193 protein-coding genes, 6 tRNA genes, 1 other RNA gene and 1 pseudogene (2 of these 201 cut by a window edge) are annotated in these 230,686 nt (G+C 42.4%); 80 read left to right on the plus strand and 121 right to left on the minus strand.

Annotated features, from left to right (window positions below; translation table 11 throughout):
• Positions 1 to 495, plus strand: partial view of a VOC family protein gene (locus FQ082_RS01585; protein ID WP_149491788.1) — the 3' portion only. 81 nt of this gene lie to the left of the window's left edge; only the last 495 of its 576 coding nucleotides appear in the window; the start codon falls outside the window, past its left edge; it ends in the stop codon at positions 493 to 495.
• A 64-nt stretch (positions 496 to 559) separates the two neighbouring features.
• Here FQ082_RS01585 and FQ082_RS01590 read toward each other — a convergent pair whose 3' ends face one another.
• On the minus strand, positions 560 to 1,420 hold the full coding sequence (locus FQ082_RS01590; RefSeq protein WP_149491789.1) for an IclR family transcriptional regulator: 861 nt from the start codon (positions 1,418 to 1,420) through the stop codon (positions 560 to 562).
• A gap of 172 nt (positions 1,421 to 1,592) precedes the next feature.
• Between FQ082_RS01590 and maiA the strand changes: the two genes are divergently transcribed.
• Positions 1,593 to 2,237: a maleylacetoacetate isomerase gene (maiA, locus tag FQ082_RS01595; RefSeq protein ID WP_223145336.1), complete on the plus strand. Its 645-nt coding sequence runs from the start codon at positions 1,593 to 1,595 to the stop codon at positions 2,235 to 2,237.
• Between the two features lie 104 nt (positions 2,238 to 2,341).
• On the opposite strand, the gene FQ082_RS01600 is transcribed toward maiA, so the two are convergent.
• Positions 2,342 to 2,587 carry a hypothetical protein gene (locus FQ082_RS01600; RefSeq protein WP_262498122.1) on the minus strand — a complete coding sequence of 82 codons (246 nt, stop codon included), beginning with the start codon at positions 2,585 to 2,587 and terminating at the stop codon, positions 2,342 to 2,344.
• Between the two features lie 566 nt (positions 2,588 to 3,153).
• Here FQ082_RS01600 and dinB point away from each other — a divergent pair.
• The 7 genes from dinB (at position 3,154) to infA (ending at position 11,772) form a co-directional block, all read left to right on the plus strand.
• Complete coding sequence (gene dinB / locus FQ082_RS01605; protein WP_149491792.1) at positions 3,154 to 4,269, plus strand: DNA polymerase IV; 1,116 nt, start codon at positions 3,154 to 3,156, stop codon at positions 4,267 to 4,269.
• Between the two features lie 176 nt (positions 4,270 to 4,445).
• The gene (gene queA, locus FQ082_RS01610; protein WP_149491793.1) at positions 4,446 to 5,663 is read left to right on the plus strand and encodes a tRNA preQ1(34) S-adenosylmethionine ribosyltransferase-isomerase QueA; all 1,218 of its coding nucleotides are present in this window, start codon (positions 4,446 to 4,448) and stop codon (positions 5,661 to 5,663) included.
• Positions 5,664 to 5,783: 120 nt separating this feature from the next.
• Positions 5,784 to 7,589 (plus strand): FimV family protein, encoded by a 1,806-nt coding sequence (locus tag FQ082_RS01615; RefSeq protein WP_149491794.1) that lies wholly within the window; start codon positions 5,784 to 5,786, stop codon positions 7,587 to 7,589.
• Positions 7,590 to 7,640: 51 nt separating this feature from the next.
• Entirely contained in the window at positions 7,641 to 9,308 is a 1,668-nt protein-coding gene (locus FQ082_RS01620; protein WP_149491795.1) for a FimV/HubP family polar landmark protein, read from the plus strand.
• A 156-nt stretch (positions 9,309 to 9,464) separates the two neighbouring features.
• Positions 9,465 to 10,550, plus strand: coding sequence for an asparaginase (locus FQ082_RS01625; RefSeq protein WP_149491796.1), 1,086 nt, complete (start codon positions 9,465 to 9,467; stop codon positions 10,548 to 10,550).
• 33 nt (positions 10,551 to 10,583) lie between these two features.
• Positions 10,584 to 11,426 carry a tRNA pseudouridine(38-40) synthase TruA gene (truA, locus tag FQ082_RS01630; RefSeq protein ID WP_188018881.1) on the plus strand — a complete coding sequence of 281 codons (843 nt, stop codon included), beginning with the start codon at positions 10,584 to 10,586 and terminating at the stop codon, positions 11,424 to 11,426.
• Positions 11,427 to 11,550: 124 nt separating this feature from the next.
• A complete protein-coding gene (gene infA, locus FQ082_RS01635; RefSeq protein ID WP_010199824.1) occupies positions 11,551 to 11,772 on the plus strand; it encodes a translation initiation factor IF-1 in 222 nt (73 codons plus the stop codon).
• 183 nt (positions 11,773 to 11,955) lie between these two features.
• Here the strand turns inward: infA and FQ082_RS01640 are convergent, their stop codons facing one another.
• The 5 genes from FQ082_RS01640 to leuC form a co-directional block, all read right to left on the minus strand.
• A complete protein-coding gene (locus FQ082_RS01640) occupies positions 11,956 to 13,131 on the minus strand; it encodes a L,D-transpeptidase family protein (protein WP_149491797.1) in 1,176 nt (391 codons plus the stop codon).
• Between the two features lie 447 nt (positions 13,132 to 13,578).
• Complete coding sequence (leuB, locus tag FQ082_RS01645) at positions 13,579 to 14,682, minus strand: 3-isopropylmalate dehydrogenase (protein ID WP_149491798.1); 1,104 nt, start codon at positions 14,680 to 14,682, stop codon at positions 13,579 to 13,581.
• Positions 14,683 to 14,772: 90 nt separating this feature from the next.
• Positions 14,773 to 15,519 carry a hypothetical protein gene (locus FQ082_RS01650; RefSeq protein WP_149491799.1) on the minus strand — a complete coding sequence of 249 codons (747 nt, stop codon included), beginning with the start codon at positions 15,517 to 15,519 and terminating at the stop codon, positions 14,773 to 14,775.
• 174 nt (positions 15,520 to 15,693) lie between these two features.
• Positions 15,694 to 16,344 (minus strand): 3-isopropylmalate dehydratase small subunit, encoded by a 651-nt coding sequence (gene leuD, locus FQ082_RS01655; RefSeq protein ID WP_149409543.1) that lies wholly within the window; start codon positions 16,342 to 16,344, stop codon positions 15,694 to 15,696.
• Between the two features lie 47 nt (positions 16,345 to 16,391).
• A complete protein-coding gene (gene leuC, locus FQ082_RS01660) occupies positions 16,392 to 17,810 on the minus strand; it encodes a 3-isopropylmalate dehydratase large subunit (RefSeq protein ID WP_020443717.1) in 1,419 nt (472 codons plus the stop codon).
• Positions 17,811 to 18,118: 308 nt separating this feature from the next.
• Between leuC and FQ082_RS01665 the strand changes: the two genes are divergently transcribed.
• Together FQ082_RS01665 and putP are read left to right on the plus strand one after the other, a co-directional pair.
• Positions 18,119 to 18,991: a LysR family transcriptional regulator gene (locus FQ082_RS01665; protein ID WP_149409544.1), complete on the plus strand. Its 873-nt coding sequence runs from the start codon at positions 18,119 to 18,121 to the stop codon at positions 18,989 to 18,991.
• Positions 18,992 to 19,526: 535 nt separating this feature from the next.
• On the plus strand, positions 19,527 to 21,026 hold the full coding sequence (gene putP / locus FQ082_RS01670; RefSeq protein WP_011513904.1) for a sodium/proline symporter PutP: 1,500 nt from the start codon (positions 19,527 to 19,529) through the stop codon (positions 21,024 to 21,026).
• Between the two features lie 413 nt (positions 21,027 to 21,439).
• Here putP and FQ082_RS01675 read toward each other — a convergent pair whose 3' ends face one another.
• The 3 genes from FQ082_RS01675 to FQ082_RS01685 all read right to left on the minus strand — a co-directional run bounded on the left by FQ082_RS01675 (position 21,440) and on the right by FQ082_RS01685 (position 24,959).
• Complete coding sequence (locus FQ082_RS01675) at positions 21,440 to 22,867, minus strand: outer membrane protein transport protein (RefSeq protein WP_149491800.1); 1,428 nt, start codon at positions 22,865 to 22,867, stop codon at positions 21,440 to 21,442.
• A 367-nt stretch (positions 22,868 to 23,234) separates the two neighbouring features.
• Positions 23,235 to 24,458 carry an OmpP1/FadL family transporter gene (locus FQ082_RS01680; RefSeq protein ID WP_011513906.1) on the minus strand — a complete coding sequence of 408 codons (1,224 nt, stop codon included), beginning with the start codon at positions 24,456 to 24,458 and terminating at the stop codon, positions 23,235 to 23,237.
• Between the two features lie 219 nt (positions 24,459 to 24,677).
• The gene (locus FQ082_RS01685) at positions 24,678 to 24,959 is read right to left on the minus strand and encodes a SlyX family protein (RefSeq protein WP_149491801.1); all 282 of its coding nucleotides are present in this window, start codon (positions 24,957 to 24,959) and stop codon (positions 24,678 to 24,680) included.
• 199 nt (positions 24,960 to 25,158) lie between these two features.
• Between FQ082_RS01685 and FQ082_RS01690 the strand changes: the two genes are divergently transcribed.
• From FQ082_RS01690 to FQ082_RS01715, 6 genes are all read left to right on the plus strand, one after another.
• Positions 25,159 to 27,105, plus strand: coding sequence for an ATP-binding cassette domain-containing protein (locus FQ082_RS01690; protein ID WP_149491802.1), 1,947 nt, complete (start codon positions 25,159 to 25,161; stop codon positions 27,103 to 27,105).
• Positions 27,106 to 27,536: 431 nt separating this feature from the next.
• Positions 27,537 to 28,121: a ubiquinol-cytochrome c reductase iron-sulfur subunit gene (petA, locus tag FQ082_RS01695; protein ID WP_011513909.1), complete on the plus strand. Its 585-nt coding sequence runs from the start codon at positions 27,537 to 27,539 to the stop codon at positions 28,119 to 28,121.
• 7 nt (positions 28,122 to 28,128) lie between these two features.
• On the plus strand, positions 28,129 to 29,349 hold the full coding sequence (locus FQ082_RS01700) for a cytochrome bc complex cytochrome b subunit (RefSeq protein ID WP_406626821.1): 1,221 nt from the start codon (positions 28,129 to 28,131) through the stop codon (positions 29,347 to 29,349).
• Positions 29,349 to 30,062: a cytochrome c1 gene (locus tag FQ082_RS01705; protein WP_011513911.1), complete on the plus strand. Its 714-nt coding sequence runs from the start codon at positions 29,349 to 29,351 to the stop codon at positions 30,060 to 30,062. The genes FQ082_RS01700 and FQ082_RS01705 overlap by 1 nt, the downstream gene beginning before the upstream one ends.
• A gap of 202 nt (positions 30,063 to 30,264) precedes the next feature.
• The gene (locus tag FQ082_RS01710; protein ID WP_020443723.1) at positions 30,265 to 30,879 is read left to right on the plus strand and encodes a glutathione S-transferase N-terminal domain-containing protein; all 615 of its coding nucleotides are present in this window, start codon (positions 30,265 to 30,267) and stop codon (positions 30,877 to 30,879) included.
• Positions 30,880 to 31,005: 126 nt separating this feature from the next.
• Complete coding sequence (locus FQ082_RS01715; protein ID WP_149491803.1) at positions 31,006 to 31,449, plus strand: ClpXP protease specificity-enhancing factor; 444 nt, start codon at positions 31,006 to 31,008, stop codon at positions 31,447 to 31,449.
• A gap of 88 nt (positions 31,450 to 31,537) precedes the next feature.
• Here FQ082_RS01715 and dcd read toward each other — a convergent pair whose 3' ends face one another.
• From dcd to FQ082_RS01750, 7 genes are all read right to left on the minus strand, one after another.
• Complete coding sequence (dcd, locus tag FQ082_RS01720) at positions 31,538 to 32,113, minus strand: dCTP deaminase (protein ID WP_020443725.1); 576 nt, start codon at positions 32,111 to 32,113, stop codon at positions 31,538 to 31,540.
• A gap of 136 nt (positions 32,114 to 32,249) precedes the next feature.
• The gene (locus FQ082_RS01725) at positions 32,250 to 33,389 is read right to left on the minus strand and encodes a DUF2804 domain-containing protein (RefSeq protein WP_149491804.1); all 1,140 of its coding nucleotides are present in this window, start codon (positions 33,387 to 33,389) and stop codon (positions 32,250 to 32,252) included.
• Between the two features lie 145 nt (positions 33,390 to 33,534).
• Positions 33,535 to 34,761 (minus strand): iron-sulfur cluster carrier protein ApbC, encoded by a 1,227-nt coding sequence (apbC, locus tag FQ082_RS01730; protein ID WP_011513916.1) that lies wholly within the window; start codon positions 34,759 to 34,761, stop codon positions 33,535 to 33,537.
• A 228-nt stretch (positions 34,762 to 34,989) separates the two neighbouring features.
• Positions 34,990 to 35,241, minus strand: coding sequence for a hypothetical protein (locus tag FQ082_RS01735; protein WP_149491805.1), 252 nt, complete (start codon positions 35,239 to 35,241; stop codon positions 34,990 to 34,992).
• Between the two features lie 296 nt (positions 35,242 to 35,537).
• Positions 35,538 to 36,338 carry a 3-hydroxybutyrate dehydrogenase gene (locus tag FQ082_RS01740; RefSeq protein ID WP_149491806.1) on the minus strand — a complete coding sequence of 267 codons (801 nt, stop codon included), beginning with the start codon at positions 36,336 to 36,338 and terminating at the stop codon, positions 35,538 to 35,540.
• A gap of 136 nt (positions 36,339 to 36,474) precedes the next feature.
• Positions 36,475 to 37,104: a CoA transferase subunit B gene (locus tag FQ082_RS01745; protein ID WP_011513919.1), complete on the minus strand. Its 630-nt coding sequence runs from the start codon at positions 37,102 to 37,104 to the stop codon at positions 36,475 to 36,477.
• Between the two features lie 76 nt (positions 37,105 to 37,180).
• Entirely contained in the window at positions 37,181 to 37,894 is a 714-nt protein-coding gene (locus FQ082_RS01750; protein WP_133104498.1) for a CoA transferase subunit A, read from the minus strand.
• A gap of 358 nt (positions 37,895 to 38,252) precedes the next feature.
• Here FQ082_RS01750 and FQ082_RS01755 point away from each other — a divergent pair, with 358 nt between their 5' ends.
• Both FQ082_RS01755 and metG read left to right on the plus strand, forming a co-directional pair.
• The gene (locus tag FQ082_RS01755) at positions 38,253 to 39,668 is read left to right on the plus strand and encodes a GntP family permease (RefSeq protein ID WP_149491807.1); all 1,416 of its coding nucleotides are present in this window, start codon (positions 38,253 to 38,255) and stop codon (positions 39,666 to 39,668) included.
• 408 nt (positions 39,669 to 40,076) lie between these two features.
• Entirely contained in the window at positions 40,077 to 42,179 is a 2,103-nt protein-coding gene (gene metG / locus FQ082_RS01760) for a methionine--tRNA ligase (protein ID WP_149491952.1), read from the plus strand.
• 99 nt (positions 42,180 to 42,278) lie between these two features.
• Here metG and FQ082_RS01765 read toward each other — a convergent pair whose 3' ends face one another.
• Positions 42,279 to 42,716, minus strand: a complete 438-nt coding sequence (locus FQ082_RS01765; protein ID WP_133104496.1) for a hypothetical protein — start codon at positions 42,714 to 42,716, stop codon at positions 42,279 to 42,281.
• A 422-nt stretch (positions 42,717 to 43,138) separates the two neighbouring features.
• Here FQ082_RS01765 and FQ082_RS01770 point away from each other — a divergent pair, with 422 nt between their 5' ends.
• The 14 genes from FQ082_RS01770 (at position 43,139) to FQ082_RS01830 (ending at position 57,730) form a co-directional block, all read left to right on the plus strand.
• Positions 43,139 to 44,188, plus strand: coding sequence for an ABC transporter substrate-binding protein (locus FQ082_RS01770; protein WP_149491808.1), 1,050 nt, complete (start codon positions 43,139 to 43,141; stop codon positions 44,186 to 44,188).
• Between the two features lie 139 nt (positions 44,189 to 44,327).
• Positions 44,328 to 45,353, plus strand: a complete 1,026-nt coding sequence (locus tag FQ082_RS01775) for an ABC transporter substrate-binding protein (RefSeq protein ID WP_020443734.1) — start codon at positions 44,328 to 44,330, stop codon at positions 45,351 to 45,353.
• Positions 45,354 to 45,701: 348 nt separating this feature from the next.
• Positions 45,702 to 46,601 carry an ABC transporter permease gene (locus FQ082_RS01780; protein ID WP_011513926.1) on the plus strand — a complete coding sequence of 300 codons (900 nt, stop codon included), beginning with the start codon at positions 45,702 to 45,704 and terminating at the stop codon, positions 46,599 to 46,601.
• 31 nt (positions 46,602 to 46,632) lie between these two features.
• Complete coding sequence (locus FQ082_RS01785; RefSeq protein WP_011513927.1) at positions 46,633 to 47,427, plus strand: ABC transporter ATP-binding protein; 795 nt, start codon at positions 46,633 to 46,635, stop codon at positions 47,425 to 47,427.
• A 455-nt stretch (positions 47,428 to 47,882) separates the two neighbouring features.
• Positions 47,883 to 50,225, plus strand: a complete 2,343-nt coding sequence (locus FQ082_RS01790; protein WP_149491809.1) for an FdhF/YdeP family oxidoreductase — start codon at positions 47,883 to 47,885, stop codon at positions 50,223 to 50,225.
• 60 nt (positions 50,226 to 50,285) lie between these two features.
• Positions 50,286 to 51,299 carry a formate dehydrogenase accessory sulfurtransferase FdhD gene (locus FQ082_RS01795; RefSeq protein WP_149491810.1) on the plus strand — a complete coding sequence of 338 codons (1,014 nt, stop codon included), beginning with the start codon at positions 50,286 to 50,288 and terminating at the stop codon, positions 51,297 to 51,299.
• Between the two features lie 748 nt (positions 51,300 to 52,047).
• Positions 52,048 to 53,703: a sodium:solute symporter family protein gene (locus tag FQ082_RS01800; protein ID WP_223145337.1), complete on the plus strand. Its 1,656-nt coding sequence runs from the start codon at positions 52,048 to 52,050 to the stop codon at positions 53,701 to 53,703.
• An 88-nt stretch (positions 53,704 to 53,791) separates the two neighbouring features.
• Positions 53,792 to 53,926 carry a putative transporter small subunit gene (locus FQ082_RS13060; RefSeq protein WP_223145329.1) on the plus strand — a complete coding sequence of 45 codons (135 nt, stop codon included), beginning with the start codon at positions 53,792 to 53,794 and terminating at the stop codon, positions 53,924 to 53,926.
• 128 nt (positions 53,927 to 54,054) lie between these two features.
• Positions 54,055 to 54,128 (plus strand) — tRNA-Cys (locus FQ082_RS01805).
• Positions 54,129 to 54,253: 125 nt separating this feature from the next.
• A tRNA-Leu gene (locus tag FQ082_RS01810) sits at positions 54,254 to 54,340 on the plus strand.
• A gap of 344 nt (positions 54,341 to 54,684) precedes the next feature.
• Positions 54,685 to 55,239: a BLUF domain-containing protein gene (locus FQ082_RS01815; RefSeq protein ID WP_262498123.1), complete on the plus strand. Its 555-nt coding sequence runs from the start codon at positions 54,685 to 54,687 to the stop codon at positions 55,237 to 55,239.
• Positions 55,240 to 55,719: 480 nt separating this feature from the next.
• Positions 55,720 to 56,016 carry an excalibur calcium-binding domain-containing protein gene (locus FQ082_RS01820; RefSeq protein ID WP_223145330.1) on the plus strand — a complete coding sequence of 99 codons (297 nt, stop codon included), beginning with the start codon at positions 55,720 to 55,722 and terminating at the stop codon, positions 56,014 to 56,016.
• Positions 56,001 to 56,387 (plus strand): hypothetical protein, encoded by a 387-nt coding sequence (locus tag FQ082_RS01825; protein ID WP_149491813.1) that lies wholly within the window; start codon positions 56,001 to 56,003, stop codon positions 56,385 to 56,387. The genes FQ082_RS01820 and FQ082_RS01825 overlap by 16 nt, the downstream gene beginning before the upstream one ends.
• A gap of 101 nt (positions 56,388 to 56,488) precedes the next feature.
• Positions 56,489 to 57,730 (plus strand): hypothetical protein, encoded by a 1,242-nt coding sequence (locus tag FQ082_RS01830; RefSeq protein WP_149491814.1) that lies wholly within the window; start codon positions 56,489 to 56,491, stop codon positions 57,728 to 57,730.
• Between the two features lie 76 nt (positions 57,731 to 57,806).
• Here FQ082_RS01830 and FQ082_RS12940 read toward each other — a convergent pair whose 3' ends face one another.
• From FQ082_RS12940 to FQ082_RS12955, 25 genes are all read right to left on the minus strand, one after another.
• Complete coding sequence (locus FQ082_RS12940; protein ID WP_188018882.1) at positions 57,807 to 57,983, minus strand: hypothetical protein; 177 nt, start codon at positions 57,981 to 57,983, stop codon at positions 57,807 to 57,809.
• Between the two features lie 1,202 nt (positions 57,984 to 59,185).
• On the minus strand, positions 59,186 to 59,662 hold the full coding sequence (locus FQ082_RS01835; protein WP_149491815.1) for a hypothetical protein: 477 nt from the start codon (positions 59,660 to 59,662) through the stop codon (positions 59,186 to 59,188).
• A 45-nt stretch (positions 59,663 to 59,707) separates the two neighbouring features.
• Positions 59,708 to 59,998, minus strand: coding sequence for a hypothetical protein (locus FQ082_RS01840; RefSeq protein ID WP_149491816.1), 291 nt, complete (start codon positions 59,996 to 59,998; stop codon positions 59,708 to 59,710).
• A gap of 99 nt (positions 59,999 to 60,097) precedes the next feature.
• Positions 60,098 to 63,427 carry a hypothetical protein gene (locus FQ082_RS01845; protein ID WP_149491817.1) on the minus strand — a complete coding sequence of 1,110 codons (3,330 nt, stop codon included), beginning with the start codon at positions 63,425 to 63,427 and terminating at the stop codon, positions 60,098 to 60,100.
• Positions 63,428 to 63,562: 135 nt separating this feature from the next.
• Positions 63,563 to 63,928, minus strand: a complete 366-nt coding sequence (locus FQ082_RS01850; protein ID WP_149491818.1) for a hypothetical protein — start codon at positions 63,926 to 63,928, stop codon at positions 63,563 to 63,565.
• Positions 63,929 to 63,989: 61 nt separating this feature from the next.
• Positions 63,990 to 64,187, minus strand: coding sequence for a hypothetical protein (locus FQ082_RS01855; RefSeq protein WP_149491819.1), 198 nt, complete (start codon positions 64,185 to 64,187; stop codon positions 63,990 to 63,992).
• 83 nt (positions 64,188 to 64,270) lie between these two features.
• A complete protein-coding gene (locus tag FQ082_RS01860; RefSeq protein ID WP_149491820.1) occupies positions 64,271 to 64,624 on the minus strand; it encodes a phage tail assembly chaperone family protein, TAC in 354 nt (117 codons plus the stop codon).
• 74 nt (positions 64,625 to 64,698) lie between these two features.
• Positions 64,699 to 65,196, minus strand: coding sequence for a phage tail tube protein (locus FQ082_RS01865; protein ID WP_149491821.1), 498 nt, complete (start codon positions 65,194 to 65,196; stop codon positions 64,699 to 64,701).
• Between the two features lie 29 nt (positions 65,197 to 65,225).
• Positions 65,226 to 65,588, minus strand: a complete 363-nt coding sequence (locus tag FQ082_RS01870) for a DUF3168 domain-containing protein (protein ID WP_149491822.1) — start codon at positions 65,586 to 65,588, stop codon at positions 65,226 to 65,228.
• On the minus strand, positions 65,585 to 66,088 hold the full coding sequence (locus tag FQ082_RS01875; RefSeq protein ID WP_149491823.1) for an HK97-gp10 family putative phage morphogenesis protein: 504 nt from the start codon (positions 66,086 to 66,088) through the stop codon (positions 65,585 to 65,587). The genes FQ082_RS01870 and FQ082_RS01875 overlap by 4 nt, the downstream gene beginning before the upstream one ends.
• A gap of 3 nt (positions 66,089 to 66,091) precedes the next feature.
• Entirely contained in the window at positions 66,092 to 66,442 is a 351-nt protein-coding gene (locus FQ082_RS01880; RefSeq protein WP_149491824.1) for a phage head closure protein, read from the minus strand.
• A 1-nt stretch (position 66,443) separates the two neighbouring features.
• Complete coding sequence (locus tag FQ082_RS01885) at positions 66,444 to 66,686, minus strand: hypothetical protein (RefSeq protein WP_149491825.1); 243 nt, start codon at positions 66,684 to 66,686, stop codon at positions 66,444 to 66,446.
• Between the two features lie 33 nt (positions 66,687 to 66,719).
• Positions 66,720 to 66,935, minus strand: coding sequence for a hypothetical protein (locus FQ082_RS01890; protein ID WP_149491826.1), 216 nt, complete (start codon positions 66,933 to 66,935; stop codon positions 66,720 to 66,722).
• Positions 66,936 to 66,958: 23 nt separating this feature from the next.
• Complete coding sequence (locus FQ082_RS01895) at positions 66,959 to 67,252, minus strand: head-tail connector protein (protein ID WP_410477371.1); 294 nt, start codon at positions 67,250 to 67,252, stop codon at positions 66,959 to 66,961.
• Positions 67,230 to 68,531 (minus strand): phage portal protein, encoded by a 1,302-nt coding sequence (locus tag FQ082_RS01900; protein ID WP_149491827.1) that lies wholly within the window; start codon positions 68,529 to 68,531, stop codon positions 67,230 to 67,232. The genes FQ082_RS01895 and FQ082_RS01900 overlap by 23 nt, the downstream gene beginning before the upstream one ends.
• Before the next feature lie 5 nt (positions 68,532 to 68,536).
• Entirely contained in the window at positions 68,537 to 68,707 is a 171-nt protein-coding gene (locus FQ082_RS12945; protein ID WP_188018883.1) for a hypothetical protein, read from the minus strand.
• A 131-nt stretch (positions 68,708 to 68,838) separates the two neighbouring features.
• Positions 68,839 to 70,188 carry a phage major capsid protein gene (locus FQ082_RS01905; RefSeq protein ID WP_149491828.1) on the minus strand — a complete coding sequence of 450 codons (1,350 nt, stop codon included), beginning with the start codon at positions 70,186 to 70,188 and terminating at the stop codon, positions 68,839 to 68,841.
• 3 nt (positions 70,189 to 70,191) lie between these two features.
• Entirely contained in the window at positions 70,192 to 70,842 is a 651-nt protein-coding gene (locus tag FQ082_RS01910; RefSeq protein WP_149491829.1) for an HK97 family phage prohead protease, read from the minus strand.
• A gap of 282 nt (positions 70,843 to 71,124) precedes the next feature.
• Positions 71,125 to 72,843: a terminase large subunit gene (locus FQ082_RS01915; protein ID WP_149491830.1), complete on the minus strand. Its 1,719-nt coding sequence runs from the start codon at positions 72,841 to 72,843 to the stop codon at positions 71,125 to 71,127.
• A gap of 80 nt (positions 72,844 to 72,923) precedes the next feature.
• Positions 72,924 to 73,151: a hypothetical protein gene (locus FQ082_RS01920; RefSeq protein ID WP_149491831.1), complete on the minus strand. Its 228-nt coding sequence runs from the start codon at positions 73,149 to 73,151 to the stop codon at positions 72,924 to 72,926.
• Entirely contained in the window at positions 73,151 to 73,327 is a 177-nt protein-coding gene (locus FQ082_RS12950) for a hypothetical protein (protein ID WP_188018884.1), read from the minus strand. The genes FQ082_RS01920 and FQ082_RS12950 overlap by 1 nt, the downstream gene beginning before the upstream one ends.
• 136 nt (positions 73,328 to 73,463) lie before the next feature.
• Positions 73,464 to 73,883, minus strand: coding sequence for a terminase small subunit (locus tag FQ082_RS01925; RefSeq protein WP_149491832.1), 420 nt, complete (start codon positions 73,881 to 73,883; stop codon positions 73,464 to 73,466).
• Positions 73,884 to 74,026: 143 nt separating this feature from the next.
• Positions 74,027 to 74,356: an HNH endonuclease gene (locus FQ082_RS01930; RefSeq protein ID WP_149491833.1), complete on the minus strand. Its 330-nt coding sequence runs from the start codon at positions 74,354 to 74,356 to the stop codon at positions 74,027 to 74,029.
• 63 nt (positions 74,357 to 74,419) lie between these two features.
• Positions 74,420 to 74,494, minus strand: a tRNA-Ile gene (locus tag FQ082_RS01935).
• Between the two features lie 4 nt (positions 74,495 to 74,498).
• A complete protein-coding gene (locus FQ082_RS12955; protein ID WP_188018885.1) occupies positions 74,499 to 74,663 on the minus strand; it encodes a hypothetical protein in 165 nt (54 codons plus the stop codon).
• A 74-nt stretch (positions 74,664 to 74,737) separates the two neighbouring features.
• Here FQ082_RS12955 and FQ082_RS12960 point away from each other — a divergent pair, with 74 nt between their 5' ends.
• Positions 74,738 to 74,905 carry a hypothetical protein gene (locus tag FQ082_RS12960; RefSeq protein WP_188018886.1) on the plus strand — a complete coding sequence of 56 codons (168 nt, stop codon included), beginning with the start codon at positions 74,738 to 74,740 and terminating at the stop codon, positions 74,903 to 74,905.
• Between the two features lie 338 nt (positions 74,906 to 75,243).
• Here FQ082_RS12960 and FQ082_RS01940 read toward each other — a convergent pair whose 3' ends face one another.
• The 14 genes from FQ082_RS01940 to FQ082_RS02000 all read right to left on the minus strand — a co-directional run bounded on the left by FQ082_RS01940 (position 75,244) and on the right by FQ082_RS02000 (position 87,167).
• Positions 75,244 to 75,819, minus strand: a complete 576-nt coding sequence (locus tag FQ082_RS01940; RefSeq protein ID WP_149491834.1) for a hypothetical protein — start codon at positions 75,817 to 75,819, stop codon at positions 75,244 to 75,246.
• Positions 75,812 to 76,240 carry a hypothetical protein gene (locus FQ082_RS01945; protein ID WP_149491835.1) on the minus strand — a complete coding sequence of 143 codons (429 nt, stop codon included), beginning with the start codon at positions 76,238 to 76,240 and terminating at the stop codon, positions 75,812 to 75,814. The genes FQ082_RS01940 and FQ082_RS01945 overlap by 8 nt, the downstream gene beginning before the upstream one ends.
• A gap of 443 nt (positions 76,241 to 76,683) precedes the next feature.
• Positions 76,684 to 77,205, minus strand: coding sequence for a hypothetical protein (locus FQ082_RS01950; protein WP_149491836.1), 522 nt, complete (start codon positions 77,203 to 77,205; stop codon positions 76,684 to 76,686).
• Positions 77,206 to 77,355: 150 nt separating this feature from the next.
• Positions 77,356 to 77,976: a hypothetical protein gene (locus tag FQ082_RS12965; RefSeq protein WP_188018887.1), complete on the minus strand. Its 621-nt coding sequence runs from the start codon at positions 77,974 to 77,976 to the stop codon at positions 77,356 to 77,358.
• Positions 77,903 to 78,964: a hypothetical protein gene (locus FQ082_RS01955; RefSeq protein WP_149491837.1), complete on the minus strand. Its 1,062-nt coding sequence runs from the start codon at positions 78,962 to 78,964 to the stop codon at positions 77,903 to 77,905. The genes FQ082_RS12965 and FQ082_RS01955 overlap by 74 nt, the downstream gene beginning before the upstream one ends.
• A 368-nt stretch (positions 78,965 to 79,332) precedes the next feature.
• Entirely contained in the window at positions 79,333 to 79,917 is a 585-nt protein-coding gene (locus FQ082_RS01960) for a hypothetical protein (RefSeq protein ID WP_149491838.1), read from the minus strand.
• Positions 79,910 to 80,365, minus strand: coding sequence for a hypothetical protein (locus FQ082_RS01965; RefSeq protein WP_223145331.1), 456 nt, complete (start codon positions 80,363 to 80,365; stop codon positions 79,910 to 79,912). Before FQ082_RS01965 ends, FQ082_RS01960 begins: the two co-directional genes overlap by 8 nt.
• Before the next feature lie 169 nt (positions 80,366 to 80,534).
• Positions 80,535 to 81,239: a helix-turn-helix domain-containing protein gene (locus FQ082_RS01970; RefSeq protein WP_149491840.1), complete on the minus strand. Its 705-nt coding sequence runs from the start codon at positions 81,237 to 81,239 to the stop codon at positions 80,535 to 80,537.
• 2 nt (positions 81,240 to 81,241) lie between these two features.
• Positions 81,242 to 81,526 (minus strand): helix-turn-helix transcriptional regulator, encoded by a 285-nt coding sequence (locus FQ082_RS01975; RefSeq protein ID WP_149491841.1) that lies wholly within the window; start codon positions 81,524 to 81,526, stop codon positions 81,242 to 81,244.
• Between the two features lie 464 nt (positions 81,527 to 81,990).
• Complete coding sequence (locus tag FQ082_RS01980; RefSeq protein ID WP_149491842.1) at positions 81,991 to 83,421, minus strand: hypothetical protein; 1,431 nt, start codon at positions 83,419 to 83,421, stop codon at positions 81,991 to 81,993.
• 116 nt (positions 83,422 to 83,537) lie between these two features.
• A complete protein-coding gene (locus FQ082_RS01985; protein ID WP_149491843.1) occupies positions 83,538 to 84,593 on the minus strand; it encodes a GTP pyrophosphokinase family protein in 1,056 nt (351 codons plus the stop codon).
• 53 nt (positions 84,594 to 84,646) lie between these two features.
• On the minus strand, positions 84,647 to 85,888 hold the full coding sequence (locus tag FQ082_RS01990) for a tyrosine-type recombinase/integrase (protein WP_149491844.1): 1,242 nt from the start codon (positions 85,886 to 85,888) through the stop codon (positions 84,647 to 84,649).
• 163 nt (positions 85,889 to 86,051) lie between these two features.
• Positions 86,052 to 86,410: a transfer-messenger RNA gene (gene ssrA, locus FQ082_RS01995) on the minus strand.
• 85 nt (positions 86,411 to 86,495) lie between these two features.
• Entirely contained in the window at positions 86,496 to 87,167 is a 672-nt protein-coding gene (locus FQ082_RS02000; RefSeq protein WP_149491845.1) for an alpha/beta hydrolase, read from the minus strand.
• A gap of 159 nt (positions 87,168 to 87,326) precedes the next feature.
• Here FQ082_RS02000 and FQ082_RS02005 point away from each other — a divergent pair, with 159 nt between their 5' ends.
• Positions 87,327 to 88,691, plus strand: coding sequence for a glycerophosphodiester phosphodiesterase family protein (locus FQ082_RS02005; protein WP_149491846.1), 1,365 nt, complete (start codon positions 87,327 to 87,329; stop codon positions 88,689 to 88,691).
• Between the two features lie 43 nt (positions 88,692 to 88,734).
• Here the strand turns inward: FQ082_RS02005 and aroC are convergent, their stop codons facing one another.
• Positions 88,735 to 89,838, minus strand: coding sequence for a chorismate synthase (aroC, locus tag FQ082_RS02010; RefSeq protein ID WP_149491847.1), 1,104 nt, complete (start codon positions 89,836 to 89,838; stop codon positions 88,735 to 88,737).
• Between the two features lie 61 nt (positions 89,839 to 89,899).
• A complete protein-coding gene (prmB, locus tag FQ082_RS02015) occupies positions 89,900 to 91,075 on the minus strand; it encodes a 50S ribosomal protein L3 N(5)-glutamine methyltransferase (RefSeq protein ID WP_149409562.1) in 1,176 nt (391 codons plus the stop codon).
• Between the two features lie 378 nt (positions 91,076 to 91,453).
• Between prmB and FQ082_RS02020 the strand changes: the two genes are divergently transcribed.
• The gene (locus FQ082_RS02020; protein ID WP_149491848.1) at positions 91,454 to 92,878 is read left to right on the plus strand and encodes a L,D-transpeptidase family protein; all 1,425 of its coding nucleotides are present in this window, start codon (positions 91,454 to 91,456) and stop codon (positions 92,876 to 92,878) included.
• 164 nt (positions 92,879 to 93,042) lie between these two features.
• Here the strand turns inward: FQ082_RS02020 and FQ082_RS02025 are convergent, their stop codons facing one another.
• Positions 93,043 to 93,255 (minus strand): hypothetical protein, encoded by a 213-nt coding sequence (locus FQ082_RS02025; RefSeq protein ID WP_133104485.1) that lies wholly within the window; start codon positions 93,253 to 93,255, stop codon positions 93,043 to 93,045.
• A 429-nt stretch (positions 93,256 to 93,684) separates the two neighbouring features.
• On the opposite strand from FQ082_RS02025, the gene alaS reads away from it, so the two are divergent.
• The 4 genes and pseudogenes from alaS to FQ082_RS02045 all read left to right on the plus strand — a co-directional run bounded on the left by alaS (position 93,685) and on the right by FQ082_RS02045 (position 99,108).
• Positions 93,685 to 96,357, plus strand: coding sequence for an alanine--tRNA ligase (gene alaS / locus FQ082_RS02030; RefSeq protein ID WP_149491849.1), 2,673 nt, complete (start codon positions 93,685 to 93,687; stop codon positions 96,355 to 96,357).
• Between the two features lie 333 nt (positions 96,358 to 96,690).
• Complete coding sequence (locus tag FQ082_RS02035) at positions 96,691 to 97,977, plus strand: aspartate kinase (protein ID WP_011513965.1); 1,287 nt, start codon at positions 96,691 to 96,693, stop codon at positions 97,975 to 97,977.
• A gap of 418 nt (positions 97,978 to 98,395) precedes the next feature.
• A pseudogene (gene csrA, locus FQ082_RS02040) lies at positions 98,396 to 98,563 on the plus strand (carbon storage regulator CsrA); the annotation flags it as partial.
• A gap of 170 nt (positions 98,564 to 98,733) precedes the next feature.
• Entirely contained in the window at positions 98,734 to 99,108 is a 375-nt protein-coding gene (locus tag FQ082_RS02045; RefSeq protein ID WP_011513967.1) for a HopJ type III effector protein, read from the plus strand.
• A gap of 95 nt (positions 99,109 to 99,203) precedes the next feature.
• On the opposite strand, the gene FQ082_RS02050 is transcribed toward FQ082_RS02045, so the two are convergent.
• A complete protein-coding gene (locus FQ082_RS02050) occupies positions 99,204 to 99,515 on the minus strand; it encodes a YeaC family protein (protein WP_011513968.1) in 312 nt (103 codons plus the stop codon).
• 55 nt (positions 99,516 to 99,570) lie between these two features.
• Complete coding sequence (locus FQ082_RS02055) at positions 99,571 to 100,575, minus strand: NAD(+) kinase (protein WP_020443747.1); 1,005 nt, start codon at positions 100,573 to 100,575, stop codon at positions 99,571 to 99,573.
• Between the two features lie 298 nt (positions 100,576 to 100,873).
• Between FQ082_RS02055 and FQ082_RS02060 the strand changes: the two genes are divergently transcribed.
• Positions 100,874 to 101,596: a Bax inhibitor-1/YccA family protein gene (locus FQ082_RS02060; protein WP_011513970.1), complete on the plus strand. Its 723-nt coding sequence runs from the start codon at positions 100,874 to 100,876 to the stop codon at positions 101,594 to 101,596.
• Between the two features lie 110 nt (positions 101,597 to 101,706).
• Here FQ082_RS02060 and FQ082_RS02065 read toward each other — a convergent pair whose 3' ends face one another.
• Complete coding sequence (locus tag FQ082_RS02065; protein ID WP_149491850.1) at positions 101,707 to 104,571, minus strand: heavy metal translocating P-type ATPase; 2,865 nt, start codon at positions 104,569 to 104,571, stop codon at positions 101,707 to 101,709.
• Positions 104,572 to 104,994: 423 nt separating this feature from the next.
• Between FQ082_RS02065 and mrcB the strand changes: the two genes are divergently transcribed.
• The 6 genes from mrcB to purH all read left to right on the plus strand — a co-directional run bounded on the left by mrcB (position 104,995) and on the right by purH (position 113,202).
• Positions 104,995 to 107,478 (plus strand): penicillin-binding protein 1B, encoded by a 2,484-nt coding sequence (gene mrcB, locus FQ082_RS02070; RefSeq protein WP_149491851.1) that lies wholly within the window; start codon positions 104,995 to 104,997, stop codon positions 107,476 to 107,478.
• Between the two features lie 99 nt (positions 107,479 to 107,577).
• Positions 107,578 to 108,450, plus strand: coding sequence for a tetratricopeptide repeat protein (locus FQ082_RS02075; protein ID WP_149491852.1), 873 nt, complete (start codon positions 107,578 to 107,580; stop codon positions 108,448 to 108,450).
• Positions 108,451 to 108,566: 116 nt separating this feature from the next.
• Positions 108,567 to 109,493 carry a 50S ribosomal protein L11 methyltransferase gene (gene prmA, locus FQ082_RS02080; protein ID WP_149409569.1) on the plus strand — a complete coding sequence of 309 codons (927 nt, stop codon included), beginning with the start codon at positions 108,567 to 108,569 and terminating at the stop codon, positions 109,491 to 109,493.
• Positions 109,494 to 109,672: 179 nt separating this feature from the next.
• Positions 109,673 to 110,929 carry a DUF3426 domain-containing protein gene (locus tag FQ082_RS02085; RefSeq protein ID WP_149491853.1) on the plus strand — a complete coding sequence of 419 codons (1,257 nt, stop codon included), beginning with the start codon at positions 109,673 to 109,675 and terminating at the stop codon, positions 110,927 to 110,929.
• Positions 110,930 to 111,159: 230 nt separating this feature from the next.
• The gene (locus FQ082_RS02090) at positions 111,160 to 111,420 is read left to right on the plus strand and encodes a helix-turn-helix domain-containing protein (RefSeq protein WP_149491955.1); all 261 of its coding nucleotides are present in this window, start codon (positions 111,160 to 111,162) and stop codon (positions 111,418 to 111,420) included.
• Between the two features lie 201 nt (positions 111,421 to 111,621).
• A complete protein-coding gene (gene purH, locus FQ082_RS02095) occupies positions 111,622 to 113,202 on the plus strand; it encodes a bifunctional phosphoribosylaminoimidazolecarboxamide formyltransferase/IMP cyclohydrolase (RefSeq protein WP_149491854.1) in 1,581 nt (526 codons plus the stop codon).
• 126 nt (positions 113,203 to 113,328) lie between these two features.
• On the opposite strand, the gene FQ082_RS02100 is transcribed toward purH, so the two are convergent.
• On the minus strand, positions 113,329 to 115,203 hold the full coding sequence (locus FQ082_RS02100) for a SurA N-terminal domain-containing protein (RefSeq protein WP_020443756.1): 1,875 nt from the start codon (positions 115,201 to 115,203) through the stop codon (positions 113,329 to 113,331).
• 394 nt (positions 115,204 to 115,597) lie between these two features.
• On the minus strand, positions 115,598 to 115,870 hold the full coding sequence (locus FQ082_RS02105) for an HU family DNA-binding protein (protein ID WP_011513979.1): 273 nt from the start codon (positions 115,868 to 115,870) through the stop codon (positions 115,598 to 115,600).
• A 490-nt stretch (positions 115,871 to 116,360) separates the two neighbouring features.
• On the opposite strand from FQ082_RS02105, the gene FQ082_RS02110 reads away from it, so the two are divergent.
• From FQ082_RS02110 to fdx, 8 genes are all read left to right on the plus strand, one after another.
• Positions 116,361 to 117,008 carry a hypothetical protein gene (locus tag FQ082_RS02110; RefSeq protein WP_149491855.1) on the plus strand — a complete coding sequence of 216 codons (648 nt, stop codon included), beginning with the start codon at positions 116,361 to 116,363 and terminating at the stop codon, positions 117,006 to 117,008.
• A 382-nt stretch (positions 117,009 to 117,390) separates the two neighbouring features.
• A complete protein-coding gene (locus tag FQ082_RS02115) occupies positions 117,391 to 117,903 on the plus strand; it encodes an Rrf2 family transcriptional regulator (RefSeq protein ID WP_149491856.1) in 513 nt (170 codons plus the stop codon).
• Positions 117,900 to 119,126 carry an IscS subfamily cysteine desulfurase gene (locus FQ082_RS02120; RefSeq protein ID WP_149491857.1) on the plus strand — a complete coding sequence of 409 codons (1,227 nt, stop codon included), beginning with the start codon at positions 117,900 to 117,902 and terminating at the stop codon, positions 119,124 to 119,126. Before FQ082_RS02115 ends, FQ082_RS02120 begins: the two co-directional genes overlap by 4 nt.
• Before the next feature lie 207 nt (positions 119,127 to 119,333).
• Positions 119,334 to 119,720, plus strand: a complete 387-nt coding sequence (gene iscU / locus FQ082_RS02125) for a Fe-S cluster assembly scaffold IscU (protein WP_011513983.1) — start codon at positions 119,334 to 119,336, stop codon at positions 119,718 to 119,720.
• 218 nt (positions 119,721 to 119,938) lie between these two features.
• The gene (gene iscA, locus FQ082_RS02130; protein WP_011280745.1) at positions 119,939 to 120,259 is read left to right on the plus strand and encodes an iron-sulfur cluster assembly protein IscA; all 321 of its coding nucleotides are present in this window, start codon (positions 119,939 to 119,941) and stop codon (positions 120,257 to 120,259) included.
• A gap of 60 nt (positions 120,260 to 120,319) precedes the next feature.
• Positions 120,320 to 120,901 carry a Fe-S protein assembly co-chaperone HscB gene (gene hscB / locus FQ082_RS02135; RefSeq protein WP_149491858.1) on the plus strand — a complete coding sequence of 194 codons (582 nt, stop codon included), beginning with the start codon at positions 120,320 to 120,322 and terminating at the stop codon, positions 120,899 to 120,901.
• Between the two features lie 252 nt (positions 120,902 to 121,153).
• Complete coding sequence (gene hscA / locus FQ082_RS02140) at positions 121,154 to 123,031, plus strand: Fe-S protein assembly chaperone HscA (protein ID WP_149491859.1); 1,878 nt, start codon at positions 121,154 to 121,156, stop codon at positions 123,029 to 123,031.
• A gap of 97 nt (positions 123,032 to 123,128) precedes the next feature.
• Positions 123,129 to 123,467 carry an ISC system 2Fe-2S type ferredoxin gene (gene fdx / locus FQ082_RS02145; protein WP_149491860.1) on the plus strand — a complete coding sequence of 113 codons (339 nt, stop codon included), beginning with the start codon at positions 123,129 to 123,131 and terminating at the stop codon, positions 123,465 to 123,467.
• Positions 123,468 to 123,610: 143 nt separating this feature from the next.
• On the opposite strand, the gene FQ082_RS02150 is transcribed toward fdx, so the two are convergent.
• The 5 genes from FQ082_RS02150 to FQ082_RS02170 all read right to left on the minus strand — a co-directional run bounded on the left by FQ082_RS02150 (position 123,611) and on the right by FQ082_RS02170 (position 131,356).
• Complete coding sequence (locus FQ082_RS02150; RefSeq protein ID WP_149491861.1) at positions 123,611 to 125,029, minus strand: adenylate/guanylate cyclase domain-containing protein; 1,419 nt, start codon at positions 125,027 to 125,029, stop codon at positions 123,611 to 123,613.
• A gap of 353 nt (positions 125,030 to 125,382) precedes the next feature.
• Positions 125,383 to 125,814, minus strand: a complete 432-nt coding sequence (locus tag FQ082_RS02155; protein WP_011513989.1) for an HIT domain-containing protein — start codon at positions 125,812 to 125,814, stop codon at positions 125,383 to 125,385.
• Between the two features lie 234 nt (positions 125,815 to 126,048).
• Positions 126,049 to 129,780 (minus strand): transcription-repair coupling factor, encoded by a 3,732-nt coding sequence (mfd, locus tag FQ082_RS02160; RefSeq protein ID WP_149491862.1) that lies wholly within the window; start codon positions 129,778 to 129,780, stop codon positions 126,049 to 126,051.
• 229 nt (positions 129,781 to 130,009) lie between these two features.
• Positions 130,010 to 130,525: a ribonuclease E activity regulator RraA gene (gene rraA, locus FQ082_RS02165; protein ID WP_188018897.1), complete on the minus strand. Its 516-nt coding sequence runs from the start codon at positions 130,523 to 130,525 to the stop codon at positions 130,010 to 130,012.
• Between the two features lie 129 nt (positions 130,526 to 130,654).
• On the minus strand, positions 130,655 to 131,356 hold the full coding sequence (locus tag FQ082_RS02170; RefSeq protein ID WP_149491864.1) for an NAD-dependent epimerase/dehydratase family protein: 702 nt from the start codon (positions 131,354 to 131,356) through the stop codon (positions 130,655 to 130,657).
• A gap of 528 nt (positions 131,357 to 131,884) precedes the next feature.
• On the opposite strand from FQ082_RS02170, the gene rpsT reads away from it, so the two are divergent.
• The gene (gene rpsT / locus FQ082_RS02175; protein WP_011513993.1) at positions 131,885 to 132,151 is read left to right on the plus strand and encodes a 30S ribosomal protein S20; all 267 of its coding nucleotides are present in this window, start codon (positions 131,885 to 131,887) and stop codon (positions 132,149 to 132,151) included.
• A 128-nt stretch (positions 132,152 to 132,279) separates the two neighbouring features.
• Here the strand turns inward: rpsT and FQ082_RS02180 are convergent, their stop codons facing one another.
• The 19 genes from FQ082_RS02180 to FQ082_RS02270 all read right to left on the minus strand — a co-directional run bounded on the left by FQ082_RS02180 (position 132,280) and on the right by FQ082_RS02270 (position 154,831).
• Positions 132,280 to 133,116: a histidine phosphatase family protein gene (locus tag FQ082_RS02180; protein ID WP_149491865.1), complete on the minus strand. Its 837-nt coding sequence runs from the start codon at positions 133,114 to 133,116 to the stop codon at positions 132,280 to 132,282.
• A gap of 165 nt (positions 133,117 to 133,281) precedes the next feature.
• A complete protein-coding gene (locus tag FQ082_RS02185; RefSeq protein ID WP_149491866.1) occupies positions 133,282 to 134,079 on the minus strand; it encodes a metallophosphoesterase in 798 nt (265 codons plus the stop codon).
• Between the two features lie 122 nt (positions 134,080 to 134,201).
• Positions 134,202 to 134,900 carry an orotidine-5'-phosphate decarboxylase gene (pyrF, locus tag FQ082_RS02190; RefSeq protein ID WP_149491867.1) on the minus strand — a complete coding sequence of 233 codons (699 nt, stop codon included), beginning with the start codon at positions 134,898 to 134,900 and terminating at the stop codon, positions 134,202 to 134,204.
• Between the two features lie 75 nt (positions 134,901 to 134,975).
• The gene (locus FQ082_RS02195; RefSeq protein ID WP_149491868.1) at positions 134,976 to 135,404 is read right to left on the minus strand and encodes a LapA family protein; all 429 of its coding nucleotides are present in this window, start codon (positions 135,402 to 135,404) and stop codon (positions 134,976 to 134,978) included.
• Between the two features lie 159 nt (positions 135,405 to 135,563).
• Entirely contained in the window at positions 135,564 to 135,872 is a 309-nt protein-coding gene (locus FQ082_RS02200) for an integration host factor subunit beta (RefSeq protein ID WP_041753160.1), read from the minus strand.
• A gap of 317 nt (positions 135,873 to 136,189) precedes the next feature.
• Positions 136,190 to 137,881: a 30S ribosomal protein S1 gene (gene rpsA, locus FQ082_RS02205; RefSeq protein ID WP_149491869.1), complete on the minus strand. Its 1,692-nt coding sequence runs from the start codon at positions 137,879 to 137,881 to the stop codon at positions 136,190 to 136,192.
• Positions 137,882 to 138,190: 309 nt separating this feature from the next.
• Positions 138,191 to 138,946, minus strand: coding sequence for a (d)CMP kinase (gene cmk / locus FQ082_RS02210; RefSeq protein WP_149491870.1), 756 nt, complete (start codon positions 138,944 to 138,946; stop codon positions 138,191 to 138,193).
• A 177-nt stretch (positions 138,947 to 139,123) separates the two neighbouring features.
• Positions 139,124 to 139,717: a tRNA adenosine(34) deaminase TadA gene (gene tadA / locus FQ082_RS02215; protein ID WP_149491871.1), complete on the minus strand. Its 594-nt coding sequence runs from the start codon at positions 139,715 to 139,717 to the stop codon at positions 139,124 to 139,126.
• Positions 139,718 to 140,455, minus strand: a complete 738-nt coding sequence (locus FQ082_RS02220; protein ID WP_149491872.1) for a uracil-DNA glycosylase — start codon at positions 140,453 to 140,455, stop codon at positions 139,718 to 139,720.
• A 138-nt stretch (positions 140,456 to 140,593) separates the two neighbouring features.
• The gene (gene clpA / locus FQ082_RS02225) at positions 140,594 to 143,131 is read right to left on the minus strand and encodes an ATP-dependent Clp protease ATP-binding subunit ClpA (RefSeq protein ID WP_149491873.1); all 2,538 of its coding nucleotides are present in this window, start codon (positions 143,129 to 143,131) and stop codon (positions 140,594 to 140,596) included.
• A 532-nt stretch (positions 143,132 to 143,663) separates the two neighbouring features.
• Positions 143,664 to 144,071: an ATP-dependent Clp protease adaptor ClpS gene (locus FQ082_RS02230; protein ID WP_011514003.1), complete on the minus strand. Its 408-nt coding sequence runs from the start codon at positions 144,069 to 144,071 to the stop codon at positions 143,664 to 143,666.
• A 127-nt stretch (positions 144,072 to 144,198) separates the two neighbouring features.
• Positions 144,199 to 144,954, minus strand: a complete 756-nt coding sequence (locus FQ082_RS02235) for a hypothetical protein (protein ID WP_262498124.1) — start codon at positions 144,952 to 144,954, stop codon at positions 144,199 to 144,201.
• A 232-nt stretch (positions 144,955 to 145,186) separates the two neighbouring features.
• Positions 145,187 to 146,254: an N-acetyl-gamma-glutamyl-phosphate reductase gene (gene argC, locus FQ082_RS02240; RefSeq protein ID WP_149491875.1), complete on the minus strand. Its 1,068-nt coding sequence runs from the start codon at positions 146,252 to 146,254 to the stop codon at positions 145,187 to 145,189.
• Between the two features lie 92 nt (positions 146,255 to 146,346).
• Positions 146,347 to 147,483 carry a uroporphyrinogen decarboxylase gene (gene hemE, locus FQ082_RS02245; protein WP_149491876.1) on the minus strand — a complete coding sequence of 379 codons (1,137 nt, stop codon included), beginning with the start codon at positions 147,481 to 147,483 and terminating at the stop codon, positions 146,347 to 146,349.
• Between the two features lie 127 nt (positions 147,484 to 147,610).
• Positions 147,611 to 148,783, minus strand: coding sequence for a glutamate 5-kinase (gene proB, locus FQ082_RS02250; protein ID WP_133104456.1), 1,173 nt, complete (start codon positions 148,781 to 148,783; stop codon positions 147,611 to 147,613).
• Positions 148,784 to 148,854: 71 nt separating this feature from the next.
• The gene (gene cgtA, locus FQ082_RS02255) at positions 148,855 to 150,072 is read right to left on the minus strand and encodes an Obg family GTPase CgtA (protein ID WP_011514008.1); all 1,218 of its coding nucleotides are present in this window, start codon (positions 150,070 to 150,072) and stop codon (positions 148,855 to 148,857) included.
• 280 nt (positions 150,073 to 150,352) lie between these two features.
• On the minus strand, positions 150,353 to 151,798 hold the full coding sequence (locus FQ082_RS02260) for a glyceraldehyde-3-phosphate dehydrogenase (RefSeq protein WP_149491877.1): 1,446 nt from the start codon (positions 151,796 to 151,798) through the stop codon (positions 150,353 to 150,355).
• 345 nt (positions 151,799 to 152,143) lie between these two features.
• Positions 152,144 to 153,250, minus strand: coding sequence for a lipocalin family protein (locus FQ082_RS02265; protein WP_149491878.1), 1,107 nt, complete (start codon positions 153,248 to 153,250; stop codon positions 152,144 to 152,146).
• 498 nt (positions 153,251 to 153,748) lie between these two features.
• Complete coding sequence (locus FQ082_RS02270) at positions 153,749 to 154,831, minus strand: NUDIX domain-containing protein (protein WP_149491879.1); 1,083 nt, start codon at positions 154,829 to 154,831, stop codon at positions 153,749 to 153,751.
• 213 nt (positions 154,832 to 155,044) lie between these two features.
• Here FQ082_RS02270 and hemP point away from each other — a divergent pair, with 213 nt between their 5' ends.
• A complete protein-coding gene (gene hemP, locus FQ082_RS02275) occupies positions 155,045 to 155,209 on the plus strand; it encodes a hemin uptake protein HemP (protein ID WP_149491880.1) in 165 nt (54 codons plus the stop codon).
• Positions 155,210 to 155,378: 169 nt separating this feature from the next.
• Here the strand turns inward: hemP and FQ082_RS02280 are convergent, their stop codons facing one another.
• Together FQ082_RS02280 and FQ082_RS02285 are read right to left on the minus strand one after the other, a co-directional pair.
• On the minus strand, positions 155,379 to 160,373 hold the full coding sequence (locus FQ082_RS02280) for a translocation/assembly module TamB domain-containing protein (protein WP_149491881.1): 4,995 nt from the start codon (positions 160,371 to 160,373) through the stop codon (positions 155,379 to 155,381).
• Between the two features lie 80 nt (positions 160,374 to 160,453).
• On the minus strand, positions 160,454 to 163,813 hold the full coding sequence (locus FQ082_RS02285) for an autotransporter assembly complex protein TamA (RefSeq protein ID WP_262498125.1): 3,360 nt from the start codon (positions 163,811 to 163,813) through the stop codon (positions 160,454 to 160,456).
• Between the two features lie 471 nt (positions 163,814 to 164,284).
• Between FQ082_RS02285 and FQ082_RS02290 the strand changes: the two genes are divergently transcribed.
• The 7 genes from FQ082_RS02290 to FQ082_RS13205 all read left to right on the plus strand — a co-directional run bounded on the left by FQ082_RS02290 (position 164,285) and on the right by FQ082_RS13205 (position 174,043).
• Entirely contained in the window at positions 164,285 to 165,625 is a 1,341-nt protein-coding gene (locus FQ082_RS02290; protein ID WP_149491883.1) for an MFS transporter, read from the plus strand.
• Positions 165,626 to 165,830: 205 nt separating this feature from the next.
• Entirely contained in the window at positions 165,831 to 166,469 is a 639-nt protein-coding gene (gene coq7 / locus FQ082_RS02295; protein WP_262498134.1) for a 2-polyprenyl-3-methyl-6-methoxy-1,4-benzoquinone monooxygenase, read from the plus strand.
• A gap of 235 nt (positions 166,470 to 166,704) precedes the next feature.
• A complete protein-coding gene (locus tag FQ082_RS02300; protein WP_149491885.1) occupies positions 166,705 to 167,859 on the plus strand; it encodes a tetratricopeptide repeat protein in 1,155 nt (384 codons plus the stop codon).
• Between the two features lie 447 nt (positions 167,860 to 168,306).
• Positions 168,307 to 170,853: an esterase/lipase family protein gene (locus FQ082_RS02305; RefSeq protein WP_149491956.1), complete on the plus strand. Its 2,547-nt coding sequence runs from the start codon at positions 168,307 to 168,309 to the stop codon at positions 170,851 to 170,853.
• Positions 170,854 to 171,355: 502 nt separating this feature from the next.
• Positions 171,356 to 172,849, plus strand: a complete 1,494-nt coding sequence (locus tag FQ082_RS02310) for a cytochrome ubiquinol oxidase subunit I (protein ID WP_020443790.1) — start codon at positions 171,356 to 171,358, stop codon at positions 172,847 to 172,849.
• On the plus strand, positions 172,849 to 173,865 hold the full coding sequence (cydB, locus tag FQ082_RS02315) for a cytochrome d ubiquinol oxidase subunit II (RefSeq protein WP_149491886.1): 1,017 nt from the start codon (positions 172,849 to 172,851) through the stop codon (positions 173,863 to 173,865). Before FQ082_RS02310 ends, cydB begins: the two co-directional genes overlap by 1 nt.
• A gap of 61 nt (positions 173,866 to 173,926) precedes the next feature.
• Positions 173,927 to 174,043 carry a hypothetical protein gene (locus FQ082_RS13205; RefSeq protein ID WP_020443792.1) on the plus strand — a complete coding sequence of 39 codons (117 nt, stop codon included), beginning with the start codon at positions 173,927 to 173,929 and terminating at the stop codon, positions 174,041 to 174,043.
• 102 nt (positions 174,044 to 174,145) lie between these two features.
• On the opposite strand, the gene murU is transcribed toward FQ082_RS13205, so the two are convergent.
• The gene (gene murU / locus FQ082_RS02320) at positions 174,146 to 174,874 is read right to left on the minus strand and encodes an N-acetylmuramate alpha-1-phosphate uridylyltransferase MurU (protein ID WP_149491887.1); all 729 of its coding nucleotides are present in this window, start codon (positions 174,872 to 174,874) and stop codon (positions 174,146 to 174,148) included.
• 84 nt (positions 174,875 to 174,958) lie between these two features.
• On the minus strand, positions 174,959 to 176,089 hold the full coding sequence (locus FQ082_RS02325) for an aminoglycoside phosphotransferase family protein (protein WP_262498127.1): 1,131 nt from the start codon (positions 176,087 to 176,089) through the stop codon (positions 174,959 to 174,961).
• A 326-nt stretch (positions 176,090 to 176,415) separates the two neighbouring features.
• Between FQ082_RS02325 and FQ082_RS02330 the strand changes: the two genes are divergently transcribed.
• Both FQ082_RS02330 and FQ082_RS02335 read left to right on the plus strand, forming a co-directional pair.
• A complete protein-coding gene (locus tag FQ082_RS02330; RefSeq protein WP_149491889.1) occupies positions 176,416 to 179,409 on the plus strand; it encodes an LPS-assembly protein LptD in 2,994 nt (997 codons plus the stop codon).
• A gap of 177 nt (positions 179,410 to 179,586) precedes the next feature.
• Complete coding sequence (locus FQ082_RS02335; protein ID WP_020443797.1) at positions 179,587 to 180,984, plus strand: peptidylprolyl isomerase; 1,398 nt, start codon at positions 179,587 to 179,589, stop codon at positions 180,982 to 180,984.
• Between the two features lie 489 nt (positions 180,985 to 181,473).
• On the opposite strand, the gene FQ082_RS02340 is transcribed toward FQ082_RS02335, so the two are convergent.
• A complete protein-coding gene (locus FQ082_RS02340; RefSeq protein ID WP_149491890.1) occupies positions 181,474 to 182,595 on the minus strand; it encodes an endonuclease/exonuclease/phosphatase family protein in 1,122 nt (373 codons plus the stop codon).
• 492 nt (positions 182,596 to 183,087) lie between these two features.
• Here FQ082_RS02340 and asd point away from each other — a divergent pair, with 492 nt between their 5' ends.
• Complete coding sequence (gene asd, locus FQ082_RS02345; RefSeq protein ID WP_149491891.1) at positions 183,088 to 184,221, plus strand: aspartate-semialdehyde dehydrogenase; 1,134 nt, start codon at positions 183,088 to 183,090, stop codon at positions 184,219 to 184,221.
• A 58-nt stretch (positions 184,222 to 184,279) separates the two neighbouring features.
• On the opposite strand, the gene FQ082_RS02350 is transcribed toward asd, so the two are convergent.
• The gene (locus FQ082_RS02350) at positions 184,280 to 184,942 is read right to left on the minus strand and encodes an SOUL family heme-binding protein (protein ID WP_149491892.1); all 663 of its coding nucleotides are present in this window, start codon (positions 184,940 to 184,942) and stop codon (positions 184,280 to 184,282) included.
• A gap of 218 nt (positions 184,943 to 185,160) precedes the next feature.
• On the opposite strand from FQ082_RS02350, the gene tgt reads away from it, so the two are divergent.
• Positions 185,161 to 186,312 carry a tRNA guanosine(34) transglycosylase Tgt gene (gene tgt / locus FQ082_RS02355; protein WP_020443802.1) on the plus strand — a complete coding sequence of 384 codons (1,152 nt, stop codon included), beginning with the start codon at positions 185,161 to 185,163 and terminating at the stop codon, positions 186,310 to 186,312.
• Positions 186,313 to 186,444: 132 nt separating this feature from the next.
• Here the strand turns inward: tgt and FQ082_RS02360 are convergent, their stop codons facing one another.
• From FQ082_RS02360 to rimO, 12 genes are all read right to left on the minus strand, one after another.
• A complete protein-coding gene (locus FQ082_RS02360) occupies positions 186,445 to 187,797 on the minus strand; it encodes a sodium-dependent transporter (RefSeq protein WP_011514029.1) in 1,353 nt (450 codons plus the stop codon).
• 307 nt (positions 187,798 to 188,104) lie between these two features.
• A complete protein-coding gene (lpxA, locus tag FQ082_RS02365) occupies positions 188,105 to 188,884 on the minus strand; it encodes an acyl-ACP--UDP-N-acetylglucosamine O-acyltransferase (protein ID WP_149491893.1) in 780 nt (259 codons plus the stop codon).
• Between the two features lie 174 nt (positions 188,885 to 189,058).
• Positions 189,059 to 189,568 (minus strand): 3-hydroxyacyl-ACP dehydratase FabZ, encoded by a 510-nt coding sequence (gene fabZ / locus FQ082_RS02370; protein WP_149491894.1) that lies wholly within the window; start codon positions 189,566 to 189,568, stop codon positions 189,059 to 189,061.
• A 112-nt stretch (positions 189,569 to 189,680) separates the two neighbouring features.
• A complete protein-coding gene (lpxD, locus tag FQ082_RS02375; protein ID WP_149491957.1) occupies positions 189,681 to 190,697 on the minus strand; it encodes a UDP-3-O-(3-hydroxymyristoyl)glucosamine N-acyltransferase in 1,017 nt (338 codons plus the stop codon).
• Positions 190,698 to 190,847: 150 nt separating this feature from the next.
• On the minus strand, positions 190,848 to 193,271 hold the full coding sequence (gene bamA, locus FQ082_RS02380; protein ID WP_149491895.1) for an outer membrane protein assembly factor BamA: 2,424 nt from the start codon (positions 193,269 to 193,271) through the stop codon (positions 190,848 to 190,850).
• A 263-nt stretch (positions 193,272 to 193,534) separates the two neighbouring features.
• Complete coding sequence (gene rseP, locus FQ082_RS02385) at positions 193,535 to 194,908, minus strand: RIP metalloprotease RseP (protein WP_149491896.1); 1,374 nt, start codon at positions 194,906 to 194,908, stop codon at positions 193,535 to 193,537.
• Between the two features lie 58 nt (positions 194,909 to 194,966).
• On the minus strand, positions 194,967 to 196,175 hold the full coding sequence (ispC, locus tag FQ082_RS02390; RefSeq protein ID WP_149491897.1) for a 1-deoxy-D-xylulose-5-phosphate reductoisomerase: 1,209 nt from the start codon (positions 196,173 to 196,175) through the stop codon (positions 194,967 to 194,969).
• 106 nt (positions 196,176 to 196,281) lie between these two features.
• Entirely contained in the window at positions 196,282 to 197,091 is an 810-nt protein-coding gene (locus tag FQ082_RS02395) for a phosphatidate cytidylyltransferase (RefSeq protein ID WP_149491898.1), read from the minus strand.
• 175 nt (positions 197,092 to 197,266) lie between these two features.
• A complete protein-coding gene (uppS, locus tag FQ082_RS02400) occupies positions 197,267 to 198,025 on the minus strand; it encodes a polyprenyl diphosphate synthase (protein ID WP_149491899.1) in 759 nt (252 codons plus the stop codon).
• Positions 198,026 to 198,282: 257 nt separating this feature from the next.
• Entirely contained in the window at positions 198,283 to 198,837 is a 555-nt protein-coding gene (gene frr, locus FQ082_RS02405; RefSeq protein ID WP_011514038.1) for a ribosome recycling factor, read from the minus strand.
• A gap of 126 nt (positions 198,838 to 198,963) precedes the next feature.
• Entirely contained in the window at positions 198,964 to 199,689 is a 726-nt protein-coding gene (gene pyrH / locus FQ082_RS02410; protein ID WP_011514039.1) for a UMP kinase, read from the minus strand.
• 183 nt (positions 199,690 to 199,872) lie between these two features.
• The gene (gene rimO, locus FQ082_RS02415) at positions 199,873 to 201,468 is read right to left on the minus strand and encodes a 30S ribosomal protein S12 methylthiotransferase RimO (RefSeq protein WP_149491900.1); all 1,596 of its coding nucleotides are present in this window, start codon (positions 201,466 to 201,468) and stop codon (positions 199,873 to 199,875) included.
• Positions 201,469 to 201,602: 134 nt separating this feature from the next.
• Here rimO and FQ082_RS02420 point away from each other — a divergent pair, with 134 nt between their 5' ends.
• The 3 genes from FQ082_RS02420 (at position 201,603) to FQ082_RS02430 (ending at position 205,083) form a co-directional block, all read left to right on the plus strand.
• A complete protein-coding gene (locus FQ082_RS02420) occupies positions 201,603 to 202,991 on the plus strand; it encodes a two-component system sensor histidine kinase NtrB (protein ID WP_149491901.1) in 1,389 nt (462 codons plus the stop codon).
• A gap of 43 nt (positions 202,992 to 203,034) precedes the next feature.
• Positions 203,035 to 204,768, plus strand: coding sequence for a sigma 54-interacting transcriptional regulator (locus tag FQ082_RS02425; protein WP_149491902.1), 1,734 nt, complete (start codon positions 203,035 to 203,037; stop codon positions 204,766 to 204,768).
• A 230-nt stretch (positions 204,769 to 204,998) separates the two neighbouring features.
• Positions 204,999 to 205,083 (plus strand) — tRNA-Leu (locus tag FQ082_RS02430).
• A gap of 104 nt (positions 205,084 to 205,187) precedes the next feature.
• Here FQ082_RS02430 and FQ082_RS02435 read toward each other — a convergent pair.
• Entirely contained in the window at positions 205,188 to 206,210 is a 1,023-nt protein-coding gene (locus FQ082_RS02435) for a serine/threonine-protein kinase (protein WP_149491903.1), read from the minus strand.
• Positions 206,211 to 206,279: 69 nt separating this feature from the next.
• Here FQ082_RS02435 and FQ082_RS02440 point away from each other — a divergent pair, with 69 nt between their 5' ends.
• Positions 206,280 to 207,254 carry an ATP-binding protein gene (locus tag FQ082_RS02440; protein ID WP_149491904.1) on the plus strand — a complete coding sequence of 325 codons (975 nt, stop codon included), beginning with the start codon at positions 206,280 to 206,282 and terminating at the stop codon, positions 207,252 to 207,254.
• A gap of 9 nt (positions 207,255 to 207,263) precedes the next feature.
• On the opposite strand, the gene FQ082_RS02445 is transcribed toward FQ082_RS02440, so the two are convergent.
• From FQ082_RS02445 to gyrA, 5 genes are all read right to left on the minus strand, one after another.
• Positions 207,264 to 208,385, minus strand: a complete 1,122-nt coding sequence (locus FQ082_RS02445; protein ID WP_149491905.1) for a ribonuclease Z — start codon at positions 208,383 to 208,385, stop codon at positions 207,264 to 207,266.
• Positions 208,386 to 208,417: 32 nt separating this feature from the next.
• The gene (locus tag FQ082_RS02450; RefSeq protein WP_020443815.1) at positions 208,418 to 208,678 is read right to left on the minus strand and encodes a hypothetical protein; all 261 of its coding nucleotides are present in this window, start codon (positions 208,676 to 208,678) and stop codon (positions 208,418 to 208,420) included.
• 87 nt (positions 208,679 to 208,765) lie between these two features.
• Positions 208,766 to 209,434, minus strand: a complete 669-nt coding sequence (locus FQ082_RS02455; protein ID WP_149491906.1) for a glutathione S-transferase — start codon at positions 209,432 to 209,434, stop codon at positions 208,766 to 208,768.
• Positions 209,435 to 209,658: 224 nt separating this feature from the next.
• A complete protein-coding gene (gene rarD / locus FQ082_RS02460) occupies positions 209,659 to 210,729 on the minus strand; it encodes an EamA family transporter RarD (RefSeq protein WP_149491907.1) in 1,071 nt (356 codons plus the stop codon).
• A gap of 112 nt (positions 210,730 to 210,841) precedes the next feature.
• Complete coding sequence (gene gyrA / locus FQ082_RS02465; protein WP_149491908.1) at positions 210,842 to 213,631, minus strand: DNA gyrase subunit A; 2,790 nt, start codon at positions 213,629 to 213,631, stop codon at positions 210,842 to 210,844.
• Positions 213,632 to 214,138: 507 nt separating this feature from the next.
• Here gyrA and FQ082_RS02470 point away from each other — a divergent pair.
• Positions 214,139 to 215,026, plus strand: a complete 888-nt coding sequence (locus FQ082_RS02470; protein WP_149491909.1) for a methyltransferase domain-containing protein — start codon at positions 214,139 to 214,141, stop codon at positions 215,024 to 215,026.
• A 58-nt stretch (positions 215,027 to 215,084) separates the two neighbouring features.
• Here the strand turns inward: FQ082_RS02470 and FQ082_RS02475 are convergent, their stop codons facing one another.
• From FQ082_RS02475 to FQ082_RS02505, 7 genes are all read right to left on the minus strand, one after another.
• Positions 215,085 to 216,350, minus strand: a complete 1,266-nt coding sequence (locus FQ082_RS02475) for an ABC transporter ATP-binding protein (RefSeq protein WP_410477372.1) — start codon at positions 216,348 to 216,350, stop codon at positions 215,085 to 215,087.
• Positions 216,351 to 216,607: 257 nt separating this feature from the next.
• Complete coding sequence (locus FQ082_RS02480) at positions 216,608 to 218,293, minus strand: ABC transporter permease (RefSeq protein WP_149491911.1); 1,686 nt, start codon at positions 218,291 to 218,293, stop codon at positions 216,608 to 216,610.
• Between the two features lie 53 nt (positions 218,294 to 218,346).
• A complete protein-coding gene (locus tag FQ082_RS02485; RefSeq protein ID WP_149491912.1) occupies positions 218,347 to 219,471 on the minus strand; it encodes an extracellular solute-binding protein in 1,125 nt (374 codons plus the stop codon).
• Positions 219,472 to 219,732: 261 nt separating this feature from the next.
• On the minus strand, positions 219,733 to 220,476 hold the full coding sequence (locus FQ082_RS02490; protein WP_149491913.1) for a 16S rRNA (uracil(1498)-N(3))-methyltransferase: 744 nt from the start codon (positions 220,474 to 220,476) through the stop codon (positions 219,733 to 219,735).
• Between the two features lie 8 nt (positions 220,477 to 220,484).
• A complete protein-coding gene (locus FQ082_RS02495; protein ID WP_149491914.1) occupies positions 220,485 to 222,080 on the minus strand; it encodes a 3-deoxy-D-manno-octulosonic acid transferase in 1,596 nt (531 codons plus the stop codon).
• A 123-nt stretch (positions 222,081 to 222,203) separates the two neighbouring features.
• Complete coding sequence (locus FQ082_RS02500) at positions 222,204 to 223,703, minus strand: tetratricopeptide repeat protein (RefSeq protein ID WP_149491915.1); 1,500 nt, start codon at positions 223,701 to 223,703, stop codon at positions 222,204 to 222,206.
• Between the two features lie 102 nt (positions 223,704 to 223,805).
• Complete coding sequence (locus FQ082_RS02505) at positions 223,806 to 225,449, minus strand: cardiolipin synthase (protein WP_133104683.1); 1,644 nt, start codon at positions 225,447 to 225,449, stop codon at positions 223,806 to 223,808.
• A gap of 281 nt (positions 225,450 to 225,730) precedes the next feature.
• On the opposite strand from FQ082_RS02505, the gene FQ082_RS02510 reads away from it, so the two are divergent.
• The 3 genes from FQ082_RS02510 (at position 225,731) to FQ082_RS02520 (ending at position 226,939) form a co-directional block, all read left to right on the plus strand.
• Positions 225,731 to 225,806 (plus strand) — tRNA-Val (locus FQ082_RS02510).
• Between the two features lie 65 nt (positions 225,807 to 225,871).
• Positions 225,872 to 225,948: transfer RNA gene (locus tag FQ082_RS02515), tRNA-Asp, on the plus strand.
• Positions 225,949 to 226,459: 511 nt separating this feature from the next.
• Positions 226,460 to 226,939, plus strand: coding sequence for a hemerythrin domain-containing protein (locus FQ082_RS02520; RefSeq protein ID WP_149491916.1), 480 nt, complete (start codon positions 226,460 to 226,462; stop codon positions 226,937 to 226,939).
• Positions 226,940 to 227,095: 156 nt separating this feature from the next.
• Here FQ082_RS02520 and orn read toward each other — a convergent pair whose 3' ends face one another.
• Positions 227,096 to 227,683, minus strand: coding sequence for an oligoribonuclease (gene orn, locus FQ082_RS02525; protein ID WP_011514059.1), 588 nt, complete (start codon positions 227,681 to 227,683; stop codon positions 227,096 to 227,098).
• A gap of 251 nt (positions 227,684 to 227,934) precedes the next feature.
• Between orn and rsgA the strand changes: the two genes are divergently transcribed.
• The 4 genes from rsgA to secB form a co-directional block, all read left to right on the plus strand.
• Positions 227,935 to 229,038 carry a ribosome small subunit-dependent GTPase A gene (gene rsgA, locus FQ082_RS02530; protein ID WP_149491917.1) on the plus strand — a complete coding sequence of 368 codons (1,104 nt, stop codon included), beginning with the start codon at positions 227,935 to 227,937 and terminating at the stop codon, positions 229,036 to 229,038.
• Positions 229,039 to 229,185: 147 nt separating this feature from the next.
• Positions 229,186 to 229,641, plus strand: a complete 456-nt coding sequence (locus tag FQ082_RS02535) for a rhodanese-like domain-containing protein (protein WP_149409625.1) — start codon at positions 229,186 to 229,188, stop codon at positions 229,639 to 229,641.
• 291 nt (positions 229,642 to 229,932) lie between these two features.
• On the plus strand, positions 229,933 to 230,196 hold the full coding sequence (gene grxC / locus FQ082_RS02540) for a glutaredoxin 3 (RefSeq protein WP_011280820.1): 264 nt from the start codon (positions 229,933 to 229,935) through the stop codon (positions 230,194 to 230,196).
• A gap of 195 nt (positions 230,197 to 230,391) precedes the next feature.
• Positions 230,392 to 230,686, plus strand: partial view of a protein-export chaperone SecB gene (secB, locus tag FQ082_RS02545; protein WP_011514062.1) — the 5' portion only. The gene runs 158 nt beyond the window's last position; only the first 295 of its 453 coding nucleotides appear in the window; its start codon is at positions 230,392 to 230,394; its stop codon lies beyond the right edge, outside the window.

Raw genomic sequence — 230,686 nt, forward strand, 5'->3', positions numbered from 1 at the left:
TATCTGAATATGGATTTCATCCTAGCATTCGCTGAGGATCATGTACCTTCGACCAAAGCCTTTGACCCTTATATGCATGTGTTTCTAGATGCGGGCAATGGCAATGTATTGGCATTTTTTGAAGTGCCTAATCAGCCTGAAATGGGCTTTGACCCTAATACGCCAAGCTGGGTACAACATCTAGCGATGAAGGTAAAAGACCGTGATGCCTTAATGGCAGCTAAAAAGCATTTGGAAGAAAACGGCATTGACGTGATCGGTGTGACGAATCATGGTATCTTCCATTCTATCTATTTCTTCGATCCAAATGGACATCGTATGGAGCTTACTTACGATGATATTACCTCAGAAGAAAAAGTTTCGATGATTACTGAAGATATGAAATATGAGATGCTGGATGAATGGTCACGTACCAAACGTGCGCCCGCTCATACTCAGTTTCTACATGCAGAGGAGCTGGCTGAAGCACGAGAAGTCGCGCCTGCCGGTGAGTAATATTTTTTAGCGTTTAGATTATTCTTTATAAAATAGCTAAGATAATTTTTAGCTATTTTACGAGCTACACTATTTGATAGCGCTGTGCAATTGCTAATATTTGCTCGACCACATTATGCTGCTCACTCATGGGCAACTGCTCTGTGGTACCAATGATAGTAATGGCATACTCCAAAGACAAACTTTCAACAGATAGTTTGTCTTTATCATATAGATTCGCAGTGGTTGATAGCTGCGGTATGATAACGGGAATAGTAATCGCATTAATCCCCATTAACATATCACCAGTAACAGTCGCATAGCCTTGGGTACGAACTTTCGCTCGCAACTGGTTAAAGTACTGCCATTTCTCCGTTATTGCTTGCTCTTGCTTCGCCTGCCATTCTGCGATGACCAAGGGTTTGATAATGGTATCTGGCTGATAGCTTGCGAACAAATGGCCTGTAGCCGACGTGGTCAAGGGCATACGCGATCCGATACGAGTAATAATACTAATAGCGCTATCTGGTTCAACAGATTGAATGATAATAGGACCTTCGCTAAACCATTTAGCGATTTGTACACCGCAATTAAGCGTGTCTTTGATCTCATTAGCAATATGCGTCAGACGATCCAAGATATTATTTTGATTAAACCCACTATGACCTACTGCTCCTAGCGCGCCCATTGCATGAACTCTATCACCAAGTCCATAGCGTCCATCACTCAGCTGGCGAGCATAGTTTTTACGGATAAGACTGACCAAATAACGGTGGCACTTTGCTGGATGCATTTGCATGGCTTGTGCAATATCCTTTAGCATCATCGACTCGTTACAATCGATGAGCACGTCTAATATCGACAGCCCAATCTCAAGCGATTGTACGCCGCCTTGGTTTTTATTCATCGTAGGAAGATTTTCTATCAGGTTTTCAGCTGCTGGCATGGTTTACTCTGTGAATGATTAACTGAATGCGTTATCAATACAATATTAGAAAATTGAAATAAAGACTTAATGTCATAATAGGTATCTTTTACTCTTTAAGACATTAGTAAGCTCAGTAATTATAACCCTTTATCTTACTCACAACACAGCATAATAAAAGGAATGCCCTATGATGACACTTTATGGCTACTTTCGCAGTAGTACCTCTTACCGTACACGTATCGCAATGAATTTAAAGCAGTTAGATTACGATTACATTGCGGTTAATTTAGCAAAAGATGAGCAATTAGAAGCCGTCTTTCAATCTATTAACCCTCAAGGCTTGGTACCCGTCGTACAAGTAAATGATTTATGGTTGTATCAAAGTCCTGCTATTTTGGAGTGGTTAGAAGAGGTCTATCCTGAGCATCCTCTGTTGCCCAAAGACGCAGCAGGTCGCATGCAAGTAAGAGCTTTGAGCGCTATGATTGGCTGTGATATCCATCCGCTAAATAACCGACGTGTTTTGCAGTATCTGCGTAATGAGCTGTCAGTAGATGAAGATCAAGTCATGGCTTGGTGCCATCGCTGGATGAGTGAAGGTTTCGACGCTCTCGAAAAACGCTTGGCACAAGACAAAACACGCGGTAAATTCTGCTATGGCAACAGCCCTACTTTTGCAGATTGTTATCTGATTCCGCAGGTCTCTTCTGCCGAACGCTTCAAGGTAGATCTCAGTGCTTATCCAAATATCGTTGCGATCGATGCCCACTGTCGAACATTAAAGGCTTTTGCCGACGCTGACCCTATGGTGCAGCTTGATGCACCAAATGCTTGATATAAGCTGCAAAAAAGCCTCCTAAATCGGAGGCTTTTTTCTGAAAATATAGTGGTGCTATTGCCATTTATACTCTCTAACTTAAAGTATGGAAAGTAGGCTATTCAAATATTCATATCAGATTGTGTTGCAGCCACTGTTTTTACGGGTACTGCGAACAGCCAAGCCGTACCACAATTACAGTAAAAACAGCCATCTTTAAATTCGACAATATAAGCGGTAAAATCGTTACCACAATGATCCATCATCGCTTGTTCATCACTGTCATCATCGACTGCGCACCATATTTGTTTGTCACCTCGTGCAAGCAATGCGCGTGTTAAATCGCTTCCTCTCAACTCATTATTCATACCCAGCTCCTTAACTTCTCTCACCATAGTTTGAGCTATTCGTCATGAAATATAGGGTTTTCTATACTGATATTTATTAATGATCTTTATCGTTGCTAAAGCGATGAGCTTGATATAAGCGATGCAAGTCCATTTGCTACTCATCTGTACCCATCAAACATTATGCCTATATTTAACGATGATTTACCTTTCCTGCTCTATTCTATAAACGCTTTGTATCCTAGCTATCTTATTGTAACGCTATGCAAGCAAAAGTGTAACAACCAGATATAGTATTTCCGATGAATGGTCAAGATATGAATATGAACGGTCAGTACAATTAAAAACACTACTAAGTGGCATGCATATTTATCAGATTTGGCACCTTACAATCTAATAGTTCTTTGAGTATTATCGATTACATGAACGATGATGATGCACTATCGATATTAAATTTTTAGAATAGTTTTCAGTAGTTAAAAACCTTAATGAAAATCTTGTTTTTTATCAATCTATGTAACACTTCTCACTTTTTGAGTGAGTATTAGAGACCAAAATCAGTGCGAAAAATCAGGTAAAATAGTTTTATGACAATACATGTTACAACAACAAACACTAAACCTGACGTTAGCCAATCTAACCTTCGCAAAATCATTCATATCGATATGGATGCTTTTTATGCCAGTGTAGAACAGCGCGATTTCCCTGAGCTGCGTGGCAAGCCATTGGTGGTTGGCGGCGATCCCAATGGTCGCGGCGTGGTTGCGGCAGCAAGCTATGAAGTTCGTAAGTATGGCGTACGCTCCGCGATGTCATGTTATGAAGCCAGAAAGCGCTGTCCTGACGTAATATTTGTACCGCCGCGCTTTGATGTTTACCGTGCGGTTAGTGTTGAGATACGTCGTATCATGCACAGTCTGACCCCACATGTTGAGCCGTTATCATTAGATGAAGCCTATTTGGATGTTACTGGGTTGTCTGTTCATCAAGGCTCAGCCACATTAATGGCAAATTGGTTACGAGCGCAGATTTTAGAACAAACGGGTCTAAACGCCTCTGCCGGTGTCTCATTTAATAAAATGCTGGCGAAAATTGCCTCTGATATTAATAAACCTAATGGCACAGCGGTCATCACGCCAGCGGATGCTGATGCCTTTATCAGCGCTTTGCCTATTGAACGCTTCCACGGTATTGGTAAGGCAACGGCCAAACGCCTGCATGCAATGGGTGTTAGTAACGGCGCTGACCTTCGGCGTACGCCAGCTGCCATACTAGTCAATGAGTTCGGTAAGCGTGGACAGTTTTATCATGATATCGCTCATGGACGTGATGAGCGTGCGGTCAAGTCTGAGCGTACACACAAATCGGTGGGCTCTGAGACTACGTTTAGAGACAATTTAACGGATGATAATGAACTAAAAATACAAATCTATGAACAAAATGCCGATGCCTTTAGTCAGCTGCACAAAAAACAGCTTATTGCCTATACTATTACTCTAAAGGTCAAATACTCAGATTTTACTCAAGTCACGCGCTCGCATACCTTATCGACGGCATTTGATAGCGCAGAATCCGCTCACTTTTGGTTAGATAAGCTATTTTTGGACATTCCGCGTACTCTTCCTATTCGATTGGTTGGTGTGACATTTTCCTCACTGACATCTGCAACGCAAGTCACGCCACAATTAAATTTATTTGAATGATTTTTCGCCTGAATTCTTTAGAGAGTTTTCCTAAATAAATATCTCGATTTTTTACTTAGGCTATTTTATTTATATTCAGAGGTAAATAAAAAAGTACTGCTTAGTAAAACATTCTTTCATATCCTCATTTCTGCTACAATTGCTCTCAAAACTCCCACCTATCGAAAGACTTTCTTATGACTGATTCTGAACCTCAAACCTTAAATAATAACTCTGAAATTACTGCCAGTCATAATGACGATATTTTAGAGTATCTAAGTGTTGATGATTATAATTATGAACTGCCAGACCAGCTGATTGCCCGTTATCCATTGGCACAGCGCTCCGCGTCAAAGCTACTTTATTTGCCTGCTAACAATGTTAGTCGTCAGGTTGAAGTTGAAGATAAGCTATTTTCTGAGTTGCCAGAATTGCTTAATGCAGGCGACTTGATTGTTTTTAACGATACCAAGGTAATGAAAGCGCGCTTATTTGGTCAAAAAGATACCGGTGGAAAGATTGAAGTATTAATAGAGCGTTTAGTCTCTCTATCGGATTTAAATAGCGCGGATCTAGACGCAATAACGTCAAATTCTGACATCATAGACATGAAGGTTATTGCAAAAAAGCATATCGCTCTTTGTCATGTTAAAGCCAGTAAAGCGTTGAAGCTTGGACAAGGTCTTGTACTTGCTGATGGTCATATGACTGGTGTCATGATTGGACGCCAAGAGAACTTATTTATCTTGGCTTTTGATACGCCCATTCTGCCTGATTTAGAGCGTTATGGTGAGCTGCCTATTCCACCCTATTTCGAACGCCTTGCCGATGCGACCGACAATACTCGCTATCAGACTGTTTTTCATGACCCTGCTAAGCTTGCCAGCGTCGCTGCCCCGACAGCAAGCTTACATTTTGACGATATTGTATTAGAAAAGCTGGCGGCAAAAGGTATTCAAACCGCTTTTGTTACACTGCATGTCGGCGCAGGTACTTTTGCTCCGGTAAAAACAGAGAACCTGCTGAATCATACGATGCATAGCGAATATGCACACCTGCCTCAAGCCACTGCCGACCTTATCAATCAAACCCATGCCAATGGCAAGCAAGTGATTGCTATCGGGACTACTGTCACACGTGTCCTTGAAACGGCCTACCAACAAACTGCAGTCGATGGACAGCCACTCTCTGGCTGGGCAGGTGATACAGAGATTTTTATATATCCCGGTTTTAAGTTCGGCGTCGTAGATAAGCTACTGACCAATTTTCACTTACCAAAGTCTACATTGCTGATGCTAGTGTCCGCGTTTGCCACAAAAAAATCTATCGAAGAAGCTTATCAACATGCCATCGAATCCGAGTATCGGTTTTTTAGTTATGGTGATGCCATGCTGCTTGATAAAAAAGTTGACTGATGTGTGTAAATATTAAACATACAATTGAACTATTGGTCACAACAGCAGTGGAATAAACTGGTAAACTAAACAGTATTTTGTTATAACAACACAGACAACTTTTACTCCAAAGGGCTGCATATGTCTTGTCATTTATCTTACCGCTTGACTAGCATACATCGCGCAGTATCGATGGCATTGTTTTATTCAATAAGTTATGCAGCCTTAGTATCTAGCGCCCAAGCAGCGACTATCGGCAAAACAGTTGTTATTTCAGCTCAGCACGAACCTTTAGTTGCCAGTATTATGGTCACTGATATTGAAAACACTGACTTTTCAGCCAGTTTGGCAAATTCTGCCATTTATCAGCAAATGGGTCTAACCCCAACTGATTCCATGATCGTACGCTTTCATCCGACTTCAGCTACAAGTGGTCAAGTTTTTATTACCACCACCAAGCCTATGTCCAAACCCTTTGCCGATGTGGTTCTAGCAATTAATGACGGCAATCAGCGTAATGTTATCCCAAAAACATTACTGATGCCGCTTAATGATAGCTTGCCGATTGCGACTTCTAAAAATATCGTAACAGGCGCAAAAAAGCCTAATTTACCCGTGGTTTCTACAACTAACGCGCAGCCATTGACGGTTAGAAATGGTGCACCGCCACCTTTATTATCATCTGGTTCATCGAAACCCACACTGAACGCTGCAACATTACCCGAGCGCAATGTTCAATCGCCGAATATACGAGTACCTGTTATTCAAACGCCAAGTATCCAAGCGTCAAGCTCACAAATACCAAGCCTTCAAGCAACAGCTATACCCTCTGGCTTACCAACAGCAGTTGCAACAACGACACAAAGCAATATCACAACCTATGCGCCTAGCCGTTTAGAAAACGGTCGATTAAATAATCCTATTGATATAAAAAACGATAGTGTCATGGCGGGCGCAAATAATGACAATAATACAGCTTTAACCGTTTCATCAAATAGTACGCTTTCTGCTACTAGCGAGATTGATAAACAGTTCGATATTTTAAATATACAAATTACTCGTCAGATACAGCCGAAGAGTCAAAACAATACAGATATGATGGTTGCTAGTCCTATGGCGCTCAAAACCCTGACGCCGAATGAAGCAGCTTTCACCAATAAAAATAAAGCTATTATCCCAAATGATAGTAATAATATGGTCGCTACAGCCCCACTCAACAATATTCCCCCTAACTCGAATGTTTGGCAGAAAGCAGTGACGCCTAAAACGTCGGCCGCAGCAAAAAACACTTCAAGCCAAGTATCAGATAAGTCAGCTAGTAGCGAGATCAATTATACCGTGCAGCGTAACGACAACTTGTGGGTGATTGCACAGCAAATCGCAGAGAAGAACAATATCGACGTTCAAACCGTTATGAAAGAAATTCAGACGCAAAATCCTGACGCTTTTATCAATAGAAACGCCAATCAATTAAAAGCAGATGCACAGTTGAGTTTACCTAATTATGATGCGCTACCTTCCCAGCAAAAACTTGAAGCTGCTATCAGTGCTCAAAGGCAATATAGAGGCGCCAATACACCTGTCGCAAAAAAACCAACTGCATCAAATCCTATGTCCAAAGGTGACAATACGCAAGCAACAAAACATACTGAAAAGCCGGCGACCACTAAGACTCAAATTTTACCAAAGGCGCAGTTTTCTGTCCTTGCTCCCGGTCATGAAGGCAGCGCAGATGGCACTAAAACCAAAGCAGGCATGGCAACAGGTAACGGACTTAGCATGGAAGTGTTAAGCCTGCTTAAATCATCAAGACAAAGTACCGCTTCACAAGCGCAGCAGTTATCAAAAACTAGTGGTACGCTTGAGAGCTATACTCGCAAATTACAATTACAAAATCAAAAACTGGCTGAGCTGCAAGCTCGTCTCAAAAAATTACGCAATCAATAACTGCCTAACAGATCAATGCAAGCAGCTCTGATCGTAGGCGTGGGAGTAACTATGGACAATATGCTATATATCATCGCCGGATTGGTGGTTATTTTACTCGTTGCGGTCTTGGTCATGCGCAAAAACAAAGCGCAAAAGCCATCAGAGCATTTGAGTACAAATACTGGCAAAATTGAGCCCTTATCGAAGCATGCTACTTCTAGAAGTACGCCTACTCAAACAGCTATCAATCATGAGAAAAAGTTTGATCATATTGAGATTGCTCAACGTTTTATGGACCAACAGCGCTATGATAAAGCGATTGAAACGCTCAATCGCGGCTTAAGCGAAAAGCCAAATGATAGCCAATTATCTCTCAAGCTCCTTGCGGTATATGCAACGATAGATGAGTCTGAGAATTTTAATAAAGTCTATGATGCTATCAAAGTAAATAATGATGACAAAAGTATCGCACAAGCTGATGAGTTAAAAGCTTTGCTGACTGAAGAAAAAAACCAAGTCGATAAGCGAGCATTGTCAGCAGATAATAGTCAAAGCGCTGAATTTGAAAAAAGTATATTAGCAAATAATAATCAAAACGCTGGATTTGAAAGTTTAGATTTTGATCTACCGACCAATAAAGCGAGCAGCAACAGTCCCATCCTTGATACTAATACGGTTCAAAATGTTGAATACAAAAATGACTTGTCAGAGGCTACTAATGAAACCTCAGTAGCTTCGAATGCTTTTGATGATAATAATTTCGATGATATTGAGCAAGCGTTTGATCTTAGTCTGAGTGATTTAGAAGATGGCACTAATAAACCTGTCCATACTAGTAATAACTCGGCATCTGTCACCACGCTTGATGTAGCAGATGAAGATATTTTTGCGCCTGCAACTGTGGTTATGGACACTGATAATAGTCCTAGTACTGACAACGATTTTGATTTTGATTTTGAATTATCTGAGCACAGTCTTGCATCTACAGAGGCTCCCACCGATGACGCTACCGATGACGCTACCGATGATAGTTTTAACAGCAGCTTAAATGAGCTATCATTAGAAGATGACTTTGTCTTAGAGTTAGACAGTGACGCCGATACCAATAACGTTATCAATAATGCGCCTGTCACAACAGAGACAACTTATTTAGATGATGACCATCTGACCTTATCTTTACACAGTGATGATGTGTCGAATGAGACGCCAGATCAAATAGAAATTCAGCATTCTATTGTCGAAGATAATTTTGAAGATTTTAGTTTCGAAGATATCAGTATTGAAGATGCAAATATTGAAGATGCAAGCGCTGAAGAAATAGATATCATAAAAAATGAGTCCGACGCTTCTAGCAGTGCCCCTACTACTCTGATGTTCGATGACGATACGGTAATAGACGATGATTTTGACTTTAATTCTTTATCTTTATCAGAGTCTACAACAGCAAGCACGCCAGTTGAAGTTGATAGCGAATATGCCAATACTCATCTCGACAATGCTATTGATATAGCTCCTGCAGCTGACACTAGCAGTACTGAAGATTTTTCGTCACGGTTCGCAGCAGATTTTGATTTTGTTAAATCCTTAGACAGCAATCAAGTCACACTAGATTTAGCAGGTCAATACGTGCAACTTGGCGAATACGATAGTGCCAAACGCTTACTCAATGAAGTCATTGCTAAAGGCAATAGTGAACAGCAGCAGCAAGCACAACGATTGCTTGATCGCACTGCTTGAAATGACTGGTGTGATAGCGAGTATTCTAGCCACTTAGAATACTCGCTGAATTTAGAATAATGGTGCTTTTTCTATCTCTTCTCTGGCAATGATTTCTCTTTCAATAATTCTGCTCTATCGTCTATGCAATTTAAAACCAATACAGTGCACCCATCTATGACAAATACAATCTCTGCACCTATCCAACTTATTTATGCTGGCGGCACTTTTGGGAGTTATGGTCGTCCATTAGCACCACTATCAGCAGAGGTTTTTTTGCCAACTTTGCAGCAACTACTGGCAGAATCGGATAATGCGCTTAATCTATCGCCCATTGCTTGGCTTCACAATACTCTGATTAAAGACAGCAGTCAGTTTACACCCAGTGATTTTGTGCATTTTTACCAGCTTTTACTGTCGGCATATCAACAAGGCAGTAGACGTTTTGCGTTAATTACGGGCACAGATACACTCAGTTATTTGGGAGCGTTCTTAGCAGAAGCCTTTGCAGGTAGCGATATTTGTATTGTCGTTACCGGTAGTATGCGTCCGCTGCTAGATAGTGAGGAACTGCACTCTTATAAAGTAGATGCACAGAGTGATGCTTGGAACAACCTTACTGACTCGTTAAAGCTAGCAAGTGCAGGTGAATCTGGGGTGAAGATTGCCTTCGGCGGCGAATCATGGCCAGCGCAAACGGTGCAAAAAATACATAGCCATGACTTTATGGCATTTACTGGTCACTCTAGAGCGGCTTATCCTGCCAATAGTTATGTCAAAAGCTTACCAGATACTCGTCGGCAGCACTGGCTTGATGACCAACAAGATATTAGTGCTGATATTGCAGTTCGTGCCGAGCACGCTTACGTTCATGCGTTGTACTGCTTGCCCAATGCAACCGACGCATTAAACCAACAGCTGCGCGCCTTATTATCACAGCCGCCTTGTGGCATTATTTTATTAGGCTATGGCGCTGGCAACGTCCCTTACTCAGTAGAGTTGGCAGAAGCCTTGCAACTGGCTTATGAAAAAGGTCATATGGTCGTATGCGCTAGCCAATCGCCGTTTGGTGGTGTGAGCGACACTTATGCTGCGGGCAGTTGGCAATACGATCATCAAGTGATTGCAGGTGGTCGTTTAACCATTCCAGCCATTTATTCACGCTTGCTATGGTTGTTACTGCGCCACGACAGCCCAGCACGGCGTCGACAACGCTGGTTAAATAACGTCCAGCAAACGGCCACCAGTATCAAAAAACGTTAAACTATCACTCACAAACTCTGTATAAGTTCCAAAATGACCATGTCCATAACTGAAAACAACGAAGCAAAGCGCCCAATTTATACCTTAGCCATTGCTATTGAATTTTTGGGCACTCACTATCATGGTTGGCAACGCCAAAGAGAGGTACTTGGCGTACAAGAAGCGTTAGAGACCGCCATTAGTACTGTTGCCAATGAACCAGTAGAAGTGATTGCTGCAGGGCGCACAGACTCAAGTGTTCATGCTGGCAATATGATTGCCCATTTTGTTACTCATGCTTATCGACCCTCGCACAATTGGCTGCGTGGTGTAAATAGTCTTTTGCCTGATGATATCGCTTTACGCTGGGTTCAGCCGATGCCTGCTGACTTTCATGCGCGTTTTGCCGCAATTGCTCGTCGTTATCGTTACATTACTCTCAATCAAACTCAGCGACCTGCCATCCTCAACCATCAAGTGACACATATTCACGAGCCGCTTGACCTAAAAGCCATGCAGCTTGCAGCATCTGATATCGTTGGTACACATGATTTTAGTAGCTACCGTGCTGCCGCTTGTCAATCTAATCAGCCCGTGCGCCATATTAGCCATGCCAATCTTTTTACTCATGGTCAGTTTATCGTCTTCGATATTCAAGCTGATGGATTTTTGCACCATATGGTGCGAAACCTGATGGGGACGTTATATGCAATCGGCAGACACGAGTTAGAACCGGCTGACTTCTTAAATATTTTGGCGAAAAAAGATCGGACAATAGCACCACCAACTGCTTCAGGTGATGGCTTGTATTTCATTAATGCCTATTATCCTGAGCATTTTCAAAACTTACTGCCCGATGCGCCGCTCACGCCTATTTGGCTCAACCTTCCCGATTAAATTCATATAATCTGGCATACATATCACTTACAGGCTGTCAAGTAAAAATCAGGTTCCGTATTGCTTTAATCTGCTAACTTACGTATAATATGGGCTTATTTTAAATTGATTGATGATACAAATTATGGCAAAAGACGAGATTATTGAATTTGAAGGCGAAGTCATTGACACCCTTCCAAATACTTTGTTTAAAGTTCGTTTAGAAAACGGACACGAAATTATTGCGCACATCTCAGGTAAGATGCGTAAGCATTACATCCGAATTTTGACTGGTGATAAAGTTAAGGTTGAGATGACACCTTATGATTTGTCTAAAGGTCGCATTACTTACCGTGGTAAAAACTAAATTCTTATCTACTAAGATAGTTATAAGAGCATATGTATAATGCTTGAGTGGTTTAACTGATAATAATAATGATACTGCTAACCTACTCATTATTGCCTATCATATTTTAGTAAGTTAATATGGTTTTTACCATAAAAAATACCGCTAGATATCAGCGGTATTTTTTTGTCTAAAATTTAGCCGTTATTTAAATTCAACAGTTGCACCACTTTGTATCACCCCAAGTAATGCAAGCGCATCCCAATTGGTTAGACGTATACACCCCGCTGATGCCTGACGACTGATACGAGCAGGATCAGGCGAACCATGAATCCCATAAGACGGCTTACTAAGTCCAATCCATACTGAACCTACAGGGTTGTTAGGACCGGGTGGCAAAATAGACTTGCTGCCGTTCTCTGCTGTATAAGTATAATTAGGCTCGTGTACCTTAACTGCAACTGTATGCGTACCTGTTGGTGATGGTGTCGCTGTACTTCCTACTGTGGTTGGATAGCTGGCAACCAAGATACCTTTATCATCATATGCATACAATGTTTCGGTAGTCTTATCAGCAACCACTCGACTAACAGGTTTGATATTAGGATTGCCTGGATTGTAGACAGTAATGGTTTCGCCTATTGCAAATTTAGCATTAGGATTGAGCGCCTTAAGATAACTTTCACTGATATGAAACTTTTCCGCCAAACCTTCAATGACAGTTTCATAGTACATCCCTTCAAGCTTGGCTTTGGCTTCTGCTCCTGCTGGAATAACCGTGGTTTTTATATTGATATCTGCATCAGTGAGCTGATAGTTAACCAATACCGGTTGTGCCATAAGCTTATCATTCTTGGTCAACGCCTGCCACGTCTCAATATTTAATGTATCGGTCACTGCCAACCCATTTGCCAGCTGAAAAGCCTGCATTGCCTTACGAGAGTTCTTTCCCCAATAGCCATCAACTGCACCAACACCGTTTTGATGCCAGTTTAATAGAGCTTGCAGCTTAGTGGTAGTATCACGATTTCTCTTCATACCTTGTTTCCAAGTAGCACTATTTACCTTTTGCGCCTCCATTGGTAGATTTTCAGTGGTATATTTTATAGTCGGTAAATACTTATTCAACGATACTGCTGTCTTACTTTTACCAGCAACTTTTTGACTTACGCCATTGGTTACTGGGCTGACATCGTTGTTATTACTAGTTACTTGATTTGTACTATTGGACTCTGTGCTCTTAGTGGCAGTACCTTTTGCACTTCCTTCGACCGTGTCATTTTTGACATCGCTCGTTACTGCAATACTTTGCCCCATAAATAAAATGGTCGATAGACCAAGCGCTGCGATTGCCGTGCTGATTTTGGTCAATTGATACATGTATTACTCCAATTTGTTAAGTTATATTTTTTATTACAAACAACTTATAAGTAATTATAAAATTATTACCATTAATGCCCAATTAGGATTATATAATTAGTTCAACATACCATATGTACATGTCAAAAATCCTGTGACTAATATAGGACTGATTTTACAATGTGGATTGAGCCAGTAGATATTGATTTATCTAAACCAGTTATAGATAAGCTATGGTGACATATTCCCATGTGAGCATATAACAGCATTGTGTTAATAAGCGCATTAGACTGCAGTATCTGTGTTAAAACAAATGCTTTTATGCAGCTTTCTGTTTAAAGACGTTAACATTAGCGAATGCTTATCTTCTCTAAAAGCGAACAGTAAAAAACCCACAACTTGCTTAGCAAATTATGGGTTTTCATTATAAATTTTCAAAAAGTTTAGATTAGGATAAAGTAATCTCTATTAAATCAATTTTGCTAATACGGCTTGTCCCATTTGCTGACAACCGACTTGTATAAGTCCAGCTTCATTACGATCCAAGATATCGACCGTACGTAAACCATCATCAAGCACATCACTGACCGCTTGTTCAATCGCTTGTGCTGCTGCTTCTTGTTTAAAAGTATAACGTAACATCATAGCGACCGATAAAATGGTCGCTAGTGGATTGGCTATATCTTGTCCTGCGATATCAGGCGCTGAACCATGACAAGGCTCATACATGCCTTTGCCCGCTTCATCAAGGCTGGCTGATGGCAGCATGCCAATAGAACCCGTCAGCATCGCTGCTTCATCAGATAAGATATCACCAAACAGATTGCCAGTGACCATAACATCGAATTGTTTGGGGTCTTTAATCAGCTGCATACAAGCATTGTCAGCATACATATGAGATAACGCCACATCGCTATACTCTGACTGCTGTAATTCAATCATCGTCTGTTTCCAAAGCTCAGTAACTTCCAATACATTGGCTTTGTCGATAGAGCAGACTTTGGCAGCGGTTCCTGCTGCTTGCGCGCGTGTTTGCGCCAATTCAAAAGCAACTTTGCCGATACGATTGATTTCGCTGGTGCTATACACCATAGTGTTATAGCCTTGCTGCTCACCATTTTCTAGTGTACGAATACCGCGCGGCTCACCAAAATAAATACCACCAGTCAGTTCACGCACGATCAGCAAATCTAGACCCGAGATAATCTCAGGTTTAATGCTTGAAGCATTCACAAGCTGAGGATAAAGTTTGGCTACACGCAGATTGGCAAACAAACCAAGCTCACTACGGATTTTTAGCAAACCGCGCTCAGGACGTTTACTACGTTCGATACCATCCCACTTAGGACCGCCAACTGCACCTAATAACACTGCATCTGCTGCGCGTGCACGTTGTAGCGTCTCTTCTGGCAAGGGTTCACCTGTTGCATCAACTGCTACACCGCCGATCAATCCAGACTCAAGGGTCAAACCTAACGCAAACTTATCATTGACAGCGTTCAGCACATCAATGGCCTGAGTCATGATTTCAGGGCCAATACCATCACCCGCTAATGTTAAAATCGTTGCCATACTGGTCCTTGAGGTTGAGTAAATTTATATTTCTATAACTTATTTTATACTTGCTTTTGTTTGTAGCTAATAACGACAGGCTTTTAATAATTATACTTTGGCTTTTACCTTTACTTTTAATGGCACTGATGCCGCCTTAACGATACTGGCTTCTACAAACTCTCCTTGATGCTCAGTGCCAATCTGCTTGCAAAAGCGGCGCTGCACGGTATTGCCTTGATAAAGCTCAACACATAAAGGCTCTGGCGATGCTGTATCTAACAAGCTACCGGAGCTCTGGCCAGACTTTTTTTGATAAGCACGCAGCTGATAAGTGCCCGGGCCAGCAAAGTCATGAATCATAGCAAAACGCTCGACATAGCCTAGATTATTTTCTGGATAAAAATTAACGTGCACTTCACGTTTAGCGGGTTTGACCCGAGCATAATAGTTAATAAGATTTGGCATAGCAGACGCTGATAATGGCACAATCTTAATGGCATTATTATGAATAAGCGGCGTCATATCCATCGTCATAGCAGCTTGAGAATGCTTACTTCCTGTACGAGTTTTATTATTTTGGCTCGCAGCATTCATCGCAACCACCATGGTGGCATTCACAGGTTTATGATTTTCAGGCGATATCACCATCGTGCGATCTATCTTTACAATCTCACAGTGGTAGGTGCCGACACAGGCAATATTTACCTCGCCAGCGATGGGCTTAATAGTACCCGTCCATACCTTTGCGCTTTCTGCTTTATCTATCTGTTGATAGCCTGTCAACGCCTGACAACCAGATAATAAGGTTATGGCAATAGCCGTACTTGTCCATACCGCAAAACGTATTTTATTCATAATGGTGGCTACTATTTATCAGATGGAAATATATAATATAAGAATAGATTACCGTTCATTTTAGCCACTTAGTCGCCATAACTCAACGCTGTATTAGCGCTAAGCTCGTTTTTATGGCGATTCATATCCATTATTAATCGTTTGCCATTAGCGGTTTTATTTCATGATTAAACACTAGGCTCTGACTTCATTAAATATCCAAGGAGTTTTTTGCATCATTTTTTGCTCGTATTCTTTAATAGCATCGCTTTGCTGCAAAGTCAGTCCGATATCATCAAGACCATTTAATAGGCAATGCTTACGGAAGTCATCGACTTCAAACGCATACTCTTCGCCAGTTGGGGTGATGACCACCTGACGCTCAAGATCTGCAGTCAGCTCATAGCCTTCGTTGGCAAACGTGGCTTTCATTAAGGTATCAACGATTTCTTCATCCAATACAATCGGTAGCATGCCATTTTTAAAACAGTTGTTATAAAAAATATCGGCAAAGCTTGGGGCGATGACTGTACGAAAGCCATACTCTGAAAGCGCCCAAGGAGCATGTTCACGGCTTGATCCGCAGCCAAAGTTTCGGCGGGCTAGCAAAATAGTAGCACCTTGATAGCGTGGTTTATTTAAAATAAAGTCAGGATTGATAACACGTGTGCTATTGTCTTGTCCCGGATACCCTTCATCTAGATAACGCCAGTCATCAAATAAATTGACGCCGAAACCGGTACGCTTAATAGACTTTAAAAACTGTTTGGCGATAATCTGGTCGGTATCAACGTTTGCGCGATCGAGCGGACAAACGATACCGGTTTGAGTGTTATAAGCTTGCATAGTATTTCCTATCAATATTGTGCTTATTATTAAATGACGCGTAATAACTAAAAAGTTCGCACATCCACAAAGTGACCTGCCAATGCTGCTGCCGCTGCCATTGCTGGACTGACCAGATGAGTACGACCACCATTGCCTTGTCGACCTTCAAAGTTGCGATTGGATGTCGAGGCGCAATGCTCTTGTGGTTCAAGCTTATCAGCATTCATCGCAAGGCACATCGAGCAGCCAGGCTCACGCCATTCAAAGCCTGCATCCGTAAACAAAGCATCTAGGCCTTCTGCTTCTGCTTGTAATTTAACTTGCCCAGAGCCCGCAACGACGATGGCTTCTTTAATAGTATCAGCCACTTTACGACCTTTGATCACGGCGGCGGCATCACGTAAATCTTCGATACGTGAGTTGGTACAAGAGCCAATAAAGATACGGTCCAGCTGAATATCGGTAATTTTTTGACCCGCCTCCAAACCCATATAGGTATAAGCACGTAACCATCCTTCCTCTTGTGCTTCATCAATCGCTTGATCAGGCGTTGGCACTGACTGGGTGATATCGACCACCATCTCAGGCGAGGTTCCCCAAGATACTTGCGGTGCAATTTGGCTACCATCAATCTCAATCACGCTATCAAACACAGCGTCATCATCTGAGTAAAAAGTACGCCAGTAAGCTTCTGCTTGCTGCCATTGTGACTCGTTCGGCGCATATGGACGACCTTTAACATAGTCAATCGTCGTATCATCGACTGCAACCATACCCACGCGTGCGCCCGCTTCAATCGCCATATTACAGACGGTCATACGACCTTCCATGCTCATGTCTTCAAATACTTGACCAGCAAATTCAATCGCATGCCCTGTTCCGCCAGCAGTACCGATTTTTGCAATGATAGCAAGCACCACATCTTTTGAGGTTACGCCAGCGCCAAGCTCACCCGTGACGCGGATTTGCATATTCTTTGATTTTTTTTGAATCAAACACTGGGTTGCCAATACGTGCTCAACCTCAGAGGTGCCTATACCATGCGCCAAACAGCCAAGTGCTCCGTGCGTGGCAGTATGCGAGTCGCCGCAAACAACTGTCATACCAGGCAATACCAAGCCTTGCTCAGGACCGACGACATGCAAGATCCCTTGACGAGCATCATTAATCGTAAACTCAGCGATATCAAATTTGCTGCAGTTTTCATCTAAGGTCAGTACTTGTAAGCGCGAGACCTTATCCTTGATACCTGCTACACCTTCTGAGCGCTCTTTAGTGACTGTCGGTACATTATGGTCAGGGCTTGCAATATTAGCCGACAGACGCCACGGTGCTCTATTAGCCAATTCCAAACCCTCAAATGCTTGCGGACTTGTCACTTCATGCAGCAAATGGCGGTCGATATAAATCAGGCTCGAACCATCATCACGCTTGGTGACTTCGTGAGCATTCCAAAGTTTGTCATATAACGTTTGACCGGCCATATTGCTATCCTTTTTAGTGGCTAATGACTATATTTTTCATTTATTAAACCCGTAGTTTGCCAGGTTTTTATCTGTTACTTACTAATGGTTGCGATAATTGATGCCTAAAATAAGATTTATGGCGCAGATTATCAAGTAAATACAATAAATATGTCTAAAATACGTTTCGATGTCTTGTGATTATAGCAGGCTAATCCTATAATAATAATTGATGATTCTTTCATAGTTGCAAACTTTTATTTCTAATACATTGTGATTGGGTCAGCCAACTTTTATTTATAGCTCGTTATGTAGCTAAGGACATCGGTGTGAATACCACAAATTTGACGACATTCGTGACTGTGATGAATACAGGTAGTATTTCGGGTGCAGCAGAAAAGCTTTTTATTACTCAGCCTGCGGTCAGTAAACGCATCAAAAACTTAGAAGATGAGTTTAATATCACGTTATTTGATACGGTGGGTCGTGGTATTGTTCCAACTCAAGCCGCCAGTGAGATGTTACCTCATGCCAAACGATGGCTTGAAGACTACGAAAACTTTAAAATCAATCTGCAGCACTCTAAGCATATTGTATCCGGCAAACTTGTCATTGGTACTAGCCATCATATAGGCTTACACCATCTCGCCCCTGTTCTTAAGCATTTTATCCAAGCCTATCCTGCCGTACAGCTAGAGGTACATTTCGTCGATTCAGAAACCGCACATAAAGCGGTACTTGATGGTGACTTATCTCTAGCCTTTTTGACCCTGCCACCAGTCTATGACAAGCGTTTAACCTATCATACCTTATGGTCAGATCCACTTTACTTTATGACTGGTACCTTATCACCTTTGGCCAGTAAGTCTAATGTGACACTAGAGCAATTGGCACGTTACCCTGCTATCTTGCCATCTGCCAATACCTTTACCAGTCAAATTACCTTGGCTGAATTTGCCAAACACAATCTAAAGCCTTATGCCACCATGAGCACCAACCCACTTGAATCTATTCGGATGCTAGTGTCTGTAGGACTTGGTTGGTCAGTATTGCCGCAAACGATGATTAGCCAAGACTTAGAGCGTATTGATATGGCAAATAATATCGAATTACAGCGTCATTTAGGCGTGGTAATCAACCCAAAACTGACTCAATCAAACAGTGTAACGGCACTATTAGATTTGCTAGCACCCATTGAATAACGTTGCTATTAAATAACAGGTCATTCAATAAAAACTCCTAGTCTAGTGTGGTTGGATAGCTAAGATAAAATAACTTTCTAAAACATTACTTGCTGAAAGATACTGAGTTAGCATTTATGACGCTCATACGTTATAATGCCTCTGACGTTTTTTATAACATAATTTTACCCAACTGGCACTGATAATCATATATTGAACATCTCTAGTAATATATGATAGTAAACAGTAGGTTTAATGGTTTTAAATGATTGGTTATATAAGCGATTAATATTTGGCAAGTAGTAAAGAGATGATGGCATTTAACATAGCAACACATAAGTATATTTGCCCTTTTCTATACACATTGTTTGATAAGTATTGTCCTAAAACAGCATCAATCATATAAAACTAACGGAAGATATTGAATAAAAGCCATTATGTCCTACTTAATGGCTTTTTTTGTCTTTAGATATTGTTTCTAAACATCGTCTTGCAAGACTTAATTTTTCTCGTTAAAAATAATGACAGCCAACAACGTTGGTTAAGGACTATTTATATGAACGGAGTTTCTAGTGGCGTGCTGATATCACTTGGCGCCTATTTCTTAGTGATGATCGGGATTGGGGTTTATGCTTATTTTAAGCAAGCCAATGATACCGAAGGCTATATGCTTGGTGGTCGTAGTCTCGGTCCTGCGGTAACCGCTTTATCCGCTGGCGCATCAGACATGTCCGGTTGGCTATTACTTGGTTTACCGGGTTATATGTATGCCGATGGCGTCGTGAGTATCTGGATTGCCCTCGGTTTGACATTGGGTGCATTTTTAAACTATATCATCGTGGCACCGCGCTTACGTGTTTACACTGAGATTGCAGATAATGCCATCACATTACCTGACTATTTTGCAAATCGATTCGAAGATAAGTCGCATATGCTGCGTGTTATCTCAGCAGTTGTAATTATTTTATTCTTTACTGTTTATACAGCAGCTAGCTTAGTTGGTGGTGGTAAACTGTTTGAAAGCTCACTCAACTTATCTTATACCACAGGTTTGTGGGTGACTGCTGGTGTGGTTGTCGCCTATACTCTATTTGGCGGCTTTTTAGCAGTGTCAATGACTGACTTTGTACAGGGCATTATCATGCTATTTGCGATGGTTATCGTACCTGTTGTAGCCTTTACTGATCTTGGCGGAATTTCAGCCACAACTGAGGCGGTCAGGAACATCGATCCAAGCTTACTTAATGTCACCAGTGGTATGACGATCCTTGGTATTGTCTCGTTAATGGCTTGGGGTTTGGGGTACTTTGGGCAGCCGCATATTATTGTACGCTTTATGGCTATTCGCTCAGTCAAAGATATACCAACGGCACGTAACATTGGTATGAGCTGGATGATTGTAAGTCTAATTGGTGCATTGATGACTGGTTTTGCAGGTCGTGCCTATGTACAAAAAACAGCAATGACTTTAGATGATCCTGAAACTATCTTCTTAGTATTCACCCAGTTCTTATTCACGCCATTAGTTTCAGGCTTCTTGTTAGCCGCTATTTTAGCCGCGATCATGAGTACAATCTCATCACAGCTATTGGTCGTATCAAGCTCACTAACCAAAGATGTGTATAAGCTGTTTTTTGATAGAGATGCACCAGAAGCCCGCCAAGTAATGGTCGGTCGTCTTTCAGTTATCGTGGTCGCCGTCGTTGCTATTTTGCTGGCTTCTAATCCTGAAAGCTCTGTATTAAGTTTGGTCTCTAACGCTTGGGCAGGATTTGGTGCGGCATTTGGACCGTTGGTTATTTTCAGTCTTATCTGGCGCGGTATGAACCGAAACGGTGCGGTTGCTGGTATGGTCGTTGGTGCATTAACTGTCATCTTATGGATCTATGGTCCTTTCCAGATGAATGGTATGGCACTAAATAGCTGGTTATACGCTATCGTTCCAGGCTTTATCTTAAGTACTATTGCCATCTTTGCTGTAAGTATTATGACAGGTGGTCCAAAAGCCTCAGTCTCAGCGAAGTTTAAAGAAATGGAAATGAACTTAGATCAATAAGCACTTTTTAATTACTGCTGTTAAATTAGAAAACCTCGCTACTGTTATAGTAACGAGGTTTTTTATTGTTTGATTAAATATCACTGGGTTATTTCAATGCTAACTGCCTCTATATCATCAATTTGCGTGATAAAAAGGTAGTTAGTAGCCCTCTACGTCTATTACTCTGAAAGTTACTACCTATTTATTTTTAAATAGATGCAGTATCACTAGGCTACTTCTTGCAAATCTCTATACTACCTAATAATAGCAAGTAGTAAATCTTTATATAAATAGCATTCAAATCTCAATATTAACGTACCGTTTCTATCTATTTCTATAGCTATTAGGTTTTTCCTCGATTCATATATATAAGAAAGCGACCCTTAATGGATCGCTTTCTCATGTCTAACCTATTTGTCTATAATAGTGTTTTATTTAGCTTGATAAGATATTTTTACACCAGCCACATAACCATCGTTGTCTTGGAAGTCACCAACGATCTTATCTGTAGGTAGTTGACCTTGAGCATCACCAAACCATAAGTATTTACCACCTGCTGATACTGCCCAGTTCTCTGTAAGGTTATACTTAGCACCTAGACCAACACTGTAATAACCATCAATTGGACCTAATGAAGTCGTTGGATCACCAGCGCCACTATCCCAACCAACTGTACCACTAATGGCTAAAGCTGGGGCAATGCGTTTAGCAAGACCAAGCTCTACCTGCCATTGATCATCTTCATATTCAACCAAATCTAGTCCATTAGGACCATATCTACCTTTACTAACTTCATTATATAAAGGAGGAGTAATGGCAAAATCACTCCACGGTACCCAGCGTACTTTGGCCGTCGCTAATGTAGTAGGATTAAGACCAGTTTGGAAATCAAAGTTTACTGATTGTGGTGTGGTTAATTCCATGTTAGCAACTTGAGTATCTGGAATAGAACGTGGAGGTGTATCAGTAGCACCAATAGCTGGTGCTAAAGGATATTTCTCATAAATATTCATACTATGATCAATTTCAGAGCGATATGTGAGAGCAGCTTTTAAAGCGATTTCAGGCTTGCTGTACGATACACCAGCTAACCATCCATAATCTTGATCTGGGCTAATATGTGAGGTATATCCAGTCGCTGGACCATAAGCAAGACCACGTAATTTAACGTCTGCTTGTACACGCTGTGCTACTGGACCACCGTAGACTTGAAACTCTTTACTGGCACCGAACTTTGCGCCAAGAATAGCAGTAATACTTTCGCTACGAACTTCGACATTAGTTCCTTCACCTTTGTTAGCCGCTTCAGCGCTTGCAATAGCACCTACTGTTTTAAGACTTTTTATAGTCTCAACAGCTGCAGCTCTTTGCTCCGGAGTAGCCAGTGGATTTTGAGCTGCAGCAGTTGCTGCTACAATCGCAGGTCCTATAGTTGCAGCTGTTACTTTCCCACCGCTTAATTCTATAATAGAAGCGTTTTGATCACCTTTAGATACAAAATTATTATCACCTTCGTATTTGGCAGAAGCACCAAATGGCTCGTCATATAAGATACCAACACTAAAAGTGTCATTGATGTCCGCTTTTACGCCATAACGAAAGAAGTCGTAAGACTCAGCAATATCACCAGTGGCATTACCTTTAACATAGGTATTGCTTGTAGGGACATTGTTAGCACTGTCGAAACCACTAACGTCTGCGTCGATGTAGGTATAGACCGCCTCAGCATAGGTGCCATCTTGTAGGAATGCTGTAATATCTTGACCTGAACGATCAAGACCTGCAGCATTAGACATACTGGCTATAGAAAGAGTAGCTATCGCTACAGCAAGAGTTTTTAAATGAAAAGTAGCGCGCATTGGGTATCTCCAAACATCCTAGTTGTTAAATCATCTTCATAACTCATATTCAGCATTGTTGCTTAAAATATAAACTTATGTAAACGACGTCCTGAATGAATAGTAATCACTTTTTGACACTAAAACAACACTTAAAACACTTTATTTCTTAATAATGACTGTTCAGTACATTTATCTAGACCTAAAGCAAACGAACAAAAATACAGAACAAATATTCATAAAGTAACTCATAAATTGTAATTTTAGCAAACTTAAATCTAATAGTTAGTAATTCTAGATTTTTAATTTAATACATAAAAAAACGACCCCTTAAGGATCGCTTTTAAAATTGTTAAAACAGTATTATTTAAAGTAAAGGCATAAGCGCTTAGTTAAAATTTTGCTTGGCTTGATAAGATAATTTTACACCAAGAGCAAAGCCATCATTATCTTCAAAGTTACTGACAACAGTTTTACTAGGTATCTGACCTTGGGCATCACCAAACCACAGGTATTTACCACCAGCAGAAATAGCCCAGTTGTCGGTCAAATTATACTTTGCACCAAGACCAGCGCTATAGTAACCTTCAATAGGACCTAGTGACGTAACTGGATTGCCAGCACCACTGTCCCAGCCAACCGTACCGGTCACTGCTAATACTGGCGTTAGACGTTTAGCAAGACCTAATTCAACCTGCCACTGGTCTTTATCATAGCTAACCAAATCTAAACCTTCAGGAGGAATACCAGGCTGACCTGCTAATTTTTGGCTAGTCTCATTGTATAATGATGGTGTAATCGCAAAATCACTCCATGGTACCCAGCGTACTTTTGCTGTAGCTAGCATCGTAGGATTAATACCCGTTTGGAAATCAAAATTCACTGATTCAGGGGTAGTGATCTCAATATTATCGATTCTATTTGGCGAAAGACCAACTCTCTGAGCGAAAGGATAGATTTCTGCAGCCTGTGTATTATGCTCAATTTCTGAACGATACGTTAGAGCAGCTTGTAAGGCAATTTCAGGCTTACTGTAAGCGACACCAGCTAACCAGCCATAGTCCTGATCAGCACTGATATTGGTGCTATAACCATTAGCGATACTATAAGCAGTTCCACGCAATTTCACATTGGCTTTCACACGTTGAGCTACTGGACCACCATATACCTGGAAGTTCTTATTTTCGCCAAGTTTTGCGCCAACAATGCCAGTGATGCTTTCAGTACGAACTTCAACATTGGTACCTTCACCATTTCTAGGTGAAAGAGGATTTTGATCTACAAAGTCATTCTTACCACTATAGTCAGCTGCTGCACCAAAAGGCTCGTCATATAAAACACCAACACTAAAAGTATCGTTGATATCCGCTTTTACACCATAACGAAAAAAGTCATAAGACTCAGCAATATCATCAATCTCTTTACCTGACGAATCTTTGCCAGTGACATCGCCATCAATATAGGTATAAACCGCTTCAGCATATACACCATTTTGTAAAAACGCTGTGATATCTTGACCTGAACGATCAAGACCTGCCGCACTCGCAACACTAGCAATAGAAAGAGTAGCAATAGCTACCGTGAGGGTTTTAAGATTAAAATTTGCGCCCATTGTGTATCTCCAAACATCCACGTTGTTTACCGCTATCCCGAACTTTGTTAGGTAGACGGTACTTAAGGTGAAGGATACTAATGTTTTTAGTACACTAAAACAACATTATTTCTCTAATATGACTGGATAGTCACTGCACAGTATATTTATCCGAAAATACATATATAAATTCATTCAAAATAATTCAGTTAGTCGCTGTTTATGTATGGCATATTATGGTTAATAATGGGGTGGTCTGTCTGCCATAACGTCAAAAGGTGCCACGCCTGCTTCTTCATCTTGGCTTTCAACTTGTTTATAAATAAATTGTAATTGTCGTTGTAGCGTTTGGATATGTTTGTCTTGACGAGTAATGACGTCGTCAAGGCGTTCTACGGTCAACTCAAGATGAGACATATTCATCTGCAGTTCAACTAACTGTAATTGTAAATCAGCTTGTGTGGCTAAGCTGTCGGTATGCGGATTGAATACACTGTTATTTTTTGGATTTGCTTCATTCATATTTTTCTCAATACTAGATGCTATGGCTAACGATGGCTAAAGCCTTGATAAGATGTTCTACATTGCTTGATAAATTAACCGTCATAAAATCGTGCTGATAAATCCATTTACGCACGCTACAGTTACGTGGCAGCATGTTATACTGCTGCAAATTTTGCAACAACCCCTACCTCACTATTATATAAGCTTAAGATACTCTATGGCACTGATACATTTAAAAGATATTCACTTAGCCTTTGGCGTCGCTCCTGTCCTTGATGGTATTGACTTTGCTATCGATTCAGGCGAGCGCGTGTGTTTAATTGGTCGCAATGGCGAAGGCAAATCCACCTTATTTAAACTGATTAATGGCACATTGTTGCCTGATAGCGGCGAAGTTATTATTAATAATAGTGTACGCGTCGCTATGCTCGAGCAGGATGTACCTGAAACCAGCGGTAGAATTTTAGATATCGTTATGGGTGGCAGCAAACGCACTGCCGAGCTGCTGATTAACTATAATGCGCAAACTGATTTATGTGCCAATGGTGACATGGATGCCTGCGAGCGTATGGCAGACTTGCAGCATGATATCGATGCGGTACATGGTTGGGATTTAGAGCGCGAAGCAACACGTCTTATCACGACAATGGGTCTCGATCCAGACGATGACTTATCATCACTATCTGGTGGTCGTAAGCGCCGTGTTTTATTAGCACGCTCGTTAGTAACTAAACCTGATGTACTGCTTCTCGATGAACCGACTAACCATTTGGACGTTGATAGCATTGAGTGGCTTGAGCGCTTTTTATTAGATTGGCAAGGTCTGACATTATTGTTCGTTACCCATGATAGAGCGTTCGTAAATAAATTATCGACTCGTATCATTGAGCTTGACCGTGGTCAATTGACCAGCTATGACGTCACTCAAGGTGAAGGTGGCTATGCACGCTACCAAGAGCTAAAAGAGCTACAGTTACTAGCTGAAGAGAAGAATAATGCCAATTTTGATAAAAAATTGGCACAAGAAGAAGTTTGGATTCGCCAAGGTATCAAAGCACGCCGTACCCGTAACGAAGGTCGTGTGCGTGAGCTAAAAGCGTTGCGCGAAGAGCGTAGCGACCGCCGTGAGCAAGTCGGTAATGTCAATATTACCATGGGTCAAGGCGAGAAAAGCGGCAAGCTGGTCTGCAAAGTCAAAAATCTACACCTACAATATGATGACCATGTATTGGTCGACAATTTTAGTACGACCATCATGCGCGGTGACAAAATCGGTATCGTCGGTCCGAATGGCGCAGGTAAAACCACGCTTATCAAAGCCCTACTCGATATGTCAGACGATGATGTGATCAAAACAGGTAGCGTTGAATTAGGTACTAACTTAAAAATTGCTTTCTTTGATCAGTTGCGTGATCAGTTAGATTTGGAAGCCAGTGTGGCGCAAAACGTCTCAGAAGGCTCTGACTTCGTCGAAGTCGGTGGTCGTAAAACACACATTATGAGCTATTTGCAAGATTTCTTATTTGCGCCAGAGCGTGCCCGTACGCCCGTCAAAGCATTATCAGGTGGTGAGCGTAACCGCGTACTACTTGCTAAGCAATTATTAAAACCTGCTAATATCCTCGTACTCGATGAGCCAACCAATGACTTAGATATGGCGACACTTGAGCTACTAGAAGAATCAGTCGCCAGCTTTGGTGGTACGATTTTGCTCATTAGCCATGATCGCTCATTTATGGACAATGTCGTCACTTCTACTTGGGTATTTGATACTGATGAAGATGGTAAAGGGACCGTCAGCGAGTATGTCGGCGGCTATCAAGAGTATTTGGTACAAAAGAATCGCGAAGAAGCTTCTAAAGCAGCTAAATCTTCTAATAGTAATACTACTGCCAACAGCAAATCTGCCAATAAATCAGCGGCAGTAGCGAAACCTAATACTGCTGCTAAAAAGCTTAATTTCAATGACCAGCGTGAGCTTGATGCGTTACCAAAAGAGATTGCTGCTTTAGAAGCGGAACAAACGCAGCTAGAAGAAAAGCTAGCCGACGGTACTTGGTTTAATCAAGATTTTGATGCGGCAACAGCTGCTAGTGAGCGACTGCTTGCCATTGAAGATGAGATGATGATTAAGCTTGAACGCTGGAATACGCTTGAGAGCTAATCTAAATCTTTATGCACGTACTTATCATCATTTTATAATATAAAGTGGTGATAATAGCGTCACAGCGACTTACAAAGTAGTGATGTGCTGAAAGTTAGTGAACATTGTCGTAATTTCAAGTATCATTCGCTATTGCCAAATACCCTTATCATTTATAAGGTCATTATCTATAACATTTTTGTTGATATAAAGCTGTTATTAAACATTGATAGTTAAGGTGTTATGTCTTGATCACTTTGTTTAACGCTGAAGCGTGCCCTATTAAGGTTGCTTTATTTTTAACACAATAATTTATTTTATGACCAAAATAGCTTAGAATAGCAACAATTAGCAAAATTAGGCACAGCTAACGTGGCTTGATAATTGTTTCTATTCTAAGTCACAAACCCAGTGTGGGATAATCCCATTTCATTCACCTGGAGGAAGTATTAATGAGCCATGCCGAAGGCGTTAACGTACAACGCCGTAGAGTTCTGATTGCCTCGACTGCCGTAATTGGTGCAGCTGGGGTAGCTGCTGTGGCAACACCTTTTGTTCGCTCTTGGACCCCAAGTGCTAAAGCTGAAGCTGCTGGTGCAGCAGTGACCCAAGATATTGGTTCTATCGAAGCAGGACAAATGATTGTTGTCAAATATCGTGGCAAACCCATCTTTGTGGTTAAGCGTACTGAAGAGATGCTGACGTTGCTTGAGTCAGTAAAGCCATTATTGTCTGACCCTGATTCTAGTGCCTCTTTGCAACCTGAGTACTGTAAAAATCCTGAACGCTCTATCTCACCAGAAGTATTGGTGGTAGAAGGCGTCTGTACACATTTAGGTTGTGCACCAAACTACCGTCCCGATGTTGGCGCAGCCGATTTAGGTGGTAATGACTGGTATGGCGGGTTTTTCTGCCCATGTCATGGCTCTAAATACGATTTAGCGGGTCGCGTTTATAGTGGCGTACCTGCACCGCTTAACTTACCTATCCCAGAGTACAACATGGATGGTACCATCTTGACGATTGGGGAGGCTTAATATGAGCATGGGTAAAAAGTTAATGCATTGGGTAGACGCGCGCTTTCCTGCGACTGAAACCTACGAATATCATATGTCAAAGTACTATGCACCAAAGAACTTTAACTTTTGGTACTTCTTTGGCGTGTTATCAATGGTGGTACTGGTCAATCAGTTAGTCACTGGTATTTGGCTGACGATGATGTATAACCCAAGTGCCGAAGGGGCATTTGCGTCTGTTGAATATATCATGCGTGATGTTAAGGGCGGTTGGCTCATCCGTTATATGCACTCAACCGGCGCATCTGCGTTCTTCGTGGTTGTTTACTTGCATATGTTCAGAGCCTTGCTATATGGTTCATACCAAAAACCGCGTGAGCTGATTTGGCTTATCGGTATGGGTATTTACTTAGCATTGATGGCAGAAGGTTTCTTTGGTTACCTACTTCCTTGGGGCAATATGTCATTCTGGGGTGCTCAGGTTATTCTAAACCTACCTGCGGCTCTGCCTGTGATTGGCGATGGTCTTGCTGAGTGGGTTCGTGGCGATTACATTATTTCAGGTATCACGCTAAACCGCTTCTTTGCTCTACACGTTGTGGCGATTCCGCTTGTACTTGTCGGCTTAGTCTTTATGCATTTAGTGGCACTGCATCATGTGGGTTCAAACAACCCTGATGGTATTGACATTAAGAAGCTAAAAGACAAAAACGGTGTGCCATTAGATGGTATCGAATTCCATCCGTACTACACCGTACACGATATGGTTGGTATTGTTGTCTTCTTTATCTTATTCTTTGCTGTGGTATTCTTCTTCCCAGAAGGCGGCGGCTTCTTCCTTGAGCCACCAAACTTTGAGACTGCCAACTCACTGAAAACACCAGCGCATATTGCACCGGTATGGTACTACACGCCTTTCTATGCCATCTTACGTGCCGTTCCTGATAAGCTTGGTGGTGTGATTGCGATGGGTGCTGCTATTGCCGTATTGTTCTTAATACCTTGGCTTGATAGATCGCCAGTACGCTCGATACGTTATAAAGGCATTTTATCTAAAATCGCTTTAACCGTGTTTGCTATTAGTTTCTTAGTATTGGGTTATTTAGGTGCGACACCTACCACCCCAACAGCAACTATAATGGCTCGTATCTTTACCATATTGTATTTCTTGTTCTTCTTATTGATGCCGTTTTACACTGCCATTGAGAAGTGTAAACAGCCACCAGAACGCGTTACCGGAGGTCACTAATGAGCACGCTAATTAAATCCCTAGCAGGTTTGGGCTTAGGCGCGGCATTAACTTTGACTGCTGGTAGCGCTCTAGCAGCAGGTAGTGGCTGCGGTACGTTTACCAATGCTGAGGGTATTGTAGAGCATTTGGCTTGTAGTACAGCGCCTATTGATTTTACCAATAAGGGCTCACTACAAAACGGTGCTAAGACGTTTATGAACTACTGTGCTGGGTGTCACTCAGCCAAGTACGTTCGTCACTCACGCATCGCTAAAGATTTAGAGATTCCACCTGAGCTGGTCGAAAAGTATTTGATGGTGACGACCGATCAGATCGGTGATCATATCGATGCTGAGATTGACCCTGAAGTACAAGCCTCATGGTTTGGCGCGGCTCCTCCAGATTTGTCGCTTGAAACCAGACTGCGCGGCGATGATTGGGTTTACACTTACCTATTGTCTTTTTACGAAGATCCAAGCCGTCCTTGGGGTGCTAATAACTTAGTCCTCGCAAATGCGGCAATGCCTCACGTTTTACATAACATGCAAGAAGAGCTGAGTCAGGAAGAGTTCGAATCTGAAGTAGGTGACTTGGTTAACTTTATGGCATGGATGGCAGAACCTGTTCGTCATGACCGTAAAGTGATTGGTTTCTTTGTGATTTTATTCTTACTTGTCTTATTGATTCCAGTTTACTTGCTTAATAAAGAATTCTGGAAAGATATCAAATAAGCGATATTGATAATCGAGCAAGATATTAGTATAAAAAAAGCACTGCTTCGGTAGTGCTTTTTTATGCTTTAAACATTTATAAATCAGCCACAAAAGCGAGCTAAGCGCCAAATTTTTAAGCGACAGTGTTTACGTACGCTACCTTGATAAACACAGCAACATTGTTTACGATGGCAGGCTTTACTATTAACATTAGGCTTTCATGATTGATGCGAATGACATTCCAAGTAGTCAGCTAATTTTATACGCTGATGACGGCTACGACAGTCATGTGGTGCGCCTATTGCTTGAAGAAAAAAAGCTCGCTTATTATTTATCACGTTTGCATTCTGAGCGTCCTGAGGATTTAACCGAGCTGAACCCTTATCATACTTTACCTGTCCTACAGCAGCGTGAGATTGCGCTTTATGAGATTAACGTTATCTTTGAGTACCTTGAAGAGCGTTATCATGCCAATAAGCTCTTGCCTGAAACGCCACAAGAGCGGGCACAATTTCGCCAGTTAGCATGGCGTATTCAGCGCGATTGGCTCTCACTCGGTAAGCGATTGCTTATGCATCCAGACAGCTTTAATAAAGCCCAAGCGGTTATGGCTAGAAAACAGCTGAGCGATTCGCTCATCACTATATCACCATTATTTGCGCACAAGTCTTACTTTATGGCAGATGAGTTTGGCTGGTGTGATGTGCTGCTAGCACCTTTATTATGGCGATTGGAAGAGATGGACATTGAGCTACCACGTGCTATCAGCCGCCCTCTGTTTGACTATCAAAAACGGGTCTTTGAGCGAGATAGCTTTCAAAAAAGCGTGCGTTAATTAGACAACAGTCAAATGCTGCCTTAGAATAACAAATAATGAAGCGCAAATGAATTTCTGTAAATAATCTTTTGCCGCTGATACCTTTTAACCCTTACTTAATACTGTCAATATAGGAAGCCAAAGATGAGCGAAGAAACCACATCTATTACTCCAACACGTCCTTATATGGTGCGTGCCTTGTACCAATGGATAGAAGACAATGCGCTTACGCCGTATCTGATGGTCGATGCAACCGCCAATAATGTTCAAATTCCAAAAGAGCATGTGCAAGATGGTCGTATCGTGCTCAATATTGCCAGCCGTGCCACTGGTAATATGAGTATGGAGAATGACTACATTCATTTTAGTGCGCGATTTGGCGGTGTATCACAAGAGATCTGGGTACCGCTCACAGCAGTGCTGGGTATTTATGCAAAAGAGAACTCTCAAGGGATGTTTTTCGATCCCAATGAATATGACAATTATGTGCCTGAAGACGATGCCGTTGCGAGTAGCAGCTCTAAAACAAACGTAGCAGCTCCTAAGCCCAAACGTGATAATAAAGCCGGCTTAAAAGTATTAAAATAACAAAATATATCGCATAAAAAAGCTGAGCATATTAAATATGTTCAGCTTTTTTTATTGTCAGCCCAAAAGTGGTGATGACCTTAAACGATTAGGTTCTTGGTAAGGTAACACCGCGCTGTCCTTGGTATTTACCACCACGATCTTTATAACTCGTCTCACAGACATCATCAGCATCACTTTGGAAAAATAGCATTTGCGCAACGCCTTCGCCGGCATAAATACGCGCAGGAAGATTGGTGGTATTACTAAACTCTAAAGTCACATGCCCTTCCCACTCAGGCTCAAGTGGTGTGACATTGACAATGATACCGCAGCGGGCATAGGTTGATTTACCAAGGCAAATAGTCAATACATCGCGTGGAATACGGAAATATTCCATCGTACGAGCCAATGCAAAAGAATTAGGCGGAATAATACACTCGTCACCAATGACATCAATAAAGCTTTTTTCGTCAAAGTTTTTAGGGTCTACAATTACTGAATGTACGTTGGTGAAAACTTTAAATTCAGGCGCGCAGCGTACATCATAACCATAGCTTGAGGTACCGTAACTGACCAAACGCTCACCAGCATCATTAAAACGTACTTGACCGGCTTCAAACGGCTCAATCATGCCATGTTCTTGAGCCATTTTACGAATCCAGCGGTCAGACTTGATAGACATTGTTATTCCTTAGCAGATATAAAATAAAACTTATAATATGAATGGTATTTTGATAGCGACGATTATACGGAATTGAGCGCTCAATTTATAGGCTTGGCTACGTTTAAAATAAATCTCTAGTCAAAATGATAATCGCCTACCATTTTGCATAATGATCTTCTGCCAGTCCCATCACATTATCAAGCTTAATCACCTCTTGTTTGATTCTAATCTCACCATTATAAAAACCAAGCCATTGTTCAAAAATACTGGCAACGATACCAAAGTTATCGGTCTTCTTATAAACCGTGATAGAGGTAAAGGTTAAATCAATATCAACATTGCTCCAGCCAAGGTTTTGATGATAGATATGCCAAGGCTGCGGTGTGTCATCTAACCTATTAGCAACAGTGTCTTGCTGATTGGGTGGCAAATTTAGAGTATCACGAAGAAACATGACAGGCGGTAAATAACATATCTGCCCATCTAGCCAGCACGCATTTTCACTAGCGCCCATTTCATTAACACCCATCGATAAGTTCAATGTGAAATGACGACCATCTGGCAAATAACTATTGATACAGCTCCAAAACCAATTGGTCTCATGACGCATATATCCAAGTGTCCAATCGAGATTGGCAATAGTGTCATCATTGAATGATATTTGCTGAGCTTGTTGTCCATTATTAAACGTTGAATTGGCCTTAATAGCTAAGTGACCTACGATTTTGGTAAGCGGCTCTTTTTGCGTAAAAGTCCAGCCACGCCTGCCAGTCGGTGTGCAGACCGCCAATGGCTGCGACTGCCGCTGTAACGTTGCTTCAATAGCCAGATACTGACTGTCTAACACAACGTTGACTTGTGGCGGGGTAAAATCCAACGTCAATGTCAGCTTTTTATGTCTAAATGCCATCTGCCCTTGATAGCAACTACCCTCTAAACGCGTATCAAGCGTCAAAGGCTGCAAGGCTTCACACACCTCTATCTCGTTTGTTTCATCATTACAAAGATAAACAAAAGCACTGGTCGCAAGCTTAATAGTCGCCAGTGCCAAGCAGACTCGATAAGGTGGTTGAATGATTTGAATAAAGCAGAATTGGTTGGCTTTTAAATCTTTACGCCAATTGGGCAGAGATTTCTGTGAGATAAGGTGACTGTGATAATCTAAATAGTTGATGTTTTTAACTTGGGCAAAAATACCAGAATGAGGCTGACCATTTTGGATTAGTTGGTCGAGCACCGCCGGTTTCAACTTGTTAGAGATATCAGACAAAGGTTGATGATTGTTTTGAGTCATAATGGTGGCATCCTAGCCAAATTTATACCAAGAGTTAAGCAGTTTGTTATGTAATGGCTATTGTTTGCTACTAACTTAGTATAATAGCAAACAATAGCTCATTAAAAATAAAAACGCTGTGATTCTTAGTAGGAAACTATAACCATTAAAAAATACGCTTATCATTAACCGGTTTGGCAAACTTATTAATATTGGTTTCAATATTTTTGGCAATACTCAGATAGTAAGACGCAAACTCATCATCTACCAATACGCTTGGCTCACCTTTATCTACCTGTGCACGAATAGCACTTGCCAGTGGAAGCTGTCCTAATAGCGGCACCTGATATTGCTCAGCGATCTTTTCGCCGCCGCCCGTACCAAAGATAGCTTCAGTATGATTGCAGTTACTACAAGTGTGCAGCGCCATATTTTCAACCACGCCAAGCACAGGAATATTGGTTTTATTAAACATCTCAATGCCTTTTTGGGCATCAAGTAACGCAATATGCTGCGGCGTCGTCACAATGACAGCGCCCGTCACCGGAATACGCTGAGCAAGGGTAAGCTGAATATCACCGGTGCCTGGTGGCATATCAATAACTAAGTAATCTAACTGTGGCCAATTGGTTTGATTATATAGCTGCATCAACGCGCCGGTCGCTTTTGGACCGCGCCATGCGATAGGCGTATTATCACCATCAAGCAAGCTGCCAATCGATAACATCGCTAGTCCATGCGCATTGATAGGCACAAACTGCTCATTTTCAAGCTCAGGTCTGACACTATTCACACCTAGCATCGCTGGCATACTGGGTCCATAAATATCAGCATCTAATACACCAACGCGGTTGCCGAGCTTTTGTAATGCCAAGGCGATATTGACAGTAGTGGTTGATTTTCCCACGCCGCCCTTACCAGAGGCAACGACAATGATATGACGAATACGCGGATGAGCGGACAACGACGCTTGGGTAGGAGCTTGCTTAGTGATAGGTGGTTCAGCATTTACCGTACTATCATCGCTCTTGGCAACAGGTTTACTATGACTATCCATCGCATTGGTGGTTTTTGGCATTGCTTTTGGCAAACTTGAGCCTTCACCTTTCATCGGCGCTGGTATCCGAACATTCATATGAATGCTTTGAATACCATGCGGCTGTAATAACTGCCCAAGCGCTTGCTGAATGGCCTCAGGATCGCTTTCATGTGGCAGACGCAACTCTAATGTCAGCTCACCACCATTACGCTCAAGCCCAGTGACCATCGTAGCAATACTGCTATCCCCAACATGATAACCCAGCAATACTTTATCAACAGCGCTATCAAGCGCAGCTTTCTGCTCTGGAGTTTCCTTTTGTGCGGTGGGTTTTTTCTTCATAAAATTAAACATAGCGACCGTGACTGCCTATACAAGTGGGTTGGTATGCTAAAAAGTATTATTAATACTATAACGAGAATAATTAACGATAGAAGCCATAAGCTTTTTAGCCAAACCTTTTATCGTGTCAGTGTAGCTCAATTGCAAGCATAAAAAAACCATGATGCCAGTAAGACAGCATTTTGCGTACAGCTTTGAGCCTACGGTATCATTGATATCAAATAACATAGATGAATTACTTTATGACACGAGACAAGGATGAGTTTGTTTAATACAAAAGGCAAGCTCGCAGCTTATCATCACCACAGACATCATACTCATTACCAGTACCAGTACCAGTACCAGTACCAGTACCAGTGCCAGTACCAGTGACACTATGGAATCACCGCGAACACAGCACGAGGGAATACCGAAGCAAGCGTCCCCTGAATATCGGTATCTATATACACAAATATCGTCGAGCGATTGGGCAGCTGCTCTAATAACTGCCAAGCAAGTTTGGGTTTAATCAGCGCGATGATATCAGCGATATCTATAGGACGTAACGTCTACAGCGCATCAATCGCGCTTAAAATCTTGTCTTTCAATAGTATCGCTTAACTTTATTGATATGCCTTTATTATTCATCACTTTATCCCTGCGCCCAAGATAGCCCAACGAGTGCTCATAAAAAAGAGCCAACATCATTGGCTCTGATCAATATAAAACTAAACCCTAGTCGATTGGTCTTTTCTAGCAAGCTCATAGCAATTAAGCTGACTGATCAAACAAGTTCTTAATTCGTACTATTAATTCATAAACCAGCCATGGCTTGCGACAATCGATTGTCCGGTAAAGACATTGCTTGGAAATGCAGCCAAAAATAAAGCCAGTTGAGCAATATCATCAACCGTAGTAAATTCTTTATCAACCGTATTAACGAGCATAATATCGTTCACTACTGACTCTTCGCTAATGCCTTTTTCAGCCGCTTGCTGAGGGATTTGTTTTTCGACTAAAGGCGTTTTGACAAACCCTGGGCATATCACATGCGAGCGTACATTATGGGCAGCGCCCTCTTTTGCCAATACGCGACATAGACCAAGTAAACCATGTTTGGCGGTGACGTAAGGTGCCTTAAATAATGAGGCTTCATGCGAATGTACAGAGCCCATATAAATCACTGTACCACCTTTGTCGTCTTTATACATATGCTGTATAGCAGCTTTGGTGGTCAAAAATGCACCATCTAAGTGAATAGCGAGCATTTTTTTCCAATCTTCAAACGCCATTTTATGGATGGGGTCAATGATTTGGATACCGGCGTTAGATACCAGAATATCAATACCGCCAAAGGTATCTACCAGTTTCTGAACACCGCCATTAACAGTGGTTTCAGACGTTACATCCATCGCAATTGCAAGGGCACGCCCGCCTGCTGCTTCAATAGCATCAACGGTTTTCTGAGCCGCTTCAAGATTAATATCTGCAATACCAACCGCTGCGCCTGCCTTCGCATAAGTTTCGGCGATATCACGTCCGATACCGCTGGCAGCGCCTGTGACCAATGCTACTTTGCCAGTCAAATCTTGTTGTAATTGGGTCGCCATATATTATCCTTAATAATAGGTGATGGTGCGTAGTGATAAGTAGTAATGAATGAAGCCTATAAATAAGCCACTAAAATATAGTGGCTATTAAAAAATTTACTAATCAGTATTTGAACTGTTAAGTGGTTTATCAAAGCTATTGAGCAATGCTCACTGGTGTTTTTTCTTGTAGCTCATCGAAGCTAACACCATCTGCTAACTCAACCAGTTTTAGACCATTATCAGTCACATCAAGTACCGCAAGCTCTGTGATAATACGATCAACAACGCCTTTCCCTGTCAGTGGTAATTCGCAATTGGCAAGGATTTTTGGCTCGCCGTGTTTATTAACTTGCTCCATGAGCACAATCACACGCTGTACGCCTGCGACCAAATCCATCGCGCCGCCCATGCCTTTAACCATTTTTTTGGGAATCATCCAGTTTGCCAAATCGCCTTGCTCTGAGACTTCCATCGCGCCCAGTATTGCAAGGTTGACATGACCGCCCCGAATCATCGCAAACGACTCTGAGCTACTAAAATAACTCGCACCTGATTCGGCAGTGACCGTTTGTTTACCTGCATTAATCAAATCTGCATCGACGTTTTCTGCAGTAGGAAACTCGCCAATACCTAATAAGCCGTTTTCTGACTGTAGCCAGACATCGACATCTTTAGGGATATAGTTTGCAACGAGTGTCGGTAGACCGATGCCTAAGTTAACATAATAACCGTCTTGTAACTCTTGTGCGGCACGCTGTGCCATCTGCTCTCTTGTCCATGCCATGGTAGCTTCCTTAATTTTTACGATATTCTATTACTATAAATTTAATAATTTATTAATTATGCTGTAATCGCAATGACTAAGCGCCTTCGACCACTTTAGTTGTCGTCTTTTCGATACGCTTTTCAGGGCTGCTGTTCAATACGATACGCTGCACAAAAATACCCGGCAGATGAATCTCATCAGGATTTAAGGTGCCAGTTTCTACAATTTCTTCAACTTCAACAATGGTAATCTTGCCCGCCATCGCACAGTCTGGGTTAAAATTACGAGCGGTTTTATTAAAGATTAAGTTGCCTGCCTTATCCGCTTTCTGCGCTTTGATTAAAGACACATCAGCGCGTAATGAATGTTCAAGCACATAAGTACGACCGTCAAATTCGCGGGTTTCTTTACCTTCAGCAACTAAGGTACCAACGCCGGTTGCGGTATAAAATGCCGGAATACCTGCACCACCTGAACGCAGTTTTTCTGCCAATGTCCCTTGCGGAGTCAGCTCAACTTCCAACTCGCCTGCCAAGTACTGGCGCTCAAACTCTTTATTTTCACCCACATAAGATGAGATCATTTTTTTAATTTGGCGCGTCTGTAATAACAATCCCAAGCCAAAGTCATCGACACCAGCGTTGTTACTGATGCACGTCAAATCTTCAACACCACTATCCCGCAATGCTTCGATTAACGCTTCAGGAATACCGCATAGACCAAAACCACCGATCGCCAGCGTTTGTCCGTCACGCACAACACCACTCAGCGCCGCTTCTGCGCTGTCATACACCTTTGATTGACTCATGCTTATCTCCTTGCACGTCTCATTTTTATTATTTACATTGATTCATTATAGGTTTTGCTTATTCAAGCAAACACTAGACTACCAATCGTTCTTACTTTTAAAGTAATACAATTTATATCACTATAAAATCTAGCGTACAGCTGTAATAACTTAACATATAATTCTAGCAGCGACTAGACAATAATATAAAGCGCGTACAAGGCAGCGCAGCTTGAGCAATATGGGTAAGGTCACCATCCTAATTGTCTAAAATAATGTTTGATAAAATACGTTAAATCGCCCGTTACGTTTAATTTTATTGACGTATTTCCCTATGCCCTGCATACTCTCAGGCTTAACTTAGCCAAGGAGGGCGATCATGTTTAGCACACTTGCTATTATTATTACTTTATTACTTTTGATGTTCTTTGCTTATCGCGGTTATTCCGTACTGATTTTAGCGCCAATTATGGCTGCTTTAGCCGTACTGCTTTCAGGTGATTTTTTAAGCAGTATTCCTGCTTATACTGATGTCTTTATGGGCGCATTGAGTGGCTTCCTACTCAAATTCTTTCCTATCTTCTTATTAGGCGCACTCTTTGGGCGTTTGATGGCAGATTCTGGGGCGGCAACAGCGATTGCCAAAACGGTGGTCGAAAAGCTTGGTGCCAGTAAAGCAATTTTGGCGGTTATTTTAGTTTGCGGTATTTTGACCTATGGCGGTGTGTCACTGTTTGTCGTGGCATTTGCTATTTATCCAATCGCCAAAGACTTGTTTAAAGCTGCTGATATTCCTAAGCGCTTGATTCCAGCAGCGATTGCCCTAGGTTCGTTTACCTTTACCATGACAGCATTACCTGGCACGCCTGCCATTCAGAATGCTATTCCGATTCCTTATTACAATACCAACGTATTTGCCGCACCTGTCTTGGGACTTATTGGTGGTACGATCATGTTTGTCTGTGGTTGGTTGTGGTTGCAATCGCGTGCCAGAAAAGCGAATGCCGCTGGTGAAGGATATGGTCAGCATGATGAGAGTGATGTAGGCGGTGTTGGTGGAGGCGCATCAGAGACCAACTTGCTTAGTACCCATCATACCTCATTCACCGTTGCGATGATTCCTCTGATACTGGTCATCAGTTTGAACGCTTTACTGACTTACTTTGTCTTCCCATCGATGGATTTTAGTGGTCTACAGACTCAGTTCCCAGATTTGAATATCGCAGGTTCGCTTGGGCTATGGTCGATCATCCTATCATTGGTTGTAGCTTGTATCGTGCTAATCGTCATGCGTCTCGGTCATTGGACCAACCTACAAAAAACCATCAACCGCGGTACTTATGACTCGATGTTACCGATCTTTAATACCGCGTCGGAAGTAGGCTATGGTGCCGTTATCGCGTCATTAGCAGGCTTTCTTCTCATTCGTGATAGTATCTTGAATCTAACGCCAGACAATCCACTCATCTCAGAAGCAGTCGCTATGACCACGCTGGCTGGCATTACTGGCTCATCATCTGGTGGTTTGAGTATCGCACTTTCAACCTTGGGTGAAGACTATCTAAGAATGGCAGTAGCAGCTGGTATTGATCCAGAACTCATGCATCGAGTGGCGGTAATGGCAGCAGGCGGTTTGGATACCTTACCACACAGTGGTGCGGTCATTACCTTGTTGGCCATTTGTGGTCTGACACATAAACAGTCCTACTTAAACTTGGCAATGGTCACCATGATTATTCCACTGATTGCTGTCGTCGTTGTCATTACCTTGGGCACGATGTTTGGTTCATTTTAATTGGGTTGAATCAGTAAAGCATATAATGGATTCAATCTAAAAAAGGGACAGCTTCCCTGTTGTAAAGTGCTCATAAAAACCCCGCTAAGCTTTTGCTTAGCGGGGTTTTTATGAGCGCTTTATAAGGGTTTACTATGTTGGACTTTTATCATAAATATCAATAAATACATTACACTTATTATAACGTACTACTGGTATGAACTTTTCTTGCTTGCTGTGCCTACGCAGACAGAGTCTACGAATAATTAATACCAGTAGCGCTGCACTCTTCTAAAAGTGAATCAACTATAGCGCTTATTACCATATTAATTCGTAAGGAATATCACAAATTTAGCCGAATTACGGTATCATAGGCACACTTTTTCAATTTCTATTGATAACCAACCCGTTTATATAAGAATATAGGTGATGAAAGTGCGTGAGATTTTAGTAACCAGTGCCCTGCCCTACGCCAATGGAGACATTCACTTGGGGCATCTTGTAGAGTATATCCAAACTGATATTTGGGTACGATCGATGAAGGCGCAAGGCCATAAGATGACTTATGTCTGTGCGGATGATGCTCATGGTACTGCTATCATGCTCAAAGCCGAAGACAATGGCGTAACACCAGAACAGCAAATTGCCAATGTGCAAGCTGCTCATGAAGCCGATTTTGCTAAGTTTTTGATTAATTTTGACAACTATCATTCAACACATTCAGAAGAAAATCGAGAATTTTCTGAGCTGATTTATCGCCGCCTTAGAGATGCGGGTCATATCTCTACTCGTGATGTGGAGCAGCTATTTGACCCTGAAAAACAGCTGTTTTTAGCCGATCGTTTTGTTAAAGGTACCTGCCCTGAGTGCGCCGCTATCGACCAATATGGTGATAATTGTGAAGTTTGTGGTACGACTTATGATGCGACAGAACTTAAAGATCCGTACTCTACGTTATCAAATGCGACGCCTATTCTAAAGACTTCAAAGCATTATTTCTTTGACTTACCAGAGTTTGAGCAATTTTTAAAGGATTGGACGCGCAGTGATAATCGCTTGCAAACCTCAGTTGCCAATAAGCTGCAAGAGTGGTTCGATGCCGGCTTGACCAGTTGGGATATCTCGCGTGATGCGCCCTACTTTGGCTTTCAAATTCCAGACACGCCAAGCGATGAGCCAGACAAATACTTCTACGTATGGCTAGATGCGCCTGTTGGCTATATGGCAAGCTTTCAGAACTTGTGTGATAAACGTGCAGGTACAGAAGAGGCTCTAGACTTTGACCATTATTGGGCGCAAGAAAACGAGCATAAAACCGAAGTGTATCACTTCATCGGTAAAGATATTGTTTACTTCCATGCGCTATTTTGGCCTGCCATGCTTGCTGGTAGTGAACTCCGTACACCAACTGGCGTCTTTGCTCATGGCTTCTTGATGGTCAATGGCGAAAAAATGAGTAAGTCGCGTGGCACCTTTATTAAAGCCGACACTTATGCTGAGCATTTGCATCCTGAGTACTTGCGTTATTACTTTGCGAGTAAGTTATCTGACAAAGTCGAAGACATTAACCTTGATTTAGAAGACTTTATGCAAAAGGTCAACTCTGATCTCGTTGGTAAAGTAGTCAATATCGCCAGTCGCAGCGCTGGGTTTTTGGTCAAAAAGTATGATGGTATGCTGACAGACGTCTGTGCTGAGCCAAGCCTATTAGAAGACATCACCAAGACGGGCGATGAGATTGCTGCGGCTTATGAAAACCGTGAATTTTCTCGTGCCATGCGCCTGATTATGCAGTGTGCTGATAAAGCCAATGAATACATCGATGACAAAAAACCGTGGGCGCTTGCCAAGGTTGAAGGCGCAGAGCAAGAAGTTCAAGACGTCTGCTCTGTGGCAATCAATATCTTCCGTCAATTGATGGTATATCTTGCGCCTGTATTACCTGAGCTGACTGCCAATGCTAAAGAATTCTTGAACATTGATGATTTAAGTTTTGCCAGCCGTAATGAGTGGTTGCTTGGTCATCAAATCAATAAGTTTAAACCACTGATGCAGCGTATTGAAGAAAAAGATATTGCAGCGATGGTTGAAGATTCTAAAGCCTCATTGACACAAGTAAGTGCGCCTACCGTTAGCCAAGACAATAAAGCAGCAGTAAAAAATACCTCGCCTGCAGCAATGCCAAGCAGTACCGAACAAGCAGACTATATCGGTATCGAGGACTTTGCCAAAGTCGAGATGAAAGTCGCTCATGTTATCGCTTGCAATCATGTCGAAGGCGCAGACAAACTGCTTCAGTTCACACTAGATGTTGGTGAAGCACAACCTCGCAACGTCTTCAGCGGTATTCGCAAATTCTATGAGCCTGAGCAGCTACAAGGTAAAAAGGTCATTTGCGTGACCAATCTAGCACCGCGTAAGATGAAATTTGGCATATCAGAAGGCATGATATTGTCGTCAGGCGACCCGAAAACAGGTCTGGTGGTAATGACCTTACCTGATGAAGCCGTTATCGGTGATTCACTTGCTTAAAAACGTTAAATTAATTAAGTAATAATAAAAGAACAAAACAAAAAACGGTCTAAATAGACCGTTTTTTATGTTAAAAAGAATAGAAAGTAAGCTTGCTGTTTATCTGGTCAAAATATCAATGATCTGCAACGTATCATTAACGACCGTCACAATTTTATTTTCTGGCGTGCGAATACGAACGTAGCGGTCATCATAACGGTCTAAAATTACCGAACGATCATAAATATCTCTATCAATGTTGCCGACTACTCTGTAACCGTATTGATCGAGATCACGCTTGAATGAGGCGTTAGAGTTAGCATGGCGATAAGCATTAATGTTAGGCTGGGCATTGCTGCTATAACCATTTTTAAATTTATATTTTTCTGACTGATGCTGCTTGAGCTGTACTTGTTCATGCTTATCTTTGCCGACATACGCAGATTTGCCCTTGCCATGATTATTACCGTGACCCTCTTTGGCCATAGCAGGTAAGGAAATCAATGAGATCGCTGTAATGCCAGCGATGGTTAATAACTTAAGATTAGTAGTGTTCATAATGTCATCCTTAAAATATTCATTTGAAAAAGATTAAGTAGATGGTAGAGTCTGTTGAACATTCACTAATGTCAGCATGATTAATAATGATATGGATTTCAGACTCACTGTAACTTTCGTATAAAAATTAGCTTGCGTTAATTATAAAGTGCGTTTGTAATCGCTGAATTGCTGGTTTGTGCGTTTTTTAAGCAGAGTTTTTCCGAATAAAGATGATTTTGCCAAATAAAACAGTCAATACTTGCTTTAATAACACTGGTGACGAATACGCTTTAATTTTTTATTGCGATAAGTTACATTACTGTCATAATATGAACATAATGATCAATGGATTGATTACTTTGATGTTAGCCCGTTATCTCAGCATTCACATAACATTGACTCGGGTAACCTGCACTTTCTAACCTACGAGCCACTATAAGATGATTTTTGCTACTACTTTACGCTTTAGCCTACTTGGTGCTGCGATGAGCGCCGCGCTTGGATTATCAGCCTGCTCTAAACCTGCAGATACTACAACGACTACCGATAACAGTACCACTACTGCTCAAAAACCTGCCAAAACATTGGCAATCACTCAAATCGTTGAGCATCCCTCGTTGGATGATATGCGTCGCGGCATTATTGATGAGTTGGCGGATAACGGTTATGTCGAAGGTCAAAATCTAAAGGTTAACTTTCAAAGTGCGCAAGGCAATACGGCAACCGCAGGACAAATTGCTAAGCAGTTCGTCGGCGACAATCCTGATGCCATCGTTGCTATCTCAACCCCATCAGCACAATCTATCGTCTCTGCAACCACAACCATACCTATTATATATACTGCCGTCTCAGACCCACTGGGTGCCAAATTGATCACTGCAGATGGTAAACCCTTTCAAAGCAATTTGACCGGACTCTCAAGCCAATTGCCATTAGAGCCGCAGCTAGATTTGCTACAAAAAATCAAGCCTAACCTCAAAACCATTGGCTATGTATACAGTCCTGGTGAAGCCAACTCGGTATCATTGCGTGATGCGCTTAAAAAAGCACTGCCGGCACGTGGCTTATCATTACTAGATATTCCAGCCAACCGTCCAACAGATATCGGTATGGCGACACGTAGCTTACAGGGTCGCGCGGATATTATTTATACCTCGTTTGACAATAATGTTGCCTCAGCATTTGAAGCCATGGCACAAGCTGCCAATGAGCTAAAGCTGCCTATTGTTGCCTCTGATGAATTCAGTGTCCAACGCGGTGCCACAGCAGCACTTGGTGTCAATGATTATGACTTTGGTCGTACGACAGGTAAGATGGTTTATCGCATTTTAAATGGTGAAGCGGTCAGTACCGTTAAGCCTGAAGTCATGAACGAATTGACACTCTACGTCAGCCCTAAACATGCTAAAACGCAAGGTGTAGTACTGTCAGATGAGCTGTTGAAAAATGCTATTAATGTTGATGAAAAAGCAAAAACTGCCAGCAAATAATCGCTAGTAGATAAGAGTGAATACGCAGTAGATAGCTTATAATTTATAACAAACACTGTTTATAACCGCAGTACGTAAGATCTTCTATTTATCTTTTATATAATGTACGGACACATTATTATTTTCAGGAGTAAGACCCATGTTGTATCAGAATCGTTTTGCCAAAGCTCTTTTATGGGGCGGTATATGTACCGCTATTTTGACTGGTTGTAATCAGCCAGCTAAAGAAGGTACCGCGACTGATGGTACTGCGGGCACCAATACCACAACAGAAATGAAAACGGTTGCTATTACCGCTATCGTTGAGCATCCAGCACTTGATGCCGTACGTAAAGGCGTAATCGATGAGCTAAACGATGCCGGCTTTAAAGATGGTGAAAACCTGAAAGTTAACTTCCAAAGTGCTCAAGGTAATACTGCTACTGCTGGTCAGATTGCCAAGCAATTCGTCGCCGACAATTCAGACGTTATCATTGCTATTGGTACCCCATCGGCTCAGTCAGTCGCTGCTGCAACCAGCAGTATCCCGTTAGTGTTTTCAGCAGTTACTGATCCGGTTGAAGCCAAACTGGTCTCAAAGCTTGATGGTTCTGGCACCAATGTCACTGGTGGTTCTGATGCGCTTCCTTATGAGCCACAAATCGACTTGATGCGCCAAATTATTCCTAGTCTCAAAAACGTCGGCTACGTTTATAGCCCAGGTGAAGTTAACTCAACGATTATCCTAAAAAATCTAAAAGAAAAACTGACGCCGCTTGGCATCAAAGTACATGAAGCCCCTGCCCAACGTAGTACTGATATTGCGATGGCAGCACGTAGCTTAGAAGGTAAGGTCGATATGATCTATACCTCAACGGATAATAACGTGGTTTCAGCTTATGAGTCACTATATCAAGCCGCTAAAGAAAGTAAGATTCCGTTAATTGCCTCGGATACCAGCTCAGTTGAGCGCGGTGCCATCGCAGCATTGGGCGTCAACTACTATGATCTTGGTCGTGAAACTGGCAAAATCGTTGTACGTATCCTAAATGGTGAAAAAGCAGGCGCAATTCCCGTATACACGCCAAAAGTTCTTGACTTATATGTCAGCCCAAAACATGCTAAAGAGCAAGGCATCACCTTGCCACAAGCGGTTATTGATAAAGCAAAAGAAGTGGTAGAGTAACTGCCTTTTACCTAATTAGTATAAAACAAACAGTAGATGATAATGTTGATTGCGCAAGCTGTCATTATCGTCTACATTAGCTTTACCTTGCTATTTATTGGTGCGAATTATTGCTACAAACAAAACCCAGCTATGTGTCAGTAGGCTGGGCTTGTTGTTTAAAGGCTTTCAATAAGCAAAGATTATGATCATTTATGACAGTGATCGGTTGCGCTTTACCCTAGCTGCAGATTATACAATCTGTTAAATTCACCGCCTAAGTGTTTGGTTTGTAGATGATGCTGATATATGCCACTCATCTCAACCTCATGGTTCTCTAAACACTTGGTTATGACTTACTGATCTCTTATGTCTTTAATTGCTTTTTTTGGTGCACTTGAAAGTGGTCTGATTTATGGCCTAGTGGCGCTTGGCGTCCTTATTTCATTTCGTACCCTCGACTTCCCTGATTTGACCGCTGACGGCAGTTTTCCATTAGGTGGTGCGGTCGCTGGCATCTCTATCATCGCTGGTGTCAATCCATGGCTTGCTTGCGCCTTTGGTATGCTAGCCGGCTCAATTGCCGGTATCGTCACTGCTTGGTTGCACGTTAAGCTTGGCATATTACAGCTCCTTGCCAGTATCTTGGTGATGGTTGCGCTCTATTCTATCAACCTACGTATTATGGGTGCGCCAAACTTGCCGCTGTTGGGTGAAACGACTGTCTTTAGTACCTTGGTCAATGATGGCAATGGCTATTGGATGCGCTGTCTGATCATTGGTATTGTCGTGCTATTGGCCATGTTATTTTTAAATTGGTTTTATAGTACCGAAACCGGTCTCTCTATGCGAGCAACCGGCTCAAACCTACGTATGGCGCAAGCACAAGGTATCAATACTTCATGGATGACCATCATTGGTATGGCAATCTCTAACGGTTTGATTGCATTAGCTGGCGCGCTTTTTGTCCAGACCCAAGGTGGCGCAGATATCTCAATTGGTATCGGTACTATCGTTATTGGTTTGGCAGCGGTCATCATCGGTGAGACGATTATTCCAGCTAAACGCATTTGGCTGATTACATTTGCAGTGGTCGTCGGTGCGGTGTTATACAAGCTGTTTATTCAAGTGGCACTATCGAGCGATACGCTACGTAGTATCGGCTTTGGTCCGCAGGATTTGAACTTGATTACTGCCCTACTCGTGGTATTGGCATTGGTATTGCCAAAAGCTAAAAATAAATTCTTAAGTCGTAAAGTTCGGGCTTAATGTCAATGTGCACCCATAAGGAATAATAATTATGATGCAAGCTACAGATTTGCGGTTGACCTTTAATCCTGGAACGCCCATTGAAAACCCTGCCCTACGTGGTATCGATTTAAATATCGCTGATGGTGAATTTGTCACTGTCATCGGTACCAATGGCGCGGGCAAATCGACCTTTTTAAACGCGGTCAGTGGTACCACTCGCGTCGATAGTGGCTCAATCTTGTTAAATGGTATTGATGTCACCAAAAAGACCGCGCACCAGCGTGCTCATTGGGTGGCTCGTGTATTTCAAGATCCAATGGCGGGAACTTGTGAAGCGTTAACGATTGAAGAAAACATGGCGCTTGCCTATAAACGCGGTGGCAAACGTGGTTTAAACTTTGCTCTAAACCAAAATAACCGTGACTTATTTCGCGAAAAATTGTCGGTCTTAAAACTTGGCTTAGAAAATCGTTTGACTGACCGCATGGGTCTGTTATCCGGTGGTCAGCGCCAAGCGGTTAGCCTATTGATGGCATCATTGCAGCCGTCTAAGATTCTATTACTTGATGAGCATACGGCGGCGCTTGACCCTAAAACTGCCGCTTTTGTGTTAGAGCTAACCGATAAAATTGTCACTGATAATCAGCTTACCACCATGATGGTCACGCACTCGATGCAGCAAGCGCTCGCTCATGGCACGCGTACCGTGATGCTACATCAAGGTCAAGTGGTATTAGATGTGGCTGGTGATAAACGTCAAGGCATGACTGTGCATGATCTACTCGATATGTTTGAGCAAACGCGCGGCGAGAAAGTTGATGATGACAGCTTAATATTAAGCTAACCGATAACACGTATTTCTTTGAATATAGATAAAAAACGCCTACTTAATCGTAGGCATTTTTTGCTTTTGATTTACTATAAAAATAATAGCTGATCGTTATTCCCAATTGAGAATCTAACGTCACTATAGTCAACATACCCTAAAAACGCTACGGTACTGCGGGTACAATTTTTTTGCAGCCTCTGTCTGCGTAGGCACAGCAAGCAAGAAAAATTGATACCAGCAGTACATAATATATCGATATTACTTTTCATTGACTATATCTTTTGAATCAGCTCGCTTTTTATATACCAAAGCCCTCTACTCATCAGCCACGCCTAATTTGCTTTAAGGTTTTTGTTATTGATAAGTAATGATAGCACCACTTTGCCACTAGCCATTATATAGTAAGCATTTATACATCTGCTCTTAGTAAAATAACCGTTATCTATCAGCATTCGCTTATAAGGTTTATCATGCGCAAAATTCCTGTTTATATACACCCTGCAGCGGGCTGGCCTGCACTGATTGCCTCTACGCGTACCTTAATGGATTACAAGGCTTTTTTGCGCGGCAGTATCAGCGTCTTACATAGCAATCAGCCAAAGGACGGCTTTGATTGTCCGGGCTGCGCATGGCCGGATCACAAGTCAAATAAGGCCATAGATGTCTGTGAAAACGGTATCAAAGTCATCGCCAGTGAAACGATGAACAGACGAGCAGACGCGGCTTTTTTTGCTAATAATACAGTCACAGCGCTACAAGGCTGGTCAGGCTATGAGCTTGAACACAGTGGACGCTTATCAGAACCACTCTATTATGATGCTACTCAAGACCGCTATCTGCCGATTTCTTGGGAAGCGGCTTATGAGATTATCGCTGACCAATTAAAACAGCTTGATTCGCCAGATGAAGCACTGTTTTATACCTCAGGACGGGTAACCAACGAACCTGCTTTTATGTTTCAACTATTTGTGCGCTGTTTTGGCACCAATAACTTGCCTGATTGCTCAAACATGTGTCATGAGCCAACGTCAGTGATGCTAGGTAAGCAGTTAGGCATCGGCAAAGCAACCGTAATATTGGAAGATTTTGAGCAGGCTAAGCTGATCTTATTGTTTGGGCAAAATCCTGCAACCAATCACCCACGTATGCTTGAGATGCTAGCGCACGCGCATAAGCAAGGCTGCCGCATTATTTCTATTAACCCCATGCGCGAACAGGGTCTAAGCAAGTTTAGAAACCCACAAAAACCCTCCCATATGGCAGCAGGTCAAAGTGATGAGATGGTCGATGAGGTTATCCAAATACAAATTGGTGGCGATGCGGCTTTATTAACCGGCATGGCTAAATGGCTCACCAAAAACGGTAAAATAAACAGTGGTTTTATTGAGCAGCATACCTCAGGCTATGACGCTCTGGATGCTTGGTTACATCAGCAATCTTGGACGGATGTAGAGCTTGGCTGTGGCATTAGTAAAGCAGAGATTATTATGCTCGCAAAGTTGGTTGCTGAGAGTCCAGCAACGATTTGTACATGGGGCATGGGCATCACTCAGCATGTCCAAGGCGAAGATAATGTTGCCATGATTACCAACTTGCTATTGTTGATGGGTATGATTGGTATCGATGGTGCAGGTGCATCGCCTGTACGTGGACACTCAAACGTGCAGGGTGATCGTACCATGGGTATTCATGAGCGTCCTAAGCAGAGCTTGCTTGATAATCTTGAGCGCGTTTTTAAGCAGCCGATGCCACAAGAAGATGGTCTTGATGTCATCGCCGGTGCAAAGGCATTAATAAAAGGTGACATCAAAGCCTTTGTTAGTATGGGTGGCAACTATGCGGTTGCCGCGCCAGATAAAAGTGCGATTCAAGCGGCGCTGACTACCACTGAGCTCAATGTCTTTGTCGCAACCAAGCTTAACGAAACCATGTTATATCCGGGTAAAAACAACCTTATCCTGCCTTGCATCGGTCGTACCGAGCGCCTCATCACTGATAAAGGTGAGCAGTTTGCCACTATTGAGGACTCAATGTGTCAAGTTGTGGCGACCAGAGGACGCATAAAGCCTATCAGCGACGCTCTAAAATCCGAAGCGCAAATCGTTGCAGATATGGCAACTCATGTACTTGGAACTGAATCCTCAATCCCTTGGCAAGCGATGAGTAAGGATTTTGATATTATTCGTGATTATATTGCGCAAGCGATTGAAGGGTTTGAAAACTTTAATCAGCGTATTCGTGCCGCTGAGCGTGGTTTTCATCTGTATCATTCGGCGCGCCATCGGGTATGGAATACCGAGAGTGGCAAAGCACAGTTTGAAGTGCCGAAATACCCAATTACCTACGTTGCCGCGCAAATGGCACAAACGACATCTGATTATCAAAATAATTCAGTAAACAATCAAACCTTTGATATGAACCAGTCCGCTGAGCAAAACGTCTGGCAACTAACAAGTGTCCGTAGTCATGACCAATTTAACACCATGATATTCGGCTTCCAAGATCGCTATCGGCAGACTGATCGTCGTGATGTGCTCTTTATGCATCCAGATGAAATCAGTCGCTTAGGTTGGCAAAAAGGCGATCAAATCATGGTATCGCGCCAAGACAGTCAAAGTGCTGAGCGCACGTTAGGACCTTTGATACTAACAGAGATGGATATTGCAGCGAATGCAGTGGCAACCTATTATCCTGAATGTAATGACCTCCTTGATTTGGACAGTCATGCGCCGGAATCCAGAACACCTGCTTATAAGTCTGTTACCGTGGTATTGAAGTGTCTTGAACAAAGCAGTATGGCAACTGCCGTATGATGGGTGTCTCGGCACCAAGACTTTTATTTTATTAATAACACAGGCTAATAAGCACTCACAATGGCAAACAAACCTCACTTGGCGGCAGAAGATAGCTTTAAGAAAGATGCGCCATTATCACGGCTACATGTAGCATATAAACACAGCTATGCATCAGATACATTTTTAGATGCTGCTAAGAATGCGCCGCTGGATATTGATACCAAGTCAGGAATGTTGGCTGTTGAGGCAGCTGTAGCCATTGTGATTAATGGCATTCACTACGCTGTCTTGATGGCAAGTCCTTATCAACTCGAATACCTTGCCATCGGCTTTTTATATAGTGAAGGATTGATTCAGCATAGTCATGAATTACTAGATTGGGATATTACTCAATTAACAGACGATGAAAGTTATCAAGATTTTACGCCTGATTCTTTCATTCAAAATTCTTCTAATAAAGACTCTCTTAATTCTAATGTGACTGATGAGCTTATAAGCTTGGATCAGCTCTCAGAGCAGCTACAAGACTATGATATATACGTGGTCGAGCTAGTCTTAAACCAGCGCTGTCATCAACGTATTCAAGCGCAAAAACGCCAACTGGCAGGACGCACAGGATGCGGTATGTGCGGCATAACGGGTTTAACACAAGCACTACCCGATCTAAGTAAATATCAGATAAACAAGCTATTGCTTAGTAGAGCGATGCCTAGTCTTGACGATTTACTGAGTATACAAGCACAGATCAATGCAGCCCAGCATACCCATCAGCTCACAGGCGCTGTCCATGCTGCTGCAACCCTATACGAGCAGCAATTGTACTTATTTGAGGACGTGGGGCGCCATAACGCCCTTGATAAGCTCATAGGATGGCAGTTGCATCATAAGGTAGAGGTTGACTATGTGCTAATGACTTCGCGTTTATCGATTGAGCTGGTACAAAAATCCATTCGTAGTCGTATACCTTGGCTGATTGGTATGTCTGCACCGACCAGTACCGCGGTACGTGTTGCCGAGCGTTATGGCTTAGGCCTAGCAGGATTTTTACGTGATAACCGCGTGACTTACTACGCAGGTTATGCCGACTCTTAAAAAATACATAGACCCTCTTCTACTCTAATGTTTGAACACATTCTTTGTCTAACCGCTTCCATCAAACTTTGTTTTTTAATATCTTCCTCATCTGCCGAACAGGCTTTTCAATTATCAAATTTATATATCATTATTTATATAATTAACCATAAAATTTGTGATTGATAGCAGAATAGGTTAGTCTTAAGGCACAAACATGTTACTAATATTTAACATTACTGTAGTTTTAATTATCAATGCTACGTATGTCAGGTTAAATGTTTAGACATTTATCACCTGCCATCACGATTACGGATTATGTGTATTAGACCATAGATAAGTAAAGCAATACTCGATCCATGATTATATATATCTGATACACGCTATCTAAACCTAGCATAAGTCAAGCAGTTGCGACTTACCGCTCATCCGTATTATTGCTATAGATGCTTGTACAAGCCTTTATCAGCAGCCAGCTATATCACGTATGCATCATTCGTAGCCTAATGGTTCAGCCATTTACAGACGCATATCGAGCGTTGCCCCTATGATTTTTGACATATTCTTCATAATTTATGATGAAGTCATGCAGAAGCAAAAGCCATCCGCTTTCGATTTTTTTTGTGACGGTTCATCTTGTTGCGTGCTACCGATAATTGACCTATAGGCTGAATAGGTCGTTTTTGCATACCTCATAGTTTGGGAGAATACGTTTTAATCTATATTTTACTTATAACAATTGCGAGGTAGGAATTTGAAAACTGAGTCATTGTTCCAATTTTCAGCATTAACCATCATTTTGCTATTAATGGCATTTTATGGCGGTACTTATCTGCTGTCTTTATTAATAAAAAAAGATAAGGAGACGACCTCAGGCTTTATGGTCGCCGGTCACAACGTCGGTTTTGGTATGGGCGCTGCCAGTATGACCGCCACTTGGATCTGGGCCGCATCCTTTTATGCAGCTGCCACGTCCGGTTATAAATATGGCGTCTCAGGACCGTTACATTATGGTTTTTGGGGTGCTTTGATGATTTTATTCATCTACCCTTTTGGGATGCGATTTCGTGAACTTGCACCAAATGGACATACTTTGGGTGAACTTATTCATGCCCGCCACGGGTCATCAAGCCAATTAATTTTAGCCATATCTAACCTTATGGGCAGCTTAATTAGCTTGATGGTCAATTTCACCGCTGCTGGCGCATTGGTGTCAGTCTTATCGCCACTATCATTTCAAACAGGGGTGATTATCGCCGGCGTCGGGGTGCTAAGCTATACCTTAACTTCTGGATTTCGTGCTTCAGTGTTCACCGATTTTGCCCAATTGGTCGCGTTAATGGCGATTGGTGTCATCATTATCCCAGCGGTACTGTTTTCCATGGGTGGTCCTTCCGCCATGGTCAGTGGGCTTTCAAATCTAACATTGCAGCAACAAGACTTCTTTTCATCTGAAGCCTTTTTTCAGCAAGGTGCGCCCTATTTTGTCGCAGTATTGGCTTATGCTATTGGTAATCAAACCATTACCCAACGTCTATTTGCCATTGATAAAAGCAAAATTAAAGCAACCTTTATTACTGCCACGGTCGGTTATGCTGGTATCGTCATTGGTCTCGGCATGATTGGACTTATGGCATTAACCATAGGTATTGAGCCGCTTAATGGCAATATGAATAATTTGATTCCGCAAATGGTCAGCACATATCTACATCCGGTATTCATTGCCTTATTCTTTATCTTGGTTATTGGTGCCCTGTCCTCAACGGCTGATTCAGATTTATCAGCACTATCTACAATTATGATGGCTGACATCTATGGCAAGAATATTGCCAAAAAAGGCGGCGTAAACCCAAAAACCATGATGCTTGTCGGTCGCGGAACCATGATTGTCGCTACGGCAGCAGGATTGATTTTTGCCAGCTTTAAGCTTGATATTCTCGTGATGCTAGTCTTTGTCGGTGCGTTATGGGGTGCGATTGTATTCCCAGTGATCGCCAGTGTGTTCTGGAATCGCGTGACAAACACTGCCTTTACCTCAGCCGTCATCGTCGGATTATTGTTATTCTGTATCGCTCGCTTTGAGCTCATACCTATCATTGACGTTACGGCGCTGTTTTTTGAAGTATTGGCAAGCGTTGGTGCTGCTGTGGTGATTGGACTCATGGTATTTGGCTTTTTAGGTCGAAAAATGGCTGTGGCAGCTGCCGCCCTCACACTGATACTGATGCTGATATTTGCCACTGGTTTCTTACGTCAATATATGGTGCTGCTTGCATCACTGACCGCTTATGGTGCCAGTACAATTGTCTGCGTCATTATCAGCCTCATGAGCAACGAGCATTTTGACTTTGACCTTATTAAACAGCGCGTTGGCGACTATGACAATAAACCCAACATACCGCCGACAACCAACGTTCAAAACTAGATTTATATCTTATCGACGTTTTGATGAATTTTTTAATGGCTTGATGTATTCATCATTCATTTTTAATACCTAAAATAAAGGAGTTAATATGGAAACCACGTTTTTTTATGGGCTTTATATCTTAATCTGGCCAGCAATCACGCTTGGTGTACTGATACTTATTTGCACTGCGACTTATAAAGATGTAAAAAAGGCTGTAGATAACAATAAAAGTATCGTTTAGCGACTTAATTTAGGCTAGGATTTATCGTACTATGACGCTAAATACGCCTAACCTGATAAATAATCGGTCTTTATATCAAAAAGGGCTTGTAATTTAAATTATATTTGCTAATATAGGCGTCCTTGATTGGCTGGGTGGCAGAGTGGTCATGCAGCGGACTGCAACTCCGTTAACGCCGGTTCGATTCCGACCTCAGCCTCCAATTATTTAGGTTAAAAATTTATTAGGATTTATATTAATTTTAGCTTGCTTTATTAATGTAAATGCTTATAATAGCGACCACTATCTAACAAGTAGAAAGCTTACTTATTAGATAATACAAGTTTTGCCCGGGTGGTGAAATTGGTAGACACAAGGGATTTAAAATCCCTCGCTAGTAATAGCGTGCCGGTTCAAGTCCGGCTCCGGGTACCATTATATTAAAAGGCTTCCAAGCAATTGGAAGCCTTTTTCTTATTGTATATCCTTAACTTTCTCTTACCTCTACTATCAGCAGATGATGCTGTAATTCTAATGAGAAATTCAGGCATAAAAGCCACCAAGCGCTTTAATAATATCGTATTCTTTGTCGTTACGTGTTCCATGAATAGACATAGATTATATCCTCTAAATTATTAATCGATTGAAATAGCATCACTTTATTTATCTAGAAAGCACTAGCTAATGATAGTCGTTAGATAACACAAGTCCTTATTCAACCTGCTTGTTTCATACAAGTTTTTTAGCTACAGTTAAAATTCTTATATTAAATAATGACGATGAACCGTCAAATAAAAACAATCTTTCATAAGCTGGAGTACATTATGGAGCTAAAGCTGAATGAGCTTTCCGATAAAAACAATTTAAATAGTCATCATGGCGAGCATATTATCCTGCGTCTAACTTATGTTAGCCGCTATAACACCGAAAATTCAAATATCGAAGTAGCCCGTATTCTTGAGCAGGCGCAGCGTAATAATGAGCGCAATGGTATTACTGGTGCATTAGTAATTAATGAAAACTATTTTCTCCAAGTTATTGAGGGCGCAAGACCAGTTATTAACAATCTGTTAAAAAAATTGATTGAGGATAAGCGACATTTTTCTTTGCAAATTATTGAGTGCCGTGAAATTGAGGAACGGCATTGGAATAAATGGTCAATGAAATATTTAACGGCTAATGATCAGAATAAAGAGTATGTTCTGAAATACTCAGCCAGCAATGAATTTAATCCTTACCTAATGAGTACTTCTCAAATTACAATGTTTATAGACAAGTTATCAAAACTTCAAGAACGACAAGAAAAACGCGAGTCTAAGATGAAAAAATCTTAGTTTTTGACCAGACGATTAGAATGAGTATATTTTATAGGGTAAGAACAACTTAATCGTATACTGTATAGCCTACTATATAAGACGCTATACAATATACCCAAAAAACGCCCAAAATAAAGGGCTGACAGTCTATGACGGTCAGCCCTTTATCGTTATTTGGTGGAGATGGCGGAAACTAAACTATAGATATAAGTCACTGATTTACCTAACTATCTAAAATTTAAAATAATACGATACCAACCATAATACCAACAATCGTTTTTCGTTAAAAAACACCTCTAACTCTATCGCATCAGCTCAATAATATTTTGTAATTGATTGTGATACCTCTACTCGCTTAGAAACTTATGGTTACTTAACCAAGCGCATTAAAACGCATCTAATAGCTTGTCGTAGCTTATAGGTGTGTATTGATATTGCTCAAATCTCACTAATCAGTTAAAGTTGGGTAAAATATTATAAGTTCATAAGGCAATTTATATGGATAACTATAAATTCATGGCTATTTCACTATTTTTCTTTGCCTTATCAGCCAATGCTGAAGTTAAAACGATTGATAATCCTTTTCAAAGCAATACCGCCTTAAAAGAGTCTGTCGAAGTTGATCACCCGCTATTCGCTAAAGGTGCTGGTGGTTCACAGTGCAAAGGACTTCCGCACACCTGTGGTGAAATGGTGAACTGCGAGCAAGCCAAGCAAGCGCTTAAGTGTGGTAATACTAAACTGGACCGTGATAATGACGGCGTGCCATGCGAGTCAATATGCCCAGGTGGCTAATTAGTGCCGTCGCACTTTCGTTCGTGACTGCCTGTACTCCTTCCCAAGATAGAAGTTACGCTAGTAAGTTCGTTTCTGGTAATACTGTGGTACATGAAGTGTTTTGGGGCGTTGATTATACGACGCCCTACCCTTTCACCACGTCAGGCGAGATATCGTGTGTCTATTACCCTGATTTTGGCATTGAGGTGTATTTTGAACCTGCGGGCTATAGTAAAGACTCGTCTATCGGTACGCCGCTTAATAAAGCCGCTGCTAAGGCGCTGAAGCGTGATGGTATGAAACCTAATGTGCCATATAGCATTAAGAAAGGTGCTGACTTGAGTGAGGCTATAGAGGTTGGGTTGAAGGCTTGTCGTAACGAAAATTAGGGTTAGATCTTAATAAATAAATGATTCAGTGACCTTGGTTTTAATGTGTTGCATCAAAGCATTAATACTATAAAAAAATTAACACAAAGGAATAAGACTAGGTGGAAAATACAGTTACGATCAATGGCATGGATGATGTAGTCTCTACGTTGCAAAGGTTATTAGACAGTCCCGACACAGATGTTTCTTACAGAATTGATGTACAGAACCTACCTGACTTCGAGCTTTACTTGAAGGGTGAGAAGTTTGATAATAGTATTACACCTTCAATTATGAAAGGTGTCATCGAGCTTCAGAAATCGATATATCGCGCATACCTTATTGCAAGATATGGCAGTGATAATTTGCAGATGCTTAATAATTATGAGCGCAGCGCATTAGAGCTTAGAGTTATTGTTCAACCAGGCAGCACAGACTTGATTGCCAAAATGTGTGATGTGGCTATCAAACTATTCGAGTTGATAAACGGTATGGAAAATAGGCAAAAATACATTATCATTTTAACAGTGCTTGCTATTATCGGTAGCGGCGTTGGATGGATGTTTTTTGACTCTTACTTAAAGCATGAGGCTACCAAGCTTGACATGAGTAAGGAGCTCTTAATAGAGCGTGAACGAACAAAGCAACTGTTAGAAACTCAAAAAAATACTATTGATGCTGTCCAAATGGCCATTAAATCACAGCATATAAAAGATAATACAGAGGCACCTCAAAGCAATCCCCTCAATAATGAAGAGGAAGGGCCGGTTGTAGAAGAGGAAACCCCTCCCAATAATACTGCAGCTACTAACAATGACAATAAAGCTATACATTTTAAACAACTTAAAAAAACAGACGTTGAGCTTATAGCTGTGATTGAAAAAGCCAGGAATTTTGACGAAAAAGTTGAGCTAGCCTCTATTCGAACCGAAGAATCTATGCGCAAACTTATGGCTTCTACTGCTAGCGCTGACTTTGTTAGGTTTAATAATCAGTTTGAAGCTTCTGGCAATACTATGCAACAAATAGCATCTACAGAAAAAGTGGAGTCGGAAGATATTACGATTAGAAAATTGTTTAGGGTACTCAATATCGACTCAAAAAGTACTGAGTTCATGCAGGCACGCCTTCGCCCCGAAGACCAGTCTTACCCAGATTTTAATGCAGCGTTTTCAGATAATTCGATAAGCCAAGAGAAGTTAGATAGGCTGACAACAGCTTTGACTAGTTATCATCCAATTGATTTATCTATAACTGCAAAAAAGAAAAGAGGAAAGCTAGATAAAGCATTTATTGCACAAGTGAGAAACCTAGATACGACCAAAAGCTTTAAGCAGCAAACAGAAGAAAGCACTGATGTATAAATAAAAATTAAATTACTTAACAATATAAAACCCACTATAACAGTGGGTTTTATATTGCCTATGAGTTTACCAAACCCTAACCAGTACAAGTCTTTTTAGACTGACTAATCTTGCCATTCTTACAGACGAACTTACCATCTTTACAGTGCGATACACCGCCCATGCTTTTAGAGCAAGGTGTGTTCTGAGCATTAGCCTGCATGACTGGCGCCATCATAAACATAGAGATAAGAAGTGCTGACCAAAGCTTCATAGGCTACCACCTTAATAATAGAATAGTTTAAGTTTGAACCATAGCACTGCAAATAACCGCAATCAACAACAATTTGACTTATGTTCAGCAGATTTTCTAGCTAAGTTGCTGGCAAGAATAGGGCTCGTCATTATGACGAACCCCTATAAATCCTACACTGTCCAACTTTGGGCAGTGAATCAACTAGCCACCCCTGCTCAACTTTGAGCAGGCCTTTTCACTTCCACACAGTGTGGAAGTTAAAAAAAGGGGTGTCGTAATTATGACGACACCCCCTAAATTATTCATTCACCAGTAGTGACTGGATGACCTTACTAGCAAGGGTCCCCTATTTTTTAGGAGACCCTTGTTTATTAGCCCCAATAGTGGATGTGAAAAACACATGTATAGCGTATCGTTATAATTATGACACTCCTAGATTGTCCAACCTCAAGTTGAGGATAGATATTCATGCCAGCAAGGGTATGCTATTTTTTAGCATACCCTTAACTTCCTTCATTGGCGGAAGTTGAATAACGCTACCGCCAATGACGGAAACGTCTATATAAAGATACCCTCAAGTTTGAGGACGTTTAAATAGATGCATCCAAGTTTGGATGTATCTCGTCAGCGACTTTTGTACGTCCCCCAATGAGGGTTTTTGGTGCTATAGGTTTGGGTGTACCAGATGGTACGCCCTAGGGGTGTCGTATTTCTGAGGAGAACCTATACACCAACATCCTCAGTTTGAGGATGTCGTTTATCTAACCTCAAACTGAGGATGTTGGTGTATAGGTTCTCCTCAGTTTGAGGATGTCGTTTATCTAACCTCAAACTGAGGATGGACCCATGTATTCCACACTTCAAATGCGGAGTCTTGATCATAAAGGTGTTGAAGGTCGTATCAGTGTTACCGCGTAACAAATTGCCACTCCCCAAAACTGGGGAGTGGTCTTATAACTGCTCAGCACATTCATTTTTAATAATCCAAGGGTCGGATTTGAAATCCGACCCTTGGGTGTTAAGTTTTTCACACCCTAAATATGCGCTATTAGATGTGCCCAAGTTTGGGCATATCTATCAAATTTTAGGCATAAAAAAACGCCCACCTATTATAGGTGGGCTTAAAATGAAGCATGTATTAGTAAAAACCAACACTACTATCTGGTGACGGTCTTAATCTTTTTAAAATAACTATCGATAATCTTGTCGTTATTTTAGGGCTAAATTGAACCTAACGCATCCGGCAAATCTTCGTTGACCAACTTGGCAAGTAAGTTTAATAATTTTCGCGGGTCGCCAGACTCCCACATGCCAATGATGGTTTCGTCAAAATCTGTACCAGTATGATTTGGCTTTAAGCGCAAGGTAAAGGACACGCTATAAACCTTGCCATCACGCTCACCAATCTGTAGCGAGCCAGCCACAAACTGACAGACGTAAGTAGTCATCTCCACATCATCAACCATTAAACGCCATAAAAAAGGGCGCGGGTTTTTTTGATGGCTGTTCCAAAACGCCCAAAAGTACTGCTGCTTGATTTTTTCATCAAGCATGACCGATGGCGTGACCGTATGTACGTTGTTGACAAACTGCACGCGCTGACGAGCGAAACCGCCCATCAGCCTTTGCTCTAACAGGTTGTTAGCAACTTCGGGCGTGTACCCCCTTTGCAGTGGGCATAGCGCAAAATTATTCATAAGCGATTAACGCCTCCGATGGCAGCCAAATGCACAGTTGTGGTTTTAAAGCTTTAGAAGCTCATTTCTATGTATTTCAAACACTTTTTCTATATGGCCTATATGAATCCCATTATCCGTACTTACATTATCAGACTCTATTTTCAAAGCTTCGAGTTTTAGAGCTGCCTCTGTAGCGTTGTGACTTTCCATATAGTCATCTAGATTAATAATACCTTTTTCAATTAAATGCTTAGCAAGCGCAAATACTAAGTGGCAGCCTGCCACACTATGGCTGGCTATATGAAAAGTTATTGGTTCTATTGCACTGTTTACAATTTCTTCATTAGTACTCATAACTACCTCTATTAGTGTGGTCGGTCGCTACATTCGCGATTTCAGATGCGGTTTTAGGGTCAGTCTTATAACCATGCTTTCAGTTTGGTGGTGCCATGCTTATCTTCGGCGCCCACCTCGTACGTTACGATCAACCATTTTAGAAGGATGGCTATTAGGATTGTTCAGTTCAGCGAAGCCGCGTTTAACTTCGTTACGAACGTCTGTGATTGTTATAGTTCTTCCGTTGTCACTGGATTGAACGCGAGCGCTTGAGTTGTTAATGATATTAACTTGCACCGCGCTGTTACTATTGCCGCCGCCATTACTCATAAAATTAGTTAAGTCTTTGTTCTGACGTGGTGACAATACGCGCTCGCCTTCATCCAACAAGTACGTTGATTCTTTAGGCACATAATCAAGACCACCGTGGGCAATACCTGCTACGGCTGGAGCTTGAACGTTCTTAATGGAACTAATTACCTGCGCCCCTTGCGCTACTGATTGAGCAATCAAAGGTATATTGGCTGGAAAACCTACAGCCATAGCCTTGGCAATAGACTGTTGAATTGCCATCACAGATTGTGCAATAGCAAAACCTTTTTCGATTGCAAAGCTTATACGATAAGCTGCTGATTGCTCGCCCGCGAAAGATTGAGCAAGCCCTGTAATACTACTAAACAGGCCTTGGTAAATAGCCACTCTTTGAACTGATTGCTGTTCATCAAGTTGTTGCTGTTTAAGCGCGTGATCCTGTTCCATCGCCCACATATTATCCAGATGCTCTTGCTTAGCGAGTTCTAGCAACTCGAACCGCTCAAGCTCTGGCAGCTTAAAATCACCACGTTCATCAGTATCGTTAATCTCAGATTGCCGATTAGTGTATTGATCATTGACTGATTTAGAATTTTCTCTATAATCTTGCCCAACTCGCCATGCTGCATAATCATCATCGCTCATGGTGCGCTGAGCCATACTGTCCAAGCCATTACCAAAGGCACTTGCTCCATTGGCTTTTGCACTATTAGCAATAGACTGATACATCTTGTCTTGCTCACGTTTTTTTGCACCGGCGGCGAATCTAAAGTTCTCTAAATCTTTTTCATAGGCAGCTTTTTGCAGGTCAACAAAAAGCGTTCTGTTTGGATCGCCTTCAACGAACTCCTTCTCAATAGCTGCTATTTCTTTTTTGTGGTCGTCGTGGATTTTTTGTTCTTCACTAAAATACTTCTCAGTAATGGATAGCAGTCCTGCGTTTTTGGCTTTGGTATAATCTTCTTCTACGCGAGCCATGTATTTAATATAGTCAGCGGAACCTTCAGCGTAAGCTTCTTTAACTTCAGCGACATTGTTTTGGTAATCAAGCTCAATCTTCTCTTTTTCGTGTGCCCACTTGCCAGCAACAGATGCTTGCTTGCGCAATATTTCTTCTTGCGCTCTAATTGCATCTGCCGCAGCTTTTTCTTGTGCGCGAGCTGCGTCAGAGGCAGACTTTTGCTGCATAGCGGCTGCGTTTTTAATTGCTCCATCTAACTGAGAATTACCAGTAGTCTGTCCTTTTTCAATGCCCATAACGCCAGGCATTTGATGCAATAAATCAATGACAACACCATCACCAAAAGTAACAGTAGAGACATAACCACCACCCTTCTTATCCAGCCATGTCTTAACGCCTTTTACTGGTACATTCGTTGTGATAGGAGTATTTTTAGGTACGCCAAAGTCAGTACCTTTGTGGTTGGTCGACGCGCCTTTGATACCAGTATTGCGTTTACCATAGCCTGATGTCATTTGATAGTCGGTGATAGCCTTGCCACCTGCTTGAAATCTAGCAAGGTCAGCCGCGCTAACTGGTCGGCTCTTATCACGATATTGTACATGTAGATGAGCATTACCCACACCAGTGTCGCCACTGATACCTACTAAGCGAGCTTGGGCTTCCGCTTGTTTTTTAATGGATTCTGTCTTCTTGTCATTAGCCTTAGCGGTTTTTTCTTTTGCCTTAGCTTCTTCTTCTTCAGCCGCAGCAATTGCTCGTGAAGCCACTATCTCGTCAGCTGCAGCCCCAGACCCATAAGGAATACCACCTGTTCTATAAGGAATAGCGGTATTAGAGCCGCCATTTAAAATAGAATTAAAGCTGGTACTATTATTTTTATTACCGTAGTTACCATAGGAGCTGCTATAGTTTTGCGCAGCTCTTTTATCAGCCAACTCTCTAGGAGAGCTCCAAATAGTTTGTAAAGAATTTACAGCCCTATCTCTTTCTGCGGCCATATCCTCTACCATGTACTGACCTAACTGACCTGTAGATCTTGCATATTCCTGAAGATAAGTGCCTATTTTAAAAGGGTTAGATAATACATTTGACATAAGACTAAACAGAGAGCTGATGCTGCCCATTAAGCCTGCTACCACCGTGCCTACTTGTTTGAATACTGACATCAACCCTATAAAAGGGGTGGCTATAACTGCTGCCACTACACCCATAGAAGACAAGCTATCACTAAGTCCATCTGCGTCCGTAGTGCCTGTCTTCATATATTCAATTAAGCCTACCATGGCTGGCAAAGTGGCTGTTACGATCTCGTTAGATACACCTTCAAGCTTAACTTTCAACCCTGCCAGCTCATTTGCTAAAATCTGAGATTGCTCTATAGACTCTTTGGTTCTGATCACGCCCGCTTCATTAAGGTCGCGCTCATAGTTCCTCAGCGCCTCACCGTTGTTATCCCAAAGCGGTATGATGTCACCTAGGCCACTCGCTAACGACTCAGTAACAAATCTGACTTCTTGCGTAGTTGCATCCGCTTTTTCCATCTCATTTACTACAGCTTGGATAGCATCAACACTGTCCATCGTAGATAGGCTTTTACCAAAAATTTCTAGTTCAGCATCGGTCTTTTTGGTGGCGTTTTGCATTAGCTCCAAGGTATCTACCAAACCACCGCCGCCCGTTGCGCTAAACTCTCCTAGCTTTTCCTGAGCGTCTGCTAAGATATCGCCGACGCTGTCCATCTCCAATCCATACGCGGCAGTAGCTGCTGTCAATACCTGTAGGTTCGCAGTAGAAGTATTGGCTCTTGTTGCCAGTCTTTGTAGCTGCTGGTCTGTTTCTGCGGTTTGCAACGCCAATGTCACGAGGCCCGCACCTATAGCGACGACCGATCCTATAACAGAAGCCGCACCTATTGTGGCTGCACCCGCCAAACCCCTCTCGCCAAAAGCCTCAGTGATGGAAGACAGTTTTTCGTTAAGAGAACCTACAGCGTCGCCGATAGCGGTGCCGCTTAGGTCATCTATCAACTTCTCTTTAAATTTACCAACGGAATCGCCCATCTCTTGTGTGCGATTCCTTGTCTCACGTTCTGCTTGCGACAGGCCGTCAGTAAACTCACTCAGCCTTACCGCTAAATCTAATGTTAATGTGCCAAGTGAGCTTGATGCCATGACTGCATTTTCCTTATTTTGTGTATAAAAAAAGCCCTGAAATAAATCAGGGCTTCTTAAAACTAGTTAATTATGGCGATATTTATTCTTCTAGTTTTATTCGCCATCTAAGTATAGACGTGAATAACTCAAAGGTTACAAACCTCTATGCTTCATCTCGCATAGAGTATGGTATTCGGAAGAAAACTTACTTACCGCTATGTTTTTATAAAACGAATTTTCATGCACTGGCTCTTTCATTGCAGAACTAGCCATCCTATAAGTTAAGAGCTGCGCCTCTTTTAATGGCATGCCTGTTTTATCAGACAAGTTAGCGCCGAGTTTTGTGCTATTCAAAAGCATCTCTTTAAAGGATTGACCCACCTGATGATTATTCATAGTGGTTTCAGCGGCTTGCATAACACTAACGCAAGGAGTGCTTCTATAATCACCATAACTTGTAGCGGCATTTGCACTAAAGCAGCCAAAACCAATTATACTAGCCAGTACATATAGTTTCATAACAACCTCTAAATAATTAATCATCTAGAGATAGTAGTGTATAACAAAGTAATTATCCAAACTAATCGTCAAATTGTTCCTCAAAACCAATTTCAACATCATCTTCATACGGCATTAATTCCAACGGCTCAATTTCATGCTTATGTACTGCTGCCATATAAACTGACATCATATTTGCTGCGGTTTGCTCAACCCGTCTGCCCGTGTTTAAACTGCCACGCCTTGAACGATACTCAGCCCACTGATTTATCTCAACCATGGTTAGATTGGTTTTTACCTGGTGTATTGTATTGCCGCCAATGCCAGCCAGCGCAAGCTCAAACAGCAATTCACTCTCACCAGCTATGAATCCTTTTTGACCTTGGTTTTCTCCATCGCCTTTTTTAGGCTGTCAAGCCCCCATACTTTATGAAATATGGCATTTGCTAATGGTTGAATAAAATTCTTTTCAACCTGCTGCTGTGTAAATTGCAATTTTCCTTTTTCATCAACCAAAGACTTGCTAATCCATTCGGCCGCGACACTCTCATTGTTATTCATGCGATTATGTAGTGATTCGCTTTCTATAAATGGAAGGGTCTTAAATAGAATATCAACTTCGCACAATTCGCCATTATGGTGGAACTCAACCGTTTCTTTGTGGATTTCTCCTACCAAACTACCGGCTTTAATATCTGATAAATTTAACTTTGACATCTTTTTAATCCTCTAAAAATAGTTAAGCCTCAATTAAGAGGCTGATTGTTGGCTGATTAAGGGTATTGGTACGCTTACGGCGTAGTCTTGTATGCCGTGATAGCTCGAGACTGACGCTTCATCGAAACAGTATTCTTAACCAATGAATCGGCATCGAAGGTAGGCGCGCTATTTTTCAGTAGGGCTGTGAACGAGGTCCAGGTCCGACCTTCAGGCAGTGTTACTACGCCGGTCAAAGCTTCCATCGTTGGTACTACTTTACCGTCAGACCAGCCGACAAATACTTCTACACCTTCACGATCATCAGCAAGCTGCAGTAAAGTGATATGAGTAGCGTTTTCGGGATCGGTATTAATCGTGATAGACCCTTCACCCGGTGTATTCAGTCCATAAGTCGACGTTGCTGAATCCTCTTCCTCCAAGCAAGTGTCAGGGATGTCGGTTGGACTATCATCACCCAATACAATGCCAGTAATACAAGCCATCTTAGTTAGTATCGCTGCACCAGCTTCACCGTGCTTAATCCAAACACTCGTGCCTTGAGCGAGTACACCTTTTTTAATCTTAGCCATAATTTTATTCCTGTGAGTAGTGTGTTTTCTTAACGCTCTAAGATCCAATTTGCATCGAATCCACGACCATAAAGTTTTGCCTTGCTGTCATATAGACTGATAGATGGATTTGATACCCAAGATTCTTTTTCGAGTGATGCTCGACAAGCATCGCGTAATTCATAAGCGGTCTTTGCGTCTGTTGCGTAGGCCATCAACTGATACTGCGTGTCGTCAAAATTTGCAGGCTCATCCAAATGATTGTTTGCGTGCCCTGAGATTGTTTGCCAGACAATGTATGGCGCTGTTGTGCCTGGCGGTGCAATATCTTCAAACGCTTTAATTTCAACATCAATGAGTGCCGCCAAGGAAGCATCTGCTTTAAGGGTTCGGTATATTGGTAAAAAACTCATAGCTTAGCAATCTCCTTGTCAAGCTCTTCTGAGAATGAGCGTTTGAACTCAGCTTGTACTGCATCTATATTGTTATTTAATGCTGGTCGCAAAAAAGGCTTAGCATTGTTGGTTGCGCTACCGTACTCTACCAGCCTGAAGTACCAAGTATCACCGCCGGGGTTTTTCTTATCGCCTTGGGTTTGATACCTACGACCTATTCGATTGGCGCGTCTATTGCTTGCATTGTTACCATAATTTCTAGCGCCTCCTTTGACACCAACCTTCATCATCACATTATCAACACCTTTGGTTTTGCCAGCCTTGGTAATAATGTTTTTCCAAATCCTCTCAGGGCTGTCTTTATCATCGAGTGCTTTGGCGTTGAGCACAGCCGCTTTTTTGACGATGTTCATTGCTTTACGTGAAGATCGTGTAGCAGCATTCTTAGCCTTACGTTGGTTGCCAAGCTGACGTAGCTTTGCTTGAACCTCATCGAGTCCGGTTATTTCGTTTGCCATAGCCTAGTCCTTGAATTCTTCGACCCCAGCACTTAGGTTGAAAGTAGTATGTTCCACTCCCGTGTCGTTATCATCCAAGCCTTGTGAGTCAATGGCGAAGATACGGCCCTTCCAAATAACACGCATAGTCGTATCGATGTCAGTGCGATAACGCACTTTCATACGTGCGGTTACTTCTGAATCCGCAGCTTGAGCGCTTAACAAGTCTTTGGTAGATAGCGGTGTAATCTTTGCCCAAAGCTTAATGTATTCGGTCCATTGCGATGGCAATTCATAACCATCATCATCACGACCACCTTTTAAGTACTCTTGGATAATCACTCTATGGCGTAACTCGCCAGCATTTACTGCCATATCATCCGTCCATATCTAAAAAGGTAGAGCCTGTCTGCTCATCGTCGTCTTGCTGTTCGACAAGCTCGTTTAATATCTCATCGTGTTGATCAAGCAATCGCAATATCACCCGTTCTTTTTCGGCTGACTGCTCAATCAGTACGTTATTTTGTTCGACCAGCTTCGTCACCAGCGTTATTAAGCTTGGCAATAAGTTGCTTTGCTCGTTTTCTGGCTTCTTCGGTTCTTTGTTTAATCCACTCACGGCGGGCCTCGCATCCTTTACAAGCCATTGTTGTCAATCCCCTACGTTATCTTTAGGATCGTCTTTGATTGATACGACTTTTGGTTTTGTTATTTTAGGCTTTGCGTCTGCAGGGTCTAGAGTTTTGACGGCAAGCACATCACCTTTTTTTAATAACTTATGACCTTCATTTTGGCTGACAGAAACAGTCTCGCCCTTTTGCACAATGGTTCTGCCAATCATCATGCGTTTTAAAGTAAGTACATACATAATCAGTTCCTTATAAACATCTTTTAGATAGCAGTTGGTTTGCGATACGGCCAAAGTAAAGTCCTGACTGGCGCTGGCAAATAATTACCATCGCTAGGCATATCTTTATCCATGTTGCGGTGGTAGTCGTAGTAACCAACTAGCAGTAGGGCTGCGACTTTAATATCGGGGGTGGTATCTGGCGTGACCTTATCTGTTATATATCGATTGATAGCAGCCTCAGCAGCAGCAATATAAGCCATCAGCATTGGGTCGTTACTATCATCGTCATAACGAAGGTGATGCTTTGCGTCTTCAAGCGTTACCCAAACCATCATCTTCTCCTTGTTTTGGTTCTTCATTTGTTGGAGCAGGTGTTTTGGCGAACGGATCAGCACTACTATCGCGCTTGGCGATAGCAGCAAGGCTAAAGTTCTGCTGCTGAATCATTGGACTTTCACCGCCTGATACCGCTGCATAGCCAAGCTCAGCGCGCGCTTCATTGGGCGATAGTATGGCGGCACCAATACCTTCTTTAAGGAATGACATCTGACTGTTTGAATCCATACGCAGTAGGGCTTTTAAATCAAACTCAACTTCAACACCGCCTTCTAAGTCCAAGTGCTGATTGAGTAATGTCTCAATGGATTCTATGTAGTGCTGTAGGCAGTCGCTATAGTAGATGTCGTTATGGTCGCTGACCTTGCCGCTGGGCAATGGTGCAAGCCCAATCTTGAATGCGGGAACGCTAAACGCTGTACAGATGATTTCACCCGACATCTTCAACTGCTCTACAAGTTGTGCGTCATTGGCGGCCACGGAGATTGGTACGTAATTCATGCCATCACCCATTACCGCTGTGCCACCGTTACCTTTTCCTGAATAGTTTTTTTGCCAGTTTTCTTTTAACTCGTTACTGGTCTGTTCAGTAATTGCCCCCGGCGCAACCAATATTCCGGATGGTCGTGAGGCGTTCGCAAAAAATGCTTGAGCATTGCGCTGGATGCTGATGCCTTGGCTGGCTGATAGTGCGCAAGCTGTGATCGGTGACAGGCCAACCAATGGATGATAGAAGCAGTTAAAGCGGTCATGAATAATCTCAGACGCAGGAAGCACAACATCCTCATCTAAATCAAACAAACGATCCTTACGGACTTGATAAAACACATTGCCGTTTGGGTCGACCAATGGCTTGGTGCGTTCAGGATTCAGAATCTGTAACTTCCATACTTCGCCATAGATATTGCGGACTTTCCATACATACGTGTTGCCTGATGTGGCTTTACTGGTTGCCCACGCTTCGGCAAATTGCTGCCAGTTTTGAAAGTCGTTAGGCTTGGCTAGTAAAGGGTTGATACAGCTGGTACAGACCTGACTGACGCCCTCAACCTTTCTTTTAGTCTTGATTTTGAGCTTACCAATGTCGCGGGTAATCAATGACACACAAGCAAACACGGCATGATGGCGCATCTGGTCGTTCTTGCTGACTTCAATCTCTTCGTTGCGTTGCCATGCGCCGGTAAAGGGATCGTGTATGGTATGCCAAACATCACCGCCATTAACTGGTTGGGCGGTGCTTGCAGATTTTTTGCCGGTCATCCAGTCAAACATGCCCATAATGATTACTCGTCTTTGGTGTTGGTTTTATTTTTTGGCTTAGAACTAACTTTCTTTTTATCTGGTACCGGTTCAGCCAGTCCTGTTAAGACTAAGATATTGCCGTGGAAGTCGCTGACATCATCAGTCATGCCAGCAGGACCATTGGGCGCGTCTTTAATGTATTTTATTTTCATAGTTGTCTCATTGATCACGTTGTTTTTATGGGTAGATACTGATACAACGGGATTGCCAATACCCACTCATAAAAAACCCCAACACATGGTCAGGGTTTAATCAATATAGGATTAAATGGCGCTATCCGTACTTACGGAAGTAGCGAGTAATCAATATAAGCAGCCGCTGTTGTACGGCGTTTCGCCCAAGTAATATGGCGTTCGGCTCGAATAGCAGTCATGTTCTGCTGCCATAAGTTAACCAAGGTGGTTGCACCCATATCGATAGTAGCTTGGTCACTGAATGCCACCTCGACTTCACCCTCGTCAGCCAAGAAAATCTCTGACGGTTTAACCAAGGCAATAACTGCGCCTGCATTTTCAGACTCAATGACCGGAATGCCATCTAAGCTCTTTTCACCAGGACCATTAGCCATATCAGGATAAAAGCGATTACCCAAAGCATCACGTAAGCGACCTATTGCGCTAGCACGGGTTGCACTCATTACGTAATGAGCACCGGTTAAAGATAGATTTTTGGCAATAAAACTATCGGTTAATGCTGCAAGGTCGGCATCGTATGTCGCGGCGGTGACACCAGTAGCAACAACCTTGGTAGCACCATTCAACACGCCAGCAGGACGCACGGCTGTTTGAGCAGCATCATCCATAAACGTTGTATCAATAAGAGTTGCAGAGGCTTCAACCAGGTCATCAAGTAGCATCTGATCAGTACTAGGTGAGGACAGTTTAAGCAAGTCATCAGTACGTACCACAATACCGGCTAGTTTATGATGCTTAATCTCAACGGTGTTAAACGTTGGATTGGTAGCAGGCTTGGCGGCGCCTTCGCCAACCCAAGCTGCGATAGCCCCAGTCGCCATCCCAGGGATAGTCGCGTTAAATGGCGCAGCACGCATAAATGAAGCAAGCTTGTCGACGATAGTTTCGGCACGTAACAACTCAACAAATTCATTGGCTAGTTGGTTTTCAACAATCAATGGATTTGAGTTACTGGTATCGAGCACTACCGCTTTTTCAAGCGCTTGAATGACACGGCGGTCCATACCTTGCGACTTAGCAATATCAAGAGGAGTGATATAGTTGCCTTTCTTTTGTTGCAGCACAGCAAGAGCTTTAGCTTTTGCAAGCTGAGCAAAGCCAATACCCTTTTTGGCATTGTTAGGCTTGACGCTTGTGCGGTTGGCAGATTTCGCTGCTGGGTCCGCTTCGCCTTCTGCACTTGCGGCAGCTTCTTCTTCGTTTTCACCAGCAGCTGGCGTTGCGTCATTGAGTGCGTTTTTCGCATCATCAATAAAACCTTCAACTCGTACTAAGTTGGTTTCAAGACGTGCAATTTCTGCTTCTAATACAGCGATTTCATCTTCTTCATCGTCGTCAGCGGTACGGTCGTCGTCAGCCGCTTTTTTCATGATGCCTTGCATTTTGCCTTTTTTAGACTTAATGGTCGCAAGAAGTTGTGCGCGTTGTTTTTCCCACATAGGTCATTCTCCAGATAGTAAACGTATGCTGCCCTGATTAGGGTCAACTAAGGTGATGATTCGAGATTGTTTTAAATTTGGAACGCTGGTGCTGCTTGAGGCTTTTGTTTTCGGCTTAGATGCCGATGGCTCGGTCTTCACTTTTGAAGATGGGGTTGTATGATTTTGAGCATCCGAAAATGCCTGCTTGATTTTTTTAACGCTAGTGATTACCGCTTCAGGATTGGCAGGCACCGTGACAGCAGATAACTCATACCATTCCCAAACTTTGATATGCATACCCCAACTGTCTTCTAGGTAGTTGTACTCAAGCGGTCTAAAACCAATGGATAGACACTTGACTAATCCGGACTTAATGGACTGCCACGCCTCGTCAGTGCGATTCTTGAGAGTGCCCTCCTCTAAGATTTTGACAATGGTAGCGGTGATCTCAATGCCTTCTTCTGTGACGGTTGCATCAGTAACTTCGCCAATCGGTTGATTGCAGTTGTGCTGCCAAAGTAAAGGAATAGGCAAAGCGAATTTAGCGCCGACCATATCTAAAATGTCATTATCACGATCCTGCTTCGGCGTCGATGCGATGCCAGTGATGGTGCGCGTCTCTTCGTCTTCGGTTATCGCCTTAACCTTTAGTACGCTATAAGCTTTAGTCATAAGGTTTCTCGTTATAAAATTTGGGCAAAATAAAACCGCCCTTATTGGCGGTGTTGGTTATTTATGAGGATGTTGCGGCTTTGGCGGAGTAGGTTGTGAGTAGCCAGAACACTCACAGCAGCCTCGGCGTGCACATTCTGAAAGACTGTAATTATCTGACCCATAAACCGAACGAAAGCAAGGTGCGTACTTATTACACCCCTTCTTGGTATCTGTCGGGCTATGGCACTCACAAGAACCACAAAATATAGCCCTTAGAATTCTAATTAACATAGTTGGTCCTTAAACAAAAAACATTGTGGGAACGTCTGACTTAGGAACATCAGGGTTTTCGCTCATCAGTGCGACTGCGTTTAGCATGCCAATAACTGGGTCAATCTTGGCGGTACCACTCTCAGCTTTTGATAGCATCGTCCCGCTGCCTCTGACGACTGTGCGGCAATTACCAACCGCCCACGCCATAATGTTTTGACTAGCGTGCAGCATATCTTTACGCGCAATCTTATTCTCAGCGGTCTTAATATAGCCTGACATCTTAAAGCCCTGCGTCACACCTATCAGCATCTCACTTGGTATGCCAATCATAACGAGCTCATCAATCAGCGCACCAATACCTAGTGGATCAAGTCCAATCTTATTAAGTTTGCCACTGTCAAAGACTTGCTTGGCAATGTTGGCGAGCTCATCTGTTTCATCGCCAATGTTTTTGACAATAGATAAGTCGCCTTGCTTCTCAAAATCACGCAGCGTATCAGAGATAGATTTACGCCGCTCCAATGCTATCTCATGGCACCATGCACGGGTCCATACCCACCACGGCTTAACCTGTATCTTTTGCTTGCTGACTTTATCTTCATACTCACGGATAACCGTTGGCAGACGGCCAATAACTGCCATTCCCAACAAATTGTCAAGACCGCCGCCATCGATGCCCATGGTGATGATTTCTGACGCCTCTATAAGCTGTTCTAAAGTAAATGGGGTTGGTGCTGCTGCTTTTTCCCAAAACTCACTGGCAGCCCATCTATTAGCCCTCATCGATACACCGATTTGAACGTTCAAATGTTTTGCAGTGAAATCCTGCAATTCTTCTTTGCCTTCGTCAGCCGCTTTCTTAAACTCACGCTCAATATACTTCTCATTAACTGAAGCATTCATATTGGGGTTGGTGATATACCAATTCTCTTGCTTGAGATAAAGCTCGTCATCTAAATACTTTTGTGGAAACTCGTAAAGCAAGCCTAGAAACTGAGGATCGTCAATCTTTCCGTCTCGAACGCCCCTGGCATAATCTAACTTCTGCTTCATTGCGCCTGTTGGTGGTTCATCAGGCATGGTTGTTAGGTAGATAACAAAGCCTTCCGGTCTCGATGCAAGACCACCGGTTGCCTCACGTAGCATTGAGCCAGCATTAGCACGTTTGCCAAACAGCCATAACTCATCGACCAATATATAAGACGCCTTGATACCTGCCAGCGCCTCTGATTCAGCAGCAATAACCTTTAGTCTTGCATTCGTACCTAAGTGAGTAATGGTCCGAGTGTGCTCTGACACGTTAAACATAGCTGATAATTCAGGATCGGCGGCTATCATGTCTCGAGCTGGATTGAATGAGTTGCTAGCAACCTCTTTGGTTGGCGCAATAATTACCAAATCAGCACTGTGTCTTTCGTTCAAGATAAGCGCGGTCATCATAATGCCGGCGGCCAATGTAGACTTAGCGTTCTTCTTCGCAATAAGTAGCATGAACTCGGTAATCATGCGAATGCCGGTTTCAGGATCATACGCACCAAAGATAGATGCCACAAAATCCGATGACCACTTGAGCGACGCTTCACCCAATGTAGGCTTACCAATCACATCAACCAAAATAAGGCTGTTAAAAACCCTCAATGCAATATCAGCAACTTCTTGATTGAGCGGAGCACAAGGCAGTAATGATTTTTTTTGGACTATGCGCTTTTCCCAATCAGGTAGCGCTGTGGTCCATTTAGTAATCATTTATCGTCGCCCATAAAAAACCGCCCATCATTAAGGCGGCTTGTTATCTATTATCATTTTAATGGAGTACATTCTTTGATTTATTCGCCCATCGCTTTTATCATTTCTATATTTATGAGCGCCTGATACTCTCTATTGGTCGCGTTATAATCCAAGCACCACTCTACGCTATGTATGCGATACCGCTGCTTATTGAACACCAAGGTGTCGCCAAAGCTTGGAACTTGTGAAAGTATGCGGCGACTAAACCGCTTTACATCGTTTCTGATATAAAAATTAATAGCGTAATGATCTGGGAATATAGGCATCACTCAGCTCCTTCTATAAATTCATGACTATTATAAAAATCGCCTGCCGATATCTCATAAGGGCCTGACGCATTACCGCTTAGCATTTCAACCTTTACAGTTAAATCACTGCTAGCAACAACCTTGACCAGCTCATCAAGAGCTCTGTCCAACCAAATGCTATTTATATCTGCCATGATTAGCTCTTTATCTTTTTAAACTATTGCTCGCCAAATCTCTAGTGAGATATAAATAAGCAACCATGATTAAGGTCGCCAAGCATATAGCTGAGGCTAAAAACGCAATCACTGTTATGTAAAACATAAAAAATCCTTATTGCATTTTGTCCGACTGCTGACCAAGTGTTGCAAACCTACCGCTCTTAGTTGCTTCGATGGCCTGCTCTTTCTCGCCTACTTTTTTACCGGCCGGCGCAATTCTTGCGTACATATATGGCATCAATGTACTGGCTGCACTTAGTACAATTTTTGGGTCTGGGTCGTTTAGCAATTGCAGCAGCGCTTCTCTAGGATCAACCACATTGGCTTTAACATGTACCGCGCCAACTTCGACCTGTTTTTTTTCCGAAGTCTTGGTTTCGATATACTGAATAATATCTTCATCTTTGAATAATCTTGAACCCGCTTGCGAGGCTGTAGCCTTTGAGTACCCTGCTATTAAGGCAGCACCAGCTTTAGTTTCGCCGTCCATGATAGCGTCAGCATATAATCTTTTTTTTAGCGTGAGCGCCATCAGGACCTCCTTTAACTTTTTCGGAGTGCTTTAACATATTTTGCAAACACAGGTTTTTTTTATAAGTGAGATGGAGGGAGGTGTCCTGTGGCTTTCAGAGGAAAATAAAATCACCTCCCCCCGGGTTATTTAACACTGATTAACTAGAAATCATCTCTACTTGTTAAACCGTATTGACCATTACTGCTTTCTACTTGGCTTTTTGTCTTGTGGCAGTCAACACAAAGTATTTGCAGATTGGACTCATCGTCCGTGCCACCTGCTGCAACATTAATAATGTGATCTAACTCCAACTCACCACCTACTCGCTTGCAGTGCTGGCACGTATGCCTATCTCGTAGAAGCATCCTGTCCTTCAAGCGACGCCAAGGTCGACCACCACGGCCATGTCCCCATCGTGACTTTGGCTGATGATTATCGATACCAGTACTGCTTATCTCGTGCAGTCTTGGTTTTAGCGCTTTAAGCCCCATCGCTTTTCACCTCATGTAAAAAATGCCCTGACCAATCAAGGAGGGCAAACTGATTATTCAATATGGTGGGCCCAGACGGTTTCGAACCTTCAATCTGCCGATTATGAGTCGGTTGCTTTACCCTTAAGCTATGGGCCCGTAATTACTTATAAGACTTAATCTTATCGAGCTGCTCTTGCGCGCCCTTAGCATCCTTACCGCCTCTATTAGATCTACTCTTCAAAAAGTTGAGCCAATAATCTTTAGCACTTGGCGATTTCAAGCTTTTGTAGTAATCATAAGCTTGTTGGTTAGTTAGCTCGCACATAGCACTCTCTGCTAAATCGTGGATATAAAAAAGCCCACGCTATTTCTAACGTGGGTAAAGATTGCCATCACATCATGATGACTACACGCAACATGCAACGTGCATCAATCAGTGAAGGCTTCGGTGTGGTTGCAGTGCCAACTGCTATTGGGTATCTCTATGGCATGTGCTGGCTGTGGCTAAATCAGACAGGCATAAAAAAACCCATCAAATTAATGACGGGTTTTTCTGAATTGGGGTAGACGCACGGAATTTAACCGTATTCCAAATAACAACAAGCGCTTGTTGTTATCCATGCTTCAACATAAAGCTTCATCTACTATACGCTTGGGCTAGACGATTTCTACGTCTACTTCGCTGTACTATCCGCTTAATCATCCCTTGCTATGGTTTACGACCTTAACCGGACGCTTTGTCAGTCAATTAGGCATTTTCTGTTTACGTTAGAATTTGCACTGAATAAAAAAGCGAAAGGACCGGAGAGGTATCTTTCGCTTATAACTTGATTGGCTGTACTTACGACTGAAGCCAGTATGACAAATACTACCCCATTCGGGGGTCATGGGTCAAGCGGTATCAATTAGCTAGGATTATTTAGCTGTCTGCGATACTCGCTAACACAGTAATCAGCCCTGCCAACCATATCAAACAAATCATGGGTCATCTGCTTTTGGTAGGTCAGCCATACATTGGTGTACGTACTTGCCTTTACTGCAATGCCTGAGAACCCCAATCGCCCTTTAACTGTATAAATATCCCACAACTCATATAGTTCAAAGTGTAACACCATACGCGCCATCAGCCATGCTAGCTCCGTCAGGCTATGAGTGCATGCCTGCGGTGCGCCGCGTCCGTCTTCTTGGCAACGCCTAATCATGTTAGCTGCTAAATAATCAACCACCTCCTGAAAATGGCGTGACCAGTCCCAACTAGGGTCTTCACCCCATACCAATATACTTGCCAGCGATTTGGCTGGCGTGTCATCAATCATAGCAACAGATGCCGCTTTATCTTCCCAATTTACTTCAGGAGACAATCCACCATGACCGCCGTTAAGGTTGGAAGTTTTAGCACCCATACCATTTTTTAGCCACTCCCCATTGGTTAGTTCTAAGGACGGACTTTCGCCAAACCTTGTCTTTATTACACTAATCATTAACCACCCCTTTCTCATAATTATTTAAAGCATCGATAAGTAAATCTACTGATTCATGAACAGCATCGGCATAATGGATTTCACCCATATCGCCACTAGCAGTAAAATCATCATTGGATTTTCGTAAATCTCTAGCCGCTTTAACTAACTTAGCCAAAGTCACGTCTGATTGACCATTTGCATCTCTACTGCTTAACTTCGGTAGCTCTCTGTCTATCGCGCTGCTCTGCCAGTTGGTAGAATCATTAAAAAGGCTATGGAAGTAAAAAGCTGTTTCGATACCACATACCCATGACCGATGGTTAGGTGTTAAGTTATTTTTAGCGCACTCGAACAACCAGACCACACCGCGCCAATCCATAGCTGCGCTTTTTACTTCTGGTAGTGCATCTTTAAAAACCTCTTGTGTTATTGGCTTCATACCATATCCCCTCCGTCTCGACATCCACCCCCTTCTACTTCTGCGCGGACTTCCAAAATGGTTGGCTCTTTGATTTTGATGTTCGTCATCTTAGTGCAATGACTGCACTTGGTTCTTTTGCGATTCTCAAGCTTGCGAGCAAGCAACTTATTGCGGGCCTTCTCTCGAATCAAATCTTCTCGATAAGCATCTAGCCTTTCCTTGTACTCATCAAGCCCATCCACATACTCAATCGCTGTAGTGAAAGGGTCTAGTAGCTCAAAACAAACCATGCACCTTATCGTTCTAGTAGCTCTGTCGATATTTATGCGGGCATGTTCACATGAATTGACAACTTCGTATTCTCTTTTATTGAATTTTATAATCTTCATAAGGAGCCCTTAATCATGTATGTATCAGTATGTTCAAAGTAATGGGCCGTGCCAGCTGCTTCATACCGCCTCCTAGTGAAACTGTATAAAACCATCAACGGCGGCAAATTCAAAAGTTTGGATTAGGTCGGTAAGCAAGCCTTGATTCCATTCGTTTAACTCGCCAGCTCGTGCCGATACCGTGTGCAAGTCATTCAGTATCTTGCGGCAAGTCTTGGTGCCAATCTCGCCTTCGTTATCTGCAAAACAGATAAGCTCTGACAAAATACCGCGCTTACCTTGCTCCCAGTTGTCACAGACGCGAGCTGCATAAATACCGCGATACTGGCTGCCAGCAATTAATGGCTCATACCCTGCAATGCGTGCAAGCTCATTACGCAAGTTGCCGTAAGTAGAGTAAGAACTACGGTAAACGCTCATTACGTAACTAAAACCATAGACCTGACCAGATTCTAAGTCGTCGCCCTGCTCCCACTCTGAATTGCCAATGTTGATATAAACTTGATTGCCCCATACTTCAGGATGGTTGGTATCGCCCATTTTTGGGTTCTCAACCAATTTCACATTTTTGTATGCTGTAATATCTAATCCCATCTTATTTACTCCCTGTCTTGGTCTTGGTCTTGCGATTGTTCCGCGCCTTATGAGGTATGTAGTCCTGACCTTTGAATTTGTATGGGTCACATATACCGTGTGTTTGCTGCTTTAGCATGGCGATAATTCTGCGACTGTCTTTTAGTTTGCTCATACCGCTACCCTCCGCAACTCCGCCAGCTGTTTGTTAATCTTCCTATCTGCCTCACTACCAGGCTTAACCACGGTGCGCTCATACTCAACTTGATGTGACTTAGGGATAACGAACGTGGACCCATTCTGATGCTCACTGATCACTTGCTCATACACACCCGTGAATGTCTTTAGAAAATACTCATTAGCGTTTTTAAGCTTTCCCCAGCCGATACGATTTGCTGTTTCAAGTACCACTGCATGCAGCCACTGGCGCTTAACGTGCCGGTCTTCAATCAATCCGCATTGGTTGCATGCATTGTCAAAGGCTGCTTGTGCTGATGGATATTCACTGGCTTTCTGTGCTCGTGCTAGTGCCAAAAATTCTTTGGCATTACTTGGTACCCAATCTTCATCAAACGATAATTCACTAGCTCTATTAAATTCAGGTTGGGTAATGGCTTTCATGGTTAGGTATCGAGCCCAAACTAAAACCATATCAAAGGACCAGTCAAAATCATCTTCACGGGTTTTCATCTTGTTTTTAAACCACGCCTTCCATTGTTTAAAAAGCGTTCTCAGTGCTTCCGTTAATTGACTGCTGGGCTCTTGCTTGCTCTGCATAGTATCGTTCTGCATCTGCATCGAGCTTGGCTGCATAGCCTGCTGTGGTGCTAGTGTCGTATTGCTGAGGCTGGCTGTTAGCTGATTGATTGTTCGCATGATTGCTCCCCTGATAACTTATTGGATGTGACTGGTGGTAGCGAGATATTGCTTCATCACATCGTTGGTCACTGCTGATTGCGTTCTTAATCAATACTTGACCATTTTGCTGATGCCATGAACTTTGAATCACACTAAGCATTGCTAACTTAATTTCATCTGAAGAGAACTTTTTAAGCCTTGCTTTTACTTTGTCTAACCAAACACTAGTTTTAACGTCTGCTGATTTATTTTTACCGTGATTGTTATTCCAATAATCAATTAGGGATTTTGCTTGTTCGGTTAATACATCAACCTTTTTAGACTTACCTTTTTCAACCTCATCACTATTATTAGTATTCTTATGTAATAGTTCTTGTGTAGTAGTTCTTATGTGGTGGTCAGATTGACCATGCTCGCTAGACAGATTGACCACCCCTTCGGACAAATTGACCATGCTTTGGGACAAATTGACCATGCTTTCATTTTCTAAGGGTGGTCTATTTGACCACCCTTGCTCACCTACTAGCTCTTTGATCCTTGAGATATTTAGTGAGAATTCATGCATATTATTAAAGCTTGGTGACATAGTTATCACGCCTAAATCAGCTAGTTTTTCTACTGATCTGCGTATTGTCTTTAGACTTAACCCAGTTCCATATCGCTTATCGTTAGCAAATTGTGAGTAAGCAATCGTGTCCTCATTACGATCCCAACCACCAGTTTTGCACCAAATAAATTGAAAACAGGCGTAGACACTTCCGTTTTTTAGAACCTTTTGCATCTGAAAAATTATATTTGGCACTCTTGTGAAATCATTATTTAGTAGATCTTGTCTTTCGTCATCAATCATACTGTTAGGGCATTTATACCACTGCGATTGGTATAAGCCTTCACCCTCATTTTTCTGTTTGTCGTCGCTCATTACTCAGCCCTCCATCGATTAGCGGGCCATAAGCTTTTTGATTTATCGCATTTAGTTGCTTGAACGGATGTTATATCGCAAACAGTTATGCTATTATCTTTGGTGTGGTTATTAACCACTGACATGAATGATGTCGCTAATCCTTGCTGTGGAGTTAGCAACAAAGTATTTATCAGTTCCAATAAGCCTGAGCGAATCGCTTGGGCTTTTTTGTGGCTGTTAGTTTTACGCGGTGTGGTAGTCATCACTCCCTCCATGCTTGCGGCTTTGTTTGGAAGGCTTACGCGAAGATTGGTACTTCGTATAGTGATTTTTGCGCTTGGAGTGTCGGCGGCTCTGCTTAGGGGATGGGTAATTGTTTTTCATAGTTACACCCCTACATTGGCAGTGCTGACAGACGATATGGTGTTATTGACTGACCCCAAGGTGTCGTATAAAAGCTCAGCCCATACGTTGGTGGAATCGTGTGATAAGCGTGCCAGCGAAATGGCTTGACGTGGGTTTATCTTTTCTCTATAGATCATATTTAACAGAAGACCCACATCATGCAAGGCTTGGCTTGCGCCATCCATTTCACTAGCGATGCTTTTCAGCGTTTCGACTGGCATGGCGATGTCATTAGTTTTGGCGGTAGTTTTTTGTAGCGGAGCGCCGTGGTATAGCGTTTCTATCGCTTGGCGGTTTGCTAGAGTGTTATGAAACAATGAAGGGGTATTGTCGTCACGGCTGACTTTGCCATCAGATCTATAGTGGTAAGTTTTGCTGTTAGCAGTGAAACATAGACAGCCATTCTCTTCATCATTGAATAGTCTATAAAGTTCATTACCTACAGACGGGCACAGCACAACATCACCAATATCAAAGGTTATTTGATTGGCTATTGAAGCGATAGGTTTAGAGGTAGCGTTGCTTTTAGAGGTTTTGATTGACGTAGTATTTTTTGAATTACCCATGACGGATAGCTCCTAACAAGTTTTGAGTTAATGTCACTCTATACAATAAAGGTATAGGGTGACGGGCCTTACTCTCGGTCTTGTTAGAAACCGCCCCGCATATTCGTCCGAAGACTATTTTATTTTGCAGCGTCAACCCGTCATAGTCAGTTGGCAAATGATTTGCCATATATATGATGGTCTGCCCTCTTAATGCGCTTAGGTGCGCTCGTGGGGCTATGCTTGAACATATAGTTGCAGCTTGAGAGGCTGAGCTATTATCAGGCACAAAAAAAGCCAATAGATTACGGCTGGCACGGCCGCTAACAAGTTTTGAGAGGTCTCTATAGTAACGCTTGTTATCATGACTTGTAAAGCCTTGTTTTTCACTATCGCTAAAATCCGAAAAATGGGTAATCACCCCTGTTACATCATTTTTTTTATGCGTCATTACTGGCAGATATTTCATGATTTTCTCTGACTCCACGAGCATATTTATACTGCCGCTAATAAAACTCGAATTCGCGTCATTTACACTCGAATTCCGCACATTTACACTCGAATTCATGTCATTTACGCTCGAATTATTACCACTAAGGGGTTTTAGGTTGGTTTTGTTATTATTGTTCATTGCTTATCTACTCCTTTACGCTTGCGCTTGTTTCAGTGGATATCATCACCTTTTCTATACTTACGCTTATTTCAGACAATCGCATTGACGAATCACTGACACCATCACTTACGCCAACATCAACAAGTCGTGACCTTACTACCATTGCACCCAGACTATTAGCGGTACCATCGATAGATAGCTTTAATTTATCAAGGTATTCACGCTTAAACCATGTACCGGTGCTATTACAACTTTGCTTGGGGTTGGCGGCATTCTGTGTGAAGCGCATGGCAATATCCGATACTTCCTTCGAATAATCGTTAATCTTATTACCTTCTTCGGTGTTTTCTATATCAGCAAACTTTGCCAGTAGGTTAATATCCTTAGAACACGCGGTTAAGGTGCTTAATAGAACGTCGATATCATCGTTTGACAGCCACACATCAGCGCTCGTTCCGTGAACATCAGTAATTGTATGAGTGTTACCGCTCACGTACCGGGCACGCTCTTCTTCCTCTAACCAGTAGAGGTTAAATCGCTTGCCGTTTTTGATAATGGATTTACTTTGTATTTCCATGCCAGCCTTTCGTAGATCATGTACGCGCTGTGCAAGGCACATTATTTGGTAGCGTTCGTAAGACTCCAATTTTGATATAGTTGCACCGGTCATTAAGTGCTTCTTGATAATATCTATCTGTGTTGCTGTTACTGTCTGCTGTGGAGTAATCATCGTTATGCTCCTTCTACGTTTGCTGATTGCCCTTCAAGCCACGCAATCACTTCACTATTACGCCAAGCGGTCATGGTGGGTGATAACTTAATAGGTGCTGGAAAACGTCCGTCTTTTGACCACTCAAAAAGCGTAGTTTTACTGAAAGGCACAAATGGCAACAGCTGGCTTGCTCGGCTCATTCCCTGAGGAGGTAAATGCTTAAGAAGGCTGTTTCCCGCCTCTTGTTCAGCGCTATCTTCACCATTAGAAGTGAAAGGAATAACTGGCGTGTCTGTAATGGTCATGTTTATAACTCCGTACTGATAGGTTACGTGTCGCAACGTGGTGTGGCGGTACATGGTTATGCTAATACTAGAGGTATGGTGGTAGGCAATAGTGGCCGCTTAAGGCAATACCATTGGCGTAGGGTGGCACCTTCCTCAAATAGCACCCCAATTAGTGAGCCAATTCATCCCAAATAGGATGCTATTTTTGTATGATTTGAATTTTTGACAATAAAAAAGGCGAGCATTTAAGCTCACCTTTCTTTTGGGTTTGTGCTGGCAGGTTTTAGAGTTATAAGCTTGGTCACATTTCAAATGCAACCAAGATCAGCTGGAGAAACCTCTTTAAAATCAAGATCATCCATATTTGGATTACCTATTTAGATACGTCCAAATATAGATGTATCTGTTTAGATGCGCCCAAGTTTGGGCTCATCTAAATCCTATAGCATACTGTAGGGTGGCAGCTTAAGGTGCCACCTTGTTTAATCAGTCATTTTATCGTTATAAACAATATCAACATCTCTTAAAGTAGCAAGCAGGTCAGTCGAGGTCTTCTTTCTCTTTAAAGGAGTTAGTATCGTTCTAATTCTATCTTTTAAATTACCATCCTTTAAATGTAATTCTTTAGTTATTCGATTAAACTTACCTGTATTAAACTGTGTAATATCTTCTGTATCACTAGCTTTATAATACCTTTTCCAAACTTCGATCGCTAAATGTAGTTCAGGTGGATATTGATTTCCATCCATTGCCTTCCAGTTGTATAGCTGCCAATCGCCATCCTGACTTAATGCTTCGACATCGCTAAACTCTTTTATTATGGTCTCAAGCTCTTCTATTTTATATTTATATTTTTTGCTTTCAGCTTCCCAATGTTGTTTCAGCTCCTCGCTATCGCCCTGTTTGTGCTGATCAACCTTATTAAGAAGGCCCTTTTTTTGGCTTTCAAGCTCTTCACACCTTAAGCTAACTTCTTCATACTTCAAGCTAAGATGTTCATAATCTGCAGTCATCTTTTTAAGTTTCTCAACGGTTTGATCACTAACTTCATCGTCATTTTTTGGCTGACTAGCACCAATATCGTCATTGGTACTAAGATCGGCATCTTCTATTTCAATAGCTTTAGAGTCCGAACCAATCAGATGTCCAACTTCTGAATATTTGAAGTAAAAGCCCTTGAATAACTCCCTATCTGATGACACTAGACCCGTTTGATCACTATCGAGAACATCGTAAAAACTGCGTAATATCTCGGCAGAATTTTCATATTTAGATTTCTCCGCTTGAGAAGCTAATAAATACTCTCTTCTTTCTAGTTTGTATAAATCAATATCATTTAACGGGATATTCTCAAGTATCTCCTCAACGGCAACTCTTAATGAATTTCCTGCTCCAAAGCTTCCACCTTTTTTAAAGTCTCCACCTTTGCTCAAATTGTTTACAAAATCATTTACAGCAATATATTTTCTACGTTTATCTTCCATTCGTCTATCAATAGGATTTTCTATTTCTTCATTTTCAAAACTGGGCGTTAATTCTGATAGCTCAAAGTTTTCTATATCAAAGCTCACACCTAGAATGTCAATTAAATCCTTACTAAAGAACTTATCTTTTTCCACATAAGTGCTGCGGAAATCCTCGCTTTCGCACAAGGTATGGTAATCCTTAATACCACCAGAATAATCTATTGCTATTAAAAATTCACCATCTGAGTAATATCCGCCATAACCGTTATCACTGAATAGCTCTATTCCTTCAAGCCATTCCGCATAAATTGGCGTGGAAGTACAATGAAAAAAACGCACTACATCTTCTTCACTATCATTAGTAATATTAGCAATAATAGCTATAGCTTCAGATAGCTTTATAAAGTTTTTCTTATCTTGCTGTATAGCTTTAGCCAATAGTCCCATGGTCCACACCCCTACACCCTTTGATTAAAATAGGAGCAAGGCAGTGACAGCATAAGGGTGTGAATAGCTGTCGTTCGGGGGATCAGCCCTAGCCTTGCAAAGTGTTTAGCTGAGCATCAGCCCAGCTTGTGGCAGATACTCTTTAAGTTTTTAATAAACTCTTGAGTATCTAAAAAGTAGTTTGGATAAGCTTTTTTAATGTCCTTCAGGTTACCCGCCGCTATTAGCACCACTTCTATATTTGGCTTGTCTTGCGTTGCAATCTCACGCATTTTATAGAATTCCTCGGCAAGCTCTAACTGCGCTTTAGTAAAAGCTATAAGGCTAACCTCTCTCTTATCATCGCTGGTGTTTAACTCCATTACGTGATACTCATTACTTTTGATGCTGCTTGTTTCAATATGTTTACCGGTAATAATTAAGCCTGTAAGCTTGGCATATATCTGTAAGTCTTGCTCAAGTGTTATTAACTCGCTAGCAATATCAGGAAAACTTATATTTGCAAACTCATCAATAACCGGTTGGCTTTCATGGTGAGAAAACAACACGCTAGCCAATTTAAAGAAACGTTTAAACTCCTCCGCGCCTTCGCCTGTTTTGAATGACGACTTCTCTACCAGTCCTAGCGTTTCAACTGCTGTTGCCCATGAGTGTTGTAACTTCGTCCTAATCTGCAGCTCAATGAATAAGCCGTTAAGTTCGGGTGCTATCGTGCTTTTATATTTAAAGACTTGATGCAAACTTCTATAGCCGTCATCTTTTGGCTTTTCAATATAATCAACGGGCGGTAGTAGTGGCTCATGGTCAAAGCGGGCCTTGATCGTGATAATCTCTTTATGCAAACGATAAACATCATTAACGGTAGGCAACACAATACGTATGCCGCCGATGTCCTGCATACGTGACAAACTCATAGTTGGAAAGCGGTTAAGCTTACGGATGATTGAAGGCGTGCGCTTTAGGCGCTGCGCGATGATGGGCGACTTAAAGCCTAGTTGCTTGACCTTACCCCGCAACATTGCTTGAAAGGTGTTGATAGTGTAGCTATGCAAGGCACGCCACTGCGACAACACTGCCATAGCATCGTTAAATTCATCGGTAGTGGCATCTTCTTTAATTAAAACTTTGCCAGCTTTTTTAACCTTTTCGCGGCTTGGTACAACGTGTGTCATTGCTCTGCCCTCGTTAGTTATTATTTTTATATCATAGTCGGTGCAGCATGATACTAACCATGCTTTTGTGTTTGTTGTTTGAAACTGGCATGAATGACATTATCTAACTTGCCAGCGTAGGCATCATCGATGAAGTTTGCCCATTGGTGCATCATGTCAATTCTGTATGGTAGATGCTGAGCACCGTTATAGGCCGCGCTAATTTTGTTTTCTCTATCGTGTGCTAGCTGCAGCTCTATAGCTTCATGCATAAATTCTTTTTCATGCAAGGTCGTGCTGGCAAGACCGCGGAAACCATGGCCGGTCATTCGCCCTTTATATCCCATACGCCATAAGGCAGTAATGAAAGCGTTTTGACTGTATGGCTTACGTGTTGAGGTATTAAAGAAAACATATTGATCCGAAAAACCCAGCTCTTTGATCTGTTCTAATATAGCCATTGCTTGTGGCGCCAATGGCACAATGTGCAAACGCCTGGCTTTCATCTTCTCAGCAGGTATGCGCCATAGGCCGTGTTTGTAGTCAATCTCTGACCATTCCATAAAGCGTAGTTCGCTGGTACGGACAAACGTGTAGCACATAAACCATAAGCCCAATTTGACCAGTAAATCACCGTCATAGGCGTTAATATCTTGAAGTAGTTTAGGTAGCTGTTGAGAGGTTACACGGCTGTGGTGTACGGTTTTACGCGGTTTGATAGCTTCGGCAAGGTCAGTAGCGGGATTATGGATTGCAAGTCCGTTACGTATAGCGTGTTTGAATATTTGACCAACTTCTCTAATAGTGCGCTTCGCCATTTCACCAGCGCCGCGTGCTTCTACTGCCTTACCAATAGCCAAGACATCAGGCGCGGTTATATCATCTATATTTTTATGGCCAATAGAAGGTTTAACATCACGCATGTATGCAGAGTAATTGCGAGAGAAAGTACTTTCTGCTAGATAAGTTTTACGTTCGGCATACCAGTCTTGGGCGACTGTATCAAATATCTTCTTACCATCTTGATTGGCTTGCTGCTCTTTTTTATGGTCTTTAGGGTTCACACCATCCGCTATTAAGCGTTTAATCTCAATATTGCGCTGGCGTGCATTTTGAAGGCTCATTACTGGATAGGTGCCAATAGTAAGAGTTTGCTGCTTACCTTGCCAGCGGTAGGCACTGATCCATGATTTAACGCCAGTATAACGAACCCATAACTGTAGTCCGTTACCATCACTGTGCTTGTCTGGTCGCTTTGTATCAATAGACGTGCTACTGGGCTGTAGCTTATTGATAGCGGTATGGGTTAAAGGCATGGTCCTATCCTTTGTTGGTATTGTCCATGTTGGTACTGCTCAATACCAACAATAATACCAACATTCTATACGGAACGCCATAGGACGGGATAGAACTTAAAACCTAAAAAACGCCCAAAATAAAGGGCAGACAGTCTATGACGGTCTACCCTATATCGTTGTTTGGTGGAGATGGCGGGAGTTGAACCCGCGTCCGCCAGCATTACGCTCATGAATCTACATGTTTAGTTTCTGTCTTTAATTTTAGTCTGCACCGATCCGACAGTCAGGATGGATTAGCCGATTCTCTACTTTTAAACCCAAGCAATTGAGACAATCACTTGTGGCGCTTCTACATACGGACGCTTCAACTTAGTTGACCAACTGTAGATGATCAGCAACCAAGTAAACAGGGTTTAAGCTGCTAGAGCGTAATTTTCGTCGTTTGCGACTATAACAATATATGTTTGATTAACGAGAGGACATATACTCTCGACATGCATCATTGAGTTTCATCACCAGCGTCGAAGCCAGAACATCCCCAATAAGGTCGATGATTATATAGCATATATACGGCTGCTTGCAACCTATTAGAGCTCTGTATTACATTACGTTACAGCTCAACCATCTAAGCCAGTATGGTATTTAACCATTTACCGATATTTTGAATCTGCGGCATACATACCTGATGTGCCATAGGATAGGTATGATAAGCAACATTATATCCTTTCTCTGATAATAACTGCTTTGCTTGTTCGCCTAATATAACGGGAACAACTGGATCATGCGTACCATGCTCGATCAAAATTGGCATATCTGTGTTGACAGCGCTATAGCGAACGCTGTCATTGGTTGCAAAGTAGGTAGAAAGCGCCATCAAGCCAGCCAAGCGCTGTGGGTAACCGAGTGCCACATGATACGCCACTGCCCCGCCCTGCGAAAATCCTGCAATCACAATATGTTCAGGTTTCACACCGCGCTCGATTTCACGAGCAATCAAGTCATGGATTTGTTGTGCGGACTCTTCAATCTGCGCAATATCAACTTTGCGCTCAAGGCTCATCTCCAAGATGTCATACCATGCGGGCATGACCATACCGCCATTGACCGTCACTGGGCGGTTGGGTGCATGCGGAAAGATAAACCGTACTGCCATTCCATCCGCTAAGCCGAGCTGCGGCACTACTGGCTCAAAGTCATGACCGCTAGCACCCAAACCATGCAGCCAAATCACGGATCGATTAATCGCTTTGTTTGCAGGATTGTGTTCGACAATAACGGCATCTAGATACTTATTCATTAATTATCCTTAATGAGAGTCAAAATTTAAACAAAATTAATATTACAAAATTACTTTGGTTGTCATCATTCCTTAAACATAACCCTATATTTTAGGAGCTAAGTCAGTAACCATAAAATTAGTAATGATGATTTATGCACATTTATGAGGACAGTTTACATGACAATTTCAAAAAATTCAGCGAATGAGCGGGCGAAGCTGCATAACGCAGTGATGAATAGATTCAGACGCCAAGGTTTTACTTTACCTTTAGTCATTATCAGCACTTTTTTATTAATAGGCTGTAATGAAGATGACAGTTCATCAGCGATCGTACCACCTACTCTACCGCCAACGATTGAACCTATACAGACGCTAGCTTATACCTATGGCGTTCGACCGTTTTATCTGGTCAACGATATGGATGACAGCCCGCTAAAAGATGAGTTGCTGGCATGTAAGGGTCAAACACCTAGCAAGACAGGTTTCTCTATCGCCCATCGCGGCGCGCCTCTACAATTTCCTGAGCATACTTATGACGGCTATGTAGCGTCAGCACAAATGGGTGCAGGCATTTTAGAGTGTGATGTGGCTTTTACTAATGATGGTGAGCTGGTATGTCGCCATGCCCAAAACGATCTGCATACCACGACCAATATTGTCGCCACACCATTAGCGAATCAATGTAGTGTCCCACCTATAATAGATGCTAATGGAACTCTCACCAACGCCGCCGATATTGAATGTCGCACTTCAGATATTAGCGTCAGGGATTTTAAAAGCTTAACGGGAAAAATGGACGCCGCTAATCCGAAAGCCACCAGTATTAGTGCCTACATGAATGCGACTGCCCCATGGCGAACGGATTTGTATTCGCAAAATGGTGAGGTATTGACATTAAAAGAGCATATAGCACTTACCAGTAGCTTGGGCATGAAGCATACACCTGAGCTCAAAGAACCCGTGGTTACTATGCCATTTAATGGCTATAGTTTAGATACTTATCGTCAACAGCTGATTGATACTTATAAAGTTGCAGGCGTGCCCGCCAGCGATGTATACCCGCAGTCATTTAATCTTGCAGATATTGACTATTGGATTAATAACGAACCGAACTATGCCACCAATGCCGTCTACCTCATCGATGATAGCAACGAGAGCGCGGCGGGTAAAATATTTGATAAAAACGACCCAACGACGTGGAAGCATTCATTGGCTGAGCTGAAAGCGCGCGGCGTTAATATCATTGCCCCCGCAACTTGGCTATTGGTCACCAGCGATGGTAATGGCAAGCTGCTACCGTCGGCATATGCCTTACAAGCCAAAGCCAATGGCCTCGACATTCTCACGTGGTCGCTTGAACGGTCAGGGCCATTAAAAAATGGTGGTGGCTGGTATTATAGTGGGCTTAGCGACGCTATTAATAACGATGGCGACATCATGAATGTCATTGATGTGCTGGCGCAAGAAGTTGGAGTGAAAGGCATCTTCTCAGATTGGCCAGCAACGGTCAGTTACTATGCCAACTGTAAAGGTTTGAAGTAATATAAAGGGTTAACCCTACTCATATTATAAAGACATAAAGACATTAAGTAATCGATTGGACTGGTTGCTTAATATCAGCATTTTGACCACGATGACGCAGATAATGATCCAGTAACACAATAGCTAACATAGCTTCGGCGATAGGTGTTGCACGTACACCAACGCAAGGATCATGACGACCCTTGGTCAGCATTTCAATCGCCTCCCCCTCTGTATTGATACTCTTGCCAGCCGTAGTAATACTAGAGGTTGGCTTCAGTGCAATACTGACACGGATATCTTGTCCTGATGAGATACCACCCAAGATGCCGCCTGCATGATTGGCGGTAAAACCATCGGGTGTCATTTCATCACGAGAGCTATGCCCAAATTGTCCTGCCACTGCCATACCATCACCAATCTCAACACCTTTAACGGCATTGATACTCATCATGGCATGGGCAATATCGGCATCTAAACGGTCAAATACCGGCTCACCAAGTCCAACTGGTACGCCGCTTGCAATAATCTCAAGACGGGCACCACAGCTCGTACCTTCACGACGTAAACTATCTATCAAGGTCTCAAAGCGACTGACAGCATCGGCATCCGCACAGAAAAACGGATTACTATTCACAAAATCCCAATCGATTGTGCTTGAGTTTAGGACATTACTGTACTCATTACCAATTTGGGACACATGACCACGGATTTGCACACCTAAGCGCTCTAGCAAGTATTTCTTGGCGATAGCACCTGCCGCTACACGCATGGCAGTCTCACGCGCCGATGATCGACCACCGCCACGATAGTCACGAAAGCCATACTTCATACTATAAGTATAATCGGCATGACCAGGGCGAAAGGTATCTTTAATTTCACCATAGTCTTTAGATTTTTGATTGGTATTACGAATCAGTAGACCGATAGAAGTACCTGTCGTTTTACCTTCAAAGACGCCAGAGATAATCTCGACTTCATCAGATTCACGGCGCTGGGTCGAGTACTTAGAAGTACCCGGTTTACGGCGATCCAAATCTATTTGCAAGTCGGCTTCGGATAAGGCTAAACCTGGTGGCACGCCATCGACGATTGCCAACAAACCTGCACCATGCGACTCACCGCAGGTGGTGACGGTAAAGACCTGCCCAATACTGTTGCCTGCCATATTTATCCTTAAACAAATGAAGTCGATTTTTGACTGTTTGAATTATAGTATCAATCGTGATTTATTGATTGTTATCTAGTAACTGTACATAATTAGCGAATAATGAGCGATAGCTCATAAGCTCATCATAGGTAATCGCAAAGATGCCATGACCGCCATGAGCAAACCTTAGCCAATCAAACTGAATCTCAGGATAAGCTTGTTTTAACGCCCACTCGCTATCGCCCACTTCACAGACTAGCAAACCTTCTGGGCTAAGATAATCTGGCGCTTCAAACAAGATACGATGTACCAAGTCCAAACCATCTTGACCAGCAGCGAGTGCATGCTCAGGCTCATATAAAAACTCTGGTGGCAAATCTGCCATGATAGCGGCATCAACATAAGGAGGATTGGTTACAATCAGCTCATATTGATTTTCGGCAGGGATTTTGGCAAATAAGTCAGATTCAATCACATTGACTTGATGACCAAGGTCATGATGATCGACGTTGACCATCGCGACTTCTAGCGCGCCTTTATCAATATCTACAGCATCAACCAGTGCATCGACAAAACGAGTCGCCAGCGCAATAGCAATACAACCAGAACCGGTACATAAATCTAAAATACGCTCGGGCTGTGATAGCTGTTTAATTTCTAAGCCATGATCATAAAAAGCCGGCGCTTGATTATTGACACTTACGCCTATTGGTTTTGCCAGCTCGCTCACTTCAAAATATGGGTGGAACTGCTGACGAATCAATTCAGCAATAGGTGAGCGAGGAATCAATACGCGCTCATCGACATAGAACGGCAAATCACAGAAATAAGACAGATTAATCAAATAGCTTAATGGCTTACGCTCAGCGATACGCTCTTCTAACAAGCTTAGAACCAATTGCTTCTCTGAGGTGGTCAAACGACAGTCCAGAATCTGATCATTGGCAGACCAATCCAAAGACAAAGAATGCAATACAATCGCAGATGCTTCGGCAAACTCATCGGTGGTGCCTTGGGCGACAACCACATCATAGTTACGTAATTGCGTCACTGAAAAACGAATAAAGTCACGAATAGTGACCAGTTGCTCACGTGCCTCTTCAAGCTCCGCACGCAAAGTCGCAAATTCATCGTGCTCACCGACCAGCCCTGTCTCTAAATCGTATTCCATATCATCATTGATACCTTGTGACTCATCATCATTAAAGTATTGATTTTGAAATTCTTCTGCGCTCATTACTTGGTCTTCTGACATATCGCACCTTGCTGATTACATGCTCACTGACTACATGCGGATGGGTTAAATCGCTTTCAATGATTTCACTGAACAGCCAATTTATTAAATAAAAATCTCGTTCCACATTATAGACGGAAACAAGATGATGCGCCAATGACTGTGTTTTTTACTTCAACAAAAATCTCCAGCAGTATTTACAATTAAGTAGCCCATGGCTTTAACAGAACGGTTAAAAAGGCTGATTTAGCATAGCCATATATCACTACCTTAAAGCTCATAGCGTATTGTGGTAACTGTTAATTGAGTAAAAAAGGCAGCCCTAGCCTGACTCAACTCTTGCTTAATTGTAGTGAATACGTCAACTGTTGACGTTTGGCAAGTCTTAAACGAAAAAATATGTGTCAAAAGTTTGCGAAGCATCCAAATTATGCGCATAATAGCCTCATTAGCAGCCACCACAAGTATATAAATATGATGAAAATAAAACCTCTTATCACCGCTATATCTATCGCTGTTGTTAGTATGAGTGCTATTGCTGCACCTACTGATGGTACACGCACTTTACCTGTACGCACAGCTGACTCGCTTCCTAGTATTGCGAAAAAAGTCAGTCTAAATGTGCAAGAAAGTCGCATTAGCTCAGTCGTCGACTCTAGTACGTCCGTAAAACTAGATACGAATAAAGCCAAATCAGCGGACCGTATGACCCAGCTGATTGATGCCAAGCAGGACGCTGAAGTGAAAGCATCGGTCGCCGTTACCGCTGACAATATGACCGTAGAGGAATTGACTCGTAAGGATGAGCAATCAGACAGTGACGATATTAGCGAAGGTCAAGCGGTATCAGCACCTAGCTCTGCGATGGCTGATAGTGCAACGGATACTTCTATCAAAAGTATCGCCGATGTTGATGGTAAAAAACATACCACGCTGAATTTGTCTAATTATGCCAAACAAGTAAACGGTGCCACATGGACACCGAGTATGAAAGTTAACTCAGCTATGACTATCAAAATGCAGGCGCTGCTCGATTGGAATCATGCGTCTCCGGGCGCTATTGATGGCGGCTGGGGCATGAACAGTAAAAAAGCACTGATCAACTTCCAAACCATGCAAGGCTTGCCAGCAAACGGTAAGATGGATCAAAAAACATGGGATGCTTTAAATAAAAATATTCCAGCTAACAAGCCAGTTTTAGTGACCTATACCATCACTGAAGATGATGTGAATACCAATTTTGCTACTATGCCTGCAGGCTCAGAAGCTAAGTCAAAAATGAAAGGCTTGTACTATCAAGACATCAAAGAGATGTTTGGTGAGCGCTTCCATATGGATGTGCGTTATTTAGACAAGTTAAATAAAAACAAACAATATAAAGCGGGTGAAACCATTACTGTGTTAAATACGCGTGCTCCGCTTAAGCAGCGTATCAATCGTGTCGTCGCCAATAAAGCCGATAAAACCCTTTATGCTTATAATGATGACAAGCTGGTTGCAACCTATCCTACAACTGTCGGTAGTGACAGCACGCCATCACCACAGGGCACCTTTAAAATCGTTAATAAAGTAAAAATGCCGTGGTATAAAGCAACTGTTGGTGAAGGCGCAGATAAAAAAGTACATATGTTACCACCAGGACCGAACAGTCCCGTAGGTGTGGTATGGATGGGCTTATCTAAACCTTCTTACGGTTTACATGGCTCACCTAAGCCAGAAGGTATCAGTCGCCAAGCATCAGCAGGCTGTGTGCGTTTGACTAACTGGGACGTTTTAGAGGTTTATGCCAATATCGAAAATGGCGCAACCGTTGAGCTAAAATAGTTCAATAGATAGTACGCAATAAAAAAGACCTTGATCATCGTATCAAGGTCTTTTTTTATTATATTCCAAAAGATTCAGTACCAAAATTTTAAATGTAATAAATAAAATGAATAGCATATATAAAATGCTCGATTAAATGATACTACGATCTTTTTTACCGCAATCTATGCTTTGTAACCCTCTTCATTACCTGTAATGCTGCCAATTTTTTTGGTGAAAAATAATGCTGTGGGAATAGAAACTAAGAAACCGATAGCGACTGCTATTTGAATATGCGGAATCTGGTTAAAACCCATGACCAAAGCGCCGATCATAAAGAGACCGATGATGACAGTTGCTGCCATTGAATAGACAACAGAAAAAAGTGGCCAGTTCATAATTTATTCCTTACTTTTATTATGGGTATAACTACTTTATACACTATATCCACACTAATAGTAAGTCTTTTATTATTTATGCTTAGCCCAATCATAGTAAGTAATTACTATTGATAACCTTATTAAAAGTATTGATTTATAATAAGTGTTTTTACTAACCCCAAACCGCCTTTTATTTAAAAGTTTTCCACCCTTTGTACTGGTCTAATTTTATTCAGGAAGACCTATGACTACGTGCTTGTTTATCCTTACTATTGAAATATTCGACTGACAATCTAAATAAAATTGTCTGGTTTATAGCAAAAAATGAGTAGGGTTTACCATGTATTTACTTAGGAATCTTCAACACCCTTGGCACGTTTGTGCTAAAATCGCTTGCAAAATTATTTTACTTATTCTACTAAATACATCCGTCAGTAAGGAGCCGCTGTGAGCCAGCCATTTCGCTCAGCCGATATTCGTCAAGCTTTTATCGATTTTTTCATAAGCAAGCAGCATACCCCCGTCGCCTCATCGAGTTTGATTCCGCACAATGACCCGACATTACTATTCACCAATGCCGGCATGAATCAGTTTAAAGAAACTTTTTTAGGTATGGAGTCACGTGACTATACGCGTGCAGTAACCTCGCAAAAATGCGTACGTGCTGGTGGCAAGCATAATGATTTGGATAATGTCGGTTATACAGCGCGTCATCATACGTTCTTTGAGATGCTTGGTAACTTCTCCTTTGGCGATTACTTTAAACAAGCAGGTATTGGTTATATTTGGGAATTTTTGACCTCAGATGAATGGCTTGCGATTGATAAAAACCGCTTGTATGTGACCATTTATGAGACTGATGACGAAGCCTTTGATATTTGGCATAAAGACATCGGTATCCCAAGCGAGCGCATTATCCGTATTGGCGATAATAAAGGCGCGCCTTACGCCTCTGATAACTTTTGGACCATGGGCGATACCGGTCCATGCGGTCCTTGTACCGAAGTCTTTTATGACCATGGCGCTCATATCGAAGGCGGTTTGCCGGGTACCCCAGAAGAAGATGGCGACCGCTATATTGAGATTTGGAACTGTGTCTTTATGCAGTTTAACCGTCAAAAAGACGGCACGCTATTACCACTCCCTGCACCTAGTGTTGATACAGGCATGGGGCTTGAGCGTATTAGTGCCATCATGCAAGGCGTTCATGGCAATTATGAGATAGATTTGTTTGTACACTTGATGGATGCGGCGGCTGAGATTTTAGAAATTGAGAATCAGCAACAGTCATCATTAAAAGTCATTGCTGACCATATTCGCGCTGTTTCATTTTTGATTGCTGATGGCGTTACCCCAAGTAATGAAGGTCGCGGTTATGTGCTACGCCGTATCATTCGTCGTGCGGTACGTCACGGTAATAAGCTTGGTGCCGATAGCGATTTCTTTTATAAAATGGTCGCACCCTTGGTGGCTGAGATGGGCACTGCCTATCCAGAGCTAAAAGACAAACAAATCGTCATTGAAAATGCTATTCAAAAAGAAGAAACCCAATTTGCCAAAACCTTAGCACAAGGTTTACGTCTACTTGCCAGCGAATTGGAAGGCTTACAAGATGGTGACACCCTCTCTGGCGAAGCGGCATTTAAGCTATATGATACCTATGGCTTCCCTGTTGATTTGACTGCTGATATCACCCGTGAGCGCGGTATCGTAATTGATGAAGCGGAGTTTGATGAACATATGCAAGCACAGCGTGAACGCGCGCGTGATGCAGGAAAATTCGACGTCGATTATAGTAGTGTCATACAAGTAGAAAACCCAACCACCTTTATCGGTTATGAGCAGCTTGAAGAAGAAGGTGTCACGATTGATGCGCTGTATCAAGATGGCAATCCAGCCGATAGCTTAACTGAAGGTATGGAAGGCGTTATTGTACTTGACCGTACACCGTTTTATGCTGAAGGTGGTGGTCAGGTTGGTGAGCTTGGTGAGATTCGTACCGCATCAGGGGTCTTTGACGTCCAAGATACTAAAAAATCTGGTCAAGCCATCATTCACTATGGTGTCGTGACCATGGGTGACATTAATACCAAACAAACCGCTGATGCGCAAGTATTGTCGAGTATTCGCGCAGCCAGTGCCAAAAACCACTCTGCCACACATCTATTGCATGCTGCATTAAGAGAAGTATTGGGCGACGCGGTCACGCAAAAAGGCTCGCTAGTATCAAGCGAAGTATTACGTTTTGATTTCTCCTATGACAAGCCCGTCAGCACTGCTGAAGTTACACGTATCGAACGCTTAGTTAATGAGCAAATTCAAGCCAACACCCCTGCTCGCATCGAGAATATGTCTATTGACGAAGCGATGAAACAAGGTGCAATGGCATTGTTTGGCGAAAAATATGGTAGTGATGTTCGCGTCTTAACCATGGGTACTGGCAGTATCATCGATGGTCAACGTAAGCCCTTCTCTATTGAGCTTTGTGGTGGTTTGCACGTTAAACGTACCGGTGATATTGGTGTGTTAAAAATTACCAGCGAATCAGGTATCGCTGCTGGCATCCGCCGTATTGAAGCTGTTACTGGCATGAATGCGATTAAAAATATCCAGCAAAGTGAGCAGCAGCTGAGCGAGCTTGCCAGTCAGCTAAAAGTTAAACGTCCAGAGGTTGCACAGCGCGTGCGTACCATGGCGGATAAGCAGCGCGAACTTGAGAAACAACTAGAGCGTTTAGAGCAAAAAATCGCCAGCGCCCAAGCCGCAAACTTGCTTGATGACGTGCAAACCATCGCTGGTACGCCAGTACTTATCAGTACCTTAAGTGGTATCGATGGTAAATCTATCCGTACGTTGATGGACGATATCAAATCAAAACTACCAGATAGTGTGATTGTATTGATTGGTGATAAAGATGAGCAGTTAGCACTAGCCGCCAGTGTGGCAAAGTCTGTGACTGCGAAAGTAAAAGCCGGTGACATCATTCGTCATTTGGCAAGTGAGCTTGGTGGTAAAGGTGGTGGTAAACCTGACTATGCTCAAGGCGGCGCGCCAAAAGCTGCCAATACTAGTGCGGTTGTCAATGCCCTACCTGCTTGGATTGCGGACCAGCTTGGCTAATACCTTAAGCTGAGCAATATTGTACTAAATCAGAGATAAGATACGCGATTGGTTATAACGGTTATAACCAATCGCCATGTATCTAATGTCTACTGATACTTAAAGTTACGGCTCGAATATGATATAAAGGTCAACGCTTAGACTTATTTCAGCGTATGAAGTCTATTGGCATAATAAGACAGTAAACCATCAAAAAGTAAAACAAAGGGCGCAGTTCTTATAATCTGGCTTTATCGTTATTAAAATCAATCTAGCACTTAATTTAGACAGTGCCATGACGAATTGATGTCTCTCAATAACAGATAACCATTGGTGAATAATAGGTAGATTTTTATGGCGTTAATAGTACAAAAATATGGCGGCACCTCGATGGGCAGTATCGACCGCATCAAAAACGTCGCCAAACGAGTCAAACGCTGGCATGACAATGGTCATCAAGTGGTCGTTGTCGTGTCTGCCATGAGCGGTGAAACCAACCGTTTGATTGATTTAGCACGCCAAATCAGTAGCCAGCCCGATCCTCGCGAATATGACCAAATGGTCTCAACCGGCGAGCAGGTGTCTATCTCACTGCTTGCCATGGCGATTAAAGAGTTAGGTATCGGTGCACGTTCATTTACCGGTCGTCAAGTCGCTATTAAAACCGATAATGCTCACAATAAAGCGCGTATCGAAAGTATCGATGACAAAAACATCCGTGAGCAGCTAGATGCCGGCAACGTCGTTATTGTCGCAGGCTTCCAAGGTATCGATGAAGAAGGCAATGCGACGACATTAGGGCGCGGCGGCTCTGATACGACAGGCGTGGCGATTGCCGCGGCTTTAGGCGCGGATGAATGCCAAATCTATACTGATGTTGATGGCGTCTATACCACTGACCCGCGCGTCACCTCAAAAGCCAAAAAACTTGAAAAGATTACTTTTGAAGAAATGCTTGAGATGGCAAGTCTTGGCTCTAAGATTTTACAGATTCGCTCAGTAGAATTTGCTGGCAAATACGGCGTACCGCTGCGCGTATTATCTAGCTTTGATGAAAACAACGATGGTAGCTTCGACCAAGAATTTCAAGACAATGTCGGCACCCTAATTACGATAGACGAAGGAGACAATATGGAACAGGCAATCATCTCAGGTATCGCTTTTAATCGAGACGAAGCAAAAATCGTCGTACGCGGTGTCCCTGATCACCCTGGCATTGCTTCTGCTATCCTCAGCCCTATTGGCCGCGCCAATATCGAAATTGACATGATCGTGCAAAACCTATCTACCAATGGTATGACTGATTTTACTTTTACCGTTAATCGTACGGACATGGAAAAAACCATGAAAGTACTAGAAAGCGAAGTCAAAGATGAAATCGGTGCTAAAGAAATATTGGCCAATGATGAAGTGGTTAAAGTCTCATTAGTCGGCGTCGGCATGCGCTCGCACGCAGGTGTTGCTAGTCTTATGTTCCAAACCCTTGCGGAAAACAACATCAATATTCAAATGATATCGACCAGTGAAATCAAGGTATCTGTTCTTATCCAAGAGCAGTATCTGGAAAAAGCGGTAAGATCACTGCATACGGCCTTTGGTCTTGATCGTGAAGACGGTGAAAGCAAAATCGCTGGTTTATAAGAATGAGCGTATAAACACTTTACTAAAGCCGTATAAAAATAATAGGCTTTAATATTTGTTCAATAAACTGCGATTTATTATTTTCAATAATGCTTAATGCTTAATACTTAATTAAATAGGGTCTTATTAAGACCCTATTTTCTTTTTTTATTATTGCTAAGGTTATTATAAAACCAATAGTTTTGTGAAAACCCGTGACAGTATCTGTTATGCCCCCTATAATGAGGGTTTCATTTGGGCTAAATGAATTTATCTATCATTATCGCTATTAGCATCCTATTTTGGGTAAAATTTATAAAACAATGTTTATGACATTTACTTTATAACAGCTGCCTATTTTGTGCAGCGATAATGTCCTGTAATTGAGACGCAATCTGATGAGTAATAATCTGTTGATGCGACATAAGGAGTGTGACGCATGTTAATTTTGACACGCCGCGTGGGCGAAACGCTAATGATTGGCGACGAGGTCAGTGTGACTGTCCTAGGTGTCAAAGGCAATCAAGTACGTATCGGCGTTGATGCGCCAAAAGATATTGCCGTACACCGCGAAGAGATTTATCAGCGCATTCAACATGAGCGCACGGTACAGTCGCAAATGCAGCATCTTGAGCAAGGCAGCTTTGCGCCTTCATTTGATGATGAAGACTATTTTAATCGCTAACCTGTTAGCTTTCTATCCAACTATCAATAATCATTAAGCTTGTATCAAGCATGCTAGTTTTGGCTTTTTAACAGCTTTGAGGTCATTTATTTATGAGTATCCGCCAATCAGATGTATCGGCTCTACTTAATGGTTTGAATAAAAAAGCCATTGGATTCAATGATGTCATCAGTTTTATTGATGATTTTTATCGTTATGCGCCAGCGCCTTTTGTGAATGGCATGGCACATAATGCTGCTGGTGAAAACGAAGGCAGCGCCAAGATTTTTGGTTTTGCAAAGCATCACGGCTTAAATCAATTAGATACGCTAAAGTTGTTTGGTGAGCATTACCAAACAGTTCAAGCGACGCCTAAAGGAGTTGATCATCCCAATATTCGCAATTTTTTACATTGGGGCTGGCAAGGTTTTTTAATGGAGAAGAATCCATTAACACTGCGCCCTAGCGTAGATACCAGCACGCTTTAATGGTTTATGATTGACGATTATAAAAAAGCCACACTATGATGATAGCGTGGCTTTTTTTATGCTTCATTTTTTATCAGTGCATTTAGATAGTAAGTCTATTTATCGCGAAACTTCACGGGCTGTACCGCGCCTTTTGGATTTGGCATATTGGGATAATGATGTTCATGTTCAACATCACATTCAGCGCCAACGACCGAACCATCTTCTCTGACCGGCTTATGAATATAGCCAGTTCGCTCAGCAGGCGCCAGATGTTCATGTTCCCATACCATCACGGCTTGCATACAGGTCTCGCGCTGCTCAGCGGTCAGCTTACGACCGTCTTGCCATTTGCCAAGCTCAATTGCCATACGAAATTTATCGACCACTTCAGGTGTTAGGCTTGCTAATATCGTTTGTTTATCCATCGTGCCTACTCTCCACTACTATTTTTTATATCACATTTTTGTCTAATAAAGACGCTTATTCATCGTCCATGATATCATCATCAGCGTCGAGACTGAATTCCTCAGCATGCACATTCCAGTGCAACTTCGTCCGGCACGCTTCATAAAAGTCAAACCCTGGCGGATGTAGCAAGGTTAATTTATCCGGATGCTTACGAATATATAGACGCTGCTCTTGTTCAAGCGGCGTGCTTGGTTTACCGTCAGCACTGACCATCGGCTGGGTGCGGTTGTCCTCGTGAATACGAATACAAATTTCGCTGGTGCCACTGACCACAATAGGGCGACTTGACAGCGTATGCGGATGCATAGGCACCAAACATATGGCATCCATGCTTGGATGGATAATAGGACCACCACCAGAGAGCGCATAAGCTGTCGAGCCCGTCGGTGTCGCTACGATGAGACCATCACTATGCTGCCGATAGACATCATGCCCATCGATTTTCATCTGAAAATCAATCATATGGACAGACTTACCAGCGTGCAACACGATATCATTGAGTGCCATGTCTTCATGAATAATCTTACGACCTTCACGAATCTCCATCGTCAGTAAAAATCTATGGTCTAACTGATAATCGCCCATCAGTACTTGGCGCAATTTAAACGCCGCTTCATCAGGTTTGACATCGGCTAAAAAACCAAGGCGACCACGGTTAACCCCCAAGACAGGTACACGATAGCGCGCTAGTGCTTCGGCAGCATGGAGTATAGAACCATCACCGCCAACCACAATGACTAAATCACAAATCTCGCCGATAAGGCTACGCTTAACAATTTTGACTCTCTCAATATCAGTGAGATTCAGAGTTGGCAGGTTAGCGGTTTGCACATCCATAATCAACGTAAGATTCATGTCGTTAATTATCTGGGCAATCTGCCCAAGACTTTGGGTTACGCTGCGCTTTCCAGCACGACCCATCAAGCCAATACGGCGAAAGGCTGGATTTTTGATAGCGTGGAACAGCTCTGATTCATGTAGGTGCGGCAATCTTGCGGACTGCGCTGAGGTTTCCATAAAACGACTCGGCATGATGGTAAATTACAGAGCAATGATAACGAGAAATAGGCAATTAGACTAGCCTGTTTATCAATTATCGTTGTTAACAGTCGTAATTGACCCCATATAAAAGCCAACATGCGCTGTTTTGGGCATATGTATTTAGCTATTTGATATCGCTGTGTATAGGAGCAATAATCGACTCAATAGTTGCGCAAAGCCTTATACGCTGTCACGCAAACACCGTTGACAATAATGGCGATTTTGCTAAAGTAGCTGACATAACTATTATTTATATTTTATTGAGGACAACTTTATGGCCAATCCTATTGTCAGTCGCGCAGAGCTTGCCGTCGGCGGTGCGCCGATGACAGTGAAGGGCGTGATTCAAAAAACCAGTTTATTGCTTGGCTTATCGGCGATTACGGGTATTGGATTTTTCTTTTATGCGTTGATGGCAGGTTTATCACAAGGTTTTATCACGATGGCGGCTTTTGGTAGTATGTTTGCTGCCTTTGGCTTAGCGATTTTCATTACCTTTAAACCGCAAAAAGCTAAGACGCTTGCCGTCCCATATGCACTTTTGGAAGGTATATTCTTAGGTGGTATTTCCCTGTTTTTCATGAGAATGTACCCAAGTGTACCAGTCACTGCAATGTGTGCAACCTTTGTAACAGCGGCAGTTATGCTAGGGCTATATCGCTCAGGCTTGGTTAAAGTGACTGAAAAGTTCCGCTCAATCGTCACCTCAGCCTTGATCGCTATCATGCTAGTTTATGTGGCGCAGTGGGTACTTTCTTTAGCCTTTGGTTCAAGCTTACCTTTCTTGTTTGAAGGTGGCGCTATCGCTATTGGCTTTAGCTTATTTGTGATTGTTATCGCCTCCTTTACGCTGTTATTAGATTTTGATAATATTGAGCGTGGTGTGGCAATGGGTGTGTCAGAAGACTACGAATGGTTATTCAGTATTGGTCTTCTTGCAACGCTAGTGTGGATGTATATCGAATTTATGCGTCTATTAAGCTATCTACAAGATTAGTCAAATAGCTGTTCGATAGTCATTGAAATAAAAAAACCGTCTTTTATAAAGACGGTTTTTTTGTGGGTAATCTTCAGAGATTTGTTTAAATGAGTTTAAGCTGGTTTAAATTAAGCACGCTTTAGACGCAGCGCATTTAATACGACAAATAATGAGCTTAGTGACATGCCAATAGCAGCTAGCCAAGGTGGCACATAACCCAAAGCTGCTGGTATCAATACACTACCATTATAAATAAGTGCCCAACGCAAGTTTTGTTTGATAATACGTTTGGTTTTATCAGCGATACGTTTCGCTGCAATAATAGCTTCGATTTGTCCGTTTAGGATAATACTGTCACTAGATACTTGCGCCAAATCTGCTGCACCGGCAATCGAGGTTGAAACGTCTGCCGCTGCCAATACTGGCGCATCATTAATACCATCACCAACCATCAATATCACTGCACCTTGAGCTTGTAGCTGCTGAATATGATTGACCTTGTCCATTGGTGACAGACCGTTATACGCAGACTGCATACCCAAATTTTCAGCCATGACCAAGGCTTGCGGACTTGGGTCACCTGTGAGCATGACAGGCGCGATACCTAATGCTTTCAAGCTATCCAGCATAGATTGAGCGCTATCACGTACCTTATCATTAAAATAAAAACATGCCAGTGCTTGCCAGCTTGCTGATTTATCCTTTTGACAAGATAAGACTACCGCTGAGCTGGCGCGCTCGGCAACTAAATCAATCATTAAGTCATTATCCGCATTGATAACATCAATCATTTTGTCTAAAGCAAAATCTACATGACCAATACGATATAGCACACCATCGATCATTGCTTCCACGCCACCTGCTGGATAATGCTGCAGCGCTTGTGTCGCTGGCAGATGCAGCTGATAGGCAGCGGTCAGTAGCGCATGAGCAATCGGATGGCGACTGCCTACCTCTAACGCCGCCGCAATGGCCAATACATTGTCTCTTTGCTCATCTGCCTTTGTGATGACACCTGTATCAGTAAGTAGCTTAATGTTTAATAAATTGGGCTTACCATAGGTCAAGGTTCCCGTTTTATCAAATGCCACATGGGTAATTTCAGCAAGCGTTTGTAGGGTATGCCCGCGCGTCGTCAAAAACCCATAACTAGCCAATCTATTGGTCGATACAGTAAGCGCAATTGGTGTCGCTAAAGACAGCGCACAAGGACATGTCGCGACCAATACCGCCACCGTTGCCCAAATCGCTTGGCTTGGGTCAACGATATACCAGCCAATAAATACCAAGACAGATAATACTAAAATACGCGCCACAAACCAACGTGCTAGCTTATCTGCTTGCTGGGCAAGTTTTGGCTTTTCACTCATTGCCCGATTCATTAGCCTGTCAATCAAACCGATTTGGCTGTCTTCTGGTAACGCTGTGACCAACATCTCAAATGGTTGGCTGTCGTTTTGTGCACCGCCGACGATATAGTCGCCTTGGGTCTTAGTGATTAAATCACCTTCACCTGTCAGTAGGCTTTGAGAAACTGTGGCGGTTGAGCTGAGCAAGATACCATCACTGATAATCTCAGAACCTGCCTCAACCATGATGATGTCGCCCACTTGCAAACTATGGGCGGTTACCATCTGCTTTTCTTTTGCCTCATCGTTTGTATTTGAGACAGTTAATCGTTGCTGACGAGTCTGCTGCCATTCTTGAGCAATACGTGATGTTAACTGATAGACATTAGCATCCATACTTTGCGTAAAATTAGGCGTAGCGCTCTCTGTATTTTGACTACTTGTCTCATTACTAATCTCGTTAACAGTTCCATTAATAGCTCTATCATCAAGCTTATTAACAGACTCTTCGCTTTCTTGTTTAAGCGCATTTTTCTGAACGCTATTTTGTTCTAATAGCTGCAAAATACTTGCAGCAGAGTCTTTGTCTTCAGAAATTTTCTGTACCAATACTGGCTCAACTACCACCAAATCGTTTGCCATAGTTGCCGCTTTTAGGCGCGCATTGTGCTCAATATAACGACCTGCCAGCAAGAAGAAAATAAACATACTGACTGAGTCGTAGTAGGTCTCCCCTTGTCCAGTAATGGTGGCAAATAGACTGGCGAAAAATGTGACAATCAAGGCAATACTAACGGGTACGTCCATATTGACTTGGCGAGCACGAATCGCTGACCATGCTGACGTAAAAAATGGTACACCGGCATAAAAGAATACTGGCGTACTGACGAATAAAGACACCCAGCGCAAAAAATCTCGCTGAAATATCAGCATATCGCTATATTCACCGAAATAAATTGCCACGGCATACATCATCGCTTGCATTGAGCCGAGTGCCGCAATGCCAAGCCTTATTAGCATTTGGTTGTTATGACGTGCTAGCATGGCTTCGTGGGTATCTTGCCGATAAGGCTTGGCTTCATAGCCAATTTCATTGATAACCGCAAGAATCCGGCTAATCGGTAGCTTGGTCTCATCCCAAATCACCCGCATGCGTTGATTGGTCAAATTAACCTGACATTTACTGATGCCATCTAACTCATCAAGTCGCGATTCAATCAACCACGTACAAGCAGCGCAGCGCAGATTATTGACAGACAACTCTGCTACCGACATACCGTCTTGGGCGTAGACAAACTGTGATTTTATTTCATCATGGTCATAAGCTTCAAGGCGGGTCATCTGAACGGGTAAGCTTGCCGTACGGTTAATCTCCGAGCGATCAAGATAATATTGCTCAAGCCCCGCTTCCACGATACTTTGTGAAGCTAACTGGCAGCCCATACAACACATCTCACGCGATTTACCTAATATATCGGTATGAAACGGCGGCTGCGGCACGGGATCACCGCAATGAAAACAATGACCCGCCAGCGGCAATACCAGACCGTCAATAATAGAATTGTCTTGATAATGAGTATTGGTTTTTGATGACCTTGGTAATGTCGGTGATGTTGGCGGCATAGGAGATGGAAGACTGGACATAATCGCACTTATTTCCTTTAGACAGAACATTGAGTAAAACAGCTTTAAATCAAGGCTCTATCATCTGATCTACTCGATATCGAGAAAACCACTATGTTTGATGTACATTGGTTAACTGGCTACTATATTTGGGGCTACGCGTACGCGACATTGATGGTTATGCTTCTTTAAAATAGTACGTGTTAATGCAAACCATTACTCTTATTCAAAGTTGAGACAGTGTTACGACAATAAGAGGTGGCGGATACTTTCAAATAACCATCATTGCTTTTATAAAGATTATACTATAAGCACAGGCTCTCAGCAGTATAACTCCTGAGCGCTGAGAGCAAATGAATGCCTGCGTTGATGATGATAGATTGAAAAATTTGTCAATTTGCGTCATTATGAGGCAGTTTTTCATCCCAAAATGGTGTGTCATCAGTGCAAAAACCTAATCCTAAGCAACCACAGTCCTCTAAGCCTGCTATCAATACGCTACCTTCCCAGCAGCGCGGTGTGGTGTTTAGTAGTATTTTATTAATTGTTATCATCGCTGGCATGGTGTTATTAGCACTATACTTGGTCAAACTTGATCGCACCATTACTCACAAGTTTGAGGGTAAACGCTGGGATATTCCTGCCAAAGTATATTCGCAGCCATTAGAGCTGTATCAAGGCGCCAACGTCGATAAAGACACGATGAAGAAGTGGCTTGAGCTACTTAATTATCAAAGTGATAAAGCCTATGATCGCACGGGTACTTATCATAAATCAGGTAATACCTATTTTATTCATACACGTGGATTTACTTATAGCGCTAATGATATAGACCAAGAGCAAGTCATCAAAATGACTATTGCTGGTGATAAGATTGAGTCAGTACAAAGTACTGTGGCGGCGAAAACCGGCATTATCCGTCTTGAACCGGTGAATATCGGTGGTATTTACCCGGATAGTAATGAAGACCGTATGGTTGTCTCGTTAGATCAAGTACCGCAGCCGCTTATTGATGCGCTGATAGCGACAGAAGATCGTGGTTTTTATGAACATAAAGGGGTATCGATACGTGGTATCGCTCGTGCAGTCATCAATAACTTCTCTGGTGGATCACGTCAAGGTGGCTCGACCATCACCCAGCAGCTGATCAAAAACTTTTATCTCAATTCAGACCGCACAATGAAGCGTAAAGCCAATGAAGCCTTGATGGCTGTGCTACTTGAGCTGCATTATAGTAAAGATGAGATTTTGCAAGCATATCTCAATGAGATTTATCTGGGTCAAAATGGCAAACGCTCTATTAATGGTTTTGGGTTGGCATCACAATTTTATTTTGATAAGCCGCTCAATGAGCTGCGCCTAGATCAGCAAGCACTGCTTGTCGGGATGGCAAAAGGACCGAGCGTTTATAATCCGCGCCGCCATCCAAACGATTCAAAGGCACGTCGCGATGTTGTGCTTAGCAATATGTTGGCCGTCGGCTCGCTCAGTCAAGAAGACTACGATAAAGCATTAAAAAACTCACTTGGGGTAGTTGATAAGCCTGTTGAAGGTAAAAGCCAATTCCCTGACTTTTTAGATATCGTCAAGCGTGAACTAAATAAAGTCTATTATTCCGATGATCTCAAAAACGAAGGTCTGATTATCATTAGTACCATGGACCCTATTGCCCAGTTGGCAGCGGACAAAGCGGTTGAGAGAAAGCTTGGCGAGCTACGCCGTAGTGGTAGCAAAACCAAAGATTTACAAGGGGCACTGGTCAGTGCCAACCCTGAGACGGGTGAGCTGGTTTCTGTTGTCGGTAGCGGAAGCGAATTTACTGGGTTTAACCGTGCGGTCGATGCCAAACGCCAAGTAGGCTCATTGTTAAAGCCGATTATTTATATGACCGCTCTCGAAAGTGGTCGCTATAATTTGGCAAGTTCGGTTGATGACTCCCCTATTACGGTCAGTCTAAGCGACGGTACCGAATGGAATCCCAAAAACTATGACAATCGTGATCATGGCTACATACCCTTTACTACAGCGCTGTCGCAATCGTATAACCATAGTGCTGTACGCTTAGGGATGGAGTTTGGAGTCGACACCTTTGCCAAGCAATTAAAACGTATGGGCGTTAAAGAGAAAATACCCCCTTATCCTGCGGCATTATTGGGCTCAGTCAATCTAAGCCCGATGGACATGCTTGGGGTCTATCAAGTCTTTGCAACGGGTGGTTTCCGTACGCCTATTCATAGTATCCGTAGTGTGATTGATGATCGCGGTAGTATTTTGCAGCGAACAGGCTTAAATACTCAGCGCAGTATTCCGCCTGAGACCAACTTTTTGATTAATTATGCGTTGCAAGACGTCGTCAGGAACGGTACAGCTAGACGCGTGCAATCGCTTGGTAGCAATCTAAACCTTGCGGGCAAAACAGGTACTACCAATGATTACCGCGATGCGTGGTTTGCCGGTTATAGTGGTAACTATGTCAGCGTGGTTTGGGTTGGACGTGATGATAATAAACCGATTGGGCTTAGTGGCGGCAGCGGTGCTTTGCCAGTTTGGGTTGATTATATGAATCGTCTAAAACTGACACCTGTTGCGCTACCAGAGCCAGAAGGCATCGAATGGCTATGGTTAGAGAACAACTCAGGCAAGCTGTCTAATGAGCGCTGTGCCAGCGCACGCTACTTGCCTGTTATGTCAGCATATTTGCCCCAAGAAGCCAGCAGCTGTGCGATTGGCTTATACCAACAGGATCGTGCGCGCGAGCAGATGCAGTGGCAAAATCAGCAAGGCAATATCAACAAGCAACGTCGACGTGAAGGATTAGAGATTCCAGATGGTGAAGTTATTGATAATAACAGCAATGATGCCGAGCAAGACGGTGATACACCCAATCGTGTAGATACTTGGTATGATCGTGCTGTTGAATGGTTTTAGTGAACTGCTTCTATTTCAGTCGTGATAGCTGAAAATTTGACTTTAAAAGTTAGTAGCTGAACGATTTTAAGATTTTTAAAACTTAGAAAGGGTTTTAATATGGCGTTATCTATATTGCAAGCGTTATTGACTCAGCAGACGATTGAAGCTCAGTCCAAAAAACAGCCAAAGCATTTGCATACAGCTCTTTTAATTAGCGCTTGTTTTGGCATGCTAAGCTTGAGTGCTTGTCAGACTGCACCAACTTCAATAAAAGCGCCTTCTGCTCAAACCTTACCATCAACCAGTAGTCAAAAAACGACGCAACCTGAACAATCCACAATAGTGACGCAAACCCCTAGCACTGATCATAGTAGTTATGAAAGTGTTGAGAGTACTGAAGCTGATAAGACTGACGATAATTATCCTATCGAGCCTTATCATCCACCTGCATCAATAGAGTCGCCAACGGAATCGGTAACAGAAAAGCCACCTGTAATCTTGGGGTCTAATCAAAGCACGAGTCAAACTCCGATCGTAACTCAGCCTGATACCGTGATCCTCACGCCTGCTCGTGAAGATGAAGTGATATATGTGCCATCTATCCCGTCGCATAATGAGCTACTAGAGCGTGCGCGGCAGAACTCGCAGCGCAGTCAGAAAACCACCAACAATAATAGCAACTTGCCTGCCTTTCGTAACCTGATGCAAGTGGGTACTGAGCAATTAAAGGCAGGCAATTTAAATGGCGCTGAGAGTAGCTTCACCCGAGCTCAGCGCCTAGCACCCAAATCATCAGCGGTATATTTTTATCTTGCGCAAGTGGCGCTTAAAAAAAACCAGCCGCGTAAGGCTGAAGCAATGGGACGGCGTGGGCTTAGTGTTTCTCAAGACAGCAGTCGCCGCCGTGCACTATGGCAAATTATTCTACAGTCTGGACAAGCACAAGGTAATGCACGGGTGATAAAAGAAGCCAAACAAGCATTACGCTAACAGTATTATCTTTTTGATTAATCATGACGACTGACTATATAAGCGCTAAAATAGGCTTTTATAGTCGGTCGTTAATTTTTATTATCTATTTTTTATTTTGAAACAAGGTTACTTTTATGGCATGGCAACAACTTCACTTACAGTGTGAAAAAGACAACGTAGATCTTGCTGAAGCGCTATTATTAGAAGCAGGCGCGCTATCTATTGCACTTGACGATGCAGGCGACCAACCTTTATTTGAGCCACTTCCTGGTGAATCACCACTATGGGACGAGGTAATTTTAACAGGGCTCTTCGATGCTACGATAGAGACTGGAACTCGTGATGTTATCGAGCAACTCAGTCATGAGATTGCAGCCCAAGTACAGGCGAGCCGTAGTTGGGTAAGTGCTGTCGATGACAAAGATTGGGAGCGTGAATGGATGTCCAATTACAAACCCATTGAGTGTGCCAATGACTTGTGGATTGTACCTAATTGGCTAACACCGCCTAATCCTGAAGCGACCAATATTATTATGGATCCAGGCTTGGCATTTGGTACTGGCTACCATGCGACCACTCGCCTATGTCTTGATTGGCTAACTGAGCAGGACCTTACAGACAAAGTAGTGATTGATTATGGTTGCGGCTCAGGTATCTTAGGTATTGCCGCCTTATTGTTAGGGGCGCGCCACGTTTATGCCGTAGATATTGATCCTCAAGCGGTACTGGCAACCAATCAAAATGCGGCACGCAACTCGGTCGACAATCGTTTGCAAGCGTTTTTACCAGAGGACTTTACTGCCTTTTGGCAACAGCAAAATATAGCGCCTGTAGAAGTGATGGTTGCCAATATTTTAGCCAAGCCACTGATAGGTCTAGCGCCTTATTTTGTCACCTTGATGGCACCAAAAAGTCGTATCGTCCTTGCCGGTTTGATTGAATCACAAACTGAGCAAGTGACCGAAGCGTATCAGCCTTATTTTGCGCTTGATCCTAAGCACGCTTTTACTGCACAAGAAGATCAACATTGGCAGAGATTGTCTGGTACATTTACAGGCTAGCAACATTAAATTACATCTGTTACGATAGAGTAGTAGTTAAATGTTGTGTATTTGGCGCTACTCTAGAGTTGCCTGTAGTTTATAGTTAATAATACTTCAACAATGACATTGAAGTATTTGGCAGCGGTTGGTGAGTGGCTATACGGTATTCCTACTGATACCTTTTTGGATTCAACTCTATGACCACACCCATTAAAACCCAGTGTCCTCATTGTCATACCATTTTTAATATAAAAAATACCCAGTTAAATCAAAAAACCGCGACAGTCTGTTGTGAACATTGCCAGCAAATGTTTTTGGTGAATAACAATCTTATCGTCACTGCTGATATAGACAGCAATCGTAAGCTGACAAGTACAGAAGTTTCTAGCGAGCGTGATAAGAAAATTAATGACATAACCTCTCATAAGAAACATTCTATTTTAGCAGCTGCAAACTCAAATGATACAGATATCCTAATTCATGACGATATGATACATGATGACATGATTCATGACGATATCGATATTGAGGCATCTGCTGACAAGAGTCTAGAATACGACTCACTAGATAGTATGGATGCGTGGCTTACACAAGCCACTGATAACAATAATGCTACCCAAAACGCTCTATCAGCAAGAAGTACTGCGAAAAAATTAGATAAACATTCAGATACATCCCTTAATTTATTTGAAGAAACTTCTACCTCTACTAAGCCTTCAAACCGCTCTCCTTCATCCGCAGAAATGGCTTTAAGCTCAACGGCGGCTAACAGTATTCATGCCAATATTGATAATGATGCTGATGACTCGTGGCTCGAAAAACTGCTGAAAGAACAGCACCCACCCGAAGATACGCCAACCAATGATACTGATTTATCGCAATTACTCATTAGTATGGGCGTCGACTTTAAAGAAGAAGACCGTAATAAAGCGGCACATGCCAAAAGATTACAAGCGCAAGCCAAATTCTCACCAACACCATCCCATCGTTCAGTAGCTTCATTACTATGGACAGTAGGCTGTTTGGTGCTAGTACTACTACTTTTTGCTCAGTACATTATGTTTAACTTAAATAACTTAGTTAAAAATCCTGCACATGCTCAACGCTTACAGACGATATGTACGATTGCAGCTTGTAGCCTGCCCAGTGCTGACTTGACTGCCTTAACTATGAGTGATATCAGATACCGAGCCGGTCGAATAAACAGTGCAGCTGATTCTAGTGATATAAGCGCTACTCTAAATAATCAAAGCTCACAAGCACAGCTATATCCTCATATAAAAGTCAGTGTATATGGTGCCAATGCGCTGATTGGTGAGTTTATCGCTCCACCAGATAAGTACTTGGTTGGTAAACAAAGTCAATTAGCTTCTAATGGTCGTAAGCAGTTACTTTTTACGGTACCTATTGCCAATACTCAAATTAGTAAAATTGCTATTAATCCCATTTACTGATATTCGCTGACTGATATTCGCTGACTGATATTCGCTCATTAACCTCATCTTCTTAAGATGATCGCTGCTGATTTTGATATAATAGCCAACGAGAGCCTCATGGTTTTACTCTTTAACCCCAAGGATATTATCTTATGACACCACAGGCACAGTATAATGCCAGTCATGTTAACAAAAGCGCTGGTAATCTTGATTATTATGAAGAGGACTACCATCGCTCAATCCGTAATGTGGAATCTGCTTTAGATGACACAGATCATGCGCATGAGCCATTACGGATACATGTTGAACGCGTGGTGCGTCAATATTTTGCAATGTTAGGTGATGAGATACCAACTGACTTATATGAGCTTATTTTAAAAGAGATAGAGCAACCTTTGCTGTCTGTGGTACTAGAAAAGAGCCTTGGTAATCAAACCAAGTGTGCACAGATTTTAGGTCTAAATCGCGGTACACTACGCAAAAAGCTCAAAATATATGGTTTAATGTAATACTATAAATAATGTTTTTGATAAATCTGACTTATTAATAAGTACCATCAATCCTATTTATGAAACGCTTACCTACCCTAACTGATATTATGTATGGCAGTTTGTAGTTTATGATCTTATCACTCACGATATGCTCTATACTGATTGTCATTGTTACCTTGCCAGACGTTTACGTCAGGCTTTTTTTATGGAAATTTTTTTATGAGTAAAGCCCCATTAGCACTACTGTCGGTCTCCGATAAATCCAATATCGTTGAGTTCGCTCAAGGTCTGATTAAAGCAGGTTTTGGTCTGTTGTCGACTGGCGGTACTTTCCGTTTACTCACAGAGCACAATGTCGCTGTCACCGAAGTATCAGACTATACGGGTTTCCCTGAGATGATGGATGGTCGGGTTAAAACGCTTCATCCCAAGATTCACGGTGGCATTTTGGGACGCCGCGGCACAGATGATACTGTGATGAGTGAGCACGCGATTGAGCGTATTGATTTAGTAGTCGTAAACCTTTATCCATTTGCAGAAACGATTGCCCGTAGTGACGTTACCATGGATGATGCCATCGAAAATATCGATATTGGCGGACCTACGATGGTGCGTTCAGCGGCAAAAAATCATGCACACGTTGGTATTGTGACTGATCCAGCTGATTATACGCGTGTACTTGAAGCATTAGGAGATGGGACAACATTAACCCATGCCTTACGCTACGATTTAGCGGTTAAAGCGTTTGAGCATACGGCACAATACGACGGGATGATTGCCAACTTCTTAGGCAGCCGTGTTAACGAGAATCAAGAGCCGGAAGATTTTTCACGTACCTTTAACGTTCAGCTAGAAAAACTGCAAGACCTGCGCTACGGTGAAAACCCGCATCAAAAAGCAGCGTTCTATGTTGAAAACAATGCTTTAAAAAGCAAGCAAGCATCTATTGCTACTGCTAAGCAATTGCAAGGCAAAGCATTGTCTTATAACAATATCGCCGATACTGATGCCGCGCTTGAATGTGTGAAAGCTTTTAGTACGCCTGCCTGTGTGATTGTCAAGCATGCCAACCCTTGCGGCGTTGCTGTCGACACTGATCAAGTAGCAGCATATCGCACTGCCTTCAGCACCGATCCTGAATCTTCTTTTGGCGGCATTATCGCTTTTAACCGCCCGTTAACACTTGCCGCCGCTAAAGCCATTATCGACAATCAGTTTGTTGAAGTCATTATTGCCCCAAGCATTGAAGACGGTGTCCTTGAAGCGACAGCTAGCAAGAAAAACGTTCGCGTTTTGGTCTGCGGCGACTTGCCAGCACCTGAGTTACGTGACCGCCAGCTTGATTATAAGCGCGTCAATGGTGGCTTACTGGTGCAAGAGCAAGATTTAGGATTAATTACTGCCAATGACTTAAAAATCGTCACAGACGTGCAACCAACCGAAGCGCAGATTGCTGACTTACTGTTTAGCTGGAACGTTGCAAAATACGTCAAATCTAACGCCATCGTTTATGCTAAAGGTCAGCGTACCATTGGTGTCGGCGCAGGTCAGATGAGCCGTGTTAACTCAGCTCGTATCGCTGCTATTAAAGCGGAGCATGCTGGACTTGCAACCGAAGGCGCGGTTATGGCATCTGATGCTTTCTTCCCATTCCGTGATGGTATCGATAACGCTGCCGAAGTAGGTATTGCGGCGATTATCCAGCCGGGTGGCTCTATGCGTGATGATGAAACCATTGCTGCGGCAAATGAGCACGGTATCGCCATGGTATTCACCGGTATGCGTCATTTCCGTCATTAATTTGTGATTGAGCGCTATCCTCATTAAAAACTCATCCTCTTGAATAAAAAAAGCCACTGTATGATTACAGTGGCTTTTTTAATGGTTAAAAATAGATTTATTTAAAATGGATAGCGCACAAAGTACTTATCGCCCTTGTGCATTTTCCATATTGGCTTTATTAATCTCAACCTTATACACCAAACGCAAATAGTCTAAGTAATCTTGCAACTGATCTTGGCCTAAATTATCACGGATAATCGCTGCCGTTTGCGCTCTTTGGGCGGCAGATAATGGTGATTGCTGCTCTGTTTTGATACGGTCACCAACCAATACCGTTGCGCCCATTTCTGTTTTACTTGCTACGGCAACTACACCGTTCTCAGGTGCTTGCTTACTAAACGCTAAGCCGCGCTCTTTTTCTGTCAGCTGCGTAGTCTGACGATTGATCTCACCAAGCGCTTGGAATGTTACCCCTTGCTTATTGATATCAGCAGTAGTCTTAATACCAGCCGCAAGTTTTTTCGCATCATTTAATGCCAATTCACTAGCCTTTTGCTGACGTAATAACTGCGTGATTCTAGGCGTCGCAGCAGTTAAAGACAATGTTTTGGTCGGACGATAGTTACTTGGCTGTACCCATACCGTGCCATTACCAACTTCGATACCAGCGGTGACCGCTTGGTCTTGAATGGTAAACTCATCAAACGCTTGTTTAATCACCGCTGGCTGGGCAAGGACAGATTTATTATTCTCTTTGCGGTAATCTTTAAGACGTTTTAATGACACATTTTCTTGCTGAGCAATATCTTCAATACTAAACCCATCTGCGGCTAAATCGTTAATCGCCGTTACTTTGTCAGCATAGATTTCTTGACGCTTGTACTCTTTTGCTTTGGCTATCAAATCATCACGCATACTCTCAAGGCTTGGTATCTTGTTACCATTATCTTCAGTCACGGTGAATATCTGATAACCAAAGCTGGTCTTCACTGGTACGCTAACATCGCCTACACTCAAACCTTCTAACGCTTTTTCTACTGCTGCTGCATCATTGCCAAATACTGAGGGATTAAAGCGTCCGATATCGCCGCCTGTTTCGCCTGATGGATCATCTGACTCAGCTTTAGCAACCTTCGCAAAGGCTTCACCTTTGGCAAGACGCGCTTTAATTTTATCAGCACGTGCTTTGGCATCGCTACCAGTTAATAAGATTTGGCTGACCTTACGCTCATCGACGACGGCAAGGCTTTGCTTATAGGCTTCGTACTGCTGCTGTAAGTCCTCTTTAGTGACCTCGTTTACTTGGATGGTCTGAGGGCTAAGCTGCAAGTAAGCCAAATCGACCATAGCAGCGCTCTTTAGCGTGTCTTTATTGGCATCATAATACGCTTGGATGTCATTTTTACTCAATTTAACTTTTGACACATAATCTTGCCAGTTAAAACGATGTAGCCAGATATTGCGTGCCTCTAGCTGCAAATCAATCAGTTGACTGACTGCTTTCATCGGATAGGCAGCAGTACCAACGATACTAGCATTCAGCTGATCTAAGCTCAACTGATTGCGGAACTCATCAAACAGCTGATTTTTTGTCATATTGCGTTGACGTAAAAAGCTTGCAAACTGATCATTTGAAAACTCGCCATCTGCACCTTTAAAGATCTCTTCTTGACGCAACAGACGATTGATGGTGTCATCAGAGACGGTCATACCAAGCTTGCCAGCCTGCTGCTCTAGCAAGGTGCGGTCAATCAGACCTTTTAACACTTGCTCATGTAGCACATCTTCATTTAATAAACTGGCATCATCAACTTGGTCTAAAAGCTCAGTACGGCGATTGTTTACTGCCGTTTGATACTCTGATAGGCCGATACTCGCTTCCCCTACCTGAGCGATCTGATTGGGATCGACATTACCCCCAAAGTAGCTTTCGACGCCCAATAGAGCGAGCGGCGATAGGCATAAAATCAATAAAATGCGACCCGGCCAGCTTTTTAAAAAATCGCGCAATTTATCCATAGTTATCTCTGCTTTATTAACCTATATTGATGAAAAACCATTGTAATACTATTAATAATATCAACGCTCTACAAGCTGGCAATGGTAAGAAAATGGTAAAACTAACAAGGGGTGCATTTTATTATGGTCGCTCAAGGCGGATAACACCGTCTTGGTTTGAACAACATCTCTATCGCGCGCCCTATGATACGTGATTTTTGATGCAGACTCAAAATATTCAGGTGATATAATACAAACTATAGCACTAAAAAAAGCACCTAATATCTAGGTGCTTTTTTGATGAGTCGCTCATAGCTGTTATGAGGTGTCACCTTTTATTGCTTTATCATCAACAAACGCAGTTTTTATTCATGTATCACGTCATAAGCTGCGACTGTCTTTAAATAGATACGGCTTAGTTCAAGCGCTCTTTTAGGTTTTTACCAGCTTTAAAGCTTGGTACTTTGCTGGCTGGGATGCTTAGCTCTTCACCAGTCTTAGGGTTACGGCCAGTACGTGCTTTACGGTCTTTTACGCTAAAAGTACCAAAACCAACTAGTGAAATGCTATCGCCAGCTTCTAGAGCTTCGCCAACGCTTTCCATAACTGCGTTCAATGCATCGCCAGCTTGAGTTTTATTTAGACCACTTTTCTCAGCAATGCTATCAATTAATTCTGACTTATTCATAAAATTTCCTTCAAGTTTTAGGGGGTAAAAAAACGCTCACGCCAAGCATTGTATCGCTCTCAGAGCACTTAAGCAATAAAAACCACTTGGCTCATGCATAAACAGGTTTTGCTTTGTTATCGCCTTTATAGCAAGGCAACATAAGGAGCGCAAGCAATTTTACATATTTTTGTGCACTCTACAACGTATTTGACACCCAATGTTACCTAAACCTGCTGCAATATGATGACAAAAACGCTATTTTAGCTTTTGTTTGCTGAGCCCTTATCTAGACGCTGATGTTTATCAACGCCAACTATAAACTATGATAGTTAACGCATGAAATAAAAGAATTATTGTCAGGTAATAATTTTGCAACTGACAGAAACCCGCGTTACTTTTTATCATAAAGGCGTTACTATAAGCGCAATGTCATTGCATACTTTGGGTCGGTTTTAACCCTTACTTATCTTATTATGTTTTATTTGAACAATAAAAACGGATTATTTACATGAAGCGTTCTACGTTGTCTCACTCTTTTCTTAATGTCATCTTGGTGTTTATCGAATCGACGCTGACCCTATTGTTACGTTTAGATCCAGAACTCCGTAAAGCCGCTTATCCACTTGCTAAGCAAGAAACTGTCGTTGCGCTTAGATTATATCTACCACACGTAGAGGTGTTCGCTACTTTTAGTACCAAAGGCGTGTTATTAGATGACAGGCTACCTATTGGTCGCAGTGAGCCTGATGTCGTGATCAATGCTTATAGCCTGCAAGTGATTAATGCCATTACCACGCATGATAGTGAAACAACTGAAAAGCTGCAAATGCGTGGTGAAACGGTACAGGTTCAGCTGGTTAAGCAATTTATTATGCAGCTTGGTCTAGGTAGCTTAATTCAAGGCTTAATCAAAAAGATTAAGGGCGGTAAAAGCAAGCCCAAGCCGACCGAAGCGGAAATGGCAGATAAAAAAGAAAGCTATAAGCTACGTATTAAAGAACAGCAGATCGAAATTACTACTTTGACCATCAAAAATCGTGAGCTCGAAATCGCTGTCAAAGAGCTACAAAGCAAACAAAAGACTTTTATCATCACGACAATAATTGCTTCTATCATTGCTCTTGCTGCCATCATTGCACTCTTTGTAATGAATTAATGTTCAAAAAATAAGCTGATGTATAGATGATTTTTTGAAAATATCTCTTAAAAGCGTTTGATATGACCTATCGTCTATCAAGCGCTTTTTTCGTTTTATCACCAGTCATTGTTTTTATCAATCATCGTCATTAATATCACTAACCATTCAACCACACTTTAATCTTGACTAAATTACTCGGGATTGAGTATAATTACCTTATCGTTGCACACATCGGGTAAACCATCTGTTGTTTAATAACGATAAGACACACTTAGTCGACAGATGATTTGTCTTATTAGCAGCATAGCTATTTATATGTGACTGGCTATCTCTTAAACATCTGACCGATACTAAGATCGTTGTTAAATAAAATTATCCTTAAAAAGTTTGGAGATAACACATGCGTTTAACTACTCGAGGCAGATATGCCGTGACCGCTTTGCTAGATTTGGCATTACAAACCAGCCAACAAGAAAGCGCGGTGTCTTTATCCGACATTGCCAAGCGACAGTCCATTTCTATATCCTACCTTGAGCAGTTATTCTCAAAACTTCGTAAGCGTGGTTTGGTCACTAGTATTCGCGGCGCAGCAGGTGGCTATTATTTAGCAAAGCCACTTGATCAGATTGATGTCATGAGTATCATTTCTGCTGTCGATGAATCGGTCAATGCCATGCAGTGTGAAGGACGCGGCGACTGCCAAGGTGGTACAATGTGTCTGACCCATGATTTGTGGTGTGCATTATCAAATCATGTAGAGCAGTACTTGAAAAATATAACATTAGCGCAATTATTAAACATGGAGCACGTGCAGTCTGTATCAGATCGGCAGCACAGCGATGCTCTAAAAGATATTTCTACAAAAGACATTAACACTATTACTTTATCGACCAGCGAGGCAAACCCAGCATGAGTCAACATAACACCCTTATATATTTAGATTATGCCGCCACGACGCCAGTTGCTAAGTCAGTCGCTGCCAAGATGAGCGAATATCTGACGGTAGATGGCATCTTTGGTAACCCAGCATCACGCTCGCATGGCTACGGCTGGCAAGCAGAAGAAGCGGTAGAAACGGCTCGTCAGCAAGTTGCTGAGGTCATCAATGCTGATCCTCGCGAAATCGTCTTTACCTCTGGTGCGACAGAATCTGATAACTTAGCCATCAAAGGTGCTGCTCATTTTTATCAGTCTCGTGGTAAGCATATTATTACCAGTAAAATTGAGCATAAAGCGGTATTAGATACCTGCCGTGAGCTTGAGCAAGAAGGTTTTGAGATTACGTATCTTGAGCCGCAGCCAAGCACTGGCATGATTTTACCAGAGCAAGTAAAAGCTGCCTTACGTGAAGATACTATCTTAGTGTCTCTCATGATGGTGAATAATGAGCTTGGTACGGTGACTGATGTTGCAGCGATTGGTGAAATCACGCGCGAAGCGGGTGTTGTTTTTCACGTTGATGGCGCACAGTCTGTTGGTAAAGTACTTATCAACCTTGCAGAGATGAAAATTGACCTAATGAGTTTCTCAGGTCATAAAGCTTATGGTCCTAAAGGTATTGGTGCCCTATTCGTTAGTCGCAAGCCGCGTATTCGCCTAAAAGCCGAGCAGCATGGCGGTGGTCATGAGCGCGGTATGCGTTCAGGTACTTTGCCGACTCACCAAATCGTAGGTCTTGGCGCAGCATTTGAGTTAGCTAATCAGCGCTATCAAGAAGACAATGCACATGCGGCAAAATTACGCCAAAAACTGTGGGATGGTCTACAAGATATTGAAGAGATCTACCTAAACGGTGATTTAGAAAACAGCGTACCTAATATTGTAAATATCAGCTTTAACTTTGTTGAAGGCGAATCACTGATGATGTCGCTAAAAGACTTAGCTGTCTCATCAGGTTCAGCTTGTACGTCAGCGACTCTTGAGCCATCTTATGTCTTGCGCGCTATTGGTCGCCCAGACGAGTTGGCACATAGCTCAATTAGATTTAGCTTTGGTCGTTATACTACTGAAGAAGACATTGATACGGTTATCACCCAGATGCATCAAGCTGTTGATAAATTACGTGCGCTATCGCCACTTTGGGATATGTATCAAGAAGGCGTTGATTTAGATTCAGTAGAATGGTCTGAGCACTAATACTACATTTAAGCTTTATAATTTAAAAAATAATGGCAACAGCGATATTTTTATTTACTTTTTCTACTAAACATAAAAATATCGCCATAGCTAATGAATCAGACAATTATACATTAAGTGTTTGACCCCAATTATCGATGAGCCAGTAACCCATTAACAAAGACAGTCATTAAATGACAGCTCATCATCTAACCAGGAGAAAACCCCATGGCCTATAGTGACCAAGTTATTGATCATTACGAAAATCCACGCAACGTTGGCAATCTTGATAAAAATGCCAAAAACGTTGGCACTGGTATGGTCGGCGCACCAGCCTGTGGTGATGTTATGCGTTTACAAATCCAAGTCGATGATAACGGTATTATCGAAGATGCACGCTTCAAAACTTACGGCTGTGGTTCAGCCATCGCGTCAAGCTCGCTCGTTACTGAGTGGCTAAAAGGCAAAAGCTTGGATCAAGCTGGTGAAATTAAGAACAGTCACATTGCTGAAGAATTGGCATTGCCACCAGTAAAAGTGCATTGTTCAGTCCTTGCAGAAGATGCTATTAAAGCGGCTATTAGCGACTATAAAGGCAAGCATGTTCCTGCTTGAGCCCAGTCGTCGTTAAAATGACCAGCTATATTAAGTAGTGTACAAGCTGTTTAATATATATTGTTTAGCAACTTGTTCTCTGTATGAAAGCGCAAGCTGCCAAAAAGCGGCTAACGCCAAGGAGGTGACAATGACGCTTATGTAATTGTCACCTTTTATTTATTTCGTTATTTATTTTGAATTTTTATCCCTATTATTGATAGTCAATGGGAGTTGGCATGATTGAAATGACAGAACGCGCCGCTCAACATGTGCGTGAGTTTTTGGACAATCGCGGTAAAGGCGAAGGCATACGCGTGGGTATTCGTACGGCAGGATGTTCAGGCTTGGCTTATGTTTTAGAGTTCGTTGATATTCCTGACGAAAATGACACCCGTTATGAGAGCCTTGGTGTTAGTATTTTTATTGACCCTAAAAGCTTGGTATATCTCGATGGTCTATTAATGGATTATGAAAAAGAAGGTCTCAATGAAGGCTTTAAATTCAGTAATCCTAACCAGAAAGGCGAATGTGGCTGCGGTGAGTCTTTTACGGTGTAACCGTTTTTACTATACAAAATAGAAGTCCTTAAAATAATAAATAAAATAAAGGCAGACGATATGACAGACAACGTATTAGAACCACAGTTTGATAATTTTTTTGCTTTATTTGAGCAGCCTGTACAGTTTGAGGTTGTACAAGACAATTTGGATCAGCGTTTACGTTTTTTGCAAAAACGCTATCATCCTGACAATGTCGCAAAAAATATAGCCAATATTGCAAGGGCGAAGCAGCAATCTGAGCAAGCATCAGCGCTTATTAATCAGGGCTATCAAACTCTGAGTTCGCCTGATAGTCGAGCCAGCTACTTGTTAGATATGGCAGGTCAAGCGCAAAGTCTAGAGCATTCCATCGCAGATCTGGACTTCTTAGAAGACGCTATGGAAATGCGTATGGATTTGGATGACGCTATTGGTGCTCAAGACATAGCAACGCTAAAGCAGTTACATCCACAGATTATAGAACGTCTAACAAAGCAGTCAGCAAGCTTTAAAAACGCTTATGAGACTCAAGACTGGCAAACCGCTATTGATTCTACCCAAAAGCTGAAATTTCTGGTGAAGTTAAATGCTGACGTCGTGACAGCCATTGATGGAATTTCGGCAGCTACACATTTAGATGATGATGATTTATATGTGTAATTAATGCGCTTATTAGTAGCGTTATTATTGAATATAATAATAACGGCTCAATTTATAATACGTTTCAGAAGTTTTAAAAAGCGACGGTTAAAGTAAGACCAATTATCTCGTATAATCTTGACTCTAAAAGCCTTTAATGGCTAGTTTCTATATTCAAGCATTTATAGCAAAACTATTTTATGTTGTACTAACGATAGTCTATTTATCGTCTTTGTATCATTTCACTTATTCATTTTATCTTTGAGTTATCTTATGTCCTTAATGCAAATTGCTGAACCCAATCAAAGCACCCGACCTCACGAGCATCGTTTTGGCCTAGGCATTGACCTTGGTACCACGCGATCATTGGTCGCCGTGGTACGCTCAGGCAAAGCTCAAGTTTTGCAAGCAAGCACAGCGACAGATACCTTGTTGCCTTCTGTGGTGTATTATCCAAGTGAAGGTAGTCCATTGGTTGGTTCGGACGCCCTCGCCCACGTAGTAGATGATCCAAAAAACACCATTATTTCAGCCAAGCGCTTTATGGGTCGTAGCCAAGCTGATATCAAATTCTCTCATCCTTATGAGCTAAGCGGTGGCAAAGATGAAATGCCAGCTTTTGTCACTGCGCAAGGAGCCGTATCTCCTGTTGAAGTGTCAGCGCGTATCTTAGCAGCGCTAGAACAGCGTGCTGCTCACGCATTGCCCGAGGATAGCATTCAAGGTGCGGTCATTACCGTGCCTGCCTATTTTGATGAAGCACAGCGTCAAGCTACTAAAGACGCCGCTCAAGTAGCTGGTATCAAGGTACTGCGTCTGTTGAACGAACCTACTGCAGCTGCGGTTGCTTATGGACTCGACCAAGCAACTGAAGCAGGTATCGAGAAACATTACCTTATCTATGATTTGGGCGGCGGTACATTTGATGTGTCGATTTTAAAGCTAAACGATGGCGTTTTTGAGGTGCTAGCGACAGGTGGTAATAGTGCACTTGGTGGTGATGATATCGATCGCTTATTGACCAATTGGCTGATCAAGCAGTTGAATATCGATCCTAAAGACGTCAGCCTGCATGATAAATCAATCCTTGCTCAGCAAGCCAAAGCCTATAAGCAAGCGTTGACGGATGCTGAGCAAGTTGAGATTGATATCATCGTGAATGAGCAATCCTTTAAGGGCATATTGCGCCGTGAAGATTTATTAGCGATTGCAGACCCAGTGAGTCGCCGCACCTTGAGCGTTTGCGAACAAGTATTACGTGATGCCAAACTTTCAACATCTGACTTAGATGAAGTTATTTTAGTTGGCGGCTCGACCCGTATGCCTGCTGTTAAACAAGTGGTTACTGATTTTTTTGCAAAGCAGCCACTTTGTCGATTAAATCCAGATGAAGTCGTTGCTTTAGGTGCGGCACAAACTGCGCATCAATTGGTCAACGGTGATAGTGATAATAATTTATTGTTGTTAGATATCACTCCGCTATCGCTTGGTCTTGAAACCATGGGCGGTTTGGTTGAAGTGCTTATCCCGCGTAATACCCCTATTCCAGTTAAGAAACGCCAAATATTTACCACTTATCAAGATGGTCAAACCGGCATGGTGATTCATGTGGTACAAGGTGAGCGCGAGACTGTCGATAACTGCCGCTCACTGGGACGCTTTGAGCTATATGGTATTCCGCCTATGAAAGCGGGATTTGCGCGAATCGAAGTGACTTTTAGCATTGATGCTAATGGGCAACTGACAGTGAGTGCACAAGAAACCACTACCAAGACCGAAAGTAAAATTGAGATTGTGCCCTCTTATGGCCTGTCTGATGAACAAAAAGAACAGTTACTCATTGCAGGATTTAAATACGCTGAAGAAGACAAAAACGCACGCTCATTGATTGAAACCAAGGTTGAATCAGAACGTGAGATACTGGCACTGCAATCAGCATTGAAAGATTTTGACGCTTTACTTTCAGAAGATGCTAAGCAGTCTTTGGCACACACTATGCAAGACTTGCAAGTTGCGCTTGATACCAATGACTTAACCCTTATTGATGCAAAAAAGCTGGCGCTTAAACCGCATAGCGACGCTTTTGCTGCTCTTATCATGAATCAAAGCGTCAAGACCAGTATGGCAGGTACCAGCGCCAAAGACTGGTAACAGAAATAAGTTACCATATTACTGACGTGTCAAATTAAGCATATTTTTATACTTTTAGATGTTATTTTAAATGGATTAGCACCGGATAGACTACCTTATGCCAAAAATCACTGTACTACCCCATCATGAAATTTGCCCTCAAGGCATCGAAGTTGAATTAGCAGCAGGCGAAAACTTATGTAAAGCCTTACTAGAAAAAGGCATCAAGATTGAACATGCTTGCGAGATGTCAAAAGCTTGTACAACTTGCCATGTCGTCGTACGTAAAGGTTTTAATAGCTTGGATGAGATGGATGATATCGAAGCCGACTTACTCGATCGTGCTTGGGGACTGGAGCCTGATTCACGCTTGTCCTGTCAGGTGATGCTTGAGGATGACGATTTAGTCATTGAGATTCCTAAGTACACTTTGAACCATGCTAAAGAAAATCACTAATTATTGATGACTTTATACTCATAAAAAAGCCAACTATGTCTTATAGCTGGCTTTTTCCTATTCCAATATCTGATACTTTAAGTAATCACAATCTATTCATGAGCAAAGAAAATTATTTACTATCATTATAGTATTGCTACAAATTATTTATGCTTCCCTTCTTTTTTGCTGGCTGCATCAATTTTAATAGCGGCAGATTGTTCTTCTTGCTCAATACGTGCAAGTGCAAGATTAAGACGACTTCTAATATCTTGATAATCGTTATCTTGCATGTCTCTAAAGTTCAAATGCAGATTAAAACCTGGAAGCGTGTGGTCTACCCATTTCGATAACTTGCCTTTATTTTCATCTGGATCTAATACTTTCCAAGCACTTACTTTATCATCAAAACCTTTTAGCGGGAAAGCACCTGCGTATTCGCAGTCAAAATCATGAGCGATATAGTCGTGAGTGCTCTCGCTAATGTATATTTCGCCCTTACCAGCGACAGCTTCAAGCCTTGAAGCCAGATTGGCCTCTTTGCCAATCAGCGTATAGCTCAGACGATTATTACTACCAAAGTTACCAACATGACAGTAGCCTGTGCTAATGCCTACGCGTATATATAATCCCTCAAAGCCCATCAGTCGCCATTTTTGCCTCAATGTGCGCATTTCACGGCGCATATCTATTGCCATAGCTACGCAATCTAAGGCATCTTGACGCGGACCGCGGCTATTTGGCTCTCCAAAAAAACACACCATGCCATCACCAATAAACTTATCTAATACTGCCCCATGTTTATTGGCGATCAAAGTCATACAATGCATATAAGTGTTTAAAATATCAGCCAAATTATCTGCACTTAAGCTATCAGACAGCTCAGTGAAACCAACGATATCTGAAAACATAATCGTCAACTTAGCGCGTTTATTAGCAACAGTAACTGGACCGTCCGCTTTGACAATAGGCTCCCATACTTGCGGTGGTACGAAACGTGTCAACTTATTGATTACCGACACCATCGTACTTAAGCGCCCAACCACTTGCTCAGCCCGTGCCTCATAATGGATATACTCATAATATATATGGCGAAAGTGACAAAGCATTACAAGCATCGTTGCTAGCAAGATGATAGGCGTTATCCAACTGGTGTGACAATCTACCTCGGCACTACTCAAGATGACACTAACGTAGTAAAAAATAATGATGGTAACGATGGATACAGAAACCAGCTTTAGATGATTCTCAGGGCTGCTAATAATAATACGCAATCCGATCAACGACGCTAAACTTAATGAGATAATGGGACAAAGCTGAATGGAACCAATAACAGAAGACAATAAAATAATAACTATATTAGACGTCCAAAAGCTTTTTTGACGACGAAAGTTATAAACTAAAATCATGAGGCTAGGTAAGCAGACGACGATTAAAAGGGCCATCGAAGTTGGACTGAAGTCAAAATGGATAGCGAGCAGTATCACGCTGAGTATGAGAACAAAGATTTCAGGATAATCAAATCGACAGACATCAGTACCCTGTATAGATTTTTTTGGGCTAAAGGTGTCCAAAAGTGCCATGAGAGCTATTCGCTTAAATCAGTAAAATCATTGAAAGTACTCATAAAGATAGTATAGATAATGTACCTTATCCTTATAAAAAATATTTATGCTTATAAATAATATAAGAGAAATTAAACAGTTAACTTGCATATTATACGTTTTAATTTTATTAACAGCTATGTCATTGAGTCCTCAAAGTATACCGTTTGTCATTTATTTTGTTACCAAAGCCAATGAAATCATCATCTCAAGACCTTTGTACTAAACATAAATATCAAGTTCGAGCTAATGGCAAAAAAGCCAGATAATATATCTGACTTCTTTTAATTGACATGTACCAAGCAATGTTAAACCTATCACTAAGTAGTGAGTTACATCTGCCAATCAAACGGCATTTGATGATGGCCGCGCAGTGCCATCATCAAAGTCTGTTGCATTTGCGCCAATACTTCTTTGCTATAAGGCACTGCAGGAACGCCCCATACCGGATTTGGCCACTGCATATCGTTTTGATAGCGGACAATATGATGAAAATGAAGCTGTGGTACTTGATTACCGAGTGCTGCCACATTCATTTTATCTGCCTGAAAAGTTTTAGCGAGCTGACTTGATAACCAGCTCGATTCACGCAAAAACTGCGTTTGGTCTGCCTCAGACAATTCATACAATTCTTTGATGCCTGATACTCGTGGCACCAATATCAACCATGGAAACTGGCAATCATTGATTAAGCGACAGGTTGATAGTGGAAAATCACCCACTAAAAAACTATCGGCAGCAAGTTTATGATGAAGTTGGAACATAATGGCGGTTCTCTTGTTATGAAACTCAAGTAAAAGAATAAGGAAGAAAGATTAGGCTTAAAATTTAAAACAGATATTTAAGGTAAAAATACAGTGACGCTATTTTATCAGTTATCCAATCGATAAAATAGCGTCATGATTTATTGTCTAAATGTCCTGCTTTTTAAATCTCTTAGTCTATAAGGTAAAGGTTAAACAGCTATTTTCCATGGTATATAGTGATGATTGAATATCCTAAACCGACTCTACCACCATATGCTTGCTAAAATAGCTTAATAACTCTTGAATCACCGTGACACGCTGCTGCGGTGTTGCCAATTTATCAGCATCCTGATAGCGAATGCCAGAAGCACCATTCATACGATAGTGCTGCCCATTTGCTTGAATTAGTTTAATAATCGCCAAAGCATCGACCGGGGTATCGGGTGCAAACTCTAATGTCATGCTATTACTATTGGCATCAATTTTATTAATTTTCAAAGGCTCGGCTTGTATGCGTAGACCATGAACCGCAAATAACTGCTTGGTCTGGTCTGGCAAAACACCAAAACGATCAATCATTTCAGTTCGAATATCAGTCAATGCTTCTTTATCATCGGCATTGCCAATACGTTTATAAAATAACAAACGCTGATGCACATCATGCAGATACTCTTCTGGTATCAGTGCCGAGCTATGCAGATTAATTTCGCTGGTTAGCGATAATGGTGTACTTAAATCAGGCTCTTTACCGGCTTTAATCGCCTTCGTTGCTCGCTCCAGCATATCCATATATAGACTGAAACCAATTGCCTGCATATTACCACTTTGCTGCTTACCAAGTATTTCCCCAGCACCGCGAATCTCTAAATCTTCACTTGCCAGCATAAAGCCTGCACCTAATGTGTTAGCGCGCTCAATAGCATGCAATCGGCGCTTGGCATCCCCTTTAAGCCCCTTAATAGACGGTACAAGTAAATAGCAATAAGCTTGATGATGACTTCGACCCACGCGACCACGCAACTGATGTAATTGAGCCAAACCAAACTTATCCGCGCGCTCTATAATAATGGTATTAGCATTCGGTACATCAATACCGGTTTCGATAATGGTCGAACAAATTAGCACATTGAATTTTTTATGATAATACTGCTGCATGACTTGTTCTAGTTGACGCTCTTGCATTTGCCCATGAGCGACCCCTACTCGCGCTTCAGGCACCAGTTCACGTATGGTCTCTGCCATGCGCTCAATACTCGCCACATCATTATGCAATAGATAAACTTGTCCACCACGCAACAGCTCACGCAAGATAGCCTCTTTCATCAAAGCGTCAGTCTTCTGCATGACAAAGGTCTTAATCGCAAGACGACGGGCTGGTGGCGTGGCAATAATCGACATATCACGCATACCCGAGAGCGCCATATTGAGCGTTCTCGGGATGGGCGTCGCTGTCATCGACATACTATCGACATCAGTCTGAATCGCCTTAATACGCTCTTTATGGCGCACTCCAAAGCGATGTTCTTCGTCAACAATCATTAGACCTAGATTAGAGAACTTTACATCGGGCTGTAATAACTTATGCGTACCAATGACGATATCAACCTTGCCTGCCGCCAGGTCTGTTAGCACAGTGTCTTGATGTTTTTTACCGCCAAAGCGCGAAAGCGTTTCAATACGTACTGGCCAATCAGCAAAACGATTGCGGAAATTGTCTTCATGCTGACCGGCTAGCAAGGTAGTCGGCACCAGCACCGCTACTTGATAACCAGCACTGACCGCAATGAATGCCGCGCGCATGGCTACTTCCGTTTTACCAAAACCTACATCACCACAGATGAGACGATCCATGGGCTGATTCTGCTTCATATCTTCCATGACTGCATGAATAGCGCTGGCTTGATCCGGTGTTTCTTCAAAGGCAAACTGACTAGCAAACAGCTCGTATTGCGAGATATCTATTTTAAAATGAATACCGACCTTTGCCTCACGCCGTGCTTGTATATTAAGCAACTCAGCTGCGACATCATGGATTTGCTCGAGCGCTTTTTGCTTGGCTTTGTCCCATTTTCCACTACCAATCTTGTGCAATGGTGCAAGCGCTGGGTCGCCGCCGCTATAGCGATTAATCATTTGCAGATTGGCAACCGGCACGTAAATACTGGCATCATCAGCGTATTTTAAGTGAATAAATTCTTGCTCACCATCTCCGACATCTAAGGTTATTAAACCATTATAACGTCCAATGCCATGCTCAATATGGACGACTGGACTGCCATCAGTTATTTCAGTCACGCTTTTAACCAAGAATTCTTCTGATACACCGCTTTGGCGACGACGGCGCGTTTGCAGCACTTGCCGACCAAATAATTGTGTCTCACTAATCAACACCAAGCGCTCAGGAACATAGACGCCACGTTCAATAGGTGCAACCGTTAGACCAACCTGTGGCAACTTGCTATCTTTAAAACCAGTGCTTTTATCGGCGGCTAAAAACGTTTCAAAGCTGTCATAAGCCTTGATGTCGATTTTACCTTTAAACAGCTCAATAAGAATCTCACGGCGACCCGCTGTTTCAGCGACAATCAATACTGGTGTTGCTGTTTGCGCTTGTAGCTCTAAAAACGCTAGCAGCTCAGTAAGTGGCTCTGCTTTTTGATGATTGACGGCCAACTGTGGCGGCTCTTGCGCACTTAAGGTGACCAAGCCTTGTTGCTTATTCTGAACAAAATCTAACTGTGGTTGCTCAGATAACTGTAATGGACTCTCCAATACTGTCTCGTCAATCGCAGATGCATCATTCATTGTCGACAGTTCATTACGTGCACTGAGTATCACCCGTGGATAATGATTGAGATGCTCGTTAAGAGTATTTGACAATAAATACAGCAACTCAGGGGCGACAATAGGTTTATCAATATCGTGACGACGCTCTTCATAGCGGCGCTGGATTTGCGACCAATAATCCGCTTGTTTCTCGTTAATTAGCTCATCAGTGATAAATAGCGTATTGCTTGGCAGATAAGCAAATAAACTACTCTCTACCGTCCAATCTTTTAAATCAAAAAACAGTGGCTGATAATATTCCAGTCCGCTACTCGCAATGCCTGCCATTACATCTTTATGTAATTCGAATTTACGGCTATTGCTATTGGGGAACATGGCAGCAAAATTGGTACGAAAGGTTTCACGCCCTTCATCAAGTGGAAACTCTTTTGCGGGTAGGATCTGAAACTGTTTAATAGGCTTTGAGATATCTGGCAGTTTATGCAGTAGCGACAATGACTCTTTGCCCATACTACTATCGTTACCACTCATCATTGACTTTAAATCATCAACGGTCAATGTCCGTTGGGTCTGCGGATTAAAAAAGCGAATGGTTTCAATTTCATCGTCGAATAAATCTAGACGTAGCGGGAATGGCTGACCCATGGCAAAGATATCAATGATACTACCACGTACCGCAAATTCCCCCGGCTCAAAGACATTATCTACCGCTCGGTAACCTGCTTTTGCTAATAAGCTACGTTGGGTATTGATATCAAATTGATCGCCAACACTTAAATCAAAATGCTGTCCAATTAACCAGCTTGGTGGCGCAACACGGTGCATTAATGCTTGCACAGATATCAATAGCACGCCTGACGTTGGCATATCAGTTAATAAATTGATACGCTCGCTGACAATATCTTGATGCGGTGACAACTCATCATAGGTCAGCGTCTCCCAATCAGGAAATACATGAGCATCTACGCCGCAAAACGCCAGTTCTGTCTCTATTTGATTCAGCTGATTTTGGTCACGCGTCACTACGACTTTTAGACGCTCGGCAACATTCCATATAGGTGCTTGTACTAAACTTGCCAGCCATAAGCTGCTGACTGCACCATGTACAGGTGCAAGCCAGCGGCGCTGGGCATTTTGGATAGGGAATAATTGCTGGTTAATCGGGGCAAAGGCGTCAGTCAAAGCAGTGATAGGCATAAAGAGTAAGATCAAGGTTAAGAGTCAGAAAGCTATTATACGAATATTTGCGCAATTACCAAAATTTATGCCGTAACGGTTTGTCACATAGCATTATTATAGAAAATATAAAGAGCAAAACACTTTATAAAATAAAGATTTATGGATAAGAATAGCGCCGATAAACGAAAAGACCTCGGCTCGCAAGCTGAAGTCTTTATAGGGAGTTCTTCAAAAACAGACTTTGCCTTTAAATTAATGGCTTGTCACTAGCGATAATGCCGTTATTGTCTGCGTAGACAAACATACCAGAATTTAGCGTTAAATCACCAAAGCTGATTTCAAGATCGGTTTGACCTTCATCACGGCGATTTGATTTACGCGGGATACAACCAAGCGCCATGACCCCGATATCCATTGCTGCCATATCATCAACATCACGAACACAGCCATACACCACAACCCCTGCCCAGCCATTATCAATAGCCGACTGTGCAATCATGTCACCTAACAACGCACAGCGCATAGATCCGCCACCATCAACGACTAATACTTTGCCATTACCGTCTTTGTCTTTACCATCACTGTTAAGCAACGATTTGACGCGACTATTATCTTCAAAACATTTGACGGTCACAATCTCACCGCAGAATTTGTCTTTACCGCCAAAACTATAAAACGATTTACCTTCGATATTAGGCAGGCATACCTGTGATTCAGGATTGGCATCTAATAAATCACAAGTTACAAAGTTTTCTTTGGTCATTGTTGCTGATTCTGGCATGGTGAGACTCCTTGTCTGTTATGGTTAAATTGTTTTGACTTATTAAACTTAAACATTACTTAGGCTATTTATTGTAGTAGTAATAAATGTAAAAGTTATCTGATTAATAGCTTAATGTTTTACGCGGGTCATCGCAAGCATCTGTTTATTTTCGATAATATCAGTGGTTTTAATCGCGGGTTCGCTGCGGTATTTACTGCGATGATAGATATCATGGGCGCTCATCGCCATGGCACTAGCGACACGCTTAGCTGAAATAGGATGTAAAGATAATGACTCGGACACCAATGGCGAGATAAGCTGAAAGGCTTTTTGTCCCAGACTTTCAAGCGGACGACCCTTATGTTTACCAAGTAGTAACGACGGACGGAAAATAACCAATTGGGCAAACCCTAATGCCATTATGGACTCTTCCGTTTCAGCCTTTACGCGATTATATAAAAAGCGACTGTTGATGTCCGCATTCATCGAGGACAATAAAAAGAAGTTTTCAACGCCTTTCTCTTGGCAAAGTTTGGCGAAACCAACATTATAATCATGGTCAATCTTGCGAAAAATTTCATCACTACCTGCTTGTTTTTTGGTGGTGCCCAAGCAACTAAAAGCATCCGTTTTTCGATCAGCGCCAATGCTTGTAAAGATTTCGGCTAAGTTGTCAAAATCATTCACCTGATAAAAACGCATGCTCGCATTGATGTAGCGAGGAGGACGCCGTGCAATCACAATTAATGTGTCATAAATCTCACTCAGCTGCTTTACAAGATGTTGGCCGACCAATCCCGTTGCACCTATTACCATTGCTTTTCGCTGCATATCCTATCCATTTATAGAGTGTTGGAATACTTATGATCGTCAAAAATGTGACTTTTTAAAGCCCGTCGGTGACGCTGACCACTGTAGTATCATACCTAAATTAATCAATCATCGAGGCTATTATGCATGATTTATTGTAAGAGATTTTATCAGCAAACAGTTTCACTCAGCTCATACGCTCGTTTAGACTCAAATACTCACTCAATATTATGATAAATACCTTTATAAATACCTATTCAAGGCATAAAATCCCCCTCATCCACGTAATGCCGTAACTTCTTTAAGCATTAATCATCAAACTTATTGTCCTAAGGGCGATAATTTGCTAAGATAACCGGCTTTACACGTCAACGCTGTTTAATTATTCCAAACAGTTTTGGCGCTTGCGATGATTTATTACTATCAGATACTTTAATAGTAGGCATCGACATCATGTTCGGCGAGACGGCTGCTCGTTATCGATGATGGTTAAACCCTTTATTGCAATCCACATTCATAATTTTATCTGTCTTTATCAAGGAGATTCGCGTGGCTAATACTGCACAAGCTCGTAAACGCGCCCGTCAAAACACCAAACGTCGTCAGAACTCTGCGTCACAACGCTCTATGGTTCGTACTTATTTGAAACGTGTTGACGCGGCTATCGCTGCTAAAGATTATGACGCGGCTACCGAAGCTTACAAAAAAGCGGTACCGGTTCTTGATCGTATGGCTGACAAAGGTATTCTTCATAAGAATAAAGCTGCTCGTCGTAAGAGCCGCCTAAACAAAACCATCAAAGGCTTACTAGCTTAAGATTGGTTGCGTTTAGACCATATGATGCTTCGATAACATCATAACTAAAACCTTGTCACTGGTTCTAATACTGGGGCAAGGTTTTTTTATGCCTGCTCAAAAGTAATTAATAATTTCGTAAATAGCGCTTATGTCCATTTTACTTCTGGTGGCAATAATAGTTTATTTGGATGAAAGCCAGCAGTACGGTAGGCTTCAAGCAAAGTGTGTATTGGACGTACATAAACTTCACCGCGCCAGACAAAATATGCACTTGCCTGCTCGAATGGCTTGTCATCAAACCATAAAAATACCCCTTCCATCATTTTTGGCCAATCGTTCCAATCAATCTCAACAACATCAAACATCACCGCTAAGAATGCAGATAACAAAGTGTCATGGCTGACAGCGAGCATTAGATGCCCGTGTTGCGGCTGATTTTGATAAAAAAGCGATAGAATATCGAGACCGCCCTGATAAGCATTTTTGGTGCCTTCAAGATTGCCTTGCAAGAATCGATTGATAAAATTGAGAACACCAATCTCTTTAAAGATGGGATTTGCAATATTAGGTTCGGTCACTAAGCTACCAGGCTCAACCAGCAATGACTGGTGCGCGATATCACGCCGTAGTCCTGCCCCTTCTTGCATCAGCTGCGCCGTATCAAGACAGCGACCAATCGGGCTTGAGATGCTATCAACATCGAGCGAATACGGCAGATGTCCTGCCAACCAACGACCCCAAGATTTTGCCAATACACGACCTTTGGGTGTCAATGGCAGCTGATAACTGGCAAAGCCATTACCATCAGAGCGCTCACGCAGGGAATGTCTGGTAAATAAAATCAGGCGCTTATCCTCAGGCAACAACCTGACCGACGACATCATACTATCAGGAAGATGTGAGGGCGCTGGTGCACTTGGAGTATGACTCGCAAGTTTCTCAGCGGATAGGCTCGATGTGGTGTTGTTAGGAAGTTTACTCATCACACAAGCCTATCAGATTTTTCGACAGGAATGAACCAAATATAAGTCCAATTGCAATATAATCTAAAGCAAATATATTGAGAGCAGACCCGTTAATTTTATTAGAAATAAGACGCTATGACACGGTGAAATTAAAAAAGAAATACTCATATTTATTACGTTTGACTAACCGATATCAATTACTCTATCCCATGTAAACGATAATGCCGTACTACTAACCTCATTTGGATAAGCACGCGGATTGACGATAACGCGCGTATTATGAATGTGGTAATCAAATGCTTCATGCGTATGCCCATGCACCCATAGTGCTGGTGCCCACTCTTCATACATCCAGCTTGATAAATCACTGATAAATGCGGCATTACTTGGTAGCTCAGCATACTTCTCAGAGACAGATAATGGACTGATGCTATGATGACTCATTACCACGGTTTTTTTGCCCAGTGCTTTTGCCGTTATCAACGCTTGTTTAAGCCATTGACGCTGCTTAGCATGAATCTGTATCGACATTTCAGGTGAAAACAGCTCGCTGCCGGCATAGATCTGTTTGTAGTCACGCATAAAGCGCATTGCTACTGCCCTAGTCTCTTCATTGGCTTGATATTGATAATCTGTCCAAAGCGTACAACCTAAAATGCGCACCTCTCCGATATCAATATGCTGACACTGCAAAAATCGTACGCCCTGCTTGGATTTACTATCATAATTGTCCCAAGTCGCCAGCTTTTTATCAAAATGCAGCACGTCTTCATTAAAGTACTCATGATTACCAGCGATAGTGATTAGAGGGACTTGTAAGCGCGCTGCTTGCTCTTGTAGCCATGGCATACCAATATCGCTATTTGCTGTATCTCCCGCCACCAGTACGATGTCTGCGTCGGTTTTGGGGATATGCCCTATCGGATGGGATTGACGTATATAACTGTCAATATGTAAGTCACTCAAAATCTGTAATTTCATAGCAGCCTATATCATTAAATAAACATAAATAGTTTAGCACCTTTTCATCTAGGTACAAAAAGTAAAAAGACAGCGGATTAGGCTGTCTTTTTACTTTTTGACTGAAGTATCTGATTGAAAAGTTAGAGACTTTGGAGTATTAACTGTAATTTCGCTGCAGGATCTACTGCTTGAGTAATTGAGCGCCCAATCACCAGATAATCAGAGCCATCAAGTAATGCCTGTTTTGGCGTACAAATACGCTTTTGATCATCAGCATTATCATCTAGCAGACGAATACCAGGCGTAATCAGTTTAAAGTCCTGACCACATAATGCCTTTAATGCCTTTGCTTCTTGTGCTGAGCATACTACACCATCGAGACCTGCTTGCTTGGTTAATTGTGCTAAGCGGCTCACTTGTGCCTCTAAGCCGTCGGTGATGCCCGTTTGTATGAGTGCTTCATTGTCCATAGATGTTAAGACAGTCACTGCTATCAATAGCGTGTCAAAATCATTATCTAGCAAGCGCTGTTTTGCCAATGACATCGCATCGTGGCCGGCACTTGCATGAACGTTGACCATCCATATACCAAGCTCAGCGGCAGCCAATACTGCTTGTGCAGTGGTATTGGGGATATCATGAAATTTAAGGTCTAAAAAAACCTCAAATTGGCGCTGATGCAATGCTCTGACTATCTCAGGACCACAGTGGGTATACAGCTCTTTACCTACTTTCAATCGGCATAATGCCGGATCTAATTGGTCAGCTAATGCAAGAGAGGCATCCTTTGTCATATTATCTAATGCAACGATGACAGGAGAATTAATTGCGTTGTTCATTGTTATGCTTCTTTATATCAGGTTTATCAAATTATTATATTTATAATCAGCAGTGAAAATGCATATTACAAATTATTAGTAATCGCGTTTTTGCTTGGTCAAACTTGACCCATCATGCACATTGGCGTTGGGATGAGCATTGGGCATTGTCATATCCTGTACATTGACCGCTGTTGCACCATAAACAGCCTCTTCTACAGTAGGCGCATTCGCTTGACGATCAATCACCATATTGGCTTGGGTTATCTGCTCTTGCAAATTGGTATTTGCCTTTTGTAGACGCGATATTTCCCACTTATTTTGCAAAACACGGAAAATTAGCAGTGCTAACAAGATACCTATAACGATACCAAGTATGAGACAAAGTATCATTAGCAAGCCTAAATTCATCGTTGGTGCTTGCGAAAACAAAAGATTGACGCCAACTTCAGTATTATTTGCCAATACCAAACCTAGCGAGTAGGCGAAGCTCAAAAATAGCAACACTAATAATAAAATACGCATCAGACGTCTCCTTAAGTTTTTAATAGAACAGATAAATGGATAAAAACTAAGCCATACTGATTGATATTACTACGTTATAAAAGATTTGGTATAAATAAGAAAAATCGGCTCATACTTTAGTAGTAGATCGGTAGAATATCTTATATTACTTCAACTGGCTTACTGTCCGCCTGCTACTTTTTCGTTTACGGCTTCGCGTAATGCTTTGCCTGGCTTAAAATGCGGAATTGCTTTTGCAGGTACTGGTACGCTTTCACCCGTTTTAGGATTGCGACCCATACGAGCACGGCGATGATGAAGACAAAAACTGCCAAACCCACGCACTTCTACTCGACCATCATTGGCGAGCGTATGAGTCATCAAGTTTAATATCTCGCGTACGGCGTCATCGACAACGGTATCTGTCATCGTGTCACAATTTGCACTCAGATTACTAATAAATTCGGACTTATTGATTGTTTGCTGCATTATCACACTTGCCTTGTTCATTGATAGATAAGATGATGGAAATAACTAAAATGATTACCACAGATACTATAAAATCTTAGCTGACAACCACGCGATTGTTGACTAAATATCTGTTCATTTATAATGACTTGGATCTGATTTTACATCTCGTTACTCGATGTTGTAAATGATAGCGGATATTGAAGGAAATTGGAAACAAGAGTTCCTCTATCAAGGAAAAAACTGTATCAATTATCGTTAATACTAAAATTTAGCCATAAAAAAAAGCGACCGGAGTCGCTTTCTTTTATAAGATCATAACATTAGCGGTAAATAGCTTACTGCATTTGTTCTTTGATCAAGTCACCAATCGTTTTTGGTTGTGCATCAGAACCAGCAGTAGTACTAGTCGTAGTTGTGCTACTTAACTCTTTAATCGCTTGACGCTCTTCAGCTTCGTCTTTCGCTTTGATAGACAGGCTGATGTTACGTGTTTTACGATCAACACTGATGATTTTCGCTTCTACATCATCACCAACAGTTAGATGCTTAGTCGCATCTTCAACGCGGTCACGTTGAATCTCAGAGGCACGTAGATACGCTTCAACTTCATCAGCAAGTTCGATAGTAGCACCTTTAGCGTCTACTTCTTTTACTTTACCATTAACGATAGCACCACGGTCATTGTTGACTAGGTATTCGTTAAATGGATCTGACGTTAATTGTTTCACGCCTAGGCTGATACGATTGGCTTCTGAATCTACAGACAATACCATTGCTTCAACGGTGTCGCCTTTGTTGTAGTTACGGATAGCATCTTCACCAGTTTCATTCCAAGAAATGTCTGACAAGTGAACTAGACCATCAATACCGCCATCTAGACCGATAAAGATACCGAAGTCAGTGATTGATTTGATCGTACCAGTGATTTTATCACCGCGCTCATGTTTCTTATCAAACTCATCCCATGGATTAGCTAGAGTTTGCTTGATACCTAAGCTGATACGACGACGTTCTTCGTCGATATCAAGGATCATTACTTCAACTTCATCACCCACTTGAACAACTTTCGACGGATGGATGTTTTTGTTGGTATGATCCATCTCTGATACGTGTACTAGACCTTCAATACCTTCAGAGATTTCAGCGAAACAACCATAATCAGTCAAGTTGGTTACGCGAGCTTTAACAACGCTACCCACTGGGTATGTACCGCCAACGTTATCCCAAGGATCAGTACCTAGTTGTTTTAGACCTAAGCTGACACGATTGCGCTCACGGTCAAATTTAAGTACTTTAACTTTAAGATCTTGACCAACTTCAACAACCTCAGATGGGTGCTTAATACGGCGCCATGCCATATCAGTGATGTGCAATAGACCATCAATACCACCAAGATCAACGAATGCACCATAATCAGTTAGGTTCTTAACGATACCTTCAATCTCGATACCTTCTTCAAGCTTGTTCAATAGCTCTTCGCGCTCAGCTGAGTTTTCAGCTTCCATAACGGCACGGCGACTAACGACAACGTTGTTACGTTTTTGATCAAGTTTGATAACTTTAAATTCTAACTCTTTACCTTCTAGATGCGTCGTATCACGGATAGGACGTACATCTACCAATGAACCTGGCAAGAAAGCGCGTACTGAACCGATATCTACAGTAAAGCCGCCTTTTACTTTGCTAGAAATAATACCTTTTACAATCTCATCATTGTCAGAGATTTTTTCAAGGAAATTCCAAGTTTCAACGCGTTTGGCTTTTTCACGTGACAGTAAGGTTTGACCCATACCGTTATCAACCGCTTCAACCACTACGTCTACTGTATCGCCAACTTCAACTTCAAGTTCGCCTTCTTCGCTTAAAAACTCTTCACGAGCGACGATACCTTCAGATTTTAGACCCGTATCAACAGTGATCCAGTCGTTATCGATGGCGACAACAGTACCGGTGATAACCGAGCCACGCTCGATATCCAGACCTGTTTCTTCGATGCTCGCTTCAAATAGTTCAGCAAATGATTCCATTATGTCTACCTTTGTATAGCCGTATCCTGTCCAGCACAGTACGGATCAAATTTATGACTGTATAAAACGAGAATACTGGTTTTATATCCTATGCAGTCATATATAAAAACGTTTGTTGCTAATAAGCGAATGCGTCAGCAAACTCACTAACAACAACTGTCTTATATTAAAATGCGTTATATTTTTTAAATTATGACCTTTAAACAGTAGATTCCATTATTTTCTAAAGATTACTGGCGTCTACTACTGTAATTTTATACTAAAATCAATCCTATAGGAAACCTTTTCATACTTACTACCTTGTTATTATTAGCTATTGAAGCAAATACCTTTATCCTGACAATATTGTTTTACTTGCTCATAAACCGCATCAGCATCTAAGTCAGAGCTGTCTAATAATAGCGCATCTGCTGCAGGCTTTGATGGTGCCGTTGTACGGTTTTCATCACGATCATCACGGGCTTTAATCGTTGTTAATATTGCATCAAAGTCTGCTATTTGACCTGCATTTAGTAGCTGTGTGGCACGGCGCTCGGCACGCGCTTCAGCACTGGCTGTCAAAAACACCTTAACGTCAGCGTCTGGAAACACGACTGTACCCATATCACGACCATCCGCAACCAATCCTGAACGATTTGCCATATCTTGTTGCAGCGTTAGCAATGCTTGACGAACTTTTGGAAATACTGCTATCTGTGATGCGTAACCGCCAACCGTTTCATTACGAACTTGATCACCTACTGCATCACCATTCACGATAATATCGACACGTCCTGATGCATTGTTAGGTAAAAAGGCAATCTCTAAGCTTTGAGTTAACGCTAATACAGCCATCTCATCAATGGTCTGACTTGCATCAGCAGTAATCAATCCAGCTTCAAACGCCTTAAGTCCAACGATACGATATAACGCACCTGAATCAAGTAGCTGATACCCTAAAGCTTGTGCTAAGCGCCATGTAACTGTGCCTTTACCTGCGCCACTTGGCCCATCAATACAAATAACAGGATAATGCAATAAGGGCTTCTCACTGTTAATAATCGCATTAGAGTTGGCAACAGTCATAATACTCACTTAAAGTCGGTACTTTCTATAACCACATAAATAATCATAAAAGTATAAATAAGGCATTTTTCACTTACTTATCAAAGCATTATAAGAAAATCACTCTATTAATAAGTAAATAGGGCGATATTATAGCAAACAAAGCGACCTATCACTAGCAGCAAGAATCATATCTTGTTAATCGCTTATCTTGCGATTGGCTTTTGCCACTTTTCTACGCTGCCGAAAAAAATCTTTGAGCATCTGGCTGCTGTGCTCACGGCACAAGCCTGCATCGACTTGCATACGATGATTATAAAAAGGCTGTTCAGCCAAGTTCATTTGACTACCAAGCATCCCTGCTCTTGGCTCATGTGCTGCATATACCAATCTATCTACACGTGCATGAATCATCGCACCCATGCACATAGTACAAGGTTCTAAAGTCACATATAAGGTCGTCTTTAGGGGTAAGCGATAATTCTTTAAGCGTGTACAAGCATCTCTTAACGCTACGATTTCAGCATGAGCCGTCGCATCACAGCGTCCAATCGGCTCATTAAATCCCTGACCAATAATTTGCTGGTTATGTACCAAGACAGCTCCTACTGGCACCTCTTCTTTCTCAGCGCCTTGCTTGGCAAGTTTTAGCGCCTCTGTCATCCACTTGATATCCTCAACTGACCAAAATAGAGCTGTTTTGATCTGCTCACCTATCAGCGGATTACCATTAGTAAATGGACTATGTATTAGCTGGTAAGGCAATAAATTAGTGTTTAGAAAATTTTTCATTTACTGTGGTAATTGCCAGTCGATAGGCGTTTGACCATATTGCACCAGATAATCATTGGTTTTTGAAAACGGCTTAGAACCAAAGAAACCACCACGATTAGCAGCAAGTGGTGATGGGTGTACTGCCGTCAAAATCAGATGTTTATCAGTATTGATATACTTGCCTTTTTTCTGAGCTTTACTGCCCCATAAAATAAAAACAGTATGTTCAGTCTGCTCATTAATAACATCAATAACCGCATCAGTGAACTTCTCCCAGCCTTGATTTTGATGACTGTTTGGATCGCCTTCTCTTACTGTCAAATAGCTATTTAACAATAATACGCCTTGCTGTGCCCAATACGTTAAATCACCATGTGCTGAAGGTTTGATGCCAATATCGTCCGCCATCTCTTTCAATAAATTGTTAAGTGACGGTGGCTTTGGGATAACTTTAGGGACAGAAAAGGACAGCCCCATTGCCTGTCCAGGACGATGATAAGGATCTTGTCCTAAGATAACAACTTTCACCTGTGATAAAGGTGTCAAATTAAACGCATTAAATATCAGCTGTGCTGGGGGATAAATACCATCCTCTGACTGATAGGCTTCTTTTAAAAAAGCTCGCAAGCTATCCATATTGTCCGAGGTTAACTCTTCTGCTAACGCCTGCTTCCAATCTTCTGGCAAGCGTACATTGTCGAGAATCGCTTGCTTTTGCGCGACTGTTTTTGTGGGTTGTACGTCAAATAATTCCATGATGAATCCTTTTTTATTTGTTATCAGGATGCGTTAAGGTTGATATTAACAAAATATTAGGGTTGCGTGGTCATATATATTAGCAATAAAAAAAACGGTTACCGCAGTAACCGTTTTTATCATAGTGCGAAAAATAACCTAACTGGCTAATGATTCGGAGTCTGGACGTGGCTCATGAGTCTCAACAACAGTCAATATAATACGGCTATCCGCTGACCCTTTATCTGACGACTTATCAAGCTTCACAGTATCACCATCTGATGCCTCTGGCTCCAAGGTTAAATGTACAACCCCGCCATTCACTAAATCACCAAATAGAATCATATTTGCCAGAGGCTTTTTGATTTCGTCTTGAATCAGGCGCTGCATTGGACGTGCGCCCATTAAGCGATCATAGCCTTTAGCTGCCAGATAATCACGTACCTCATCATCAATCTCTAAAGTAACTTGCTTATCGTCAAGTTGTACCTGTAACTCAACCAAGAATTTATCAACCACGGATACAACGACTGAGGTATCAAGCGGATTAAACTGGATAATAGCATCAAGACGGTTACGGAATTCCGGAGTAAACACACGCTTGAGTGATTCTGTATTGTCACGGCTATGATCTTGCTGGGTAAAGCCCATAGAAGATCGACTGATACTCTCAGCACCGACGTTGGTCGTCATAATAACAATGACCTGCTTAAAGATAGCAACCCGACCATTATTATCCGTCAATGTACCGTGATCCATCACTTGTAATAACAAGTTGAAGACATCCGGATGCGCTTTTTCGATCTCATCAAACAATAACACACAATGCGGATGCTGATTGATTTTCTCAGTCAATAGACCACCTTGATCATAACCCACATAACCTGGAGGCGCACCAATCAAACGTGAGGCAGTATGTGCTTCCATATACTCTGACATATCAAAGCGCACCAGCTCAACACCCAACAGATTTGCCAATTGACGAGAAACTTCCGTTTTACCAACCCCTGTCGGACCAGCAAACATGAACGAGCCGATTGGCTTATCTGGTGCTTTCAGACCAGCACGAGACAGCTTAATCGCATCTGCTAGAGTCGCAATCGCTTCATCTTGTCCAAATACCAGATGCTTAAGATCACGATCTAGATGCTGAAGAATACTCTTATCATCACTAGATACTGACTTGGGCGGAATACGTGCAAGCTTGGCAACAATCGCTTCGATATCTGCTACATCAATTTTTATCGGAGCGCGCTTCCCTTTTGCATTCTTATCAACAGACGATTTTGCACGATCATTGGCTTTCGCAACATCTGCCTCATCCTGCATTTCGTTATCACTATAAGTATCACTGTCGAGACCGTCAATATCAGCCTCAATCTGTGCATCAAACTCTTGCTCTATATCAGCAATGAAACTTTCTTCCGCTTCTATATCGTCTGCATCAGCCACGACCCCTAAACGCTTATAAGCGCCAGCCTCATCAATAACATCAATAGCCTTATCCGGCAAAAAACGCTCATGGATATGTTTCGCTGACAATTGAACGGCAGTAACTAGTGCTTCATCAGTATAGACAACATTATGGAACTCCTCGTACCGCGGTTTCAGACCACGCAAAATATCAATCGTATCATCAACACTTGGCTCTTTCACGTCAATCTTTTGGAAGCGACGCGATAAGGCATGGTCTTTTTCAAACACTTGACGGTATTCAGTAAAAGTGGTTGAACCGATACAACGCAGTTCACCATTGGCAAGTGCTGGTTTAATCAGGTTGGACACATCCATATTACTGCTCATTGATGAGCCAGCGCCAATAATCATATGAATCTCATCAATAAACAAGATAGCATTGGGTTTTTTCTTCAGCGCATCTAATAGCGATTTCATACGTTTTTCAAAATCGCCGCGATATTTAGTACCCGCAATCAATGAGCCAATATCAAGACTATAAATTACACAACCATTGAGTGGTTTCGGGGCTTTATCATTGATAATCAACCACGCCAACCCTTCAGCAATAGAGGTTTTACCAACACCCGGCTCACCGACCAATAGTGGATTATTTTTGCGGCGGCGACACAAAACTTGCGCGGCGCGTTCAATCTCAGGACCTCGCCCAATCAATGGATCTGTTTTACCTTCAGCAGCACGCTGATTTAAATTGGTCGCAAACTCAACCAACGGATCTTTACTGGTTTTTTCTGAGGCACTACTACGGCGCTCACCCGTCATAGAAGCACGCGGCTCAGATGGCTCATCTTTATCTTGACCATGTGATAGATACTGAGTCAGCTCAAGACGACTGATGCCCTGTTTTTTGAGCAAATAAACCGCATAAGTATCATGTTCTGAAAACATCGACACCAGAATATCCGAACCTTCAACCAAACGACCGCCACCAATAGACTGCACATGAAAAATTGCCCGTTGTAGAATACGATCGAAGCTTTGGGTCGGCTGCGGGGATTGCTCAGTATCAGGATCGACCGTTGGAGTATGCTTATTAATATAAGCCTCAAGCTCAGTACGTAGTGCTGAGACATTTGCATTACAGGCCGTCAATGTGTTGGCAGCGTGCGTATTTTCTAATAGTGCCAGTAAAAGATGTTCAACAGTGAGATACTCATGCGATTTTTGGCGCGCAAGTGTCATTGCTAAACGCAAAGAAACTTCAAGATGACGACTTAACATAACGACTTCCTACGGTTATACCTATCTTTATAATTGATAGCTTTATGAATGAGTTAGTAAGTAAATCAGGGCGGTGGATGGATTGTTCAAGGGCAATATGAGTATTATTAAATGACGCTGTTAAATAATGGCTTCTATGGCTTGGCTATGATCCTCACTTTTCTTTATCTCAACATGATACTCAGATATAGTCAATCTATTAACACATACTAAAATGTATCGAAGTGTCCCTAGACCATTTTTCAATGATAATATTCATTCAACAATAATAGAGCGCATGTACTAAAGCTACAGATAATTCAAGAATTTGAATAATGCAAAAAGAGAATAAATACAGGCAATAATGAGAAAAGCGGTTATATAAGAAAGTCTAAGCTAGTTTAAAAAAGAGAGGTGTAGAGCAAGTTTGTGCTTAAATAAACTTGCTCTAAAAACACTAGAAGAATATATTTTATTGAAAATATTAAAGATATATAGTTAAAATATAGTGAACTTGAGATAAACATACGTCATCAAAAATTAGAGTAAGGCTTTACTCGCCTTGATGCGGTTCGATTTGGGTCAATAATGGATAGCCTTCGCGATGTGCCAGACTGTTAACTTTTTTGGCCTTGGTCTCAGCAATATCTTTAGGATAAATACCAGCAATACCTTTGCTGCTATTATGAATCGTCAACATAATCTCAACGGCCGAATCCATACTATGACGAAATTCAGATTGTAAAATATAGACGACAAATTCCATCGGCGTGTAATTATCATTATACATCACCACAGCATACATAGGCGGCTTGGCGACTTCCGGCTCTGCTACCAATACATCAGCCTGCGGGGCTGTTTCACCTTCAGGCTCACCCACTTGCGCAAGACGCATGGGTATATGTGGAAAGTGCCAATCTGATGTGATTGGCGTCGCTCTTGCTATCGTTTGTTTTATCATAATTGGAATACAGATGAATCAGTAGGTTTAATGAATGGTTATCTTTAAGAGACTATAAAATCGTTAAAAATAAGGAGTAGCACTAGATATCTGGCTAGCAGCTACGACAACTAATGCTCCATAAGACTTAAGGCTCAATAGGGCTTTCATCGACGTCTGGCAAATCTAACAGTGATAATGGCATATTATCAACTTTAGCACCAAGCTTCCAATCATACAGCTGCTCGACTTCTTGACCAGCGGCTTTTAGATTTAGCTTGATTTGCAACGGCTTGAAACCCGCTGGCATTGTAAAGCGACCACGTATACGCGTCACGCCTTCAATCGTGTAGCTGACGGGCTCTAATGGCACTTCTACAAAATCATCATCATCAAGCAAAGTCAGCGTTGGATTCAAACGTTTGGCTTTACCATCACTTGCGAGCATACCTATATCGAAACCATATTCAAAGGCATTTTCAGGTAAGGGTTCAATCTTTGCACCTAGTATCTGTAAAGGCATGCCGCCCTTCTCACTCACAATCTCAGCATAGAGGTCATTGAGCTGCGCTACCTGTCTATTTTCAACCATAATGGCTTGCTGATTTTCGCGTAACTCTTTTAAGTTTGCCAAACTTATTTCTAATTCTTGTTTAGAAGTAGCAACTTCATTGGTCGCTATTTTATGACTGACGCGTAAATCTTTTAGCTCTTGGAGCGACTCTTTGCTGGTAATGACTGCTTGCTGGGTTTCATGTTGCATTGAATAATAGCCACGTTGATAACCAAGTTTGTGACCAAATATTAATGCCACAATTGCTGTCACCAATATCGCAATCACAAATAACGCTAACACCAATGTGGAAGCGCCCTGCTGCGAGCGAGCAATGCTGTAATGCTTCATAACACTACGCTGAGTTTCAGTATTCAGAGATGAACAATGTAAGCTACGCTCCAATTTATACGAAACAGAGTCTTGGCACGATGGGCGTGCTGGCAGTGAGCAAAAGCGTAGTACACTCTTAAAACGCATTTAGGCAGTATCTCTTAACAGGAAAGGCAAGTTATTATAGCGGAATTTATAATCAATACCTAGTATCATAAATGAGGATAATTTAGTCATAAGTAAACATCTGTTAAGGAACGATGGGCGCAAAATTTAAACCAAGAGACTCATCAAGTCCAAACATGACATTCATGTTTTGCACTGCTTGCCCAGCTGCCCCTTTGACTAAATTGTCTTGTACGACAATGACCGTTAATTCGGCACGCTCATTGTCTTGATGAACAGCAATACGCAATCGATTGCTGGCACGTACACTACGAGTATCGGGATACAGCCCTTTTGGCATGACATCTATAAATTGTTCTGATGCATAGCTTTGCTCAAATACTTGTTGCCAATCCACTAAAGCACCTGCATCGGTCAGCTCCATATGGATAGAGCTCAACATACCGCGTATCATAGGTACCAGATGCGGCAAAAAACGAATACGATGGTTAAACTGACTGTCTAGTAATTGGGCAACACCTTGCTCAATCTCTGGCAAATGGCGATGACCTTCAACGCTATATGCTTTAAAATTGTCTGTGCTTTCTGCATAATTCAGTGCAAGACTGGCTTGGCGACCAGCGCCAGAAACACCAGATTTGGCATCGATAACAATGCGTGATTCAATCAACGCTACTGCCTGCTGATTCTGCAAATCTATAATGGGTTTTAAGCCTAAGATAGCTGTAGTCGGATAGCAACCTGGGTTGCCAACCACCAATGCCTCAGCGATTTTGGCGCGATTGACTTCAGGCAAGCCGTAGACGGCAGCTTTTAATAACTCAGGACAAGCGTGTGGTTGTTGATACCAGTGCTCAAACTCGCTCAATGACTGCAAACGAAAATCTGCCGCCAAATCAATGACTTTTACCCCAGCTTGAGTCAAAGCCTCTGCTTGTTTCATTGCAACGCCATGCGGCGTGGCAAAAAATACCACATCGCACTGTTGTAGTGTCGCCAGCGTATCGTCACCTAAGTCGCTAAAGACGATATCTGATATACCGCGTAAGCTTGGGAATATCTCATCAGCTCGTGTACCAGCTTCACTACGAGAGGTTAGCAAATCAATAGATACTTTAGGATGGGCAGATAATAAGCGAATCAGCTCAATACCCGTATAGCCTGTGCCACCAACAATCGCTGCTGAAATCATAAGATATCCTTTTCTGCTACTTTACTATTACTTAATAAATATGAGATATAGAATCTGCCCAATAACAGAGACTATATCTCAAATTGTACTTTTTAGATTTTATAATCATGTACCGCATCGATGAACACTTTGGCATTGTCAGGATTGACCCACTGGGTAATACCATGACCTAGATTTGCCACATAACCGGTCTTTTCACCGTTAGCATAAGCACTATCGAGCATCGCATTGACTTCAGCACGGATAGTCGCTGGAGAGCCGTATAAAGTTGCTGGGTCTAAATTACCCTGAATGGCTTTGCTACTTTGTAGTTTTTTATGATGCTTGGTTAACTGACGCTGACTTTCGGTCAAAACTTGACGGGCACGATCAATCGGCATTGTCCAGTCTAAACCCAATGCATCCGCCTCACTATCCGCTTGAATATCAAGCCATAGCCCGCCGCCTTTAGTAAATAATACTACTGGTATTTCAGGATGGCGTACCTTTAACTCAGCGACAATGCGCTTATTATAAGCATGTGAGAAATCAATAAACTGGCGATGACCAAGAGCGCCGCCCCAACTATCAAATATCTGTAATATCTGCGCACCTGCCACAACTTGGGCATCCAAATAATCAATAACAGATGTCGCCAATTTATCTAACAATTGATGTAAAAACTCAGGGTTATTATACAAGAAGCCTTTAGTATAGCGATAATCTTTTGAGCTACCACCTTCAATCATATAAGTGGCAAGTGTCCACGGACTACCAGAAAAGCCAAATAACGGCACTTGCCCATTGAGCGCAGTACGAATACTGGTTACTGCACGCATTACGTAGTCAAGAGAATCATTAACATCGAGCACAGGCAATCTATCCAAATCAGCTTGCTGGCGAATAGGATGTTTAAACTTAGGACCTTCACCCGCTTCGAAATAGAGACCCAACCCCATGGCATCAGGAATGGTCAATATATCACTGAACAAAATAGCCGCGTCTAAATCATAACGACGTAATGGCTGTAAGGTGACTTCTGTCGCACGCGCGGTATCTTTACACAGGCTCATAAAATCACCTGCTTCAGCACGGGTCGCTTTATATTCTGGTAAATAACGACCAGCTTGACGCATCATCCAGACAGGTGTGGTATCGATCGGCTCAAAACGAAGTGCTCGTAGCAATCTATCATTTTTCAAAGGCGCAAATCTTTGCTCAAGCGAATTATTATTGTCTGAAGCACTCATGTACAAATCTCCAAAACAGCACTATATGTCACCAAAGCGCATATAACACTGGATAAATTACGTTAAAGGAAAGAATAGCAAAGCGCTTATTATCAAGATATTTATAGCTCTATAGATATTAATCTTTTTACATCGTCAATGCTAAGTTATCACGGTGTACCATGACGACACGTTCTTCATTGTTACCAAGGATACGATCGAACTGCTCAGTACGTTCACGAGCAACGCGGCAGGCATCGCGAGAAGAAAAGTTGACTTGACCAACGGCGATACGCTCACCAGTATCCTGATGGACGATTTCGACCACATCGCCTTCATCAAAATCACCACGCACTTCAGACACGCCAACTGGCAGTAAGCTCTTTTGATGCTCAACTACCGCTTTTGCTGCACCTGCGTCAACAATTAAAGAGCCCGACATACGCAAATGCGCGGCAAGCCACTGCTTGCGAGCAATGATTTTGTCTTGATCATTGGTCGTCAATAAGGTACCAACTGCTTCGCCTGATACTACTCGAGTGATCACATCATCAATAGCGCCACTCACAATCACCGTCGGACAGCCACCCATAGCAGCAAGACGACCAGCACGAATTTTGGTTAACATACCGCCGCGCCCAAGCTTGCCGCCATCACCTGCAATATCAAATAAATAATCAGCCATCGCACGCTCTTGACGGATCATTCTGGCATTAGGATTATGGCGTGGATTGTCAGTAAAGACACCTTCTTGATCGGTTAAAATAATGTACAAATCGGCATTGACCATCGCCGCTGCCATCGCCCCCAGAGTATCGTTATCACCAAACTTAATCTCATCAATAGTAATGGTATCATTTTCATTAATGACCGGCAGCACACGCCATTCTAGTAGCTGCGTAAGCGCACCAGTAGTATTAAGATAGCGACTACGGTTAGACAAATCATCATGCGTTAGCAGTAACTGTGAGCTTTGAATACCATGTTGAATCAATGCTGACCACCAGGTTTCAATCAAACCCATCTGTCCGACAGATGCACAGGCTTGTAATGCCGCCAGTTTTTTAGGACGCTCCTCAAGATTCATACGCACCACCCCTTCAGCGACAGCACCTGAAGATACGAGCAGTACCTCTACGCCTTGCTTATGGAGTTGCGCGATCTGCTTTGCCCATTCGTAAATGGCAGTTCGATCGAGCCCTCGACCATTATTGGTTAATAACGATGAGCCAATCTTGACAATAACGCGCTGAATATCAAAGTTACGAGCTTGCTCAACAAACCTTGCTTCTTCTATCGTGTTCTCTATGCCAACTGCCATATAAACTCCTGTTGCTATGGTAAATTAATCATGGGGATACATCTAAAAAATATGTGCAAAGACCAATCAGATTAAGGAGCGTAAACTACTTCGACGCCATCATCATCGTCATCGCTATCATCAAAATCGTCATCCGACAAATCCGTACCTTCACGCGCCGCTTTACGAGCAGCACGATACGCTTCACGCTGGGCTTCAGTGTTTAGACGAACTTCTGCCTCTAGACGCTCAAATCGCGCTTTTTGTGCATCAGCAAAGATAGGATCTTCGATTTCACGTTCGCGTTCACGCTCGATCTCATTCATCAAGTGGTACTTGATAGCATCGACACCCTCACCTGTTAAGGTGGCGGTACGGAAAACGATACCTGTCCAGCCAAGCTCTGCCACAATATGGGTACAAAGCTCATTTAACTCTTCTTCAGGCACTTGATCGATTTTGTTTAATACCAAAATCTGTGGCAAATTGGCCAGTTCAGGTGAAAAACGCTCAAGCTCATTTAAGATAACGCGAGCGTTTTCGACCGGGTCGCTGCCATCGATAGGCTTGATATCAACCAAGTGTAACAGACGACGCGTACGAGCGACATGCTTTAAAAAGCGAATACCAAGTCCCGCACCTTCTGAGGCACCTTCGATCAAGCCTGGAATATCGGCCATAACAAAGGAACGATGACGACCAATATCAACCACACCCAGATTAGGAACCAGCGTGGTAAATGGATAGTCAGCTACTTTTGGTCTAGCAGCAGAAACTTGGCGGATAAAGGTCGATTTTCCTGCGTTAGGTAAACCAATTAAGCCAACATCAGCCACTACTTTTAGCTCAAACTTAAGAACTTTTAGTTCACCTTCAAAACCTGACGTCGCTTTACGCGGCGCTTGGTTGGTAGAGCTTTTGAAATGGGTATTACCCAAACCACCATCGCCGCCTTTGGCAATCAGTAAAGTCTGACCAATTTCAATCAAATCACCCAATACTTCATCTGTCTCGGTATCAACAACCGTCGTACCAATAGGCACTGGTAAGAAAAGATCATCAGAGCCTTTGCCTGAACAGTTTCTACTATGACCGTTCTCAGCACGCATAGCGTCATGACGACGGGTATAACGATAGTCAACTAGGGTGTTGGTATTATCCTCTGCAATGACATAAACATCGCCACCCTTACCACCATCACCACCATCAGGACCACCGCGCGGGACATATTTTTCTCGGCGAAAACTGGCGATTCCGTTACCACCGTCACCTGCTTTTACCGTTACGACGGCTTCATCAATAAATCGCATCTTACTTTCCTTTATTTACACTCTAGTTTATAAGCTTAATGACAGTCATAGACCGCTTCTTTTGCCTATAGTTATCTTTTAAAAAAATGGCAGACTTTCGTCAATATTGCTCTACATCATTGCTTTATTCATGACAATAACACCCGATGACCAATCGGACTATCGGGTGCTGTAGATATTACCGCTAAAACCATATCCGTTTGTTTATATAACTAATGACCATCGCTCTACTCTTTGAATCAAAGCATTATGACCGAGTCATTGCTGCTATACAAACGTATTAAGCTGGAATCTGCGCATAACTGATACCTGCCATTTGCGTTGCCAAACGTAATACTTGCGTGCTATAACCAACTTCGTTGTCATACCAAATATAAACGATAGCATGATTATCCGTCAAAATAGTCGCTTGGGCATCAACGATACCTACATGTGTATCACCGACAAAATCCGTTGATACCGCTTCTGTAGAATCCGTGTAAGCTATTTGTGTTTGCCACTGGCTACTATTTGAAATTTTGCGCATAAACTCATTTAACGCATCAGCACTAGCTGGCGCAGTTTTAAGATTTAAATTCAAAATCGCTAAGCTAACGTTTGGTGTCGGTACACGGATGGCATTGCCCGTCAATTTACCACTCAGCTCTGGTAGCGCTTTCCCGACTGCCTTTGCTGCACCAGTACTGGTGATAACCATGTTCAATACCGCACTACGACCACGGCGATCTGCTTTATGATAATTATCAATTAAATTTTGATCATTGGTAAACGAATGAATGGTTTCAACATGCCCATTTTCGATACCGTACTCATCATTTAATACTTTTAACGTTGGGGTAATCGCGTTAGTAGTACAGCTCGCCGCACTAACGATAGTGTCATCGCCGACCGTATTATTATTAACGCCATATACGACGTTTTTAATTTCGCCGCCAGCAGGTGCCGTTAATAGCACTTTTTTCACACCAGTCGATTGTAAATGCTTACCAAGACCAGCCTCATCTTTCCAGATACCCGTATTATCAATGACCAGTGCATCGTTAATACCATAAGCCGTATAATCAATCTCGCTTGGGTCTTTGGCATAGATAACTTGCACAAAGCGACCATTAATGATCAAACCATTGTTTTCATCGTCAACAATCACGCCGCCTGCAAAACTACCGTGAATCGAATCGCGCTCTAGCAATGACGCACGCTTAGCCAAGTCGCCTGCTGCTGCGGGACGTACTACGATGGCTTTTAGCTGCATGCCCTTGGCACTTGAGGCTTGCGATAACAATAAACGAGTTAGGATACGACCGATACGACCAAAACCATATAGCACCACATCTGCTGCGCCATTGATAGCCGCTTTAGTATTATCAACAGACTGTAATGCCGATTGGATATCACTGTCATTAGAGATTAGCTGACCAACATCAATACGGACAGCTGGCAGATTTTTATTCTCTGCTAACACTTTAACCATCGCTAAAGTATCAGCGATATCAATCGCATGAGCACCTTGATCACGCAAAGCAACTTTTTGATGCAGCGCCAATATTTGACCCACGGAATTGCTATCTAGCGTATCACCGAATAAAGTCACTTGCACATCTTGCTCATTGTAGAGCTTGTTCAATAGCCCCATGAGCTCAATCGCTTGTTGCTCTTGGGTGTTATAGTTGCTCAAATGGTCTTGATGTAATTGGCGTAAGGTATCAGCGTTACTCACGAGAAACATCCTTATGGTCAGTATTGGGGAATCAGTAAAATAGGAAGAAATATTATTGAATAGGGTATATACAGTCTATGTACTCACTCAGATATGCTAACAGACGACTGCTGTCATCGATTATTATCATAGGAGTCTGTAGATAAGCTAGATTTTAGCTTAAAACGCCTTATTTTGCTAGTGATAACAAATTTGTATGAGTCATAAGCTATTTGATGACTACCGATTTAGCATAATAAAACGGGTTATTACGATAAAGGCAGCATATTATGCTGCCTTATTATCAATCCACTTAAACAATGATAAATACAAGAGCCATGATAAATAAAGGCAATATAAACCATTATCAGACTTTTATGGAATCAAATCCACCGTCTGCTTACTCTGCGACGTTAATTTAAATTCTTTCAAATCATAACCCTGTTGCTGGGCAATTTGACGGTATTTGGCATAAGTTTCTTGGCTTACGTTTGGCGAACGAGCCAGCAGCCATAAATACTTTTTATCAGGTGTGCCAACCAGAGCAGTTTTATAATCTGGATCACGTGCCAGTACCCAATAGTCAGCTCGCCCTACCGGTAACCAACGAATCCACGATGGCAAAAAGGTAACTTTTAGTTTGCTTCCTGTCGCATCAGCAGGTTTTGCTAAGCCTTCAGCAATAATGTTCGAGCCATCTTCAGCCTTACACTGATTGATAACTTTGATACCTGAACCATCAGTTTTTTCAACATAGTTAGCCGTCACATCGCTGGCACAGTTGCGCTGAAAATACATCGGCAAACGACCGATCTCATACCAAGTACCAGCATATTTATTGAGATCAACGCTATCTACCGTAGTCGGTGTACTAGCAGATTTATGAATAATACTGCTAGGTTTAACCGTGAGCACCTCTGCCGTTACATTGGTCATGTGCTTGCTAGCAACCGCTTGAGTCATAGACGGTGTCGCTGCATAAGCAGAAAATGCTGCTAACGGTATGATAATAGCTAAGGCTATTCCAGTATGCTTAATAAGACCATTCATAAATATACGCTCTGGTATCTCTGCAACGCTTGCTGCGTTTTTAGGAGATATGATGTGAGGTGGCTCGACTATGGATTGCTCAAATTCTTTGAAGATACTTGTCTTAATACAATCAACTTCAGCTGTACTGGCGTTAAAGGTGCTGTTATCAATTAAATTAGAGTTAAGTACACTTACATGAGTTTTTTTGACACATTTATAATCAAAAAAGCTGGTTTGTTGTGACATATCTTGTGCCAGAGTTTCTAAATATTCTTCACTAAAACCTACATTATTATAGCTGGCGTCATTACTGGCACGGTCAATATTACCTGCTGGTGTTGCCTGATCTTTATTCATCTGATACTTAGGTAGCTGGTCAGTATGCGGTGATTGAGAACCAGCTGCCTCAGAATCAGACCATACTGACTTCGGTAACTTATTGGTTTTCATAGGGATACCATTTTATTAACAGTGATTATTAGGAGCGATCTATTTACTTATAGACATTTATTCATACCATTGTTATTTATAAGAGCGGCACAAAACGATTTTCACCCACTGGCCCTACAACAAAAAATGAATGGAAGTTAAATTGGCTATTACTTTTAACATCGTAGTCATTAAAAGTCTTAACAATTAATAAGTCTATAAAAGCTTGATTTAGCGCCCTTCGATAATTAATGATTCATAGTAATGGCAAATCCCTAATCAAAACAGTGTAGCAATGTAGGAAAACGCAACTGTTTGTAAGTAATTCTGTTTATAAGATATGGGAAGTTACATTTTTATTAACCGATAAAGAATATTCAAATCAATTACTTATCTAGTGCTATTTTTCCTCTGAGAATTTTTTTATTTGACCTATCATGCTCTGGTTTTAGCGGTGTTCAAATGGCAGCTTGATGCCCAAAATTGTTATAAAAATGCGGGTAACAATAGTACCAAAAACTATTTTAAAAACTGGCGAATTCCAGCAACAGCAACGCCTCCATGTAGTACGGCTTGTTTATACATCATAGGCGATAGTCCACCTAAACCGATAACTGGCATATCCGCTAATTTTGCTAAATTTGACCACGCCTCCCATCCTAATGCCGGTGTATCAGGATGGGTTTGGGTACACTCAACAGGTGCCAAGAAAATACCGATAACGGGTGGCAACTGCTGCTGTAATCGAATATACGCCAGTTGATTTGCAGCATTGATGCTATCTACATCATGACAACTAACGATTAATGGCAAGCTTGTAGACAAGGCAGAGTAAGACATGGGCTCCTTAGCTACTCCGCTTGACCATTGCATAAGCTGTATCTGTGTTAAATGACTTGCTATTATTTGATTATTTGCTTCTACATTGTCTGCTTTGTCCATATCTAAGTGGTCAGGAGTAATCGCTTGAATATCAGGACGTAGTTGTAATAGCTGCTTGATACTGTTTTCTGTCCCTGCTGCTTTTGTTCGCATATAAACCCAAGCACCAGCCGTTATATGCTCATGATGATACTGTAACCATGCTGCCATAGGATTAGAGGCAGCATCAAAATGCGATAATGGATGAGTAACTGTTATCTGCATTGGTAATTGTAACCATGCAAGAATCGTCTTATTGGCAGCAGGCAAGTCATAATGTCCTGCTAGCAGCTCGGCCTTCTCTACCCATGTTAGCTTTTGTCCTTCTAGTCCATAGCTGAGATTTTTATATTGCGCATATTGTTGTGCAGTCACTTCAATACGGTAGACCTGTAAGCAGACCTGCTTATCACCATAGTCATGATGCAATCGACCCAGTTTAACTGCCGTATTATTAGCAATATTGATGCCTGTCTCTTCAGCAACTTCTCGTATCAGCCCTTGTTTTGCTGTTTCATGAGCGTCTATCTTTCCGCCTACAAACTCATAACGGTTGCCTTGATGCTGAGAAGCCGCTCTAAATCCTAGTAGATATTGATCCTTATAATGAATAACGGCAACCGCTACATTGACTGTCGTTATTGAAGTGTTTTTTATAGAGTTACTTTGTTCGACTGTCATCTTATTTTCCTTTAATGCTACTGAGATTGATGGCTAAGATTGTTCGAATGAAAAAAACGGTTAGATAAGTTTACATAATCGCTGTTATTTATTTTATAAATTTGCTTGCAAAATCATTCAATCTAAATGATAATTATTATCGTTAATAAATTATATTCTATTAGTATTTATTGTTTTGAATATTTGCTACTTTGCTATCAAAAGGAATTTACCATGAGTCTTGTTATCTCTCGTTATTTGAACTTCCGTGAAAACCGTCTACCTACTTTACAATCACAGCACTTGTTTGCTTTGACTAAGGAAGTACGTATTGAACATGAAGGCGAAGAATATCGCCTACGCTTAACACGTAATAATCGATTAATTTTAACCAAATAAATTCTCTTAATGCTCATAAAAAAACGCCTTTTTATAAAGGCGTTTTTTATTTGATCAAATAGTGTTGATAGATTACTTTATAAGCCGTCACTTCCGGTCAACTAATCTGCCCAGCTGCCCATCTATTAAAGTCACAGCAAATATGAGGGTAGATATCTAAGTACAACCTTTAGAACTGCCAACTATAAACCACATCCACGGCATTTTCTGCTGCTGACGTTGCCTCTACATAGATACGGCGGGTCAACTGGTAACGTATCGACAAGCTGTTCTGCGCATTAAAAACGCCCACACCATAGCGGATATATAAGTCAGGGGTCACATAACCGGTGACATTGACGTTGGTATCTTCACTGCTGCCTGAAGCATCAACCGTTAAGCTTTGGAAGCCAAACGCTTGACCGATTTGATTGGTCAAATTACGTGTGCCGCTCAGCCCAAAGCTGAGTCCAGCGGCCGCTAAGTTATTGGTGACTTGAGATTTAAAGCCTTGCTCACTGATTTGAGTGGCGCTTTGATTATTAATACGACCCGTGACCAAGGCATTCATTGCTTGCTGCTGCGTAAGCCCCGCATTATTGAAAACGATGATATTAGGGCTTTCAGTATTACCTTTGACACGGACACCGACTGTTTTACCACTGATATTTTTGACCGCTTCGATACTTAAACTCGGTTTCATCACATCGCCGTTAAAGCGCACTTGACCATAGTTAAGCTCTAGGTTTTGACCAAAAGCATTAATATTGGTACGACGTGAGACCTGTACCACCCCTTTTGCACGCATGATGCCTGTACCGCTTTGCGTAACATGAATGGCACCTGCTAGAGGAATCACGGCACCAAAACCACGGAAGTTGATGTCATTACCCAAATCGATACCGATATCAGCATTGATTGACCAAGGTTTTGAGATAGCTAAAACCTCATCAATATTGCCGATAAGACGACGATCAAGTACGACAGCGTCTTCGGTCTGAGTAATAATATCTTCACTGGCCTCTGGCGGACGAATGGTCGCTGATGGCACACTGACTGCCCCAGTGATATTGACGTAGCGATCGGAAGGACGCACGATAATATCGATATCAGGATCAACACTCGCCACCAATAATGGCGGCTGGGTCAATATCAAACCTTTACCATCTATACTCAGCTTAGCCTGTAGCTTTTGCTGCCAATTGACAGTACCAGCAACCGTCCCTTTCCCTGTACCACTATTGAACCTACCATCGATCGTTGCTTGAGTACCACGGATTTTGGCAGTGGCATTCACTTTGGTCAAATTGACCGGCAAATCAAGCATCGCCATGCGACCATTCGCTAACTTCACATCGCCATAAAACTGTGGCTTATCCAGTGTGCCGCCCAAACCGCCTGCCATAGTGATGTTGCCTTCGAGCACGCGCATACCAGGGAAGAAAGGTTTAAAAATAGCCAAATTAAGCTCATTGAGCACCAGCGCACCTGATATAGGTTTGGGCGTCTTATATGGATCAACGATCACTTCTGCATAACCACGAGCACCATCACCCGTATTGATATCTGAGCGTATTTTTAGACCATTTGGTACAGACACCGCAATGAGCGAGATGCGCTTGTAAGGTAAGGTGACAGGCAAGCTATCACCATCTTGAATCAAGCCAATTTTACCGTTGTCAGAATACAGCGTGGTATTAATCGTTGGTGGACGACCACGTTGCCAGCCAACAATCGCTTTACCGTTAATCTTGCCATGCCAATCGATATCTTTTGGTAAAAATGCTGAAAATAGCGAGGTATCTAGTTTTTGTATCGCCAAATCAACTTGACCACCAGCAGCTGAAGCAATAAGGTTTTCACGTAAGCAGAGCTTTCCTGTTTGGTCAGTCGCCTGCCAACAATGTGCCGCCAGCTGTACTTTTAGCTCTGTGCTATTTTTACCTTGCTTCTTAGGCAAATTAACAATCAGCTGCGCTGGCTGCAATTGGTTTAAGGTTGCATATTTGGACTTAACTTGACCCTTGCCAATAACACCTGACCAGCTGAGCTTATCTCGATTAAAACCACCCTTAAGCCTTGCTGAGATACTGAGCTTCTCATTAAGCAGATCAAAATCAACTATGTGAGCTTGTTCAGTACCATTAAAGGTTGCATTAAAGTTTTTAAAATTTTGCCCCGCCGCTTCTAAGCCTTCGGCAGTGATAATAAACTGGCTTGGACTGTTTGCCAAGTTAACCAGTTTACCGCGTATGCGACCTTGACGTAATATAAAGCCTGGTAGCGTAATACGCTCACCAACCAAATCAACATAAATCGTCGGCAATGCTTGTCCTGCTGGCTGTGACAAGGTAGCACCGCCAGAGACTTTACCACCAAGCTTGTCTGAGAGCTGGTCAAGGCTTGTGATATTGATTTTGGCTTGTAGCTGTTTGGCATTACCATTGGCAGTGATGTAATTATTGCCCCAACGCAGTACTAAATTATTGGCATTTAAGCTTTCGATCAAAGCGTTCACTTGCTTATATTGTGCCTGCGCATCTTGCTTCTGCAAACGTTGAAAATAGCTTGCCAAGTCTTTTGGTAGATGTAGTTTGGCTGTCAAGCTGCCTTTGGCGCTAAGCGGTTGACCCTTTAGCATCCCATTCAAATTCACTTGCTTGATATTAATCGTCTGTTGGGTATCGCCCCAACGTCCACTGGTATCAATAGTGCCGGTAATCGTACTCGGTATGTCTTTGAAGAAATAACCCAAATTAAAGCGATCCATGACCGCATCAATATCCCAAGCAAGACCTTGGCGCACATCAACGGTGCCTTTAGCATCAATACTGCCTGCTGCGCCCACATGTCGGAAACGCTTGATGCGAATGAGCTGTGCATTACCACTGGCATCAATAGTCAGTTTACCTGCTGGCAATTGCTCAGCGTCTAAGACACCATCAAAGTTTACAACGAAGTTTTTCAGTACGCCTTTTGCCTTAGTATTATTCTTTGGCGGACTTTGCCACTCGCCAGTGGTTTTTAAATCACCAGTAATAATGGCGGCATTATTGGGCAAGAAATAACCCAAATTAAACTTATCAAAGCGCCCATCTAGCGTCCAGCCGATATTCTTTCTTAGGTCGATGACACCCTTGGCTTTGACCGCACCTGCTTCGCCATTATAATTTAACTTGCGAACACTGATCAGATTTGGCGTACCAGCGGCATCGATTGATAAACGACCTTTTGGTACATCAGCCGTGTCAATTTGACCATCAAAACGTGCATCAAAGACCGATAGCTTACCGCCGATAATATCAACACTGGCATCGCCGCCGCCAGTAATGCCGATAGCACGACCTTTTTGCGTGGCATCCAACTGCGCCTGCAAAGCGGTATTATTGAAACTAATAATATGCCGCTGACCTTTGACACGGTTTTTAGTGATATTCAGCAATCGTCCGCGGGCACTGATACGCCCAGTTAGGCGCTCAAGCGGTATATCACTGCGGTATTGCTTGGGCAATAAGCCATTAGTACGTGCATCAATCTGCCAAGTAAGCGGACGTTTTTTAGTGGCTAATTGAATCTGACCTGTCCCTGACAAATCGCCCACTACGCCTTTATAGTTTAGGCGGTTGATATCAATGATATTGCCAGCCTTACGAAGCCTTACATCGTAGTTACCTTTAGGCGCTGCATTCAGCTCATTAATAATGGCTTTGCCATCGACAGAAAGATTTGAGCCGCGAACAATCACCTTTGCTTGCCCACTAGGGCTATTGATGTTGCCGATATTAGGGATATTTTTACGCACAAGATTCTGCCATTTTGCATCAATATACAAAGGGGCAACTTGTTTAGATTTGGCTGAGGTTTTTCCACGGACAATATTGGCATTGACTTGCTCGCCATCACGCTGACGTAATGCGACATCCATTTCCATATTACCAGCAGTATTTTTATGCTGATAATGAACGGATAAGCGCCCGTTTAACTTTTGCGGGGCATATACTTTAAAGTCCGTATATTGTTTAGGAATGACGCGTCGTACATCAAAATTACTGCCGCTCGCTCTTATCTTTGCATCAAAGCTGCTGTTCCAATCCAAGATACCTTGCAATATCAAGTTGCCAGCGGCCACATCTGCATCTAGGCGATCAACACGTAGCTGACGATTGGCAAGAATGGCGCGTCCTTGGTAATGTCCTGAAGGAATGTCTTTAGCGGTCAATTCAGTGTTGATACGTAGGCGTATCTCTGAGATAACACCTGATGCAGTCGCGATGCCACTCTTTAAGTGAATGTTTTGACGGTCCGCATAAGGAACCAGAATGTCATCCCATTCAAGTTTTGCTTGAAACGGTGCATCAGGATCCAATCCCTGCACTACAAAGTCGCCGCTAACCGCACTATCATTGTAGCGGCTAATAACCTTGCCAACGGTGCGCTTTAACGTGCCTGTTGCGGTGATATTCAAGGGATCAATATAGGCTTTTTCTAAAGCACTGACCTCTACAATGGCACTCAAATCTAAAGGATAGTCGCCTTGCAAATTGGCATGACCCTCTAATGCACTGACTTTAACAATATCGCCATATTGCAAACTACCGCGACCAACCGTCACCATACTGCCAACCCACGTCAAATCGCGAGCTTCAATATCATGCACAACAATGGGGTCACGAGTTACTTGCTTATAAATGATGGTTTTTACTTTTGCATAATCAAAACGTAGATTAACCGGTAAGCTTAAGGTTCTATAATCGAATGCCTCACCTGTTGGTGGTTTTTTATTGATAATTTCAATGGTTTGTATATCCGCATCACGCAAATGTACTTCTTTGGCAAAGACGGCGCGCCAGCCTATTTTAACGTAAGCTTTATCTACCAATATCTCAAGATCTTCATTGGCAACAATATCGATATCAGTGAGCCATAGACCTTCGCGCAGATTGCCGCTACCGTATTTGAACTCAATACCTGTTTCTGCACTGATTTTCTCTAAGATAAACTTAGTGCCTGACTCAGTACCCGCCGCATATAAGAAGATAGCAAACATAATCGCTAGCACGATAAGAATCAGTACCAGCAATTTGAGCACAAAAGACAAAGGATACCAACGTCTTACGGCGCGGGCATCTCGTTGTGCTGGATCTTCATCTAATGGCTTATTAGGCAGGGTATTTTTGGTCGACATGACACTCAACTACGTTAAAGAATGATTACCAGCAATCGCTAGAATAATAATAAAAAGACAACGGTTTTGTTTATATACTTTTATAAAGGAGAGCCAATAAACAGATGCAACCTGACTGGAATACTCTCTTCTGTCACACCAGCTGCAACATCGACGCGCACCACGCCAACAGGTGACGCCCAGCGGATACCAACGCCGACACCAACTTTGGTATCTGTCTCAAAATCTTTGTCATAAGCATTACCAATGTCAGTAAAAACAGCACCGCGAAAGCCGGGTTTAAACTCATAGTTATATTCTGCACTACCAACCGCGAGGATTTGTCCACCGGTCAGATAGCCTTTATCTAGTGGCGATAAGCTTTCATAGTCATAACCACGGATACTTTGGTCACCACCAGCAAAGAAGCGCAGCTTATAAGGCACCTCATCAAAGTCATCTGCCCAAATATAACCAGTATTGATACTGCCAAGCACTTGATGCTTGTCATCAGCACCAAAGCTATAAATACCGCTGACGCCAGCGCGAGCAATTGCTAGATTGGTATCGCTAAGCGCTTTATCAGCACCCGCTTCAATCGAATAGTATTGGCGGATACCGCTAGTGGGATTGGTGACACTATCTACATCTGTCTTACTGATACCATAACCAAGTAATAATGCTTGCTGTCTAGGCTGTGAAGACGTAAAGCGAATAGGAAGATCGTTTAACTGCGCTTCATCATCAATACCCGTTTCTAACTCATCTAAACGGTAGCGCAGAGAGTAGCTGCGATTCCAACCCGTTTCACGGCGGATATTACGCGCTAGCGACCCTTTTAGGGTTTTGGTAGACAAATCAAAATTGCCTTCACCTTGATTAATCGCCTCTTCCTCATAAGTCAAACTTGCTTCAAGCTTATCATTCAAAGGGTGTTTCCAAGGCCTGCTAGCATAGACACCGACATTTTTAGTAATTCTCGAAACTTCTGTCTCAAGTCCTGCCTGATAGCCTTTACGATTGAGCAGATTATAATCTATTTTCGCGGTTGCGCGGACACCCGTATCGGTACCATAACCAATACCCACCTGAGCATCACGCGGTTTATTTGCCGCCACAAACACGTATAGGGGTACTTTCTTACTCTCTAACACTTCTTGCGGTGTTTTACGCCCTGCCAATGTTGGTGGTACGAAGTTCTCATCCGCCAATATACTTTTCTCATCCGGGAATATCTTTTGTGCAATGTCGCTGATAGCATCACTGATTTTACCTAAAATACTGTTTGAATCTTGGTCTTTTTCATCCAATACCCGATCATTTGGCAGACGGCTTAAGCGTTCTGCTTTTTGCTTAATCGCCTGCAGCTTCTCAAGCGTCTCTTCATCGGCTTCAAATTCGATAGCAGCAATGTCAGCCGCATTTACTTTCTCTCCGCTATTGGCATAAAGCTCGCCGTCATTACTAACACCTTCTATTTGGCGCGCATTAACATCAGAAGCATTGTTTAATTCGTCATCCATTGTTTCAATAAAATTATCTACATTTGGTGAGTTATCAAAGGCCAAAGTAGCACTTTGTGTGCGCTCATCTGGCGGCAAAATCGACTCAACGTTGATGGTATTAAAATAACGGGTCGCCGATAAATCGTTACTGAATTTGGTGACAGCGGGACGATAAAAAGGATCGCCTTCTTTAAAGTCAAATAACTGCCTTAACAATGATAATTCAACGGGCAGTTTTGCAGGATCACGGGTCAGTGTCCCTGATTCTCTATCATAGGTAAAAAATACCACTTCATCAAACTCATAGCGATCGCCAGTATTGTAAACCAGTGAAACATCTGCTGTGTTATCAGGCAAGATAATATCGACGGATTTATTTAACCAATATTGATCAAAGTAACCGTAAGTATTACTGAGCGACTCAAGGGCAGATTTACTGTCTTTATAGACGCGGTGGTTAAAGATATCGCCTTCTTTTGGTGGCAGATCTTTTTGAAGCTCAGCGAACTCTTTTTGCTCACTGCCTGCACCGCGAATGTCGACAATCCGGCTATCGACACGTACGGGTTCACCCAGCTTTTCAATAATGACATCGATCGTGTCTGTATAAGGCTGGCTTAGACGCAAAGTCACATCATAGTAACCAACTGCTTTTGCAGCATCTAATGCGGTTTGACGTAAACGCGGTAATGCCGCTGTAAAATCAACGACAGACTGCACAGTGGTATCATCAAGGGCCGCCTTGATATTCTTAATAGGCTGCACATTGTCATCAGCTTTGACTAGTATCGGCTTGGTATTGACAGCATTGCTATTGTTAGCTGCGGCTTGTTGTAAGTAAATCGTAGTATCTACGTGTGGTAGCGCCAGTGAGCCTGAATTAAACAATCGATTATAGAGACGCTTGACAATATTGCCTTTGTTGCGCGCCATTGGACTCGGCGTTTTGGCTTGCTCGATACTTTCGCTAACGGCTTCGGTATCGTTTTGATAATCTGGCAAATAGTCATCAGGATTGATCGAGTTTTCTGTATTCTTTGATTGATTGACGTTGGCTAAAATATCGTTATCCATCACCTCACTGGCATTACCACTGCTGACAGCATCGCTAACCGTAATAGGACGCGCCATGATCTCTGCAGTCTCAGCTCGCTCAGCAATGCTTTCATTGATGCCTAATGTGTCTAAATTACTGGGTGTCGGCAGATTGGTCGCGTCTAATTCCACATCCAGCCCAATCGGCGGCGTACGATCGTCTAAAGTGGCGACAGGTGCATCAAAACCACTATTATTACTAGTGCCAATCCTATCGATATCTTGCGCGTTTTGCCTGTCCATCGCCGCAAGCTCACGATCAATTTCTTCAGGCGTCATCATCTGATAGCCCTGCTGCTGTATCGCTGCTGCTTGCTGCTCTAGATCTTGATTTGTATCAAAATTTTGCGCATCCTCGAAATCATTATTAAAGCTATTGGCATTTTCTGGAGTAACATTACTGTTAGTCTTGCCAGCTGAATTTTTCGCGTTTGGATTCTTAATACCTAACGTTTGCTCACTATAGTCATCCAATACCGATTGCTCAATAATACCTTGCTCGACCGCTTTTTTTAGGCGCAGCGCATCTAACGCCATATCCAACTGACGGTCATCATCAGAAATCGCTGCTTTGGCGGTTTTCGGTGACGCTGCTGTAACAGTTTTTGCTGTTATCTGGCTGCTTATAGCGCTATTATTTGAATCAGTAGTAGCGGCAAAAGCAGCAGGGGCAAGACTACAGCCAAAACCGACCAAGCTGGTGGTCAATGCACTAAAAAGCGCTGTGCGGGTAAAATAAAGACGCGGAGTGTCGTTAGCACTAATAGTAGCACTAGATTTGATTGAGCTATTTTGGCAACCTAAGAGGTCAGGCAACTTAACAGGTACGTTATGCACTGGCGTTGAAGGCTGATGTTTCATATTCATTCCTATTCCCTCACGCAGTGCAAGGTTGCTGACGCTGACGACTGCTAAGTCTTGGCGGTAAATACAGTGATGACAACAATTATAATGAGCTAAAACAATTTTTTAACTTGCAGCTTTACTTTTTGTTTGACTATTTAGCCTACGATTGAAGCATTACTATGTAATTAGTATATAAAAAATTACTTACATCAGACCATTTAAGCATCGGTAAACCTTTGCTATTGGCCACTTTATTAGGATTTAGTCGGCTAAAATTTACAAATCATAACTTAGTTAATTATGAAATCATAGCATTGGACGTATGTATTTTTGCCAAAGCCTTGCTATTATACGGCTTAACATTGATAAAACCTATGCCATATTTAGTTAAGTTTTTGATAGCGTTGATAATTACCCTAGTATTAATGACTATCTTCTCCGTCTTGCTTTACTTTTACTTGTCTTCACCCATTTGTAGGAATTTTCATGGCCAATCAGTTTCAATTATTTAAGCGTCGCCGTTTTAACGCCATGTTTTTTACCCAATTTTTGGGAGCATTTAATGACAATATTTTTAAGCAAGCGCTGATATTAGTCTTGACTTACACGGCGGCGAGCCAGCTTGGTGTTGAGGTTAGTATTTTAAATAACTTGGCGGCCATGTTATTTATTTTGCCGTATTTTCTATTTTCGGCGCTGGCAGGGCAAATCGCTGACAAGTTTGAAAAGTCTAAATTGACCCGCTTAACCAAGCTGCTTGAGCTGTCCATTATGGTGATTGCGGCAGTGGGCTTTGTGTTTGAGTGGTACGCACTCTTATTTGTCGCGTTGTTTTTAATGGGCACACAATCTACCTTTTTTGGACCCATCAAATATGCCTACTTACCACAGGCGATGCAAGAAGATGAGTTGGTCGGTGCCAATGGTCTGTTTCAAATGGGTACGTCATTAGCGATATTACTTGGTATGATTATCGCTGGCGTCTTAACCCAAGTGCCACAGCCGCTATATTGGATTAGTCTGACCGTATTAGTCGTTGCGATATTAGGTTATTTCGCCGCCCGATCTATACCCACCATGCCAGCGATGCAGCCTGATTTGAAGATTAATTGGAATATCTTTACCACCAGTGTGTCAACGGTACGTTATTTATATTCCTTACGGTTTTTGTTCTTCGTTATCTTGGGCAACAGCTGGTTTTGGTTTTATGGCGCGACTTTTTTGACCCAAACACCTGAATTCAGCAAAGTCATTCTTCATGGCGATGAATCAGTGGTAATTTTCCTGCTGACTTTATTCTCAGTCGGTGTCTCTATCGGCTCATTATTATGCAAAAGGCTTACCAAGAATCAGGTCAGCTTACGGTTATTACCCTTTGGTATCGCTGGTTTGAGTATCTTTGCTATCGACTTGTATTTTTCGCTATCAGGATTGTCGATTGATGGGAATACTGAGACGTTAATCGGAGTGAGCGGATTATTCGCTATCTCTGGCAGCTGGCGCGTCTTTGTCGATTTATTCTTTTTGGGCTTTAGTGGCGGCTTATATATCGTCCCTTTATATGCGTCTATGCAGGCGTATGCACCCAAAAGCCATCGTGCACGTATTGTTGGTGCCAATAATATTTTCAATGCCATATTTATGGTTGGCTCTGCTATCTTCTCTATCGTTGTCTTAAATAGCTTGGGTATGTCACTACCGCAGTTGTTCTTAGTCACGGGCTTGCTCAATATTGCCTTTGGGGTATTTTTATATACCAAGCTAAATAAACATATTAAGCATGCCAGCATACAAACTCATGATGATCAGTTAAACAGACATGATTAAAGGGTTTGAGAATTTGAATCAACAGTATTAATGACAACTGTCATTATAAATCGATTGCTGAAAGCCTCATTATTATGATGCCGACCATTGATGTTGTTTGCTATAGTAAGCTATAAGATTAAATAGTGGCCGTTGCAGCGTTCTAAAAGGCTCATAGCAGCCCGTCATTTATAATAAATAATGCCATCAGGAGTGAATCATGGCTTTGCGTTCCTTATCTAAAATCGATCAATTACTGCTTGGGGTAGACAAGGCATTGCGAGCAGTCGTACCGCATTCTAATCCGAGTACTCGCCCTCTGCCTGTGAGTAGTGATGAGATTCCTGAGCTGAGTATTACAGAATCGCGGCACGTTGCAGGGCTGATGCGTATCAATCATACCGGAGAAGTATGCGCGCAAGGGCTGTATCATGGGCAAGCATTTACGGCAAAAGATAATAGTGTCAAACAAGCCATGCAGCAATCTGCCGAAGAAGAAGTCGACCATCTGGTCTGGTGTGAGACGCGTCTAAGCGAGCTTGGTAGTCATCCAAGTGTGTTTACACCTTTATGGTATGGCATGTCTTTTGGTCTCGGCGCAGTAGCAGGCGCCATCTCTAACGAGTTTAGTTTGGGGTTTGTCGCTGAAACAGAAGCACAAGTTAGCGAACATCTGCAAGATCATATTGGACAATTACCACCGCAAGATCAGCGCTCAAAAGAGATATTGACACAAATGGATAGCGAGGAATTACATCATCGTGAGTTGGCACTTGCCAATGGTGGCGCTGCATTGTCGCCATTCATGCGTCATACCATGCGCTGGATGGCAAACCGCATGAAAGCCACGGCTTATCATTTTTAATTGATTTACTTTGACAAACACAGGGCAGCAAAAAATGCCTCAGTAATGACTTTTAACACTCCTACTACTGTTCGTATTGAGATTAATTTGCTAGGGTATAAAAAATTGTACGATTTTGCCGTAACTATATGAGTACAACGTCAATGTCTAGCATATATCAAGCAGCTATTAAGCAATGGATTTATCAATAACGACCAAATAGACAAAACAACGATTAAATAAGGTAACTATCTTTATGAACGCCATCAGTCAACCGACCCACTCTCAAAGATCGCCTAAGTTTGCGACTTTAACCGCATTGGCCGCAGCTTGTGCCATGATGTTATCTGCGCCTGTGAATGCTGCCGAAATTGATGCTTCAGCGACTGCAACTACTTCTGTACCGAGCGCGATTGACTCAAGCAAACGAGTGATTCGTCTTGCTAGACCTAATGCAGCTGTCGGTGCTACTCAGGCAGCAATCACTGTTCAACCAGAAGTGGCAACAAGTACTGCAGCACAAGTGAGTGCTCAAGCAAATATCAACGCTAATCAACAAAGCAGTGCCCAAGTTACTAATACTCAAATAAACAATACACAGCCCACTCCCACTCGTGCGCCTCAAAATACTATCCAAAATCAAGCCATTCAAACCAATCAGAATAATGAGCTTACAGGGACAACACGGGTTTATGAGCGTGGACCGATGGTTGCCACGGGTATCGATTTACGTGGTGGTCAGCTGTCAAACATTCCAACGCCGCAAGTGCAACTTTCAGACATCAGCTTTGTACCTACTATCTTGATAGCGCAGCAAACCGGGCTTGGTACAGATAAATTGGATGTCAGTCTACTCGATGATTTTATTAAAGACACATCACCATATGCACGCCATTATCCACCAAACTTCCCTAACCGCACCCAGCGTCATTACGCTCGTGAAAAAATCAAAGTACTAACTGACTGGATTGAACCTTATGCCAAATCGCCTAAGGCTTCTTACGATGTGTTACTGCGTGCTGCTAAGCTCAATGGTATGGGACGTAACTTAGACTTAGGGTCAGAATATACGGTACGTGGTGGGCAATATATTGACCGTGCCATCAAAATCAAACCGGATAGCGGCGAAGCCAACTTTATATATGGCATGATGCTCTCAGAAGGTGGTGGTTTTAAAGAAGGTCAAAAGTATCTTGATCAAGCGGTTAGCTTAGGTTATACCGAAGCAGAGCAAAGCTTGGCACAATCGGATGTTTTGAGTGATCGCCGTGAAAAAGCGCTAGAGCGTTTGCGTCGTTTAGAGCAGAAAGTCCCAGACAATACGGTTATCCGTCAGCAAATCAAGCTAATCGAAGACGGTAAGTTTTATATTTGGGATATACCAGCATCAAATATCAAACCAAATATGTAAATCAAAACCTTATAAAGATGATGTATGACAAATACGTCATCAATATTAGATAAACATAGTTAAAAATTAAAAATCTAGCGCCTTTTTTTATATTGAGAAATTAACGATATAAAACTAAGGCGCTTTTTTGTACCCAATATAAACGCATATTATAAATGTCAAATAAAATGTCATCACGCTCTTACATTCACTTTTATTTGAAGCGCTGTCCTTCTTTATTATTCTATCTTTTCAGTAGTGCTGTTTTCTCCAGCGTCGTAGCCAATAAATTTAGCAAAATTTGAATATAAGACGATAAATACGATAGTCGAAGCACCAAACTTCCGCTACACTCATCCTAATATAATTGCTATTTGATAATACATGCCTGTCCATTATTCACTGGAATTACCTATGATTTTCGCTGACCCTGTCAATAATGCGCCGACAGCTATTCATAAAAATAAAATGCCTTTAGCTGTATTGGCACTGTTATCAGCTATGGCAATATTACCTGCCTGTAGCACTGTCTCTGTTAATAGACAGGCCTCTGCCAAGACGATTTCGGCGCAGCGAGGTAATATTGTCACTGATAACAAGCTCAGTAGTGATACCGCATCATTATTATTGTCAGCAGGGCTCAATGAGCAAGCCTGTATGCAGCAGTTTGAGCTTTGCTTAACGCAGCTTGCTGATAGCATGCTTAATAGGCACTATCGCCCAGCACTGGCTGCCTTTTCAGAGTTACACTATGCAAAAGCGCGCCAACTCGCTACCTCAAAAAGCTGTAGCAATGCGCTTGCCCGTCCGCCACTTGATCCCTATTATGCCAATGCACCTTTGGATGATGCTGAAGCTAAAGCGCAGCAGAGCAAAACCGAGATATGTTTAATCGACTATCAAGAGCGTCTCTTTGATGCCATCAAATCCAGCTATACCTACTTATTCTATGACAGTCTAGAGCATGATTTTGAAGGAGCCGATGAAAAAGTAAGTGGCGGACGGGCAAAAAATCGTATCCCAAGCGATATCGATATCCAAACTCAAGATATCTATAATGCCGCGAGCAATGATGTTATTACTCAGCTTTATCAATCAACAGGCGACATGAACCAATTGATGCGCAATGTAAAAGTAGAGCATCTTGCCACGACCGCTAATACCAGCAGGCGTGATAGTAGTGAGCTTGCCGTCAATGCAGCCATTGCCAATAGTTCACCCGTCAAAGGACAGCCAACCGATCAAGTCAAAGTAATGAAGGTGCAAGTAGACAACTATCATTTAAATGTGTATTTGCCAAATGAAAACAACTATCTTAAAAATGCCAATGAGAAAAATTCTGCGCTAGCAGACTTAGTGTCTACTTATGAGCTGCGCTTGTCGGGGCTAAACTCTATTAGCAAGCGACCGGGTTTAGGTATCAGTTTGGTGGCGTCATTGGACGATCGCTATACCACCACTATTCGTCAATTATTACTCTCTTCGCTCTCAGGTCAAATCGGTCAAGAAGCGGCTAATGGCAGACTTGGCAACAATAGCGCAAGCAACGCCGCAAAAATTGCTCAAGAAGAAGATGCCAGCTCACGCATTTATCCTACTGGGCATCTATTGATGACGGGGCTGATTAAACCTACGGGCACTAGTGTACTCGACACCCTAAGTAGCGAGCAGCTAGATATCCATTTATATAACCCTTACCGCAGCGAGAGCGCCTCTATCTTAGGCGATGACTATCCACTGGCCGCCAACTTCTCTGCCGGTTATGGACTCTGGTTAGCAGAAAATCAGCTCGATGGTGTCGGCTATCTAAACCTTATTACCCGTCAAAAAGAAGCCAGTTTACCCAAACTTTTTATGCTTGAGCCCTATGACCCTAATAAACGCGTGATTATCATGCTGCATGGTCTGGCATCAAGTCCGGCAACGTGGGTCAATTTGACCAACGATATTTTTAATGATGAAAAATTACGTAATAACTATCAGGTATGGCAGATTTTCTATCCGACCAATCTGCCTATTTTAGAAAATCGCTATCAAATCCAAAAATTAATCACTGCCACTTATCAGCAAACAGACCCTGCAGGGGAAAACCTTGCCAGTAAGAACAGCGTGATTATTAGCCATAGTATGGGCGGCATCATTGCTCGTATGATGTTATCTGATGATAATTTGGCGAATAATCTGGATGCATTAGACGATAACAGTTTATTAGCCAACAACAGCCAGCGTCAGGTTGACGCCATGCTCAAGCAAGCACTTACCAATAAAGAGCTACGCAACCGTTTTGAATTAAATGCGCTACCGCAAGTTGATACGGCAGTCTTTTTATCTTCGCCATTCCAAGGTACGGACTATGCCGATCGCTGGTTTACCCGTGCGTTACGCCGCATTATTTATCTGCCGGTGGGCTTAGTAAAAACCGTTACGGACAATTTGGCAACCATTGCTATCAAAGGCGACTTGGCGAATAACCCTCTAGGGGCGTTATACCTGCAAAATGGTGCCAGTCAATTGAGCAACAAGTCTTCCTTTATTCAATTAACCAAAGACATTAGCATCAATAAGCGTATTACTTATCATTCGATCATTGCCAATAATGATTCTGATATCACAAGAGGTCTGGCAGCAATGCAACCGGAAGGCGTCAAACTTGATTTGTCACAAGCAGTCATAGAAGATGACGATAGCGTGATTGAGACTGCCGATACCAGTAGTACCAGCAATGTAGAAAACTCAGATGTTTCAGCTGTTGTGGTTGAGGTAGAGACTGCAAAAGACACGCCTGCTAAGACAGATACCTTGCCACCTGAAGCGCTAGTTGCTGCTGTTATCGTCAATGAAGAAATTAGCCAAGCACTAACCGATCGTCTATCAGATGGAATCGTGCCCTATACCAGCGCGCATCTTGATGGTGCAGCGTCTGAAACTGTGATCAACGGTGGTCATAGTATCCAAGAAAATCCGCAAACTATTTTGACATTACGGCGTATATTGCATAAACAATTACAGCAATAGCTAAAATTGAATCACAGGCTGGTTATTTTCACAGTAGATTTTTTACAATAGATGGCGAAAAATTATTATTAAAAAATGTTGTTTTATATTACCGCTCTGTATCTATTGATAACCTTACTTAAACAATAGCTATGATTTGAAAAGCACTCAATTACATTGTAAATCATTTATGACCAATAGGTGTGTAATATGGCTGGATAGCAACTTGCGCGTAAGCAGACTCAGGCGCATAATGCTGAAATAGAAAATATTTTAATAATACCATAAGAGACATATCTTATAGTTTATAAGGACATAAATTATTTACTTTAACTAAATAGTAGTGCTTAAATTATCATAGATAAGGTGTTGTCTAAATGACAACGATAGCCAGTTTACATTGACTATTGTTCGTAACACTTATTATCCTACTGACATCCGTATCGACGGACAGCTACGAACAATGATTTCAGCGTAACATGGAAGCAAGCGCTATTCAGCTAAAATATAAGGGTAACCGCTTATGTTCGCTACATTTATGATTGACCAGCTTGATGCGCTGATGCTTGCGCGTATCCAGTTCGCATTTGTTATTTCATGGCACATTGTTTTTCCAGCTTTTTCTATCGGACTTGCCAGCTTTTTGACGGTTTTAGAGTTTCGCTGGTTAAAAACTGGTGAACCTATTTATGCTGAAGTCTATAAACACTGGGTAAAAATATTTGCCGTGGTGTTTGGGATGGGCGTGGTATCGGGCGTGGTAATGTCTTACCAATTCGGTACTAACTGGGCAGTGTTTTCCGATAAAGCGGGTAACGTGCTGGGCCCCTTGCTTGCTTATGAAGTCTTAACCGCCTTTTTCTTAGAAGCATCATTCTTAGGGATTATGCTCTTTGGCTGGGGTCGTGTCAGTAAACGTATGCACCTTGCCTCAACGGCGATTGTCGCTATCGGTACGCTGATATCAGGGTTCTGGATTTTGGCTGCCAACAGCTTTATGCAGACGCCACAAGGCTTTATGGTTGGCGCAGATGGCCTACTGTATCCCACCAATTGGTTAGAAATCATTTTTAACCCTTCATTCCCTTATCGCTATGCCCATATGATGACCGCGGCTTTCTTGACGACTGCTTTTGTTATTGGCGGTATCGGTGCGTATTATCTGCAATCTAAAAAACATGTCGAACATCGCAAACATGGTCGTGTCATGCTCGGTATGGCAATGGTGATGGCGATTTTTGTTGCCCCAGCACAAGTACTTATTGGCGATATGCATGGGCTTAATACGCTAGAGCACCAGCCTGTGAAAGTCGCAGCAATGGAAGGGCTCTGGGAAAATGAGCGTGGTGCGCCGCTGGTATTATTCGGCATTCCAGATCAAAAAGCGGAAAAGAATCACTATGAAGTTAAAATACCTTATGTGTCCGGTTTAATTTTAACCCACTCATTTGATAAAGAAGTGAAAGGGCTTAAAAACTGGGCGCCAGAAGATCGACCATTCGTTCCCATTGTATTTTGGGCGTTTCGTATCATGGTTGCCATCGGTATGCTCATGGTATTGGTGGGATTATTTAGTCTGTATAAATACTTTAAAAAGCAGCAATTTAATTCTGATAGTATCTGGTTCCATCGCTTATGGATGATGATGACCCCGATGGGTTTTATCGCTCTACTAGCTGGTTGGTTCGTCACTGAAACTGGGCGTCAGCCGTGGACGGTATATGGGGTCATTCGAACGGCAGAAAGCATGTCTCCAGTTGCGGCACAACAAGTGGCAACGACGCTGATTGGCTTTATCGTGCTATATGTCTTCGTATTTGGCGCAGGCAGCTTTTATATTTTACGCTTGATTGCAAAGGGTCCACAGCCGTATGAAGACCCTGCTGATGATAACTTCTATGAGCACTCTATCACTGAAGGTCAAGGTCGCACGTTAAGCGGCGATAGCAATGCCAGTGAGAAAGTAGAAGATTTGGATCAGCCTGCCGATGACGTCGAAGATGGAGGATTACGCTAATGTTTAACTTTGGTGACGTATTAGATTTACCCCTCATCTGGGGCGGCTTAATTGCTTTAGCTGTCTTCGTTTATGTGTTACTTGATGGATTTGATTTGGGCTGCGGTATTTTATTCCCGTTTGCGGGTTCCGACAAAAATCGTAGCCGCATGATGAACTCTATCGCCCCTTTTTGGGATGGTAATGAGACATGGTTAGTATTGGGCGGTGGTGGTTTATTTGCCGCCTTCCCAGTCGCCTATGGCATTATTATGACAGGGCTTTATCTGCCGGTAACCTTTATGCTGTTCGGTTTGATTATGCGCGGCGTGGCATTTGAGTTCCGTTTTAAAGCAACCTCACACCGCTATGTATGGGATACCTTTTTCTTTATCGGCTCTGTGGTTGCTACCTTCTTCCAAGGGATTATGCTTGGCGCTTTGGTACAAGGACTTGAAGCAAGTAATCGTTTGTATACCGGTGGTCCTTTTGATTGGCTCACGCCATTCTCCATAGTTTGCGGTATCGCCTTGATTATCGGTTATGCGCTGCTTGGCTCGACGTGGTTAATTATTAAGACTGAGCACAAGCTACAAGTGTGGGCACGCAAAGTTTCTGGTTGGATGCTATCAGCATTGGTAGTCGCAATGATTGTCGTGACTGCCTTTATGTACTTCTCAGATATTGAAGCGCTTGAAGGTTGGTTTAGCTTACCAGGGTTATTGTACCTTGCACCGATGCCGATTATCGTCTTGGCGTTATTTTTCTTTATGCGTAAAGACTTGACCTCAGAGCGTGAATATCGCCCGTTCTTATTGACCGTCGCGCTGTTTTTGATGGGTTATATCGGCGTATGTTTTGCGATTTTCCCTTATATTGTGCCGTATCAGATGACCATTTATGAGGCAGCAGCAGCGGATACTTCATTGTCATTTATGCTTATTGGTGCTGGCATTATGCTACCCATTATTTTGAGCTATACCGCGTTTGCCTATTATACGTTTAAAGGTAAAACTGGTCACGAGCACATGTATTAATAGCTATTAAGCAGTATTCTATATTCTAAGTTTTCAGGAGAAAACTGTTTAGGAGAATATCATGAAAAATCTTAGTAAAAAACAATCTCAGTGGGCATGGTTTATTGGTTTATATATCGCAGGTTTTCTGACGATTTTTACCATTGCCCAGCTGATTAAATTGGCAATGGGCGTATAACGTATAAATAGTTACCCCATGCGCTATTCATAAAAAACCGCAGCCCTAATCAATGATTAGCGCTGCGGTTTTTTATGGCCTATTACTACTAGATATTATAGATTAAGCACCGCAATGTTCGCTTACACCTTTATTTTCTATAAAGGTATTTACCTGCTCTAGGCGCTCAGGCGTACCAACATCTATCCAATTATCAGGCATGATCTCAGCCGTTACTTGGAATTTTATCATTGCTTGTCTAAGTAAGGGTCCAAGGGCGGCAGATTGACCTGATACCAAGCCATCAACCAATCGTGGCGACACCACACTGATGCCAGCAAAAGTATATTTATCGGCGTCACCAATGGCCTGCTCGCTTGCCAAACCATTATTAATAGCAAAGTCGCCACCCTCATTATGTTCAGGATTATCAATCAACAATAAATGGGCGCGCTGGTCTGCGCTTAGCTCATACGTGACCAACTGACTAAAATCAAACGTCGTCCATACGTCAGAGTTGACTAAGATAAATGGTTCATTTTTTAACTTTCCAGTTTGTAGCGCTTTAAAAATACCACCTGCTGTCTCTAATGGCGCGTCAGCTTCAAGTGACCAATGCAACTGTATGCCAAACTGTGTGCCATCGCCAAGCGTGTCCATCAACTTATCAGCCAGCCAAGAGGCATTAATCGTAATATCAGTAATACCAGCAGCTTGTAGCGCTTTAATATGCCAAATAATAAGTGGCTGCCCACCTACTTCCACTAACGGCTTTGGTGTCTCTAAGGTTAATGGACGCAGGCGCGTACCCTTACCGGCTGCCAAAATCATGGCTTGCGTTATTACCGACATAGATAATCCTTATTCTTGGCGAAATTTATACGAGGCGACTGATGATCAATAGCTTTGAATACATTGACATTAAATATATGAGCGTTAAATATATTGCTGCACAAATTTGGTTTGATAAGCAGGCAATACTGTATCCAGTATCCATTGATTAAATGGCAAAACGACTTGTTGCAGACGCGCACTGCCTTTTGTACTTAGCCATTCTAATTCAAAAAGAAAATCACGCATGACTTTAGGAATATCCGCTAAATAACGACTTTTACCATCGCGCTCATAAAGCCGGATAAAAATACCAAGCACTTTTAGGTGCCGCTGTACGCCCATGATATTGACCTGACTTTCAAGTTGCTCAGCACTGTCTGCTGTTAATAGCCCTGCTTGTTTTTGCAATTGCCAAAAATCATAAATCCACTGCGTTACTTGCGCTTCCGACCATTCGACATAGGCATCACGCAGCAATGATACCAAATCATAGCTATGCGCGCCAATCACCGCATCTTGAAAGTCAATCACCCCTAATCGCGTGTTATCCGCCTGATCCTGCATCAAATTGCGGCTATGATAATCACGATGGACGATAACTTGCGGTTGTAATAGAATCTCTTCTATCAAGGCTGATTTTAGGTTTTCCCATAGCGTAACATCAAGTGTCACGCCAATATGCGGGATAAACCAGTCGCTAAATAAGTCCATTTCACGGTTGAGCATTGCGGCATCATAATCAGGCAATTGATGTTGAGATTTTGCTAGCTCTACCGGTATCTGCTGCAACGCAACCAGTGTCTGCATCGCTGATTGATAGTAGTCACTTACTTGCGCAGGCGTAGCACCAACCAATAAATGAGCGAACTCTACCGCGCCAAAATCTTGCAAGACCAAAAAGCCTTTTGTCACATCTTGCGCGATCAGCGTCGGCACATTGATGGCTTGCGACATGAGCTTTGCCACATTAATAAACTGCTGCATCGCGTCTTGCTCATCAGCCGAATCCATGACAATATAGCGCGCTATTTTTGTCGTATCATCTGTACCACCAGCTACTAGCTGAATACGGTGATAACGGCGAGCACTGGCATCACCTGGTAAGCTCTCAAGGGTAAAGGTTTGATTCTCAAACACTTGCTTTAACCAGCACTCTAATGACTCTTGGCGCGTATTAATGGCAGGCATCGCAAGTTCTAATATTCGTTCGTCGGTAATAGTTTTTTCGGTCATAAAAAGCATCGCAGGTTAAATATAAGTCGTAAATGACTAAATGAGTGATAAGTAGGACAAATACTTGCTAAAATAGTGAGCGCTTATTGCCCAGTCGCTGTTGTCTTAAAAATAGCATGGCTATCTAATAAACTTTGATAATTTGATAAATAGTGTAGCTGATTTGGTTTTTTTTGACTATGATTAGTCGTCATTATATGTAAAACGTCCCAACTTTTAAGATTATATTATTTATTATTCGTTTATAAAGCGCTGTAGCTGTCTAAAACAGACTTGATAGACGATATATTGCAATCCAATAGGCTCTACAAATCATAGGTGTGCCCTTGTTATATTCTCCGCTTTACCAAAGCATCCGTTTGATTTTATTTGGCGCGCTAGGCTTATCAAGCCTGACCGTTAGTGCCGCTATCAATCAGACTGACTCGATGATGCCTGAGCCATTGGTGACTGATAGCTCAAACCAGTATGCCGATAACGTAGCAACTGATGCTGGTTTTAATAATGAAATCAATCAAGACATCAGCTATCAAAGCGACAGTCAGCAGGCAGCAGCCTATAAAAAAGCCAGTTTGAGTAGTGATGCTACTCTAGGTAATGACGCGGCTGTAAATAACAATAATATCACTGCGATTAACGATCGTACCAAGACGAGCCAAGATAGACGCGTTGCTCCAGTAAATACAAGCAACGCAGCAAAAGCTGGTAATCGTCGAATTGATACCAATGATGAGAGTATTCAAGAAAGCCTTAAACGTTTAGCAGAATTTTATGAGCTGACGCCAGATACGAATGTTGCAACATCAAACAATACTACAGCCACTAGCGTAAATGACGAACAAAATAATATTCAAAACAGTTTGACGCCTGTAACGACTAATATCCCAACCGTAGGTAGCAATCTGCGCTTGCTGCCAAACACTGTCGATAGTGCGGCGCGCTGTGAGGGACAATGGGTCTATCCTAAGAAAAACCCTAACTATCAACGGGCTGTTAATGAAGCAAGCGCCAGTAGTGGGCAACCAGCACCCAATTTAAATGGTCTGCCCAATAATCAAGCGCCACTATTTGCAGAGTCAGATTATGGCTACTATGATAATGTCGATTATGCCGAGCTATCAGGTAATGTCATCATTGACCAAGGGACTCAGCATATTGAGGCTGAAAAAATCGTATTGGACTTAAGCAACGGGGTGGCAGCGGCGCAAGGTAAAGTGATGTTTACTGACCAAGCTACGGGCAATGTCTCTGTAACTGGGGCACAAGACCGCATTCAGCAAAACGGTAAAACCAGCCTTACTGATAAAGCAACGCAAGGTGGTCTCATTGGTGTTGCTGACAATTTGAATTATAATACTGAAACAGGGCAATCTACTGCTACAAATGTTGCCTTTGCCAGTGTTGAGCTACAAGCACATGGTTATGCCAAGCGCTTAAACCGACCGAATGAGAGCCAATATGAATTGGATGAGGTCATGTATAGCACCTGCCCTCCGACCAATCGTAAGTGGCAATTTGATGCCAAAAGCATAGATTTAGACACTGAGACAGGACGCGGTGAAGCTTACAATACCACCTTCCGTATTGCTGATGTGCCCGTATTTTATCTGCCCTATTTTAACTTTCCGATAGACAGTCGACGCGGTAGTGGCTTCTTATTGCCTAATGCAAGTATCAGTAGCGAAAACGGACTTGAAATTGATGTGCCTTATTATTTCAACCTAGCTCCCAACTATGATGCCACGCTAAGCACGCATATTTATACCACTCGTAATCCTATGCTATCTGGAGAGTTTCGTTATTTAACAGAAAATTATGGCGAGGGTATCTTTAATGGTTCGTACTTGCCTAATGATAAAGAATACGATGGCGAAGACCGCCGCAGTTTGTTCTATGATCATTATTGGTCATCTACCAGCATCCCACGCCTAAGCGGTGAGGCCAAATACAGCTACGTATCTGATGCCGACTACCTTAATGATTTTGATACGCTAGGTTTATCAGATAACACCTTAAACTTGCCGCGCCGAGCGCAACTGAATTATTATAATGACTATGTCGACGGCGAGCTAAAAGTAGAAACCTTCCAAACACTTGATGCGTTGAATAACAATGGGCAGATGTTGCAAGATAAAGACAAGCCTTACTCGCGCCTACCGCAGCTCAAACTTGATTACCGTCTACCTTGGGCAAAGCATTTTGATATCACTGGCGTCAGTGACTCCGCTTATTTTAAAAAATCTATCGATGATGGTTCTGAGAATGAAAAAAGTGGCACACGTTTTTATAATAAACTCAGTGCATCTTATCCTATGGAGAACTCATGGGGTTATATCAAGCCAAAGCTAAGCTTACAACATCTGTTTACCACTTATGATGAAGACAGCTTAGTTGACAATTCACTGGATAAAGATGATGGCAGCCAGTCAGTGTTTGTCCCGCAAGCCAGTATTGATGCAGGTTTACATTTTTATCAAGCCGGCTCACCGTTTGGCGCATTTGATGACACGTTAGGTGGTTATCGTTTACTTAGCCCGCGCCTGAAATATACTTACTCGCCTTATAAAGACCAAAACGATATTCCAAACTTTAATACTCGTATTGCCTCTATTAACTATGAGCAGTTATTCTCAGACAGCTGGTTTTTAGGGCATGATCGCTTACAAGATTTACATGCTTTTACCCCAGGTATTAACTATCGTTACATCGATGCAACGGGCGTGACACGTTTTGATGGTAGCATTGGTGAACAATTTTATCTCGATGATGGACGCGTTACGCTTGATAATACAAAACCTGTCTTTACCTCATCCTCTTCAGGGTTAGTTTGGGATACCAGCACACAGCCGTATAATAATGTCTGGGTCGATGTGAGTGGCGCGCTGACAAATAGCTACGATTTAAATTATATTACTACTGAGTTACGCTATCAGCCATCTGATAGAAGCTTATTTAATGTAGGCTTTATCAAACGTCAACGTGATGAAAATACCAACCAGTTACCACTGTCTGCATTGACAGTGTCAGCAGTTTTCCCAATCAATAATAACTGGCGTGTACTGGCTCAAGGTCAATACGACTATAATCGCAACCAAATGCTCGATTCATTGATTGGGATCGATTATGAAGATTGCTGTTTTGGCTTTGCGGTTTATGGTCGTCGTTATTATAATGACTTGAATATTGCTGAAAAACCCACACAAGCGATTATGGCAGAAGTGAGATTAAGTGGTCTTGGCAGTGGTAGTAGCCGTTTGACACGCTTACTTGCTGATAAAGTATTAGGTTTTGAACCTGTTCAAAATGCATGGAAAGACTAATAACATGATAAGAGACAAGCCTAATTTATAGCCTAGTATGTATGGTATAAACTGGTTTGCATTCTATTATAAACAACCCTAGCCAATACTTTAGTATTAACATTATTTGATGCTAAAGTAGTGGCGAGTGGATTTAACCGATTACCATCCGATGCAATGACATTGATGAGGAGCATCATGAGATTTTTTTCTTTACGCCAGACAAGCCAAGCAGTATTCCTATCAATGGGCTTAATGACTGCTCTTGGTATGAGCGTTAGTGCCCAAGCAGCAACGGTGAACTCTGCAAAAGCGCAAGCGACGACGACTCAAAAAAACAACGTGGCCCGTTTAACGCCTGCCAATAGTACAGATGGCATCATTGCATTGGTGAATGAAAATGCGATTTTAAAAAGTGATCTCATTGCTGCCATTGCTCAGACACAGGCACGTGCAAAAGCGGCGGGTGAACCTATTGCCAATTCAGCACAGTTACAGTCAGAAGTATTAAACGCCCTTATTTTGCGTGAACTACAGCTGTCCTTGATCAAACGTGTTGGTTTAAATCCCGATGAAGCGTCTATCAATAAGCGCTTAGAACAAATAGCAAAAGCAGAAGGTTTAAATAGCATCGCCGCTTTACAACAGCGTTTAGACTCAGCGCAATCGGGCAGCTACGCGACTTTGCGCGCGCAGTTGATTGAAGATGCCGCGATTCAAGCCTTACAACAGCGTCAAATCACCAATCGTGTGCGTATTAGCGAGCAGGATATCGATGCATTTTTGGCATCACCTGAAGCCAAACGCTTGAACCAAAGTGAGTATCAGACAGTCCATGTCCGTGTTCCATATATGGATGACTATAGTCGCCTATCAGAAGCACAGCGTAATGACGCTTTAAAAGTGGCACAAAAGTTACGTACACGCCTTCTTGTGCCAAATGTCAATGTCGCTGAAGCGATTGCAGCCAGTCAAGGCAGCTACCCTATCCCATTACAAGGTGGTGATATGGGCTTTCATAAAGCCGCTGCCCTGCCAACTGAGCTATCGAGCGAGATTACCAAACTTGAGGTTGGCGCTGTGAGTGCGCCTTTAGTCACCCCTGAAGGTATCGATATCATTAAGCTTGCCAATAAAAAAGCCAGTGATACCATGCTTGTTCCTCAGTGGAATACTCGTCATATCTTGGTTAAAGTTGATGAACTACAAACAGATGCTCTTGCTGAGCAAAAAATTAACGACCTATATAGTCAGCTACGTAATGGTGCTGCTTTTGATAGTCTAGCGTCAACGTATTCAGACGATCCTGGTTCAGCAGGGCGTGGTGGCGATCTAGATTGGGTTGGTGAAGATCAAATGATTGCTCCGTTTGAAGCAATGATGAAAAACACAGCTGTCGGTGACTATTCTGCCCCGTTTAAAACGCAATTTGGTTGGCACATACTCAAAGTTGAAGGTAAGCGTCAACAAGATGTCAGCGATGAGTATCGTCGTACTATGGCACGTCAAGCTCTATATCAACGCCTAGCACCACAAGCCAAAGAAGACTGGCTACAAGAGCTACGTGCTGGCGCTTATATCCAAGTGCTTGGTTAATGATTAAGTGAACTAAATAACCAGTCAAAGTATTTTATAAAAAAGGGTATATGCCAGTGCGTATATCCTTTTTTTATGCCTTTTGACTTGTTATTTAATTGAAAATAATTGTAGATACATAAACGATCAAGCATAAAAACGACGAGTAAAAATATATAAATCAATAACTTAAGCACAAAGAAAAGCCCCGAACCTAGGGCGATTGGTTCGGGGCTATGGTTTTTCATATTATTATTGTTATCTCTTCCGTGTTGACTCATCCTAAGCCATAAACAGTAATCTATGAGACAGTGGGCTGTCCTGTCCTTTTATTGATACTGTCTCAACACTACATCCTTGCGTATCCTTGTGTTGATGGATGTATTCTAAGACAATTGATGTGCAGCGACTAGAGGCTAAAGACCTTATTTAACGTAAGCATTTGCTTACGTCTGAATTGTTTAGCTAATAGGTATCCTTCGCTTATTAGGATTCTTCTCAATCTCACTTCTATTCCGATTCTTCATGCTCTTTAGACACCTTGCAACCTTCTTTTTTGCCTGCTTCGATCTTATTTTCCGCCTCTTTAAAGTCGGCTGCTTGTGCTGTAGGAGCATTTCCTTTTTGATTACTCTCCTCTTCCGGCTCATATTGCAACGTTGTCATTACAGGAAAGTGGTCAGAGCCAATCGAAGGTAAACGTTCAATATCAATCACTGTGAAGCAAGCACTATGGAAAAGATGATCCAATGCCCAACGTAAAAACGGATAGTTAACATGAAAAGTATTGATAAAATGTCGCCCAATACGGGGATCTAGTAGCCCTGAAATACGTTGAAAACGACGTGTGGTCTGTGACCAAGCAACGTCATTCAGATCACCTGCCAATATGGCCGTTTGCTTATTGTCTTTAATATGCTTACCAACCATCAATAGCTCAGCATCACGGGTCGTAGATTTATCAGCTTCTGTTGGACTGGGGGGCATAGGATGCAAGCAATAAAGCCAAATGACGCGCCCACCTTGCAACTGTATCTGAGTGTGAATAGAAGGTATATCATCAATGATCAAATATTTAATCTCAGGGTCTATCAGCTCAAGCTTAGAATAGAGATGCATACCATATAAATTATCTAAAGGCACTTTTACTGTATAAGGGTAATCAGACTCAACTTGGTTAAGCGCTTTTTCCCATTTTTCATCACTTTCTAAAGTAATTAAGATATCAGGTTGTTTCTGTTGTACTAACTCAACCAATTTATAAGTATCATCATTGGTGGTCAATACATTTGAAACCATGATTTTTAACTGATATTCCTCAACATCCGGCTTATCTTTGGCATTTTGTACTTCTTTCTTCCATAGCAGAGTATAGGGCAATACCATTCTGAGCTGAAAGGCTAACGTAATACTCAAAGCCGCAAACAATAGCCATTGTTCTAGCTGCCACTGAGGTCCAAATACCACCATGCCAAGCCAAGCAATGATACCAAGTATCATGATTTGAATACGAGGGAAATCCACACCGCGTACCCACCAATTATCAAGTGGTAGCCATCCCCAAATAGTGATAAATGCAACGAGCCCTGCCAGTCCTTGCGCACCGTAATATAGAAAGGAGAAATCCATCATGTGTATCGACCATTTATCAAATCAACAGTTATACCATTGATTATGTTCGTTATTATTATGGCTTAGCGTCTATAATAGCTAAACGATAAATTCTCTTAATAAAATGCATATAAAAATATTTAAATAAAAAACATAAAAACGAAAAGTGCTTAAGGTAAGCATTATATATAAAGGCTTACTTTAGCATTCCAGACAACCTGCGCCTACTATTGAACACTAATTACCTAATAGATACTATAAAACATTACAAAGATCAGGCTTACGTCTGTGCTTATTCTGTTATCAAAGTCGATATTTCACTCATGATGAATATCATTTCTCATTCATTAGCAGAGCTAGAAGAATGACCATAACTCAAAGTTATAACTATCATAGTTAATAGTGCTAGTAAAACCCGCGAAACCTATCAAAAAACCTTGCTTTTTGGAGCTATTCACGGCATTGTTATTGGTTGGCGATGCAACAATTTATTGTAAAAAAGGATTGAGTTTGATGAGTGATTTAACAGTAGGTTTGGTAGGCTGGCGCGGTATGGTCGGGTCAGTATTGTTACAACGTATGATGGAAGAAAAAGATTTTGACGGTATTACGCCAGTATTCTTTTCAACCAGTAATGCAGGCGGTGATGCGCCAAGTTTTGATGGTATTAAGACCAGCCAACTACAAGATGCTCATGATATTGAAGCCCTTACCGCTTGTGATGTGATTATTACCTGCCAAGGTGGCGACTATACCTCAAAAGTACATCAACCACTGCGGGATAGTGATTGGGCTGGTTATTGGATTGATGCGGCAAGTACCTTACGCATGGAAGATGACAGCATCATCATTCTTGATCCGGTTAATCGAGTTGTTATCGATAATGCACTCGCTGAGGGTAAAAAAGACTTTATCGGTGGCAACTGTACTGTGTCACTGATGCTGATGGCAATTGGTGAGCTATTTAATAAAGGCTGGGTAGAATGGGTCAGCGCCATGACTTATCAAGCCGCTAGTGGTTCAGGCGCTAACAACATGCGTGAGCTTATTGAAGGCATGGGTGTATTACGTGATGCTGTTAAAGATGAGCTTGCCAATCCTGCTAGCGCCATTCTTGAGATTGATAAAAAAATCGCTCAGACTCAACGCTCAGACGATTTTCCTAAACAATATTTTGGCGTGCCATTAGCCGGTAGCTTGATTCCTTATATCGATTCACAATTAGAGAACAAGCAGTCTCGTGAAGAATGGAAAGGTGGTGTTGAAACCAATAAGATCCTTGGCAACTCTGAAGCAAATAAGATTGCTATCGATGGTATGTGTGTTCGCGTTGGGGCGATGCGCTGTCATGCACAAGGCTTAACAATTAAGCTCAAAAAAGACATTCCATTAGAAGAGATCGAAGCAGCACTGAAGAATAGCGGTAATCAGTGGTTAGACGTGGTTGAAGACAATAAAGAAGCCACTATGAACCGCTTAACGCCTGTTGCAGTAACCGGCACCTTAACGGTTGCACTAGGTCGCCTGCGTAAGCTTAATATGGGTCCTGAGTATTTAGGCGCATTCACCGTGGGTGACCAACTGTTATGGGGCGCGGCTGAGCCATTACGCCGTATGCTGAACATCATTCGCGAGCAAAATAGCTAAAGCTAATATTCTGAATTTGGATATAAAAAAGACAGCAATTGCTGTCTTTTTTTATGAGTTATTTTTGCTGATAAGCAATCATGATTTCATTGCGGCGCATAAATGGCAGTGTCCATGGTGGATTGTAACGTGCTAATTCGGGTTCACCTGTCATCTTTAATTTTTGCGCCTGCATCCAAAACTGTAATTCTGCCGTTTTCGCAGCCACCTTTTCACTGCCAGCAAGCCCTGAAAACTTAATAATACCGTAAGTCTTAGCGGGTACTTTCACAATTTCAATATTTGAATTATTTGGTTTTGGTAGCGTTTGCAGTGTGTATTGGCTTGGCATGGTAAATTGCACACGCCACTTTCCATCGTTTTGTTGCATACTTACTGGCGCTGTCATGGCTATTTTTTGTGACTTATCACTGCTATTTTTATTTTCAGATTGCATCGTCACAGGGGCAGTCATGCTGATTTTGCTACTCTCGCCACTTGGCGCAGTATTGTTACCAAATATATAATCTGCTAACACCTTAAACCCTGCACGACTGGCCATATTTTGATTACCGGAAACCCAAGTTTGCGCCACCAATTGCTCATCATAACGACGCAATTCAAAATTTTCAGTTTGCGACAAGACAGTATATTTCGGCTCTTCGGTAGCCATAGCTGCTCCTGATATCGATAATAAGCTACTTAACAATAAGCTGCTCATTAAGTAATTTCTTTTGGTCATGACTTATCTCCATTGTCCAAAAGCATATAAGGTATTAATATTTGGGTTTTGGTCTGTTTTCTACTTTAACAATGACTTGATCACGATGTCTGTAGCTTTTAGTTATAGTCGACTAAAAACACCCCATGAAATCTAAGCTAAATAAACATCAATAACCAAAAAAAGCCTAACAATGCTATAATTAGCGCCATTTTCATAGCTCATATAGCGGTTACCTTATGCAATTTGTCTTACATAAAACAGCCAGTGGTGTCACTCGCGCACGCCGTGGTACAGTCCACCTCAATCATGGCGATGTACAAACGCCAGCCTTTATGCCAGTAGGTACTTACGGTACCGTTAAAGGTATGCTACCACGCGATATCGAAGCAATTGGCGCAGATATCATCTTGGGCAATACTTTTCATTTATGGTTACGCCCTGGTACCGACATTATTGATAAATTCGGTGGCTTACATAAATTCATGCATTGGGATAAGCCTATTTTGACTGACTCTGGCGGATTTCAGGTATTCAGTCTTGGCGCGATGCGTAAGATCACTGAAGAAGGTGTGACTTTTAAATCACCTATCGATGGTGCTAAGGTCTTTTTATCACCAGAAAAATCGATGCAGATTCAATATAGCTTGAATTCAGATATCGTGATGCAGTTTGATGAGTGTACGCCCTATCCTGCCACTCACGATGAAGCTAAAAAGTCTTTAGAGTTGTCACTACGTTGGGGACAACGCTGCGTTGATGAGCATAAAAAGCTTGGCAGTACCAATGCGTTATTTGGCATCATTCAAGGCAGTATGTACGCTGATTTACGCAAGCAATCACTAGAAGGCTTGCTTGAAATTGGCTTTGATGGCTATGCCATTGGCGGTTTGTCTGTTGGCGAGCCAAAAGAAGAGATGATAGACGTCCTAGATTATATCGCAGATGACATGCCTGCTGATAAGCCGCGCTATCTGATGGGTGTCGGTAAGCCTGAAGATCTCGTTGAAGGAGTACGCCGCGGTGTCGACATGTTCGATTGTGTCATGCCAACCCGGAATGCGCGTAATGGTCATTATTTTGTCACAGGCGACGCCGATAATGCGGGCGTGGTACGTATACGCAACAGCCAATACCGCACCGATGAAGGTCCATTAGACCCTGAATGCGATTGCTATACTTGCCAGAATTTTAGTCGTGCTTATTTATCGCATTTGAATAAATGCAAAGAGATGCTTGGCGCGCAGTTAGCGACGATTCATAACTTGCGTTACTATCAACGTTTGATGCAAAATATCAGAGATGCCATCGAACAAGATAAATTTGATGAGTTCGTGAATGAATTTTATAGCAAACGCGGACAGACGGTGCCAGAGCTGAATTTGCGTTAATAGTAATGGTAATTTGACATTAGCTATTCATATATAAAATACAAAAAAGGCTTAAGATTAATCTTAAGCCTTTTTTGTTCACTAAATTTTGATAAGCTAACTATCAACAGGATACATATCAAGAATAAATGATTAGCCTACCAATGCAGCCACAAATACCACGATGACCGCGATTGGCGCTACAAATTTAGTAACGATTTGCCAAATCTGCCAAGTACCGTTTGATAAATTAAGCTCTTGCTGAATGCTACGTTGGTCCATTCTCCAAGCAAAGAAGATAATGCCTGCAAGACCGGTTAGCGGTAATAAGAACTTACTGGTAAGTTTGTCTAGTGCATCAAAGATGCCATTACCCATGATAGTAAAGTCGCTCCATAAGTTAAACGACAATAGCGCAGCGATACCCAATAGCCAAATCACAGTACTAGCAGCAATGGTAGACATCGTACGGTTCATCGATGTACGCTCTTCTAAGAACTCAACACTTGGCTCTAGCAGTGATATCGACGATGTCACAGCAGCAAAGGTAATCAATAAGAAGAACAAGGTACCGATAATCGTACCACCAGCCATGCTACCAAAAGCAATCGGTAGACTGACAAAAATCAAACCAGGACCTGATGCAGGATCAAGACCATTGCTAAAGATGATTGGGAAAATGGCCAAACCAGCTGCTAAGGCAATAACTGTATCTAAAATAACCACCGTACGAGCAGTTTTTAGTAAGTTCACTTCACGACCTAAGTATGAACCATAAGCCACCATGATGCCCATACCAATAGATAGGGTAAAGAAAGCATGACCCAATGCCGCTAGCATTACATCAACGGTCAACTTGCTCAAATCAGGTGCAAACAAGTAATTAACCGCTTCACCAAAACCACCATTTATCACGTTATAACCAACAATGATAAATAAAATCACACCCAGTAATGGCATCATAATTTTAGCAGCGTTTTCAATACCGCGTGTCACACCGATACCAACGATAAGTGCGGTAATGATCATAAATACCGTATGCCAAATCGTTAGCGTACCTGCTGATGCTAGCATTCCATCAAAGGTTGCAGCGACAGAGTCACTGTTTTGACCGGCAAAACTGCCCGTGCCAACTTTAGTGATATAGTTCAGCGCCCAGCCACCGATGACACTATAAAAAGAGAGAATTAAAAAACCACCTAAGATACCGGTTGCGCCGACAATACCCCAGCTACTTGACTTACCTTCACTAACAGCAACATCTTTAAAGGTATTAATAGGATTTTTTTGACCACGGCGACCAATGAGCCACTCAGCGACCAATACAGGAAAACCAACCAAAGCAATACAGAATAAATAGGCAATAACAAAAGCTGAACCACCGCTCTCACCTACCATATAAGGGAATTTCCAGATATTCCCTAAGCCGACTGCCGAGCCTACTGCTGCCAGTACGAAGCCAAAACTCGAGCTCCACTGCGCATGATCTTGTTTATTACTAGCCATTTTTCCTTCCTCATACTTCAATTAATATTGCTTATAATCATCCTTGATTATTATAAATAGCTGTCCATAATATTTGACTATTTACTCTATGCATCAATGTGATGCATCCAGCAACATTAAGAAAGAATTGTTTACATTGTTGTAGAGGCTCAGTTTCTGCTAAGCAACTAAAAAAGTCAAGTAATCATAAATATAAAAAGCCATAACTAATAGTTATGGCTTTTTATATTTATGATTACTATTTATAACATTTAGTTTTGATGGTAAAAACTATTTAAAATGAGCTACCGATGTATTAAAACAGAATTTAGCGCACGACTCCACGGCGACTTTTCTGTAGCGAATCAATTAAAAATTCGATTTTTGACTCTTTTGGCAACAGATCTTGTTTCAATACTTCAAGTGCTTGCCCTGTCGTTAAACCAGATCTGAATACCACACGATAAGCTTGACGCAGCACATCGATGCTATCTTTAGACCAGCCTTTACGGCGCATACCTTCGATATTAAGACCATGTGCCTTAGCAGGATTACCTGAAACCATAGTAAACGCCGCTACATCTTTTAAGACCAACGTTGCACCACCAACCAAACTATAATCATCAATTGTACAAAACTGATGAATGCCTGAATTGCCACCGACAATAATATGATTGCCAATGGTAACGTGACCTGCGACGCCAACATTATTAGCCAATACATTATGGTCGCCAATTAAGCAATCATGAGCCACATGAGTGTTAACCATGAGCAGGTTATGGCTGCCAATTTTTGTCAACCCACCATCTTGCTCAGTACCACGGTGCAAGCTACAGGCTTCTCGAATGGTATTATGATCGCCAATCTCAAGCCAAGTACGCTCACCTGCGTATTTGAGATCTTGCGGGTCTTCGCCAATGCTCGAAAATTGATAAAACTGATTGTATTCACCGATACGAGTCAATCTAGTGACCACCACGTGGCGATGCAATATAGTATGTGCACCAATCGTAACCTCATCACCGACAATACAGTAAGGTCCAATGGTTGCGGTTTTATCAATCGTAGCAGACGGTGAGATGAGTGCTGTGGGATGGATCTGACTCATAATAGAGGCCTTTGTATCATCGAATGCAATTAAATTAGTAAAACAAATACAGACAGCTTAGTGAAATTAACTAACCTAAAGCTGCCTTTGTCAAAAAATAAGATGATGCTAATAAATAAGCATTAACATCATGGTTTAAATGTTTCATGCATTATTCAAAGTGACTAATACGGTTTATTGCTCCTGACGGGCAATCATAATCTGCGCACTAACCGCAAGCTCATCTTCAACATGTACAGTACAATCAAACTTATAAATACCCTGCTTTTGCATCACAATTTTAGAGCGGATAATCAGCTGATCACCAGGGATAACACGGCGCTTAAAGCGCACTTTATCAACCCCTGCGAACAAGTATAAATAGCCATCTTCTGCCGTCAGTCCTGCACTAATAAAACCCAGAACACCTGATACCTGAGCCATGCACTCAACCATCAATACGCCTGGCATGATAGGCTCATCAGGGAAATGCCCATTAAAAAACTCTTCATTAATGGTGACGTTTTTTATGCCCGTGATACATTCGCCTGGTGTACAAGCAACTATCTTATCCACCAATAAAAATGGGTAACGATGTGGCAAATAATGCTTTAATGTATTGTAAGTTAATGGCAACGTTAACCCTTGTTCAGCCAAGCTTTTGATGTCTTCTGCCGTTGGGTTATCAATATTGCTAGTGCTCATAGTAGCGCTTCCTTGCTGTATTTAAAGTCTTGCTTGAGAGTAAAGCTTTGCTGAGTTTTAATATTATAAATAATCTAAGTATCAATTTTCTGTAACTATGAATCTTTAAACGCTAATCACGACCAAGCTGGCGAAAACGGACAGCCGCACGGCGCCAGTTAGCAGTTGGCATAGCAGCCGTTCCAGAAGAGTACGATCCGGCAGTGGTGATTGACTTAGTGACCATAGTCATACCAGATAAGGTAACATCATCTGTGATATCAATATGTCCGGTAATACCGACCGCCCCGCCAATAATGCAGCGTTTGCCAATTGTAGTACTACCTGCGATACCTGTATGAGCAGCGATAGCCGTACCATCACCAATACGGACGTTGTGTGCCACTTGTACGAGGTTATCAATAATAACATGATTTCCAATCACCGTATCATCGATGGCACCGCGATCTATACAGGTTTGACTGCCAATGCGTACATGATCACCTATCAGCACACGCCCTAACTGTGCAATACGCTCCCAACCTGTGACACTAGGATTGGCAGTGGGGGCAAAGCCAAAGCCTTCCGAGCCTATCGTCACCCCAGCGTGCAACCTAACATGACTACCAATAATACAGTCATGTCCTATCACCACTTGTGATTTGATAACACCATCTGTACCAATGGTAGTATTATCCTCGATGACTACATGAGCCTCAAGCACGCTGCGATCACCAATCTGCACTTGCTCACCGATGACACAAAAAGCGCCGATAGTCACTTTATTGCCAATAACGGCACTGTCGGCGATGACGGCTGTCGGATGAATACCGCTAAATGAATGTTGGCGAGCAAAAATTTGACTCACGCTAGCATAAGCCAAATAAGGGACCGCAACAATTAAAGCTACCGTATCACTTGGCACTTCTTTATGATGCTCTTCAGTGATAAGTACTGCCCCAGCACCAGTATTAGCTAGACTAGAAAGATAATGAGGATTAGCCAAAAAGCTCAACTGCTGCCGATTGGCCATCGTTAAATTACCAATACCCTCTAAGGATAGACGGCGCTGCTCAGCGCTAAGCTCAGCCTTGTTAAGAACAGGCTGACGCTGCTCAATCTGGGAGATGAGTTGCTCAATCGTTATCATAATCAGTATTAGTATTGGCAGGAATAAGAGGGTCGTCAAGTTGAGATATCATCTTGACGACCGGCTAAATCTAACGAACGATTCAATTACCTAAAGGGCTGAATAACAAGAATCAAACCCTTTACCTAGTAACAGGCAATTAGCAAGCACTTAGAAAGTGTTACCAATTTGGAACTGGACTTTTTCAGTCTCATCGCCTTCTTTGTCACCGATAGGTACTGCATAGCTCAAAGAAATCGGACCAATTGGCGTATACCAAGTGACGCCTAAACCGGCACTAAAGCGCAATTTATTGTCCTGTGTTAATAGGGGTACACCAGTATCGTCGCCCGTAGCTGGATCAATAAAGGTGCGATTTTCTTTGTCAGTGGTATCAAATACCTGACCACCTTCAGCAAATAGTACTGGACGTACTTGATCCGCCCAATCACCTTTAAATGGCATTGGTAAAATTAATTCAGTACCAAAGCTGACTAGCGCATTACCACCAACTTCTTCGTCTTTAAAACGCACATCATCATTTATCGCATCATTGTAGCTTTGTGATTTAGGTCCAAGCGTTGATGCTTCATAACCACGTACTGAACCATAACCACCAGCATAGAAGTTTTCATAAAACGGTAAATTGTTACCATAACCAAGCTTGGTATAACCGCGAGCAACCCAATCTTTATAGATAGGTTGATAAATATTACCACGATAAACCAGTTTCTGATAACTGGCATCACCTAAGCCAATAGTCGCATCGACTGTATGACTCATGCCTTTATTCGGAAATACGGGACGATCTAAAGTGCTGTAATCCCAACCGAATAGTAAGTTGTAGCTTTGATATTCGTTTTTAAAGCCCGTACGACCAGAGAATTCATCTTGATCATTATTGAATTTCTCGAACGTACCACCGTCATCTATAATCTGCTGAACGCTTGATACACCTAGACGGCTACCGCCACGTACTGTGGTGTTATCAATATTTAAGCCCGCACTCACACGTTTGGTTTCATCAACCGGATAGCTATAGTTCAACGTTGCACCATAAGCATCGGTAACATAGTTACTAACGTTTCGATCATCGTACTTGGTTTCACGGTAATAAGCGCTGATACCTTGTGATACACCATTTTCCGTGAAGTACGGATCGGTATAACCCAAGCTATAAGAATCACGTGTCTCTGAGCGTGACAAAGAAGCTTTAACGCGGTCACCAGTACCCATAAAGTTGTTTTGGGTAAGATCTAACTGGAAGGTAACACCGCCACTTTGTGAATAACCAGCAGCAATGGTTGAGCTACCAGATGGCTGCTCTTCAACTGCATAGTTTACATCGACTTGGTCTGGTTGATTAGGAACTGGCTTCACATCAACGTTAACATTTTTAAAAAAACCTGTGCGCATCAAACGCGTACGTGACAGCTGAATCTTATCACTAGAAGCCAATGACCCTTCCAACTGACGCATTTCACGGCGCAGTACTTCATCTTGGGTTTTTAAGTTACCAGTAAAATTGATACGGCGCACATAAATAGGACGTGCAGGATCAATATAATAATCGATATCGACTACTTTGGTCTCATCATTGATACGGGGTACTGGTCTGATTTGCGCTAAATAATAACCCTCATTACCATAACGACTCTTAAGAGCGGCAGTGGTGGCATCAAGCTTGGCTTGTGAGTACTTTTCTTTAGCATCAAAAGTGACAAGCTCTTTTAATTCACTGGTTTCAAAAGTTGGCTTACCTAAGAAATTAATTTCGCCAAACTGATACTGTTCGCCTTCGCTAAGACTGACTTCGATAAATACGCTGCTCTTATCTTCACTGATATTGAGCACCGCATTGTCTACCGAAAAGCGTACATAACCATCATTTAGGTACAGGGCTTTTAAATTTTCTAAACTTGCCGCGAGCTTCTCTTTCGCATAACGATCAGATTTAGATAATAGACGTGTCCACGAGGACTCTTTTACTGCAAAGACTTCTTTAATTTCTTTATCACTAAAGTGCTTATTACCAATGATATTGATATCAACTACTTTGGCCGGCTTGCCTTCGATAAAGCGCACATCAAGTTTGACGCGGTTGCCATCAAGCAGCGTCTGATCGACTTCAATATTACTATTGTAATAACCTTGGCTGATATATTGCTGTTGTAGCTCGTTTGCAACGCCTTGTAGGGTTGCTTGCTTAAGCACATTACCCACAGCAAGACCTGCATTATTTAAGCCTTGCTCAAGCCCTTCTTTGGGAATAAGTTTGTTGCCATCAAAATTAACTTCTGCAATCGTTGGACGTTCAACGACATCAAAGCGCAGCTTGCCGCCTTCAATACGGCTTTGAATGTCAGCAAAGTTTTCGGTGGCATATAGTGCTTTGATACTGGCAGCCAGATTTGCATCATTGACCGTATCACCTATTGCAATAGGCAGTACTGGATATAAACTATCAGGTGTTAGGCGTTGTAGACCATTAAAGCCAATATCAGTGACCACAAATTCTGCAGCCTGAACCGGCATACTCATCATTGCTACAACTAACGGCAACCCAGCCGCGCTCATAAATAAAGGCGTACGCATAAACACTATCCGTCAATAAAAAACTTGCTTAAGTTAAGTTGAAAAGCACATCTTATCTGGTCTCTTTTGTGTCATATCGTAACCACTTAGGGAACAGACTCAGAACACTTTATATAAAACGCGTCATAAAATAAACTAAAATATAAAATTAGTACAGCAGCACGGCGATAAAAGAAATTGCTTATCAGCCTAACAATAGATACAGGATAAGCATAAAACCATTAGCCTATCGCATCTTACCGTGCAAGAAGTATGCTATATCATCAAAACAGCCGACTGATATCATTACCAATTGCTAACACCATGAAACCTGCCAGCAAGAGTAAACCAATATTTAAGCCTACCATTTGCACGCCTTCAGAGAGTGGCTTACCACGTATCAGCTCAATCAGATAATAGACAATATGACCGCCATCTAATACTGGAATGGGCAACAAATTCAAAACCGCAAGGCTCAAACTGATTAAGGCTGCGGTAGATAATACCATTTGCCAACTGATATCAAAACTTTGCTTAGCGACTTTGGCAATAGTAATCGGACCTGATAAGTTATCAAGACCTATCATACCTGATAGCATCTTGCCCATTGAGCTGACAGTCATAACAGCTAATTGCTCAGTTTTCTCAAACGATTTGACTAACGATTCGCCAGGACCATAGACCACCGTAGTTTTGTACGCATCAGGAATGACAATCTCAGACTGTGCCACCATAGCACCAATTTGTCCATAATCGTTACCTAAATTGTCTTTTTTACCTTGCGGCATAATCTGCAATTCAATTGGCTTATCATCACGCAATACGCTAAATGTAAGCAAAGTCTCAGGATTGTCACGGATAATACGAGTGGCGCTAATCCAGTCATTAATGGCTTCATCGTTAATAGCAGTGATGCGGTCGCCAGCCTTGAGACCTTGACGACTTGCCGCGCCATCAGGCGTTACATCACCAACTATCGGTGCAATATTTGGTTGCCACGGTATCATACCAAAGCTTGATAAGGCATCTTTACCTTGTGCGGCACCTTGCATAAATTCTTTTACAGGTGCTTGATAAGTTTTGGTTGCATTATTATTGGCTTCTGATTGCAACGTCACGCTTATATTGGCTGTCTCGCCCATGCGCCCAGCAAGGCGATAATTAATCCCTTCCCACATCTGTACGTCATGACCGTCAATCGCAACGATTTTATCACCGGCAGGCAACTGTGCTATCGCGGCAGGCGTATCCGGTAATACTTGACCAATCTTGGTGGCAAGCTGCTCTGAGGGGGTCATAAATAACACCCAGAACAATGCAATAGCAATAATGAAGTTCATGATAGGACCAGCAGCCACAATAGCTATTTTCTTAAGCGGATGCTGACGATTAAATGCTAAATGCTGCTCATCTTTTGCCACCTCACCTTCACGCTCATCAAGCATTTTGACATAGCCACCAAGGGGTAATGCCGAGATACGATAATCAATGCCACTTTTTTTGCTGGTCCAGCCAAAAAGTTTGGGACCAAAACCAATAGAATACGTAAGTACTCTAACGCCGCAAAGACGCGCTACAATATAATGACCCCACTCATGCAAAGCAATAAGCGGACCTAAGACAAATATTGCCGCAAGGAGTGTTAATAGAAACGTCATGATCTTTTCTCAGTAGGTACTCTTAACATCATTATAAAGGCGATAGCGCTTGATATATCTAGACCAATCTTGCCACCAGCTTCTCAGTATGCTGACGCGCTAGGTTATCAATTGCCAAAATCTCATCAATATCAGCCGTCTCAGTTAATGCCGACACTCGTATCTCATTCAATGCTTGCTCATTAATATCAGCAATATCCGTCAGACGAATTTGATTATTCAAAAATGCCGATACTGCAATCTCATTCGCCGCATTTAATATGATAGTAGCATGAGTACCCGCTTGCATCGCCTCTCGTGCCAGACGTAAGCAGGCAAATTTTTGCAAATCAGGCTCGATAAACTCTAAACCACTTAAGGCAAATAAGTCTAATGGCTGCGAGCCACTGTCAATACGGTCAGGGTAGCTTAGCGCATGAGCGATGGGCGTTTTCATATCTGGGCTGCCAAGCTGCGCCAAAAAGCTGCCATCGCTATATTCTACCATTGAGTGAATGATACTTTGTGGATGAATCACCACATTTATCTTATTTTCAGGCAAATCAAATAAATGACAAGCTTCAATCAGCTCAAGCCCCTTGTTCATCATCGTGGCAGAATCGACCGATATCTTTTGCCCCATCGACCAGTTTGGGTGTTTGACCGCTTCAGCGACACTAGCTTGCTGCATCTGCGCAAATGACTGCTGTAAGAACGGTCCACCAGAAGCCGTTAGCCATAGCTTACGCACGCCATGATTTGGTCGGTGAATTTGGGTATTATCCTGCTGAATGGCAAATGGTAAACACTGAAAGATAGCATTATGTTCAGAATCAAGCGGCAGCAAGGTTGCATGATGCGTTTTGACCGCATTGATCATCACTTGCCCTGCCATCACCAGCGCTTCTTTATTTGCCAGTAAAATACGCTTGCCTACGCGGGCAGCAGCTAGAGTAGAAGGCAAGCCTGCGGCGCCAACAATAGCAGCAACGACAGTATCAGTTTGTGAATCGGTAGCGATATCCACGAGGCCTGTTTCGCCGCCGACTACTTCAATATCAAGTCCTGCTATACTCAGACGCTTGGCGAAGTCATCAACCGCAGCTGTCGGTACGCCTACCCGCTTAGGAGCAAACTGCTGACAAAGCGCAAGCAGCTTATCTAAACGGTGATATCCAGATAAAGCATAAACATCGTAATGCTGTGGTTGTGCCGCCAAGATGGCTAACGTACTGTCGCCAATCGAGCCTGTCGCGCCTAATACGGCGATACGTTGGGTCATAACCATGGGTGCCTATAAATGATACGGTAGTAATAAGATGAAAATTAAATGAGCAGCTAAGCTTATGTTCTGTCAGATAACTACATAAGCGATTTTGATAGTATTAGGCAAGTCAAACGACTATCAAACCAAACTGCTGTATTGCCCAAAAACCAAGCGCAAATATCGGCGTAGCAGATAGCAGTGAATCAATACGGTCAAGTATTCCACCATGGCCCGGTAGAATCGTTCCTGAATCTTTAACATCAGCACGGCGTTTGAGCATAGACTCAAACAAATCGCCCAGTACGGAAGCTAAAATCGTCAGAGCCGATAATGCCACAAAGGCGAGGAGCGCTGCACCCGTCAATTGTAATTTAAAGACACTTATAATTACTACGACCAGTAGTCCTGTAACTAAGCCACCCGCCAGTCCTTCCATACTCTTATTGGGTGAAACGTTCGGTGCCATTTTTCGGCGCCCAAGCTTGCGTCCGACAAAGTAAGCACCACTGTCTGCACACCAGACCAATAAAAACACATACAGTAGCCACCATGGCGACAATTGCCATAAGTAAAACATAGCCGTAATTGAAGCCGTTAATATCACTGCTCCCATTAGCGCCAACTGCTTACCGTACCATTTGGTAGACGTTGGGAAAACTCTTACCCAAGACAGCGCCATTAACCATATGACGAGAGAAGCTGCCCACCAAAAAAGCCAAGTGACTTTAAACATGAGTGACACTAACGTCAGCAGCAACACCAATACTACGAAGACCACGGGCTGACGCCACTTTGGCATCAATTTAGTCCATTCATGGGCGGCAATAATCACCCCAATCCCTAAAAGTGGTGCAAATAATATAGGGGTTTGGCTCGCAAACATTGCAATACCAACGATAATAACGAGAACAATTGCCGTCTTAATTCGTTGCCACATATTTATTGAGCCTTATAATAGTGAAGAACATTTGGTCAAATTGCGCGATAAATATTTACTATAGATAATGACGTATCATAGCCAGCTGCTGACTATAATAGCGTATTGATAGTGACGCACGCTATTGAAAGTGCTCCAAATTGACAAAAGTCGTCTAATGCTCTTAACATAACTTCTAAGATATTTGCTGAGCCGTCACTATTTGCTCGCTGGTCTTGCCAAAGCGGCGTTGACGTTGAGCAAAATCCTCTAGCATTGCTGCTAGCTCATCGACGCTAAAATCTGGCCACAATGTTGGGGTAAAGAACAGCTCTGCATAGGCTGATTGCCACAATAAGAAGTTGGAAAGACGGTACTCGCCGCCGGTACGTATCAGCATGTCTACTTCTGGTACATCTGCCAATTGCACATACTCTCCAAGTTTTTCCTTATCAATATCATCGATTGATAACTGACCTGCCTGCACTTGCTGTAATAGCTGCTTTGCTGCATGAGCGATATCCCACTGTCCACCGTAACTGATGGCGATGACCAATGTCATAGCATCAAAATCAGCCGTTTTTGCTTCAGCATCTGCCATCAATAATTGCAAATCATCACTAAGCTGACTGCGGTCGCCGATAAAACGCAAACGAATACGGTACTTAACCATGCGAGGCATCTGCTCATTGATGGTTAAGCTCAGCAAATGCATCAGCAGAGCCACTTCAGTCGGTGGGCGCTGCCAATTCTCACTGGAAAAGGCAAAGACGGTCAAAACCTCAATACCCGTACTGACGCAATACTCAACAATAGGGTCTAGCGCATCTTTGCCAGCGATATGCCCCTGACCTTTACCTAAATTATGGACTTTACCATAGCGGTTATTGCCGTCCATAATAACAGCGATATGGCGTGGAAGAAGGGCTGGAGCTAAATTCTCTGACATAGACATAGGCTAACTTGCTTGTTGTTTAGGTAAAATAATCATAACGCGCGCCATACTTTATAAAAACCCTAACTCATAATTTATATAAAAAGATTCATATAAAGTGCTTATAAAAAAGGACAATATAAACAAGCTATAGAGTAAGCTTAATTGTCTACACGGCAACAAACAGCCAATAGCACTTTGATATTGGCTGTTTGTTTTTAGCGACTTGTTATATAAAATATTGATAGCGCATCATTTTTGACAGCAGAAAAATGTACTTATACTGCCATCAAATCGGTTTCTTTTTTGCTTAAGCGACTATCGATTGTTTCAATATATTTGTCAGTGATTTTTTGAATGTCGTCACTGGCGCGGCGCTCGTCGTCTTCTGAGATCTCTTTTTCTTTTGCTAACTCTTTGATGTCATTCATCATATCACGGCGGATATTGCGAATAGAAACGCGGCTGTTTTCTGCTTCGCCACGTGCCAATTTTTGCATATCTTTTCGAGTTTCTTCTGTCAATGCTGGCATAGGAACACGAATCACATCAGCAGTCATTGGATTAAGACCCAAATCTGCTTCGCGGATAGCTTTGTCAATCGCTTGCACCATGGTACGGTCAAATGGCTGTACCAGTAGCGTACGCGAATCCTCAACGTTAACACTCGCTACTTGATTTAACGGCGTAGGCGAACCGTAGTAGCTGACCATCACACCTGTCAACATACCTGGATGCGCGCGACCCGTACGAACTTTACTAAAAGTACTTTCAAGCGCTTCCAAGGTTTTTTGCATGCGCGCTTCGCCGTCTTGCTTAATTTCTTGAATCATGAGGTATCCTTATTTATCGCTACCGACAAATCATTTATTGTTTATTATAAAAACTATTCAGATGTTGTCACAGATAAGCAGCTGTCTTACTTCTGCCTATCTTTTATCATATTTTTGGGTACGTTATTAATGATAGACGCGTGTGCCCTCATTCTCGCCCATCACAACATTTAATAAAGCATTAGGCTTATTCATATCAAAGACTTGTAATGGCACATCGTGCTCACGACATAATGCGATGGCAGTCAAATCCATAACTCCAAGCTTTTGCTCTAACACCTCATCAAAGGTCAGACCATCATATTTTACCGCATCGCTATGTAGGCTTGGGTCTTTATCATAAACACCATCTACTTTGGTCGCTTTTAGAATCAAGCCTGCTTCAATTTCAATACCACGTAAGCAAGCAGCCGTATCAGTAGTAAAGAAAGGGTTGCCCGTACCCGCGACAAAGATACATACTTCGCCATTCTTAAGATAACGAATCGCATTACGGCTGCTATAGCTTTCAGTGACTTCACCAATCGGCAGGGCTGACATTAGGCGCGTTTTGATATTACGGCGCTCAAGAGCATCACGCATTGCAAGGCCATTCATAACGGTTGCAAGCATGCCCATTTGATCGCCAGTGACGCGGCCGACCAAACCCTCTTTTTGTAATTGGGCACCGCGATATAAGTTACCACCACCGACCACGATACCCACTTGGACACCAAGCCCGCGCAAATGGGCGATAGATAAGCTCATCTTATCGAGCACTTCGGTATCAATACCCATATCTTTCGTACCCGCTAAGGCTTCACCGGAGAGTTTTAGCAAGATACGAGAATAACGCGGGTTTTTGTCAGACATGAGGTCACCTTGTCAGTATTGAATTATAATTAAAGTTATCGGTAATATACAAATAGAGTTTACTTTGAGACTTGACGGCATTGCCCAACTTAAGGATAAGCAGGTACAAAGGTCAAATTGCGCTAATTGTAGCAAAAACTGCCCACAATTGGGCAATTTTCATGCGCCTATTACAGTGACTGCTTAGCCTTTGTAACTGGCAAACAAATCATATTCACTAGCATCGTCGATAGTAACCGTTAAGAACTGCCCAACTTTGACCTGAGCGTCAATATCATCGACATAGACATGACCGTCAATCTCTGGTGCGTCAGCATAGCTACGGCAGATCGCAACACCTTCTTCTCTATCAATTTCGTCGACCAATACCATCAAGGTTTTGCCAATTTTCTCTTGCAGTTTTTGCGCTGAAATATCTTGCTGTAACGTCATCAAACGCTCGTAACGTTCTTGCTTGATGTCCTCTGGCACATGATTTGGCAAGTCATTGGCAACCGCACCTTCAACTTCTGAATAGGTAAAGGCACCAACGCGATCTAGACGGGCTTCTACTAACCAATCAAGCAAGCATTGGAAATCTTCTTCTGTCTCGCCAGGGAAGCCAACAACGAAGGTTGAGCGAATAACGATATCAGGACAAATCTCACGCCATGCATGGATACGCGCCAAGGTGTTTTCGCTGTGCGCTGGACGCTTCATTGCTTTTAAAATGCGATGGCTGGCATGTTGGAATGGAATATCAAGATAAGGCAATAATTTCTTCTCGCCCATTAATTCTACGACTTTATCCACATGCGGATACGGATACACATAGTGTAGACGCACCCAAATACCCAAATCGTTTAACGCTTGGCATAAGTCATAAAATTTAGACTTGAGCGGCATACCATTCCAAAAGCTTGTCTTATACTTTAAGTCCAGACCATAAGCAGAAGTATCTTGCGAGATAATCAATAACTCTTTCACGCCAGCCTTTTTCAGCGCCAGCGCTTCATTCATCACACTGTCAATCGGACGCGACACCAAATCTCCGCGTAAGCTTGGAATAATGCAAAAAGTACAACGATGGTTGCAACCTTCTGATATTTTTAGATAAGCATAATGGCTAGGCGTTAATTTGATACCTGCCTCATTAATCAAATCTATTTTTGGGTCATAACTGGCATCCAAACCACGGTCAGGCTTTGGTACATGCAACGCGACGGCTCTAATGACGTCATCATAAGCATGAGCGCCCGTCACTGCTAGTACAGCAGGATGCATTTCACGGATTTTATCTGCCTCTTTACCCAAGCAGCCTGTCACAATCACCTTACCGTTTTTGCTGATAGCTTCACCGATTGCATCGAGCGACTCTTGTACCGCTGATTCGATGAAGCCGCACGTATTGACCACTACTAAGTCGGCGCCTTCATAATCACTGGCTACTTGATAGCCATCACGGCTAAGCTCTGTGATAATGCGTTCACTATCGACCAAGGCTTTTGGACAACCTAGAGACACAAATCCAATCTTTGGCGCGGCATTGACAGGGGCATTGGTCGTTGCTGTTGTCGTTTTAGCTGAAGCCGCTGAAACTACCTCGCTGCTTTGTTCGACACTACGATTTTGATTATGATTGGCTTTATGATGGTAAGGTTGAACACTGTCCGTCGAGCTTTGCGCAGGCATTGCTGTCGGCTTAGCAGGATTAAAGAGAGTGGCAGTGTCTTTTGATATAGAAGCTGGCTGTGAAGGGGCTATAGTCGTATTAACGGACTCGGTAGAAATATTGGGCATGGCTAACCTTGCTAGAGATAAATTGGCTGTGCGCATTGTACGTTTTTTTTACAAAAATCGCCAGTTTTGCCGCTCTATAGTGTTGATTTATGGTTAAATATTATATCGAGCCTCTATTTATCTAGGTATTAATCATGACCGCTGATTTTATAAGCACAAAACCAACGCCTGACTTAACCTTTATATCGCAGCATTTGTTCACGGCTATCTTGTGGGTCAATGATGAATTGTCTATTACTTGGCTAAATGCCCAAGCTGAGCAGCTACTGGCGATCAGTAGTGGACGATTGCTTAATCAGTCGGTATTGATGCTGCTTGCGCCCGAAGAGTTGAAAACCAAAAGCAGCACACTTATTGACAGTCCAAAAGACAAAACCTGCTCTTTGACTGAACGCTTTTATCAGGCGAAGCAGTATCAACAACCTTTTATTGACCATGACCATCTGATAAACAGCCCATTAAATGGCAACTTATCACTCTCGATTGACTATAGCGTGACCCCTGTTATTTATCAGCAGCAAAATTACTTTATTATAGAGATATGGGGCAAAGACCGCCAAAGTCGTATCTCAGAAGAGCAGCGCCAACAGCAGCAGTACAATGTTGCGCGTCATATGCTGCGCTCAGTTGCCCATGAAATCAAAAATCCGTTGGCTGGTATTCGCGGTGCCGCACAATTATTGCAGCGTCAATTTATCAAATTTAGTGAGCGCTCTTTTAATACTCACACTACTGATACTGACTACCCTAGCCTTATATCGAGCCCGACTTTAAACCCTGATAACCATCTACAGAAAACCGCTAACAAATTACGCAGCTATACCGATATCATTATCTCAGAGACAGATCGCCTAACTCAGCTGATTGGGCAGTTTCTTGGTTCTAATCAATTACCACATTGGCAAATGCTCAATGTTCATGAGCCAATAGAGCATGTTTTGGCATTGATCATCCATCAATATCCGCAAGTTTTATTACAGCGTGACTATGACTTATCGTTACCTGAACTCTGTGCTGATAAAGACCAGCTGATTCAAGTCTTCTTAAACTTAATTAATAACGCTTGCGAATCCATGACGGAATTTGCACAAACACTGCAGCAAAGCGTGCCAGCCGTATCCAGTCAATCAACATCAGATATTCCACTTAATAATCTTGATTTTGACGATGGCTATCAACCCAAACTCCATATTCAAACGCGTGTTGCCTTTCAACATACGATTGCTGGGCAGCAACATAAACAAGTACTACAAGTTGCTATCACCGATAATGGTTCTGGCATTCATCCTGATATCATTGGGCAGATATTCTTCCCAATGGTGACCAGTCGCGCGCTAGGAACTGGGCTTGGTTTATCCATTGTGCAAGATATTATCAGCCGTCATCATGGTATGATTGATGTCAGCTCTACTCAATCGCAAGGCACCAGCACGAACACTAATGTCGATAATAAAAACAGCCATTATAGTCAAACCCGTTTTACTCTTTATTTGCCTTTTTATCAGCCAATTGCTGAAAATTAATGCCTTCACCTCAATTCTTCTCACTGCTTATTAGGCTAAATACATGACCCAGTATAATGACACCCAATCTCTTACAAGCAATGAGCGAACGCCAATGGTCACGGTCAATAACAGTCCTGATAATGAGCCTGCCACTTTATGGCTCATCGATGATGATGCGGCGCTGCGTATGGTACTTGCAGATACTTTTGAAGACGCTGGATTGACAGTTATCAGCTTTACCCAAGCACAAGCAGCATGGACACGCCTCAATGATATTCTAAAATCGTCAGAGTCAACCGCCTTGTTACCCGATGTGATATTGACCGATATTCGTATGCCGATGATGGATGGTCTATCCTTTAGTGACTGGGTACACAAGCACTTTCCTAAGCTTCCGATTGTCATTATGACAGCGCATTCAGACCTTACTTCTGCCATTAGCAGCTATCAGACTGGTGCATTTGAATATCTGCCTAAGCCGTTTGATTTAGATGATGCAGTCGCAACGATTTATAAAGCCATTAATTATCAGCCGAATCTAGTCATATCAAACCATTCAATCGAGCCTGACACGAGTATAATTACTGATATCGTATCCGTTGCTGCTGTGAAGCCTAAGATTAAAGACCACTTTACTATTAAGCCAGATGCAGCTAGAAAAGACCCTAAAGCTGCTGAAAGTAAAACTCATGAAAAACCCAAACCCCAAACTAATAACAATCCAAGCGGCATCATTGGTCAATCACAAGCCATGCAAACGGTATTTCGTGCCATTGGTAGACTTGCGCACTCACCGATTACCGTTTTAATCACTGGTGAATCAGGTACAGGTAAAGAGTTGGTCGCTAGCGCCTTACATCAGCACTCACCGCGAAACAATAAAACCTTTATCGCGCTGAATATGGCAGCAATTCCCCATGATTTGATTGAGTCTGAATTGTTCGGTCATGAAAAAGGCGCATTCACTGGCGCCACAACTTCACGCCAAGGTCGTTTTGAACAAGCGGATGGCGGCACGTTATTTTTAGACGAAATCGGCGACATGCCTTTTAGTACCCAAACGCGGCTGCTACGAGTGCTGGCAAATGGTGAGTTTTTTCGCGTGGGTGGTCAGCAGCCCGTCAAAGTAGATGTACGCATTATTGCCGCTACCCATCAAAACTTGGAAGAATTGGTCAAGCAAGGCAAATTCCGTGAGGATCTATTTTATCGCCTGAATGTCATTCGCCTGCCATTACCGCCCTTACGGACTCGCCGCGAGGACGTACCAGCATTAACCACTTATTTTATGCAGCGCGCTGCTGAGCAGATGAATACGGCACCAAAACAACTACATCCGGCAGCAATGCAAATGATGCAGTCTTTTGAATGGCGCGGTAATGTCCGCCAACTTGAGAATGTCTGTCTCTGGTTGACAGTAATGGCGACTGGCGACACCGTTATGATCGATGACTTGCCTCCAGAGTTGCTCGAAAACATATCCTCTACTCTCGACAATCAACAGCAGCATGTATCCTCACAAGACACTATTGAAAATAATCATCTACAAAGTCAGGATACTTTTGGTACCCAAAGCTGGCAACAAGCTTTAGGTATTTGGGCGAAGCAGTCACTACAAGCTGGCGCAACCGATATTTTACAGACAGCAACACCTGAGTTTGAACGGGTCTTGCTAACCGCAGCGCTCCATCATAGCGGCGGCAAAAAGATAGCTGCTGCCAATTTACTTGGCTGGGGACGTAATACACTGACCCGTAAATTACAGCAGCTGAACCTCTCATCATATCAAGAGTAATATTAGTGTGAATAAAGTGATAAAAAATATGAATTAAAAAATCAGTAATATCAATTATTTATGATATTCAGCAAAAAAAATGGTTAAATAATTAAAAATAAGTGCAAATAGGGCTTGCCAAACTATTCAAACTCTATATAATAGCCAACCACTGAGACGCACTACCGAATCAGTTATTTATCTCGATGGGGTTTGAATATCAACACCAAAGATGATAAGGTAACGAAAATGGGGCTGTGGCGGAATTGGTAGACGCACCAGATTTAGGTTCTGGCGCCGCAAGGTGTGAGAGTTCGAGTCTCTCCAGCCCCACCATTTTCGGATAGTACATCTTAGACCAAGTATTAAAGCCTGCTTTTAGCAGGTTTTTTTGTGTTTGGGATTTACTAGATTTATCCCTTCAACCTTAGTTGTTGGGCTCAGTTACCTTGCCATTCCATACTTTCTAAATCTAAAAGCATCTCACCCATACTCTGATACCTTTTCTCTATCCGCTTCGCCAATGCCTTATCAACAACGTCCTGATAGCGACTATATTCTAATGGCAAGGTCGGAACAGACTGTTGGCAATGTTGTGTCGCCCAATCAATCATTGGATCACTACTTTGAGCATCAACAGCAAATGGTCGCTCGCCGACTAATATCTCATACAACATAATCCCAAAAGCGTATATATCGCTTTGAACCGTTGAGCCATACCCTTGCCAGCGCTCAGGCGCAAGATAGGCAGGCGTGCCAGCAATATTTGCCACACTTGGCTGATAAAGAGTGCGCGCTAAAGTAAAATCCGTCAATAATAAATCAAAGGTGATACGGCTATCATCCGCATTATTTGTCAAAAAACCTTCTAGTAAAATATTACTGGGCTTAATATCATTATGTAGCCAGCCGATATTATGTAAATGGTAAATAAGATTGGCAGATTGTAGGATAAATTGATTTTTTTGTGCTTGTGTAAATAATAAATGCCTTTGAGCGCTCAGCTGATTTGCCAAGCTGCCATTTGGATAATAAGGCATGACCAGGATAGTCAGCTGCTGCAGCTGCGCTAATATTTTCGAAGTAATATTTTCATAAAACAATAGTGGTGGCACGATAGCAGAAAGGCTATTTTGGAGATTGCTTTGATTATTTGATAAGTTGTTTATAGATGTTAGGACGTCAGCTTCATAGATCAAATCAGACAGGTCTTGATGAGCATTAGCATATAACTGCCATTTAATCATCACATTCCCAAACTGTAAATGTTGGGCACGCGTCAAGCCCTGATAATCAAGGTCACTACCATTATGTTGCTGACTAAGTCGTTGATGCGAGATCTCGCTATAATTTAGGCTGAAAAAGAATGCCGTTAATGCTGGCAGGATTTGCTGCGCTTGTGTTCGTAATGCTTGTTTTGCATCTGCTTGTAATACACGAGGAATACTGGCACTATTTTTCATGGTAAAGTGATGCCTTTATATATCTAGTAAGCCAAACGTCATTTTAATTTTTATAAGCGACTGAGTATTATGCCCCAATCTACTAAGCCCGTTATGAATTATGCTCTGCCAGACCATTTATTAGATCTGCTCAGTCAGTATTTACAAGAGCAGATCACGCCAACCATTGAGATTGATCCTGCGCAGCTGGCTTATCGCTGGGTCGGTGGGCAGACTGGACATTTAGAGCCGTTGGCGGTTAATTTGTTTTTAAATTTAGACGACCTACATGGTATCGACACGCAAAAATCAAAACTGGTACAGAACACGCGTCAATTCCTCAAAGGCTATCCTGCCAATCACGTCTTGATGACAGGGACACGCGGCGCTGGTAAATCATCGCTGATTCGGGCATTGCTTCAAGCCTATCATAATGAAGGTCTGCGCATTATTGAAATTGCCCGCGACGACTTACGGATGCTTGATAAAATACGGGCAGCGATTAAAGCCTTACCAGCTGACTGCAAATGTCGCTATGTGGTGTACTGTGATGACTTGGCATTTAATGGTCAAGATGAAAGCTACCGCACCTTAAAAAGTGTGTTAGACGGCTCGCTGGATTCAGAGCAAGACAAATTATTGGTTTATGCAACCAGTAACCGCCGCCATCTACTACCGCAGCTCATGAAAGACAATGTTAATATTTATAATGGTCAAACCGATGAGGTTAACCCTTATGAGACCATTGATGAGACGGTGTCTTTATCTGACCGTTTTGGTTTATGGCTGTCCTTTCATCCAATGGATCAAAACACGTATTTATACATTGTGCATCATTATTTATCTATTCAGCAAAAAACTGATGCTAAAACTAGTCATAATTACATGCACGGTGATATTGAGAATAAAGGTGCAGGCAGCATTGATGAGTTACCCACCCATATCAGATCAGCCGCATTACGCTGGGCAGCAGAACGCGGTGGACGCTCTGGTCGAGTGGCGTATCAGTTCAGTCGTTATTGGATAGGTCAGACTCAATTAGCAGCTGAAGACAGTCAGTCTTAAAAACTCATATCATGTATTTTTATAGTCGCGTGCAGAGCCTAAATACTGTACGCGACTGCCTATACTATCACCCACCTCTTCCGCTGTTCCATTCACCAGATATTGGTCAAAATCTGCTGCCAGCCATAGATTACCTTGGTAAACACTTTCGGTATCCAATCGAATATGCGCCATATTTGGCGTGCCGCTATTTGGATTGTCAAAGCTCTGATAACGGGCGCTAAAATGGGTGAGGATTAAGTTCTTAAGCCCATTGTCTTGGGCAAATCGACCCAATAACTGCGCGCTACTATGCATTGGATCAAAATTTGGATTTTTTGCCTGAATCTTATTTAATACCTCACGAGTATATGTAGCTTCATGAATTAGTAAATCTGCATCGGCTATAGCATTGTTAAGACACTCTGGCGTATCGTTATCTCCAGCCACCACTACCCTTGTACGCTGACTCTCATTATCGACATAATCTGTTGAACGAAGCTTGCGACCGTCTTCGGTCATAACATCTTCGCCCTGTTGTAGTCTGCCCCACAGCGCGCTGGCTGGAATATTATCTGCTATCAGCTTGTCCTTATCAAGGTGGCGACGACTTATTGTCTGGGTGATACCAAAGCCATAAGAGGGAACGCGATGCGATAACGGCGTGATATCAATCTCAAGCTGATGTTGATTGTCTAAGCTGATAGTTACCGGAGCTTTATTTTTACTATCTTGCTCAGATAGCAAATCTTCTATCGCCATAAAGTTAATAGGAAATGGAAAGTGCAATTCGGTAGTCAAAATAAGAGCATCAAGCAGTGTGGCAATCGCTTTTGGCGCAAGCAGTATCAGCGGCGCAGTACGTCCTGACATTGCCGCACTCGCTAGCAACCCCGGCAAACCATAGCAATGGTCGCCATGCACATGAGTAATGCAAATCGCTTGTAACTGATGTAAAGATAACTTGGTATGTAAGAGCTGATGCTGCGTACCTTCACCGCAATCAATCAATAACCACGGCCGTGATTTCTTGTTTTGCTGTTGATTTGTCCCTGAGCTGTAAGGGTTGAGGCACTCGATGGCAAGCGCCGTTACATTACGTTGCTTGGTTGGCACGCCTGCTGAGGTACCCAAAAAAGTGAGTTTTAGCATCGCTTATCTCTGCTGGTTATCATTACGAGCCATTATGACAACTGACATATCATGGTTTTTTTACCTTCAATCATCTGTCCACCATTTGCCGTACATTCATTGACCATATTGGATTCATACGACTTCCAGCCACCATAGAAGCTGGCAATGCATAGAATCACTACCAACAGTTTTTGCGACCATGCTTTAATGGAAACTTGCTGACTATTCACATTATTATCAACTTCATTAAGTGGTTGTTCATTAGCACTGTTGGTATGGTCAGTATTATTCGACTTATTCAAATCTGTCATTTTTCATCCTAAAAAAAGGGTTTGTCTATAAATAAACAAAGCCCTTTATTGTTATATTAAATCAATAATTAATAATAAGCGTCGCACTTAAAACCGTAGACGACCGCCCTTTTCTTCTGCACGCTTAAAGGCGTCACGTTCTTCACAACGCTTAAGCCAAGTTAAGATATTGGTATATTTACTACTGTCTAAACCTGCGCCTGCATTGGCACCGATCACAGCCAGATGCATCTGAATATCAGCAGCGCTAAATTCTGCTCCGGCAAACCAATGGTTGTCTTGTAAATGCTGCTCCATCATATCGAGTATGGCAGTCAAGCTTTTGCTTATCATGCTTTTTTCGACTTGCTTCTTGATGCTTTTACTCACAGGTTTGATCAGCATCGGCGACTGCTCAACCACTTTAGTAAATACCAAACGCATGACCAACGGCGGCATCACTGATGCTTCGGCAAAGTGTAGCCAAAACGTATAGGCCTCCCACGCCGCTTCATTGTCATCAGCAGGCTTAAACTGCTTTTCTTTATCATAGTGCTTTAATAGATACTCGATGATAAAGCCTGACTCAATCAGCACACGACCATCGACCTCTAGCATCGGTGCATGACCGAGCGGGTGTATTTGCTTTAAGCTGTCAGGGGCACGGTACGCTTTGTTACGCTGGTAGCAGGTCAGTTGGTAGTCGGCATTCAGCTCTTCTAATAGCCATAAGATACGAAATGAGCGTGAGTTTGCCAAGTGATGAAGGTGTAGCATAAACCATCCTTATAATAAGTTTTGAGTATTCAATAGCAGATTTTATAAGTCAATTTTTCAATATTCTGTTTAAATAAAGGAGTTTAATAAATCAAACAACCCGATTTAAGTTAATAACAATGCTTGATAATAACTCACTTACTGTTTTTATTATAGCTTTACTATGTAGCTTGACTTATCAAACCACTTTTATCGGGCCACACTACTTATCATTACATCAATAACTACTTTGAATCTAACGCTTGGATTTTACGAGTGATTTTATCTATTCGCTGTTGGTATTTCCTGATTTTACGAAAACGGTGCGCCTTTAATACCCCTTCTATACGATGGTCGATAAAACGGCGACGCGGTGGAAAACTTCCAACTTGCGGCTCTCGGTAACCATGCAAATGATTGTCACGGCGTCGGATAAGAAAGCCTTTCATACTATCAGCAATCATAATAAACAATGCCAGTGTAATCATGCCATACATGAATAACGAACCTCCTTCATCCAGACTTTGATTTAACACAGTAATAGATAATACAAATAGCAGCATAGGCTCTATGTAGCTGAGCGCGCCAAATAGCGACACTGGCAGCTTACTACTAGCAACCATAGTTAGAGACATGGCAAGCGCACTAAAAGCGCCTAGCAGGGGTAATATGTACCAAAATTTGGTATTTTGCGCCGCCACACTAAAGCCGCCGCTGCTATAAAGCATAATCAGCACCACTGGCGTCAGTAACGTCAAATCTGATAACAGACCTGTAATAGGCGGCACAGCAAGCTTACGACGTAGCAAATAATAAGGCGGATAACCCAAGCATGCAAATGCGGTTACCCAAGATATACTGCCATATTGCAATATATCATAGCCGATACCGAGCGCAGCACATATCGCTGCTAACCATTGCAAAACACTCATATGTTCATGATAGAAAAAACGCCCAATCACAATCATGACCAACGGCAATAAAAAATAGCCCAAGGTCACATCAAGACCAAAGCCATTGACCGGTCCCCACATAAACAGCCAAATCTGCCCACCTAAAATCGGGGTTGGCAGTACAAAAATAATCCACTCTTTTGCCGTCTTTAATGTTTTGAGATAATCAAATACATGCTGCCACTGTTTTGTAAGACTGACCAATAGCACTAGGCTCAGGAGCATCATCAATACACGCCACGAAGCCACCTGCGTACCCGTTAATGGCAGCATAAATAGCCCAAATAGAAACATCAAAGAAAACAAAAAACTTGATGATACTGAAGCCAAAGTTCCCTGAACGGTTTGATTGGTCGTAAGCATAACAACAGCCTTAAAAAACAGAAAAAAAAACAAAGCCTCCAACGATAACGTCAGAGGCTTTTTTTATAAAAGGTAATAAAAGAATAGACCAAAAAGCTAACTAATAAAAGCGTTATTCGTCAGTGTCAGTTTCTGTATGACTAGTATCATCAAAGTCTGTCTCTGTAGCATCACTATTCGCCGCATCAACATCCATCTGTTCTTGACCTTTTACTTCAAACGTTCCATCTTCTCTCATTGCATCAATCAGCTCATTGTTACCCTCTTCGTGCTCAACACGCGCCATAGCAACCAGCTTTTCATCTTTTGATAAACGAATCAGCGTGACGCCTTGGGTATTACGACCAGAGCTTGCTACATGCTCAACTGGGGTACGCACCAAAGTACCTTTGTCTGAGATTAAAATAATATCGTCTGTAGAATCCACCTTGGTAGCACGAACCAGCGCACCATTACGCGTGCTAGTTTTAATAGCAATCACACCGCCACCGCCACGATTTTGGGTGTTGAACTCCTCGATAAAGGTGCGTTTACCAAAGCCATTTTCACAAGCAATCAGAATCTCGCGGACATCATCTTCGATAACAACCAATGATTTGATAAATTCATCAGCAGTCAGACGCATACCACGGACGCCTTTTGCCGTACGACCCATCGCACGAGCATCAGTTTCATTAAAGCGAATCGCTTTACCACTTGACGCAAATAGCATGACTTCTTGGCCACCATTGGTGATACGAGCGCTCACCAATTTATCGCCTTCTTCTAAGCCAACCGCAATCAAACCGTTCGAGCGAATATTGGCAAACTGTTTCAGCTCTACGCGCTTCACCGTACCATTCGCCGTTGCAAAGAATACAAAAGGCGGCTCTGCTTGCGTGCTATCGTCTAATAGATCATCATCACTATCTACTAGAGCATCTGCTGATGTTTCGCCTTTGACCGATAACTCTTCTACTATTTTTGGAATAGGCAATATCGTTGTGACCGTTTCATCAGCATTTAAGCCAATCAAATTCACTAATGGACGTCCACGGGCACCGCGGCTGGCGATTGGCACTTCAAAACCACGTAAACTAAAGACACGACCTGTATCAGTAAAGCACAGTACGGTTGCATGCGTTGAAGTCACAACTAAGTGATCAATCACATCGTCCTCTTTCATCGCCGTCGCTGATTTGCCTTTACCGCCACGTTTTTGCGCGACATAATCGTCAATGGGCTGCGTTTTCGCATAACCAGTACGTGATACCGTCATCACAACCGTTTGCTCTGGGATCAAATCTTCACGGTTAAAGTCCATACGCGAATCAATAATATCGGTGCGACGCTCGTCACCAAAATTATCACGGATTTCAATCATCTCATTTGAGATAATGGTCATTAATTTATCAAAATCGCCAAGTATAGATTCTAGATGAGCGATTTCACGCAACAAGTCTTGGTATTCTTCAGTTAATTTATCTTGCTCAAGACCAGTTAAACGATGCAGCTGCATATCCAAAATCGCATTGACCTGCTCAAGCGATAAGCGATAGCTTTCTTGATTATTAATCAGACCAAACGGCGCTTTTGGATCTTCGCCCTCGATAAAGTCAGGACGTACCGACTGGCTGCCTGCAGCGGTTAGCATCGCTACAACACTACCTGAACCCCAAGTATTACCCAGTAAGTTTTCACGAGCTAAGCCGCGGTTTGCAGACGCTTTAATCGTCGCAATAATCTCATCGATATTAGCAAGTGCAACGGTCAAACCTTCAAGCAAATGACCACGGACACGGGCTTTATTGAGCTCAAAAATGGTACGGCGCGTTACCACTTCTTGGCGATGGCGTACAAATGCTGCAATCAGCTGACGTAATGTCAATAGCTTCGGTTGACCATTGTCAAGCGCCACCATATTGATACTAAAGCTCGATTCTAACGGTGTTTGCAGGAACAAGTTGTTAACGATCACTTCCGCTGTTTCGCCACGACGTAAATCAATAGCGATACGCATACCGTCTTTATCAGACTCATCACGAATCTCGGTAATACCTTCGATTTTTTTGTCACGCACAAGTTCTGCAATACGCTCAATCAGCTTGGCTTTATTGGTTTGATAAGGCACTTCGGTGAAAACAATACGCTCACGGTCACGGTTGACACCCGTCTCACTCATCGGCTCAATAATATATCGACCACGTACATGCAAGCGACCTTTACCAGTACGATAAGCATCTAAGATACCGGCGCGACCATAGATAATACCGCCTGTCGGAAAGTCAGGACCTGAGATATGCGACATCAGCTCTTCAGCAGATATTTGCGGATTTTCAGCATAAGCTAAGCAAGCGTTAATCACTTCCGTCAGATTGTGCGGCGCCATATTGGTCGCCATACCAACCGCAATACCGGTAGCACCATTAATCAATAAGTTAGGAATACGCGCAGGCAACACGCTTGGCATACGCTCAGAGCCATCGTAGTTGTCTTCCCAATCGACGGTATCTTTATCCAAGTCAGCAAGCATTTGGTGGGTCAACTTGGTCATACGCACTTCGGTATAACGCATCGCTGCCGGAGGATCATCATCAATTGAGCCAAAGTTACCTTGACCATCAACCATCGGGTAACGCAAGCTAAAATCCTGTGCCATACGTACGATGGCATCATAGACAGCACTATCGCCATGTGGGTGATACTTACCAATGACATCGCCAACCACACGTGCAGATTTCTTGTAGGCTTTGTTATAGTCATTAGACAATACATGCATCGCATACATCACACGGCGGTGTACGGGTTTGAACCCATCACGCACATCAGGCAGCGCGCGCGAGACGATCACGCTCATCGCATAATCCAAATAGGACTGCTTTAATTCGTCCACAATGGCAATAGGACTGACCGATTCGCTCATATACACTCCCTCACTCACATCTACTCTCTAGCATTGGCATATCTAAGCCATAATGGGCAACAATAACGGCACCAAAGCGCCGTTATATAATAAATACAGTGACCATCAAAAAAGGCTTAGCAACCATTCAAATCTATAGAGAATTAGCGATAGTTTTAATGTTGAATAAAAGAAACTATTTTAGCACAAATTTGTTGATTTAGGGGGTTCTAGGTGCTATTAAAATCAAGCAAAACAGTTCATTAATCGCTACTTTTTGCATCAATTACCATGATTCACAAACCTTTCCCAACAGCATTGATATCACTGGCTAATTTTGCCATTGATATATATAAAGACCGTTATTTAGCAATAACATTTAATGCCCACTTTTTTCAAATAGCGCGTAATCAGAGTTGGGTGTTGATGCAATTTAAAAACAATCCTAAAAAGACGTCAACGCTAGATTAGCGCCCTGCTTTATTGTACGATACGCCATCATAAATCCTCCGATATAGACAACCCTTTATGCCAACCAATCCTCAATATATTAATAATAGCGATGTGGTAGACTCTACAAAAAATGTGACAGTACAAGCGTTAAAAGAAGATGTGCGTACTGACCGCAGTTTTGATGCGATTGCCGATCACTTTGAAAAAAAGGTCTATGGTGGCTTAAAGGGAGACATTCGATTAGCAGTATTGCGCCGTGATATTTTTGACTACTGCGCGCAGATGAGCCTCACGCTTGGAAGACCGTTACGTATTTTGGATGTGGGCGCAGGGCTTGCGCAAATTGCGATTGAGCTTGCGACTCAAGGACATACACTGGTCATCAATGATATCTCAGCCAATATGTTAGAGAAGGCCCAAGAGCGCGCTGCACAAAGTAGTGCAAACGATGAAAAATTGAATATTACGTGGTATGTATGCCCGTATCAAGAGCTTGAAGAAAAGCTGGCTGATAAGACGGAGAAATTTGATTTAATCATGTGTCACGCGCTACTTGAATGGTTGGCAGAGCCTGCCGCGGTAATGGACTTTTTTGACCAGCAATTATGCGATAATGGAGCATTATCGCTGTGCTTTTATAATCCAGCGAGTTTTGATTATCGTAACTTGATAATGGGTAATTTTAACTTATTAGATAACACTGAATATAAAGCCGACAATAAAAAGAGCCTAACGCCCAATCATCCGGTTGCAAAGGAAGAGGTTGAAGCTTGGCTAAAGGCGCATGAGTATCAGACTCTGATCGCCAGCGGACTGCGCGTATTCCACGATTATTCGCCGCTAAAACGTGGTGGGCATAATGATCCTGAAGCGGTCATACGTATGGAGTTACGCTACTCTCAACTGGATCCCTATAAGTGGCTTGGACGCTACTTACATCTACTAGCGACGCGTGTCTCTTAACAACTTTAGAACTGAACTATCAGGCGTCCTTTTGGTAAAGACAACATAATAAACACTATCATATGTCCTCGAACCGCTCTGACCTATCGTACTCCGACCACGTGGTGGCATTGATATCCTTTTCGTCAAATACCACTACATGCTCGAGTATCGGCAAGATACCGATTTGTGTGCCGACCTCATGATTATGATGACTGGCAACTAAGGACAATACGGTTTGACCATCATCTAGTTGCAAGCGATAGAGATAATTGGCACCGCGAAATACCCGACCAACCACTAAGGCGGTCTGCGTACTGTCATCATCATGGATAATGTCATCGGGACGCACCAATACCTTAATCGGCGTACCATTCGGATAATCGTACTCACAATACTGCGGCTGACCGGACGCATCGTAGACTTCCATCCGTCGATAAATATCACCAAGCGCCGTCTCAACATGACCTTCTTTGATGATGCCGTCTATCATCGCGCCTTCACCGACGAACTCAGCGACAAACGGGCTGACCGGTTCATGATATAGCTCACTTGGGGTTGCCCACTGTACCAGCTTACCTTTATGCATGACGCCGACTTTATCAGCGAGCGCAAACGCTTCATTTTGATCATGAGTGACCAAAATCGCAGTGGTATTGGTACGTTTGAGGATATCACGAACATTCATGGCCAGTGACTCACGCAATACCACATCCAAGTTCGAAAACGGCTCATCGAGCAGCAATAGCTTAGGCTTCGGTGCCAATGCACGAGCCAATGCCACCCGCTGCTGCTGTCCACCTGAGAGCTCACTTGGACGCTTATCAGCGTGTTCAGACAACTCTACCAGCGCTAGCATCTCAGCAACACGGGCTTTTTTGTCGGCAGCCGACCATTTATTGAGACCAAAGCCGATATTTTTTGCCACGCTTAAATGACCAAACAGCGCATAGTCTTGAAATACCATCCCCATGCCGCGCTTGGCAGGCGCAACAGCAAATGAGAGTCGCGCTGCTTGCTCTGTCAGTCGCTGATTGTTAAGCGTGATTTTGCCGCTACGACTCTCTTCTAATCCGGCAATCGCTCTTAATGCCGTGGTCTTACCACAGCCGCTATAACCTAAAAAGCAACCAATTTCACCTTGCTGTAGGTTGAGTGACAAACCATTGACCACTATGGTGTCGTCATAGCCAACCACCAAGTCCTGTACACTAAAATACGGCTGAGTGGCAGCGGTTTCATGATTCTGAATGAAGGTACTATCTAAGTTAGCAACACCTTGTTGTAATTGTAACTCTCTTTCCGCTACAGCTTGCGCCATTTGCGCTTTGGTTATGATAGTCATAGGTGGCTTTTTTACATTACTGTGTCGTGCTTTACTCTGAGGCTCTACAGAATCAGAGTCTGCTGGATTTATTGAATCGTTCATCAAGTCAGTATACATAGACAGTACCAATAAGCTATTAGTGAAGAAAATCCAGCGTCACAACATTCAAAATATTAGACGTTAAAAACATGAAACTTTAAAAGTGTGAATAACGTGAAAAGCACCAATTAGAATCCGTTGATCATTTAAGCACAATACTTTAATTAAAAAATACCTTAACCCTGCTTATCGCTTTGACGCAGTAATATCCAAACAGGAATAAGACCGACCAATACAATTAACAAACTTGGTAATGCAGCGCGACCCCACATGCCTTCACTGGTCATCTCAAATACCCGAACGGCTAGCGTATCCCAACCTTGACGCCGCGTCATCAAAGTAATCGGCATCTCTTTCATCACTTCGACAAAACCCATCAACAAACCCGTTAATACCCCTGGGCTCAATACGGGCAACATCACTTGCCGCCAGCGCTGAAAAGGACTATCGCTAAGCAATTTAGCAGCCGCTTCTTGATTGACGGTCAAGCGCTGAAGCTGACGGTCTACCGGCTGAAAACTGACCGTCATAAAACGGGTCGATAGAGCCAGCAGCATCACGATCACACTCCCAGATAAAAACTGCTTGGAGGTTATGCCATAAGCAATCAGCTGATTATCCAGCCACGCAATCGGAATAAAGATCCCGACCGCTAATACCGTACCCGGCACCACATAGCCCAAATTAGCTAAAGTAGTCATAAGCTTGGTAGATTTGTCCGGATATTGACGCTTAATCCACGCAATCGTAATCGCTAAGACCGCAATAAACGCAGTGGTAATACTAGCAATCATGAGGCTGTTGGTAACAAAATCAATATAGCGGGCATCAAAATCTTGCTGAAAATTTGCCGCTGTCCAATAGATAAGCTGTGCAAACGGGATCAAAAATGCTATCAAGAATACCAGCGTACAAAGCAGCGTCATAGCAAGCTTAGCTGGTTTACTGACTTCAAAACGTTGGCTACTACCTTGGGTAATAATATTACCGCGTTTTGCTTGCCAATATTGTTCAAACAAGACAACAATGAAGACCACACCAATTAATAGTGCTGCCAACTGTGCCGCTGTCGTCAAGCTAAAAAACCCAAACCAAGCTTTATAGATGGCAGTAGTAAAGGTATCAACATTGAATACTGACACCGCGCCAAAGTCTGCTAGCGTCTCCATACTTGCCAGTAGCAAACCACCGATGACCCAAGGTAATGCTTGCGGTAATGCCAACCGAAAAAACACTCGACCACGACTTAAGCCAAGCATCTGCCCAGCTTCAATAGCTCGCCTACCTTGAGATAAAAACGCTTGGCGCGCCAACAAATAAACATAAGGATAAAAAGCCAATGACAAGATCAGCCCTGCACCCCAGACGTTACGTACTGACGGAATGGCAGTCGTAACCCCAAAATCTCTTAATGCGGTTTGTAATGGTCCACTAAAATCAACGATACCAACTGTGACAAATGCTAAGACATAAGCTGGCATAGCAAGCGGCAACATCAGCGCCCACGAAAAAAACCGCTGTCCAGGGAAGCGGTACATACTCGTAAGCCATGCCAATGCCGTGCCAATCGTGCCAGAAATTACTGTAACCATTAATAGTAAAATAGCCGTATTTTTGAGGACTTGCGGCAATACGTACTCACGCATATGCCCCCAAATATCAGCGACGGGCTGTGTCCATGACAATAACACGATTAAAATCGGTACTAGCATAAACAACGAAATCAGTCCTAAGACTGATTTCGAGATGACACGTTTACGGGTAGCATGGTCTTGGCGAATAGATTTACTCGTATTGCCTGTCTCATTACTTTCATTGACAGTATTGTTCTGACTTGCAGACGATTCTGGCATTGTTATCATAAGTTGTTACCGTGTCATACGCATCATAACCCCATTAAATGACTGGCAGACTTTTATTTATAGCCTGCTTTGTCCATCATTTGAATAGCTTGGGTTTGTAATGCACCAAATTTCTGTACATTGATATCGTCTGGTTTGAACTGACCCCAAGATCTAAGCATCTCTGACTCATCAATCCCAACTTTGACTGGGAATTCTTTATCAGCGCTAGCATAAAGACCTTGTGCGTCATCAGAGGACAACCATTCCATCAGTTTCAATGCGCCATCTGCATTGTCTGAACCCGTTACTACGCCAGCACCTGAGATATTAACGTGCGTGCCTGTCGTACCTTGGTTTGCCCAAAATATTTTTACTGGGAAATCAGGCTTTTCATCAAGCAGGCGACCATAGTAGTAGCTATTGGCAATACCCACTTCACACTGACCAGCAGCGATAGCTTCTAGTAGATTGGTATCATCACTGAAAACATCAGTAGCTAAGTTAGCAACCCAACCGCGGATGACCGCTTCTGTTTTTTCAGCACCTAAATGCTCCATCATGCTTGCAACCAATGACTGGTTATAAACCTTTTTCGAGGTGCGTAGACATAATTTGCCTTTCCACTTTGGATCCGCCAAATCTGCATAAGTGGATAATTGATCAGCGCTTACTTTACTTGGGTCATAAAAAATCGTACGGGCGCGCAATGACAAACCTGTCCAGCGACCTTCTGGATCACGATATTTAGCCGGTACATTTGCTTCCAAAACGCTAGAAGCAACAGGTTGCAGTAGACCTTGCTCAGCTGCTTGCCATAAGTTACCGGCGTCAACCGTCAAAAGCATATCGGCTGGGGTATTCTGACCTTCAGCTTGCAGACGCGCCATCAGTGGACCATCTTTGTCTGTAACCAGCTCAATCTTCACACCCGTCTGTTCAGTATAACGATCTAACAATGGCTTGATTAGCTGCTCATTACGTGATGAGTAGATAGTCACTGTCTGTCCATCAGCACTCGCTGCGTTGTCTTTTGCTACTTCTTGCTCAGTGCTTGGTGCTGGCGTTTCCGCATCAACACTTTCTTCTGGCGTCGATGATTTACTACAGCCAGCAAGCGCTAACATCATGCCAAATACGGCAACCGGTAAAGTAAGTTTAGCAGAAGATAAATTTGCACTGATTACATTCAATGACATGGTTTTCCCCATAATAGCGCGGCAGATAGGTGGAATAAAAAGACATTAAAAATCATGGATTGATAGGATTAAAAAGACCCTAATGTCTGGAAAGCATATACTAATGGAAATGATATTAATTATCAATACATTTATTTAGCTCGATTATTGAGTTAAATAATCGGTAATTAATGCTGTATATAGTGGTTTTTTAATGGGGTTTTGATGCCGTTGTAATAAATCTTGCCGCATTTCCAACTAAGACTTATATCAGTTATTATCTTACAATAGCCATTGCCCCAGAATAGCATTGACTGCCGCTTCGGTGCGCAATATTCGTGCACCGATATGTACCGTTTGGCAGCCTTGCATCACAAGTAGCTCAACTTCATAATCAATCCAGCCTCCTTCTGCACCGATAAAAACCATGCTTGGTAGTATCGATTTCTGAGGTGATTCAGAGCTTTCTAATTGTTGTTGCACATATTGTGAAAACGATAATTCAGCATAAGGGTGAGCGACAATAGCGCGATTGGTGATTAAATTTGCCAACTCATCTTCAACAAAGGGCTTAAAACGTTTTTGCAAACTGATACGCGGCGCGACGGTATCAACGCCTTGTTGCAGACCTTCTAATACAAACTCATCAAGGCGACTCAGCATCGGGCTTTGCCAGTAGCTTTTTTGCGTACGATAGCTGTTAATCAAGATGATATCGCGGACACCAAGCGCGGTCATGTCCATAATCAGACGGCGCAATACTTTGGGGCGTGGCAATGCCAACACTACCGTGAGATCAAGCTTAGGCGGCGGTGCTGTGAACAAACTTACCTCACATAAATCAATACGCTCAGGCGTCATATCAGCAATGACAGCAGTGCCAAGATTGCCTTCTAACTGCCCAATTTTTAGGGTGTCGCCTACTTTCGCTCCCAGAACTTGGTTGACATGCTCAATTTGCGCCACTGCATTGATATATGCAGATTCATTAGAAAAGTTTGCAGCCGGTAATAAAATACAGTTCATAGTGGCTCTTAATTTAAATCTTGGCTAACACTTTGAAGAGCATGCTGCTCGATGACTTTTTCTATCATTGATAATTGACGACTCAATACTGCTTGCTGCTGATCGGTCATCTGCGCGCCCGCCTCCCCTGCCTGCTTAGCCAATGCTAAATGACTCATCCAATATTTTAGCTGCTGATAAATCAGCGTCTCATCATCGGCAAATTTTTGGTTTTCGTTCGCTTGTTCATCATGATTATTAGTATGATCAATCGCCTGATAAAAAGGGTTGTTTGGCTGATATAACGCCCCTACGCTTGCTAATTTATCCACGACGCTTTGGCAAGATTGCGTATAAATGCCCATTAAAACTGGTGTCGCCACACTTGCCGGCTCAACTGGATTATGTCCGCCCACCTCGACCAATGAGCCGCCAACCACTGCCACATCGGCAAGAGCATACCAATTCATTAACTCACCCATGCTATCCGCCAGATAGACTTGAGTGTTTATATCAATAGCTTCTGCTGCACTGCGCCGTGCCATGGTCAAGCCTGAATTTTGAATCAGCGCTGCCACTTCATCAAAACGCTCTGGATGGCGCGGAACGATAATAAGTAGTGCTTTTGCCAATGCAGGGTTTGACAGTAATTGATGCTGCCATGACAGCACAATGCCTTCTTCACCACCATGAGTGCTTGCTGCCACCCAGATTGGGCGATTGACTACGCCCAAATCACTCGCCGTCACACTTGTTTTTTCTGCTAACTCTGCCTGCTCGCTATTTAAAATATCGACATCAATCGCCTTATCATCATCTGGCTCAGACACATTAGACAATTTAGGCGTATTGATGACCCATTTTAGTGAGCCTGCCACACGGATTTGGGCGCTATGCGCACCCAATTGTCGAAAGCGTTTGGCGGAGTCATTATCCTGCGCAATGATTAAACTCAAATTTTTCATCATGCTGGTGCTGACTGCGCCAATTTTTTGATAGCTTTTAAAAGAGGATGCTGACAGTCGCCCATTCACCAAGATACTTGGCATATGATGCTCAGATAATTTGGTTAAGATGTTTGCCCATAGCTCTGTTTCTACAAATAAAGCAGCAACAGGTTGTACATGAGTCAAAAAGCGCTCAATCACCGCCGGACTGTCAACCGGTACATAACTGTGACTCAATCGACCTTGCGCAATGTTTTCTGCAAATCGACTGGCACCGCGCGCAAAACCAGTCTGGGTAGTATTGGTCAGCCATATCCGATAACCACGAGACAATAGTGCATCCAATAATGGCGCAACGGTATTGGTCTCACCTAACGAGACCGCGTGGCACCAGATGGTTTTATTTTGCTTATTAACATTGATGCTGCTGTTTAAATTCGCAGCTGGCAGATATGTTTCTGTGGCTATAGGAGGCGCAGGATAACGCTTACCAAAACGCTGCTCGACTTCTTGCTGATAATTATCACGCGCATGCGAGCGGCGCCATACTTGCAGGCGATATAACGGCTTTAATAAGCTTATGCCGACTTGATAATATACAGGCGGCTTATATACCGCTTGGCTTTGCAGAGGCTGTGCCTGAATGGAAAGGTTTTTTGAGGTGTCAGAAGATGGCATGCAAAAGCCCAGATAATTAATGGAGCAGATAATAGGAGTCGCGCACAAAAAAACGCACCAATTCTACCTGAATTTATTGCCAAACAATACGTTTTTAAATTCAAGGATGTTGGTCATCGTTTTTTAGACCAAAATAATAATGAGTAAGGCTATTACGATAATGACTGCAAACAGTAGCTGATAGCGCTTAAGGCTATGCTGCTCTTGCTTTTGGGTGTTGATTAACGTTTGTGCTTGTTGCCACTGATCGACCAAGCTTGCCGCTTCGATGTGCCCATTTTCTGCCGCTTGCTCGAGCCAATATTTACCGACCTTAAGGTCTTGCGTAACCCCTACGCCTTGATAATACATTTTACTCAGTAAGCGCTGGGCTCGACTGTCATTTTTACTTGCCGCTTGTTGCACCCATTCAACCCCAGCCTCTATACCAGCGACTTTATCAGCGCCTTCGTTTGCTATCAGACCTTCGCCGAGAAGCTCATACATCGCCAAGCGCAACATCGCAGCACTGTTGCCTGCATTTGCAGCGTTTTTTAATCCTAGCAAGGCCTGCTGCTTTGCTTGCAGATGCGCCTCTGAAAAGACGACTTGCTTACGGGGTTTTTCTTGCTTGGCAATATGACGTTCAAACTGATCTAAAACCTTGCACGCCTTCTCATATTCAGTTTCGCCCGTGGTCTGTATTACTTCTATCTCATGTAGCTCTGTTAATAGTTGGCTAAAAATCTCTGGCGTGGGTGGTTTTTTTGCGACTGCCGTGGTTTTTACTGGTTCTACTATAGGTGCTGCCGTTGCGTTTGTTATTTCTATATCTTCTACTAATGGCATTGATGTAATTGTAGTAGCTGCTGTAGACGATACATTACCCACTTTGTCATCTGAAAGTTGAGTTGCCGCCATGTCTATGGACGACTTACTATTCGAGTAAAGGGATGTGCTACTATTTTCAGGGCTTACTTTCTCAATAAATGCCTTTTCATTTGCTGTTTGAGTGTTTGGTTTATCTGCTATGGTCGTATCAACCAAATGAGGCTGATGATTTACAGATTTTGGTAATCTGGCGCTCACCGCTTGGTATAAGCCACTAGCGACTTGACCACCTTGCGCCGATTTAAACGCGCGGTCGATATGACCAAATAAACGCATCCCTATCGGTTCTAAAGCAAAGAAAAGCGGGATATTATCTTTATCACTGCTATCTTGGGTATTAACATCAGTATCAGCGCCATAAAACATTGCCATATGTTGATAAAAATCATCGGTCGTCAGTACTAATTCAGGATAGCGGGCATCTAGCTCAAACTGACCAAACCAACGCGGCGATTGTTGCCATTGCCGCGCCAATACTCGTCCTGCATAAAACGCCAAAAACACCATAAAGTTACGATAGCGCTCATCTTTTAATAACGTTGCTTCATCCCAAATGCTTGTTTTGACCATATCGCGGCGTATCTGAGACAGTAACGTATCTATGCGCTGTAAGCTTGCCAGCGATTCATCCAAACCACAGTGATGCAAATCCACTTCGTAAGCGATACCGCCTGCGACAGCACGCCTTGCCAAAAAATCTTGCCAATAACCTGTTGCAATATAATCAAGGGGCGTTAAGGGCGATGCAGACATAAGAAACGCGTATCCTTTAAAAAAGCAAATTAATCATAGAGGCAATGAACTAAAGGCAGTTGTGCAAAATATAATGCTTACCTTAACTTAAAATATGTAGGGCTACAATAATGGACTAAATAAGCGTATCACATTATCAAACAAGCGTTCAGCCTTATGACGCCGTTGCCACTGATCCAAGGTTAAAAAACGACAGCTTTGTAAATACGAGTCTTGACAAGCGGCAACTTGCGCGACCATTTCAGGCGTATAAATCGCCAAACTGACTTCCATGTTCAGATAAAAGCTGCGCATATCGATATTGACGGTGCCAAATATACAGTAATCGTCATCTATAACTACTGTTTTGGCATGCAGCAGACCACCCTTAAACAGAGCAATGGTAACGCCCGCTTCTAACAACTCTTGGTAATACGCTTGCGAGGCGTGCTGAACTAAGAATGAATCAACCTTTTCAGGGATAATCAGCGTAACTTTGACCCCGCGTTTGGCTGCCGTCACTAGCGCGCCTGACAAAGCTTCATCCGGTACAAAATACGGCGTTGTGATACAAATACAGTGATTAGCACGATGTAAAACGGTTACTAAGGTATTATAAATAACGTGAGCGGTCACTTGTGGCGCTGAAGGAATCAGCTGCGCGACCACGCCTTTTACCACCGGCATCTGCGGAATCACTGTCGACATCGCACCAGTACAGGGGTTTTCTACATTTTCTAGCCCATCATCCAATACTTTGATGCGACTATTGATGTCATTAATCGTCGGATTGCGCACATACAGCTTACGTGTGTAGCTGTTGACTCGTTGATGCAGCGCATCTAGATTGTCACTGTTTTCCGCCCCGATATCGGTCACCACCACTTTTGCCATTGCAGTCGCAATGCTAATGTCATTATCACTGACACTGCGTATCGCCACATCAATCCATTCACCGACGTCTTTATTCTGCTTAAAAAACTTAGGATCAACCAAATTAAAGCTACCGATATAACCGATATAACCATCAATAACCACGATTTTACGATGATTACGCAAATCTGAACGCTTAAATAACGTTTTAAACAACCCTACTGGCAATGACTGATGGACAAAAACGCCTGCTTTTTCTAATTTTCGATGGGCTTTACTGTTAAAAAAACTAAAACTCCCCACACTATCAATCAGAATATGACACTCAACTCCGCGTTGAGCGGCTGCCATTAACGATTCTATAACATCAAGCACCTGCCCCTTAGGATAAATGATATAAAACTCCATCAAGATACTGCGCTGAGCGGCATTGATGTCATCAATCAAACGTTTAAAAATAATATTGGCGTGTGTCAACAATTGCATATCATGGTTTGAGAATACCCCAAACCCTGTCCAGCGCGTACCGATATGACTGACCCCACGGTAATGAGTCGGCAATACCTCTTGCCCTTCATCAAACACCAAGCGCTCCCGTTGTGCCATCTCATTCATCAGTAGTCGCGCTTGATCCATTCGCTGGCGATAACGTCGACCTATCATCGGCTCACCCACCAGCACATAGGCAATCAAGCCAAATACGGGCAAAGTAAACAAAACCGCTATCCATGCAATTGCCACCCCAATATTGCGCTGTACCGAGACAATACGCAACGTCATCACAATCATAAGAATAATATGAAATATCAGACCTAGCCCAGCAAAGTCTGTCCAAGACCATGCTGCCACTTGCTGCTCAGTAGTAGATAAAGCTTCTATTGTTTTCGCCTCCAACTGGTAATAGCACAATATAATCAAATACGACCAATCAAGTATAGTAGCTTTTATCCGCCGCGCAATAGGTAACTATTCGTTGACTAGGTAGTTGTCATATGGGCTATCACATCATCTAGCCATACTCTCAAAAGCCTTTTTAATAATCATTTTTTAAAAAATGTAAAATAGTGTTTGACAGCCATGTGTAAATCTATATAATACACACCCACAGCAGCAGAGCTTAGTGACAAACTTAGAGCTCAGCTGATGTTGAATAAATTGCTTAGCAATTGTTCGAAGGGTGATTAGCTCAGTTGGTAGAGCGTCTGCCTTACACGCAGAATGTCGGCGGTTCGAATCCGTCATCACCCACCACTATTTAGTATAGCGTTACTCTAAAATAGTAAGCTAAGTGGTTAAATAAACTAAGTACGACCTAAGCAGCGGTAGTTCAGTTGGTTAGAATACCGGCCTGTCACGCCGGGGGTCGCGGGTTCGAGTCCCGTCCGCTGCGCCATATTTAAAACTTAGTTTTAATACAAAAGTTTCAACCTCAAGTATTTATATTTGAGGTTTTTTTGTGTTTATTATTTACCTAAATCTCTATTATATATGTAATCCCCGCCTTTTAAACCTTCTGTCCTCCCATGGCTCACTGGCTCCTTACTCTCCTCCGTTATCTATCTTCAATAATAAATAATCACTATTCTTAAAGTCGCCATTTGAATAGTCGGTGACTAAATGGTGACCATCTTTACACGTTTACATGACATACTCATGATGTGGTCAATTTTCATGGAAGAGAGTCTTATGCTAAATGTTGCTAAAAATAATTTTTATACTGGTCAATCGTCGACCTTATTCATGAGGACAATACTTGGAGTCGGCTAACCAATACTAAGATCATATGCCCACCTGTGCTCATATGGCTGCCTCAGACAAATACAGAATGAGTAGTTATTGAGCATACTGTACCGTGACAAATAATGAATAAAGTATAATCTATTGAATCATTACGGGTTTTTATTATGAAACGCGCCAATCAATTACAGCCTTTATCTCGCCAACATCACCTTGGACTTAACCTATCTCGCCATGCTAAAGAATGTACTGATGAGCCTGCTGAGATTGCCAAGCATTGGCATTATCTCATGGCTTATATTAAAGATATGCAAGCTCACTTTAATATTGAGGACACCTTAATCGCTCATGTTTTAGAGCCTTACCGTGCCTCTCATACTGAGGTTGCCTCAGTGCTTGAGACTTTAGATGCTCAGCATAAACAGCTATATAAACTAATGGATGAAACTGAGCATTCACAGAAATCCATCAATAAAGAGGTAACCGCTGCGCAAGTTCAAGCATTGGGCACGCTTTTATACGACCTTATTCGTTTTGAAGAGCGTGAGTTATATCCAGCTGTTGAAAAACACCTGACAGAAGCAGAGCTCAATGCCATTTATGAAGCGAGCCCTGACAGTATCAAACGTACTGATGAGCTGCGTTAAAAACTAAGACAGCCTTATTAATCATGACTCCAATAACACCTCTAGATTATAATTTTGATTATTTAATACAAAAAAGCCTTCAAACAAATTAGCCCAATCATAGCGCTTGATTCATCTGAAGGCTTTCTTGATACCTTTTTTTCTAAGGTGCCGATTTTAAGGTATCAGCTTAAAGAAATGCTGACGATAGTGCTTAAGCTCACGAATTGAGTCACGAATATCATCTAACGCTAAATGACTGCCACCTTTCTCAAAATTCTTGAGGACATCAGGACGCCAGCGGAAGCAAAGCTCTTTAATAGAAGACACATCAAGGTTTCGATAATGAAAAAACCGCTCAAGCTCAGGCATTTGACGCGCCATAAAGCGGCGATCTTGGCAGATTGAATTGCCACACATTGGCGACTTACCACTATCGACCCATTTATTCAAAAATTTAATGGTTTCAGCTTCCGCCTCAGCCAATGTCACCGTACTACGGCGTACACGGTCAACCAACCCTGATTGCCCATGCTGCTTGGTATTCCAGTCATCCATGCCGTTTAACTTTTGATCTGATACTTTAATCGCAAAGACAGGTCCTTCGGCAAGGACATTCAAATCTTCATCGGTGACAACAGTCGCTATCTCGATAATCTCATCATTTAGAGTATCAAGTCCGGTCATTTCTAAATCAATCCATACCAGCCCTTTTTTGCCTTGGTTTCTGATTTTAATTTTATTGGGATGGTCGCCGGTGGTCATAAAATATCCTATGGTCAATAAAGTTTGAGACAACTTACAAGCAATGCTTTAATAGCAATGTGAATAAAATAATGCGCCTATCTAACTATCTCAGTGCAAAAAATATTTGTAATTAGGCAACTGTGAATTTCACTTAGAATTTATGAATACTAAAATATTACAAAATCTCTGCCCAGTGCAGGCGCTTTAGGCTGTATGTTAGCAAATTTTCACGCTACACTGAGCAATATTTTATAATAGGTCACCAACCCATGGCATTAATCCGACAACGCAAACTAACGAAACAACAGATTCGGCGCATCGATAAGCAGCAATTATTAAGTCAAGACAGTATCGATGACAGTTTGATGGATGGTGTGGTCATGGCGCATTATGGCAAGCAATTGGAAGTGCAAGTGACCAGCTTACCATCATTCATACCTGTGCAGCCTGAGGTTGCACCTGATGACCCTGAGCCGTTTTGGCAAGAGTTGGCACTCGGTGATATTTGGCGCTGCCACGTACGTACCAATCTACCAATGCTAGCAGCAGGTGATCAAGTGCGCTGGAATGCTGACTCTAATACAGGATTTGGTCGGATAGAATCAGTCAAACCACGTACGTCATTGGTATCCCGACCTGACCGCTATCATAAGCTCAAGCCTGTCGCCGCCAATGTCGATATTTTGGCGATCGTATTTGCACCCTTACCTGCTGCCGCCCCGACACTTATAGATCGCTATTTAGTCGTTTGCCATCATGCTGGGGTCAAGCCTTTATTAGTGCTGAATAAAGCCGATTTATTGGCTCAAGAAAAAGGCGTCGATACCAATGAGTTATTGGCGCAATATGGTGCACTTGGTTATGAGAGCGTTTTGACCTCAGTTGACTGTCCTGAAAACGTCGCGGATAGCGATGAACAGGAAGGACTTGACGAGCTAAAACGCTATATAGATAAAAAGCTGGTTATTTTTGCAGGGCAATCTGGCGTCGGTAAAAGCAGCTTGATCAATGCGCTGCTACCTGAATCAGCACAAAGCGTGAATATCATCTCTGATAATTCAAAACTTGGTCAACATACCACTACCACCAGTCGCTTACTGCCCTTTAATCCAGCCGATTTGACCCAAGGCGGCATCGTCGATACCCCTGGTATTCGCGAGTATGGTATTTGGCACTTGACGCCTGATGACATTATTTCTGGCTTTGTTGAGCTTGCACCATTATCTGGTGACTGTCAGTTCCGCGACTGTCGCCATACTCATAATAGTAAAGGCTGCGCGTTATGGGAAGCAGTTGCTGATGGCAAAGTATTGCAGCGACGCGTTGAAAACCTCGTGACGCTAAGAGAAGAGGCAGATACTAAGCCCTATTGATCCTTATTAATTCTTATCTACTGTTAATCACGATGATGACCATCACACGTTTACTATGGATAGGCTAATCGGTATAATAGCGCCTTGTTCAATCCATTAGGCTGTCTTCTCAGCGTAATAGAACACTTATTTTTTTGGAGGTATGGTTTGGATCGTGCGCTGGAATTTGTGGGCAACCACCCGTTTTTATTTGGTATATTAGCCGTACTAGCCGTGCTATTTTTTGCTATTGAAAACAAACGTAGCGGTAAAAAGATTTCACCCAATACCCTTGGTATGATGGTGAACTCGCAAAATGCGCAGCTTATCGATATCCGTGCCAAAAAGAAGTTTGTCACCGGTTATATCCAAGGCAGTCGCAATATCCCATTTACTGAGCTAAAAGACCGCATTGAGGAAATTCGTGCGATTGAACAGCCAGTAATTATTATCTGCGATATGGGCGTACAAGCAGGTGCTGCCATTCAGATGATTGGTAAAGAAAACGTCTATCGCTTAGAAGGCGGTGTTGGTGGCTGGCAAGCTGCTGGAATGCCACTTGTTGGCATAAAGGATGCTAAGCCGAAGACTAAAGTCAAAGCAAAACCGAGCTTGCACAAGTAGTTTGATAGCGCGCTTTATTAAACTATGAGTTACTATCTATCGGTAGTGAATAAAAAAGACACCTTTTTATAGGGTGTTTTTTTTATGTGGGATTTGTGATACTGACGACGCTTTTGTATTTATTTGGCTTGAATTTATATTGCCTATCCCCACTTTATAGTGAGCATAATAGAATATAGGCTTGTGATTTACTTGATTGCAGCCTCTATAGGCAAATTTTATAATACTACTTTCCATCCTATAACCTATCCGATAACAATTGCTCTATACATTTATAAATAAGGATTTATCATGACTGTATCTGTTAAAGTTTATACTACTCCTATCTGCCCATATTGCTCAAACGCTAAGCAACTGCTGAAATCAAAAGGCGTTGATTATGAAGAGATTGGCATGCACGATATGAGCAGCGATGATCGCCGTGCTTTAATGCAAAAGACCAATAACTATCGTACCGTGCCACAAATCTTCGTCGGTGAGACTTTTGTCGGTGGTTTTGATGAGCTCAATCAAATGAACCAACAAGGCAAACTTGACGAGCTATTAGCGGGTTAATTTGCTATCTTGCTATTCTGGCTGTCTTTATTTATTTTACTAGTCTATGTGAGTCATATATATAAGTAACGATAGGGACAGCTATAAAGGGCTTTGATAAAAAATATCGAGCTTTTGTCTCGAATTATATTACAATGCTATTTTACTAAAATAACAGTTTGCCCAATCACTTGATTAACTTTTAGAGGAATTATCATGGCTGAAGAACAAGCACAACCGCAATTAGCACTAGAACGTATTTATGTCAAAGACATGTCACTTGAAGTCCCAGGCGCTGGCGTATTCACCAAAGAGTGGAACCCTGAGCTTGATATTAATCTATCTAGCAATGCTGAAAAACTGGATGATGACCATTATCAGGTTGTATTAACCGTTAGTGTCACTGCGAAAAATGCTGAAGAAGCGGCGTTTATCGCGGAAGTTCATCAAGCAGGTATCTTCTTATTAAAAGACATCCCAGAAGATCAGATTGGTCAAATCCTAGGTGCTT

The sequence above is a fragment of the Psychrobacter sp. ANT_H56B genome, assembly GCF_008369245.1.
Taxonomy (GTDB): Bacteria; Pseudomonadota; Gammaproteobacteria; order Pseudomonadales; family Moraxellaceae; genus Psychrobacter; species Psychrobacter cryohalolentis.

Excerpts from the sequence above, each read along its gene's own strand:
- murU (WP_149491887.1), bottom strand. The coding sequence starts at position 174,874 with ATGTCGGTAATAACGCAAGCCATGATTTTGGCAGCCGGTAAGGGTACG.
- FQ082_RS02300 (WP_149491885.1), top strand. The coding sequence starts at position 166,705 with ATGAACGCCATCAGTCAACCGACCCACTCTCAAAGATCGCCTAAGTTT.
- FQ082_RS01700 (WP_406626821.1), top strand. The coding sequence starts at position 28,129 with ATGGGTAAAAAGTTAATGCATTGGGTAGACGCGCGCTTTCCTGCGACT.
- leuD (WP_149409543.1), bottom strand. The coding sequence starts at position 16,344 with ATGCAAGCTTATAACACTCAAACCGGTATCGTTTGTCCGCTCGATCGC.
- FQ082_RS01970 (WP_149491840.1), bottom strand. The coding sequence starts at position 81,239 with ATGATTACTCCACAGCAGACAGTAACAGCAACACAGATAGATATTATC.
- FQ082_RS02425 (WP_149491902.1), top strand. The coding sequence starts at position 203,035 with ATGACCCAGTATAATGACACCCAATCTCTTACAAGCAATGAGCGAACG.
- FQ082_RS01740 (WP_149491806.1), bottom strand. The coding sequence starts at position 36,338 with ATGGCGACCCAATTACAACAAGATTTGACTGGCAAAGTAGCATTGGTC.
- FQ082_RS02420 (WP_149491901.1), top strand. The coding sequence starts at position 201,603 with ATGACCGCTGATTTTATAAGCACAAAACCAACGCCTGACTTAACCTTT.
- FQ082_RS02110 (WP_149491855.1), top strand. The coding sequence starts at position 116,361 with ATGAAGCGTTCTACGTTGTCTCACTCTTTTCTTAATGTCATCTTGGTG.
- cgtA (WP_011514008.1), bottom strand. The coding sequence starts at position 150,072 with ATGCGATTTATTGATGAAGCCGTCGTAACGGTAAAAGCAGGTGACGGT.
- bamA (WP_149491895.1), bottom strand. The coding sequence starts at position 193,271 with ATGCGTACGCCTTTATTTATGAGCGCGGCTGGGTTGCCGTTAGTTGTA.
- FQ082_RS02230 (WP_011514003.1), bottom strand. The coding sequence starts at position 144,071 with ATGATAAAACAAACGATAGCAAGAGCGACGCCAATCACATCAGATTGG.
- hemP (WP_149491880.1), top strand. The coding sequence starts at position 155,045 with ATGAGTCTTGTTATCTCTCGTTATTTGAACTTCCGTGAAAACCGTCTA.
- FQ082_RS02520 (WP_149491916.1), top strand. The coding sequence starts at position 226,460 with ATGAAACGCGCCAATCAATTACAGCCTTTATCTCGCCAACATCACCTT.
- FQ082_RS12950 (WP_188018884.1), bottom strand. The coding sequence starts at position 73,327 with ATGGCAGATATAAATAGCATTTGGTTGGACAGAGCTCTTGATGAGCTG.
- FQ082_RS01845 (WP_149491817.1), bottom strand. The coding sequence starts at position 63,427 with ATGGCATCAAGCTCACTTGGCACATTAACATTAGATTTAGCGGTAAGG.
- FQ082_RS01685 (WP_149491801.1), bottom strand. The coding sequence starts at position 24,959 with ATGAATGAAGCAAATCCAAAAAATAACAGTGTATTCAATCCGCATACC.
- FQ082_RS02335 (WP_020443797.1), top strand. The coding sequence starts at position 179,587 with ATGAGATTTTTTTCTTTACGCCAGACAAGCCAAGCAGTATTCCTATCA.
- iscU (WP_011513983.1), top strand. The coding sequence starts at position 119,334 with ATGGCCTATAGTGACCAAGTTATTGATCATTACGAAAATCCACGCAAC.
- FQ082_RS01705 (WP_011513911.1), top strand. The coding sequence starts at position 29,349 with ATGAGCACGCTAATTAAATCCCTAGCAGGTTTGGGCTTAGGCGCGGCA.
- FQ082_RS02440 (WP_149491904.1), top strand. The coding sequence starts at position 206,280 with ATGCCCCAATCTACTAAGCCCGTTATGAATTATGCTCTGCCAGACCAT.
- FQ082_RS01745 (WP_011513919.1), bottom strand. The coding sequence starts at position 37,104 with ATGGCATGGACAAGAGAGCAGATGGCACAGCGTGCCGCACAAGAGTTA.
- pyrF (WP_149491867.1), bottom strand. The coding sequence starts at position 134,900 with ATGAACAACGCAATTAATTCTCCTGTCATCGTTGCATTAGATAATATG.
- FQ082_RS02265 (WP_149491878.1), bottom strand. The coding sequence starts at position 153,250 with ATGAAAACCAATAAGTTACCGAAGTCAGTATGGTCTGATTCTGAGGCA.
- FQ082_RS01920 (WP_149491831.1), bottom strand. The coding sequence starts at position 73,151 with ATGCCTATATTCCCAGATCATTACGCTATTAATTTTTATATCAGAAAC.
- FQ082_RS02045 (WP_011513967.1), top strand. The coding sequence starts at position 98,734 with ATGAGTATCCGCCAATCAGATGTATCGGCTCTACTTAATGGTTTGAAT.
- maiA (WP_223145336.1), top strand. The coding sequence starts at position 1,593 with ATGACACTTTATGGCTACTTTCGCAGTAGTACCTCTTACCGTACACGT.
- fabZ (WP_149491894.1), bottom strand. The coding sequence starts at position 189,568 with ATGAGCACTAGCAATATTGATAACCCAACGGCAGAAGACATCAAAAGC.
- FQ082_RS12955 (WP_188018885.1), bottom strand. The coding sequence starts at position 74,663 with ATGTGCGAGCTAACTAACCAACAAGCTTATGATTACTACAAAAGCTTG.
- FQ082_RS12945 (WP_188018883.1), bottom strand. The coding sequence starts at position 68,707 with ATGAAAATAAAATACATTAAAGACGCGCCCAATGGTCCTGCTGGCATG.
- FQ082_RS02185 (WP_149491866.1), bottom strand. The coding sequence starts at position 134,079 with ATGAAATTACAGATTTTGAGTGACTTACATATTGACAGTTATATACGT.
- FQ082_RS02325 (WP_262498127.1), bottom strand. The coding sequence starts at position 176,089 with ATGACCGAAAAAACTATTACCGACGAACGAATATTAGAACTTGCGATG.
- dcd (WP_020443725.1), bottom strand. The coding sequence starts at position 32,113 with ATGTCTATCAAGTCTGACCGCTGGATTCGTAAAATGGCTCAAGAACAT.
- FQ082_RS02480 (WP_149491911.1), bottom strand. The coding sequence starts at position 218,293 with ATGATAACAATGCCAGAATCGTCTGCAAGTCAGAACAATACTGTCAAT.
- FQ082_RS02120 (WP_149491857.1), top strand. The coding sequence starts at position 117,900 with ATGAGTCAACATAACACCCTTATATATTTAGATTATGCCGCCACGACG.
- FQ082_RS02445 (WP_149491905.1), bottom strand. The coding sequence starts at position 208,385 with ATGCTAAAACTCACTTTTTTGGGTACCTCAGCAGGCGTGCCAACCAAG.
- rpsA (WP_149491869.1), bottom strand. The coding sequence starts at position 137,881 with ATGGAATCATTTGCTGAACTATTTGAAGCGAGCATCGAAGAAACAGGT.
- FQ082_RS01790 (WP_149491809.1), top strand. The coding sequence starts at position 47,883 with ATGCGCAAAATTCCTGTTTATATACACCCTGCAGCGGGCTGGCCTGCA.
- FQ082_RS01900 (WP_149491827.1), bottom strand. The coding sequence starts at position 68,531 with ATGGGCATGTTTGACTGGATGACCGGCAAAAAATCTGCAAGCACCGCC.
- FQ082_RS02005 (WP_149491846.1), top strand. The coding sequence starts at position 87,327 with ATGACAATTTCAAAAAATTCAGCGAATGAGCGGGCGAAGCTGCATAAC.
- FQ082_RS01910 (WP_149491829.1), bottom strand. The coding sequence starts at position 70,842 with ATGACTAAAGCTTATAGCGTACTAAAGGTTAAGGCGATAACCGAAGAC.
- FQ082_RS02180 (WP_149491865.1), bottom strand. The coding sequence starts at position 133,116 with ATGAGTAAACTTCCTAACAACACCACATCGAGCCTATCCGCTGAGAAA.
- FQ082_RS01675 (WP_149491800.1), bottom strand. The coding sequence starts at position 22,867 with ATGCGCGCTACTTTTCATTTAAAAACTCTTGCTGTAGCGATAGCTACT.
- FQ082_RS02340 (WP_149491890.1), bottom strand. The coding sequence starts at position 182,595 with ATGATGGATTTCTCCTTTCTATATTACGGTGCGCAAGGACTGGCAGGG.
- FQ082_RS01940 (WP_149491834.1), bottom strand. The coding sequence starts at position 75,819 with ATGATTAGTGTAATAAAGACAAGGTTTGGCGAAAGTCCGTCCTTAGAA.
- pyrH (WP_011514039.1), bottom strand. The coding sequence starts at position 199,689 with ATGTCTGACAAAAACCCGCGTTATTCTCGTATCTTGCTAAAACTCTCC.
- FQ082_RS02475 (WP_410477372.1), bottom strand. The coding sequence starts at position 216,350 with ATGACTATCATAACCAAAGCGCAAATGGCGCAAGCTGTAGCGGAAAGA.
- putP (WP_011513904.1), top strand. The coding sequence starts at position 19,527 with ATGAACGGAGTTTCTAGTGGCGTGCTGATATCACTTGGCGCCTATTTC.
- FQ082_RS01820 (WP_223145330.1), top strand. The coding sequence starts at position 55,720 with ATGGATAACTATAAATTCATGGCTATTTCACTATTTTTCTTTGCCTTA.
- FQ082_RS02305 (WP_149491956.1), top strand. The coding sequence starts at position 168,307 with ATGCCTTTAGCTGTATTGGCACTGTTATCAGCTATGGCAATATTACCT.
- FQ082_RS01710 (WP_020443723.1), top strand. The coding sequence starts at position 30,265 with ATGATTGATGCGAATGACATTCCAAGTAGTCAGCTAATTTTATACGCT.
- mfd (WP_149491862.1), bottom strand. The coding sequence starts at position 129,780 with ATGCCTATCACTGCTTTGACTGACGCCTTTGCCCCGATTAACCAGCAA.
- iscA (WP_011280745.1), top strand. The coding sequence starts at position 119,939 with ATGATTGAAATGACAGAACGCGCCGCTCAACATGTGCGTGAGTTTTTG.
- cydB (WP_149491886.1), top strand. The coding sequence starts at position 172,849 with ATGTTTAACTTTGGTGACGTATTAGATTTACCCCTCATCTGGGGCGGC.
- FQ082_RS02195 (WP_149491868.1), bottom strand. The coding sequence starts at position 135,404 with ATGCGTATTTTATTATTAGTGTTGCTATTTTTGAGCTTCGCCTACTCG.
- apbC (WP_011513916.1), bottom strand. The coding sequence starts at position 34,761 with ATGTTTAATTTTATGAAGAAAAAACCCACCGCACAAAAGGAAACTCCA.
- FQ082_RS02200 (WP_041753160.1), bottom strand. The coding sequence starts at position 135,872 with ATGCAGCAAACAATCAATAAGTCCGAATTTATTAGTAATCTGAGTGCA.
- infA (WP_010199824.1), top strand. The coding sequence starts at position 11,551 with ATGGCAAAAGACGAGATTATTGAATTTGAAGGCGAAGTCATTGACACC.
- lpxD (WP_149491957.1), bottom strand. The coding sequence starts at position 190,697 with ATGATAACGATTGAGCAACTCATCTCCCAGATTGAGCAGCGTCAGCCT.
- FQ082_RS01890 (WP_149491826.1), bottom strand. The coding sequence starts at position 66,935 with ATGTATGTACTTACTTTAAAACGCATGATGATTGGCAGAACCATTGTG.
- FQ082_RS02065 (WP_149491850.1), bottom strand. The coding sequence starts at position 104,571 with ATGTCCAGTCTTCCATCTCCTATGCCGCCAACATCACCGACATTACCA.
- FQ082_RS01615 (WP_149491794.1), top strand. The coding sequence starts at position 5,784 with ATGTCTTGTCATTTATCTTACCGCTTGACTAGCATACATCGCGCAGTA.
- dinB (WP_149491792.1), top strand. The coding sequence starts at position 3,154 with ATGACAATACATGTTACAACAACAAACACTAAACCTGACGTTAGCCAA.
- argC (WP_149491875.1), bottom strand. The coding sequence starts at position 146,254 with ATGATTTCAGCAGCGATTGTTGGTGGCACAGGCTATACGGGTATTGAG.
- FQ082_RS02100 (WP_020443756.1), bottom strand. The coding sequence starts at position 115,203 with ATGGATAAATTGCGCGATTTTTTAAAAAGCTGGCCGGGTCGCATTTTA.
- FQ082_RS01835 (WP_149491815.1), bottom strand. The coding sequence starts at position 59,662 with ATGAATAATTTTGCGCTATGCCCACTGCAAAGGGGGTACACGCCCGAA.
- FQ082_RS02260 (WP_149491877.1), bottom strand. The coding sequence starts at position 151,798 with ATGTTTCTCGTGAGTAACGCTGATACCTTACGCCAATTACATCAAGAC.
- FQ082_RS02490 (WP_149491913.1), bottom strand. The coding sequence starts at position 220,476 with ATGAACTGTATTTTATTACCGGCTGCAAACTTTTCTAATGAATCTGCA.
- FQ082_RS02050 (WP_011513968.1), bottom strand. The coding sequence starts at position 99,515 with ATGGATAAACAAACGATATTAGCAAGCCTAACACCTGAAGTGGTCGAT.
- FQ082_RS02150 (WP_149491861.1), bottom strand. The coding sequence starts at position 125,029 with ATGGCACTTTTGGACACCTTTAGCCCAAAAAAATCTATACAGGGTACT.
- FQ082_RS13205 (WP_020443792.1), top strand. The coding sequence starts at position 173,927 with ATGAAAAATCTTAGTAAAAAACAATCTCAGTGGGCATGGTTTATTGGT.
- FQ082_RS02000 (WP_149491845.1), bottom strand. The coding sequence starts at position 87,167 with ATGAATAAGTATCTAGATGCCGTTATTGTCGAACACAATCCTGCAAAC.
- FQ082_RS01930 (WP_149491833.1), bottom strand. The coding sequence starts at position 74,356 with ATGGGGCTTAAAGCGCTAAAACCAAGACTGCACGAGATAAGCAGTACT.
- prmB (WP_149409562.1), bottom strand. The coding sequence starts at position 91,075 with ATGTCAGAAGACCAAGTAATGAGCGCAGAAGAATTTCAAAATCAATAC.
- rseP (WP_149491896.1), bottom strand. The coding sequence starts at position 194,908 with ATGACGTTTCTATTAACACTCCTTGCGGCAATATTTGTCTTAGGTCCG.
- FQ082_RS02450 (WP_020443815.1), bottom strand. The coding sequence starts at position 208,678 with ATGACAGATTTGAATAAGTCGAATAATACTGACCATACCAACAGTGCT.
- FQ082_RS01680 (WP_011513906.1), bottom strand. The coding sequence starts at position 24,458 with ATGGGCGCAAATTTTAATCTTAAAACCCTCACGGTAGCTATTGCTACT.
- FQ082_RS02060 (WP_011513970.1), top strand. The coding sequence starts at position 100,874 with ATGGCCAATCCTATTGTCAGTCGCGCAGAGCTTGCCGTCGGCGGTGCG.
- FQ082_RS01780 (WP_011513926.1), top strand. The coding sequence starts at position 45,702 with ATGTCTTTAATTGCTTTTTTTGGTGCACTTGAAAGTGGTCTGATTTAT.
- FQ082_RS01975 (WP_149491841.1), bottom strand. The coding sequence starts at position 81,526 with ATGACCATTACAGACACGCCAGTTATTCCTTTCACTTCTAATGGTGAA.
- FQ082_RS02035 (WP_011513965.1), top strand. The coding sequence starts at position 96,691 with ATGGCGTTAATAGTACAAAAATATGGCGGCACCTCGATGGGCAGTATC.
- rarD (WP_149491907.1), bottom strand. The coding sequence starts at position 210,729 with ATGCTTACGACCAATCAAACCGTTCAGGGAACTTTGGCTTCAGTATCA.
- asd (WP_149491891.1), top strand. The coding sequence starts at position 183,088 with ATGAGTGATTTAACAGTAGGTTTGGTAGGCTGGCGCGGTATGGTCGGG.
- FQ082_RS01985 (WP_149491843.1), bottom strand. The coding sequence starts at position 84,593 with ATGACACACGTTGTACCAAGCCGCGAAAAGGTTAAAAAAGCTGGCAAA.
- purH (WP_149491854.1), top strand. The coding sequence starts at position 111,622 with ATGAGTAAAGCCCCATTAGCACTACTGTCGGTCTCCGATAAATCCAAT.
- FQ082_RS12960 (WP_188018886.1), top strand. The coding sequence starts at position 74,738 with ATGATGACTACACGCAACATGCAACGTGCATCAATCAGTGAAGGCTTC.
- hemE (WP_149491876.1), bottom strand. The coding sequence starts at position 147,483 with ATGAGTGCTTCAGACAATAATAATTCGCTTGAGCAAAGATTTGCGCCT.
- FQ082_RS01990 (WP_149491844.1), bottom strand. The coding sequence starts at position 85,888 with ATGCCTTTAACCCATACCGCTATCAATAAGCTACAGCCCAGTAGCACG.
- prmA (WP_149409569.1), top strand. The coding sequence starts at position 108,567 with ATGGCATGGCAACAACTTCACTTACAGTGTGAAAAAGACAACGTAGAT.
- tadA (WP_149491871.1), bottom strand. The coding sequence starts at position 139,717 with ATGAAAAATTTTCTAAACACTAATTTATTGCCTTACCAGCTAATACAT.
- FQ082_RS01600 (WP_262498122.1), bottom strand. The coding sequence starts at position 2,587 with ATGAATAATGAGTTGAGAGGAAGCGATTTAACACGCGCATTGCTTGCA.
- FQ082_RS01640 (WP_149491797.1), bottom strand. The coding sequence starts at position 13,131 with ATGTATCAATTGACCAAAATCAGCACGGCAATCGCAGCGCTTGGTCTA.
- FQ082_RS02285 (WP_262498125.1), bottom strand. The coding sequence starts at position 163,813 with ATGAAACATCAGCCTTCAACGCCAGTGCATAACGTACCTGTTAAGTTG.
- FQ082_RS01870 (WP_149491822.1), bottom strand. The coding sequence starts at position 65,588 with ATGAGTTTTTTACCAATATACCGAACCCTTAAAGCAGATGCTTCCTTG.
- FQ082_RS02485 (WP_149491912.1), bottom strand. The coding sequence starts at position 219,471 with ATGTCATTGAATGTAATCAGTGCAAATTTATCTTCTGCTAAACTTACT.
- leuB (WP_149491798.1), bottom strand. The coding sequence starts at position 14,682 with ATGGCAACGATTTTAACATTAGCGGGTGATGGTATTGGCCCTGAAATC.
- FQ082_RS01855 (WP_149491819.1), bottom strand. The coding sequence starts at position 64,187 with ATGGTTGAGATAAATCAGTGGGCTGAGTATCGTTCAAGGCGTGGCAGT.
- FQ082_RS01755 (WP_149491807.1), top strand. The coding sequence starts at position 38,253 with ATGTTTAGCACACTTGCTATTATTATTACTTTATTACTTTTGATGTTC.
- uppS (WP_149491899.1), bottom strand. The coding sequence starts at position 198,025 with ATGTCTATGTCAGAGAATTTAGCTCCAGCCCTTCTTCCACGCCATATC.
- FQ082_RS01875 (WP_149491823.1), bottom strand. The coding sequence starts at position 66,088 with ATGGCAAACGAAATAACCGGACTCGATGAGGTTCAAGCAAAGCTACGT.
- hscA (WP_149491859.1), top strand. The coding sequence starts at position 121,154 with ATGTCCTTAATGCAAATTGCTGAACCCAATCAAAGCACCCGACCTCAC.
- FQ082_RS01750 (WP_133104498.1), bottom strand. The coding sequence starts at position 37,894 with ATGAGTCAATCAAAGGTGTATGACAGCGCAGAAGCGGCGCTGAGTGGT.
- FQ082_RS01925 (WP_149491832.1), bottom strand. The coding sequence starts at position 73,883 with ATGGCGCTCACGCTAAAAAAAAGATTATATGCTGACGCTATCATGGAC.
- FQ082_RS02455 (WP_149491906.1), bottom strand. The coding sequence starts at position 209,434 with ATGCTACACCTTCATCACTTGGCAAACTCACGCTCATTTCGTATCTTA.
- FQ082_RS02115 (WP_149491856.1), top strand. The coding sequence starts at position 117,391 with ATGCGTTTAACTACTCGAGGCAGATATGCCGTGACCGCTTTGCTAGAT.
- FQ082_RS01895 (WP_410477371.1), bottom strand. The coding sequence starts at position 67,252 with ATGATGGTTTGGGTAACGCTTGAAGACGCAAAGCATCACCTTCGTTAT.
- rsgA (WP_149491917.1), top strand. The coding sequence starts at position 227,935 with ATGGCATTAATCCGACAACGCAAACTAACGAAACAACAGATTCGGCGC.
- FQ082_RS02470 (WP_149491909.1), top strand. The coding sequence starts at position 214,139 with ATGCCAACCAATCCTCAATATATTAATAATAGCGATGTGGTAGACTCT.
- FQ082_RS01960 (WP_149491838.1), bottom strand. The coding sequence starts at position 79,917 with ATGGGTAATTCAAAAAATACTACGTCAATCAAAACCTCTAAAAGCAAC.
- FQ082_RS02075 (WP_149491852.1), top strand. The coding sequence starts at position 107,578 with ATGGCGTTATCTATATTGCAAGCGTTATTGACTCAGCAGACGATTGAA.
- FQ082_RS01765 (WP_133104496.1), bottom strand. The coding sequence starts at position 42,716 with ATGAACACTACTAATCTTAAGTTATTAACCATCGCTGGCATTACAGCG.
- tgt (WP_020443802.1), top strand. The coding sequence starts at position 185,161 with ATGCAATTTGTCTTACATAAAACAGCCAGTGGTGTCACTCGCGCACGC.
- FQ082_RS02235 (WP_262498124.1), bottom strand. The coding sequence starts at position 144,954 with ATGAAGCATTACAGCATTGCTCGCTCGCAGCAGGGCGCTTCCACATTG.
- gyrA (WP_149491908.1), bottom strand. The coding sequence starts at position 213,631 with ATGAGCGAATCGGTCAGTCCTATTGCCATTGTGGACGAATTAAAGCAG.
- FQ082_RS01620 (WP_149491795.1), top strand. The coding sequence starts at position 7,641 with ATGGACAATATGCTATATATCATCGCCGGATTGGTGGTTATTTTACTC.
- FQ082_RS01850 (WP_149491818.1), bottom strand. The coding sequence starts at position 63,928 with ATGAAACTATATGTACTGGCTAGTATAATTGGTTTTGGCTGCTTTAGT.
- FQ082_RS01590 (WP_149491789.1), bottom strand. The coding sequence starts at position 1,420 with ATGCCAGCAGCTGAAAACCTGATAGAAAATCTTCCTACGATGAATAAA.
- rimO (WP_149491900.1), bottom strand. The coding sequence starts at position 201,468 with ATGCCCAATATTTCTACCGAGTCCGTTAATACGACTATAGCCCCTTCA.
- FQ082_RS02155 (WP_011513989.1), bottom strand. The coding sequence starts at position 125,814 with ATGTTCCAACTTCATCATAAACTTGCTGCCGATAGTTTTTTAGTGGGT.
- proB (WP_133104456.1), bottom strand. The coding sequence starts at position 148,783 with ATGGCAGTTGGCATAGAGAACACGATAGAAGAAGCAAGGTTTGTTGAG.
- FQ082_RS02055 (WP_020443747.1), bottom strand. The coding sequence starts at position 100,575 with ATGGAAACCTCAGCGCAGTCCGCAAGATTGCCGCACCTACATGAATCA.
- FQ082_RS02290 (WP_149491883.1), top strand. The coding sequence starts at position 164,285 with ATGGCCAATCAGTTTCAATTATTTAAGCGTCGCCGTTTTAACGCCATG.
- FQ082_RS01880 (WP_149491824.1), bottom strand. The coding sequence starts at position 66,442 with ATGGCAGTAAATGCTGGCGAGTTACGCCATAGAGTGATTATCCAAGAG.
- FQ082_RS12965 (WP_188018887.1), bottom strand. The coding sequence starts at position 77,976 with ATGCAGAACGATACTATGCAGAGCAAGCAAGAGCCCAGCAGTCAATTA.
- truA (WP_188018881.1), top strand. The coding sequence starts at position 10,584 with ATGACCATGTCCATAACTGAAAACAACGAAGCAAAGCGCCCAATTTAT.
- hscB (WP_149491858.1), top strand. The coding sequence starts at position 120,320 with ATGACAGACAACGTATTAGAACCACAGTTTGATAATTTTTTTGCTTTA.
- orn (WP_011514059.1), bottom strand. The coding sequence starts at position 227,683 with ATGACCACCGGCGACCATCCCAATAAAATTAAAATCAGAAACCAAGGC.
- FQ082_RS02495 (WP_149491914.1), bottom strand. The coding sequence starts at position 222,080 with ATGCCATCTTCTGACACCTCAAAAAACCTTTCCATTCAGGCACAGCCT.
- FQ082_RS12940 (WP_188018882.1), bottom strand. The coding sequence starts at position 57,983 with ATGAAGCTTTGGTCAGCACTTCTTATCTCTATGTTTATGATGGCGCCA.
- FQ082_RS01825 (WP_149491813.1), top strand. The coding sequence starts at position 56,001 with ATGCCCAGGTGGCTAATTAGTGCCGTCGCACTTTCGTTCGTGACTGCC.
- FQ082_RS02500 (WP_149491915.1), bottom strand. The coding sequence starts at position 223,703 with ATGTCTGCATCGCCCTTAACGCCCCTTGATTATATTGCAACAGGTTAT.
- grxC (WP_011280820.1), top strand. The coding sequence starts at position 229,933 with ATGACTGTATCTGTTAAAGTTTATACTACTCCTATCTGCCCATATTGC.
- cmk (WP_149491870.1), bottom strand. The coding sequence starts at position 138,946 with ATGACTGTTGCCAACTCTAATGCGATTATTAACAGTGAGAAGCCCTTA.
- FQ082_RS01625 (WP_149491796.1), top strand. The coding sequence starts at position 9,465 with ATGACAAATACAATCTCTGCACCTATCCAACTTATTTATGCTGGCGGC.
- FQ082_RS02360 (WP_011514029.1), bottom strand. The coding sequence starts at position 187,797 with ATGGCTAGTAATAAACAAGATCATGCGCAGTGGAGCTCGAGTTTTGGC.
- FQ082_RS02020 (WP_149491848.1), top strand. The coding sequence starts at position 91,454 with ATGTGTCAAAAGTTTGCGAAGCATCCAAATTATGCGCATAATAGCCTC.
- FQ082_RS01860 (WP_149491820.1), bottom strand. The coding sequence starts at position 64,624 with ATGTCAAAGTTAAATTTATCAGATATTAAAGCCGGTAGTTTGGTAGGA.
- FQ082_RS01775 (WP_020443734.1), top strand. The coding sequence starts at position 44,328 with ATGTTGTATCAGAATCGTTTTGCCAAAGCTCTTTTATGGGGCGGTATA.
- fdx (WP_149491860.1), top strand. The coding sequence starts at position 123,129 with ATGCCAAAAATCACTGTACTACCCCATCATGAAATTTGCCCTCAAGGC.
- FQ082_RS01980 (WP_149491842.1), bottom strand. The coding sequence starts at position 83,421 with ATGGGACTATTGGCTAAAGCTATACAGCAAGATAAGAAAAACTTTATA.
- rraA (WP_188018897.1), bottom strand. The coding sequence starts at position 130,525 with ATGACCAAAGAAAACTTTGTAACTTGTGATTTATTAGATGCCAATCCT.
- aroC (WP_149491847.1), bottom strand. The coding sequence starts at position 89,838 with ATGGCAGGCAACAGTATTGGGCAGGTCTTTACCGTCACCACCTGCGGT.
- FQ082_RS01950 (WP_149491836.1), bottom strand. The coding sequence starts at position 77,205 with ATGGGATTAGATATTACAGCATACAAAAATGTGAAATTGGTTGAGAAC.
- FQ082_RS02220 (WP_149491872.1), bottom strand. The coding sequence starts at position 140,455 with ATGGAATTATTTGACGTACAACCCACAAAAACAGTCGCGCAAAAGCAA.
- FQ082_RS01785 (WP_011513927.1), top strand. The coding sequence starts at position 46,633 with ATGATGCAAGCTACAGATTTGCGGTTGACCTTTAATCCTGGAACGCCC.
- FQ082_RS02280 (WP_149491881.1), bottom strand. The coding sequence starts at position 160,373 with ATGTCGACCAAAAATACCCTGCCTAATAAGCCATTAGATGAAGATCCA.
- FQ082_RS01725 (WP_149491804.1), bottom strand. The coding sequence starts at position 33,389 with ATGACTCAAAACAATCATCAACCTTTGTCTGATATCTCTAACAAGTTG.
- FQ082_RS01650 (WP_149491799.1), bottom strand. The coding sequence starts at position 15,519 with ATGAATAAAATACGTTTTGCGGTATGGACAAGTACGGCTATTGCCATA.
- FQ082_RS02105 (WP_011513979.1), bottom strand. The coding sequence starts at position 115,870 with ATGAATAAGTCAGAATTAATTGATAGCATTGCTGAGAAAAGTGGTCTA.
- FQ082_RS01815 (WP_262498123.1), top strand. The coding sequence starts at position 54,685 with ATGAACCGTCAAATAAAAACAATCTTTCATAAGCTGGAGTACATTATG.
- frr (WP_011514038.1), bottom strand. The coding sequence starts at position 198,837 with ATGATTCAAGAAATTAAGCAAGACGGCGAAGCGCGCATGCAAAAAACC.
- ispC (WP_149491897.1), bottom strand. The coding sequence starts at position 196,175 with ATGGTTATGACCCAACGTATCGCCGTATTAGGCGCGACAGGCTCGATT.
- FQ082_RS01715 (WP_149491803.1), top strand. The coding sequence starts at position 31,006 with ATGAGCGAAGAAACCACATCTATTACTCCAACACGTCCTTATATGGTG.
- FQ082_RS01965 (WP_223145331.1), bottom strand. The coding sequence starts at position 80,365 with ATGAAATATCTGCCAGTAATGACGCATAAAAAAAATGATGTAACAGGG.
- FQ082_RS01690 (WP_149491802.1), top strand. The coding sequence starts at position 25,159 with ATGGCACTGATACATTTAAAAGATATTCACTTAGCCTTTGGCGTCGCT.
- petA (WP_011513909.1), top strand. The coding sequence starts at position 27,537 with ATGAGCCATGCCGAAGGCGTTAACGTACAACGCCGTAGAGTTCTGATT.
- FQ082_RS02310 (WP_020443790.1), top strand. The coding sequence starts at position 171,356 with ATGTTCGCTACATTTATGATTGACCAGCTTGATGCGCTGATGCTTGCG.
- FQ082_RS01865 (WP_149491821.1), bottom strand. The coding sequence starts at position 65,196 with ATGGCTAAGATTAAAAAAGGTGTACTCGCTCAAGGCACGAGTGTTTGG.
- FQ082_RS01945 (WP_149491835.1), bottom strand. The coding sequence starts at position 76,240 with ATGAAGCCAATAACACAAGAGGTTTTTAAAGATGCACTACCAGAAGTA.
- metG (WP_149491952.1), top strand. The coding sequence starts at position 40,077 with ATGAAAGTGCGTGAGATTTTAGTAACCAGTGCCCTGCCCTACGCCAAT.
- FQ082_RS02350 (WP_149491892.1), bottom strand. The coding sequence starts at position 184,942 with ATGACCAAAAGAAATTACTTAATGAGCAGCTTATTGTTAAGTAGCTTA.
- FQ082_RS02170 (WP_149491864.1), bottom strand. The coding sequence starts at position 131,356 with ATGCAGCGAAAAGCAATGGTAATAGGTGCAACGGGATTGGTCGGCCAA.
- clpA (WP_149491873.1), bottom strand. The coding sequence starts at position 143,131 with ATGTTAAGTCGTCATCTTGAAGTTTCTTTGCGTTTAGCAATGACACTT.
- FQ082_RS02025 (WP_133104485.1), bottom strand. The coding sequence starts at position 93,255 with ATGAACTGGCCACTTTTTTCTGTTGTCTATTCAATGGCAGCAACTGTC.
- FQ082_RS02435 (WP_149491903.1), bottom strand. The coding sequence starts at position 206,210 with ATGAAAAATAGTGCCAGTATTCCTCGTGTATTACAAGCAGATGCAAAA.
- FQ082_RS01915 (WP_149491830.1), bottom strand. The coding sequence starts at position 72,843 with ATGATTACTAAATGGACCACAGCGCTACCTGATTGGGAAAAGCGCATA.
- FQ082_RS01770 (WP_149491808.1), top strand. The coding sequence starts at position 43,139 with ATGATTTTTGCTACTACTTTACGCTTTAGCCTACTTGGTGCTGCGATG.
- lpxA (WP_149491893.1), bottom strand. The coding sequence starts at position 188,884 with ATGAGTCAGATCCATCCCACAGCACTCATCTCACCGTCTGCTACGATT.
- FQ082_RS02085 (WP_149491853.1), top strand. The coding sequence starts at position 109,673 with ATGACCACACCCATTAAAACCCAGTGTCCTCATTGTCATACCATTTTT.
- FQ082_RS13060 (WP_223145329.1), top strand. The coding sequence starts at position 53,792 with ATGGAAACCACGTTTTTTTATGGGCTTTATATCTTAATCTGGCCAGCA.
- FQ082_RS01905 (WP_149491828.1), bottom strand. The coding sequence starts at position 70,188 with ATGTGGGAAAAACAACGCGCACAACTTCTTGCGACCATTAAGTCTAAA.
- FQ082_RS01840 (WP_149491816.1), bottom strand. The coding sequence starts at position 59,998 with ATGAGTACTAATGAAGAAATTGTAAACAGTGCAATAGAACCAATAACT.
- FQ082_RS01795 (WP_149491810.1), top strand. The coding sequence starts at position 50,286 with ATGGCAAACAAACCTCACTTGGCGGCAGAAGATAGCTTTAAGAAAGAT.
- leuC (WP_020443717.1), bottom strand. The coding sequence starts at position 17,810 with ATGGCCGGTCAAACGTTATATGACAAACTTTGGAATGCTCACGAAGTC.
- FQ082_RS02270 (WP_149491879.1), bottom strand. The coding sequence starts at position 154,831 with ATGACAGTCGAACAAAGTAACTCTATAAAAAACACTTCAATAACGACA.
- queA (WP_149491793.1), top strand. The coding sequence starts at position 4,446 with ATGACTGATTCTGAACCTCAAACCTTAAATAATAACTCTGAAATTACT.
- FQ082_RS02395 (WP_149491898.1), bottom strand. The coding sequence starts at position 197,091 with ATGTGGCAACGAATTAAGACGGCAATTGTTCTCGTTATTATCGTTGGT.
- FQ082_RS01955 (WP_149491837.1), bottom strand. The coding sequence starts at position 78,964 with ATGAGCGACGACAAACAGAAAAATGAGGGTGAAGGCTTATACCAATCG.